The organism is Sporosarcina sp. P2 (genome assembly GCF_002743255.1).
Classification (GTDB): domain Bacteria; phylum Bacillota; class Bacilli; order Bacillales_A; family Planococcaceae; genus Sporosarcina.
Genome location: NZ_PDYY01000003.1, coordinates 1 through 230,686 on the forward strand (window position 1 = coordinate 1; position 230,686 = coordinate 230,686).

The window sequence follows — 230,686 nt, forward strand, 5'->3', positions numbered from 1 at the left end:
TTCCCAAGGGCTCAAAAGTCTATTATCACGTTACGAAACTTTGCGTCATCAATCTTAATTGAACCGCCGTATACCGAACGGTACGTACGGTGGTGTGAGAGGTCGGGAGTTAATCACTCCCTCCTACTCGATTTGAAGTTGGTTGAGTTCAAGAACGACTTAGACCCTCAGTGGAAAGTTAAGTAGGGGATACGAGGAGATGGCAACTCCAGCCTCCTTATTTCATTCAACAGGGTACACATACAACTTTGGTAGCTCTGGATCATCCCTCACTATGGCATCATCTGGAAACTTCTTCAATTCCTTGTACATCGCGAAATCTCCAGCTGCCCCGCCAATTAGCATCGCGCCTAACAGCAACAGCACACCGTCATTGAAATACAATGCACTAATGGCAGGCAACACACCCGTCATCCAAAAGGGCAGTAACAACGCTTTGCGAAAGCCTTTGTTGTCCATTAACTGATCAGCGGTAGCATACGCAACCCCCATCTTCAAATTGACGCCATACGCCATGTTCTTCCACGGCACATTACAAAAAATGCGGAAACCGAGCAAATGAAAAAACTCATGTATAACGATCAATAAAATATATCCGGCCAAAGCATAGACAAAATACCACACTGAAAAAGACAGAGATAGTCCACCTTGTAACAGACCACGGATTATTAAAAGTGCTATGAGCGGTAGGAGAGTGAGCCAAAGACTTTGCTTCGCTATTTTCTGTAAATCAAGCTCGACAATGACAGGCTGTTGTTCTTCCATGCGAGATCACTCCTTATATTCATTTAGTATAGTATATTGGTGGTTGATATTCCAATTGCAATGTGATAACATGTACTGATGTGAGTAATATTAAATTTACTTACTCCTTGCCCACTTGTAAAAGTAGGGCCCAAGTCCATAAGGAGGTGACTATTGATGAGAAAGTACGAAATAATGTACATTATGCGCCCAACTCTTGAAGAGGATGCGAAAAAAGCGTTGATTGAACGCTTTGATACTGTTCTAACTTCAAACGGAGCGGAAATCATCGAGTCGAAAGAGTGGGGCAAGCGTCGTCTTGCTTACGAAATCGACGACTTACGTGAAGGTTACTACCAATTAGTAACTGCTAACGCTGGTGCAGAAGCAATCGATGAATTTACACGTCTAGCGAACATCAACGAAGGTATCATTCGTCATATGACAATTCGTGTAGATGCGTAATCTGATATAAAGTTTAAAAATTTATGATGAGGGAGGTTTGATTCTGAATGATAAACCGTGTCGTTTTAGTTGGCCGATTAACAAAAGATCCTGAGCTGAAATACACACAGACTGGAATTGCTGTAACACGTTTTACATTGGCAGTGAACCGTGCGTTCGCTAATGCCCAAGGAGAACGGGAAGCAGATTTCATCACATGTGTAGCTTGGCGTAAACAGGCTGAGAATATCGCGAATTACTTACGAAAAGGAAGTCTAGCCGGAGTAGATGGTCGTATACAGACGGGCAGCTTCGAAGGTCAAGACGGTAAGCGTGTTTACACGACAGAAGTTGTTGCGGATAGTACTCAATTCCTGGAACCAAGAGGAGCCAATACAGAACGTCAGCAAACGCCATCTTATGGTGGGGGAGCGCCTTCTTATAACGCACCCTCTCAAGACCAGGGACAAGGATACAATAACCAGCAATCCTACCAACCGAATCAGCAAAATATGACACGTGTCGATAATGATCCATTCCAACCAGGCGGCGGTCCGATTGAAGTAACAGATGACGACTTGCCATTCTGATAGAACGGTTCACTTGATACGTAAATAGGAAGGAGGACAACAATTATGGCACCACGTCGTGGAGGTCGCAAACGCCGTAAGGTTTGCTATTTTACTTCTAACCACATTACGCACATCGACTATAAAGATGTAGATTTGTTGAAGAAGTTTATCTCTGAGCGCGGAAAGATGTTGCCTCGTCGAGTTACTGGTACAAGCGCTAAATACCAACGTAAATTGACGATTGCAATTAAACGTGCACGCATCATGGGACTACTTCCGTTTGTATCTGAAGAGCGGTAATATATAAACCGCCACTGACTGAGTTATTCAGTCAGTGGCGGTTTTTTATTTATCACGAAAGTCTTATATCCCAAAGTGCTTTATGCATCCATTTTACTGGAAACTGCAACTGCCTGTACTTTTGATTTCACATCGAATCATGATACAATTAGAAGGATGATTGTCACTTTATATGAATTTAGGAATGTAACACTTTGTCCTCTTATTATTGACAGGTGGCAAAAGAAGCAAAGAATGAATTGGGGCGTAGATATGCAAGATCAAGCAAGTAGAATTACGTACGGTGCGATGATGGTAGCACTCTTTGCCATATTACTGGCAATGACTTTATACGTACCATTACTCGGCTTATTGACAATATTGCTCGTTCCATTGCCCATTACGATTTATCGTTTGCGTTATGGCCGGACATCTACACTGATGATGGCGATGTGTACATGGCTTATCACATTATTGATTGGCGGTTTGCTTTCCATTCCAGCAGCAGTTGTATTAAGTGCTGTTGGATTCGTTATCGGTGATACCGTGCGGACGGGCAAGACGAAACTTTACGTATATATGGCAACAGGTGTCACATTGCTCATTTCATTGAGCCTATTGTATCTTGGTACTGTGTGGTTCATGAAAATTAATCCGATTGAACAGCTGATGCAACAATTTTCAACTATTCAGCAAGAAGCGCTTGTGATCATGTCGGGAATGGGAAATTCAACTAGAGATATAGAAAGAACCGTGGCAGAGGCATTCACGTATTATCAAACTATTGTGCCCTCATTGTTCATCTTATCTGTTTTTGTAACAGCTTATCTGTTCGTTATGCCAATTTTGGCGGTTGCAACACGTTTGCGTTTTGAAGTTCCTAAATTTGCTTCTTTCCTTACTATGCGCCTTCCACTTGCAACGTTATTGGTTTATCTAGCACTGCTGTTGATTTCCGTTTTGTCGCAGCCGGAACAAGGAACGACATTTTATCTACTGGAGGCAAATGCCATTCTCATCTTTAGATTCTTATTCTTCTTACAAGGTTTGGCGTTAATTTACTATGCATTGCGCAAGATGAAGCTTCCAATGATCGTCAATGTGCTAGCTACATTATTCGCCATGTTCCTCAGTCCCTTCACCGTAATGTTGGGTGTTTTGGATATCGCCATTAACATTCGTACATGGATAGATAAAGACAAGAGAGCGTAGGAGATGAGATAGTGAATTTAATTTATAAAAAACGCGGGATACGAATTCCATTAGCATTCTTGTCTTTACTCGGTGCGGTAGGTTCCGTACTACTAATGCTATTGAATTTTTGGGTTGGACTGTTTTTTGCCATCGCTTATGCACTCGCACTAGGCATCGCTTGGAAAGTAGAGAATGATAATTACCTGGAAACTGAGAAATATATTGAAACCTTGTCCTATCGAATGAAAAGGGTAGGAGAAGAAGCGTTGCTGGAATTACCAATCGGTATTATTTTGCTGAATGATAAGCAATTAATCGAATGGGTCAATCCATTTATTAACTCCATTTATCCTGACAAGACTTGGGTTGGGTCACAGCTTTACGAAATGAATGAAGCATTCCGTCAGGTGATCAGAGAAGACAGTGAGCAAGATGTCATTGTATTAAATGATCGCTCTTACCGTGTCTATTACAAACCAGAAGAGAAACTGATCTATCTATTTGACGTAACAGAACGTATGAAGATGCAATCCCTTTACTATGCTGATCGAACAACGATTGGGATTTTGTTGGTTGATAACTATGATGAATTGTCTCAGACGATGGACGACCAGACACGAAGCCAGATGAACTCCCTCGTTACTTCATTGGTCAATCAATGGGCAGATGAATATGGGATCTTCGTAAAACGAATTTCTTCTGAGCGCTTCTTGGCTGTTTTCAATGAAGGTACTTTAGAATTATTGGAGAAGACGAAGTTTTCATTGCTCGATACGATTCGTGAGAACACGTCTAAACACAGCGTATCTCTTACATTGAGTATTGGGGTAGGGACAGGTACTACGTCGCTTACAGAACTCGGTGAACTGGCACAGTCGAGTTTAGATTTAGTTCTCGGACGTGGCGGTGACCAAGTAGCTATTAAACACCATGATGGGAAACTTAAATTCTATGGCGGTAAGACAAACCCTGTTGAAAAGCGTACGCGGGTGCGTGCAAGAGTTATTTCACATGCACTACGTGATTTAATCCAAGATAGTGACCGCGTGTTCGTCATGGGTCACAAAATGCCTGACATGGATGCGATTGGTGCGTCGATTGGTGTACGCAAAATGGCAAAAATGAACGGTGTCGAAGGCTATGTCGTCGTTAATTTCGACCAGCTTGATGCTAGTGTCAGCCGTTTGATGGATGAAGTGCAGCAAGACGAAGAATTATATGATCACATGTTGATGCCTGAAGAGGCATTGGAATTGATGACGGAGCGTTCGTTGGTCGTTATTGTCGATACGCATAGGCCAAGCATGGTTATTGATGAGCGCGTACTGGACAAGGCACAGAAGGTTGTATTAATCGACCATCATCGACGTGGTGAAGAGTTTATCAATAACACTGTGCTCGTTTATATGGAACCATATGCATCTTCGACAGCGGAACTTGTAACGGAATTGCTGGAGTATCAGCCAAAGAACGAAAAGTTGACGATGTTGGAATCGACAGTGATGCTAGCGGGTATTGTTGTCGATACGAAAAGCTTTACACTTAGGACAGGTTCTCGGACATTTGAAGCCGCTTCCTATTTGCGGACGAATGGTGCCGATACCGTGCTAGTACAGCGTTTATTGAAAGAAGATATTGAGACATATATTGAACGATCAAAACTAATTGAGACTGTGGAATTTGTGGGCAATGGCGATATTGCGATTGCGCGAGGGCAAGAGGAAGTGGTGCACAGCTCTGTACTAATCGCACAGACAGCCGACATTTTGCTGACAATGCAGGGCATTTCCGCTTCATTCGTCGTCGCAAAGCGTGATGATGGAAAAATTGGTATTAGCGCCCGCTCATTGGGCGAATTGAATGTTCAAGTCATTATGGAAGAATTGGGTGGTGGCGGTCATTTAACGAATTCTGCTTGCCAATTAAGCGTAGATACGATGGATGAAGCAATCACTATGTTAAAGGACGTACTAGATCAATACGTTGAAAGGGGAAATGAATGATGAAAGTTATTTTTTTAAAAGACGTTAAAGGAAAAGGTAAAAAAGGTGAAGTGAAAGAGGTTTCAACTGGATATGCACAAAACTTTTTATTGAAAAATAATGTAGCAGTTGAGGCAACTCCAGGTAATTTAAGTAAGTTGCAAGGTCAGAAGGATCGCCAAATGAAAGATGCGGCTGCGGAATTGGCAGAAGCTAAAGAATTAAAAGAGCAAGTCGAAAAGTTGACTGTAGAGCTACAGGCGAAAACTGGTGAAGATGGGCGTCTATTTGGTTCTATCACATCAAAGCAAATCGCCCAAGCGTTAGAAAAGCAAAACAAAATTAAAGTAGACCGCCGCAAAATGGAATTACCTGAGCCAATTCGTGCACTAGGTTTTACAAATATTCCGATCAAATTACACCCTGATGTAACAGCGACACTTAAAGTGCATGTTACAGAAGAATGATAAGGAGATAATAGCTTGAACCAGATGATCGAGCGCACACCTCCGCATAACAACGAAGCAGAGCAGTCGGTCCTTGGGGCAATATTTTTAGAACCACAAGCACTGATTACCGCGTCTGAAATATTGTTGCCGGAAGATTTCTATCGAATCGCACATAAAAAGATTTTTGAAACCATGCTTATACTAAATGACCGTGGCCAACCAGTCGATTTGGTGACAATCGCCGAAGAGCTTAAAGTAAAAAATGAGCTTGAAGACGTTGGAGGTATTTCATATATCACAGAGCTTGCCAACGCGGTTCCGACTGCTGCAAATATTGTTTATTATGCTAATATCGTAGATGAAAAAGCATTACTACGCAGATTAATCCGCGTTGCAACGGACATTGTAGAAGACGGTTATACAAGGGAAGATGAAGTAGAAGCTTTACTTGGTGAAGCCGAGAAGAAAATGATGGAAGTGTCCAATCGGAAAAACGCCGGCGACTTCCGCCATATCAAAGATGTATTAGTGGAGACGTATGACAATATTGAGTTATTGCATACCCGTAAAGGGGACGTAACAGGTATTCCAACCGGTTTCCGTGATTTGGATAAGATTACGGCAGGCTTCCAACGCAATGATTTGATTATCGTGGCGGCTCGTCCGTCTGTCGGTAAGACTGCGTTTGCGTTGAACGTAGCACAAAACGTGGCAACGAAGACAGAAGAAAATGTCGCGATCTTCAGTCTCGAGATGGGTGCTGAACAGCTGGTCATGCGTATGTTATGTGCAGAAGGAAACATTGACGCGCAAGTACTGCGTACAGGTACCCTTGAAGCAGACGATTGGCGCAAGCTGACAATGGCTATGGGGTCATTATCAAATGCAGGTATCTTCATTGATGACACTCCAGGTCTGAGAGTCAATGAAATCCGTTCAAAATGTAGACGGCTACAACAAGAACACGGTCTCGGCATGGTGATGATTGACTATATGCAACTAATCATGGGAAGCGGTCGTGGTAGTGACAACCGTCAACAGGAAGTATCTGAGATCTCCCGCTCATTAAAAGGACTAGCACGTGAACTGAAAATCCCAGTCATTGCACTATCACAGCTTTCACGGGGTGTTGAACAACGCCAAGACAAGCGCCCTATGATGTCCGATCTTCGAGAGTCAGGGAGTATTGAGCAAGATGCCGATATCGTTTCCTTCCTTTACCGGGAAGATTACTATGACAAAGAAACTGAAATGCAAAACATGATCGAAATCATTATTGCCAAACAACGTAACGGCCCAACCGGTACTGTGACGCTGGCATTTGCAAAGGAATACAACAAATTCCTCAATATCGATTGGAGCCAGCATGAATCACCACCGTCTTACGAATAAAACAGCGCATCCTTCTTCTATGACCATAGAAAAGGATGCGCTGTTTTTCATCGTTTCAAGCAAGCTGTCCCTACCTGAAAAAGTGCGATTTTGCACAAATCGTGATAGAGTTAGAGGATATGGAATGATATATTTCAGCTGTAGAATAAGGTTGTAACCATAGAAAAAATAGATACGTGTTCGCTGTGCCACACAAGTGTATATCGTATAACTTTGTCGTGGAACAAAAACGTAGCAAAAAAATTTGATCGCCTAGTAGGGCGAGAAAGGAACAAATCATGCAAAATAAAACTATATTTATCGTAGACGATGAGAAACCCATCGCAGACATCATAGAATTTAACTTGAAAAAGGAGGGCTTCAACGTCTTTTGCGCATACGACGGTGAAGATGCGATCAACCGAGTAGAAGAAATTCAGCCGGACCTTATGCTTCTTGATATTATGCTTCCTAAACGTGATGGCATGGAAGTCTGTAGGGAAGTACGAAAAAAGCATGATTTCCCGATCATCATGCTGACAGCAAAAGACTCAGAAATTGATAAAGTCTTAGGGCTTGAACTAGGCGCAGATGATTATGTCACGAAGCCCTTTGGTACAAGGGAGTTAATTGCCCGGGTCAAAGCCAACTTGCGTCGTCATGCAAGAACTATAGCGGAAGATCAAGAAGAAGAAACGAACGATATTACGGTGGGTCAACTTGTCATCCAACCGGATGCGTACTACGTTCAAAAGCGTGGAGTGACAATCGAACTGACACATCGTGAATTTGAATTATTGTATTACCTGGCAAAACATATCGGTCAGGTGATGACACGTGAGCATCTACTACAAACGGTATGGGGTTATGATTATTTCGGCGATGTACGAACAGTTGATGTAACGATTCGACGTCTTCGGGAAAAGATTGAAGATACACCGAGCCATCCAAATTGGATCGTCACAAGACGTGGGGTAGGTTATTACTTGCGTGACCCGGAACAGGAGTAAGCCACTATGCATAAAGTAGGTTTTTTCCGGTCGATTCAAGTCAAATTTGTCTTGATTTACGTCCTGCTTATACTTGTATCCATGCAGATTATCGGGCTGTATTTTGCTCGTGAATTGGAACAAACACTAAAAGATAACTTTACGAATTCAATTGTAGACCGGATGAATTTAGTCGAGTTCAGTGTGCGAGAAGAAATTACAAAAAAACGTAAAGACAATGATCCTACACTAGAACAAAGCTTAAAAAATGTCTTGGTCGAGTTCACATCAGATGACATTATTGAAATACGGGTTATAAATCCAAAGTATCGTATTCTAGCAACATCTTCATTCGAAAATCAGATGAGGGTAGGGCAACATTCGACCAATGATAATGTGCGAAAGTCCATAACGTCAGAGACTATGAAAGATGTTGTGACGATTGATCCGCAATCTCATAATCGCGTGCTTTCCTTAGCCAAACCGATCTTTGATGGCAATGAAATTGTGGGTTCGCTCTATGTAGAAGCCAATATTGAATCCGTTTTTCAACAAATTGAAGAAATCAATAGGATATTGGCGGGGGCAGCAGCCGTCTCCCTTACCATTACCATACTAGTTGGGATCTTCATTGCCAGGGCATTTACCCGGCCAATATCAGACATGCGAAGACAAGCGCAGGCGATGGCAAAAGGGAACTTCACCCGAAAGGTTAAAGTATATGGTTCGGATGAGATGGGTCAGCTAGCCATCGCATTCAATCACTTAACTAACCAGCTGCAAGAATCACAGTCGACTACTGAGAGCGAAAGGCGAAAGTTAGCCTCAGTTCTGGAAAATATGACGGACGGCGTCATTTCTACCGACCGTAAAGGACGAGTTAGCCTAATTAATGACTCCGCCCTGCAGATGCTTGGAGTAACGAACGATCTTGTCATAAATCGCCCCATCGCCAGTATTCTCGGTATAGACGATGAGTTTACGTTTGAAGAGCTAATTCAGATGAAAGAATCAATTCCACTGGATTTTAGTACAGAAGATCAGGCATATATTTTACGTGCGACAATTTCCGTTACCCAGCGTGAAACAGGATTTGTAAACGGCTTGATTGTCGTATTGCACGATAATACCGAGCAAGAAAAAATTGATATGGAACGTCGGGAGTTCGTGTCAAATGTTTCACATGAACTGCGAACTCCACTCACTACAATGCGCAGTTATCTAGATGCATTGGCAGAAGGGGCTTGGCGCAATGAGGAAATTGCTCCAAACTTCTTACATGTTACGCAAAATGAAACCGAGCGAATGATCCGTCTCGTAAATGACTTACTAAAACTCTCACGTATGGATAGTAAAGAATATGAATTGAATAAAGAATGGGTGGAATTTAACCGATTCTTTAATGCGGTTATCGAGCGTTTTGAATTTTCCAAGTCGCAAAATGTACGATTCACACGGAATTTGTATTCAAGCAGTCTATTTGTGGAGATCGATACCGATAAACTAACGCAAGTACTAGACAATATTATTTCAAATGCCTTGAAGTATTCGCCAGATGGTGGGGAAGTTCGCTTCGGTGTAACGATATCAGGTGACTATATTAAAGTGATGATTTCAGACGATGGAATGGGTATACCAAAGTCCAATGTCAATCGAATTTTCGATCGTTTCTATCGCGCAGATAGAGCTCGTTCCCGTGCACTTGGCGGAACCGGTCTGGGCCTCGCAATCGCTAAAGAAATGATCGTGGCGCATAAAGGAGATATTTGGGCACAGAGTGAGGAAGGAAAAGGAACGACAATTTTCTTCAAGCTACCATTTGAACAACAAGAGGATGGTGAGTGGGATTGAAATACATCGAAATAATTAAATCCATTGTATTGTTGTTGCTCGTCTCACTGAGTGTCCTGTTTACCTTTGAGGTTTGGAACTATTCACCGAATTATGAACCAATGGAACAACTACAGACTGTGGATATATCCATTTCTGAGAAGAAAACAATCGATGAAATCATCAAGCCATATAAAATAATTACCACTTTAAAAGATCAGGTACTAGGTTCTACAGATACCGAAAAAATTGACAGAATCCTGAGAGAAATGAATACATGGGAATTATCTAATCTACAGCTAGTTAGACAGGACATGAATAAGTTTAATATTGCACAAACCTTGCGGCAACCGAGTCAAATGGCGCTCTACTTCACGGGGGAAGTGCCCATGTTGGTCTATGACAATGTATTACCAGTCGACGACGTGAATATTCCCGAAGCTACCTTTAATCGTCTGGTCATTGACTGGAGTCAATCTACACAAGCGCCAGTTATTCATTTACTGAGTGAAGTGAGCGGCTTGCATTATCAGGTGCAGGTGACGCTGCCGAATAAAACAAGCTTTTTGCGTAACGTAGTGGATGTTGGTCAGTCATTCGATGAATATGCAGAAATTGATCGTGGCAATGCACCATTTCTTGCGGTGCCAAAAGATCCAATAACCATTATGCGTAATACGTATTACCAGGAAGAAATCAATCCATTACGTTTCCGTGATGCATTGTTCAGTGACCCTAACGCCGTACGACGTAATCAAGTGAATCCAACCAATGAAGAATACGGAGACGATCACGCGTTCATGAATGTCGATACCGAGATTAAAAGGTTGAGTTATGTCATGCCTGCAGTAGAGAGTCAGGAGTTCGCGCTACCTTCGGAGTTATTGCTGAATACTATCGATTTTATCAATGAACATGGTGGCTGGACGGATGAGTTCCGCTATGCCTATATGAATCCCTATTCCCGTTATGTCCGGTTCCAACTATATATTGATGGTTTGCCAGTCTTTAGTGATCAACCAGGCATAAGCGAAATCACGGAGACATGGGGAGATATGCGTGTATTCAAATATATACGTCCTTATTACACATTAGATGTGAACATCGAACCGGTACAAGAGAAACTACCTTCAGGAGTGGAAGTGGCGGAGTCTTTACGTGAATCGGAAGAGCTAAACTTTGATTTGATTGAGGAAATCACTCCCGGTTATTATATGATCCATGATATAGAACGCAAATTAATTATTTTACAACCTTGCTGGTATTACCTTATCAAGGATAACTGGTTTCGCCACGCTCCAGAAGAATTGCAAGGAGGTGGCGTAATTGGATTGGAATAGAACCAAAACCATCTTTATTATCGTCTTTTCCATTCTAAATGTCTTCTTGTATTGGCTCTATTTAGACAGACAAATGAGTGTCGGAAGTATGCAGAGTCTCGGGAAAACATCGATTGAAGAAACATTGGCGCTAGAGAATATTACGTATGAACCCATTCCTTTCACTAAAAAAGATGTTTCGTATTTATCAGCTCATATTGCCACCTTTTCCAATGAAAAGTTAAAAGGGTTAAGTAACCAATCATTTGTCTTGATTGAAAAATCACGATTACTGTCCCATATGAAAAAAGCAGTAAAAGTAACCGAAGGAAAAGGCGAATATTACTTTGACGAGTTCTTAAGGAAGTATGTGCTCCACGGCGAAGATTACGTGCTATGGGATGTAGACGAAGAGGAGCAGAGCGCTGTATTTTTCCAACGGGTAAAGAACGAAACTATCTTCTACAGTCCGAATGCCATGCTCATCATGCACTGGGGTAAAGATGGCGAAGTGACGCATTACGAACAAAGTATGCTCGACGAATTCTTAAGTTTTAATCATAAAAAGGATTTACTATCGCAAGACGATGCGGTCTCTTCGCTTGTTACACGTGGCTATTTAAAACCCGATTCCACTGTTATGCAAGTCAAGTCAGGTTATTCAACACTTGTTCAACTAACGGAAACTCAAGTATTTGCACCGACGTGGAATGTTCAGGTAAAATTGAAAGATGGGACGATAGAAAATTACTTCATCAATGCGATTGAAGGAAAGGTCATCGAGTTCCAATCGGATATAGTAGAAGAATCGACAGAATAGGAGTTTTCCACATGCGATTTAGCATTTTGGCGAGTGGCAGTACAGGCAACTCGATATATATAGAGACAGATGAGCATGCTTTTCTAGTAGATGCCGGCATGAGCGGTAAGAAAATTGAAGGTTTGCTCGGATCGATCAATCGCTCAATGAAACAAATTGACGGCATTTTCGTCACACATGAACACAGTGATCATATTAAAGGAATCGGCGTACTTGCCCGGAAGTATAAAACGCCAATCTATGCCAATGCCAAAACGTGGCAGGCGATGGACGGACTTGTAGGGGAGATTCCCGTTGATCAGCGTTTTCACTTCGACATGGAAACGGTGAAAACATTTGGCTCACTGGATATCCAGTCATTTGCGGTATCCCATGACGCAGCAGACCCAATGTTCTATACGTTCAATGAAGGTAATCGTAAACTTGCGATTATTACTGACACAGGCTATGTTAGTGATCGTATGAAAGGTCATATCCAAGGAGCTGACAGCTTTGTATTTGAAAGCAATCATGACGTCAGCATGCTACAGATGGGCCGTTATCCGTGGTCCATTAAACGTCGTATACTAAGTAAGTGACGTGGGCCACGTATCGAATGAGGATGCAGCTGTTGCAATGAGTGAAGTAGTAGCTCAAAAAGAAGCGCATATTTATTTAGCCCATCTTAGCTTAGATAATAATATGAAAGACTTGGCGCGCATGAGCGTAGCACAGACCCTTGAAGACTGCGGTATTCGTGCAGGGGAATTTGTCCACTTGCATGACACGGATGCATCAGAATCTACAGAGCTTGTGCTAGTCTGAAGTAAATGCGAAAAGCCTTGCTAAATTAGTGAGGCTTTTTGCATTTTCAAAGAGTTAATGGGGTACAGTACATGTAGGAATACTTTCTGACAAGGAGGAAATGTGAATGGATGATGAAAGAAGAGAAGAGATCGAACGGCAACAACCGTTTCCGCCGGTGGAGCCAAAACGCAACCCAAAACGCCGAGGTAGTTTTTGGCCAGGTTTACTTGGTGCATTATTGGGTGGGTTAATTGTATTTTTAACTATGATGTATGCGGGAGGATCGAGTCATGAAGATACAACAAGGATTGAAAAAAAAGAGAGTAAAACTGCATCCGAGCACGCACAAGTATCGATCGATATCTCATCGGAAGTGACAGACGTCGTAGATGATGTCGCAAACGCTGTCGTCGGTATTACGAATATCCAGACGGTCCAGGATTTTTGGTCTTCTACAACGTCTACTCAAGAAGCCGGTTCGGGTTCTGGTGTCTTGTATAAAAAAGAGGGCGACAAAGCATATATTGTTACCAACCACCATGTCGTAGAGAATTCCGAACAACTCGAAGTCAGTTTCGATGATGGTACTAAGGTTGAAGGAAAATTAATCGGCAGTGATCTATGGACAGACTTGGCTGTAGTAGAAATTGATGCGGAACACGTCGATACAGTGGTAGAATTCGGAGATTCAGACGCATTAAAACGTGGAGAAACAGTCATTGCTATCGGTAACCCATTGGGACTTGGCTTTGCAGGATCAGTTACAGTGGGTGTAATTTCAGGTAAAGACCGCTCCATTCCAATGGATTTAAACAAAGATGGACACATCGATTGGCAGGCAGACGTCTTGCAGACAGATGCAGCCATCAACCCCGGGAACTCCGGTGGTGCTCTAATCAACATGGCGGGTCAATTGATCGGAATCAACTCTATGAAGATTTCTGAAGCAACAGTAGAGGGGATTGGACTAGCTATTCCAATCAATATTGCATTACCAATTATTGAGCACTTGGAAGAAACGGGGCAAGTAAACCGTCCGACAATGGGTGTATCGTTACTTGATCTTCGACAAATTCCCATTCAGCAACAGCAACAGACGTTGAACTTGCCTAAAGAAGTAACGGATGGCGTTGTTGTAACAGATGTCATACCGAATTCATCCGCAGTAGAAGCAGGTGTGAAGAAGTATGATACAATTGTTCAGTTGGATGATGAGATAGTGACAGATATGGTCAGTCTACGTAAGTATTTGTATAATAAAAAAGAAATTGGCGATCCATTGAAAATTACAGTCTATCGTGATGGAAAGAAACTGGATTTGGAAATGGTGTTGAAAGACGGAAATACATTCTAAGAGATTGTACATTGTCCACAAAGTGAACAACTTCCCGTCCACATCAGGTATCTAGCGAAACTACGCTACGATGCCTGATTTTTTTATGAAGTTATCCAATTGTGGATAAAGTCTAAATAATGTGTACAACATTGTGTAAAAGAAAGTGTTCGGAAAATAATAAATTAAATCAAAGCGACAAGCGTTAATCCCTTACAGGTCAATAGGTTGAGGTATTTTCATTTTTTATGGTAAAAAGATCAATCTATTCAAAATGAAAAAAGAATGAAAAGTTATCCACATTGATGTGATACAATAATCAGTAAGATTTACATGTAGTACGGAACAAATAATCGGACACAATATGTAGATAGGGCTGTGAATATGTGCATAAGTATTGTGTATAACATTTGGAGAGCGAGTGGATAAACTGTGAATATATCAATTGTGACCGTGGGTAAGTTAAAAGAGAAGTACTTGAAACAAGGAATAGAAGAGTATACGAAACGTCTGAATAGCTATGCAAAAATGCAATTAATCGAAGTGGCGGACGAAAAAGCACCTGAAACACTAAGCGAAGCCGACATGGAAATCGTGAAAAAGAAAGAAGCTGATCGAATTCTAGCGAAAATTGCACCAGACGCGCATGTCATTGCACTAGCAATCGACGGGAAAATGAAAACTTCTGAGGAATTCGCAGCTAGTATCGATTCGTTGATGACATACGGTAAAAGCAAGATTGTCTTTGTGATTGGCGGATCACTTGGTTTACATAGTAGTGTATTGCAGCGTTCGAATGAGAAGTTATCCTTTTCCAAGATGACGTTTCCGCATCAGCTCATGAAGTTGGTGTTGGTGGAGCAGATTTACCGTGGGTTTCGGATTATTAAGGGAGAGCCTTATCATAAGTAAATATGGTTTAAAGATAATAAACTGTGTTTATTAAAAATGACTAAAGGAACGATGAATAGAACAGTAGTTAACTTTACAAAGTAGCTATACAAGCTTCCGTTCATGCCAAGGATCTTTTCAGCAGTTATACTAAAAGGGAAAGTGGCGACACTTCACTTAGCAAAAGAGGGAGTCCATATTGGATTGCTTGCAAGAACGGAGTCTGTTTTAAATGAAGTGGCTGCAGAAATTGAAAGTCATGGTGTGAAAGTCGCTTATGCAACAGCCGATGTTTCATCTAAAGAGCAAGTTGAAGAAGCTATTGTATCATTAACTACTGATTTAGGAACGGCCGATATTCTAATAAATAATGCGGGCATTGCAACATTTGGTACTGTCTTGGAGATGGACTCAGAGAAATGGAAGAACATAGTAGATGTAAATCTGATGGGCACGTATTATGTTACACGTGCTGTATTACCGCAGTTAATTGAAAAAAATGCGGGTGACATCATTAATATTTCATCGACAAATGGTTTAAATGGCGCGGCTACTTCAAGTGCATACAGTGCATCCAAATTTGCGGTAATTGGCTTCACAGAATCAATAGCACAAGAGGTACGACGAAATAATATTCGTGTTTCGGCTTTAACGCCAAGTACTGTCGCAACGGATTTAGCTCTTGGTTTACATTTGATTAAAGAAAACGATGATTATAAAATGGTTCAATCAGAAGATAGTGCTGAAGTTATTGTAAATCAATAAAAATTAAATCGACGTGTGTATGTAAAAACAGCCAGTTTCATTGCTACGAATCCATTTTAATCTATTTATTCACTTAATAAAACATGAACGGGCCTATCCAGTTTATCTGGATAGGCCCGTTTTAGTGGTTCAACTAAGGTTTTTATTATTCATACGTAGTTACTATGCGAACATTTTCATTCGACAAGTCAAAAATATTTTATTACAGTTCCGGGAATAAGTAATGTAAAATATCCGTCGTTACTCGACGTGTTTCGCCTTTATAAGGGTAAATATGCATATACATCGAAGGGTTAAAGTTCGCTTCGATGATGCCATACGCGCCTGGATTCGCTGCTGGAACATCGAGGTCTTCAATAATCAAATCGATGCCGCTAATTTTTGCTCCAAGTGCGGCTACTGCATCTACTGCAATCTTCTTATAATCTTCGGAAACTTGATCGGTCACATCAATCGAGTCTCCGCCAGTACTGACGTTGGAGTTCTCACGCAAGTAGACGATCTCGCCGTCTTCGGGAATGGAATCAGTTTGATAACCTTGACCTTTCAGCATAAGAACCTCTAGTTCGCCCAGTTGAATAAGCTCTAGTGGTGTACGGTGATCTGTCCCCCTTAGTGGATCACGGTTCTTCTCTTCAACGAGTTCCTGAATCGTGTGTGTACCGTCACCCGTGACGTTTGCAGGCACGCGCAGCATGACGGCGAGTACTTTATCGTGTAGCACAAAGAAGCGGTACTCTGTGCCAGCAAGGAACTCTTCTATTAAAACTGACGAGTCTTCATCGAATGCGAGGGTGATCGCTTTCTCATAGTCCTCATAACTGGCACCGTCTTTAAAGATGGAAATTCCAAGTCCGTAATTAGTAGTTTTCGGCTTCACGACAAATGGCGTCTTGGCAAACATCTTATAGGCATACAAAGCCTCTTCCTTATTACTGAACTCATCGCCACCCGGGACATGATAGCCCGCTTGATAAAGAATTTTCTTCGTCACGGTTTTATTTTCCATAATCAACGTAGAGACATACGTATCTTTGCTCGTCATATTACCGTTTTTCACATATTCAATATGATCTCGCAGTTTTAGCTTTAAGAATTGATCATGGCGATCCAAAACCTCTACCTTGATGCCTTTCTGTATCGCATCATACATCATGATCTGCGTGGATAGCTCCATATCCGTAAAGCCTGTCAGTTCGTATGGCTTTTCCCATAGCTGACTATAGGTTTTCCTTGCAATTTCTGTTGCTACTTGGCTTTGACTCGTCTTTTGACTCTCTGAGTAAAGTCTTCCCGCCAAGGTTTTAGAAGGATCAGCAAGCATCTCTCTCAGATTTGTAAATAATGTTTCGGAAACAGGGAAGTCTAGATCTTTTGTTAACTGTTCCATTTCGTTAACGAGTTCATATGCTTCGGCTTCAAACTGTGTATGTGCCAATGGGTGTTCAAGTGCGACAACATCATTGCGAGCATCACCTACTTTACCCCATTCATCGCTCTCGGGATTTTCTTCTTTTTGTAGTAGATATAGCAGGAATATATGTAGGAATTCCGCTTGCTCATAGCTAATGCCATTTGTTTCAAATGGGTTCAAGTCGATATTTCGTAACTCCACATAACGCACACCGGTATGCTCGAATTCTGCCACCCGATCACTACCACGTAAACGCATGGCTGTGTAAAACTCTTTTTCTTCTACTAGCAAACCTCGATTGACTACGGAAGATAAATCCGAAATATATTTTTGAATCGTGCTGAACGACACATTTACATCGTCATGATTCGTATAGCCGAATCGGCTACTACGAATACTTCTAACCGGTTCGTCTGGTTTATCGTCGCATCCGTAGAAGTTTTCTTCACTTGTAGGGGACGCACCGTAGAAATACGTGACGAGCCAGCGATAGTACAAATAGTTTCTAGTCAGTTTCAAATAAATATCAGTTTTGAATTGCTGATAATTATCGATATCCGATTGTAATTCAAATAACATGCGGAGTAGGTCGTCTCTGAATTCAAAATTGAAATGAATTCCACAAATCATTTGCTTGCGACGACCGTATGAATTGGCAAGTGAACGACGATACAGAACATTTTCAAAACTATTCAGCTTCGCAATCATGATATCTTCCTCTTTTTTAGGAAGAGCAGGGGGCATACTTAACGGCCAGAGCATTTCATTCTTGCCCATCGAACGATAGGCGACGTCATGAATGCCTGATAGGTAATCAAATAGTTCGTCCAGTGTGTTCAGGACAGGCGTGATCAGTTCCATTTGAGTTTCTGAGAAGTCGCGTTGAATATACGGATGCTCGTCACCCATTCCGATATTCGCAGGGTGGTCGGTTGTTGCCAAGTGCCCATCGAGATCCACGCGTTGTCCTTCTTTTTCAATACCATACCGAGCTTTCAGAACATACGGCTTCACACGTTCATCGGTTAACAATTTCTTTAGATCCATCGTAACTATCCCTCCTATGTAATATATTTTTCACTTCGTTCTTCTATCTTAGTTCATATACCCTTAAAAACAAAAACATCCACACTGCGTGGCAATGTGAATGTTTTGGACTGTTAATGGGTGAGCGTAAGACACCTTTAATCTAGACTGCAAGACACACCCTCCCGAAGGCGTCACCCTTTGGAAGCAGTAGCTACTTCAACTATCAAAATGTATTCATGTTACCCTAAGTTCTTCATGTGAAAATCAAAGTGTTCTTCCAAGAAGGAAGAGATGAAGAAGTAGCTATGGTCATAGCCGTCTACTTTGTTATATTCTACTGCTTGGTCATACTGCTTTGCATTTTCAAGGAACGGTTTTTCATTCAATTGCTCAGGATAAAACCCATCTGCAGTTCCTTGCGTAATAAGGATGGGTGGAATACCTGCTTCCTTCACTAGCTCAGCAGTGTCCCATTCTTTCCACGTCGCCTTATCTTCCCCTAGGTAAGTCGTAAACGCCTTAATTCCCCAAGGAACCTCGCTCGGACTTGAAATAGGAGAAAATGCAGAAATCGCTTTGAAACGATTTGCATTCCTCATTCCAATCATCAATGCACCATAACCACCCATTGAGTGGCCCATGATACTTTCGTTACCAGAGAAATTAGGCACTAGAGTAGCGGCAATTTCACGTAACTCCTCTGTTATATAGGAATACATTTGATAATGTTTAGCCCATGGCTCTTCTGTTGCGTTTAGATAAAAGCTCGCACCTTGTCCAAGGTCAAATGCCTGGTCGTCCGCTATATCTTCTCCGCGTGGTGATGTATCTGGAATAATCACAGCTACTTGATGTTTTTCAGCCAATCTTTGGAAACCACTTTTTTGACTGAAGTTATCATCCGTACATGTTAATCCCGACAAAAACCAAATAAGTGGTATTTCTTTTTGTTCTTTATTTGACGGTAAGAAGATACTAAATGTCATATCGCACTTGAGGACTTCTGAATAATGGTTGTATTTGTTTTGTTCCCCACCAAAAGAGCGTCTTTGCTCAACGCGTTCTAGACTCATGATCTCACTCTCCATATGTTAGTATTGATCGAATTGATTCACCTTTATGCAGTAAATCAAAGGCTTCATTAATATCCGTGAAGTTTAATTGGTGTGTAATGAACGAATCTAAATCAATTTTACCATCCATGTAGTCATCAATCATCCCTGGCAATTCGGTTCTGCCTTTTACTCCACCAAATGCGGAACCGCGCCATACGCGACCCGTAACTAATTGGAATGGACGGGTATGAATTTCTTTACCAGCACCCGCGACACCAATGATGATGCTCTCGCCCCAACCTTTATGGCAGCATTCAAGAGCAGCTTTCATCACTTCGACATTACCAATACACTCGAAGCTGTAATCAACACCGCCATCTGTCATGTCTACAATGACTTCCTGGATTGGTTTATCAAATGACGAAGGATTAACGAAGTCCGTTGCGCCCATCTTCTTTGCCAGTTCAAATTTGTCTTCATTCAAGTCGATTGCAATGATGCGGCTTGCTTTTGCTTGCTTCAATCCTTGAATAACAGCCAAACCAATAGCTCCAAGACCGAAGACTGCCGTAACCGCACCTTCTTCTACCTTCGCTGTATTATGAACAGCCCCGATACCAGTAGTGACGCCACAGCCGAATAGACAAACTTTATCAAGTGGTACGTTATGATCTTCCACTTTAACTAGAGAGATCTCAGACACGACAGTATACTCACTGAAAGTGCTCGTTCCCATGTAGTGATAAATCGGTTCGCCATTATAAGAGAAGCGAGTCGTACCGTCAGGCATTAATCCTTTACCTTGTGTTTCGCGAATTGCCCCACATAGGTTAGTTTTACCGGATAGACAGAATTTACATTTCCCACATTCAGGTGTATAAAGTGGAATAACGTGATCGCCAGGTTTAACGGAAGTGACTCCTTCACCTACTGAAACAACGACGCCAGCGCCTTCATGACCTAAAACGGCAGGAAATACTCCTTCTGCGTCATCGCCTGATAATGTATATGCGTCTGTGTGACAGACAGAAGTGTAAAGAATTTTGACTAATACCTCATGAGCTTTTGGTTCTTCTACATCGATTTCTACAATTTTAAGTGGTTCTCCAGGTTTGAATGCTACAGCTGCTCTACTTTTCAAATGAAGCCCTTCTTTCTTTTACTGTATTGTGTTTACTTTTCTATCATTACATATTATAATTCACCATGCAATACTGACTCTTTTGTCACTATGAACATGAATGGTATAGAAAGAAGTGAAGCAATATGGTCATTCAGTATAAAGATAAGCAGTACTTTACAAGCAAGGATTTGGCTTTGTCTGTCATAGGAGGTCGTTGGAAAATTGCGATCATCTGGTGCTTACTGCACGAAACACCGTTAAGGTTGAGCGAAATACAGAAAAAACTTCCGGATGCCAATCAACGTATGTTGATCAGACAGTTACGAGAATTAGAAGAGGATAAAATCATTACGCGCTATGTCTATCCCGTCGTGCCGCCAAAAGTGGAGTACAAATTAAGTGAAGTGGGTTTATTATTGGAACCAGTCGTTACCTCGATTTGTAATTTTGGTGATCAGTTTATGCAAACAATTGAACAAGAGGCAGATTCAACGTTAGTTGACTGAATGAAGACAAATTGTAACGAATCAAGCTATACTAAGAATTACAGCAATATAGTAGAGAGGGTACAGGTGATTACATGAATAATAATGATATTTTAAGCAGGTTACGCTACGCGTTGGATCTAAAAGATTCCACAGTTGTAGAAATGTTTGCGTTAGGCGGACTGAAGACAAACAGAGCGGAAGTAAAAGAGATGCTGACAAAAACGAATGAAGATAGTGCGGATGAAATGCAGATGAATGAATATGCAAAGGAAATCGACAACATAACATTGGAGTCATTTCTAAATGGTTTAATCAGCTCAAAAAGAGGAGTACCGGAAAATACCGGTAATGCTCCACAACCATTTCTTATGTCAGAAGAAGGCCATCGTAATGTCAATAATATTTTGCTGAAGAAAGTGAAAATAGCATTATCTCTTACAAGTGAAGATATGCTGGAGATTTTAGAAAATGCAGGTGTTACGATATCTAAAAACGAATTAAGTGCTGTTCTTCGTAAAGAAGGTCATCGAAACTATAAACCGTGTGGTGATCGATACGCTCGAAACTTCCTAAAGGGATTAGCATTACGTTACCGTGATGAGTAAAAACATAACTGGGAGTAGGTCGTAGAAGATATAAAATAATAGGGAGTGTTAGACGGATATGTTTAAGCGTAATAAAGCATGGTATTTCATAATGAGTTTGATGGCGTTGACCGTTCTTTTAGTTGGGTGTGGGGGAGCAACTGAAGAAAAAACAGTGGAGACACCGAAAGAAGAAACCACAGAACAACCTAAAGGAGAAGCGGTTGACTACTCGAAAGATGTAAAAGAGAACCCTGTCGTGACGATCACGATGGAAAATGATGAGCAGATTGTAGTGGAACTAGAGCCGACTGTTGCACCAAATACGGTAGCGAATTTCATTTCTTTAATTGAAGATGGCTATTACGATGGCTTGATTTTCCACCGTGTGATTCCGGGCTTTATGATTCAAGGTGGAGATTCATCCGGTGACGGGTCAGGCGGACCGGGATATGCAATTGATGGAGAATTCTCTTCGAATGGTTTTGAAAATACTATGAAACATGAGCGCGGTGTGATTTCGACTGCACGTACGCAAGATCCGAACTCCGCAGGGTCACAATTCTTCATCATGACAGACGACAACTCTTCACTTGACGGCGAGTATGCGGCTTTTGGTAAAGTGAGGGAAGGCATGGAGATAGTGGATGCTATCGTAGCTAATGAAACAGACGCTATGGATAAGCCCATCAAAGAGCAGAAGATGAAGACAGTGGAAGTAGATACAAAAGGCTTCGATTACCCTGAACCAGTTACACACTAATCATCATAAAAACGCAGTAGGCTATTGAGCTTGCTGCGTTTTTAATATAGCAAGTTCATTTATTTCCCATGCAATGGAATTTTCCAAGGATAAACTGTATAGTAAATTATTACCCGTTACCTTATACTTAACTATTCCTTTTTTATATGTTTTAAGACCGCTACGATGAGGAAACTGACGATGACTAGTAGTAACCAAGAACTTAATTTGCCCATGCCAACGAGATGCCATGTCTCGCTTTGATTGGGATAGGTCCAAGCACCAAAGAAAGTAGCAATATTTTCAGCTACCCAAACGAAAAAGCCAATCAATACGAATGAAAGAGTTAATGGCATGACGTAGTGTGTCTCGCTTACCCGAAAACTAACCGATGCACGCCAAAAAACAACTAGTACTAATGCGGATAACCACCATCTTATATCAAACCAATAATGATGAGTGAAAAAGTTTCCATATATCGCCATGGCAAGCGGAATAACTGCCCAGAGCGGTGGCCATTCAATCAGGTTTACGTGCAATCTTCTCCAAGCCTGACACAAGTAGCTTGCTACACTCGCATACATGAAACCGCTGTACAAAGGGACGCCTAGAATTTTGAAATAGCCTTCTTCAGGATAAGACCAAGAACCCATATGTACTTTAAATATTTCCAAAGTAAGGCCAATTATATGAAATAACGTAATTACTTTAAGTTCATCACGTGTTTCGAGTCCTGATCGTACCATCCACCACTGAGTTCCGATAAAAATGATGAGTAGCCAGTCGTATCGTGGCAAGAAAGGGAGATATATGATTTGCGTAAGCGCGAGTGAACTGAAGATTATAACAGGAAAAATGCAAGCTAAAGCTTGTTGCCATCCGAAAATAAAGAGTTGTCGTGTTGTATTCATTGTTTTCATACGTAATGCATGCATATTCATACGTCACCGCCTACTTTTTCATAATGGAAATTAGTATGACGCTCAGATAATAGTTTAGGTTCATTCACGCGGAAACGTTTCACGTGAAACATAGCGTATTCATGAAAGAGGGGGGTATTTTTTGAGCAGACGCGTAATCGATGCGCATATTCATTTAGATATGTATGAAGAAGAAGAACGACTTCAAATTTTGGGCGAGTTAGATGTGAATGATATAACCGCAATAGTGGCGGTTTCAAATGACTTCGCATCTTCCGTTAAGCAAATTGAACTTTCGAAAATGGATAGACGCATCAAACCAGCAATAGGTTATCACCCGGAACAAGCGTTACCAAGTGAAATGGAACTTTTGGCTATTCTACAATTGATCGATGAACATGCAAATTACCTCACTGCAATTGGAGAGGTGGGGTTACCTTATTACTTGCGACAACAGCAGTCTGATTTAGACCTAACACTATATAAGTATGTGTTGGAATGTTTTGTTCGGAAGGCAGCCGAATATAACTTGCCAATTGCCTTACATGCCGTTTATGAAGATGCAGCTATTGTTTGTGAGATGTTGGAACGTTATTCAATATCGAAAGCGCAATTTCACTGGTTTAAAGGCGACGACATTATATTGGAGCAAATTATCTCGAACGGTTATATGATTTCTGTGACACCAGAAGTTACGTATCGGGAAAAGATTCAACATCTAGTCAAACAAGTTCCGTTCACTCAGCTAATGGTAGAAACTGATGGACCGTGGCCTTTTGAATATTCTTTTAAAGATAAATTAACACATCCTTCTATGATGCATGAGAGTATTCACAGTATCGCTAAAATTAAAGGTGTAACGGTTGATGAGGCATATAGAGAAATCTATAAGACGACACAACGATTCTTTCGCATATAAAACAGAGACACGCTCATTGATGCGTGTCTCTACTTTATCTAAGTAAACTATTCATGAACAAATCACAATGATTTTATGTGGTGTTGTTTGAGGAGGGATACTCTTTGTAGTTGCACCATATATAACGATCAAATTTCGCTCTGCTATATTACCTGTGAAATACTGGCCATTTGTCGAAAGTATTTCAGTTTGCGGAGACAGATTAAGCTGAAGCGTTCCATCACTACTTTGCAGGCGACGATTGAAGTAGTCGACTTTGACGTTTTCACGTTTAGAATCTTTGGCCATAACCACCGCTCCAAATTGTGGAGGATAGATCATAGGTGTGGCAGCGTCGGCGTCATAAAATCCTGTAACGCGATCACCTACATGAATTTTCACATGATTGACGAAATAAGTTGTCGGCCCTACTACAAAGTTTACAACATTTCCTCTACCATTATCGACTGTCATCAACATGTAGCAACCAGCGTCATTATTTTGCCCCGTATAAAATTCATTTATAACCATTACGACACCACTGAAAGACTGAATATTCATCGCAGTACCCCTCTCATCCATAAATCGTATCGTTCTAGCCTATGCGAAGTTTTGGATTTAGTGACTAGTGGAGAATTTAACGAGTCAAATTGAAATAATTTTCCAGATAGCAATTGACATTACTGGCAAAACGGGCTATATTAAATGATAACCATTCTCATTTGTCGTTGTAAATGTCACATATTCGTCATAAGTCACTAGACGATAAAGTTGCAATGATTTATGTATGGGGTAATTTATGAGATAATTTAAAAGTGGAAATATACCCAGTGAATGGAAGTTGATCGGTGAATTTATGTAGCGTGAAAATGGACAATGAAAGGGGATGATGTCAAAGTGAGAAAAGCATTTTTATACTTTTTAGTTGTAAGTTTTTTCGTGTTGACGGTAGGTCTGCCGCAAGCATCTGCTAAAATAGCAGACGGTACCCAGCAATTAAATTATCAAGTGAATCAGCCAGACAGCACTAACGCATCTATTGCGAATGATTACTTCCAAAAACCGGCACTCGTCACTGTAACGAATGGGTCTGCTATTGTACAGCTAACGCTTAAAAACAGTTCATGGATTACGAAGTTCGAGCCAGCAGGCGGAGCGGAAGTAGTCAATGAAGATCTTAAGGCTGATACGCGTGTTGTAGAATTTAGCGTAAGTGATATATCAAAACCAGTGAAGATCCCGATGAAAGTGGATGTAGAACATATTAATTACCACCACGAGTATACAGTTGATTTAGTGTTTGAGGACAAAAGCGCCGTGACACCACCGGCAGTAAAACAACCTGCAACTACTACCACCCCACCACCTAACACGAACATAAATACCAACACTAGTACCAGTACAGTGACAAAAAAACCAACTACCCAAGTACCAGTTAAGAATCCACAAACCAGTGATTCAACGCCGTACCTATTAATTATTGTATTAGCAGGTTCAGCATTTTTATTGTATAAAACTAGATTCCAAAGAAAACAGGGGGAACAATAATTATGAAGAAAAAAACATCATTTAGCGCAACGAAAGTAGTACTTGCTTCATTACTTGCAGCTTCCATCGCTATTCCAACAGCGGCATCCGCTAACCCGATCAGCACAAGCGATCAAGCAACGTCGGCTTTGAAACAAGCGGCAGCAGTGGATCAAGTGATTGATTTAAATATATATAAATCTGGAACCACGACACCTGAACCTGCAATTAGTAGTCATCTCCTGCCACAAGGAACATTGGTGGAAAAAGACGGAGTGTCTTATGCGAAGGTAACGGTTGCGGCTAGATCAGCTTCTATGATTGCTAACTTCCAAACAAAGCAAGGGGAAGAATATGTGGATGCAACGGCAGTGAAAAATGCTGATGGTACAACAACATATACCGTGCCGGTTGTAGCAGATAAAGTATACCCTGCCAAACTTCATGTAGTGGCACCTTCTTTCAACATGGACACATGGTATGAATTCGATATGAGTGCAACAGTCGCTAAAGCGGACAAGGAAACAATAAGCAACGTGAACGTAAAAGTATATAAAGATGGAACGAATGAAGAATCCATCATGAATGATTACATGTTGCCAGTTGCATCTGTAAAGAAAGTAACGGACGGTAATGAAGTAACCGTAACGTTCCCTAAAGGCGGTTATATTCAAGGATTCAAAATTGCCGGTAAGGACGTGCCTGTAGCAACAGATGATAAATCAACAGGCGTACGCACATATACATTCAACGTAGCGGATTTAACAAAGTTAGTGAATGCTGAAATTCACGTTATTGTCAATGAAGGTCCTATTAAATATGATTCTAACCACAAAGTACAAATTGCTCTTGACGGTGCTAAACCAACTGTGAACCCATTTAAGGACATTGATAAAGACGGCAACAAAGAAGCGATTCTTGCACTTCTTGACAAAGGTATTGTAAAAAGTGCGGACAAGTTCAATCCACGTAACAACATCACACGTTCACAGTTCGCATTGATGGTTGCACGTGCGTTGAAATTAGAAGAGGCTCCATCCGCTGGGTTCCAGGATTTAGGAAAAATCACAGACAAAGAGCGTATCAACGCAATTAATGCTCTCGCGAAAGCAGGTATTGTTCAATCGAATGCAAAGTTCAACCCGAACAACACACTGACTCGTCAGCAAGGGGCATTGATGCTATACCGTGCAATTCAATTTGCTGAAGGTAAGGAAATCAAAAAAGGTGATACAACACTTCCATTCTACGCGGATGGAAAAGCCATTACAGATCCTGAAGCGAAGCAAGCATTTGCATTGTTGTATGCAGAAAAAATCATGACAGGCGCAAAACAACCGAATGGTAAAGTTTTGATCAACTCTGGCGATTCATTACAACGCACACAAATGGCTAAAATCCTAAACGGTTCATTAAACTTCATGGAAAAATAAGAATCAACACAGATACTTCCTTTCGCTTTTTCAAAAGCGGAGGGAAGTTCCTGTCGTTTTACGTAAGGTGTAAAGGAGTGTACGTCTGAAATGAAAAAAATGGTTTTGTTGCCCCTACTTTTGCTACTCATCTCCGCGTGGCTTCCTTTTCATTCTGTACACGCAAATGATATATATCATGTTGAACTAAGTTTTCTATCAGATGAAGCCGAGGGTGCAAACTTTTTATTTACTAAGCAGGCCACGTTAACTGTTAAGGAAGATCGCTATACATTATCCATTTCGGCAAAGAAAGATCATATCCTTACACAAATCACTGCCATGCAGCAAGGAAACAAAACGAGCACGCGACTGGATCGGGCAGAAAACTTAGTTCAGTTTGATATACAGGATATGCATCAAAAGATTGAACTCACAGGTACATATCGTTTAGGAAAGGAAAATACACAGCAATCCTTTTCATATGAAGTATTGATCCGGGGGCAGTCATTACCGAAGATTGACCAAAATCAACCAGCTAAGTCCATTCAGTCAGGTGATGATACGGTACACTACCGATTGCTTTCAGACGGTAAACCTTCGGCAATGAATGAATACGTCAATCCAGTACTGCGCATTGTAACACGTGACAATCGATACTATGCACAGTTAGAGATTCTTCAACCGAGTAAGGTCAAAGGCTTCACAGTAGAGCAACATGGCGATTTAGTGGAACCAAAAGTGGTATCGCAAAACAAGACGCGTATTGTGCAGTTTGAAATTGAAGATTTCCACAAGTGGACTCGTGTCTGGATGAAAGTCGAGGACTCTGAGAACTTGCATGTAGGGGAAGCGTTTTTACAAATTGCTATCGATCCACAACAAACAGCGAAGTTTTTGAGCAAGGTACCTTCAAACAACAAAGCAGTTTCTTCATTAACTAAACGAACTGAGCAACCTAGAGAAACCACTACTCCACCTAAACAAACCATGACCGAAAAAGAAAAGAAGATAGAGAAGCCGTCCGAAGAAAAAGAACAAAAGCAAGACGAGTTACCACCTCTTCTTCCGGAAGCGCAATTGGAATTTGATCGCACGGGGGACGATGTGGAGGAAGAACCAGCCAAGGTCGTTGCACAGGTAGCAAATGAACCGGAAGAGCTGGCCATTCATGTACAGGATGAACAAACGATTCCCTTTGATACAATGAAGATCGGTGTATTGTTCACATTATGTATTCTGTCGGGCGTCTTATTAATACGTCGACTGACAAAGAAAAATAACGTTACGAGTAATGAATAACGAGTGGAGGATTACATCGTGCAAAAAAAGTGGAGATATGCATGGCTGATGTTAGCAGTCATGACAGTGACTATTATCGCAGGCTGCGGAAATGATAAAGAAGAGAAAGCTGCTTCGACAGATAAAGTCGAGAAAAGTGAAAAAGCTGATACAAGTGATCAACGTATTATTGCGGGTACTGTAGTCATCGCAGATATTCTAGATAAGTTAGATATAGATGCCATCGCTGTTCCTGAAACGGAAAAAAATATGGCGAGTCGGTTTGATGGGCTTCCAACCATCGGTAATGCGATGACACCCGATATGGAAATTGTGAAATCAATGAATCCAACAGATTTTTTATCCGTTTCTACATTGGAGTATGACCTAGAAGCGGGCTTTGAACAATTGAATATTCCGACGACGTTTTTAAACTTCCAAAGTGTTGATTCATTGATACAAGAAATCCAAGGTCTTGGAGAACGCTATGACCGTAAAGCGCAAGCAGATAAATTAGTAGGGGACTTACAGAAAAAGATTGAAGCCGTGGAAGTGGTAGCGGCCAATCGCAAAGGTCCGAGTGTACTAATATTATTGGGAATTCCAGGCAGTTACTTAGTCGCGACGGAAAACTCCTACGCGGGTGATCTCGTGAAACGTGCAGGTGGAACGAATGTAATGGAAGGTCAAGATCCTGAATACTTATCGTCTAATACAGAGTATCTTCATAATAGTAATCCAGATATTATCTTGCGTTTATCACATGGTATGCCAGACGAAGTCGTGGAAATGTTCAACGAAGAGTTCCAAACGAATGATGTATGGAAGCATTTTGATGCAGTGAAAAATGGCAAAGTCTATGATTTGGAAGAAGAGTTATTTGGCACAACGGCTTCATTACAAGTACCTGAAGCATTAAGTGAGCTAATGAAGATATTCTATCGATAACTCGATGAATTTCGTTTGAAAAGGAAGGCCATCATGAGAAAAAGAATTGCTAGTTATGTAATCGTATCCCTGCTGCTTGTTGTAACCATCGTATATTCGGCTACGACAGGCAGTATTAAAATGGGGTTTTTCGAGTTTTTTAGCGCGCTCTTTGAACAAGGCAACAGTCAAATGGAAGCCATTCGTGATTTGCGTTTTCCACGGATGATTGTGGCGATATTTGCAGGCGCGGCATTGTCGGTTTCGGGTGTCTTGCTGCAGTCCGTTATGCGTAACCCCCTTGCGGATGCAGGGATTATCGGGATATCTTCCGGTGCGGCATTCGTGCAGTTATTCATTATTTCGCTCTTTCCGACACTTTTCTTCATGACGCCTTTATTTGCATTCATGGGTGGGGCGTTCGCTTGTTTTCTCGTCTTTGCACTATCGTGGAAATCCGGTCTTAGCCCGTTGAAATTAATTCTTGTAGGAATTGCAATTAATGCGATGTTTACGGGTGTTACCGAAGCATTTATCAGCTTTGGCGGTTCGTTAAACGTCTCAGCCTCAAGTGTGATCGGTTCGAATTTAACGATGCGTACGTGGAGTGATGTTTCCACTATTGCAACATACGGAACCATCGGACTAATTCTAGCGTTTGCCCTGTATAGCTGGTGTAATTTATTAGTACTACAGGATAAGACAGCAAAGAGTATTGGCTTCCATGTCGCGCGTGCCCGTTTAATCATTGCGGCAGTAGCTGTTTTACTAGCAGCCATTTCGGTCGTAGTGGCGGGTGTGATATCATTCGTTGGATTACTTGTACCGCATATTGCCCGCAGATTAGTTGGCTATGACCATAAGGTGCTCATACCGTTTACTGCACTTTTAGGGGCATTGATTATCTTGTTAGCTGACACGCTCGGTAGAACGATCGTGGCACCGCTTGAAATACCTGCTTCGACGCTAATGGCGATCATCGGCGGACCTTTCTTAATATTCTTACTGCGAAAAGAGTGACCTATTGTGGAAATAAAACGCATTATTGTATCGCATGATAATATAACGAATCATTTGGATGATGTCTCGACGTCCATTTCTAAAGGGAAAGTTACGACGATCATTGGGCCAAATGGTTGTGGAAAATCGACATTACTAAGTGTACTTTCTCGAAGTACTATGCCAACTTCAGGAACAGCTTCACTGGAAAATCGTGATTTAGTGATGTTTAAGCCGAAAGAGTTTGCGAAGAAGTTAGCGATTGTTTATCAGCAGAATGAAGTGCCAAAGGATTTGACGATTGAAAAATTAATTGGCTTTGGTCGGTTGCCTCATAAAACGTTATTGCAGAGAAACCAAGAAGAGGATTGCAAGGCTATAGATTGGGCATTAACCGTAACGAACCTGACCGACAAACGCCATAAAGACTTAGAAGCATTGTCGGGTGGAGAGCGTCAGCGTGTATGGATTGCGATGGCGTTGGCACAGCAATCAGAAATACTTTGCTTGGATGAGCCAACAACATATTTGGATATTTATTATCAAATTGAATTATTGGAGCTCGTGAAATCACTGAATGAAGACTATGGATTGACGATTGTCATGGTATTGCATGATATCAATCAGGCAATTCGGTACAGTGATGAGATCATTATGATGAAGAATGGTCGCATCATTGCAGAAGGACGGCCACGTGACATCATTACAAAGGATGTCATTAAAGAAGTGTATGGAGTCAACGCCGTCTTTAAGGAAGATGACGAATTAGGTCTTTATATGATGTCTCTTGGTATTTAGGAGGTAAGCGGATGAAGAAACGCCTGTCGAAACTTATGCCTTTCATTTATCTGGCAATCTTTCTCTACTCGGGTTATTTACTCTTGCAGTATTTGTATACTTACGTGGAATCAGCCAGTTCGTTGAAGGAAACGCAACAGATGTATGAAGTGGCATTAGAAAACACGGCCCAGGTTGCTGTAACAGGAGACGCCAAAGAAGAACTCTTGGAAGAGGATTCGATACGTCCACAGTTTGAAGAGTTACATGAAGTAAATTCAGATATCGTGGGCTGGATTTCAGTAGAAGGTACCAATTTGCATAACCCCATCTTGCAGGCTGAAGATAACGACTTTTATTTGAATCGTAACTTCACCCGGGAAAATAGTCGCGCAGGCAGTGTTTTCATGGATTACAGGAATGACATTAAGGATATGAGCCGCAACACGGTCCTCTATGGCCATGCGATGAGAAATGATACGATGTTCGGTAGCTTGAAGAAGTTTGGGGAGCAAGACTATGCAGACAAACACCCCATTATTTTCGTCGATACATTGTATGAAGGGTACGATATTGAAGTGTTTGCAGCATACGAAACGACGATTGACTTTTATTATATCGAAACCGATTTTCAGACGGATGAACAATTCTCGGAGTTTCTCGAGGAAATCGAATCACGTTCTCTGATTAATATGCCTGTTGAAGTAGGACTGGATGATCGGATTGTTACGCTATCGACTTGCAATAACTCTGTGAATAGTAAAGATAAACGCTATGTAGTGCAGGGGAAATTAGTGAAGCGCTAATGTATATGGATGAAATGAGGAGTTGCTCTGACAGGGTAGCTCCTTTAATTTCTTTAACGATTCGTCTGGAAATGATACGATAGAGTAAAACGATGAGGTGGGGGACTTCATGGACTTGGAACAACTACAAAATAAATTGTATGAAAATAAATCTTTATTCATTGGGGAGGAGACTGCGTTCCGTTCCGCTGTTATTATTCCGTTAGTAGAAGTGAAAGGGGAATGGCATGTACTATTTGAGGTGCGTGCTTTCACGATGAGGAAACAGCCGGGCGACATCAGTTTTCCCGGTGGCAAAATTGATATAACGGATGCATCGCCTATGGAAGCAGCTTTACGGGAGACGCACGAAGAGCTCGGGATTGATCCGAAGACGGTACAGATGATAGAAGAGTTAAGCCCGTATATTGCATCGCCTTCATTCGTCGTCTATCCGTTCGTTGCGGTCATTGATTATCAAGAAATCATTCGAAGTTATAATATAGAAGAAGTGGAAGAGGTATTTACTATTCCGCTTAAATGGCTGATGGAACATGAACCGTATATGCATTTGGTATCGATTGAAATAGCTCCGCCGGATAATTTCCCATTTGAAAAGATTATGAACGGAGACCAGTATAAATTCAGAAGTCATTCGCTTGAAGAATGGTTTTATGAATATGGTAATTATACAGTCTGGGGGCTGACGGCTAGAGTGTTAAAACATTTCATCGATATCGTGAAGAAATAAACTGGAATGAGGATCAAGTATGAAACAAAAGAGGACATGGAAATTTAAGTTATTTATTGGGCTAGCTATTTTCCTGTTAATGATTGCGGTGGGTTTCTTCCTATTCGCTAGCTCTTATTATAAAGCGCAATCTTACGCTAAAGAAAATTTGCACTCAGATACAGATGTACTAGTTACGAATGGAAAAGAGCTAGTGTTTGAACCTATCTTAAATAAGAAAAACATAGGTTTTATTTTTTATCAGGGAGCAAAAGTAGAAGCTGAAGCATACGCGCCCATGGCTAAGGAGATTGCTAAACAAGGCTATACGGTAATCATTCCCCATTTGCCGCTCAAGATAGCGATCTTCTCACCTGACCGGGCAGATAAGGTGATACGTAATCACCCTGAAATAGACACATGGTTAATAGGAGGTCATTCCCTAGGCGGTGTGACGGCATCGGATTATGCATCCCGCCATGAAAGGATTTCTGCGCTTGTGTTACTAGCTTCTTATCCCGGAAGTCACACGGATTTGAGTGAAGCATCGGTGGATGTACTGTCAATTTGGGCCAGTCATGATGAGGTGGCGGACGCGAAAAAGATTAAGGCGGCTAAGTCTAGTATGCCGAATGATGCGAGGTTCATTGAGATAGTAGGGGGGAATCACGCAGGCTTTGGTGATTATGGCATGCAGAAGGGTGACGGTAAAGCAGCTATATCGAATGAAGAGCAGATTATGAAGACATCTGCTACGATTGTGAAATTAATTGAAGGCTTGGAAAAATAGAAAGTATCTTCTGCTGAATTAAAAGGCTGTGCTTGAGGTCGTGTCTTCACGATTTTCAGCACAGCCTATAGCGTTTTTTAGAATATAGAATTAAAGTACTGTTAGTGTCACTTCAATATTGCCCCTAGTGGCTTTGGAATACGGACAGACTTGGTGCGCTTTCTCTACTAGTTGTTCAAGCTGTGCCTTTTCAATGTCTGTACCTGTTACTTGTAATTCAACTTCTAGATGGAAACCGCCATCTGTTTCGTCTTTGCACAGGCTAACGTTTGCAGTGACTTCCGATGAAAATTGAACGCGTTCTTTGCTTGCGACAAGTTGAAGCGCACCGTCGAAACAAGCTGCGTAACCCGCAGCAAATAATTGCTCAGGGTTAGTAGAGTTCTCTAATTCTTTTGCTCTTTTCGTTCCAGGCATTGCTGTATCAAACTCTACTACTTTGTCGGAGGATACCACATGTCCTTCTCTCCCCCCACTAGCTGTTGCTGTGGATGTAAATAATTTTTCTGACATGAAATCACTACCCCTTGTCTGATTTTTAGTCTCACTCCATTGTGTACCCGAATATTGGATAATTATGTGTGAAAACTTTAATCTTTTATGCACGTGTATAGTGACGTCATCCAACGTAGTGAAAAAGTGTATGTAAATCAGTTAGGAAGTGGGAACACGAAATGAATAAAAATGATATTGCAGATATCCGTAAACGATTTAAATTAGATACCGATCTTTTGACGATCACTGACATTTACCATGTCTATATTAGGCAGGAAAGTAGTGAGATTTACCATGAAGAAAGTCAGGCATTTGCTTTGCTTGACCGCGAGCAACAGGAACTGTTCATGACCAATTTTAAAAAGGTGCTTGGCGGTAAACTAGGTGTGAAGTTGTTTGAAGTGAAGTTTGAACGTCAGGATGAAGAGAGTCATGAAGATCACGCACAAAAACTATTGTATGAAGGATTGCAGGCGGAAGAAGCTGAAGAATGGAAAGAAGAGATGCAACATCTAGCACTAAAGATGGTGAAAGATGTCCAATATGAAAAAGATCTGGTCGTGACGTTTATTCGTGGTAACTACTTTAAGAAGACCAAGCGTAACAGTGAAGAATCTGAAATTGATATGCGAGATGAAGTGTTTACCACACCGTTTATCTTGTGCAGTATGAATCATACAGACTTGCCGAAGCGCTCCATTATATTTGACTTTCAAGAGCGTGAATTCAAATCGAATACGATGCTCGATCCAATCATTAATCTTGCTTCACCAATAGGTGGCTTTTTATTCCCTTGCTTTACAGACAATTCAGCTGATGTCAATCATGTACTATATGCCGCGGGTAAAGCGAATAAACCCGATTATACGTTCATAGAGAATGTCCTGAATGGCGAAGAAGTGGTTACCGCTGCCGATGATAAAGCCGTTTTCGAGGAAATTGTAAAACAAGTAGTCGGTGGTGAAGTAGATACGGAAACACTAGGAAATGTATATGAAGCAATCTATCGATTAACTGTAGCGGATGAAGAAGAGGAAGAACCGGAAGAACCACCAGCAATTGATGCGAAGCAAGTAGAACGTGTGTTGAAAATGAGTGGTGTCGACTACGTCAATACAGAAGCAGTAGAAACGGCTTTTCAGACTGTAGTGGATGACACCTCTTATGAAATGAAAGCAACTCACATCGTACCAAGCTATACGTCGAAATCGATTAAAATCGAAACCAAAGTAGCAAACATTTCAATCAGTCCACAAGACTTGAAATATGTGAAACAAGTGAACTATGATGGCAAGCAATGTATTTTAATTGAGGTAGAAGAGGATACAATCATTGAAGGATTCAAAGTGATTTCGGAAGACTTATTGACATGAAACCAACCATTAATCTAATAAAAGTCATAAAATGGTTCAAAATTCCGACATATTCCTAGCTTTATCCTGACAAATAAACAAGTCCCTTTAAACCTCGTTATATTTGATGTATAATAGAACAGATAGTAGTAGATGTATGGTTAAACTGAGACAGAATAAATGCTCCTAGTACGCGCCATGTAGGCTGTGACGCCTTATTTAGGAACATTTACGTTTCTGTAAATTTCACATATAAGGAAGGTCAAAATGAGTAATAGACAAACTAAATCAGATGTTATATTAATTGGTGCCGGAATTATGAGTGCAACGCTAGGAACGATGCTAAAAGAATTAGCGCCTGACTGGAAAATCTCGGTATTTGAGAAATTAGATAAAGCAGGGGAAGAGAGCTCGCATGAGATGAATAATGCGGGAACAGGGCACGCAGCATTGTGTGAACTGAACTATACTTCCGAAAAGTCGGACGGGACTGTAGATATCACCAAAGCGGTTAAAGTAAATGAACAGTTTCAATTATCCATGCAGTTTTGGTCACATCTAGTAGAGAAAAATTTGATTAAAGACCCTGAGCAATTTATTATGCCACTGCCACACATGAGTCTTGTACAAGGTGAAGACAATGTGACGTATTTGAAGAAACGCTTTGAGGCTATGACAGCAAATCCACTATTCGAAGGAATGGAGTTTTCCGAAGATCCGGAAAAACTAAAAGAATGGATTCCGTTGATCATGAAAGACCGTGCTGTCGATGAAGCAATTGCTGCAACGAAAATTGACACAGGTACAGACGTAAACTTTGGTGCATTGACTCGTATGTTAATCGAGCATATGCAAAAAGTGGGCGTTGATGTAAACTACGGTCATCAAGTAGAAGATATCAAACGTACAAGTGATGGCGAATGGGAATTAAAAATAAAGAATAACAAAGATGGCAAGCTTGAATTCCATAAAACTAAATTTGTTTTCATTGGTGGCGGAGGCGGAAGTCTTCCATTGCTACAGAAAACAGGTATTCCTGAAAGTAAGCATATCGGTGGATTCCCGATCAGTGGTGTCTTCATGGTCTGTAAAAATCCAGACGTAATTGCAAAACATCACGCGAAAGTATACGGAAAAGCAAAAGTTGGTGCACCACCAATGTCTGTCCCACACTTGGATACTCGCTATATTGATGGAGAAAAGTCCTTACTATTCGGACCGTTCGCGGGCTTCTCACCGAAGTTCTTGAAAGAAGGATCCATGATGGACCTTATTGGTTCCGTGAAACCAAATAACCTTACGACAATGCTTGCATGTGGTGCAAAAAATCTGTCGTTGACTAAATACTTGGTAGAACAAGTAGTACAAACAAAAGAACAACGTATCAATGAACTGCGCGAGTTTATTCCTGACGCGAAAAGCGAAGATTGGGATCTATGGACTGCAGGTCAACGCGTGCAAGTCATCAAAGATACTCCAGATGGCAAAGGTACGCTTCAATTTGGTACAGAGCTTGTAACGGATCAGGATGGTTCCATTGCAGCATTGCTTGGAGCTTCTCCAGGAGCATCAACTGCAGTAGCAGTTATGCTGGATCTGATTAACAAGTGCTTCCCGGAACAAGTAAGCGATTGGGAGCCAAAGTTGAAAGAAATGATTCCTTCATACGGAAAAGCATTAGCAGAGCATCCTGAATTATTGAAGGACATGCATGCTTCTACTTCCAAGATATTGAAGCTAACAGAAAATGAGCTGGAGAAAGAAACCGTTCATAACTGATAGTTTAAAATTTAAAACGCACTACTACGATGTATGTCGTAGTAGTGCGTTTTTTGTTGTACTCTTTCGTATAATTAGCGTGTTGCAGGAGTTCAAGTACGTCTTGATGTTTGGTGGAACCCTAGGTTGTACTAATTTTTCCTAGGCATTACCCTAACAATTAATGAATGTTATTTTCTAATGCCAATCTTAAATTATAAGCTAAAAGAGAAATCCTCTGCTCATTTATTTGGCAGAGGAAATTACTTATTTAAACATTGAAACCTTCTTCAACATCGCACAAACCGGTATAGCAATGGCGATTCCCACTGCACATTGGACCAAATCACCAGGAATGGAAGCAAGCGGGATGATCAAACTGTGATATAGAATACTCTCTCCGATATAATAGCCAGCAATAGTGAATGGTATGGAAGCTAGCATGGCGAGTAGATTGAACTTGAAGCTCGTTCCTTTACGACCGTTTGACCAAGCGATTTTACCTACGATATAACCTTGCAAGCCGCGTGTTAGGATAGTAATAGGTGCCCATAGAGCCCACCCGCTAACCAAGTCGAACAAGCCCATTCCGACAGCTCCAGCAATCATACCTTTCTTCGGTCCGAATAAAATGGAGACAATGAACAACATGGAGGTTCCAAGGTGAATTAGTCCGCCGTTTCCAAGAGGTAGTTTAATATTAAGTAAAAGAGTAGCGACGAATACGAGTGATGCAAGCATGGATGTCAGTATTAGATCAAACGTCTTCGTTCGTTGTGCCGGATAGCTATGTGTTTTTTGCATGGCCTAAACCTTCCTCACCTAAAAAGTAGTAAATTTAGAATAAAGGAAATCTGATACTTTAAAAAGAGTCAATTTATAATAAATTTAAGTGGTCAGGGCAAAGACTTTTCACATAGTTTTAAAAAACACTGGCTCTTTAGTTGTGGAATTTTTTATTGGATATATCTTCTCGAACTATATGTTATTTGACAATAGAAGTGGGGAGATAAAGAAAATGATAAAAGTACACGTAATTGGTGCAGGCAGGACAAGGTTAGATAACACCAATTAACTCTGACGCGCAGAGGGTTTAATAGAGTTTTTTAAAGGGGATTTATGGCTGGAAGCATAGTTGAAATCATAACTTGAATCAATTATTCCCTAGCAAAGTATATCGGTTGACCTGTGCAACGATTTAATCGTCCCCGATTGGACAGGCTGTTAAAAACATCACGATAAGTTTTTGTAGTAGTATGTAAGTATTGGGTATTGTATGATAACACGACCTGATGGCATGATTATTTGACGCAAAGGAAGAGGCAATAGCCTGCTCCTTTGCGCTTTTTATTTGCGAAGCTTTTTTGCTGCAACGAGTACAATAGACAAAACTATGAGCACCAAACAGATTATGATAGATAAGATAATAGAAGGATACTCTCCATTAAATTCACTTTCTGAAGTGTGCTTAGAATATATCCCGTAATATGCCCAAATCAATACAAGTGCGTAGGCTATATCCTGGCGTCGGATCGTTGTTAGAATTCCGATAGCAGCTCCGACGAATAAAATGATAATCGTCCATGTGACGTCAGATAAACTCAATCCGTCCCACTCAATAGAAACGAGAAAAGCGGTAATGTTTGCAATCGTAGCGATAGTAATCCATCCGAAATAGATGCTGAACGGGAGCTTTATGAAGAACGCTTCTCTTCTAGTCAGTGAAGCATTAAATGTGAGGGTATTGATTCTTATTAATGTCAGCAACATGAGTAACATGACTATAACGGAAAGTAACAGATATTCATAATGCCATAAGAAAATCCACGATGCATTCAATACAGAAGAGATACAGAACCATATGCCTACTTGACTTAGAAGTTGTGGATTTTTATTCTTTTGGAAAAAGCCTAGTTGATAGATAACATGGAATAATAACAGTAAGTAGATCAGACTCCAAATAGAAAACGTAAATCCCGCCGGCGCAAATAGATTTCCGTATTTATCCGATAGCTCACCAGTCGTTTGTCCATTTAGAGGAAGGATATTGGCCAATGCGTTAGCTGTGATCATGATTGCGTAGGTGATAACAATAGCTATGCGTAACAGCGCAGAAGGTTTCTTTTGTTTCATTTCCACACCTCCACTTTGTTTCATTATAGTGTAGTCCATAGTTAAGTATTCCTGATTTAATGCAGAGTGAAACATGGGAAGCCTTCTTCAATTTATAATGGTTGATGGTATAATGGATCCCAAATGGGTGGGTAATAAACTGGAGGTCGGAACGCATGAAGAAAAATGTGCATGTAGTGGGAGCGGTGATTGAAAACGAGAAAGGTGAAGTATTAGCCGCACTTCGTAGTCCTACGATGACACTGCCGAATTATTGGGAGTTCCCTGGAGGCAAAATTGAAAAGGGGGAAACACATCAGCAAGCCTTGCGACGTGAAATTCAAGAGGAACTCGGTTGCACCATTACTGTAGGAGAAGCAGTAGAAGACACTACATATGAGTACGAAAAAGTCATTGTTCGATTAGAAACATTCATGTCGAAGATCGTAGAAGGAAAGCCTGTGGCGACAGAACATGCGGAATTACGTTGGATTGCAAAAGATCAGTTACATACGCTGGAGTGGGCACCTGCGGATATACCGGCGATTGAAAAATTGGAAAATCAATAGCATGAAGAGAGAGGTGTCTGTGGGATGGGAGATTTTATTCGGCAGCTGGAAGCGTCTTTGCACAAGGGGTTTGTGAATAAAGAACATAAGCAGAGTGACAGTTATAAACCGGAGCTATTGGTGAATAATTCAATAAAGAATACGACGGTGCTATCCTCGATTCAGGATGAACTTCGACACTGTGACCAATTCTTATTTTCAGTGGCATTTATCACGGAAAGCGGATTGGCTACACTTAAATCTTTATTTTACGATTTACATAAACGGGGCGTAAACGGCCGAATCATTACGTCTACTTACTTATATTTCAATCAGCCAAAAGTATTTCGTGAGCTTCTAAACATTCCGAATGTAGAAGTACGTCTTACTGAAAAGGAAGGCTTTCATTCAAAGGGTTATATTTTTCAACAAGGTGATCAATATTCATTAATCGTAGGTAGTTCAAACTTAACGGCCCATGCGCTACAAGTGAATTATGAGTGGAATGTGAAACTGACGTCACATCGTGATGGGGAGATCGTCTATCATTTTAAAGATCAGTTTGAGGATGTATGGTCAGATGCCAATGTATTAACTGAAGAGTGGATTGAACACTATGAAACGGTTTATCAAGAACATGCAGATCGGACAAGCGCGGCTCAAGTATTTGAGCATCCATCGGCCTATCAAACCAATGCAATTGAACAGGCGTTAGAGATTACGCCAAATAAAATGCAACAGGCGGCTCTGGCGAATATTGAAGCGGTGCGTGCGAACGGTCAGAATAAAGGGCTGGTCATTTCGGCAACGGGTACAGGAAAGACGTATCTATCCGCTTTTGATGTTCGTAAATTTGCACCGAAACGTATGCTGTTTATTGTGCATAGAGAGCAAATCTTGATGAAAGCTATGCAAGACTTTAAGCGAGTACTCGGGGGAATCGACGAAGATTTTGGATTGTATGTCGGAGCGAATCGGCAATCGGGTAGGAAGTATGTGTTTGCGAGTATCCAAACATTGTCTAAGCCTGAAAATCTTCGGGACTTTAATCCGGAAGACTTTGATTATATTTTGATTGATGAAGTACACAAAGCGGGTGCGACGAGCTATTTACGTGTGATCAACTATTTCACACCCAAGTTTCTAATGGGGATGACCGCGACACCTGAACGAACAGACGATTTCAACATATACGAGCTCTTCGATTATAATATTGCGTATGAAATCCGTCTTCAGGAAGCACTAGAAGAAGATATGTTGTGTCCGTTCCATTATTTTGGAGTGACGGATTTTGAAATAGACGGTGAGTTAATTGGTGACCACACGGTTCTTTCTAAATTGGTAACGAATGAACGTGTAGAGCATGTCATTGAAAAAATTTCCTATTATAGTCATGCAGGTGATCAAGTGAGGGGCTTGATGTTTTGTAGCCGAAAAGAAGAGGCACTTGAATTATCAAGAGAACTAAATTTGCGTGGCTATAGAACCGTAGCATTAACGGGTGATGATTCGTATGATGAGCGCATGCGCAGAGTCGTTCAGCTAGAAAAAGGAGAACTCGATTATATACTGACTGTGGATATTTTCAATGAAGGTATCGATATCCCAAGTATCAATCAGGTGGTCATGCTTAGACAAACACAGTCCAGTATCATTTTTATTCAACAACTAGGGCGAGGACTGCGTAAAGATGAAGATAAGCCATTTGTTACGGTCATTGATTTTATCGGAAACTATGCGAATAACTATTTGATTCCAATTGCGTTGTCTGGTGACCGTTCGATGAATAAAGATAATGTTCGACGAAATATGAAAGATACTAGTTATATCAAGGGTGTCTCGACAATCAATTTTGAGGAAGTTGCACAGAAGCGTATTTTCAACGCAATCAATAGCAGTAATTTAACGTCTATGAAAATCTTGAAAGATGCGTATCAGGATCTGAGGAATAAAATTGGTAAAGTGCCTTATCTATATGATTTTATCGAACAGCACTCTATCGATCCAGTCGTTATTATAAGCAAACACAATAATTACTTTGATTTTCTAATGAAAGTTAAATCTACAGAAGATCCTATTCCAACGATCACACCATATGAAAGTCAGATATTAACGATGTTCTCTCTGGAATTGATCAATGGCAAACGGATTCATGAAGTAGTGCTAGCCGAGATGTTGCTCAATAAGGGCAAAGTTCGTTTGGACGAATTCATCTACGAGCTGAAGTCTACAGGCTGTCAAGTTGATGATGATACGATCGAATCCGTCACGCGAATCTATGACTTATCGTTTTTCACACAAAATGCCCAAAAGAAATACGGAAATCAAGCGATTATTACGATGGATCATAACCAAGTGTTCACATTTAACGAAAAAATCCAACAGAGTATTGAACAGGATTCGTACGTAGTATCTCTAATTGCAGACGTGTTGCGCAGTGCGAAGGAAAAGTCGAGAGTATACGATTGCGCTCACAAGTTAACGCTGCATGCCAAATACTCACGTAAAGATGTATGTAAATTATTGAATTGGCAGGCGGACGAAAGCTCGACGATGTATGGTTATAAAACGAAACATGGAACTTGTCCTATATTCGTAACGTATCATAAGCATGGAGAAGTAGAAGCAAGTGTGGATTACGGTGATGAATTCATCAATCCTGAGTTATTCAAATGGTATACACGCAGTAACCGAACGTTGCGATCGAATGAAGTACAAACTATTATTCAGGCTAAGGAAAAGGATATAGATATTCATCTATTCGTGAAGAAAGATGACGACGAGGGAACAGACTTCTATTATTTGGGTAAAGGCCTACCTGACCAGCAAAGTGTTGCGGAAGACTATATGATAGACGGTAAAGGAAAGCGTTTGCCAGTAGTCCATATGAACATGGTAATGGAACATCCAGTAGAAAATAAACTCTATGATTATTTGATAGAAGCCTAAAAATCCCCGCGAGATTAAAATATCTCGCGGGGCTCATTTTCATTATTCACATTCACAACGATACGTCTCAGAACAAGGAGGACACGTAGGACACTTTTTATGACGACGTTCTTCTTTCGATGGGTGATTTGATTTCTTTTTCCTGCAAGTACAGGTTTTTTTACATGTACACTTGCCGTGACATCTGCAATTCTTCTTGCACTCACATTTACGTTTTGGTTTATGTTCCTTGCATATGCAGTTATTTTTGCAACCACATTTGCGCTCCACTACTTCGAAAGAACGCATCATATCATGATCTTCGTGCTCTAAAATATGACAATGATACATATAGCGACCGGTGAATGGAGCAAAACGCATAATGACTCGTGTCACAAATCCAGGCGGAGATTGAACGACGTCTTTCCAGCCTCGTTCATTAACGTCAGGTTGTACAGGAGGACCCGTGAAACTAAGTAAGCCATTCGCCGTGAAGCCTTGGGCGTCAAAGGGAATACGGTCGAGAATCTGGAATTGAATCAAGTGGATGTGTATAGGATGCGTTGCGCCCGCCGTGTTGATGATGCGCCAGATCTCTGTATCATTCAGTTTAGGCTTGAAATCGATTCGTTCCATGAAACCTTTATTATTAAACAAGAACTTTAAACGACCATATTCATCGATGTCTGCATCCAATGTAATGTCACGTGTTTGGGCGGCGTCACATTCCCGTAGTTTAGGTATGTTGCTGAGTATAGCGGGAACTTTGCTTGTATCTGGTCCTGTTAATTCAACCACTCTAAACTGCATAATCTGTCCATCGGTTTCAGGGTCAGGGAGAGTGCCTATTGGCGGTGGGAAATCAAATGGTGTGGCTGCAGTATTCTCTAATACGACCGTATCGTCGGGTGCCAGTTTAGAAAAATCAATAATTACATCCATCCGTTCAGCGGGTGCAATCGTTAACGCATCCATATATACAGGCGTTTCCAATAACCCACCATCTGAGCCGATTTGTATAATTTTTTGTCCGTTTGATAAGTTCATTTTGTAAAAGCGTTCATTTGAGGCGTTCAATATGCGGAATCGGTACTTTCTTGGCTCTACTTCTAGGTAGGGCCAGACCTTACCGTTAACTGTGATGTTTTCAAACGCTTCACCAGGTGTGACGGATGGATGCGGGAATGTCAATCCAGGCTGTACAGGTCCTGGTCTTACAGTAGTTGTGTCTGAATAGAAAAGGGAGCCGTCTTCGTTAAAGCCGCGATCAGCGATAATTAATGGAATTTCATACGCCCCGGAAGGAAGTTTTAGTTTGCGTTCTTCTTCATCGCGAATAATATACATGCCAACGAGACCCGCATAGACATTTAAACGGGTAATGCCGACTGCGTGATCATGGTACCAAAGTGTAGCGGCACGCTGATTATTATTATATTTATAAACGGTAGAGTCAAATACTGGACCCACTGTATGATAGTTATTCGTAAACCATGCTTCAGGATGTCCGTCACTTTCGGGCTCTACTTCCGCTCCGTGTAAATGCACCACTGTACGAACATCTGGCATATGTTCGCTTGAACCGTGGAGTGTTCTATCAATCGGTAGGAAATGTTTATCGGGTAGTTCGTTCTTCCACTTGATATGTGCACACTCGCCGCTGTTTACATTTACTAAAGGACCGGGGAATTGCCCCTCATATCCCCAAATCTTTGTTGGGGTCAGCTCTGAATGAAATTCGTGGAAGAACTCCTTCATCCCAATTTCAAAGTACGAGAAGCATTTATGCCTCTCGAGTGGAGTTAGATATTGTGGAATAGGTAGTGGATCAATAAACGGTGTTAATTTCAATACATCGCTTCCTTCCAAGTGAATTTACTATCGAAACTAGTAGATGCATAGAAGGGATCACTTATGCCTATAAACTACGGATAGGCTATTCACCGCTTACAATATGATGTAAAATAGCAAAAGTGCTTTTAGCTCATCAAGATAGGGAGGTTTTATAAATGAAGACCCGTTCACCGAGAAAAAAGCTACTGATTGAATATGTTTGGATTATGATCGGATCCATGTTAGTCGGTTTGGCTTTCAATATATTTTTCTTACCAGCAAGACTCGCAGCAGGGGGGGTGTCTGGTATTAGTACCATTCTGTATGAGATGTATGGATTTGAACCCGCCTTTGTGCAGTGGCTTATTAATATCCCGATATTTTTTATAGGTCTTGTGCTTCTAGGTAAGGATTTTAGTCTAAAAACATTAGTGGGAACATTTTTTGTACCGCTAACCATTTGGCTGACTGCCGATATTCCTTCAACGATTGATAATCCTTTATTGTCAGCAATCTATGGGGGAATTATGTTAGGTGTAGGGCTTGGCATAGTCTACCGGGGAAATGGATCAACTGGAGGACTTGCGACAGTGGCTCAGGTTGTTAAGAAGTACACGGGTCTGTCTAGTGGGTATGCGCAATTATTCGTGGATGGATTGGTTGTGATTGCGTCCGCTATCGTATTTAATCTGGAGTTGGCATTATTTGCGATGATGGCGATTTTTGTGACGAGTAAGGTGATTGACTTTGTACAGTTACAAACATCTCAATCTAAACTAGTATTGATTATTACGGATCATGAAGAACATATCCAGACGATTATCAAGGAGAAGATTGATCGTGGATTGACTAAAGTTCGTTCGGTAGGTGGCTTTTCCAATCAGGAAAAGACCATGATTCTATGTGTGGTTGAGCAATCGGAAGCAATTTACTTGAAGAAGATCTTAAGAGAGGAAGAACCTCAGGCATTTGTCGTCTTTCTAAATGCTTCGGAAATTCTCGGTAGAGGATTTTCACTCGCAAAAGTATCTTGAAAAAGCTATCCTCGACACCAAGTGATGTCTAGGATAGCTTTTTTATGATCATACTGGCTCGTAGTTTGCTCTGCCACACCTCCAAATAGGATGGTTGATCAATAGTACGGGCTGTTTGAAGGGATGTCAGTGATTCGATTGCTTTGGCTGACCTCTAACCGAAATGATACAATACATGCATCTGATATAGAAAGTAAATTAAGTAAAATAGTGCACGAAAAATAAAAGTGATTCATACTAGAGCAGCATATGGAAAGGAAGAAGAACAGATGAAACGTAACCCGAACATCGGCTGGAATGTTGAATGCAGTTACCGTGAATTACCGGAAACATTTTACACAGTAGTGGAACCAAATACCGTCAGCTCACCGCAACTGGTTCTGACTAATGATGAACTGGCGTTATCGCTGGGACTCGATGAAAAACAATTGCATTCGGAAGAAGCGATCGCTGTTTTTTCTGGAAATGAAAAACTAAAAGGAATAGAACCAATTGCTCAGGCCTACGCGGGTCATCAATTTGGTAATTTCACCATGCTAGGTGACGGGCGTGCCATGCTGTTGGGTGAGCAGTTGACGCCAGAAGGACAACGGATGGATATTCAATTGAAGGGATCAGGAAGGACACCTTATTCGCGCGGTGGTGACGGACGTGCGGCCCTCGGACCCATGTTACGTGAGTATTTGATTAGCGAAGCGATGCATGGTCTGAATATCCCCACAACACGCAGTTTAGCCGTCACGGTAACGGGGGAGCCTGTTTTACGTGAAACGGCTTTGACAGGTGCCGTGTTGACAAGAGTTGCTTCAAGTCATTTACGTGTTGGTACATTCCAATATGCGGCAGCCAGACAAGAAGTCAAAGATTTACGTGCTCTTGCAGATTACACAATTCAACGCCATTATCCTGAAGTGGAATCAGAGCCACAACCATATGTAGCATTACTTGAAAACGTCATAAAGCGTCAGGCATCTTTGATCGCGAACTGGCAGCTTACCGGCTTTATTCATGGTGTGATGAATACGGACAATATGGCAATTAGCGGCGAGACGATTGACTATGGACCGTGTGCGTTTATGGATAGCTATGACCCGCAAACCGTCTTTAGCTCAATTGACGTGCAAGGACGCTACTCTTATCGCAATCAACCCGGTATAGCAGAGTGGAATCTGACTCGTTTTGCCGAAACACTGTTGCCATTGCTTCACGAAGAACAAGCGGAAGCAGTGAAGCTGGCGGAGAATGAACTTTCCAATTTCGCCATGATTTACGGCTCGGCATGGTTAACGGGTATGAGGTCTAAATTAGGTTTGTTCAATAAAGAGGAAGCCGATGAAACATTGGTAAAAGATTTGCTGACTATCATGAAAGAATATCAAGCTGACTATACAAATACGTTCCGTTCGTTGACGCTTGGACAGCAAGAAGAATGGTTCGACGAGCCCGATTTTCTTGAGTGGAAAAAGCGTTGGGTTGATAGACTGCAACGTCAGTCAGAAGACGCGCAAGCAGTAGAGTTATTGATGAAGCAACATAATCCATCGGTCATTCCGAGAAACCATAGGGTAGAAGAGGCGTTACAGGCAGCTGAAACTGGAGATATGCATCCGTTTATGAAGCTACTTGAAGTTCTAGAAAACCCTTATGCATATACGGTCGAACAAGAAGAATACGTGAATCCGCCTGAAGACGGAACTACTTTTCAAACGTATTGCGGAACTTAAAAAGAGATGCCCTATTAAAAGTGACTACACTTCAATGGGGCATCTCTTTTGCATGGAAGTGAGGTCAAAATCTATTAAATGACGATTTTTAATTACAAAGGCTATTTGATAAATAAATTACCCATGATCAAAATCTATTTTACGCACGATCCGTATCGATAACAGAATAGATAACCATGTCAGTAGGGCGCTGACTAGTATAACTGAGAGTGCGATTGTCCATTGATTGGTAGTTATAAGATCTGCGGTATGCAGAAAGAATTGTTGTTCTGCAACCATTCTGGGATTTTCCATGATATTTAATATGATTCTAAACGACATCATGCTCAATAACGGCAAGGCAATCGTTAAAGAAGTCGCCAGTACATGGCCCGCCTTAAATTGTAGCGGATAAAAGAGCGAAATGATGACGTAAAAACATCCAAGCGAGATGAGTACTTCAGGGATAGTCATCATCCGGGTAGGAAAAGGAGCGAACGTATCGAACAAGAAGATATAAAATAACACAGCGGCTGCTGACAAACCGAACCAGATGAAACCAGATGCATACTTCGCTAGTACGAATTGTTTTCTTGTAACCGGAAGGCTGTTTATTAAGACTGATTCTTTCTGAAATGCCTTATTACTTGTTGAAATAGCTATGAAATAAGCGACGAAGATTAGAAGTAAAACATGACGGACAGGTTGACCGTCTGTGAAAAAGTTTGTGAAAATAATGAACCATAATGCTGTAAGTAAGAAAGTACTCGCCTTTTGTGTGTATAAGTCTTTTCGGATCAAGGCATTCATTGGATTCCTCTCCTTCCGGTGTAGTACATAATATCTTCGAGTGTCGGTTTTTCAATAAGCAATGATGATAGGTGCTCTAAAGGAATTTCCACGGTATCTGCCAGACATTCAAAACCGACGTCTGTAGTGCGTAGTCCAATCACAGGGAATCCATCAAGCAGAGTACGCTGATCGGTTGTACCTTTGACTAATACATAACGTTCGGTGAATTCGTCTTTCTCACCTTGAAAGATAATCTCTCCCTGATGAATGAAAACAATGAAATCCGCTATTTTCTCTAAGTCAGTCGTAATGTGCGTTGAAAAGAAGATAGCCTTTTCTTCGTCTTGTATGAGATCCTGCATCATGTCGAGCAGTTCACGTCGGACAATGGGATCCAGACCGGCCGTTGGTTCATCCATAATGATAAAGTCAGGATGGTGTGAAAGAGCCATTGCAAGTGAAAATTTCATTCGCATCCCTTTTGATAAATGTTTTACTCGTTGTGCTGTATTCAACTGAAACTTTTTTAGATAGTAATAGAATAGTTCATCGTCCCACTCTGAATAAAAGGGGGCAAGAATGCGCTTGTTTTTCTCAATAGTCAGGTCTTCATAATAGAAATCAGCATCGTAAACGAAACCGATGCGATCCTTGATATCTACAGTGTGGTTTTTATGTGACGTGCCAAATACACGTATTTCTCCTTGATCAGCTCGAATTAAATCCATTAGACAGCGGATTGTAGTTGTTTTCACAGCACCATTTGCGCCGATAAATCCTGTAATGAATCCTTTTTTAATATCAAAGTTCAGGTTGTTCAGTGCAAAGCCCTCAAACTGTTTCGTTAGATCTCGTACTTCCGCTATATTTTCCATTCTTTTCACTCCTCGTATAGCAATGTCAGCATATGGATTAACTCTTCCAATCCCACGTCAAATGCTCTCCCGTCTTGAATAACATTCAGCAGCTGGTCTTCAATTTTCTTTAACTGCTCTTCTTTCAATAGCTCGTGATTCTGCGCAGCAACAAATGATCCTTTTCCTGGGAATGTCTCAATAAGCCCATCCCGTTCCAGTTCTTCATAAGCTTTTTTCGTTGTGATGACACTGATCTGCAGATCTTTCGCCAATTTGCGTATGGAAGGTAGTGCTTCTTTCTCTTTCAGCGCCCCCAATAAAATCTGTTCTTTCAGTTGATTTTTAATTTGTACATAAATCGGTTGGTTCACCGAATTGGAGATGACAATATTCAATACATCACCCTTTTTCTCTTCATACTGTATATGAACAGTATACACAGTATGAATGTTTAAGTCCACAATAAAAAACCTCCAGAGTAAAATCTTGGAGGTCTTCGATAGGAACAGTTACTGTCAATTAACCCGTTTGCACTTGATCATACGAGTAATGGTAAGACTCTTTCCTTTTGTGAATCAGCAAGAAGAATAAAGTTAATGGCCCTATGCGGCCTAAAAACATGACAAAACAAAGAATCATTTCACCTGCAGGACTAATGTCTTCTGTAATTCCCAATGAAAGTCCTACAGTCGCGAAAGCCGAGACTGTCTCAAATAATAAAGGCAGGAAAGGCATCTTTTCAGTAACAGTCAGCAAAAATAAAGCGACAAAGATAATAACAGAGCTCACCGCTCCTATGGCCATAGAACGAAATATGACTTCTGTCTTGATTGTACGCCGGAAAATATGGGGTTCTCTTATTCCCCTGAAGTAAGAAATTGTCGCCAGCAAAATAATCATAAAGGTCGTTAACTTTATTCCGGAAGCAGTAGATGCGCTACCTCCACCAATAAACATGAGAAGGAGTGTCAGTAATAGAGAAGACTCCTCCATATCTCCGACGACTACCATATTGAATCCAGCAGTACGTGGTGTCACGGCTTGAAAGTATGAGGTCCAAAGCTTGTCAATAAAAGTCAAACTACCAATAGTTTTTTCATTATGAAACTCTAGTATGAGTAAAAAGAGTGTAGCAATCGTGTTCAATATTAGCGTACCGAATATCATCATTTTCGTGTGTAGTGTCCATTGTTGGATGGATCTCTTTTGAAGGATGTCCTTCACTACAATAAAGCCGATTCCTCCAATAATAAATAACCCGGAAAGGATGATTGTAACAATAGCGTTACCTGCAAATGAAATCAAATTGTCTGGGAATAATGAAAACCCCGCATTATTAAAGGCGGATATTACATGGAATACACTGTAATACATTCCTTGTTTCCAACCAAACTCAGGTACCCAAACAGTGCATAATGCGATAAATGCAATTCCTTCGATTGCAATTACGAATGTTAATATTTCACCTACAAAGCGAACCGTTCCACCAATAGACTGATAGTTGAATGTTTCTTGGATAAATATGCGGTTTGTCATACCGACTTTTCTTCCTAAAATAATGAGCGTGGCAACGGCAAATGCCATTAATCCGACACCGCCTATTTGGATCAGTATGAGCAACACGACTTCACCAAAAATGGTGAATGTAGCGGTGATATCAAAAACGCTCAGTCCAGTGACAGTTGTAGCGGAAGTGGCAGTAAACAATGCATCGATCCAGCCAATAGGTTTATACGTAGCAAGGGGGAATTTTAATAATATGGTCCCGATGACAATAGTGAATAGGAAAGAGGCAGCAATTAGAGCAGGAGGAGAAATAGTATGTCTACGTTTTTTAATAGCTGTCATGATCTTTTCATCTCCCGGTAGATCGAATAAAACAACGACTGCTAGTATGTCTCGTTATGAAAAAATAAAGAAAAGACTCGAAGCTCTTACGAAATAAGCGACGAGTCTTCGTTTTATACTCACAGAAAATTGTGATACAGTGTTACTAAGGGAGTGAATGAAATGAGTAATTGTGCAATTGATCATACGCAACAAGACGTTGTAGAAAAATTAGCAGAACAGAGAGCGTTCATGCCAGAAAAGTTGGTGAAAAGTTGTGAGTTGTTTTTAAGCAAATCATTGAGTCAAGAGACATTGAATGAGGTATTTCATTTGTTGAAAAAATATGACTTAGCAACAGAAACAGAGCGTGCAGAACGTGATAATAAGATGCAACAGTTATTTATATGAGCTGAACTATATGTGTACTCTATGTGATGAGTCATTACTGTACATCACTTTGTAAAAGAGAAATCGCAGACTCAAGTAACTGAATATCTTGTAGGATAAAAGTTTTGATATCGGCGGGCGCAGTATGATACTCATCGCTGAGTAGTTCGAGCTCTCGGATGAAGATAGAACTTTCGTTTTGGTTGGTCATGATTGCAACCCTCCTTATAAGACAATTTACCCGCCAGGATAGTGTTTTAAACGGAATTGAAATCAAATATTTCAATCACATGACATTTTGATTGCTGACTAACTTGGGTTTCGTCGGCGACCAAGTGAGCAAGAATTCCTTAGTACGACTACTTCCGATTGATAGCAAGTCCTCAATTTGCTCTTCGTTTAGATCAAATTGTGTTGCACTATAATTTTCCACAGGAATGAAAACTATGTTTTGTACATGTTGCTTTGAGATATATTTTTCATCATGCGCGTTTCTCATTGTGGAGAATAGCGCTTCGAATAATTGCAAGGCATTTCGAATGGTACGTCCGGGTACTTCATCTTGATTGCGACTTAGTTTGAGCCCGATTACAGGTCGTTTACATGGCGATGTATCTTCATCAAAAATCCACATCGGGAAATTACTTAATACACCGCCGTCTACTACTATAGTTTCTTTTGGTGCATCGATACGTATGGGTTCAAAAAAGTAGGGAATACCACAACTCATACGCAGTGCTTTAGCAATTGAAAATCGGTCAGAATCATATCCGTATTTCTCCAAGTCATCAGGTAATACTATCATCTTGCCGTTTGTTAAGTCAGATGCCACTAATTTTAATGATCCTTTCGGAAGATCGCCAAATGCATAACAACCTTTACGTGCGAGTTTATCAAAAAACCACTCTTCCAGCGCCTTACCTTGATACAATCCCATTCTCCAATAAAGCGATATCCATTTCATAAAGGGAAATGGCAATAGTGTCTTTCTCGGATCCAGTAGTGCTTGGAAATCTTCTTCAGCCAACATGACTCCGATTTCATCCGCTGTATAGCCGGCCGCCAAAAAACTTGCAACAATAGCTCCTGCACTTGTACCAGCTACGTTTTCAAAACGATAACCTTGTTTCTCCAACTCCAGAACCGCTCCAACTAGCGCAAAACCTTTCAATCCTCCGCCTGAAAATACGCCATTGATCCGCACTGTATCCCTGCTTTCATTTTTATTGGTCTACTACTGTAAGGTCTCCGCAACAGAAATAGAACAATATTCATGTGGAAATGTATGAAAATTCCCTTTCGGTGAACTATAATAAAGAATCCATACAAACATGTACAGGATTCGATTATAGATTGTTGGAGGAGGTGTGCAACATGAGCGTATTTATGCGAATTGCACTGACATTAGTCATTATTGGTGCACTAAACTGGGGATTGATCGGATTTTTCAATTTTGATTTGGTTGCCAGTGTATTTGGAGGACAAAACACGATTCTTGCCAAGATTGTCTATGCCATTGTGGGACTGAGCGGATTGGCAGCGATTGGACTTTTAGTTAAATCGAATGATGAGATTATTGAGGATGTGGATGAAAGGGTAGAGCCCCATAAGCATTTTGATCGAATTCGGAATGTGAATTACAACACCGAGTTTGGGGAAGACCTGGATATGATGGGGAAGAATAAAAAAGTGGATCGGTCACGTAAAGAACCAAAAGAATGATCAAAAGGGTGTTCTCGTATAAAAGCGAGAACGCCCTTTCTCGTGAGTTTATGATATTTGTTGCGTCTCAATGTAACAATGCGACGGTAGGAGACGTAGCTTACGTACAGAAGGGGGGGAATTTCATTATTGTTGTAGGGCTAAAGCGTATGATGATAGCTTAGTTGTCTATACAGAATATATTGATGGAACAGAATAAGTGAAGTAAGGTGCCTTGCGGGAGTAGGCATCTTTTTTGTGCGTAAAAATAAATAAAAATGGATGTAAACTTTTTAGCCGGTGTAGAGTCTAATGTATAAGAGGGCAGATAATGGGGTGACCGTCCAATGGAGATAAAGGAAAAAGAGTTGCATGTGAAAGCAATAGCTGGGGATGATGAAGCATTTCTGGCCGTGATGCAATTGCATAAGCAATCGCTTCTGCGGACAGCCTTGGCTTTTTTGCGAAACGAGGACGATGCGATTGAAGCACTTCAAGAAATAACGTATCGTGCCTATAAAAAAGTTCGGACAGTAAAAGAACCTAGCTATCTCAAAACCTGGCTCATCCGTATCATGATAAATTATTGCCAAGATCAGTTGAAACTACGTAAGCGATACACAGTAGACGATAGTGGTTTGGAAACAGTATCAGCAGAAGACATTTCGTATATTGAATTGAGAGATGCACTGGCAACTTTATCTGACCAGGAGCAACGTTTAATTTATTTGAAATATTTTCAGGAATCAAAAATTAAAGATATAGCACAATCTGAAAATATACCAGAAAGCACTGTGAAATCAAGGCTTTACAAAACGATGCGTACGTTGAGGTCATACTTTGAAGATAAAGGGGGCAGTGATCATGTATGAGACAGAAGAAGCACGATTAAAGCAGTTGAAAGAACATTTAGATCAACAGTCGCTGCCTTTGTCTGAAGCTGATCAGGCGATTCGTCAAGGCATGGAAAGGGTACGTCGGGAAAAAAAGCAAGCGAGAAAAAGACGTAAGAGAATCTTTGGAAGTGTAGCGGTTGTGGCATTGTTGCTACTGACATTCATTACGTCTATTCGCGTATCCCCTGTATTCGCCCAGGCGGTAGCTTCCATTCCGGGTCTAGAGAAGTTCGTGGAATTGATTGCGATGGATAAAGGACTCGATGCGGTAATTCAGAACGGCTATTATCAAGAAATCGGAGTGACTCAAACGATTGACGATAAAACGTTGACAGTAGATGGTGTCATTTTGGATGAGACGGGGATTAATATTTTCTACACAATTGAATCGAAGCGTTCGTTGAAAGGCTTACAAGTGGACTATATCCATTTGAAAGCGGAAGGCATTCCAGAGGGTAGCTTTTCTTATGGGAATATAATGGATGAAGAAGAGATCCATACGTATAAAGACCGTATAGACTACCAGTTTGGAGAATTGTATACTTCACAAAATCAGTCGTTTGATTTGAGCGTAGCTATCAAGTTAAAAGATCAAGAGACTGTGTTTTCTGTACCATTTACTGTACTTGAACAAGTAAAGGCAAGTGAAGTCTATACAATAGACAAAAAAGTCGATATACAAGGGCAGCAGTTCACGATTGAAAAGGTTACGGTATCCCCATTACGGGTGGGTGTAAAAATTACTATTGACCCTACTAACACGATGAAGATATTGCAATTCGAGGATATGCGGTTAGAAGATGAAAAAGGCGAGTTGTGGGGATCTATTCGAAACGGTACGACCGCGTTCGGCGGGGAAGACGGTAAATATACTTTCTTCCTGCAGAGTAATTACTTCTCGCAACCTAAAAAACTTTATTTGCGAATCAACAAAGTGCAGGCGTTAAACGTAGAAGAGGCCTTTGCAGAAGTGAATACAGAAACGGGGGAATGGCTTAATCAGCCAAATGACCAAAAAATCCAGTTACTACAATCCAATAAACATCATGCCGAATTCATAATGAAAAATACGGATGAAGAGGAATTTCCATTTTACTTTCTTGGTTCCGTTATTGATGCAAAAGGGGAAGAAGTGGAAACCCCTACGACAGGAAAGTATGGAGATGAAGAAGCGACACATTGGGACTTGAACTTCGGTCGGACCGATTATGCAAATCCATTAAGGCTTGAATTATTCGCTTATCCGAATTACCTTGAAGGCAATATTAAAATAAAGATAAAATAAAAATGCAGTGAAGGATCTTTTCCTCACTGCATTTTTTGCGTTGTTCGTTTGATAAAGCTGACATGACGTCCTGCTTGCCGGTCTTGCCGATAAGAAAAGCCCTCTGGACTTAGAAATGTACAAGTACGGTCGATTGTAATATTTGCTTCGGGTATTCCTGCCAGCTCACATTGCTTCTTCACTGTCAGTTGATTATCAATATGGTACTTTTTTGTCATCGCGTTATAGAGGATGAATTCGTCAGCGTAGCCAAGGTTATGAAATTTCGTATAAACGTCTTCATCCACTTCAAACTTTTCTTGACTGAGTGCGGCACCGATTTGGACATGAATTCGGCTCAGATCACTATGTTCGTATTGCTGTAGGTGGTGGAATAGCTTCCTTGTGATTTCTTTCACAGTGCCTTGCCAACCGGAATGAATTGCCCCAATTAATGTACTGTCGTCGCTGTGAAATAATACAGGAACGCAGTCAGCTGTTAAACTGCACAGCACGATGCCTGGTTCAAATGTATACAGTGCATCCGTGTCGGCAATTGCCGTTTCTTGTCGCAATGCTCCTTTTCCACGGTCTCGTGCAGTCACTTTATGAAAGTTCGCGCTATGTGTTTGGTTGGCAAACACGAAATCTTCCAACTCGCATTGTAAAAAGTCCGCCAATTGTCGGCGATTGTTCGTCACATCAACTGCTGACACACATGCATGCAAAGCAGTATTATTGCACTCCGGTTCATTGCAATCTTTCATGGTCATACCCTTTAGAATATGGTTGTGGTCTTGATAGATCGTGGTTTTCATAATTCTTGATCTGCATTCAGTAATAGTTGTGTCAAAATTTGTGCACCGTAAATTAAGGCATCGGTATTAAAGGACATTTGTGGGTGATGCAACCCGGGCTTCAAATCACACCCTAATCCGATCATTGTCGCAGGAATAGAAGGTGTTTTCCACGTGTAGAAATGAAAATCTTCCGCGCCTTGAGAAATACATGGTACATCCACGTTTCCTTCCCCTAATACAGAGCCGATCGCCTGTTGTGCAAGTCGTATTGCTGTGGCATTTTCCGTAGCAGCAGGTGAATAACCTTCTTCATTGTATACAATTTCCGTCTCTGTCAAAGCGGCAGTGTGTTGGATCATGTGGGTGGCTTTTGCTAACAGAGCATCCATTGTTTCATTCGTTTCCGCACGAACATCCAATGTGAATCGTGCACTAGCTGGAATAGAGTTGCTCGTTTCACCGCCATGTAATTCGGTGATTTTAATGGAGAATTTTTTATTGCCCGTCAAACGAATTTGACGCAGTGACTGGATTAAGAAACTTGCTGCTTCGATTGGGTTATTACCTTCTTCAGGTCTTGCTGCGTGCGCAGGTGTTCCCGTGATTGTACCCGTAATAGTCGCGGACGAGCCGTGTAAAATCGCTGGTGCAGATTTACCGAACGGAACTTCTGTATGCGGGCGTACGTGCAGACCACCTAGGAATAGAACATCTTCTAGCACGCCTTCTTTCATCATTTGTAACGCACCTTCCGCCAACTCTTCCGCAGGTTGGAAAATGAATCGAATGGTATGATGCAAATCCATTTCGCAGTTCTTTAAAGCAAGTGCCGTATATAGCGCCATCGTACTATGCGCGTCATGTCCACAAGAATGGTTTGCCATTACTTCACCATTGACTTCCTGTACCAATGCATCCATATCCGCGCGTAACGCAATGACACCCTGGTTTCGCCCTGCGATTTCTGCAATGAATCCGTGATGACCGGCATAGCCAGTTATACTCAATCCGGCAGCTGAAAGCTTCTCTTGTAAATACCGTGAAGTCTGCTGTTCTTGCCAGCTAGGCTCGGCAATAGCATGCAGTTCTTGATAGGTCTCTAGTATTTCCTTTTTATGACGTTCTATATAGTTTAGTGGGTCAGTCATTAAGGATTGCCTCCATTTCATGAAGTAGATGATCTTAAAAGTAAAACATATTGACTAGTAAACAGCAAAGATCGGGACGAATCATCATAAACTACTTTACCTTACAAAACCGTTACTCAACAATAGTAATGTAACTGCTTGAATCATTAATAGAAGTATCGATTGTTTTTTTCTTTTCTGAAGTAATTATAAGTGGAGGATGTTAAAATGACTTATATCAGTTTAATTGAAACAATTGAAAAGGAATAGGTGTACAACATGAGTTTATTGACAGTAAAAAATATTTGCCACGGTTTCGGTGACCGTGTAATTTTCGAAGACGTATCATTTCGTCTATTGGCGGGTGAACATATAGGACTAGTAGGTGCAAATGGGGAAGGAAAATCCACGTTTATGAATATCATTACACATAAGCTGGAGCCCGATGCAGGGACTGTCACTTGGTCAAAGCGTGTACGGATCGGATATTTAGATCAGCATGCAGCTTTGAAGCAGGGGATGTCTATCCGTGATGTGTTGCGCACTGCGTTTCAATATTTATATGATAGGGAAACTGAAATGAATAGTCTCTTTGCGAAGATGGGTGAAGTAGGGCCGGATGAACTGGAAGGTTTACTAGAAGAAACTGGACAAATCCAAGAATCCCTAGAGCAAAGTGATTTTTACATGATTGACGCAAAAGTAGAAGAAGTCGCAAACGGTCTAGGTCTTGATGAATTTGGATTGGATACTGACGTGAATGATTTAAGTGGTGGCCAGCGTACAAAAGTATTATTGGCCAAATTATTACTTGAAAAGCCCGATATTTTATTGCTTGATGAGCCGACGAACTACTTGGATGTCGAGCATATTGAATGGTTGCGTACGTATTTGCAAGAGTATCCAGGAGCATTCATTTTGATCTCGCATGATATCCCATTCTTGAACAGTGTCATTAACCTGATTTATCATATGGAAAACCAACAGGTCAATCGTTACCCTGGCGATTATAACGAGTTTTTGCGTGTGCATGAAATGAGACAGCAACAGGTCGAAGCAGCTTATAAAAAGCAACAGAAAGAGATTTCTCATTTGAAGGACTTTGTTGCGCGTAATAAAGCGAATGCAGCAACGAGTCGAATGGCAATGTCCCGACAGAAGAAACTAGATAAGATGGACATTATTGAGTTAGATTCTGAAAAACCGAAACCACATTTCGATTTCAAGACGGCAAGAACGCCTGGGAAGTATTTGTTTGAAACGACCGATCTAGTCATCGGATACGATGAACCCCTATCGAAGCCTTTGAATCTTTCAATGGAACGTGGACAGAAGATTGCTCTTGCAGGAGCAAACGGAATTGGAAAAACAACATTGTTAAAAAGTATTCTCGGGGAAATAACCGCACTTTCAGGTAAAGTTGAGCAAGGTGAGCACCTATCAATCGGTTACTTCGAACAGGAAACGAAAACAGATACAGATCATACGTGCTTGGAAGAGATTTGGAGTGAGTTTCCGCACTTAGCGCAGTATGAAGTACGGGCGGCTCTAGCGCGTGTCGGATTAACGACGAAACATATTGAAAGTAAAGTAAAGGTATTAAGTGGAGGAGAGCGTGCGAAAGTCCGTCTATGTAAACTGGTAAATAGTGAAACAAATTTATTAGTATTAGATGAACCGACAAATCACTTGGATTATGATGCAAAAGAAGAACTAAAGCGTGCTTTGAAAGAGTATAAGGGAAGTATCTTACTTATTTCACATGAACCGGACTTTTATGAAGATGTAGTATCCACTATTTGGAACGGGGAAACGTGGACTACGAAGATGTTCTGAAAAATGATCCTGTTCCACGTGAAACAAAAAATCCAACCGGCGGCGGTTGGATTTTTTGTTCAAAAATTTATAATGCCTGCTCTGATTGACTATATTTTAAACAGCTTTATTACATCTGTCTCAAAACATCTGCATAAACTTTTTTAATGCAAATGAATGATAGCTGTTCTTCTTCGTAACAATACCGAGCTTCCAAAGTAAAGGCGGCCCTTCTATAGGAATCATCTTAATATTTTCGTTAGTAAACTTCGTCGATATGGATTGGGGAAGAAGCGTGATACCCAGTTTCGCAGCGACTAGTTCAATGATCAAATCCCACTGAGAGCTTTCATACGATATAGTCGGATTAAACCCGACCTCTTTACAGGCGCTTATGATATAGCGATGTAAGGCAAAACTTTTAGAAAATAGGATGAGTTGTTCTTCTTTTAGTTCAGTTAATGCAACGGCATCTTGTTTTGCAAATGGATGTTCATGATGGACGAACAGAAAGAATTTATCTGAGATGAAAGGCTGAACATGGAAAACGTCTTGATCTGTCGGCAACACAATAATGCCAACATCGATCTGGCCTTTATCAACAAGCTCTTCCACGACTTTGGCGCCCAACTCATGCAACTCGATTTTAATTTGGGGATAATTCCTCGATAGGTTTTTGGCGATCTGTGGAAAGAACAGAGTCCCAATCAAAGGTGGCATGCCGATTTTAATTTCTCCCGACACGCCCTCGGCCAGATCTTCAAGTAAGACGGGAAGTTCACCGAGTAATTGAAGGATTTGTTTTCCTTGCTCATACACAATGTCTCCTGCATCTGTCAATCGAAGGCTACGTGTAGAACGGTTGAAAAGTCTAACATTCAAATCATTTTCAAGTCTTTTCACGGATTTACTTAAAGAGGGCTGCGAAATAAAAGAATGTTCAGCGGCCTTTGTAAAACTTAAATGATTGGCTACTTGTATAAAGGCCTGAAAGTCTTTAAGTTCGATGATCATCCAACCTTTCATTTATTCCGATTTAGAATACACTTGATTTATAATATTCATTTTACATATAAGTCAGAAATCTGTACACTATTATTAAAGAGTTGGAGGAGGTTACAGTATGAGTAAAGTGATGGATTCATTTATGGAAGCGGTTTCAGACGTTCAAGATGGTGCTACGTTAATTGTAGGAGGCTTCGGGTTATGTGGTATTCCGGAAAAATCCATACAGGCGTTACAAGATAGTGGCGTGAAGGATTTAACGGTCGCTAGCAATAATTGTGGAATAGATGATGCAGGCCTTGGCAAGTTGCTTGTCAATAAACAGATTAAAAAGATGATCGCTTCTTATGTGGGGGAAAACAAAACGTTTGAAAAGCAGTTCCTAAATGGAGAGTTAGAAGTAGAACTGAGTCCGCAAGGGACGCTTGCAGAGAGAATCAGAGCGGGCGGTGCAGGGATTCCTGGATTCTACACAGCGACAGGGGTAGGTACACCAATCGCAGAAGGTAAAGAGACAAAAGAGTTTAACGGCAAGATGTATCTACTCGAAGAAGGGATCGTTGGGGACTTTGCACTTGTGAAAGCTTGGAAGGCGGATACACTTGGAAACCTAGTCTATCGCAAGACAGCCATGAACTTTAATCCATTAGCTGCAACAGCAGGCAAAATTACGATTGCGGAAGTTGAAGAAATCGTTGAAGCCGGAGAGCTCAGTCCGGAGGAAATTGATACACCAGGTATTTATGTACAGCGAGTACTACTCGGAACAGATTATGAAAAGCGCATTGAACGCTTAACGGTGAAAAAAGCGTAAAAGGAGAGATGACCATGACGGAAACACGAAATACAATCGTAAAACGTGCGGTAGAAGAAATTCAGGACGGTATGAACGTCAACCTCGGTATCGGCATGCCCACCCTTGTTGCTAACGAAATTCCAGATGGTATGACAGTTTTATTGCAATCGGAAAATGGCCTACTTGGCATAGGGCCTTATCCAGTAGAAGGGCAAGAGGATGCAGATTTGATCAATGCTGGAAAAGAAACGATTACGACTGTTCCAGGTTCATCTTTCTTTGACAGTGCGGAATCGTTTGCGATGATTCGCGGTGGACACATTGACTTGGCGATTCTTGGCGGTATGGAAGTTTCGGAAAGTGGAGACTTGGCCAACTGGATGATACCAGGAAAAGTGGTGAAAGGAATGGGCGGCGCGATGGACTTGGTTGTCGGTGCAAAACGTGTCGTAATCATCATGGATCATGTCAATAAACACGGCGAATCGAAAGTGAAAAAAACGTGTTCATTACCGTTGACGGGCCTGGGTGTCGTTGATCGACTCATCACGGATTTGGCTGTGTTTGATTTCACAGAGGACGGTATGAAGCTTGTGGAAACTGCTGCAGGTATCTCTGTGGACGAAGTAAAAGAAAAAACCGAAGCAATTTTTACAATATCTCCAAACTTTACGGCTAGATAATTCGATTGACGATACCCACTAACGAAGGTGTCGTCTTTTTAATTGGAATGGGGGCAGGTTCATGGAAAGAATAGCTATCATAGGGTGCGGTACAATGGGCCACTCCATTGCACTGAGTGCTGCGTGGGCGGGATACGATGTGACGATGCATGGCATAAACGTCGAAGAACTCGAGCGCGCACTGGTAAGCATTGCGAGTAAGTTACAAGTATTAACGGACAATGACTTGTTGGAGATTGAAGAAGTGGAGTCAGTAAAAGATAGGATTACTACAGTAACAACAATTGATGATGCTGTAAAGGATGCGACGTTCATTATCGAAGCAGTGCCTGAACGTCTGAAGTTGAAGCAACAAATCTTCAAACAACTGGATAAGCTTTGTGATCCTTCCGTGATTCTGGCAAGTAACACTTCGGCAATCAGTCCGACTGACATCGCTGCGAAAACTACACATCCTGAACGCACGGTCATCACACATTTTTGGCATCCGGCGCATTTGATTCCATTAGTTGAAGTAGTTCGCGGATCAAAAACAAATGACGAAACGGTTAAACGTTCGATGGCATTAATGAATGGTATGAATAAAAAGCCGATCGAAGTGAAAAAGGAAGTACCGGGTTTTGTAGGGAATCGTCTACAATTCGCCTTGTTGCGCGAAGCACAGCATATTTTACAAGAAGGAATCGCGACAAAGGAAGACATAGACGCTGCAGTTCTTTACAGTATCGGTAGAAGATTACCTGTCACGGGTCCTTTTTTATCGGCAGATATGGGTGGCCTAGATGTATATACGGACATATCGAATTATTTATATAAAGATTTATCGAATGCAAACCAATCCGCAGCTAGTTTGCAGGAATTAGTGGAAGCGGGAGAGCTCGGTAGTAAAACAGGCAAGGGATATTATGAATGGGATCCTTCATTTACTAAGGAGATACATTCTGCGCGGGAAAAAGAACTGATCCGCTATGTAAAGCAAGATAGAGGAGGATAAATAAAAATGCCAGAACACCCAAAGCGGGCAGTTCTGGCATTTTTATTTCTTCATGAGTAAATAGCAAAAGTACGGTGCACCTATCAATGAAACAATAATACCTGCTGGAATACCACTCGGTTCCAAGATATTTCGCCCAATTGTGTCCGCTAGCAATAGAAGGAAACTACCGAGCAAGATCGCAATAGGTAAATTCATTTGATGGCGTGGGCCGATTAGAGACTTGGCGATATGAGGCGCCATCAGACCGATGAACGCGATACCACCTGTAACCGACACAGCGGATGCAGCTAGGGCCACAGCAGTCAGCAATAACACTACACGCTCTCGTTCAATCGTGACACCGATACCCGTCGCCACAGCTTCATTCAAGCCGAGCATGTCGAGCCGGTGTGCTTTAAATAATGCGAAAGGAATTAATATGAGCAACCAAGGGGTCAGTGCCCAAATGTAAGGCCAATCCGTTCCCCAAATATTCCCTGCTATCCATCTTGAAATGAAATCGACTTTCTCTTGCTTAGCGGAAGAAGTCAATACGACCATCACACCTGAAAGAGCCATTGAAAAGCCAATACCCACCAATACAAGGCGCATAGGCTGCAGTCCACTTTTTCTACTGTAAGCAAATAGGTAAATTAAAACCGAAGTGATGAGAGCTCCAGCAAGCCCAACTAACGGTAATAAGTAAGTGAACGCACCGGACTCAATCGGCACAAACAAGAAAAATAGTGCAATAGCGACTCCAGCCCCAGAATTTATTCCGATGATGCCGGGATCCGCAAGGTCATTACGTGTGATCCCTTGTAAAATAGCACCTGATAAGGCAAGCGCAGCACCGGCCAACAACGTAATGATGATTCGCGGGAGGCGAATAGAAAACAGTACAAATTCTTCTTTGAAAGTGCCTTGACCGAGAAGAGTAGGGATTAGCCGGCTCCATTCAATAGAAGCAGATCCTAAACCAAGCGCAAGAATAGTTAGGAAGAGAATCAGTACAAGGAAGCATGCTCCAAGAATTCTTTGTTTTCTTCGTATATGTGGAAGTATCATGAGAATGCCTGACCTCCTTTGCGTACGATTAAAAGAAAGAACGGTAAGCCGATGATTGCAATCAATGCAGCAACAGGCGTTTCAAACGGTGCTTGTAGCATTCGTCCAACCGTATCTGCTAGCAGCATGAAAGTTGCACCTAAAATGGCGGAAGTCGGGATGATGAATCGGTAATCTGTACCGACGATCGACCGAACAATATGTGGGATCATTAACCCGACAAATGCTAGGTTACCCGCTAATGCCACAGCAGCTCCCGCTAATAAGATAATCACAATAAACAACAGAACTTTTATTTTCAATGTATTTTGTCCAAGTCCAATCGCTACTTCTTCATTTAGGCTCAATAATGTCAATTGACGTGAAAGTACAAGTGCGACGAAAATCCCTATAATGATGACTGGCGCAATGGTCTGCAACTGTCCCCATGAAGTGCCGATCAATCCGCCAGCTGTCCACATTGCCACATCCTTTGAAATCTTAAAATACAAACCAACGCCCTGTGCGATGGCGAATAAAAATGTAGAGACGGCTGCGCCTGCCAATACAAGCCGAATGGGTGCAAAGCCGCCTCGCTTCGCAGAGGCAATACCGAAGACGATCAGCGCACCGACAGCAGAGCCGATGAAGCAAGCTGTCATGATGCCGAAATAGTTGATAGTTGGAATGCATGCAAGCGCAATGGCTAATGCGGCATTCGCCCCGGCAGTCAGTCCAAGCAACCCAGGATCTGCCAATGGGTTTCGCGTCATGCCTTGCATAATCGCCCCGGAAACGGCCAAAGCCGCACCCACAAACACGGCACCTATTTCACGTGGAAAGCGTATTTCTCGCAGGATCAGAATGTTATCCTTTTGATTTGTCGTGAATGAAAGTAAAATATCTTGCCATGTAGTGTGAGCGGCACCAAGCTTCATGGCAAATAGGAAACTGATTAGTAACAGCATCGTGCTAGCAAATAATTTAAGACTAAATGGTATAGCTTTTCTAACGGGTTTGTCCATTTTATTCATCCGCTCCTTTCTTGTCATAAAAAAATGGGTTCTTCAATGAAGAAGAGCCCCATCTTGTTTGATTACTTAGTTCCTAAAAAGCTTTTGATGAAGAAATCAAGCTGATTTTCAAGTGTATAGGCATCATTGAAAGAGAATTCTGCTGTGTTTACCTGATAGACTTGATCATTTTTGACGGCAGGAATATTTTTGTACGTTTCTGTTTCTAGGAATGAATTATCTCCTGTATCACTTTTACTCAAGATGACATAGTCCCCGGCAAATTCAGGCAAAACTTCTGCAGATAGCGCATAATATCCGTCTTTCTTAGTCATTTCCTTTACCTTTTCAGGCATAGCCAGTTTCATTTCCTGATAGAGGATTTCCGTTCCTCTTCCCCAGTTATCGCCGAAGACGTAAATTTGTTTGTCAAACTCTTCGATGACGGAAACTGTCGTATCTTCTCCGATTTTGGCTTTAATGTCTTTTCCTGCCTGCTGCGCACGTGCCTTAAATGCATCTACCCACTCAGTTGCTTCTTTTTCTTTATTCAATAACTTTCCAATTTCGATTTGCTGTGTTAAATAATCTACTTTTCCATACGTATAGGTAACAGTAGGAGCAATTTCTTTCAGTTTATCAATATTTTTAATAGTGCTAAGTCCAATAATTAAATCGGGCTCCAGTTCAATGATTTTTTCAATATTTTCATCTGAAACTTCTTCTACATCTTTCAAAAATGAATCAAAGCTTGGATTATCTTTTGACCAAGATTCAGCTCCTACCAAATTCACGCCAAATTCATGTACAGTACCGGCAAAACTAGATAACACCACAACACGCTGCGGATCTGCGGGAACCTCCACTGGACCTTCTTCAGATTGATAAGTAATCGTGTCGCTTGCTCCTTGTTCCTTTGCAGGTATATCTTCTTTCGCGGGTTCTTCCTGTTTAGTGCCACACGCTGCTAACGCAAGTACGATAAGCAAAAGGGCAGGTAATAGAATTTTCTTCAACAGTTATTCGTCTCCTTTTAGTAGATCATATGTGATACATAACGGTTTGCCCGTTCTTGGATCCGTTCCAATTTCGGCGTCAATTCGAAATACTTCTCGCAGTATATCTGGCCGTATTACTTCCTCGCACATACCCGCGCGTACAATTTCCCCATCTTTCATCGCAATGATGAAATCGGCAAAACGTGCTGCTTGGTTCAAATCATGAAGTACCATGACGATGGTGCGTTGTTGCTCTTCGTTGAGCCTTTGCAATAGCTCTAGCACCTCTAATTGATGTGCCATATCCAAATAGGTAGTCGGCTCATCCAGGAAGATAATATCTGTTTCCTGGGCAAGTGCCATCGCAATCCAAACACGCTGGCGTTGACCACCGGATAATGCATCGACTTGACGATATTTGAAAGCAGTCGTATTGGTGACTTCAAGCGCCCAATTGATAACATCCATATCATGCGCTGTCAAACGTCCCATTGCATTCTGGTAAGGAAATCTACCGTAGGATACCAATTCACCAACTGTTAAACCACTGGCAGCTTCCTGTGTCTGTGGAAGAATAGCCATCGTTTGCGCGAGCTGCTTCGTCCTTTGTTTAATAATATTTCTGCCATCTACTATCACTTCTCCTGATTGATGCGGAATTAAGCGCGTGACAGCTTTTAGAAATGTGGATTTGCCACACCCGTTTGCTCCGATAATAGCAGTCACTTTCTTGTCGGGTATTTGAACCGATAACCCATTAACGATCAGGTGATCATCATATGAAACTTGTAGATTTTCTGTATACAAGCGAACCATTTCGTGAAATCAAACCTTTCCTACTAAGTAATCATTGATAATGATTATCAATATCGGTACAATGAAAACTATAAATTGAAATGCAAGCGATGTCAATAATTATTTGTAAGGGAGAAGATGGAATGGAACAAGATCAGCTACTGGACGTAACGATTATCGGCGGAGGACCTGCGGGGTTATATGCTGCTTTTTATAGTGGATTGCGTGAAATGAAGACGAAAATCATTGAATACCAGCAGCAGCTTGGAGGAAAGATCCATGTCTATCCAGAAAAGATGATTTGGGATATTGGCGGCATGACACCTGCACCGGGAGCACAAGTGATTGAACGGCTTGTGACCCAAGGGTTAACCTTTGATCCGAAAGTCGTGCTCAATGAGAAAATTGTGAAGATTGAAAAGATAGCTGACAAGTACTTTGCATTACATGGCTCGTCAGGTATCGTTCATTACAGCAAAACCGTAATACTCGCAACAGGTACAGGTATTTTGAATCCACAGAAGATTGAAGTGGAAGGCGCAGAACGCTTTGAAGTGTCGAATTTAAACTATACGGTAAAATCTTTGGGACGTTTTAAAGGAAAGACCGTCCTGATTTCAGGCGGTGGCAACGCGGCAGTCGACTGGGCCAATGAACTGCAACCCATCGCTAAAAAAGTGTACCTAACTTATCGTAAAGAGAATTTAAACGGCCATGAAGCGCAAGTGCGACAACTCTTAGAGAGTGGTGTGGTCTGTCACTTTAATACAAATATATCTCGATTCATTGCATCTGAAGATCATAGCTCAATTGAGAGAGTGGAGCTACGACACAATGAAGAAGAAACAGTTACCACGATAGCTGTAGATGAAGTAATTATTAATCACGGTTACGAGCGTGATACTTCGTTAATTGGTGATCAGCAATTGGGTGTTGAACTAACGGAACATAAACAGATTGCCGGAACGTGCACAAGTGCTACGTCTATAGAAGGGATGTATGCGGCAGGGGATGTACTGAGCCACAAAGGCAAACTACATTTAATAGCAGGGGCATTTCAGGATGCAGCGAATGCTGTGAACTGCGCCAAAATCTATATCGACCCCGAAGCAAATGAAAATGGTATGGTATCTTCTCATAATGAACTCTTCAAGGAACGAAATCGTGAATTAGTGAAACAGCTCGTATAAAAAAGAACTGACCAACGATTTTTTATTATCGTAGCGTCAGTTCTTTTATTTAGATATTCCCTAGCTTCTCCAGCCGTTTCATCAGCATGTCCCGCCACTCTTCAGCCAGTGCATCGACTCCCAGAATTCGTTTCAATCCTTCCACGTCTTTAGGACGCTGAAAATACACTTCATTTGCATAAAGAATGGAAACTTGGTTTGGATCTTGTTGAAGCGAAGTAATTGTTGAATCTAAACGAACAATTCCTTCTTCCACCACACGGCATAAATAGCCTGTGAATCCAGTGTTGACCATTCCTTTCATCAAATCGGGTAAGCCAGTTCGCTTACTAATTGTGCTGCAAGGGACTCGACCTTGTGTTACTTGAATAACTGCGTCTCCCACTGCAAATACATCTCCAATACATATATCTTTCTCAAGCATTCCATCCACTGTCAGATTTTCTCCGAAAGTAGAAGAGGGCAACGTGCAGGAAAATTTCTTTTCCCAGAAAGTATAGTGCTCACTCGGATAGACACAGACCGCTCGATCAGGACCGCCATGATGTTTCGTATCCGCAATCCCGTCTCCTTGAAAACCATCCACAGAAAGAAATGCTTCTTCGACAGACTGTTTACAAATTGCACTGGAAAATTCTCCACCAGTAGTAGATTGTACGATTCGCGGCATCCCAATAGATAGCGTCCGCAATGAAGGTTCACTGTTCAATAAAAATCCCTACTTTCCGCGTGTTTATACATGTAGTATACAATAAATGCGATTTATAGAAGGGATGATTATAGCGCATGTCAGATTGCGACCATGATTAACCAAAAGATATGCATGAATAATACTGCAATATAAATAAATAATGCAGTGGTCAAAGAAATACGGACGACGATTCCTGACGAACTAACCGTTACGATATATAAAAGCAGTAAAGGTAACCCTAGTTTTACTACGTAGAACAAAGGAATACTTTGTTCATATAAAAATGATACTAGCAAATTGGCTTCTTCTATAAGACCAAACCGCAAACCATAATCCGTGAAAATGGCATCTAATAAACATAAGCAAGCCAATAGAAAGCCTGCATTGATTAATCTGTTTTGCTGAATAGGAAAATCCTTAACTGTATTCATTTTATCGGCTCCTTACATACAGTGTAGTTACCTAGGGTGTGTAATTAGTGACGATTTTATTCATCGATTCACCATAATTTTTATATGATTAGTTATTTGCATTATGTTATGAAAATGCGTATAGTACATTACAACAGTAATGTGCTAGGTAACCTTGAGGTGGTGAAATTCTTGCTTGAGATGGATGGAGAAAAGCCGATTTATATACAAATTGCAGAATGGTTAGAGACAGAAATTATTGATGGTACGTTACAAGCGGACGATAAAGTGTACTCGCAGTATCAATTGGCAGATCTTTTCAATATCAATCCTGCGACTGCCGGGAAGGGACTGACGATTTTACTAGATGCGGAACTTATTTATAAAAAACGTGGCCTTGGCACATTTGTAACAGCTGACGCACGTGAGAAACTGCTGACGAAGCGTAAAGGCGGTAGGTTAAGTCGTCTGGTGCAGGAGCTGCTTAATGAAGCGGTATTACTTGGGCTGGAAGAAGATCAGCTAATTAAATTAATCCAGGCAGGGCGAAAGGAGAGGTCATAATGTCAGCAATTACGTTGAAAAACGTGTCAAAAAGTTATCGATCTATTACAATACTGGACCAGTTGAATTTAGAAATCCGTAAGAATGTCATTACGGGATTGGTAGGACGTAATGGTGTGGGAAAGACGACGTTGATGAAGATGATTGCGGGATTCATAAAAGAGTCGGATGGAGAACTTCGTGTGTTTGGTGAGCATCCCTTTAATAGTCTCAAGGTTTCCGCCAACATGATGTTCATTGACGATATGATGGGCTTCCCGGATGCACTAACATTGGATGATTTGCTAACAGAATGTGATCGCTTCTATGAAAATTGGAATCAAGATCTAGCTGTGCGTCTGCTTGAATACTTTAAATTACCGCTGTCGCTGAATCATCGCGTACTGTCAAAAGGGAAGCGTAGTACATTCAATGCAATTATTGGTATTGCCACACGTTGTCCACTCACGATGTTTGATGAGCCAATTACAGGAATGGATGCTGGGGCGCGTAGGGATTTTTACAGGGCGCTGCTGAAAGATTATATCGCTTATCCCCGCACTATTTTGTTGTCGAGTCATCACATGGAAGAAATGGAGGATTTGCTGGAGGATATTTTGGTGATTGACGGCAAGAGCATCTCGTTTCATGGACCGATAACTGAACTGCAGGAAAAATTCCTGTCACTTCAAGCGCGAGAGAGTGTGCTGAAATCCTATGCGATTCGCTATGCGGTTGTTCATCGTGCAAACGCGGGGCCAATGACGGAATGGATTGTTGACAATCAGTATACCGAAGCGGAAGTGGAAGAGTTGAAGCAGGCGGGCATCCGCGTATCGTCGGTTTCTGCAAGCCAAGCGTACTTGGCGATGACGGGCCAGGCGACGGGAGGTGTAGACGATGTTTTCAACGCAATGGAGCGTCAATGAACTGGCGAAGCGTCAGTATTTATTTAAATTGAGTACCAATGGCGCGGTATTTACTACGCTGATAGTGCTACAGATTATTGGGACTATATTTATAAGTGGAGCGGGGTCCTCATCCATGAACGAATGGGAAGAGATGATTTCTGTTAACTACACGTCCATATCAAATGATAGTCAGGTAGGCTTGACATTATTCTGGGCACTCATTGTTGGATTCTTGCTGACATCGGCTGCACAGCGTAATGAATCCTTTTCATTCGTGACGAATCGTCTGACCTTTCAGCTGGCAAACTTTTATTTCATTTGCACAGCGTCATTACTTGGGGGTGTAACGACCGTGTTGATCGGGTCGGTCATGAAGATTGTTGCGCTGTTTGGCGATAATGTCATTATAGAAACGACAGGCCTTCTGTCGTCGCCGCTTGATTTCTTCTCCCGGATTCTCGTAATGACCGCGTACACATTGCTGCTTATGATGATTGGGTATTTACTTGGAACTTTAATACAGTTTAGCAAGTTGTTCATTGCCTTGTTTGGATTAATCTGGTTTGTGTATTTCACGTTCGGTATCAGTTTGTCAGTTGGCGAAGGTGATAGCGTATTGTACTTTTACTACGGAGAGACATCTATTCTGGTATTTGTTTTGAAAGTAGTAGTATCGGTTGCTGTACTGTTTGGTATCAGCCTCTTTGTGACAAATCGTTTGGAGGTGAGAAATCCATGATGTTTTTTATGGTGTTGATACCGATAGTCCTACTTCTTGGTCTGGTTCCTATTGTGATATTTACGAAAAACATGAAACGTACACGCTTGAAGAAATCATTTCATCGCAATATTATTGTAGGTTATCTTGTGTTATTGTTACTCGGCGTTGTCGTGGCGGAATTTATGGAGCGTAAGGTAGAATCTCATATTCCACCAAAAGTAACGGATAAAGATATTGAATTTGATTTGCAATCTGCGATTGTAGAAAGGGCCACGATTCCTGAACATCTCGTTCTAGCGAAGCGGTCACATGAGGTGAAAGATGAACTATCGATATCCCCCTTCACTGGTGCTTATATGTTGATTGAACGTACATCCGATAACAGTAATATGGTCGGGGAAACCGTCTACACCCCTGAGTTATTGGCAAATATTGGTGATGGTGATGGGGATGATGTGTATTATGACTTTACGGATCAGCTCGAAATTGCATTACCAATTTGGGAAAACAATTGGATGACTGTTCCTAAACAGCCACGGAATAATATTCAGTATACATTTTATCATGATTCAAATATATTGAATCAGTTCACCGGTGAAAAAACGCATGGCTATTCCTCTGGCTCAGTGTCGGCAGCCATGATGATTCACTTGGTCATACCCGAATCGATTGAGTTGAATCTTCCTGAGATTGAAAGTGAACGTGGAACCTATATAGAAATTCTTGAATAGAAAAAGACCGAAGTATAAACGCTGCATTGTGCGTTTATGCTTCGGTCTTTTGTATTATCCGCGTTCTACGGGCATTGAGCAACATCTAAAAGAGCCGCCGGATTTGATAATTTCCGAGAAGTCGACTTCAATGACCTCAAACCCATGTGCGCGTAAGTTTTTATTCACTTGTTTATTTTGTGGAAGGCTGAATACTTTGTTGTTACCAATTGAAAGAACATTGGTACCAAGCGAAAACTGTTCATCTTCAGCCACTTCAATCAGTTCATACGAATCGGCCAGTTGATGCAGTGTTTCCTGATCAAATGCCGCTGGAAATACGAGCGCTTTTTCGGGTGAAAGAATATTAAAAACGCAGTCGAGATGTAAGTACTGCCCGTCAAATGGAATTCGCTTGAGTTGATAATCAGGAAGCTTTTCCTCCAGTTTATTTACAGCTTCCCTGGACGTACGACTACTGATGCCGATGTAGATGGTATCCCTGTCAACGATAATGTCGCCGCCTTCCATTCGATCGGTGGCGGACTGATAGGGGATGTCATGTGCAATCAGCCATTCTTTTAGTGTGATTTCTTCACCTTTTCGAATATTTGCAGCCAAGTCGGCTATGAATACGTCATTGCCGATTGTGAAGCCAATATCTCGTGTGAAAACTTGCTCGGGGTATTTTTCAGAAGGAGGAAGCGTGATGACTTCCACTCCGTTTTCCTTCAAGAGTTTTTCAAATTCTGCGTGCTGACTCATTGCACGTTGTATATCAATATTATCATCTTCATACTTTTTTTGTACTTCGTTAATGACTTCATCAATCGCCATAAATTCCGGCTGGCATAATATGACTCGGCGCAGTGTATCGTATTCTGTTACGCACTTTATCGTATCTATTCTTTGGTTAGTATTTGTCACTGGCAGTGTGCCCCCATTCATGAAAGTACTTTGTATTATTCCCGTTGCCTAGGTTTATAAACTACTTTGGCCATTGTTTCCACTACTTCGGAAAGATGTTAATTTGTAGTGGTTGGTAAATGTACATATTAACAAAACAGCTCTCTCATAGGGACAGACTAGTCAATAGGAAAAAACATAGTAAACGCTTACATATTTATATTGACAAATAATTTAGAAAATGTATAAAATAGATTAACCGACTATATAACGACATATCCTAATTGGCTGAATTTGAATGGAGGGTTGCGTAGTGGATCAGAGGAAAAAAAGAGAAATTGGGTTCTGGTGGTCTATTCTACCGTTAGTCTTAATGATACTGGTTATGATCATAACTGTAGTTAAGCTTAAAGAGGGACCGCACATGCCGCTAATTGTAGGGACTGCCATTGCGTCACTCGTAGCCTGGCGTCATGGTTTCTCGTGGAAAGAAATTGAGGAAATGATGTACAAAGGAATTCGTTTGGCCCTTCCAGCAGTCGTCATCATTATGCTTGTCGGTTTGGTTATTGGCTCGTGGATGGGCGGAGGGATAGTTGCCACAATGATCTTCTACGGATTGAAAATCATTACACCCTCTTGGTTCCTAGTAGCCATTGCGCTGATTTGTGCAATCGTTTCATTGGCAATAGGTAGCTCATGGTCGACAATGGCTACGATAGGTGTAGCTGGGATGGGTATTGGACTCAGTATGGGGATTCCAGCCGGAATGGTAGCAGGGGCTGTCATTTCTGGCGCATACTTTGGAGACAAGATGTCACCGTTATCCGATACAACCAATTTAGCCGCAGGACTTACTGGAACGGATTTATTTGATCATATTAAGCATATGTTGTATACGACGATTCCTGGATTAATAATTGCTCTTGGGGTATTCACATTCCTCGGAAGAAGATTCGGGTCAGGTGAAGCTGAATTAACATCGATTGCCAACACATCCCAGGTTATGCAAGAGAGCTTCGTTATCTCACCCTGGTTATTGCTAGTTCCTTTGGCAGTCATTGTGATGGTTGCCATGAAGATTCCTGCAGTACCGGCATTGATTATCGGGATTATAATGGGTTTTTTATCACATGTAACGCTTCAGTCGGGGACATTTGCAGATGCGCTCGGTGCTCTGCAAAGTGGTTTTGCAATCGAGACGGGCAATCAGCTAGTAGATAAACTATTTAATGGCGGTGGTCTTGATAGTATGATGTATACCGTCTCTATGACTATTGTGGCCATGACTTTCGGTGGTATTCTTGAGTATTCAGGTATGTTGCGGGCCATTATGAAGCAATTGCTGAAAGTCGTGAAGTCTACATCTACATTAATTATTTCAACGATCGGTGCGTGTGTCATGACCAATGCAACTTGTTCTGAACAATACGTTTCGATTGTTGTACCTTCTAGAATGTTTAGTAAAACATATAAGGATATGGGTTTGAACTCGAAGAACCTGTCGCGTGCACTGGAAGACGGTGGAACACTGACATCCGTATTTATTCCTTGGAATACTTGTGGTGTGTTTATATTCGGTACGCTTGGTGTAAGTGTAGTAGAATACGGCCCGTACGCTATTCTAAATTTCGCTGTTCCTCTCATTTCGATTCTCTATGCTTTAACTGGTTTTTCTGTTGTCAAAATGACATCTGAGGAAATTGTGGAAATGAGTGAGCAAGAAGCGAAGTTGGAACTCGAAGCGCAACTTGAATAATTAAAAAGCAAAGCCGAGTTATTAACGGCTTTGCTTTTTTACTAGATGGTAAGCTTCATTTTGTACAATGCGCGTGGTCTGCCTTGGCTGTAGGTCATTTCTTCACCAACTGAAACGACAAATTGTTGATCCATTAGTTTTTTAATTGTTCGTTCAGCGGTTCTTCTAGAGACAGCTAAATATCCAGCTAAATCATTAGCAGTGAATGGTGTGGATTGTCTAAATTCATCAAACAGCGTTAGCTTAGAAATGACTGCAGGGCTCAATGTCGTCTTTTCACTGATCTTAAGCAAATTTGGGTCGTCCAACCTCATCGCAACTGCCGGTTTTATAGCAGGCATAGGACCATGAAGTTTCTTATATTCATCTAGCATAAAGACTCCTATGTCGTCCGCTTGTTTGCTGAGTTGCAGTGCGCTCATCGCATTGTCGCTGGCCTCCAGGGTTGTGAGTCCTAATCCAAAAGACAATGTGGATGCTGATTGAAGCGATTCACAGAACTGGACGAAGGCTTTTAAAGCGAAAACAAATTCTATAGTGCCTAGAGTAGTGTAGAAAAAGAAGTTGCCCTCTTTTTCTTTCCACTGCGCCTGCAAGTAGTTCGCTAACTTTTCAATAGTGTCCTGCGGAAGTTTCTCAGGTCGGTGAACTTGTAGTACTCCTACAGCGATTTTAGTTGCTTCACTTCTTGCAAAATCTGCTTGTTGGACTGCATGTTCCATTGCACGTAAAATATTGCTTGTGGGATCCAGCATCCGGAATGATGGGATGCCTGCCGCTTGTAATTGATCGTATACGGCATGCACACTAGTTACTGCTAATTTCGACTTCCCGCTTTTAACATGATCCATATGAAAATTCACAACCGCTTGTAAATCCGTATTGGCTTGTAATTCATGTATAGCGGGCTTCTGAACGGAAGAAAGAGGACCGAGATCCTGTAAAATCTGTTCAATATGTGTTAGCTCTTTTATATCTATAGAAATATCATGAATCGCCATATTTTTTTCTGAAGCAAGGTATAATAAAGTGACGGCGATTGTATGTTCATTTTGTTGGACATGGAATGCTGGAATTGAGATGGTCTGTAGAACTTGTTTGGACGCTTCATAAGGCAGGGAGCCAGAGAACAAAATGGCATGACAAGGCTTCATTGTCTTTAGTAGCCGAGGAGCATCGGACGGCCTGTCGTATTGATAGCAATCAATACGCATATTATGTGGTAATACAATACTCCTTGCTTGCCGACAAAATTCTTGTGAGCCGATCAATGCAATGGTAACCTTCATAATGGGATCCCCTCTTTTCATTAACGACTATTTAACGACAATCATACAACACAGATGAAAAGCTGCCAATAGGAAAGGAAGAAAAATAATGAAAATAACTGAAATAGAAATTTTTGCGATTCGATTACCGCTCTATGAACCCTTTGTAATTAGCTATGCATCTTATGCTGACATGCCATCTATTATTGTGAAATTAACAACAGATACAGGTTATGTAGGTTACGGTGAAGCGGTAGCGGATGACCATGTCACGGGGGAAAGCTGGGAAGGTACATTTGCCGTACTACGTCATACACTCGCTCCCGTTTTACTTGGTGAAAATCCAAGTTGCTTTGGGAAAATTCATGAACTGATGGATCAGGCGATTTACGGTGTGCCTACGGCGAAAGCGGCGCTAGACATTGCTTGCTTTGACGCAGTAGGGAAGGCATATGGTATCCCTGCCTACAATTTACTTGGTGGACGTTATCATGAGAGTTTTCCGATTACACATGTTCTAAGTATCGCTTCACCCGAACATATGGCACAAGAGGCTGCTGACCGTGTGGCAGCGGGTTATAGTTCATTAAAGATGAAAGTCGGTATCAACGCAGCGGAAGACGTCAAGCGAATTCAAGCTGTGCGCGAACGCGTGGGTAAAGAAATTGCAATTCGAGTAGACGTTAACCAAGGTTGGGTCAACAGTGCGACGACATTGCAGGCGATGAAACAATTGGAGTGCTGTGATCTGGATTGGCTCGAGCAGCCAGTAAAAGCAGATGACATCGATGCAATGGTAGAAATCAAATCGAAAATCGCAACACCTCTAATGGCAGATGAGGGATTGCGTGGAGTGCGCGAAATGCGTGAAATCATCGCAAAGCGTGCAGCGGATAAAGTGAATATCAAGCTCATGAAATGTGGAGGTATGTATCCTGCAATGAAGCTTGCACATATGGCTGAGATGGCCGGCATTGAATGCCAGGTTGGATCAATGGTGGAGTCGTCTATTGGATCTGCGGCAGGATTCCATGTAGCTTTCTCACAAAAAGCGATGACGAGTGTAGAACTAACTGGGCCGTTGAAATTCAGTAAAGACGTCGGTAATCTGCACTATGAAGTACCGTTTATTAAACTCAATGAAAAACCTGGACTGGGTATCGATGTAGATGAGCAAACGCTAGAAGAATTAACAGTGCGTAGAGAAAAGGTGACATTATGACATTGCAAGCATCCCTTTCATTGCTAACAGAAGACCAGCTACCGAAAGTTCTAGCGTTACAAGAGCGGATCATAGCGGTTCTCGAGCAGCCTGAATTTCTTCAACCGCTTACACATGAAGAGTTTGAGTATATTCTACGTGGCAACGGCATGATGGTGGGGGCTTTCGTAGACGATCGTCTCGTCGCGTTTCGTGCCATGTTGGATCCTGGTGAAGACGATGAGCATTTGGGAATCGATGTTGGGGTATTACAAAACGAATTATCCAGTGTGCTATACTCGGAGATTTCAGGTGTGGATCCAGACTATAGAGGGCATGGACTGCAAACGACATTAGGTAAATGGCTGATGGAACATGTAGAGAGAGACCGCTACCGCTATATTTGTACAACTGTTGCACCATTTAATATTCCGAGCTTGAAAGATAAATTTTCACTTGGTTTACGAATTAAAGGACTCAAAGTTAAATATGGCAATAAACTTCGTTATATTTTATTCATGGATTTGCAAAAGCCTTTTCCCGAAACCGCTTCGCAGCAAAAATCCGTTCTAATGGGAAACACTGAACAGCAACAAAAATTGCTGAAAGAAGGTTGGATTGGGGAATCTATCGAGAAAAAAGAGGGCCATTGGTATGTACTATACGTAAAATAATAGCTTTGTAACATGTAAGACTATGCCTAAAAGCGTAGTCTTTTTTTCATCCTTCAGTAAAATTTTAAGTGCCCAACAGATCTAGAATGCAAACTCTATGGTAAAATATAGGGACTACAAATTGAAAGGTTGATATCCACAATGCAAAAGTCTTCTGTAAAACTCACTTCATTATCTTCAAAAGGAGGCTGTGGTTGTAAAATTGGACCTGCTGATTTAGCTGAAGTTCTTCGCACATTGCCTCCCGGTCTCACTGATCCTAATTTGCTGGTAGGATTGGATACAGGCGACGACGCAGGTGTATATAAGATAAATGATACGACTGCCATCGTGCAGACACTAGATTTCTTCACACCCATTGTCAATGATCCATATGACTTTGGACAAGTGGCGGCGGCGAATGCAATCAGCGATGTCTATGCAATGGGCGGTAAACCCATTACAGCATTGAACATCGTCGCATTCCCGATACATACACTTGACCGCAGTATCTTGACGGAGATCTTGCGGGGAGCTGCTGACAAATTGAAAGAAGCTGGTGCCGTTCTTGTCGGTGGCCACTCCATTGATGATCAGGAACCAAAGTTTGGTATGCAAGTAACTGGAACGGTACATCCTGACAAGATCCGTACGAATGCAGGAGCAGAACCTGGCGATCGTTTGATACTGACAAAACCGATTGGCGTAGGTATCATGACCACTTCGTTAAAAAACGGATTATTGTCTAAAGAAGAAGAAATTGACGTGACAAAAGTGATGACCACACTCAATAAAACGGCGGCTGAAGTGATGGATGATTACAACATTCATGCTTCAACAGACGTAACAGGCTTCGGCTTGCTTGGACATGCCTCCGAAATGGCAACAGGTAGTGGCGTGTGCTTGCGAATTGATAACGACAAAGTTCCTGTTTTACCTCGTACACGAACACTTGCAGAAGCGGGTTCGGTTCCAGGCGGTACGAAAAATAACTTTGCACATATAGAGGATATGGTTGAATATCCGGAATCATTGGATCAAGTTGGCAGATGGATTTTATGTGACGCAGTAACTTCTGGCGGTTTGCTTGTAGCAGTTGCTGGAGATGAAGCGGATCGTTTGCAAGAGCATCTGCGTGAAGCGGGAGTCGATGCGCATATTATTGGAGAAGTAACTGATGAACATAATGGTCGAATTATCGTTCAGTAAATCAAGGAGATGGGAAATTACATGGTACGGGACATTACATTGACGGAAGCGCTCGAGTTACAGGAAAAGCATTCACATACATTAGTCGATGTACGCTCTCCGAAAGAGTTTAAGGAAGCAACTATTCCGGGCAGTATGAACATTCCGATTTTCACGAATGAAGAACGTGCGGAAGTGGGTATGCTATATAAGCAAGTAGGAAAACAAGCAGCAATGGATCATGGTCTAGTTATTTTCTCTAAAAAATTACCCGAATTCATTGCAGAGTTCAGGAAAATAGACACACCAATCACTGTGTTTTGTTGGCGTGGCGGCATGCGAAGTAAAACGGCAGCGACCGTACTGGAATTGATGGGAATCCGCTCAAGCCGAATCAGTGGCGGGATTCATACATATCGCCAGCGGGTTATTGCACGACTGCAAGAAACGATCAAACCTAAATTGCTTGTACTAAACGGGTATACAGGAAGCGGCAAGACGAAGATTCTTCATAAGCTGATGGAAGACGGCTATCCGGTCATTGATCTAGAAGGTATGGCGGGTCATAGAGGTTCGATATTTGGACAAATCGGTGTCGAGCCGAACAACCAGAAGAAATTCGAATTGCTACTTGCAAATAAACTAGAGAGGTATGAAAATGAGCCATATATTTTCATAGAAGGCGAAAGCAAACGCATAGGACAAGTACATATGCCCGAACTATTGTTTGAGAAAAAAGGACAAAGCCCTCAATGGATTATTCAACTACCGTTCGAAGTACGTGTCAAAGAAATCCTTTCCGTGTACGAACCGGAAAAACAACCAGATCTGTTTCTAGAAGCTTTTACAAGAATTCGCAAACGCATCCATCAACCAATTGCAGTACAAATTCAGGAGGACCTGGAGAGCGGGCGGTTCACAGAAGCCGTAGAACAGTTGTTGACTCACTACTACGACCCACAATACGAACACTCTGTAGCCCGCTTTGCTACAATTGGCCAAGATATCATCCAGGCTGCAACTATACAAGAAGCGTATGAGGAATGCTTAAAGAGATATAAAGAGCTAATGAAATAAGTGAAGGTAGACTATCTTTTGGATAGTCTTTCTTTTGCGTAAAAAAACACTAGTTGACTGATAGTATAAAACGCCATACTTTTAAGGAAACGAGCAGTCATGGAAATTCGGGATTGCTTGTTTTTGCGTATGGAAAAGGCCCCTCTTTCCATTTGTTAATATGTGATAAGATAAATAAAGTGTAAAAGTTCATTAACATATAGATCTATTGTACGGTAATAGAAAAGGTGGGGAATTTCATGTCAAAACGGCAAGATTATTCATTCTATACAAAATCAAAAGAAGCGCAGAAGCAATTGTATAAGCGCTCTTTACTTGTCGTGATCATTTCCCAAATATTTAGTGGTGCCGGACTTGCAGCTGGAATTACAGTAGGGGCGCTATTAATTCAAGATATGACAGGGAACGAAAGCTTAGCCGGTATGCCCATTGCGCTATCTACTTTTGGTTCAGCATTCTCAGCCTATCTTGTCGGTAGGTTGTCCCAACGTTATGGTCGTCGCCTCGGCCTTGGCGCAGGCTTTATTACCGGTGGTGTAGGTGCGTTCGGTGTGATTTTAGCCGTGATGACCGGAAGTCTTGCTGTGTTATTCCTTTTTCTGTTTATCTATGGAGCAGGTACATCCTCCAATCTACAAGCCCGCTATGCCGGAACAGATCTAGCGAATGAAAAGCAACGGGCTACTGCGGTTAGTGTCGCTCTTGTTTCAACCACAATTGGTGCGGTAGCCGGACCCAATCTCGTCTTGCCAATGGGATATGTAGCAGATTTCATCGGTATACCTTCGTTAACGGGTGTATTTCTACTAGCAGGGGTCGCCTACGTATTATCCGGGCTGACATTCTTACTGTTTTTACGACCGGATCCTTTACTCGTTGCACGTGAGATTGAATTGGCGGAACAAAAAGAACGTGGAGAGTCTGATGAAGGACGTGTTGCTCGTCAACATACGGTCAAGAGGATGGGAATTTGGGTGGGTAGCATTGTTCTTGTACTATCGCATGGCGTCATGGTTGCTATTATGACAATGACCCCTGTCCATATGCAGCATCACGGCGCTTCCATATCAGGAATTGGTTTAGTCATCGGTTTACATATCGCAGGTATGTATGTACCATCCATTTTTACTGGTGTATTAGTAGACCGTATTGGACGACCGATTATGGTAATTGCGTCCGGGATGACACTTGCGCTAGCAGGTATTCTTGCAGCCTATGTAGCGGGCGAATCGATATTCTGGATGTCCGTATCGCTCATATTGCTGGGGGTTGGCTGGAACTTTGGATTGATCAGCGGAACAGCTATTGTTATCGATTCAACTGACGTGTTAAGTCGTGCGAAGATCCAAGGAAGCATTGACGTGTTTGTCGCACTGGCGGGGACAGTAGGTGGACTTGCATCAGGAATTGTCATGGCATTTTTCGGTTTTTCCATGTTAAGTTTTCTTGGAACGTATATTTCATTACTACTTATTCCGCTCATTATTTGGATGCGTTATAAAGAAAAGAAAGTTCCAGCACAAACTGCCTGACAAAAACGGATTATTTCCTTGGAAATAATCCGTTTTTCTTTCGTAAACGACATGCTTGGCTGTGTAGCATCTTTCCTCTCCTTCACATAGATTAACAGCGTAGAAGGAAATGGGAGGGGTCATATATTGAATCAGCAAAGTGAGTACTGGATGAATCACTGGCAACATCCGCAATATCGCAGGATTTCAATGGAGCAGGCAAATGAAATCGCACGACAAAGAGTACCGGGTGAAGTGGTGAAATCAGAACTGGAACTTGATGACGGCATGTTGAGATATGAAGTGGATATTCGCACAGTAGAAGGACAGAAGTATGAAATCAAAATTGATGCCGTGACCGGTGAGGTGCTAAGGGTGAAATTAGATTGATTTAAAACAACGAATGGAGTTCGTTTACTTTTCCAATTCTATTATTCTGTGTATGATTAACATAAGAACTGTCACAGAAAGTAGGGAATTAGTATGTATACACCCATTGATTATTCCAACGACTTACAAGAGAAGTACGCACAACTAATCACACAGTTGGATGCACTCATGTCGGGAGAGCCGAACGTCTACGCAAACTTAAGCAACGCATCCGCGTTACTCAATCAATTCTTCGACCGCATCAATTGGGTAGGTTTTTACTTGATGGACGGCGATGAGCTCGTGCTCGGACCATTCCAGGGATTACCGGCATGTATCCGTATTCCGCTCGGCAGAGGTGTTTGCGGAACAGTTGCGAAGACGAAAGAAGGCTTAGTTGTACCAGACGTTAATGCGTTCCCAGGCCATATCGCATGCGACGTAGCATCCCGTTCCGAAGTTGTTGTACCGCTGATTAAAGATGGAGAAGTATTTGGTGTACTCGACATCGATAGCCCTGAATTAGATCGCTTTACAGAAGACGATTTGGCGGGATTGACGCAAGTAGTAAAAACGCTTATGAAACATATCTAGTGGAAAAGTAAGGTAACGGGAAGGCATAGTTGCTCGACGTTCCAGGCGGACGCTCTTCTTGTGGACCCGCGGTGAGCCAACTAGCATTTCTTTCTCGATTTGGAGATCTTCATGATACATTGAGAAATAGTAATGTACATTAGGCAGTGGAACCTGGACTTACTAAGTAAGAAATCAGTACTTGTCATTTACAGATTCCAAACGCTTTCCCTATTAAAAATAAAAAGCACGCCGGAGAAAATCCCCGGCGTGCTTTTTACATGCCTAAAATCCAAGTAAAGAAAATGACGATGATTGCAATAGGTGCGAAATAGCGTACAATTACTTTCCACAAAGAGTGAAGAGCTGGGTGCATCCTTAACTCCTCTGCTGTATCTTCTTTCGTCAGTACAAAGCCGGCAAATAAAGACACAGCCAATGCTCCGAGTGGCATCGCAATTCTACTCGTCAGTATATCCGCAAAATCGAAAATAGAGTTGCCGAAAATACTAATGCCGGATAATAAACCGAATGATAATGCACTAGGAATTCCGACCAAAAAGATTAATCCGCCAAACACCCACGAAGCGCGCTTTCTTCTATCATGCTTTTTACGGATGCCTGTAGAAACAACGATTTCGAGCATCGCTATAGCAGAAGTCAAAGTAGCAAATAGCATCAAGAAAAAGAAAATAATTAAAAATACGCTGCCAAATGGAATTTCATTGAAAATAGCTGGCAGGATAACGAAAATTAGTCCTGGTCCCGCTTCCGGTGAATGTCCTAACGCGAAAACTGCCGGGAAAATGACAAGTCCCGCTAGGATCGAAATCCCTATGTTCAGCATAGAGACATTAAACGCGGACTGTCCGAGCTTCTCTTCTTTCGAAAGGTAGGATGCGTAAGTCATCATCGCGGTCACACCGACACTTAGTGAGAAGAATGCCTGTCCTAACGCAACTAGAAAAGTAGTTCCGTTAAAATAACTCCAATCCGGTACGAATAGGAAACGCACACCTTCCATCGCGCCGTCTAGTGTTAGCGAACGAATGGCTAATACAATGAATGACACGAATAATAAAGGCATGATCCAGCGGCTGGCCCGTTCAATCCCTCCGCGAATCCCACTTTGAACGATAAAGATCGTTAACGCCATAAATAACGCTTGTGCCAATAATACTTCCCATGGATTCGCAATCGTCGTATTGAATAGCTCTCCATAATCCAGCCCACCTAGTGTAAACGTAAAGGCACGCGCCAAATACGATAAAATCCATCCGCCGACGACACTATAAAAAGATAAGATGATGAAAGAAGAGGCAAGTCCCATCCATCCAACCCATCCCCACTTGCGTCCCAATGATAATTTTTTCAAAGAAGTCACTGCATCTGCCTGTCCTCTACGGCCAATGACAAATTCAGCCAATAAAATTGGCAAACCAATCAATAATGTACAAATAATAAATAACAGCACAAACACGCTGCCACCGTTCGTTCCGGCCATATAAGGGAACTTCCAGATTGCACCTAGGCCGATGGCACTGCCAGCAGCTGCTAAAACAAAGCCAATCTTGGATGTCCATTGTTCACGCTGTTTCATAAGAATCCTCGTTTCTTTTTCTAAATCACAAAGTCAATAAATCGTATCATAATTTTGAGAAAGAATCGATAGTTGTATGGTTAACAGAAAGTTTTGAAAACGGCTTGATTACTTAATGATATAGGTGTAATATTACACCAATGGATATGAAATGTAACTATGAGGTGATCTAGTGAATCAACAACAATTAATAGAACTGATTTCATTAAAGTTACGGGTAATTCGATTAGAGAAAGGGTATTCCCAACAAAAAATGGCGGATGTACTAGGACTCTCAAAAAAGACGTTGATTCAAATTGAAAAAGCCAGAGCAATGGCCAGTTGGACAGCCGTTATAGCTGTCTGTGCTTTATTTCGCGATAGTGACGTATTGCAAGCTACCGTCGGTGGTGATCCGTTAGAAGTACTGGAAACTATTGCGCATGACGGTATTGACCGCCGAAAGGATCAATCGATGGGTGGTAAAGTGTGGTGGCGCGAATTGGAGGCAAAAGGAATTTTTCGTTTACAGCAAAATGTAATTAGTCAGCATTTCCGTATTTTAGATGAGGAGCATTATCGTTGGTACAGTTCATTTGATGAAGACGAGGCACGTCACCGGTTGGAGGAATTGAGCGGAAAATGAAAAGGGAGGAACGCGTATGGTTGCACCCATAGCATTTGCGGTACTTTTATTAATAGCGTTACTATTTTTCACGGGAATTGGATTATTGTATTTATTGCTAATGGGATGGATCCACTATATACCATTAGCGCTAAGTGCAATGATCATTTTATATGTGTGGATCGTCATGATGATCTTTCATTTCTTTAACACGCAGCAACGAAAGCGATTGTTCGGCATTATTGCAGGGGTAGTTCTACTAGGGGCGGCAGTTTGGCCGATAATGCATATATACAAGGAAAGTATTGCAACAGTGGATGCCGAAGTGGAAGTGCGTGATTATGAACCGTTTACGATTGGACAGGAATCAAAGCTTGCCGTGCTTGACGAGGCGGCTACACTCGAACTGAAGGATGATTTACCGAGAATTGACGGCGCTACCGCGCTATATCCACTGTATGCAGCTTTTGTTCAAGCAGTCTATCCAAGTAAAGAATACAATCCGTATGATAGTGAAGTAATGGTCAATACAACACCTATCGCTTATGAAAATCTGTTTTCTGGCGAGGTAGATATAATTTTTGCAGCAGGACCTTCAGACGCCCAAATGAAAGTAGCGGAGCAACTAGGTCTTGAGTTGAAATTAACACCGATTGGTCGAGAAGCATTTGTCTTTTTTGTTAATCAAAAAAACCCTATTGATAATCTAGAATTAAAACAAATTCAAGATATCTATGCGGGGAAAATCACCAATTGGAAAGAGGTAGGAGGTAAAAACGAGTCGATTCGCGCATTCCAACGACCAGCGGACAGTGGTAGTCAGACAGGTTTGAAACGACTGATGGGGAATATTCCGATCATGGATGCTCCAAAAGAGAATGTGCCCGAAGGAATGGGTGGTATAATTTCAGAAGTCTCAAAGTATCGAAATTATAAAAATGCCATTGGCTATACATTCCGCTATTACTCAACGGAAATGGTAGGAAATGATGAGATTAAACTGCTCGCAATCGACGGCGTCAAGCCGACGAAAGAAACAATTCGTACTGATGACTATCCAATTGCATCTGAGTTTTATGTCATCACAGCAGGGACAGAAAATCCGAATACTGAGAAATTCATTGAATGGATGGTTTCACCGCAAGGACAGGAATTGGTGGAGAAAGTAGGGTACGTAACAGTGAAGAAGCCGTGAATAAACGGTAATCTAGTAGAATGAAAAGAGGATACACGTTATGCAAGGAGAAAAGAAACAACTAGTATGTATACTTCTCGCTTTTGTATGCGCAGCGGGTGTATTTTTCCTAAGTGATTTATTTCAAAGTATGGCGTACTGGGGTAACGGATTGATCTGGTATTGGATAGGGGTTGTACTCACTTTCGTAACCGGAATAGTAGGAACCGCATTAATTCTTCTATCGTTAAAAGTTGAAGGGCCTACAGAAAAAAGTTGGCTTACCGTTTTACTTATTTCATTAAGGGCGGTCGCAGTTTTAGCTATTGGACTGGGCTTTTTGTGGACTACTTTTGTAGTCGTTGCTGGTATGTCAGGTATGTGAAGGTTTACTAATCATGTTGAATAAACAGTACATGTTTTATCCTTAGCGAATTGGAGTGATGAAGCAATGGTAAGACGATATTTGAACAGGGCATGGCTTGTCATGATTCTAATTCCAGCACCATTCTTATTTCACTTCTATGAATTCGCCCAGTATATGAAGCGAGAAGATGCAAAGTATTTATTGGTCGTGTCTGTTTTATATATTGTGATAACAGGTATTTTATCTTGCGCTATAAAAATTCGTTATATTTTACTTATGAATATACTTACCGGCATAGTGTCTCTAGTATTGGCTATGAATTTCATCTCAGATGATGGTGGATGGTTCAAGCCATTTGGTCGAGATATTGTCATTTTGCTAACAGCTATACCGTTTTTCATTGGACAATTAGTAATTCGAATGGTTGCTAAACTTGTTATAGACCGATAGAAAAAATGGCATGCCACTAGGTTAGAGGCATGCCATTTTTCTTATTTCTTAAGTGTATGTTTCTTACCTGCTTGATCCGTCACGATTAACTGTGTAGCGGTAACATCCATATCCCTCGCAAGAATAGTAGAAACTTTGCTGATCTTTTTATCTAACAGATTATATTTATACACACCTGTTTTGTTGAAGTAATACATCGTAGAAAGGTCGAACGCTACGGATTTATTGTTTTGACTTACTTGATTGGTTTTCGAAGTAGCTTCTACTTCATCAAAAATGACACGGGCATCAAAGTTTAATAATGTTTTTTTGTTTTTGCCATCAATCGCTACTGAATACAGCGTCAATGGATCATCTATTGGAGTAGTAGGATCGAATGTGGAATCGAAAACTCGTTCCTTGTTTTTTTCAAGTGTATAGTAGATTCGATCGTTCCAAATGAACATATTACGGAACTTTTGATCGATTGGAATACTACCAATCATGTAACTCCAGTCATTTACATTCAATTTCACCAGATTATATCCTACAGGCATTTTATTTCCTGCATTGATCAAGTTCCAATACGGAATGAAGAGATCATCATTGTATAGGACCATTTGATAACCGGACATGAGCAGTATTCGGTTGATTCCGTTATCCGGCATAGTCGCGCTATCTAAAAGTGTTGAACGTGTTCCAGCCTTTTTATTCTCTTTAAATAGCTTAGTGGAGTTTTTGTCTGTTGCGATCGTATAAGTAAAACCATTTTGTTCAATTGTCTTTCCTTTAACGCCTACATAGGAATGGTAATCTTTTAACTTCATAGAGTCGTCCAGTGCACGTACTAAAAATGCAGCGAACTGAGAACGTGTAACGGAATCTGCCGGCATATATTTACCTTCAGAACCACCCGTAATGCCCTTTTTCGCAATCCCATTAATATCGGGGAATGACCAATGTGTCGGGGATACATCTACAAACGTTGCCTGATGGTCGACAGGTATGTTAAATGAACGACGAATGATCGCAGCCATATGTGCGCGTGATGTATCCTCACCAGGACGCATGAAACCATTGTCTCCACGCATGATACCTTTTTCGTTTACTGTTGCGAGTATTTGATAATAGGAAGACTTTTTCGAGACGTCCTTGAACTGTATTGTGGGATCCTTTACCAACGGAATTTTCAATGCTTTAATGAGCATAGAAGATGCCTGCGCCCGTGTAATGGGATCGTTTGGCTTAAAGGTACCGTCTGGAAAACCGCCGATAATATTACGGTCAGCTAAATACATAATTTCTTTCTTCGCCCAATGCTTGTCTACGTCAGAAAATTGTGTGGCTGCCTGTGCTTGAAATGGCGTTGCTGAAAAAATCAATAAAACTGCTAACAACCCGACTAGTTTATTCTTCATATAGGTAGACCTCCTTTAGGTATTCTATTCAGTATACGGGATTTTTAATGGAAAAATAAGGACCTGTAAACGTAAAAAACCGACAAATGGGAGAACTCTCATTGTCGGTCATTGAAACTTATTTTGTACTCATCTCATAGGTTTTCACAACATGGATACAACCCATGACGGATTGTAACATGGAACAATTCTTCTCTGTTAGTTCCATGACTCGAGGCATTTTTTCTACTGTAATGTCTGAGCCAATGACTGTGAAGTGGAGGTGGATTTCCATCAGACGACTTGCATCATCCTGTGAACGTATCACTTCTTTCACTTCCACTGTGATATCATCTGCAGGCATACGCATTTTATCTAGAATCTTCCGCATGACGCCACCACCGCAAGCAGCAATTGACGCGACCATCAATTGAAAGGGGCGAAACCCTTTTTCTTCATTAGATGAAATGTGTAAGGTACCAAACTCAACTTCAGTGTCAAAACCGTGTTCTGTCATGTGCAACTTCATAGTGAACAACCCCTTTTTCTGTTAGTATACGTGGTTTTGGAAAAAAGACCAAATAACGTTAACTGAATGGTTCATGTTTAATTTTATCTATGCGTGGAACACTGACAGCTAGACGGAAAGGAGTGTTTAGACTTGAGTGAAAACAAACAGCCACATAAAACATTGACTGATAAGAATAATGGCCTTTCATCCACACAGGAAGTATTGTACGACAAAGAGTTTAAACGAGCAGATCAGGCTACCAAGCAAGACAATAAGAAGAAGTAAGAAGTAAGAAGTAAGAAGTAAGAAGTAAGAAGTAAGAAGTAAGAAGTAAGAAGTAAGAAGTGAAAAGTAAAAATAGTGAATGAAGTCCGCCCCAGTAGTCGTTATCCAACTACTGGGGTTTTTCTCATGAAATCCTCCTAACGAATTCTTCGTTTTCACTGTATAATAAAAGTAAATACTAAGACAAAGAGAACGAGGATATAGAAATGAAAAAAATAAGATGGAAAAAAGTTGTCGTTTTACTCGTTGCTATCTTTATTATTTTTCAGATAGCAGGAAGCTTTTTCTTCTATAACTTGGCCATCAAACGTGGTCCCAAAGACTTCCTGACAGGCAATGCTGACTTGAAAGTATCAGCTGAAACCATGGATGTGTTTTTAAATGGAGACTGGCTAGATTGGGTGGATAAACAGGAGTTTGAAGAAATGCACATGACGTCAAGAGATGGTATAGAGTTAATGGGGTATTACTTGTCTGCCAAACAGCCGACTAACAAATTAGTGATTCTGACACATGGTTATTTAGGACACGCAAAACAGATGGGCTTGTACGGTCAATTTTATTATGAAGAACTGGGATATAATCTCTTCATGCCAAATGCTAGAGGACATGGAAAAAGTGGTGGAGACTATTATGGTTTTGGATGGCCGGATCGTTTGGATTTGATTGATTGGACGAAGTTACTTAGCGAAAATATGGATCCTGCTACAGAAGTGGTCTACCATGGGTTGTCAATGGGGGCCGCTACAGTTTTGATGGCAAGTGGTGAGAAGCTTCCCGATCAAGTGAAGGCAGTCATTGCAGATAGTCCGTATCAATCCGCTTATCAGCTTTTTGCTATCAATTAAATCGAATGTTTCATTTGCCGGCATTTCCGTTACTTGATAATATGAACTTATTGACGAACGCAAAAGCGGGATATTCATTGAAGGAAGCAGATGCGCTGAGTGCTGTACAGCGTGCAACTATACCAATACTGTACATACACGGCAACGCCGATACATTTGTACCGACAGATATGACAAAGGAACTGTACGAAGTAACGGAGAGTGAAGCGGAACTGTTTTTAGTAGATGATGCGAATCACGGGGAAGCATTCGTGATGGATCAGAAAGCGTATAAGAGAAAGGTGGAAGATTTCCTTAATGCCCATTTATCGACATCGAACTTGTCAATTGACCTCTTTCGCTAACCAATCTATACTAATTTTAAAGGGTAGGGGTAGCAGTACTCCTGATCGTAGGGTCGTGGCGTATTGGTAAAATCAACAGTAGAGAAACTTTGTAAATTACATACGGAATTGACTAATCAAGATGTGCAGATTTTGCAAGAGATGGCGTTTAGCTTACAAACCTATGCAGATCTATCCAATTCGTATATGTTCATCGATTGTAAATTAAAACCGAGTAATCAAGCGATTGTCGTTGCAGAGGCTTTTCCAATGGGGTGTACTCCACTGTATACTAATTCTGTCATTGGAAAGATTGTATTTGAGTCTTTTGAACCGGGCGTTTTTTATTCTTATCGTAACGGAAAGAAATCTATCATACAGCAGGCGATGACACAAGAAGGTATCGTGGTGCATCAAACCGTGGTACCCATTAAGAACACCTATCACCAAGTGATCGGTGTGTTGGTTTCTGAGAAACAAGTCACCTCACCGCTACCGGCTGACGATATAAAAAGGTTTTCGGTAGTTACAGAAACAGCGGAAGATCAACTGACGAATTCGAGTCTTGGAGTAGTCTCGGATTTATTGATGGAGATGCTTATTTTGACTGATGCTAGTAATCGATTAGTTTATGCAAATCCCTCGGGGTTAAAGCTTATTTCTGAAATGAGCGGACGGGATGACGTATTGTATCGAGATTTATTGGAAATGCTACCGTTTTTGCGGACAGTTTATGAGCAGGAAGAGGATGTATTTGTCTTTGAGTTGACGATTCAGGACAAAAACTTAATTGTAAAAAAAATAAAAATGCGTGAAAAAAATAAGTCTCAAGAAACGTTGTTGATCGTCCAAGATATTACTGAACTTCGGACAAAGGAAAAAGAGTTGATGATGAAATCCGTCGTCATTAAAGAAATACATCATCGGGTTAAAAATAATTTGCAAACTGTCGCAAGCTTGATAAGATTGCAAATGCGTAATGGCATATCAGCTAATAACCGATCTGCTTTTGAGGAAACACTTAACCGGATATATAGCATTTCCTCTGTGTATGAAATTATCCTTACGAAGGAAGATGCAGACGACGATGATGTAAATATTATAGATTTGACAAGAAAAATTTGTTCCACGATGGTACTAAACGATTACAACTTAAAAGTAGACTTGATTATTGAGCCGAATGGCAATAAAATAATAACAACCTCTAAGAAAGCGGTTTCAATAGCATTGATTATTAATGAGCTCATACAAAACTCACTTAAGCATGCATTTCGAGGCAAAGAAGAAGGAATTATTAATGTGGAATTTATTGTGGATCATGACTTTGTAGAACTTCACGTTTCCGACAACGGCGTTGGAATGAAGAATCCGCAAACGTCACTCGGCACGGAAATTATCCACAACTTAGTAACCAATGACTTAAATGGTGAGTTCCTATATGTGCCTAGGGAAATCGGGACACATGCAGTAATCAATTTTCCAGTGGGTGCGGGGGTGGAGATTTTTCATGAGTAAACGAATCTTGATAGCGGAAGACGAATCAATTATTCGTATGGATCTAAAAATGACTTTGCAAGACCATGGCTATGAAGTCGTTGGGGAAGCAGGCGATGGTGATCGAGCGATCGAGCTAGCCTTTTTGCATAAACCTGATTTGATTTTGATGGATATTAAAATGCCGAAGATAAATGGACTAAAAGCCAGTCGAATCATCGGAGAACAACTGGATATACCGATTTTAATCATTACCGCGTACAGTCAAAAGGAATTTGTGGAAAAGGCGCAGCAAGACAGCGTGGTCGGCTATTTAGTCAAGCCCATTTCTGAAGCCAATTTAATTCCTGCAATTGAAGTTGCACTGCATCAATCCAGTAAAGTGCACCGGCTAAAAGACGGTATTCAGCAGGCAAAACAGGAAGTGGAAAAGCGGAAAGTCATCGAACGGGCAAAAGGTATTCTGATGAATTCAGAGAACTTAACCGAGCAACAGGCATTTAAAAAAATGCGTGATACAAGTATGTCAAGGCAAATGACAATGGAGTCACTTGCAGTGGAGATTATAGATTCGCACAAGTAAATAGACCTAAGCAAAGACGCTTAAAGAGATACCTTCTTTAAGCGTCATTTTTGTCTTCTTTTTTCAGAATTTGTCATTAGATTTAAAGGTGGTGGCAAGTGTATTAATACAAGGTTGACGGTAACACTATAAGAAAGTAATAGGGGGAAACTCAAATGGAAATGATCGGTACGGTAATTGTCTACATTATCATGGCCTGTGCAGTTGCAGGGGCATTTGCTTCAATAAAAAATCCGGAAGTGGGATTAGGTAAGGAATTCATGTCTGGATTACACGCTGTTGGGCATATCTTCGTTCCTGCGGCAGGAATCATGGCGTCTATACCCTACTTGACCTGGTTTATCAGTAAATTCATTGGTCCTGTATTTAATTCAATCGGGGCAGATCCGGCACTTGCTGCAACTACTATTCTGGCTTCAGATATGGGTGGTTATCAGTTAGCGGAAGCGCTAAAGGTAACAAATGAAGGATGGATCATGGCGCTGATCGTTGGTTTCATGTCCGGAGCAACAATCGTCTTCTCTATTCCAATGGGACTTGCCATGCTAGATAAACGAGACCATAAGTACATGGCGCTTGGCATCATGTCAGGTGTATTGACGATTCCAATCGGTGCATTTATTGCATCGGTATTAGTTGTTTTGTTCAACACGGACGTGCGTGATGTAATCAGCACGACGGCTACATCCAATTATGAGTTTGCGATTAGTTATTTACAAATCTTCATAAATTTATTGCCATTATTATTATTTGTTGTATTGATCGCGGTCGGACTGAAGTTTGTTCCACGTATTATGATTAACGGATTTATGATTTTTGGCCGTGTGATGGACGCTGCCATTAAACTTGTATTAGTGTTCTCTATCGTGGAAGTATTTACGGGTATCTTTACTAAGATCTTTGGTGTTTGGGGCTTTGATCCAATCATGGCGGATAAAGCAGACCAATTCCGTGCACTTGAAACAGCCGGATATATTGGTATTATGTTAGCGGGTGCATTCCCAATGATTTACTTGATTCGAAAGTACATGGGGAGACCTTTGGAAGCCGCGGGAAAGAAAATTGGGCTTTCGCCTGAAGGTAGCGCGGGTCTACTTGCGACTGTCGCGAATATCTTGGCGATGTTCTCATTAGTTCGTTACATGAAACCAAAAGATAAAGTTATCAATATCGCATTCGCAGTGTGTGCTGCATTCTTGCTAGGGGATCATTTATCTTTCACAGCGAATTTCCAACCCAATATAATTTTACCGGTTATACTAGGTAAATTAAGTGCGGGTATCATCGCAGTTATCATTGCATACAAGCTGTCTGTACCAACAGCATTAAGGTTAGAAAAGCAAGACCGTGAAGCGGGAATTATTCGCGAAGGCGAGTATGAAGATGCTGAAACGAAAGCTCCCGCCGCTAAAGCATAAAAATATAAACGAGGAGTGTGTGTAATGAGCGAAGACAAGAAACGATTTATACAGGAATTCGTTCCAGGAAAACAGATTACACTCAGTCATTTGATCGCTAATCCCGATCCAGACATGTTTCAGAAGTTAGGCATCCAGGAAGCTGGAGCTTTAGGTATTCTCACTTGTACACCGAGTGAGACGGTAATTATCGCGGGGGACTTAGCTACGAAAGCAGCAAATGTTCAAATTGGATTCCTCGATCGATTTACAGGAAGTCTTGTCATCGTAGGGAGCGTCTCCGAAGTAGAGATGGCTATGCTGGAGATTAATCGTTTTTTATCGGAGAAGTTAAAGTATACGCCAGCTGAAATCACAAAATCATAAGGAGTGAGGACGATGCGAAACAAGGCAATGCTGATCGGTGCGGTACGGGCGGGAAAGTCTACATTGACGAATGCTTTATTGGGCCGAAAAGTAGAAGCTTTCAAAACGCAAACGCTCAGTTATTATGATTGGATTGTCGATACGCCGGGCGAGTACACGGAAAATCCTATGTTCTACAAAAATATTATGGCCACCGCGCTTGAAGTAACGCACGTACTGTATTTGCAAGACGCAACGAGTGAAAAGCTTATTTTTCCACCAGGTTTCAGCATGGGAATCCCGAAACTACCCATCGGGGTCATCACCAAATGCGATCTTCCGGAAGCGGATATAGATCGTTCACTTGGCATGTTAAAGACTGTCATGAACGTCGGACCCATTGTCATGATTTCTTCCAAAACGGGTATGGGGATCAAGCATATAAAGGAATTGACAAAGTTGAACGACATTCATGCGATGCGGCATTACGTAGAGTCAGAAGCCGACAAGCACTTGATCTTCCACGGCTAATTTTCTTTACAGCCAGATAGGAATTTGATATAGTAAATTCCATACAAGTGAATAAAAACGGCAATGGCGCCTTTACATCCCATGGGAAAATCCATGGGTTTGTAAAGGCGTCTTTTTTATATCAAAAGCGCAAGACGCCGTCTAGCTCCGACAGGCGTTTGTAATCTTCCCGACAGAGTGCATACTTTGTACGTTATTGGGAAGATTGAAATGACCCGGAAGCTGGTGTCTAAGCTAGATATAATTAAAAGTACAAGGCAGTAAGTAATCAGAGAGGAGTGTGGGCGTGAGCAATTTCAATAAGCACGAAACAATTATTAGTGCAGGAATTGATATTGGCACAAGCACGACAAAACTGATTATCAGTCGTTTTTCTCTACGTAATGTAGCGGGTGCAACACATGTGCCACGAATAGAAATTACAGATAAAGAAATACTCTACAAGAGCCCAGTATTTCGAACACCATTGCAAGACGCAGTGACGATTGATGTAGCGGGTGTCCAACAGATTATCCGCACGGAATACGAAAAGGCAGGAATCCAGCCTTCGCAGATAGAAACAGGCGCTGTCATTATTACAGGTGAAACCGCAACCAAACGAAACGCCAGTGAAATGTTGCATCAGTTGTCTGATGAAGCAGGCGATTTCCTCGTCGCAACGGCAGGCCCTGACTTAGAAGGAATTATCGCAGCAAAAGGGTCAGGCAGCTATGAATCATCTGGAAAAAGTGGCCAGGTAATTGCCAATATAGACATTGGTGGAGGGACAGCAAATATTGCAGTATTCAAAGACAAGCAACTTCTTGGTACATGCACGATGCATATCGGGGGTCGCTTGATCGAATTTGAACACGGAAAAGTCCGTACCATTTCACCGTCAGTCGAACGGTTATTACAAGACCAAGGCTATACGTTACAAGTCGGTGACCCCAAAAATGCATCAGCTGTATCATTCGTAACGACTTATATGGCAGAAGCGATGGCGCGTATTTTGAAGAAGGAAGTTCAGGCACAAGATCGAGTGCTTTTGCTAGGTCATGAACCGAACTGGTTGCAACCAATCGATACCATCGTCTTTTCAGGTGGTATTTCCGAATGTATGTATCATCATACTTCCGGTGAAGTCCAAATAGCACGGTACGACGATATCGGCATGCAACTTGCGGAGGCACTGCTACAAAACACATCACTACAACACTTTACTTGGCAAGAGCCAGTAGAAACTGTACGGGCTACTGTATTGGGAGCTGGAACACAGACTACTGAAATTAGCGGGGCTACCATACAGATTGCGCCACATGAGTTGCCTTTAAAAAACATTCCGATTTACCAATATGATTTTGGAGAAAATCTCGAGATAGGATTTTCCCGATTTGAAGACGCGGTTCAGCAGGCGGTTACTTTATACGACTCTGCGAAAGAAGGACAAAACTTCGCTCTCTATCTGTCCAATCTTCCCTATCTCGGATTTCGCGATGTGCAGAGATTGGCCAAGGCAATTGTTCAGATCATGAACGAGAGGCCGCGCCCTGAACAACCGATTATATTGGTCATTCAATCAGATCACGCTAAAGTGATTGGCCAAACATTGGCGGCATTACAAGTGAAACAAAGCATTATTTGTATAGATCAAATTAATGTGGAAACAGGCGATTACATCGATATCGGCAATGCGCTCACTTCAGGCGTCGTACCGGTCGTTGTGAAAACCTTAACATTCCATACAACGTAAAGGAGGTCTTGTACGTGAATTTATCCACTACATTAGGCGGCGAACGATATGTGTTCCATGACCTAAAAGAAGTGCTAGCAAAAGCGAATGAAGAGAAATCTGGAGATCGTCTCGCAGGAATTGCGGCGGAAACCGTGCAAGAACGAATCGCTGCCAAAACAGTCGTTAGTGAGTTGCTTATAAGTGACATCCGTAACAATCCACTGATCCCAATCGAAGATGATGAAGTCTCACTGATTATTGAAAATGATATTAACGAGAAGGTCTACAGTGGAATCCAGAACTGGAGTATCGCAGAACTGCGCGAATACATTTTGAGTAATGAAGTAGGGGACCGCGAATTAAAACGTCTCAGTCGCGGATTGACATCGGAAGTCATTGCGGCTGTAACGAAGCTGATGTCCAATCTGGACTTAGTACACGCGGCGAATAAAATCGAAATCTTATCAACGTGTAATATTACAATCGGTCAAAAGGGTACTTTGTCTTCCCGCCTCCAACCGAATCACCCGACGGACAATATTGATGGGATCATCACTTCGTTAAAAGAAGGCTTGTCTTACGGTATCGGTGATGCGGTAATTGGGATCAATCCTGTAGATGATTCCGTAGAAAGCGTAAAGCGTGTGTTGAATGCGACGAAAGACTTTATTGATGAATGGGAAATTCCAACACAAAACTGTGTACTTGCACACGTTACGACACAGATGAAAGCAATCGAACAGGGAGCTCCTGCGGATATGATTTTCCAAAGTATTGCAGGAACGGAAAAAGCCCATCGTTCATTTGGTATTTCAGCAGAATTAATTGCGGAAGCGAAAGATCTATCGCTGAAAATGGGTACGGGTACTGGTCCTCAAACATTGTATTTTGAAACAGGACAAGGATCCGAACTGTCGGCTGAAGCGCATTATGGTGTAGATCAAGTAACCATGGAAGCACGGAACTACGGTTTTGCACGACATTATGATCCGTACATTGTCAACACGGTTGTCGGATTTATTGGTCCGGAATATTTATATAACAGTAAGCAAGTGATCCGGGCAGGCCTTGAAGATCACTTCATGGGTAAGCTACATGGACTGCCGATGGGTGTAGACATTTGCTATACGAACCATATTAAAGCAGACCAAAATGACATTGAAGATTTAAGTATCTTATTATCAGCGGCAGGTGTGAATTTCATCATCGCAGCCCCTATGGGTGATGACGTTATGCTGAATTACCAGTCCATGAGCTACCATGACGTGGCGACCGTTCTTCAGACGATGGGTAAAACACCAGCACCTGAATACTTGAAATGGCTTGAAAAGATGGGGATTTACGAAAATGGCATGTTGAGTAAACATGCTGGAGATCTCACACTCTTCAATCGATAGGAGGTGGATGGACTTGAATGAGGATTTAATTCAGCAAATCACAAAAATGGTTGTAGAAAAACTAGAGGCTGCGAGTAGTAATCAAACCATACAACAACAGCCAACGAACGAACAGAAAGTAGAGTTGTTTTCACGGCGACCTATTGGGCAGTTGGAAGTGGAAACTGTGAAAAAATTGCCTAGCGGAGCGGTGGTGTTCCATAGTACGACAGAAGGGCCGAAGCGGAATATTTCCACCGTAAAACCAAAACCGACGACGGCGTATGGTAATTCGAAATCAAAACCACAAGAAGATCTTGAGGAAGACAAGCTGGCAGAATATCGTAAGAAAACACCAGCTAGAATAGGGGTCGGGCGCGCAGGCTCACGTCCGAAAACGAAGACGTGGCTACAGTTCCGACTGGATCACGCTGCAGCAGTTGACGCAGTCTACGGTGAAGTACGAGATGACTTGCTCGAACAGCTAGGATTGTTCCAAGTGCAATCCAAAGTGTCAGATAAAGAAGAATACATTCGACGCCCGGATCTTGGTAGAAAGCTTTCAGACGAAGCAAGGGCTTTGATTCAAGAGCGTTGTAAAAAATCACCTGTCGTACAAATTGTAGCGTCAAATGGACTGAGTGCGAAAGCAATCGAAGAAAATTTGGAGGACGTTTACTTATCGTTACAACAATCACTTAACAACTTGAATATTGATATGGGAACAACGTTTTATGTCGATAAGGGACGAGTTGCCGTGATGGATGATATCGGAGAGCTGTTGCAACCTGATGTTGTCGTCATGCTGATCGGTGAACGTCCGGGTCTTGTGTCTGCAGAGTCGCTAAGTGCTTATATATGCTACAAACCAAGACATGGCACGATTGAAGCGGATCGTATGGTCATCTCCAATATTCATAAAGGCGGAATCCCCCCTGTTGAAGCGGGGGCATTTCTTGGAACGGTTATTCAGAAAATCTTGAAATATGAAGCGAGCGGTGTATCGCTTGTTCAAAAGGAAGGATAAGGAAGGAGGAGGGCAAGTGAAAATCTATGCAGACATATTGTCAATGCAAGTCATTTCGAATGTCAGTCCGGAACTTGCTGAGAAGTTCCGATTGAAGTCTCACCAGCGTAGTCTTGGGTTGATCACGACGACAATTGACGACGTCGGCTATACAGCAATTGATGCAGCAACGAAGCATAGCGATGTGGAAGTGGTCTATGCAAAAAGTTTTTACGCAGGCTCAGCTCATTCTTCTGGTCCGTTATCGGGAGAGTTTATAGGAGTCATAGCTGGCTCGTCGCCGGAAGAAGTAAAAAGTGGTCTTGATTCGATTCGTATAACGATAGAGCACGAAGCGTATTTTGAGGCGATTAACGGAAATCGTGATCATGCGTTATATGCGCATACCATTTCCAGTTGTGGGAGTTACTTAGCTGACATGGCTAACGTAGCCGATGGACAGTCATTGGCATACTTGATTGCACCGCCTGTTGAGGCCGTTGTCGGTTTGGATGCTGCACTAAAAGCTGCAGACGTTACACTTTGTGTACTCTATGCACCTCCTTCCGAAACCAACTTTGGCGGTGGTCTACTGACAGGCAGCCAGTCTTCTTGCAAGGCAGCAGCCGACGCATTCCGAGAAGCGATACAGAAGATGGCGAAAGATCCGTTAAGTTACTGATAGATAAGTATCTAGAAAGGAGTGTTTTAATTTGGTCCAATTAATGGATAAAGATTTATTGGCTTTACAACAAATGCGTACAGCCGTCCAAACTGCAAAAGAAGCACAAGAGAAATTCATGGGCTATACTCAGCAACAAGTTGACAAGATTGTCAAAGCCGTTGCTGATGCCGCTTTTGAACAATCCGGTCGCCTCGCACAACTTGCGGTAGATGAAACAGGTATGGGGGTAGCAGCTCATAAGAAAATTAAGAACGAAGTGGGCTCCCGTGATGTATACGAAAGTATTAAAGATATGAAAACGGTCGGTGTCATAAAAGAGGACCATATGAATAAGGTCGTGGAAATCGCTGCTCCGTTCGGTGTAGTTGCCGCAATCATCCCAACGACCAACCCAACATCGACGGCGTTCTTCAAAACGTTGATTTCATTGAAGACACGAAATTCCATTGTAGTTAGCCCTCACCCTTACGCAGTGGAATGCACACACGAAGCATTAAAAGTATGTGATGCAGCAGCGGTTGCAGCTGGAGCCCCTGAAGGTTTGATTCAATGTCTCACACTGGCTTCAATGGAAGCTACACAGCAATTAATGTCGCATAAAGACGTGAATCTTATCATTGCAACAGGCGGTAGTGCGCTCGTCAAAGCGGCATATAGCTCGGGTAAACCAGCTTACGGTGTAGGTCCTGGTAATGTACCAGTTTATATCGAACGTTCCGCAAAGATTGAAAAAGCGGTAAAAGATATCGTAGACAGCAAGTCATTCGATTACGGTACGATTTGTGCAACCGAGCAAGCCATCGTGGTTGATAAGCACGTCGTGGACCTGGTTACGCGTGAGCTGAAGAAAAATGGCGCGTATATTTTATCGGATGAAGAGAAAAAAGTTATGGAAGGTGTCATCTCGCCGGTACCCGGTAAGGTGAATCCGAAAGTGGTCGGTAAGAGCCCACAGTTCATCGCGAAAATGGCAGGCATTTCTTTACCAGAAGGTACGCGCCTGATTGTCGGGATGGAAACAAAAGTTGGTAAAGACGTACCGTTTTCATTGGAGAAACTATCACCTATTTTCGCTATGTATGTCGTCGACGGTGTGAAGCACTCGAAAGAAGTGTGCCTCGACTTACTGAACCTTGGCGGACGTGGTCACAGCTTGGCACTACATACCGAAATCGATGCAGTAGCTCGTGAATTCGCTATGGAAATGCCAGTATCACGTATTTTGGTCAACACGATGTCCTCTGTTGGAGCAGTTGGTGGTACGACAGGCTTAATGCCATCATTCACATTAGGTTGCGGAACATTTGGCGGCAATATTACATCAGACAATGTCACAGCTACGCATTTGCTGAACATTAAGCGGATGGCATATGGCACGAAGGAAGTACAATTGCCGAAGCATTCAGAGTCGGTAGAAAGCTCAAATGATCAGCTCGTATCCAGTGTGATGAACAATGTATCAGCCGCAACAAACAACAACATTGATCCAGCATTAGTACAGAACTTAGTCAGTGAAATCGTTAAACAACTTACAAAATAAAACACTATTAGGAGGAAACAATTATGAACAGAGAAGGTACAGCATTAGGAATGGTAGAAACTAAAGGATTAATCGGTGCAATTGAGGCAGCAGACGCAATGGTGAAAGCAGCAAGCGTAAACTTAGTAGGTAAAGTACATGTTGGCGGTGGAATCGTAACAGTTATGGTACGCGGTGATGTAGGTGCAGTAAAAGCAGCAACAGATGCAGGTGCTGCTTCAGCACAACGTGTGGGCGAATTGCTTTCTGTTCACGTAATCCCAAGACCACATAACGAATTAGAATTGATGTTACCAAAAAGCGAATAATCACTGCTGACATAGTAGAAAGGCGTGAACTAGATGAATCAGCAATTGATTGAACAAATTGTCGGAGAAATTCTTGGACAATTGGGCAAAAGTCCCGTTCAATTGCCGGAACGAGCGGTTCCCATTGCGGTTTCCGCCCGTCACGTACATTTACAGCCTGAACATGTGGAAGTATTGTTTGGCGCAGGGTATGAGTTGACACAGCGGTCCGAGCTTTCCCAGCCGGGCCAATTCGCCGCCAATGAAACGGTGATGATTGCAGGACCTAAAAGTAGTATTGAACGTGTGCGTATTTTAGGCCCTGTCCGAAAAGCTACCCAAGTCGAGGTCAGCTTTACGGATGCCATGAAACTCGGCGTCAAGCCCCCACTTCGGGAATCCGGTAATATTGAGGGATCAGCACCGATTACATTAATCGGACCAAAAGGTAGTGTGCATATAGACCAAGGACTTATTATCGCGCAGGCACATATCCATATGGCACCTGCAGATGCTACGCGCTTTGGTGTGGAAGATGGAGAGTATGTCACGGTGGAAGCAGACGGAGTCCGAGCCATTTCATTCCGCAATGTCCGTATTCGGGTGAATGAGCGTTATCGTCTCGAAATGCATATTGATACCGATGAAGCAAATGCAGGTTTCATTACACAAGGATCAATTGGTCGTCTAGTGAAATCGGGTGACGCGAAAGAAGTGGCATCTGTACAAGCGACGACGGAAGCGGTTAAGGCTATTCCAGTAAATGTTCCAGAGGCATATGAATTCACAAAAAAACTTTTGTCGGCTGAAGACGTGTCCGAGATTTCAGAAAAGGAAATCGTTATTAATAAAGGCACAATTGTTACGGCACTAGCAAGAGATACAGCACGGGAACTCGGTAAAACGATATCGAGTAGAAAGTAGAAAAAGGTGATTACGCATGCGAATGGGTAGAGTGATTGGTAACGTATGGGCAACCCGTAAAGAGGATGGATTAGCAGGGCTTAAACTGTTAATCATCCAGCCGATTGATGCATACGGCAATAGTATACAGTCGCATATGGTCGCGGCAGATCGGATTGGAGCAGGGGTTGGTGACGAGGTACTCATTACGAGTGGCGGTTCTTCACGCTTTATTTTACCGAAAGAAAACCCGATCCCAATCGACGCGGTCATTATTGGTATTATCGATTCCACAGAAGTGAAAAGAGGTGATATACATGAGTCAAGCGATCGGAATGATTGAGACAAAAGGATTGATTGGATCAATTGAGGCAGCAGACGCAATGGTGAAAGCATCCAACGTGGAGTTGGTATCACAGGAGATGGTCGATGGTGGAATTGTTACGGTCATCGTTCAAGGTGATGTTGGAGCAGTTCAGGCAGCTGTTGACGCAGGTCGCGACGCAGCAGCGCGTGTAGGTGAATTACTAGGTGCGCATGTTATACCGCGTCCCGATGATTCAGTGTATGGCATGGTGAAACCCCTAGTGTCGACTACTCCAGAAATTCCGCAAGTTAAGAAACTGGCAGAAGCGAAGAAGGCACCGAAGAAAGACTGAGGAATAGGTGTGCTATAAGTGCATTCCTCATATTGAAGTCTATATAAAGGAGTGTTTTTCATGGCTTTCAAACGACATAAAATTGCAGTCATCGGAGCTGGTCACACGGGCTCTACGGCTGCATTGATGGCTGCACAGAAAGAATTAGGTGACATTGTCTTGGTTGATATCCCGGATCTTTCCAATCCGACTAAAGGGAAAGCACTGGATCTTCTTCAGACGAGTCCTGTACAACAATTTAATTCCCGTATTACAGGTACATCCAATTACGAGGATATTGAAGGCGCCGCAATGGTTATCATTACAGCAGGTGTTGCACGTAAACCAGGTATGAGTCGAGATGATTTAGTTGCAACCAATGCAAAGATTATGCGTTCTGTTTCCGAACAAGTGAAACGTTACGCGCCAGACAGTACCGTGCTGATTTTAAGTAATCCAGTTGATGCGATGACATATGTATGTTATAAAACAACTGGCTTTCCTAAAAACCGCGTAATTGGACAATCAGGCGTGCTTGATACTGCGCGTTTCACTACGTTCATCTCGGAAGAACTAAATATATCCGTAGAGGATATTTCGGGCTTTGTACTTGGTGGACACGGAGATGATATGGTTCCACTTGTACGTTATTCGTACGCCGGCGGCATTCCATTGGATAAGATTATCTCGAACGAACGGCTAGAAGCAATTGTGGAGCGCACTCGAAAAGGCGGTGGTGAGATCGTCTCACTACTAGGTAACGGTAGCGCTTATTACGCACCGGCAGCGGCTTTGGTTGAGATGGCTGAAGCAATTATTAAAGATAAGAAACGAATTATGCCGTCCATTGCTTATTTAGAGGGCGAGTATGGATATCAAAACATTTATTTAGGCGTACCCACTGTTCTGGGAGGCAATGGTATCGAGAGTGTGATTGAACTTCCGTTAACAAAGGAAGAACAAATAGCACTCGACAAGTCAGCTGACTCTGTCAGAGCAGTCATCGATATTTGCGAAAAGCAAATGTCCTAATCACTACGGATCTCTCTAAGTCGTACAGAGGACTTAGGGAGATTTTTTTGTGTAAAAAGTTATAAGGTCGTGTTTTAGTCATTAAATGATAGAGAAGTCATAGGTTTTTCTCGAAAATCTACAAATGTTAACAGGGAATTACAACTTTTATATTTACAATTATTTATTGGGGTGGTACAATAAACAGAATTCACTGAATTATAAAGTATGTCTGTAGTATATTTACTCGGGGATATATATAAAGAATTTCTTCCTTTTGACTTCGTAATGTAAGCGCTGTCAAATGGCCGATTATCATTAAATGCCGAAAAAACGTTCTTTTATTCCCCGGCAAGGCATATACTACGAAAAATACAAAATCCAGGAGGTAATTCTTATGAAAAACAACGACTATCAGAACAATTCATCACTACCCGAGCAGAACGAAACATTCTATTTGATCACAGGTTACTCGGAGAATGGTTTCATCCATGGAATCACATGGCAAGAGGCATATGTTCAAGGATTGGCGGATTGCGGTTGTCTATGCGAACAACAACTAATGTAAGTAATGAAGAACACTCTACACGACGGGGTGCCTAGCACAAAACGATTGTGGACGTACTCACAATGTTTTTTGCATAGGCACCCTATTTAGTTATCTCATGATTCTTCTGATGCATACAAACGCTACCACCCACTATGTTATCCATGATAAAATGATAGCAATAAAATAAATGAGTTTGCACGATGCGCTGGTACCTATCAAGGTATAAAAGGGAATCCGTCAACCGGAGCTGTCCCCGCAACTGTATACACGGACGACCGCTAGAATTAGCCACTATGGAGACATGGGAAGGCACTTGCGGAAGGATGAAGTGAAGCCAGGAGACCTGCCACGTATCGTAAAAGCGACACTTTCTTCGGGGGTTGAGGAGTGGAAGCAAAAAAGGTATCTACGTCTATGCATTTTGTGTGTAGTATATTAAAGCTGCCTGACTTTGTTTCCTCATTCACAACTATTGCAATCATTTTGCCGAAGAGGCGGAATGATTGTTTTTTTGTTGTTTACGAAAGGAGACCGGGACATGAGAGTAGTGGAAAAGATAACCGAACGGGCACTATTGCAGTTATTGTATAAACAAGTAGAAAAACAGCGTGGAAGGCCTGCGTATTCGGAATTTCATCAAGTAGTAAAGAAACTGTTACAGGATGGGTTATACGATCGATGGATCTATGATTATTCAGTAACCGAAATCAAATGGCTTGGCTTACAGGTTGTTGCTGAACGTGACAAATTGATCCCTTCTGCACTGTTGCAACCATATATGAATGAGTTTGTAACATCCAATTATTGTGATAAACAGATAGGTCTGCCTCAGGAGAGATTGATGCTCATAGCAATGGCCGCCATGCAACATGAAACTGTTCAGCGTCTGCGGAAAGTACAGGAAGCATATTGGATACTGAGCCATGGCTATGTGACGTTACCAGCTGAAGTGATGTCGTTCTTCGATAAAGCATTCTATCAGGGAAAGACAAGAGTCCAACAATATACTATGGATATTTCCGACAATGGAATCACATCATTTTTATCAAGCGAGATAAAAGAAAAGCATATATGTATACCCGATTATTTTATGGAACAAGTACAAGCGTGCGGCTCTTGGAGTATATTTGAAGCTGAACAAGTAGAACGCGTTTTTGGATGTTCGCTTAGCCACTTCAATAGGGAAAGATTTCTTCATGCCACTGACGGTCTTACTATTGACTATAAAGAAATCTCAGCTATCGGTTTGATGAAACAGCTGCTTGAAAGTGAAGGTATTATAGTGCATTTTTACAATAAAGAAAGACAAGAAAAAGCAGCATTATCCTCATATATTCAATTGCCGAATGTAATGCAGGCGACGGAGCTGGCACGTACATGTACCATACTTGTACCTTTGCTGAACGGCATTGAGAGTTTATGGGGACATGCATTACGGGTTGAAGTGGCGGGGTGGGAAATCGCTATAGCTAACCAGAAAATTGATTTGCATTCAGAGAAGGCTCTTCAGTTTATTGAAGAAGTAGCGAGAGAAATAAACCACTACTTGAACGTAGCATCCTGTGAAAGCGGAATGCAAACACCTTTGCGCAAAGCAGCCACAGTTATGCATCGATCGATCAACGAGGCGACAAAACACCAGCAAACCGCAATGATCGATCGGGTAATTGCAGAACAGCGCCATACCGATCAAGGAGGTTCTGTTACGTTGGAGAAATCTTCTACCATTGAAACAGCAGAACTGTTGCAGCTGCTCATGAAAGCATGGAGTGGTGGAATTCCTGAAGTCCGACTTACCTGAATCCCTTCTATAGGCTCAGCTAATTTTGCGCGTAGCGGAACTGTTTAACCAAGATTCCTTAAAACGAAAGCCACTGGATGAAAAAGTCCGTGTTGTAGAGTTTTTTGATTTTGACTGGCTGACGGGATCGAAAAAAGATAGAAGATTTATTGAAAGTGGGACACTCCTAGGAATTGATGTCACACTCTACCATCAAGTGGTGGTTTTGGAGATGCTGGATTTACTAGAACAGTTTTCTGTCAAGGAAATGGGTACATTCGCTTCTCTTCCTATAATGGAATCGGAGCTTTTCTTATTGGGAGTAATAGAGATATTTTTTTTAAATCTACGTCTTATTCATGGTAGGATTAATCTGTGACTCATCCTAGGAGTGTCAGGAGGATTATTTTGAATAGAATCAGAAACATCACAACATTGCAGTGGATCTTATTTTTTCTGTTAGCATTTTGCTGTACCATTTCCATTGCTTTTGTAAATCATAATTATTCATTTTATGATCGACCGATCGCCAAGGTAATCCATACAACAATAGAGGAAGAAACGGATGTAACAGACATGCATGGCAATGAAGATACGCTATTTGTCCAACACATCATAGCTAAGATCATGAATGGGGAAGAAAAAGGTCGGGAAATCCAGTTGGTAAATGAGTATTCATCCTCGGGGGCGTACGATCAACAGTACCATATAGGAAATGAAGTTTTCGTCTCCATTGATTCTAAGGTAGAAGAACTAGCGGGGAGTATAACAGACGTAAAACGTGATAAATACGTATTGATCGTTGCATGGATCTTCGTATTTACACTGCTAATTGTCGGGCATAAGCAAGGACTATTGGCAATAGTAGGCTTTGTGATTAACGTCATGGTACTATCATTCGCTTTAGATATTTATGTGAAATTCTATGAGGTCAGTTTACTTGTGGTTTGCGGGATATGTATCTTGTTATTCACAACCATTTCGCTCCTGCTAGTCAGTGGCCGAAATGAAAAAACATATGCCGCCATTGTGGCTACGTTAGTCGCAACGGCAGTGTCACTTTCCATTACGTCCCTTGTCATCTGGATCACTTCAGGGAATGGGCTGCGTTATGAGGAAATGCAGTTTTTGACGCGTCCTTATCACACGATCTTCATGGCGGGGTTGTTTATCGGATCGCTTGGAGCCATCATGGATGTGGCCATTACGATGTCGTCTTCGATGTTTGCATTATATGAAAGAGATCATACTATATCCGTTAAAGCGCTGAAGGCATCTGGCATAGATATCGGCAAAGACATTATGGGAACCATTACAAGCATTCTATTTTTTGCTTATATAAGTGGATCTATCCCCATGCTAATCCTTTATTTAAAAAACGCTTCACCCGTAGGATTTGCACTCTCGATGAATTTATCGTTGGAATTAGCACGTGCATTAGCCGGTGGGATTGGAATCGTCTTAACTATCCCTATAGGACTTTATACAGCGATCTTCTTTATTGAACGAAAGAGGGCGAGAATTTGAATGTACTAGTATGGCTAGCGGTTATTTTACTCGTATTGATGATCTGGGTTGGCGGGAGAAGTGGAGCTAGATCATTTATTTCGCTATTTTTTAACTTTGGCGTGGTCTTTTTTACGATGTTTTTTATGTTGGATTCAAATGCGAATCCTATTGTCATTACATTTATTGCCTGCATAGTTATTGGGTGCATCAGTCTGTTTTATATTAATGAGGTAAACAGTAAAACGGTACTAGCATTCATCTCAACGATGATTACCATTAGTATATTATTATTTTTCATAGTTTTAGTATCCAAAAAGCTTATGATCCAAGGATTTGGTGAAGAGGAAGAAGAAGCAATCGCAGGTATGTCTCTCTATATTGGTGTAGACTTTGTAAAAATAGGTGCTTCCGTCATTATTATGAGTACAATTGGAGCGATCATGGACGTCGCTATATCGATTGCTTCTACTATGCATGAAGTATTTAAGCATAGTAGAAACTTAAGTAAGAAGGAGTTATTTAAGTCTGGCGTGAGTATAGGACGAGATATTTTAGGAACCGATACGAATACATTGTTCTTCGCTTTCTTTGGAGGATATTTGGCATTGCTCATTTGGTTCAAGGATTTACACTACTCTATTGGAGATATTGTCAATTCAAAGATATTCAGTTCAGAAATGATTTTGATACTTTGTGCGGGGCTTGGTATAGCGCTAGTTATACCAATAGCATCTTGGATCAACGCATATTTCTTAGTTAGAACTAGAGAAAAGTTGAATAAAGTACAAAAAGAGGGGCAATGAACTCGGTCTCTGCTATATTGATGACGTATGATAATGCGCTCAAAGGTTCAAAGAAAGCGCTTATAGTAGCGGCTTGAGTGCTCTATTGAATGCGTTAACCGCTCATAACAAAAAACATAGACGGACTTCCTCGTAAGGAGGAGAACTACATGAAAACCATACAAACCATATCAAAAATCATTTCAAAGTACTTACCACTTTGGATCGTACTCTTATCCATCATTGCCTACGTTATTCCGGATGCGTTCATTTCAATCCGGCAACTGACGGGGTTTGGGTTAGGAACGATCTTCTTTCTGATGGGCTTATCGCTTTCGTCGGAGAAACTGCTCAACGTCATCAAAAACCCGAAATATGCTTTACTTGGCATCTTGCTGAAATGGACGATCATGGTCGGAGTATCAATAGGAATTGCCTATATATTTTTCGGCAATCAAGCAGAGATTGCGACCGGCATTATTTTGGCGGGGACGGTACCAAGCGGAACATCTGCAAATATTTATACGTTTATTGCGGGAGGAGAAGTTGCGCTCAGTATTACGATGGCAACGCTTGATACATTCATTTCTCCTGTGTTGACACCGGTGTTATTGCAGACATTTGCAGGACGTTTTATCCCTATTGCATTCTGGCCTTTATTTCTTAACATTATGTATATCGTGTTCTTTCCTTTGATTAGCGGTTTACTAATCCAGTGGAAGTTTCAACAACAAGTGGAGAAGTTTAAACCATATACCAGTGTCTTGTCCCAACTCGCGCTATTTCTGGTCATCCTATCGGTCATCTCCAATGCCCAGCAAGCACTATCTGAGAACTTGTCTGTGCTACCGCTTGTATTCGTAGCAGTCACATTACAAGTTAGCATCCCAATGGGCGCAGGCTACTTCATCTCCAGATGGCTAGGCCTACCCGAGCGCAACGCCCGCGCGATTTTATTCCATACAGGTATTTGCAACACCGCCCTCGCTGCAACACTTGCGATGGAGCACTTCGGATCACTCGCGGCCGTACCGGCTGTTGCCAATATGGTAATGAACTTAACGATTGGTGCCTTAATGGCAAGTCTATTTGAGAACAAATTCCGACTTGCAGTGGAATAGTAAGAGCAAAATGCAAAAAAAGATGCAGAAGGGCGTATAGCCTTCCTGCATCTTTTCATTATTAGACTTCCACTTTACTGCGTACAAGATAATCGAACGCGCTGAGGGAAGCGGTGGCGCCGGAGCCCATGGAGATGATGATCTGCTTGTATGGCTCGTCCGCGCAGTCGCCCGCCGCAAATACACCGGGTACGTTCGTCGCACCTTTTTTATCGATCACAATCTCGCCGAAGCGGTTGCGTTCGACCGAATCACCGAGCCAATCCGTGTTCGGCACGAGTCCGATTTGGATGAATACGCCATCCAGTTCGATGCGATGCTCCTCGCCGGAATCACGGTTTGTATACGTGACACCGTCGACTTTATCGGTGCCGGTGATTTCCTTCGTCTGGACATTCGTCAATACCGTCGCGTTCGGCAGGCTGTTCAGGCGTTCCTGCAAGACCGCGTCCGCTTTGAGTTCTGGTGCGAATTCGAGCACGGTGACATGATTTGCGATGCCTGCCAGGTCGATCGCCGCTTCGATACCGGAGTTTCCACCGCCAACTACTGCCACGTCCTTGCCTTCAAACAAAGGGCCGTCGCAGTGCGGGCAGTAGGCAACGCCTTTGTTGCGGAATTCCGCTTCGCCCGGCACACCAATGTTGCGCCAGCGTGCTCCCGTCGATAGGATAACGGTCTTGCTCTTAAGAACTGCACCATTTTCCAGTTCGATTTCAATGAGATCCTTTTTTTTCAGACGTTTTGCTGTCTGCAGGTTCATGATATCGATATCGTATTCTTTCACGTGTTCTTCAAGGCTCGCCGCAAGTTTCGGTCCTTCTGTGCGATTGACGCTGATGAAGTTCTCAATCGCTGCTGTATCCAGAATCTGGCCACCGAAACGATCAGCGATGATGCCTGTGCGGATCCCTTTGCGGGCAGCGTAGATCGCTGCGCTTGCGCCTGCAGGCCCGCCACCAACAACGAGCACGTCGAATGGGTCTTTGTCTTCAAAGTCGGATGCATCCGGGCCGCTTCCCATTTCCGCAAGGATTTCCTCGATTGTTTTGCGGCCGCTTGTGAATGGTTCCCCGTTTAAGTAAACGGTCGGAACCGCCATGATGTTTTTGTTTTCCACTTCATCCTTAAAGGCTGCACCGTCGATCATCGTGTGCGTAATACCAGGATTCAGTACGCTCATGATGTTCAGCGCCTGTACGACTTCCGGACAGTTCTGACAGCTCAGGCTGATATAGGATTCAAAATGATGCGCACCTTCGATGTTCTTCACTTGCTCGATCACCCGTTCGTCGACTTTAGGCGCTCTGCCGCTCACATGCAGCAAAGCTAGGACGAGTGAGGTAAATTCATGGCCTAGCGGAATACCGGCAAACACGATGCCGGTATCTTCGCCAGGGCGGTTGACGCTGAAACTTGGGGTTCTTTCCAATTCTGCTTTCTCTACTTTGATGAGGGAAGACATGGAGGCTAGTTCATCCACTAGCTCCTGCATGTCCTGTGATACTTTGTCAGAGCCCACGCTGATCTTCAGCTGGACTTCCTTTTCCATCATCTCGAGATATTGGGCTAACTGCGCTTTAATATTCGCATCTAACATATGAACCGTCTCCTTAAATTTTCCCTACAAGATCCAGGCTTGGCTTCAGTGTTTCGCTGCCTTCCTGCCATTTAGCCGGACATACTTCACCCGGATTGTTGCGGACATATTGTGCTGCTTTGATTTTATTGACTAGAACGCTTGCGTCACGACCGATTCCGTCTGCGTTGATTTCCGCTGCCTGCACGACGCCATCCGGATCGATGATAAACGTACCGCGCTGTGCAAGACCTGCTTCTTCGTCCAGCACATCGAAAATGCGGGAGATTTTCTGTGATGGGTCACCGATCATGATGTATCGCAAACTGCTGATAGCATCTGAGTGATCGTGCCATGCTTTGTGCGTAAAGTGTGTGTCTGTTGAAACAGAATATACTTCTGTATCGAGGCCTTTCAATGTTTCGTATTGGTTCTGAAGGTCTTCAAGTTCAGTAGGGCAGACAAATGTAAAGTCAGCCGGGTAGAAGCAGACTACGCTCCATTTACCTCTGAAGTTTTCCTGGGTTACTTCGATGAATTCCCCATTACCACTGTTGTACGCATTTGCTGTAAACTCTTCGATTTGTTTTCCGATCATTGACATGAATGATTCCTCCTAAAGTGTTTTTGATGACTGATGCAGTCACATGCTTAAGTTATAGAATATAATAATTCTAATTACATAATCATTATTATATAACTGTGCAGAGATGTCAACATTATTGATTCTGTATAATATAATGTCTTTATATACTATACCAAAGCAAAAAGAATACGAATCGTTTTCTCTTTTATTCTCAGTTAAATTGAAGGATTACCAGTTAGATCGAAAGTAGTGGAGGGAATTAAACTGAGCAATTTATAGATAATCCTAATCGGACAAGTCAAGTTGTGGGTGAAGAACTAATCTGTACAACTGGCAGGCTTGTTAATTTAAGAGACTTTCCGTGTGATCTGGACCGGACCGTCGTGGAAATATGTTATATTGTACGGTAATGTAGTGATTAAATTAAATGACTAATTGTTTTTAGGGTTCCGTAGCAAATCGAATGATTTTGATTATAGTGAGCAACTATTTAATGATGACGGCGGCACATGTGCTTCCAGCTGCAGCGCAGATCAAAGGATTTCAACCGCTATTCCGTTACAAAAACTATTTGGTATCAAGGATCTTCGCCTATGCATTCAAAGAAACAGGTTGTTCAGTTAAAATCTATTAGATAGGGGCACATGCAATGGATGTATGGTTTGTGATGAAAGAGCGTTATATGCTTCTTTCTATTTTTTTAATCATTATAGTGGCCAGCTTGTTTTTACTAATAGCTATTTGGAAAAATCGTTCTGACATGCCCAAAAGCCTAACCTTAATCATAACGATAATCTGTGCAGTCATCATTGCCTTATCAATATTTGCATGGGTATTTGCAGTTTCGTTTGGATATAATTCTTAAAAATACTTTAATGACCTCTACGTTAAGTATAAATATAGTACGACATAAAAACCGGTTAGAGACTAGTCTCTAACCGGTTGAACTTCATTAAAATACTCTATCACCATTGAAGAGCGAGTTCTTTACAATCACGTAATCGACAGTGCGAATTGAACTGAGAGTCTTGCCCCTGTTCCGAAAGCAGTTTTGATTTTCGTGATACAGACTTTTCCTGGTCATATACCAACTTTTGTAGCGACATTGTCAACGATTTCAAAGTAGCTTTCTTTTAAAATGTGTCATAGTTAGCAGCACGACTAAAATTGCGGCAAACAAAGTGATAATATAAGGAATCCATAAGTCTGAAGGTGTTAGTTCACCGGTTAATAGCTGTGTCGTAGCCGTCAGTAATTCAAGGGGATTCCAAGAAGCGGACTTGGGAAATATAGCTGCAATAAAGAATGCAATGACGACCAATAATGTAACTAGAGTTCCTCCGTAAGGTGTAGCGAACAAGGTATTCCCCCATAACGTAACCGCCAGTAAAAGTATGCCGAATACATAAAGGCAACTGACTGCAAACAACAGATGTTGGAGTTGACTTTGATCCCAATAATAAGCCGTATAAGCGTAGGTGATGGTGAATGACAGTGCGATCGCCAGTGTCCAATAGCAAAGAGCCATAAAGAATTTAGCTGTGATTACGGTACTGCGATGTAATCCTTTCGTCAGTAAAATAACAAGCGTACCTTTTTCTAATTCCTTTGACATCATGGTACTGAATAATAGTATGAACACAATTAGCCCCATTTGCGGAACGTTTTTATAAAACTGTAGCCACGAATCGAGTGCGGTAGGTTCAGGTAGATTAACGAATGTACCTTCAGGCATGAATTGTTCGAATAGAGTCGGAGTGATTTTCGCTGTAAACGGGTTCAGTATGCCTAAAATTGAAAAAATGACGATAACGAGCAATAACTTATACGTCTTCACACTCTCAAACCATTCCTTCTTCAAAAAGCCAAACCATTGATTCATCCAAGCACCTCCAACACGAGCTGCTCAAGTAGACGAGTTTTGGGTTGCATCGACTGTATCAGGATTTTCTGGGTGGTGAGTTCTTGCATGAAAGCTAATTGCTTACTTTCATCAGGTAAACTTACAACTAATTGATCACTGTCGATCTTCATTTCGAATGGGGTATTTTGCAATCGATCACGAGCTTCTGCTACGGGTATCGTAAAAGTAAAAACAAATTCTCCTGTTATTCGCTGTTTTAGATTAGTCAGTTCATCCTGGAATATGATGGTTCCTTCATGCAACATCGCGACGTGATCGCAGATTTGTTCTGCATCCGATACGATATGTGTGGAAAAGAATACAGTTGTCTCTGCCTTTGCTTGCTGTAAAATGGAAAGAATCTGTGCACGACCGGCTGGATCCAAAGCAGAAGTAGGCTCGTCACAAATCAGCAATTTGGGACGATTTAGCAGTGCCTGAGCAATTCCTAAACGCTGTTTCATTCCCCTTGAATATGTGCTAATGAATGAGGTCGTGTCAGCTAATCCGACTAGTTCTAATAGTTCCTGGATCCGTCCCCGTCGTTCCGATTTCGTCATATTCGTAATAACGGCGCAGAGCTCCAAGTATTGTGTTGCGTTATAGAAGGGATAAAATTCAGGAACGTCAGGCAAGTACCCGACATACTGATTGGACTTTGTTTCGCCAAATGTTACGGATTCACCTGCAATGGTAATGGACCCTGCATTGAGTGGTAATAACCCTAGCATGCATTTCATCAATGTCGTTTTGCCAGAACCATTTGCACCGACAAATCCGAAAACTGTATGCTCGGGAATATGAAGATGTATATCTTTAAGCACTTCATGATCTCCGAAACGCTTCGTTACACCATTAATTTGCACGACTATTGTCATCACCTCTTCCAAAAACGAAATAGATTAATGGTCCGATAAATTGAATTAATAGAACTATCAACAGCCACATGACTTGATTGCCAAAGCGATAGTGAGGATGACGAATAACATGTATCGCCGAGAAAATAGCCAATCCTAGTTGCAAAATGATAAGAGGAAGTAAAAATGGTAGATACTCCATAAGTAAAGCCGTGTCGTTGTTCATGAACACCCCTCCAGCCCAAAGTGTAATCGTTGTCGTAACTCTTGCATTTCATCATCTTGCCTAAATGATTCAAAGAAATCAGCGTCCATTGATTCTATGATCGACCGCTTAATAATCTCGGTATTGCGCAATGCATTCGTTCCCAAATCTAATTGTTCTAACCAATCATCCAATAAATTGAAGTATTCGTCCCCGCGTAACGAAAAGGGGAGTAAATCATGAATACATACATCCACGTACTTATTAAGATACGGATAAAGTAGCTCACGATTAACTGAAAGAGCAGCACATTGCGCTACGCTGAAATAAAATTGCAGACACATATTCGGATGAAGTGTACGCAAGTCATATAGCTCAATCAATCTATTCATCCGATGAATGGTTTCATTAAAAATTTGTGGATTGGACGCGGTAAGCCGTAAATAGAGCGGACTGCTGCCGACTAGTTGAATGACGTTTTGATACATCATGACTTGAATGACGCGCATCGCTTCCTCTTGATCACCAAGTTGTTCGTGAGCAGTTGCCAGTAAGATTTCGTCACCAATACTTGGTTTGATTACACCGACTAATAACTCCAATGTAGTTTCAGGATGGGACTGCATGAGAGAAACAGTAGCCTGTAAGGAATTGGCTTGACGCAAGACCCATACATCTTCACTTACTTGCCGAATTCGCTGTAACCAGCGACTGGTTTTCTGTAAAACAGACGGACTATCACTACTTAACATATGATGATTGAGCAGTAATATACTCATCTGCAGCAGGAATGAAGGATCATGGAAGTACACTTTAACTTTTTCTTCTATATCAATAAATACCGACTCAAAAGATTCTTTACCGAAACGGGTTGCGAATTCATAATAGTGATGTTGGATGATTTCTTTAGAAAGTTGTCGTTCATAGCCAAGTAGTTCATCAACGGTCAATTCGAAATACGAAGCAATTTTTGGCAACAGCGTGATATCGGGATAGCTTAATCCCTTTTCCCATTTTGACACCGAAGCCTTCGATACTTGGCAATAAGAAGCTAAGGTATCCTGGGTAATTTGAAGTCGCCTTCGTTCCTGGAGAATCACGGTACCAATTTGCAACATAACCTCACACCTTTCTCTTTCATTTAGTGTAAGGTTAAATGCTTGTTGATTCAATCAACTATTAGGTGATTATTTAGATGAGGAGTCAACTAATGAGATATTATGTATCAAGATACAAAAAATCCGGTCTATGAAAGACCGGATTTTCATCACACGCTCACTGTTGTGAAGGGTTCTAAAATATTCTTTTTTGGTTTCGTTTGAAATTGCAGAACTTTGTCAGTGGAATCGTATGAATCTCCATAGAAATCTTGGTCTTTGTAGGTGTGAATTTCTTCGTAGGTTGTTTTCATCGCGTTGAATACATCTTGTTCATCCGCTTGTGATGATTGCGGGGGTGCCCAGTATAGAATTTCGAGGATGGTTTGTTCTCCAGTAGCTAATGAACGACGGTTATAGCCGATTTTCTGTGCGTGCGTGAATTTTTCACGTGCATAGAACTTCAGTCGCTTCGCAGTATCTGGTTCGGACTCGTCTACTGGTTCAACTTCCAGTAAAATCGGTTTTTTCTTGGTTTTCAACGAATCCAGTAGTTTTTTTCCTAATCCTTCACCACGTGCTACTGAAGATACGAAAAGATAGTCTACGAAAACGAAGTCCTCCGTTTCCACGTACATCAATACGTGTTTTGGTCCTTCTTCCTTATGGTAGACATTCCCCTTATCATTCAGTAATGTCTCCATATGTTCCTGTGACTTCATCTCTTCGATTGGAAAATACTCTTTCAATTTGTTGTACCAATGCATGTGTTAAATTCTCCTCCATAGGTAATGAATGTACCCGGAGCTTTTTGTTTGGGATCAAACAATTTGAGGAAAAAAGAGGTCAGAAAAAAATCCTCATACTTAGTATACTCTTTTTACAGAAAAAAACAATTCTAATTTTCAAAGTAAGTTTTACTTTTTCATTATAGTAAATCAAGACCAATGTCAGATGATGATATGACATTGGTCTTGTTTATGCTTTACCTACGCCCTTTGGCGCTTGAATAAGCTCCTTTTTTATTCTTTTCATTCATTACGGTTTTGACGACAGGATATAACACCATTCCCCATTTTACTAACTTTTTTATTACTCTTATCATATATACTTCTTCCTTTCGATTTTGGAGTTGTTATTAGTAACTTCCCCCTTTCCCTCGCAAGTTAAACTTTTATTCAAGCGGTTTAGAAACAGAAGTAGGGTTTTCTATTTCCGTGAAGAGGTTGGAATTCTCGATGTTAGGCGTAGTCGTAAATGTGGAAGGAACAGTAAGGTCCAGTTGTTTGCTCATATCTTCCAATGTCAGCTGAAGTCTTGCTATGTCTTCCTTAGTCGCATATTGCTTGCGATCAATCAAGACATAACCAAGCTGTCCACTCATTTCAATAGTCGCCCATTTTACATCGTCAATTCTTTCAATCCCACTTTGCCGCAAATGCATTTCCAATTCATCCACGGTTAAGCGGAGTTTTTTCATAGTAGATATTTTGAGGATGCCATTTTCAATCACTACTTTAGATCTTCCACGTAAAATCCCTTCAAAGAAATTCCACTTCAGCGCGAGTAGTTCAAATATAAAAAGTGTCAGCACTAAAATAAAGGATAGGAACAAGGTTTGCCATAAATTTTTGTTTGCTACAGGCTGAATCAATAATGTGCCGACCGCAATCATCAACACGGTTTGACCGACTGTCATTTGTGAAATGGACTTGCGGCCAGAAATATGTAAAAGAACAATGCCTGCCACAATAATGAGTACCGCTTTCCAAATTGAATCGAATTCCATTATGTTCACGTCATTTCATGCGTTTAGCATTAATATGGACTAAACATAAAATAGTATGCATGAAAATTTTGAATCCTTCCTTAATACTTCTTCGTACAGTAGGAAAGGAGTGGTCAACATGCGGCAAGATATTCAAAAACAACAAAATATTCTACAGGAAAAACGAGTGAATCAGCGTCGTTTGATGAAACGTTTAGAGCAGACGAACGAAAAACTACTCACTACGAAGCAAAAACGTGATCAACTTCACAGTCAGTTAACGAAAGAACAGCAGGACGTTGTGAAGCTTGGTAAGTTTTCATTTGCAAACAAAATTAGTGAATGGACGGGTTGATGGGACGAGAAGATGAAAAAGGAGATAGAAGAAGCGGCAGAAGTAGAATTGAAATATAATGAGGCAGAAAAAAACGTACTAGATCTGACTGTAGAATTGGAAGACTTACGTAATGAACTGGAGAAACCAGATTTCATGCATGTTGAAGAGGATTGGGAAGATTTTTTGGAGAAAAAAGAATCATGGATTCGCATGAATGATTCTGTTGCCAATCGGACGCTCCAGAAGATTTCGGATGATCGTGTACGTGTCTATTCTATGTTACGTGAAATAGGTGAAGCGTTTGAAGCGGGGGAAAAGGCGGAACGAGCTTTGGTGGATGCACTAAAAAAACTAGATTCAGCCGAAGGGATATCGATGTGGGATACATTTTTAGGGGGAGGGATTTTCGTTTCCGCATTAAAGTACTCCGAAATCAATAGTTCGGATGATTATGTCCATCAAGCACAACGGGCGCTACGGCATTACGAGACGGAATTGATGGATGTACAGGATGCCGCGACAGATTCCTACCAAGTAAATAAAAATGATATCTTTAAATTCACTGACATGTTTTTCGACAATATATTTTCTGACTGGATGGTCCATACACGTATTACAGACGGCAAAAAGAAGCTACACGCAGTCATGCAAGATGTCCGTCGTATACAGGACCGACTTGCAAGAAAACGTGCAGCTTTAGAAGAAGAAATCCGGCGGCTTGATCAGCAACAAGATGATATGATCCTGTCGTAACTAAAATTAAATGCGTGTCAGCGTCTTCCCTAAATAACCAAATAGTACAGTCAAAATCGGGCTTAATAAACAGAAAAACGCAAAGGGTAAATAAGCGATCGTGGGAACATCCAGCACAGTAGTGATGAAAATTCCTGCTACACTCCACGGAACAAGAGGATTAATGACAGTTCCAGCATCTTCCATTACACGGCTCAAATTTTTATTTGCCAGTCCGACCTTTTCGTAGCTGGATTGGAAGGCCTGGCCTGTCAATAAGATAGACAAATATTGTTCGCCAATTAATACGTTAATGCCAATGGCGGTAAGTGCAGACGTCAAAATAACTGATGACACTTTACGTAACACACTTTCAATTTTTGCAAGTAAGCATTGCACAATACCTAATGTGAACAGCATACCGCCCATACTAAGTGCGAGCAAAACAAGTGAGATCGTGAACATCATGCCTTCCATTCCATCGCTGCGAGACAGCAATTCATCGACGACAGCGACACCTGTAGACCCCTCATAACCACTAAATAAAATACTCAATACTTCGGAAACTCCATAAAAGGTATGAATATATGCAATGACAATGGCAGACAATGCACTGACAGCCAGTGTGAGAATAGCCGGTACCTTAACCAATGTCAAAATGATTAGCACTACAACAGGGATCAGCGTATACCAATGTATCAAGTTCGTACCCATGAGTGCATCACTGTATTTCTCGATTGTCGTAAAATCACTAGATGTCACGTTTGGTGATAATACACCAAATAAGATAAGTGAAATAAAGAATGCGGGAAATGTTGTCCATCCCATATTTCGGATATGTTCGAATAGGTCTACACCAACAATTGAAGAGGCCAAGTTGGTCGTATCAGACAACGGTGACATCTTATCACCAAAGAATGCCCCCGAGACAATTGCACCTGCTGCAATTGGCAAAGAAAGTTCCAAAATATGTGCCATACTGATAAACGCCACGCCAATTGTGGCAACAGTTGTCAATGAACTACCGACAGATAAGCCGATAATGGCTGTGACGATGAACACGATGGCATAGAAAAAAGTGGGAGTAATGATTTGGAGTCCCGCATAGATCAAGGTAGGAATCGTCCCGCCCATCATCCAGCTACTCACAAGAACCCCGATGAAGAAAAACAAGAACACCGCGCTCATCCCGGAACTCGCACCTTCTACCAACCCACGTTCTAACTCTCTGTAAGAGATCTTCTTCCATAATCCATAGCCAAATAATAAAAGAATAGCAAATAAAATAGGTACATGTGGTACGGATTCGAATACTACGATACTGCTACTAATCATTACCACAATTAGCACTGTTAGTATGACCGACGCTTTAACGGTTGGCGTATGAATCGCCTTAATTGGAAACATGCTTATGACCTCCTGTAAATGTAGAAAAACTCCTGTCATCCCCTTAAAGGACGAAGGAGTACTCCGCTCTGTCTCTTTGCTGTTGCGAATGAAAATATGGATGATATTGATTTATTATAAAATAGATCACTCATTACATACATAGAAAGTTATCGTTTTGAATTTTATCACGTCAGAAAGATATGTCAATAGAGGAATAGACCGATTACATGCAAGCCGAACAGGGTAAAGCTATAGAAAGTATTTGAAAAGGAAGTGACCGCTCATGCAAGAGAACAGGACAATACCAAAAGTAGAAGGGAAAAGCCAGACGGCAAATATGATTCGTGAAGGGTACCAATTTTTACGTAATCGTAGAAAAGGGTTGCAATCCAATATATTTGAAACGCATGTACTTGGTGAAAAAGTCATTTGCCTGTCAGGAGAAAAAGCTGCAGAGCTCTTTTATGATACAGAGAAGTTTATTCGAAAAAGTGCTATGCCGAAGCGCTTCCAAGAAACATTAACAGGTGAAGGCGGCGTACAATCACTTGACGGAGCCGCGCATCAGCATCGTAAGGAAGCATTTATGTCACTCATGTCTGCAGATAAAATCAATCAGTTGAAAGAAATGGCGAGGGGTCAATGGGAGCGGAAGCTAAGCGACTTTGAAAAGCAACAGGAAGTGAATGTCTATAAAGAGGCACAGGAATTACTTCTGCGCTTAGCCTGTCAGTGGGCAGGTGTTCCGTTAAAAGAAAAAGAAGTACAAGAGAAAAAGGAGGCAATTATTCAACTTTTTGAATCACCTGTCACGCTCGGTTATAAGCAGTGGAAAGCGAAGAAAGCACGGCAGGTATTGGAGACATGGCTTGGTGGTCTTATTAAATCCGTTCGAAAAGGTGATTTGATTCCTTTTGAAGGGACAGCTATGAAAGTCTTTGCCTTTCACCGAGATGAAAATAATGAGTTGCTGAAGGAAAGAATAGCTGCTGTAGAAGTATTGAACATCATTCGTCCGATTGTGGCAATCTCTATCTATATTGCATTTGAAGTACACGCAATCATTCAGCATCCACAAGAGCATAAGAGATTGGCTTCAGGCGATGAAAAAGATTTGCAAGACTTCGTTCAGGAAGTACGCAGACTCTATCCCTTCTTCCCGTTCAATGCTGCACGTGTGAAAAAAGACTTTACGTGGGAAGGTTATGCATTTAAAAAAGGAACGCTAACGATGCTCGACTTTTATGGAACGAACCATGATCCATCTATATGGAATAATCCCGAAGTGTTCAATCCGATGCGATTTAAGGAAGAGCCGATCACCCCATATAATCTCATACCACAGGGTGGGGGAGAGTTCGTCCTTAACCACCGTTGCGCAGGAGAGTGGGCGACAATTGAAGTGATGAAAGTGAGTTTGGATTACTTTGCGAACCGTATGACATTTGATGTACCAAAGCAGGATTTGAGCTACAGTCTCGTCGACATACCGAGCATCCCGAAAAGTAAAATCATTTTAAAGAATGTAAAACGAAAGAATTACTAAGCAGTTAATTGTCTAAGAAGTGAACTGCTTCCTAAAGCCGCTTTATTACAATGTAGTTCAATATCGCTCTAACATATTTCGCGAATACAGTTAATTGTAAAACATTTTGGGTATGATGAAAAAATAACTACATCTAGAAAGGAATGAACACCTGTGACAACGACACAAGAAGATTCGCGTCGACCTGAGAAGCAAAAACGCAATCTTAATGGAGTGTGGATACTCTTAGCATTCGCTACACTCCTAACCATCGTTTTACTCCCTAACCCTGCAGATCTCCCTGTAGTCGGCCAAAGAGCACTTGCTATCTTAGCATTCGCAGTTATCCTATGGGTAACAGAAGCCGTACCGTACCCTGTCAGCGCAGCCATGATTCTTGGGTTAGCCGCAGTGCTCCTCGGCCTCTCACCAAATATGGAAAACCCTGAGGAACTGCTAGGAACACAAAATGCCTTAAGAATGGCGTTGGCCGGATTCTCGAGTCCCGCTGTAGCACTAGTAGCGGCAGCGTTGTTCCTCGCAACTGCTATGCAGACAACCAATTTGCATAAACGCTTAGCGCTGTACATCCTTTCGAAAGTAGGCGTCAAGACCGGAGCGATTATCTTTGGTTCCATCGTCGTATCCATCGTCTTAGCATTCTTCGTACCAAGTGCAACCGCGCGTGCCGGTGCGGTCGTACCGATTTTGCTTGGTATGGTCGCTGCATTCGGGTTACCAACAAACAGTCGATTGGGAGCTTTGCTCGTCATCACAGCTGTTCAATCCGTTTCAATCTGGAACGTCGGTATTAAGACAGGTGCTGCACAGAATATGGTCGCACTTGGCTTTATTGAGAAGGAGTTTGGTGTATCCGTTGCGTGGAGTTCATGGTTCTTGTATGCGGCTCCATGGGCTATTCTCATGTCAATTGCTTTATACTTCATCATGAAATTGACTATTAAACCCGAAACGCAAGTAGTAGAAGGCGGTAAGGAATTGATTCAAGGCCAATTAAAAGAACTAGGCAAAATCAAAGCTTCCGAACTCCGCTTGATTGTTGTTGCAGTTGCTTTACTATTCTTGTGGGCAACAGAAGAAAAACTGCATCCATTTGATACAACGACTGTCACCATAGTTGCCATTGCAATTTTACTGACGCCAAAGATTGGTGTATTTGACTGGAAAACTGTTCAACAAATGATTCCGTGGGGAACCATCGTCGTCTTCGCTGTAGGTATCTCACTGGGCACACTATTATTAGATACAACAGGTGCACAGTGGCTGTCTGATAAAGTGTTCGGTGCAATGGGCTTAGACACTATGCCATTGCTTGCAACGATTGCTTTACTGTCGCTATTTAATATCTTGATTCACCTCGGATTTGCCAGTGCAACGAGTTTATCGTCTGCACTGATTCCGATATTTATTGCTTTAGCAACGACTATTTCACTTGATGTCAATGAAGTTGGATTTGTTTTAATTCAGCAGTTCGTCATCAGTTTCGGGTTTTTGTTGCCTGTTAGTGCTCCGCAGAATATGTTGGCATATGGAACCGGTGCTTTCTCGGTGAAGGACTTCTTAAAGACGGGTGTTCCCCTTACTATTATCGGTTACTTACTAATCTTGTTATTTAGTGCGACATACTGGCAGTGGATTGGACTTCTATAAGACTGTACGTAGCGAAAGCAGTGAGCGTTAAGTTCCCTGCTATTTACCGTGAGGAAAGGAAAGAGTAAGTGGAATAACACTGTTGATCTGAAGCTAATGATACGTGCATCCTTCACCTGCTATATAATCGTAAAAAAGGACCGCCACAAGCAGTGTAGATTTGTGGCGGTCCTATTATCTAGTATGTCTACGAACGAGTGGCTTGTGGAATTGCCAGATCTGAATTTTGTTTTGTAGGCGTTGTATCCATCACTTCTGATTCGATGGATTTACCTAATACGTAATACTCGGTTTCTTCTTGCGTTAGGCTGTTATAACGCTTGCGGATAGCCGTATAGAAGACTACTCCAACGATTGTCCAAGCGAGTAACAGTATGTATGAAGGAGTTGTGAGTGTTGCTGGAGAGTTTGGCACAAGTAATAATGCCAAGAACGACCCACTCGCCACCATACCTAGTAATGCCAAGAACTTTTTTAATGGTGCAATTTCGCGTCCCATTTCTTCTTTGCCAAAAGCAAGTACTTTAAATGCTGCGAGACAAGTGAAGAAGTAGGCTACGGATACGCCCGTTGAAGACATGTCAACGATCCATGTCAATGCTTGACGACCAAACCATGGTGTCGGCAATGTAATGAATGCTACGAACCAAATCCCCCATTTAGGCGTTTGGTTAGCTGTCATCCCACGAAAGAAGTTAGGTAATGCACGTGCGCGCGCCATAGAGAATAATAGACGACTAGAAGACATGAAGAATCCATTCAAACCAGTGAAGATTCCCATGACAATCGCCACTGCCATAACAGCTAATCCTCCAACCCCTAGTGCGGATTGAACCACATCACCTGTTATCCATAAATCACCGCTTCCGATACTTGCTGATGCAGGGTATGTCCAGCTAGTTAAGCCAATCATGATTGCATAGATTATGAATGAAGTGAAAAGAGAAGCTACAATTAGCATAGTTGCTTTACGGGGAGAGAAGTTAAATTCTTCCGCGGCTTGTGGCACATTATCAAATCCAACGTATGCCCATGGTGCAATCGCCAATACTACAAGTATAGAAGTAATAATGGACTGGTTACCTTTAAACAAAGGTTGCATATTCGCAAGTGGTTGTTCGGCCCCAGCGAATGTGAAGATACCAAGTACTAGGACACTAGCAACGAGTAAGACGCTGAAATAAAATTGAATCCGGCCTGAAATACTTGTTCCTGTCGTGTTAATAAACGCAAATGCTAAAATCAGTAAACTGGCAATGAGTATTTCGGGTATGTAGACGTCCCACCCCGCAACGTTATACAGAAACCCTTGTTTCATAAATCCAGGCGCTAAAAACTTCAGTAATAAAGTGAGTGCAGAAGCATTTAATGCGACGATCGATATATATCCGAGTGACAAGAACCAGCCGCAAATAAACGCCCATATTTTACCCGCCGCAACAAAAGCATATGTAAATCCGCCTCCAGAAACCGGAAACTTCTTGATCATTACGCCATAGCTGGAGGCGATGATCATCATCACGAGTGCTCCAATTCCTAATCCAATGACTGCGCCAAGTGGTCCGGAAGATTGAATCCAATCTCCTGGTAAGATGAACGCGCCCCAACCAACAGACGAGCCGAGTGCGATTGCGAAAACCCATGATGGCTTCAATGTTTTATTTAATTTCCTTCGTGTGTTCTCATATCCTTGATCCATGTGATCCAACCCCTAAGTTAGTAGTATAGCGATTGTATGCCCTTTCTTTAGATAATTAAAACGTGTAAGGGATCATATTATTATTTTACTATTTTAAGAAAGAAGTATTTAGTTTTGATGATGTATTCTGTATAGTGTAATAACATACATTACAAGATTTAGATGTTGACAGAGTCTACGCAATCTTTTATGATTCTAAACAACAAATACTTATAAGAATAGTGGGGTTTTATAAATGAAAAAAGTACTTATACCGTTTATGATCGTTTTATTGGCTGCTTTTTTGGTAGCATGTGGCGGCAAAGAAGATAGTAAACCTAACGACTCCGCTGAAAAACCAACAGAGCAAGACGGTCTGCTTGAAGATGTACTCGCAACCGGTGTGCTCAATGTAGGAACGGAAGGAACATACGCACCTTTCTCTTTTCATGATGAATCGGGAAAGCTCACAGGCTATGATGTAGAAGTTACACAAGAAGTGGCTAAACGTCTAGGGGTGGAAGCAAAGTTTTTTGAAACACAGTGGGATGCTGTTTTCGCGGGATTAGATGCAAAAAGGTTTGACATGATTGCCAACCAAGTCGGTATTAATGAAGAGCGCAAAGCAAAGTATGAATTCTCTCAAGCATATACGCACTCGAATTCTGTTTTAGTTGTTCGTGAAGACGCTGATATTGCGTTTGATGGAATGGAAGGAAAAAAAGCTGCGCAGACATTGACAAGTAACTACGGTGAACTAGCGAAAGCTAATGGTGCGGAAATTATAAAGATTGACGGTTTCAACCAAGGCGTCGACTTAGTCATTTCTAAACGAGTAGATGGTACGTACAATGACAAACTTTCTGCACTCGATTACTTGAAGCAAAAACCTGATGCGCCTATTAAAATTGTAGAGGAAGAAGAAATCTCCAAAGATAATCAATCGGAGAGCGCTTTTTTATTCAGACAAGGCAATGACGACTTAATAGAGGAAATAAACAAAGCGTTGGATGCGATGCGTGAAGACGGTACATTGAAGACGATTTCCGAAAAATGGTTCGGCGAAGATGTATCTTAATACGATTGCGCTAAGTCCCGAACGGATACAGAGATTCCAGGAAATCGCATCAACATCCATCGGGCCTTTGATTGAAGGGGCTATTAAGTATACGATTCCCTTAGCAATCATCGCATTTAGTATTGGATTGATCATTGCAATATTTACTGCCTTGGCAAGAATTTCATCTAGTAAATTCTTGCGGGCAATAGCGCGAGTGTATGTATCAATCATCCGTGGAACGCCTTTGCTTGTACAATTATTTATTATATTCTACGGTTTGCCAACAATCGGTATTACCATTGATCCTTTCCCGTCCGCGATCATAGGATTTTCACTGAATGTTGGTGCCTATGCCTCCGAAATCATTCGAGCAGCAATACTGTCCATTCCTAAAGGACAGTGGGAAGCAGCATATTCTATTGGAATGAATTACTCGCAGGCATTGCGGAAGATTGTTTTACCACAAGCCGCCAGAGTGTCTGTGCCACCGCTTTCGAATTCCTTTATTGGATTGGTAAAAGATACATCGCTCGCAGCTACGATTTTAGTAGCTGAGACATTCAGGCGGGCGCAAGAAATTGCCTCCATGAACTATGAGTTTTTATTCGTCTATGTCATGGCAGCTCTTGTATATTGGGTGATTTGTTTCATCTTGTCGATTATTCAAGGAAGAATTGAAATACGCCTGGATCGTGTTGTCGGTAAGACGGGGGGATTATCATGATTTCTATACAAGGACTGAAAAAGTCTTTCGGATCACAAGAAGTGATAAAAAATGTAGATTTAGAAATCGAACAGGGAAAAGTGGTCGTGATAATTGGGCCTTCGGGTTCTGGTAAATCTACGTTGTTACGTTGTTTGAATGTGCTTGAAACACCGAATGGTGGGGTGCTGTCTATAGATGGGCAGAAGTTAGACTTTAATTCGGCGGTCTCTAAAAAATCTATCAGTGCATTCCGACGATTGACGGGAATGGTATTTCAAAGCTATAATCTGTTTCCACATCTAACAACGACAGGTAATGTAACAGAAGGACTTACTACAGTCAAAGGACTATCGCGTAAGGAAGCTGTGAAGAAGGCAGAACTGTTACTTGATAAAGTAGGGTTGGCTGAACATAAAGACAAGTATTCTTTCCAACTTTCGGGTGGTCAGCAACAGCGTGTTGCGATTGCACGAGCGCTTGCGATGGATCCGAAAGTCATGTTATTCGATGAACCGACATCCGCTCTGGATCCTGAACTTGTTGGCGAGGTACTTCGAGTTATGAAGGATCTAGCGCATGAAGGTATGACGATGGCTGTTGTAACGCATGAAATGAGGTTCGCAAAGGAAGTTGCCGATGAAGTAATCTTTATTGATCAGGGTGTCATTGTAGAACGCGGTGCGCCAGCTGAGATCTTCAACTATCCAAAACATGAGCGTACAAAGAAGTTTTTGAGTTTATTACAAGTATAAATACAAATAACGCTTGGCATATTAGATGCCAAGCGATTTTTTGTGTTGAAATTGAAGGAAAACAGCCTTTGCGCTCATTAATTAGATTAAGCGAGCATAGTTCATCTTCCACCGCCCTATGATACTTAACGGGCGCTCTATTAACTCCCGTGAACGCTCTATTAGCTTGCCTAAGTGATCATAACGATGTCCTAACCGCTCATTAACATACTTCCATTCAATCAGGGTGCCAGCGATACGTATCGAGAGAGACACGACCATTTTCGTTGAATTGAACACCTTCCGCGAGCAATCGTTCACGTTGCGTTTCACCTTTACTTTGTGCATTTTCCGGAGTAGAGATCCCGCCTTGTGCATTAATGACGCGATGCCAAGGCAATTCATATTTAGCACTCATCGAATGTAAAATACGTGAGATTTGTCTTGCGCCCCGAGGGTTGCCTGCTTCTGCGGCCACTTGTCCATAGGTCATCACACGACCTGGAGGAATAGCTTGAATGATTGCCACGGCCTGTTCTGTAAATGTTTCCATAGTGATGAAAGCCTCCTTTTCAATAAAGTCTAGCATAGAATGTTGCGGGAGTTCATGCCATTATTCAAACGACATCGAATGCCATTATGGTATTATTTATGTACAGTTAGAAAGGAGAATATATATGAACTCCAATACGTTAGAATACGCAAAAACATTAGATCAGCAAGATTTACTAGCATCTTACAGAGAAGAATTTTATTTACCGTTAGAGAAAATCTATATGGATGGTAATTCACTTGGATTATTATCAAAGCGTGCAGAGAAAAAGTTATTCGAACTGTTAGACGCTTGGAAGACACTTGCAATTGATGGCTGGACGGAGGGAACGCATCCGTGGTTTTACATGGCAGAACAAATAGGTGGAAGAATGGCACCGCTAGTGGGAGGTAAAAAATCCGAAGTGATTGCGACAGGTTCCACTACGACGAATCTACATCAAATGATTTCTACATTTTATCGACCTTCGAAGAAACGAATGAAAATACTAGCCGATGAATTAAATTTTCCGTCAGATATTTATGCGTTACAAAGTCAGATTCGTGTACAAGGCCTGGATCCGGAAGAGCATCTGATTCGTGTGAAAAGTGAAGATGGTCTGACGTTGGATGAAAACCAAATTATTAATGCCATGACGGAGGATGTCGCATTGATTGTACTGCCATCCGTTTTATATCGTAGTGGTCAAGTACTAGATATGAAAATGCTTACGCAAGCGGCAAGAGAAAGAGATATTCCAATTGGATTCGATTTATCGCATTCGGTTGGATCTGTAACGCATGCACTTCACGATTGGGACGTAGATTTCGCTTTTTGGTGTACATATAAACACTTGAATGGCGGACCTGGATCCGTTGGCGGTTTATTCGTCAACGAAAGACATTTTGGTATAGAAGCAGGACTTGCAGGATGGTTCGGCTCCGATAAGATGAAGCAATTTGATATGAATCATAGAATGACGCCTGCAACAGATGCAGGTGCATACCAAATAGGCACACCGCATATATTGAGCCTGGCTCCGCTACTCGGTTCACTCGAAATGTTCGAGGAGCTTGGAATGGAGGGAATCCGTGAAAAGTCATTGAAACTGACAAGCTTTATGTTGAGTTGTATAGAGGATGAACTAAGTGCGTATTCTTTTGGTATTGGGAATCCACTAGATGATACGCGTGGAGGCCACTTATTGCTACAGCACAAGGAAGCAGCAAGAATCTGTCAAGCATTGAAAGCACAAGGCGTCGTTCCAGACTTCCGTGCACCTGATGGTATTAGATTAGCACCAGTTGCATTGTATAATTCATTCGAAGACGTTTGGCAAACGGTACAAATCCTCAAAAAGATTATGCAAGAAGATCTATATAAACAGTTTCCGAATGAGCGCGGGGTGGTTGCATGACGAATCAGTGGATCGATATTACACAACCTTTGAATCAGCGTATTGCGGAGTGGCCTGGCGACACACCGTTTACCTATGAAGTAACCGTAACGAAAGAGCAATCCGGTTCGGTTAATATCGGCAAATTAACGATGAGTACGCATATCGGCACGCATACGGATGCACCTTTCCATTATGATGATGATGGCTTGAAAATTTTGGAGTTGCCAGTGGATTTGTATATAGGCAAAGCTTGTTTGGTAGATGTAACAGGAGTTAGTTGTGTGACAAAGGCAGATTTGGAGCCGTTTGATTTTGGCGGTGCAGAACGCTTATTATTGAAAACCGGAAGTCATCCAACACCAACGAAGTTTCCTGAGAACTTCACGGTTATCGGAGAGGATGTCGGACCGTTATTGAAAGAGCGGGGTATACGTCTAATTGGTGTGGATATGCCATCTGTTGATTCAGAGACTAGTAAAGATCTACCTGGTCACCATTCGTTATATCGCAATGATGTGATCATCATCGAGAATCTAGTATTGCATTCATTGGAAGAAGGATATTATGAATTAGTTGCATTGCCATTGGCACTAGAAGATGCGGATGGAAGTCCCGTCCGTGCAGTCGTCAGGAGGTTGCAGCCATGAAGGAGAAGGGAATTCACACCGATTTTCGTGAATCGATGACGTACGGTGAGTATTTACATTTAGATAAGGTGCTATCGAGCCAAGAGCGTTTGTCAGGACATCATGATGAAATGCTTTTCATCGTGATTCATCAAGTAAATGAATTGTGGATGAAGCTGATTTTACACGAGTTGGAATCAGCAATCGAATCAATTCAGCAAGATGAGTTACCGGAAGCGTTCAAAATGCTTGCTCGCGTCTCGAAAGTTCAGACTCAAATTATTCAGGCGTGGGATGTACTAGCTACGTTGACACCTGCCGAGTACATGGAATTTCGGGACAGTTTAGGTAAGGCCTCAGGGTTCCAATCCTATCAAAATCGTTTGATTGAGTTTGCTTTAGGTTATAAGCAACCACATATTATTAAAATCTATGAAAAGGATTCCGAGCTGTCAGCGAAATTAGCGAAAGCGTATCAAGCACCAGGAATTTACGATGTAGCTATTCAAGCGTTGGCACGTGCAGGTTTTGCTATCAATACGAACTTGCTAACACGTGATTTTTCAATTACTTACGAAGGAGATCCGAGTGTTGCGGCTGCATGGCTTGAAGTCTATCGCAATGTGGATCAATATTGGGATTTGTATCAATTGGCAGAAAAGCTAGTGGATATCGAAGACAGCCATCAGCAATGGCGCTTTAGGCATATGAAAACAGTGGAGCGCATTATTGGTTTTAAGAAAGGTACAGGCGGCTCTTCGGGTGTTCATTATCTAAAATCTGTACTTGATCATCGCTTTTTTCCAGAACTGTGGGACGTTCGAACTGAGATTTGACAAACTGGCAAGCTAGCGACTATTATTAAAATTACAATAATCTGAAAATGGGAAGGTGGTATGTATAATGACCAAAAAGTCGTTTAGCTATGTTGTGTTGGCATTTGCCTTAGTTTTGCAAATGGCTATCCTGCCGTTACAAGCGTCTGCTGCAGATCCTGAAAAAGCACCTACGTGGATTTCACCTATTAATTATTTAGCGCTTGGGGATTCATTAGCGGCGGGTGTCACACCGAATAACGAACTAGGTAAAGGCTATACAGACTTTTTAGCAGAGGAACTGGCTACAAGTGAAGTATTGCAAGCTAGCAATAAAGGGTTTTCGTACCCAGGCTATAAAACAGACGATGTCTTGAGGGATTTTGAGATGGATGTCACGAAGCCGATTGTAGGGATCGGACATTCTGATAAAACAGCTAGCCTTCATCAATCGGTGAAAGAAGCAGATCTCATTACGTTAACAATTGGCGCAAATGATGTGTTGCCAAAGTTTACGTTTGATGACAAAGGCACACCGCAATTCAACCCAGAGGAATTACAGGCAGCTATAATGAAAGTCGGGATGAATACGCAAAAGATCTTGGCTAAAATTTATCAACTGAACCCGGCTGCACAAGTATATGTGATGGGCTATTACAATCCATTCCCTTACTTGAGTCCACAAAATCAACCCGTAGTGAATCAGCTCGTCATAACGTTAAATGACGCGATTAAAAAAGGCATGACAGGCACTACAGCACAGTTTGTAGAGACATCAAAGAAAATTGCCGAGGATCCTTATACGTACCTGCCTAATCCTAAAAATATTCATTTAAGTCAAGCGGGCTACAAAGTAGTGATGGAGGCTTTCCATAAATCATTGATGGAGAACTATTCATGGTTTGCCAAAGATGCGCTTACTGTCACAGCCAAAAATGCGACAACAGTAGAGTTAAACTGGAAACCGGTTATTGATACGGGAATGGTCTCGACGTATCAAGTCTTTGCTGGTGATAAAATGGTAGGCGAAGTGATGTCTCCTGTATTGTCCTATGAAATTACAGATCTTGAGCCGAATAAGGAGTATCACTTCTCTGTTCAAGCCGTTAATCAGAACGGCACGAGGAGCATACAACACTTGAATACTAAATACACAGTAGATAAAGAGCCAACCATGGTGTTTACAGATATCACAAATCATTGGGCTAAAGAAGTAATCGAAATGGCAGCACAGAAAGGTATTGTTAGTGGCTATGCAGATCACACTTTCCGACCGGACGCATCACTGACTCGTGCACAAGCTATTTCAATCATTGTCCGTGCGCTAGATTTAAAACCTAAAAGCACAAAATGGGCATTTACTGATTTAGCAGACTACGCGGACAGCACCAAGATGGATATTCAAGCGGCTTATGATCATGATTTAGTAAATGGAGTCAATGGTCACTTCATGCCAAACAAGCCCATTACGCGTGCGCAGTTAGCATTGGTACTTAGCCGAACGTATGAAGTAGCAACTGGAAAGCCTTTCACTCCAACAGTGGCTGCACCGTTTACAGATATTCAGAAGTTCTCAAAAGACACACAGTGGGCAATAGCAGGTCTTTATCAAATGAATATCGCAACGGGGGACAATAGCAAATTCATGCCAAACCATCCCACAACGCGAGCACATGCTGCAAAAATGGTCGTTCATTCATTGGAAGCCATTGCACAATAATATACACGTCAAAAGGCAAACCTCACATCGGGGTTTGCCTTTTACTATTGTTCAGTTTAAGGATGTGGTACTACTCGAATGTCGATTAACGATATAGTTTATGTATGATTTCGGGTAAAATGACGTTAGCGGAAATTGCAGCACGTAGAAAAGTTGAAAATCGGAGTGTCATTAAAGTTGTCTAGCAAAACAAGGATGAACAACAATATCAAATAGTATGGTAGACTTGGAAGTGTTTTATGAGAATTTACTTGAAGATGCCACAGAGGAAGAATTAGAAGTGGGCATTCGTATATAAAAACGAGCGAATAAAAATCTTCATAAATGAGAGAGTGGTAAAATGGAAAATAGGGCCATTTGGACAAAAGACTTTATCGTTATATCTATCATCAACTTCTTCTTAATGCTAGTAATGTATTTACTTATAGTTACCATTGGGCCTTATTCAGTGAAGGAGTATGGCGTATCAACTAGTGTTGCAGGTCTCGTGTCAGGTATTTTCATCATTGGGACACTTTGTGCACGCCTTGCAGTAGGTGGGTTAATAGAAAAGGTCGGTAGCCGGAGGATTCTATTGATAGGATTGTTAGTCTCTGTATTGGCATCCGTCATTTATCTTGGTGTAGAAAACTTACCACTATTGATGGTAAACCGATTCTTTCATGGAGTTGGACTTGGTATATCTTCGACCGCCACTGGCACGATGGTAGCTCAAATGCTACCCCCCTCACGTCGAGGTGAAGGTATTGGGTATTTCAGTTTAAGCTCGGTCCTGGCTACAGCGGTTGGGCCGTTTTTCGGTATTTTCCTAAGTCAGCACTATCATTTCACCGTACTTTTTATGTTTTGTCTAGCACTCAGTGTTAGTTGTGCAGCCATGTTCTCTTTTGTTAAGAAAAACCCCATGGTCATGCCTAAAAAGAATGTACAAACACCAACAAAGAAATTTAGGGTTAACGGATTAGTAGAAGTGCGCGCATTACCGATCGCGTTCGTGACTTTGTTAGCTGCTATTGCTTATTCTGGTGTGCTGTCATTCATTTCGTTCTATGCAGCGGAACTCAACTTAGTCAGTGCAGCCAGCTTCTTCTTTTTAGTATACGCCATTGCTGTATTGCTCTCGAGACCATACACGGGAAAACTATTGGATGTAAAGGGGAGTAAGTTTGTCGTCTATCCTTCATTATCATTATTTGCTGGCGGCTTGTTATTCTTAAGCGAGACAAATGCAGGTTGGATGCTATTGCTTGCGGGTGGTGTTCTTGGACTCGGGTTTGGAAACTTTCAATCATGTGCGCAAGCGATTGCGTTGCAAGGCGTTAAACCTGAGCGCTTAGGTGTTGCTACATCCACGTTCTTCATCTTCTTAGACATGGGTTTTGGCTTTGGTCCGTATGTACTCGGATTGCTTGTACCGATCCTCGGCTACCAACAAATGTATTTGGTTCTCATGGTTGTAGTACTAATCGCGCTTGGCTTATTCATGCTATTCAGTCAGATGCGCCAACGTGCTATCGTGGAATGAAATGTTAAACTGTATGAAAAGACACTACATGATAGTAGTGTCTTTTCATATGAACTTCACGTAAATTACGTCCATTGTAGCATAGAAAAATCTGTTTATAATACATGGGCGATAAAATAAAGAAACACCTGTGAGGATGCTCACAGGTGTAATTTGTTAGTTTGTGAAGTTATCGAAATAGCCTTGAATAAAGACAATAGGTGTACCTTTGTCTCCGCTACCTGAAGTCAGGTCGGATAAGGATCCGATTAAATCCGTTAGCTTACGAGGAGTTGTTCCTTGTGACGCCATAGATCCCATTAAATTTGAATCTTTGTTCTCGATGAATTCGGACACAGCATTCTTTAATTCTTCTCCGCGTAATTCAGAGAAATCATTATCGGCTAAGTATTTTAGTTTCACTTCATTTGGAATACCGTCAAGCCCGTCTGTGTATGCAGGGGATACAACTGGATCAGCCAGTTCCCAAATCTTACCCACTGGATCTTTAAACGCGCCATCTCCGTAAATCATCACTTCAATATGCTTGCCTGTTTCTTTTTTTAACATGTTCTGAATGTTATCCACTATAGGCTGACAGCTATGAGGGAACAATTTGATACTGTCCTCTTGCGCTTTGTTTGCGCCAAGTAATCCGAACTCTTCATTGTAGCCACTGCCGTCAATAGAAGTTCTCAAGATATCATCCAAACCGTAAATCTTTTCGGCACCGTTTGCTTCCAAAATGCGCTTTGTTCTGAAGCGTGAGTGAATATCGCAAGTCAATACAGTTTTTGTATAATCTAAAATCGTTCGCGCGTTATTGGAGAATATAACTTCATGTTCAACACCGAACTCGTCCATCAATGATTTATAGTATTCAATATAGTCAACACCTGTGAATGGGTGTTTATTATCACCAAAATGTTCACGGAACTCAGCTTCAGTCAATACGTCAGTCCAAGGGTTAACTCCCTTTTCATCTAGGCGATCAAGCTCGACTAAGTGGTTACCCACCTCATCGGAAGGGTAGCTAAGCATCAAAACGATTTTCTTCGCACCTTTTGCAATACCGCGTAAGCAGTTTCCAAAGCGGTTACGACTAAGAATAGGGAAAATAACGCCAATAGTATCATTACCAAATTTCGCTTCAACATCTTTTGCGATATCATCGATTGTTGCATAATTTCCTTGTGCACGCGCTACGATCGATTCCGTGATGGATACGATATCTTTATCTTGAAACGTAATATTTTCTTTTTCAGAAGCTTCTAATACACTATCCACTACGATTTGATCAATATTGTCACCTTCATTAATAATTGGGCAACGCAATCCTCTAACAACCGTTCCAACAACTCTTCCCAAAACAATCGCTCCTTAGTGAAACTCAATTTGATCTCTCTTCTTTGTATTATACCGTCCATTTATGATATAAGTAAAATTAATATACTTAATAAGGGATATAAGGAGTGTTTATATGTCGATCAACTTGGAGTGGTATAAAGTCTTCCGTACAGTTGTGCATAATGAAAGCTTCTCAAAAGCCGCCCGAAGTTTATTTATGACACAACCTGCTGTCAGTCAAATCATATCGCAGCTAGAAGGGGCATTGGATACACGTCTATTCAATCGTACATCCAAAGGAGTGTCATTGACCGATGAAGGCTCCTTGCTCTACGAGTATGTCAATTCGGCACTGAATTTAATCGAGGCAGGCAATGAAAAGTTGCAGGAATTAAAGAATCTATCATTGGGCGAATTAAAAATAGGGGTAGGGGATACGATCTCGCGTTATTATCTGCTCCCCTATCTGGAAGCTTTTCATACGAGTTTTCCGGGTATCCGATTCAAGATTATTAATGGTACTACGTTAGAGCTAATCGCCGCGTTGAAATCTGGCGAAGTGGATATTGCAGTTTGTAATTTTCCAATAGAAGATGATTCGTTGGAGAAGCGTGTTTGTTTCGATGTGCAGGATACCTTCGTATATGGCGAACGGTTTAAAAAGTTGTTTTTGAAACCTGTACCTTTGCATGAGCTTTCGAGGTTGCCTTTGATATTACTAGAGTCGAAATCTAATTCGCGGCAGTATGTAGAGGAGTTTCTGTTGAAGGAAGGTGTAAAGATTGATCCTGAATTTGAACTGGGGTCGCATGAGTTGTTGCTAGAATTTGCTCAAATTAATTTGGGCATTGCGTGTGTGGTGAAAGAATTCTCGGAAGAATACTTAGAACGTGGCATGCTACAGGAAGTAGAATTTCTGAAAGCCATACCTAAGCGGAGTATCGGCGTATGCTACTTAAAGGCGGTATCTTTATCACCAGCAGCCTCGAAGTTTATTGGCATATTGGAGAAGAAGTAGACAAGTAACACGTTACTAATAATTAACTTAAAACTGTGCATAAAAAGGCTGCCGCAAAAAGTGGATCTTCTTGCGACAGCCTTAGTTTGTGATTATGCGTAAATATTACGATCCCAGAAACGGTGGTGTGCAACTGCCTCTACCCACTGCTTGCCTTCACCTGAAACCGTCAAGTTCGTCAGAATGCCAGGACCTGGTTTGACTTTTGTCTTCTCCATCAACCCTTTAGCCGCTGGAGCAGAGCCAATTGGTTTGAAATGCATATACGCTTCATTGACAAAATCAGCGACATCCGCCTCGAACTTCTGTTGTTGCTTCGCCTGTCCGCCGACGACATACAACGCATCGTATAGGACGGAGTGAACTGTCAACAACGTTTCGTCTACATCGACTGTAGCTCCGTTCTTACCCGTCAGCTTGCCAAACTTCTCGCTCACAATATCAATCGTCATACCAGCATCCAATGAAGCTTTCAAAAATGGCTCAAGTGCTTCATCGTCAAACTGGTCTGCGATCAATACCGCCACTGTACGAGTATCCGGCACCTTCACCATGTTTTCCTGACTAAGGGCAGGGGAAGACTTAGATTCAGTGGACTGCGCAACATCTGTTGGTGCCTCGACACCCACTGCATCTGCAACTTGGGTGGCCATATCCATATCGACATTAGCAAACATATCTACGGCTTGTTTTCTCACATTCATATCATTCACTTTTCCAATTTCAAAGCTGAATGCTGCGATGATATGCTCTTTTTCCGGGTCAGACATACTATTCCAAAATAAACGGGCTTGTGAAAAGTGGTCCTTAAACGAATCGCTTCGGGCTTGTACTTTGCGGCCCTCTACCTTCTCTTGGTAATGTACATATCCGCCGTCTTCGCCGGGAGTCGTATCGGGTTTATTGTTGGATAAAGAATTTTTATGATAGTGAGTTTGTCCGACGTTGATCGTCTGTCTACCATATCCGTCACGCTGGTTATTATGGAACGGACAGACTGGTCGGTTGATAGGCAACTCATGGAAATTAGGTCCGCCAAGACGTATTAACTGTGTATCTGTATAAGAGAATAATCTACCTTGTAGCAATGGATCGTTCGAGAAATCAATTCCCGGCACAACATTACCTGGATGGAATGCAACTTGCTCCATTTCTGCAAACACATTGTCTACATTGCGGTTTAACGTCATTTTCCCAATGATTTTTACCGGAATATCTTCTTCAGGCCATAGCTTGGTAGGATCTAAAATATCGAAATCAAATTTGAATTCATCTTTTTCTTCTAGTAATTGTACGCCAAGTTCAAATTCCACGAAATTTCCATTTTCAATCGATTCCCATAAATCACGGCGGTGGAAGTCCGGGTCTTTCCCGTTAATCTTCTGCGCTTCATCCCAAACTAATGAGTGGGCACCGAGCTTTGGCTTCCAATGAAATTTCACGAAATGAGCTTCACCTTGTTCGTTTACAAAGCGAAACGTGTGTACACCAAAACCTTCCATCATACGGAAGCTCCGTGGAATTGCACGATCGGACATTTGCCACATGACCATATGTGCGGATTCTTGATTATTCGCTACGTAATCCCAGAATGTATCATGTGCAGACGCAGCTTGCGGCATTTCATTATGTGGCTCAGGCTTCACGGCATGTATTAGGTCTGGAAATTTAATAGCGTCTTGAATAAAGAATACCGGTATATTATTTCCGACTAAATCATAGTTCCCTTCTTGCGTATAAAACTTCACAGCGAAACCTCGTGCGTCACGCACTGTTTCAGCAGAACCTTTACTTCCTGCTACACTAGAGAATCTGGTGAATACAGGAGTTTTGACACCTGGTTCTTGTAAGAATCCTGCTTTCGTATATTTCTTCATGGACTCATAGACTTCGAATTCACCATGTGCCGCAAAGCCTCGTGCATGAACTACCCGCTCAGGAATTCGTTCGTGGTCAAAATGCGTCATTTTCTCTCGGAAATGGAAATCCTCCATCAATGTTGGACCACGTGTCCCTACTTTTAGTGAATGCTCATCCTCTGAAATCTTTAAACCTTGATTTGTTGTCATAGAATGTTTGTCGTCATATGCACGGAATGTCTCCAATTGTTTGTTTTTACTCTCTTCGTTTACTTGATAATCTTTCTTCACATAAAATCCTCCCATCGAAAAATAGTAATCTGCTATTCTTATTCCCCAATTGCCGGGAGGTAAACAGAGAACTATATTCTTCCGGAACGAATGATAGAAAATAGCAGATAAATAAACATTAACGATGCAATGATCGCGCCGACTTCAATAAGTGGCAATTTTAAGAAGAGCGCAGTTTGCCCAGCGATAGCAGAACCGATAATCAGTCCAACCATAAGGATACTAAACGCCAATAACACAATACTTAATGAAAGGCGGTTCGCAATTTTATCGAGTCGGCGAAAAATGATATTCGTTTGCTTCAAGCCTACATCCAATTCTACTTTACCTTTTTGTATAGTTTTGATGGCTTTTTTCATATCGTTAGGCAATTCGGATAAAACTTCGGCATTCCTGATAAACGTGTGCCAACCATTGTCCAGTAGGTAGCGTGGGTCAAATTGTTTAAATACCATCTTTTTACCATACGGTTCAATAGCTTTCATAATGCTGAATGAAGGATCTAACTTTCCTAGTACACCTTCAAGTGTAAGAATCACTTTGACAAGAATAGCGATTTCATTCGGTAAGCGTATTCGGTGTCGATAAGCGATTGAGAAAATTTCCATGAATACATTGCCTAACCTTAAATCCGTAAGTGACGTCTCATAATACTTTCGCTGAATGATCTGCAAATCACGATATAATGCACCGGTGTTAGTGTTTTCATGCAAAATATTCATCGCTTCGAAGACATCGATTATTCTAGCAATATTACCTTTTTGCAATGCAATAAGTAAGGAAATGAAATGATAAGTCATTTCTTTACTTAGTTGGCCGACCATACCGAAATCTACATAATGAACAACGTTTCTAGGTGCAATGAAGATATTACCTGGATGAGGATCACCGTGGAAAAAGCCATTTTCCATTACTTGAGTAAGCATGGAATCCGCAATTCTTTCTGCAATAACTTGGCGATTATATCCTTCGCGGTCCAGTTGACCGATATTGCTCACTTTAATACCGGTGACCAATCCTGCCGTTAAAACCACACGTGTAGTGTATTCATCGTACACAACAGGAACTTGAATAGTAGGGTCTTTTGCAAATTGTTGCGAGATTCGTTCTGCGTTACGACCTTCTAGTTGATAGTCTAGTTCTTCCCGTAGAGAGTGAGAGAACTCATAAATTAAGTCTTTTATATGATACGCTTTCGCCCAGTCCATATTCTTCTCAAGGAATCCTGCCAAGTCGTGCAAGATTGCTAAGTCCGTATTGATCTGTTGTTGGATATTAGGCCGCTGTACTTTCACTGCTACTTGTTCACCGCTAGGCAAGCGAGCGGTATGCACTTGGCCTATGGAAGCCGAGGCAAGTGGTTTTTCATTGAATTCCAAGAAGAGTTCTTCAATTGTTCCACCTAATTGATGTTCAATTATTTCTTTTACGACTTCAAATGGGAAGGACTCTACATGGTCCTGTAGTTTTTCAAGTTCTGAAGCAATTTCCTCTGGTACTAAATCACGGCGGCCGCTGGCAATTTGTCCAAGCTTAACAAAAGTTGGTCCAAGTTGTTCCAATGCAGTTCTTAATTTTTTGCCAACGTGGTATAAATTTAGATCAACTTGTTCATCCGTAGAAGTAAACTTTCGATCGGTCAGTCCAAGTCGAAATAAGATATGACTGAATCCATTTCTCAAAAAGACATTAATAATTTCTTGTGAACGATGTGCGTTTTTCATTCTTCGTTTTAACAAAAAGAACACCTCCGTATCAACCCTCTCTACAAAAGATACCATTGAATCCCTGTTATTAAACACTAAAAGGGTCTCCTTCTCTCTATTGAAAAGAGAAAAAGGAGACCCTTTCATATTAGAAGATTTTTTTCCTGTCCCGTTCATCTTTTAAGATTTCGACCGCTTCGCGGAATCGCAGTGAATGCACGTTTTCTCTTTCTCTTAGAAATTTAAGAGAATCATTAATCCATGCATCGTCTGAGACATCGATGATCCATTGATACGTAGCGCGTGCTTTTTCTTCCGCTGCAATATCTTCATACAGATCAGCTATTGGATCTCCCTTTGCCTGGATGTACGTAGTCGTGAAGGGTACACCGCTTGCATTTTCATAAAACAACGCATGACCGTGATTGACATAATGTGGACCAAGTCCGGCTTCTTCAAGTTGTTCAGGGGTCGCATCCTTCGTTAATTTATAAATCATAGTGGCAAGCATCTCCAAATGGGAAAACTCTTCAGTTGCAATATCATTCAGTACACCGATGACCTTATCAGGAACGGTGTATCGCTGATTCATATAGCGTAAAGCAGCAGCCAGTTCGCCATCTGCACCGCCATATTGCTCTGCAATGTATCTCGCAAGTTTTGGGTTACACTCTTTGACTTCTACCGGATACAATAACTTTTTCTCATAGACCCACATTAACATTCCCTCCAGTAACATAGTGCATATTTGAGACTACATTTGCCATGGCCAAGGTGCTTGGTTCCAGCGCCAGCCCGTATCTATTGCTTGTTCCGATGGTATGGAATGTAAGGAAAGCGGTCCGAAACGCTTTTCGTACATTTTTCTCAGACTTGCTGCTTCTTTAATGGCAAGTCGCCATTGCGTAAGTGCTTCCTGATCGTCAGGATGCGTGTTGGTGTAGAGTGTCAGTTCAACTACCACAAAATCAGCTTGCTGCACATTCTTCAACATGTCTCTTCGTTCAGTTGCATCCATCAGGAGATCCCCTCCCTTTTTGAATAGCCGTCAACTAGCGCTGGCCACAACGACCCATGTTGCAGGGCTTCAGCAGGTGAAAATTGTGGAAGTGACGCGGGTTGAAAATTCATGAAAAGCTGGGGCGGCAAGGAAAATGTTTTAACTAGTACAGGTGGACACGGATCGCACGGAGAAATATACGGTTCATAACTTCCTCTGAACGTATCATCCATTCGTTATCAACTCCTCTTCGCAAGATATGTAATGATCTTATGGTATATGACTAAAGATAATCCCTCCGTGTAACAAATAAAGTGATCACGGTAATAGATGGCTCTTAGTATAGTTATATCTAATTAATATATTTATTAATAATGTATGTTCTAGTACAATAGAAGGAGTAATGAATTATCTGAATGAATTAATTGTGGGAATATGTAGCTTCAGTAATACCCTAAGATGAATATATATAATGAAGGGGACGTTCAAATGAAACACGGAGATGGAATAGATGGATGATTACTCCATATTTATCGGAAGACAGCCAATCTTAAATCGATCAGGAGAGATTTATGCATATGAACTATTGTATCGAAATAGCGAAGAAAACTTCTTTCCCGATATAAATCCCGAGCAGGCTACAATCGGTTTATTGATCAATACTTTTCTCTCCGTTGGAATAGATCAGGTGACGAGTGGTGTGCGTTCGTTCATAAATTTTTCAGGCGAACTACTTGCGCAGGATGTATTTATGAGTCTGAACCCTGATCAGGTAGTGATTGAGATTCTGGAAGACGTAGAAATAACGTCTGCTTTGTTACGTCGGCTACAGATGTTTAAGGAAGCAGGATTTACGCTGGCGCTGGATGATTTTATTTTACAAGAACAATATGTTACATATTCTCAGTTATTTGAACTCGTGGACATTATTAAAGTAGATTTCATGCAAACGAGTATAGCGGAGAAACATCACATCGTCGCATTTTTGAAAAACTATCCATCGATCACCTTATTAGCAGAAAAAGTTGAGACGGAGGCTGATTACCAGCTTGCATTGAAGAGTGGTTATGATTTGTTTCAAGGCTATTTTTTCGCAAAACCCGACATTATTAAAGGTGCGGAAATTCCATCTGATACATTAATCCATTTGCAAATTATTAAATATTTCCAAAATGATTCCCAGTCTATCAATCAGCTATCCGATTTAATCATGCGCGATGTATCGATTTCCTATAAATTATTACGCTTTATAAACTCATTAGCCTTCGATATACCGCGCCAAATCAGCTCCATTAAGCAAGCGATTATGATGATCGGGTTAAATGAGACAAAGAAATGGCTACAAGTTTTGATGTTGCATGAGTTAGGTCAAGGTCTACGAGATGGTCGTGTTAAAGCACTGATTGAATTATCACTTCGTCGCGCACGGGCATGTGAACTGCTAGCGAAGTATAAAAGAAAACCAAATAAAGACGAATATTTTCTTACAGGTATGTTTTCATTAATTGACGCAGTGCTGCAGCGTAAATGGGAAGATGTTTTGCCACTACTTTCTTTATCTGATGTCATTGTGGATACGTTAAATGGCAAGCCGACTGAAATGAGCCCTTACATGGAACTAATAGAAGCAGTAGAGCACTTCAATTGGGAATCAGTAGAGCGGATTTCACGTCACCTGGCAATCCCTAAGAAAGAATTAAGCGAAATTTTTCTACAAGCCTTGCACTGGTCGTACGGAATAGAGAATGAAGCACACTGAATACATATGGAAAAAGGCATTTTCTCTTGAAGATGTCTTTTTTGATGTGTAATATAGACTGTTATAATCTATTTGGTAATTTCTAATTCTGTTATTTATATAGGCAGAAGTACGTTATATCTCTGGAAATCGGGGTAAAGAGTGTAGTGAGAGAGTTACCAAATGAACACTAGGAGTCGATAAGTTTGGACAAAAAGTTCTGGAAAAATCCCGTGTTCTCTATTTCTGCCGTATTTATCCTTATACTCGTCGTATTAGGAGCGACTATACCTGGTCGATTTGGTGTGGTTGCCGAAAGGCTTTTTCATTTCACGACAGATAACTTTGGATGGTTCTATTTACTTGCTGTATTTATTGTCATTATTTTTTTAGTTGGATTGACAATTAGTAAATTTGGAGCTATTCGTTTGGGTGGAGATTCAGAACGCCCAGAATATCCATTTTTCACGTGGATTGGCATGCTCTTTTCTGCCGGTTTCGGCGTAGGGCTAGTGTTCTGGGGTGTGGCGGAACCAATGAGTCACTATTTCAAGTCGCCTATTGCAGGTATTGAATCACATACGGAAGAGGCAGCACGCGTTGCGATGGGGTATTCTTTCTTCCACTGGGGCATTTCACAATGGGCCATCTTTGGTATAGTAGGACTGGTTATTGGGTTTCTCCAGTTCCGGAAAAAGAAGGACGGTTTGATTTCAACGGCGCTTGAGCCTTTGATCGGAAGTAATCGTCACGTGAAGACAGGTATCGATTCATTTGCGGTAATAGCAACTGTCATGGGTATTGCTACTTCGCTTGGCATGGGTGTTTTACAGATGAGTGGTGGACTGGAGTATGTCTTTAATATTAAGAGTACGTTTACGATTCAACTGCTGATCATTGCCGTAGTGTTCGCGGCATACATGACGTCCGCAGCTTCAGGCCTAAGTAAAGGTATTGCATATCTAGGTAACTTTAACTTGGGTATGGCGATTGCATTATTACTATTTTTCTTTTTGGTAGGACCGAAAGTATTTATATTGGAAACCTTTACGCTGGCGATTGGAGATTATATTAATAATTTCATTACGTACAGTTTGCGTCTTCAGCCTTATCAAGGCGGCACGTGGGTGAAAGATTGGACTATTTTCTACTGGGCTTGGACGATCGCTTGGTCTCCTTTCGTAGGTGCATTCGTTGCACGTGTATCGAAGGGACGAACAATTAGAGAATTCATCATGGGTGTGATGGTCATTCCACCAGCCTTTTCTTGTATGTGGATTGCGACACTCGGTGGAACTGCACTATACAGTGATTTGCGTAATGGTACACAAATCGCACAAGAAGTAGACAAGGATGTCACGTCAGCTATTTTCGCGACGCTTCAACACTTGCCGATGACGGGCCTCGTATCGTTCTTGGCGATTGTGTTAATTTTCACATTTTTGATTACGTCCGCTGACTCAGCAACGTATATTCTAGCAAGTATGACAACGCGTGGCGGTTTATTCCCTCCATTAATTGTAAAGTTCATCTGGGGATTCCTAATGACTGCAATTGCGGCTGCATTATTGTATGCAGGTGGGTTGGAAGCTTTGCAATCAGCATCACTTGTGTCTGCCTTGCCGTTTACCTTACTTCTTCTATTACTGATCTTCTCATTGGCAAAGCTACTAGCCAGGGAACCGATTACAGTCAGACCGACAGATATTCGCCAATTTGAACATGTAGAAGGCGAAGTCAAGAAAAAACGTAAACGGAAAGAAAGTGAAAAAGAAAAGAGAGCACGCAGAGAAGCAGAAAGGGCAAGAAGAATAAAAGAGAAAAACGATAGAAAATATCAAGAGCTAGAAAAGAAAAAGTATATTGAAGTAGAGAAAGAAAAGAACAAATAGAAAAGGCCGGTTCGTAGCGTTTAGCACGAACCGGTCTTTTATCACAGAGAGGAGAATATGTGTGGCGATTGTAAAAGTTAAAGACGTTCAATTTAATAGAGACGATAATCAAATCTTGCAAGGTATAACTTGGGAAATTGAGCAAGGGCAGCAGTGGGGGATGCTTGGCTTGAATGGCTCGGGTAAGACATCGTTATTATCCATTATTTCTACATATGAAATCCCTTCCAGTGGTGAAGTAGAGGTGCTAGGCAAACAGTTTGGAAGCGCATATTTACCTAAATTACGTAAAAAGATCGGCTTTGTCAGTAGTTCATTGGAAAAATTCTCTGATTACTTCTGGAATGAATCGATAGAGCGAATTATCATCAGTGGTAAATATGCGAGCTTCGGCATTTATGATGAAATTAAAGCAGAAGACTGGATACGTGCCGATTATTTAGTAAAGGATTTTCGTTTGAACCATGTGAAAGGAAAGAAATTCAGACTGCTTTCTGAAGGTGAAAAACGTCGTGTGCTGATCGCACGCGCTTTGATGGGTGATCCAGAACTATTGATTTTGGATGAGCCGTGTTCTGGGTTGGATGTTTTGGCAAGAGAGCAATTTCTTGATTCGCTTGAAATAGCTGCAAAACAGAATGTGCATCTCGTTTATGTCACACATCATATAGAAGAACTCGTGCCCGAAATTACCCATGTACTATTACTGAAAGAAGGAAAAGTTGTAGCCAATGGCCCTAAAAAAGAAGTTTTGACAGATGAATTGCTATCAGAAACGTTTCAAGTTCCTGTAACGATCGAGTGGCATGCTGAACGACCTTATATTTCAATGAATTAATGATAATCTATACAGTTTATTGCAAGATCGAGCGGGAATATTATAGTACATGTCATATCGCAATGCGAAACGTTTAGAAACATGTACATAAAAAGAGCTAGAGAAAGGGGGAGAAAGCTTGTGGCGACAGAGAAACGCAAAATGACCAAAAAGCGTATAGCTTCCTATGCATTACTTTTCGTTGCATTGCTCTACATGGGTGTTATGCTTTGGCACACGTATAAGCCATTGCCACCCGGTATTTCCTATAAAGGAGAACTTCATCAAGTAGAAAATGTGGAGTTCATTTATGATTTAACGTACTCCAAGACGAAGTCGAAAGATCACTATAAATCAGAATTACGTATTTTCGATGAAGTATTTCGAATGATTGAAGATGCGAAAGAGTTTATTGTACTCGACTTCTTTTTAATGGACGACTACTATGATGAAAAAGAAGACTTTCCTCAAATTGCAGACCAACTAACGGATGTACTCGTCAAGAAAAAGAAAGAATTTCCGGACATGCCGATTGTCTACATAACTGATCCAGTAAATACCGGCTATGAATCCTATGAGTCTGAATGGTTTAAAGCATTGGAAAAGGCCGGTGTACAAGTAGTATATACAGATTTGGAACCATTACGTGATTCAATGCCTCTATACTCAGGTGGATACCGTATCTTTCTTCAGTGGTTTGATTTTAACGGAAAAAATCGTTTTCCTAACTTCCTAGCAAGTGATGCGCCTGATGTGAAACTTTCATCTTATTTGAAGTTGTTGAACGTGAAAGCAAATCATCGGAAAACACTCGTGACAGATCAAGCGGCATTAGTTACATCCTCTAATCCTCACGCAGCTAGTGGGCGACACGGTAATGTGGCATTCAAAGTGCAAGGTCCAATTCAGAATGACATATTGGAATCGGAGGAAGCTGTGCTTCAATATTCATCGGGTGGAAAGTTGCCACGTATTCAAGCGGAAGAACAAAAAGGGCCTTATCAAGTTCAGTACTTGACCGAAAGCAAGGTTATGGATGCCTTGGTGAGTGATATTGAAAAAGCAAAGAAAGACGATGTGATCCGTATGGGGATGTTTTATCTTTCAGAGCAGGAAGTGATCCGTCCGTTAGAGGAAGCAGCTAATCGTGGGGTCAATGTGGAGATTGTCTTAGATCCGAATGAAAACTCATTTGGTAGTAAAAAATCTGGTTTACCTAATCGCCCGGTCGTCCAAGAGATTAGGGAAAATACAGATGATAAAATTAACGTGCGTTGGTACAATACCGTAATTGGTCAATATCACACCAAGTTGGTAACGGTTCAGACCGCAGACAAAACGTATATTACGAACGGCTCCTCCAATATAACGGAGCGCACGTTGCGTGATTATAACCTGGAGGCGAATTTACGAATTATAGCACCTACAGACAGCGAGCTGACCGATGAAATCAATGCGTATTTTGATAGGATATGGAATAACGAAGATGCGTTATACACTCTGGATGTAGAAGAATACCAAAATAGCCTGACATTCTTCCAGCGTGGAGTTTACGCACTGCAACGTTGGGCCAAGCTTACAACATATTAAAGTAGTAAAAGCATCGTACACTATTCACGATGTATCAATCATATTTGACGTGATGCACGAACATGAAACATGAAGAGTTTCTAACATGAATAAACGATAGGAGATATAGTAGATGAAAATTGTACTATTTGGCGCAACAGGCCGAACAGGTAGTAAGATTGTTCGCCGTGCATTAACTGACGGACATGAGATCACGGCATTGGTTCGATCACCTGAGAAGTGCGAACCTCAAGAAAAACTGACGATCATTGCAGGAGACGTACGGAACCCCGATGCAGTAAAAAAAGCAATGGCGGGTGCCGATGCAGTCGTCAGTGCACTGGGCACTGACAAAACCACTACATTAACAGAAGCAATGCAAGCCATTATTGAAGGGATGAAAGAATATGGCATCGAAAGAATCGTCACAATTGGGACGGCAGGAATATTGAATAGTCGAACAGAACCGTCCAAGTTACGCTATCAATCGAATGAATCCCATCGTAAATTGACATTTGCGGCGGAGGAGCACCATAAAGTATTTACTATGTTGAAAGATTCCGGCTTAGATTGGACGATAGTATGCCCAACCTATTTACCAGATGGGGAAGCAAGCGGCAATTATCGGACGGAAAGAGAGTACTTACCGATTAACGGCACCCAGATCTCCACCGGTGATACTGCTGCGTTCGCTTATAATGAACTATCGAAACAAAATCATAAGGGATTCAGAGTAGGTATTTCCTATTAAGAAATGTCGATAAGAGGGGGGAATACATTTTAATTACTGGTATATATTGTATTAAAAATGAAGAAAATCTCATAACATCTCTTCGCTCTATGGTATAATAGGAGGATAGCACCACAGGGAAAAGGAGTATGGGAAACAAATGAGATGGTCCTTGAAAACCTTGATTCAAGTCGTGGCAATACTGGCAATTGTGTTGACCTTTCTAACGAGTACTACGGTGGCATATCAAGTGCATAAAAAAAACTTAATAAAGTCAACTCTCGAAACGAACTACGCATATGTCCAAAAATTGACTTCTACTACAGATACGTATTTACGTGAAATATTAAACACATTAGAAGTTAATGCAGAAATCGTGGTTCCGCTACTTAAGGAACCTTCTTCACAAATGCAAATGAATGCGTTGACAGAGCGGATTAGATTGGAAACAAATACATTTGATTCCGTTGCGATTGTTTCTACAGAAGGGATCCTACTAAGTACGTCCACTCCGAGCCTTGGGTTGCTTGGGGAGAAGTTGACGTCAATTGGGGCAATACAAGCTCTGAAGGAAAAGCGAAAAATAATCTCTCAGCCTTACGTTGGAATTGAAGGAGAGCCGATTATATTCATCAGCGTCCCACTCTTTGAAGGTAGCGAGTATAAGGGGTTTTTAGGAGGAGCTATCTATCTAAATAAGCCCAATATATTAGAGAAACTTTTAGGAAGCCATTATTATGAAAATGGTTCATATGTTTATGTAGTAGATTATGCCGGGAAACTTATTTATCATCAAGAAAAAGAGCGCTTGAATGAGAATGTTACGAGCAATCCAGCGGTTCAGAAAGTAATTGCAGGAGAAAGTAATTATACACAGCTAATCAACACAAAAGGAATAGCCATGTTAGCCGGATATGTCTATATTCCTATTGCCGAATGGGGAATCGTCTCGCAAACACAACTGGACACTTCTATTGCTCCAGCGAGAGAAATGGTGCTAGAAATGGCATTGAAATCTCTGCCGTTACTACTTCTTTCGTTTTTCTTGGTTAGATATTTTTCAAGAAAGATTGCTTTACCTCTTCAAAAGTTGGCATACTATACAGAAAGCAGTACAGAGTCTGATCAAAAAGAAAAAATGGAGATGATCTCCGATTGGTACTATGAAGCAAGACAATTAAAAGGAGCTATGTTACATAGTTTGGATTACTTCAAAAACGAGATGAACTACTTCATTCACGAATCAACAACTGATCCTTTAACGAAGTTACCGAATCGCCGCATGATGGATAGCTATATGAGGCAATGGGTAGACGAAGGAACGCCATTCGCTCTAATTATTTTTGATATAGATAAGTTTAAACGTGTCAATGATCGCTACGGTCATGCGGTTGGTGATAAAGTACTGATTTACTTGGCGGACTTGATGCAACGAACAATTCGTGAGCAAGATATTTGTTGCCGCTACGGTGGAGAAGAATTCGTCATCTTATTACCGAAGTCGGATAAAGTTACGGCTTATCTGACCACGGAACGTCTTCGTGAAAAGTTGGAAGACACAGTCAGTCCTTGCGGTGAAGTCATTACAATTTCAGCCGGGGTAGCTTCTTATCCACTTCATGCAAACCATCCGGCCCGACTTATTGAGTTGGCTGATCAAAGTCTGTATGAAGCCAAACGTACAGGACGTAATAAGACCATCGTCGTTTCCGATGAACCTCGGCATGAGTAATATGTCGAGGTTTTCTTTACTATCAGATCACTAGGAAGGGGATAGAGCCATGCCGGAGCACTCTATGGATAAACGCTTACACATCCAAACACTTGGTATTAGAGAGTGGAATCATCAGTCTTCCCATTATAATCGTTATGAAGCAACACCTTATGAGGTGCTAGACTATTTATTTGCCGAACATGACCTCCTAAAAGAGGGAAGCTTGATCGACTATGGCTGTGGAAAAGGAAGAGTACCTTTTTACGTAAATCACCTCTTTTGTTTGGACACGATAGGTATTGAAATGAATAGTGTGTTACACCAAAATGCAATGAGCAACTTAATGGATTATCGGCAAGCCTTTCCTAAGAGACCGGGATCTATTTCATTTGAATGCTGTATAGCGGAGAGTTACATCATTCCGGCAGATGCCGTGACGTTCTACTTTTTTAATCCATTTTCTTTGGATATTTTTCGAACTGTAGTTCAGCGGATTGTAAAGTCAGTTGAAAAATCCCCTCGTACATTGGAAATCATTCTATATTATCCGACTGATGAATATGTTTATTTCTTGCATCGTCACCCATTATTCGAAAAAATAGCGGAGATTCCGATTTCACATTTGCAAATTCACGACAAAGCAGAGCGTTTCCTAGTCTATACATACAAACAGCCCTGATCATGTAAATCAGAACTGAATTTTATTCACGTAGAATGACTGAATCGCTGAGCAATCCAGAAAATTAATTCCATCAAGAGTGCAGCCAAGATGCCTACTAGCAACCCGCTTGATAATAGAGGTTGAATGAGCTCAGGAAGTGAAGAAAACACAGTGGCTGGCAGTGTCATGATGGATAACCCAAGAAGTGCAGGTAATGCGACCCGATAGATAGTTTTAGGTTCGAATGTTAATCCTTCCACGTTGCGCAAAGCAGACCGGAATAACTGTAAATATGCTACAAATAATACCGTGTTTCCGACGCTTTGAGGGATTGTCGAAAAAAATGCACTTAACGGTGGTACGAGTCCGAGTATGATAAACAGTATGGACCCGAGAAAGAATGGAGCTCTGTCCTTTATTCCGCTAGACTGCAGAAAGCCGATAGATGATGCATAAGGTGCATACGGAACGAGGCCTAACGCACCTGCTCCGATATTCATTCCACCTGTAATGAGAAATGAAGTTTTATACTGAGTTTTAGTAGTTTCTTTTTCATATATATCTTCCGCACCTTTTAGGGTAGCGATTGTATTCGTCGTATTCAATAAACCTGTAATGACCACTGTAATTACGATACCGATCTCAAGTGTCGGTTCACCCCAAGGAAACCATTGGATAAACGGTGTGGTTTTTATCGTTTCAGTAGCTACTTGCGGAAAAATCAGCACAGCACTAATCCAACCGACCGTCATACCGATAAGCAAATTTAAGCTACTGATGATTCCTTTTCCTTTCACATGAACCAGAATTGTCAGACCCGCTAGAGCGAATGAAAATATAGTTTTCGATAAACTGATGAATTCACCGTCATTGAGACCAATCATTCCTTTTAAGAAAATGGTAATCAACTGATTAGCCAACAATAGTAAAAACACGAACATGACAGTAGGTGTAAACCATTTCTTCAGAATATCACCCATGCCGAGCATGCCAAGTGTAGCTACCAGTGCACCGGAAATCATGGCACCTACTGCAATACTACCTCCAACTGTAGTTAAGCTTAAGCCCATTGCACTCGCAGTTCCGGCCAAGCTGAGTACTACGCCCCACCATAAACCTGACTGACCTTCCATCAATGCCAATCGATGTCCAAATGCTCCTTGCAGTAAACAAGCTATTCCCGTAAAAATAAATGAGCGCTGTATAGCAGAAACAATTTCTATTTGCTCAAGCTCAAAAGCAGTACCGACTGAAATAGGGATTACAACTGTATTGGCGAACATAAAGAACAACCATTGAAATCCGGCTAACGCAGTAATTGAATACCGCATTTGTGTAGAACGCATTCACATCTCTCCCTGTAGATATCTATGTATGTCAAAAGGATTGAAATATAAAGAAAACTATAGCACAAAATTAATAGGAAGAATAATATTTCTAGTAGTACTGTGATGGAAATGTAATTTACTGACAATCACATATACTAGTAATAGCCAACAGACGTCTGTCTGCTGGCTACATTTTACGATTTTATATTAATAAGTAACTGTAAAAGTTCGTTAGGGGGTACGGGGCGGGAATACAAGAAACCTTGTGCTTCATCACATTCAAGTTTCTTGAGAAATTCGGCCTGTTCGCAAGTTTCGACTCCCTCAGCAATTACTCGTAAATGTAAGTTCTTAGCCAAATCAATAATAGCTTTGACAATAACCGAATTTGAATGCAGGTCTCTGACAAAAGATTGATCAATTTTAAGATGGGTCAGAGGAAACTTAGATAAATAACTTAATGAAGAATAGCCTGTTCCGAAATCATCGATACTAATTTTAATGCCGATAGCACGCAGCTCTTGTAAAATACTTTGGCAATAGTCCACGTCAGATGTCATACTCTCTGTAATTTCAATATTCAAATATTGTGGTTGCAGGCCCGTTTTATGAAGTGTGTCTTTAACATCTGCCACGAAACTAATACTTTTAAACTGACGTAACGAAACATTTACACTCATTAATAGTGAAGTGTAGCCTAAGTCTTGCCACTCTTTCGCCTGTCTACAAGCAGTCTCTAGCACCCACAAACCAATCGATAGAATCATGCCAGTTTCTTCTGCTATAGATATGAATTGTCCGGGAGGTATCATACCTCTAGAAGGATGTTGCCAACGTACCAATGCTTCTACACCAATTATATTTCCTGTGTTAAATTCATATTGTGGTTGGTAATGCAATGACAATTCTTTTTTATGGAGTACTTGACGTAATTCCATCTCAATTAACGTTCGTTCCATTAAGTCTTTATAAAGCTCTTCTGTGAAAAATTGATAGGTACTTTTACCCGATTGTTTGGCTAAATACATAGCAGAATCCGCATTACGAATAAGCGTATCGTATTCTGCCCCATCGTCTGGAAACATGCTGATTCCGATACTTGGTGCAATAAAGATTTCTAAGTAATCGATAAGGAAGGATTTTGATACTTCATCGACGATTCGCTGGGCGACCATTTGGGCACCTTGTTTCGTCATAGAAGAACACAATATAAGAAATTCGTCTCCACTAAGTCGACCGACCAAGTCATTTTGTCTAACGAGCGTTTGTAATCTTCTACCAACCGCTTTAAGTAGTTGATCACCTACATAATGGCCCATAGAATCATTGATATTCTTAAATCGATCCAAGTCCATATAAAGAAGAGCGAAAGGTTCCTGGTTATTTGCACGGGACTCAATCAAGTCTTCTACTGTCTGTTTCAGCAACCTTCTATTTGGTAATCCAGTTAGATGGTCGTGAAATGCCATATGTTCGACTAAACGTTCAGCTTCTTTCCGATCGGTAATATCACTGGCGGTACCGACAACTTCGACTACATTCTCACCTTCAAAAATAGGAGAGAGATAAACTAGAAAGGTTCTGGACTGATAGTCAATTTCAAACTGTCCAACCCGGCCAAGTAAAGCCCCAAGAAGCTGTCGCTTAAATGTAGACAAGTGAAAGGTATTATTGGAGATGAGCTGATTAAGTGTATTTGCGGTGACGCCAAGTTGTTCGGCTACTTTTCCTTCTAGTAATGTAATATTGATTTGATTATTTTCATCAAAAGAGTATTTAAATATAGCATTTTGAAGATTTTTCACGGTCATAGTAAAATCATTTTTTAATGCCAATTCCAATGACTTTTCCGCTTCCATCTGAGATGTCACATCTTGACGAATGGAAATGTATTGAAACGGCTTACCATCGGGACCAATGAATGGAACGATAGTAGTATGGACCCAATAAAACTTTCCAAACTTAGATTTATTACGGATCACGCCTCTCCATACTCGACCCGACCGAATCGTGTCCCACATATCCGCAAAGAAGCTTTTAGAATGTGTACCCGAGTTGACTACCCGATGTGTTTTGCCGATCAGTTCCTCATGTGAGTACTCCGAAAGAACACAGAAATGGTCATTGACATATGTAATGACACCTTGCGGATTGGTAATAACCACTACTGCTGATTCATCCAGTGCATATTTAAAGTTTTGTAAGTCGGTACGTGTTTTGTGATACTCAGTTGATACCAGTTTTGATCCGGTTACATCAATATCAAGAGAGAGATAACCCGTTAAGTTTCCGGCAGTATCATAAATGGGTACAATAGTGATATCCAACCAGTGTACGATACCCGACTTAGAGTAAATTTGTATAGATTCTTGATAGACGGTATCATGGATGAAGTGCTTTGTAAGCATCTGAAGCGTCTCTTCAATAGAGAGATTTCTATTTAACTTTGCCCATGTTCTACCTATCAACTCATTTTCGCTATAACCTGTCAGCTCACAAAAAATCTGATTTACATAGGTGAGATAACCATTTACATCGATAAGTGAAATACAGAACTTTTCATCTAGTAGTGAGGATAGATGTGAAGAAATACTAGGAGTATATAACGGCATAAAGGCACATCCTTTCTATAAATAAAGTTAGGGGAATAGAATAGTCCTTAATTTGAAAGCTAAGAGTTGTGAAATTATATAAAAATACCTAATAGGTAGAAGTAGATATATTAACTGTCTAATTATAGCACGAATAAGAGAGTTTTGAACTAGTTATTGAAGGAAATATATCTAGGTTATTAGAGCTGTTGGAAATATGAGAACGTTGCATAGAAAAAAGACCATGGAAGCTTTATAGGCCTCCATGATCTTTTATCTTTTTGGTTCGTAATGAAGTGTTTTGAACAACTTCTTTCGCTCTGCATCTGTTAATTCACGCCATTCACCAATTGGAAGATCACCCAATTCAATAGTAAGTATCCGCACACGTTGCAAGCGGCGTATATGATAGCCGAGCGCTGCGCACATTCTGCGGATTTGACGATTTAAACCTTGCGTTAATATAATAGAAAAAGTTTTAGGGCCGAGTTTTTTCACCGTACAAGGTTTCGTCACGGTATCGAGAATCTTCACTCCATTTTCCATTTGTGAAATAAATGAGGCGGTTAAGGGACTATCCACGGTCACGATGTATTCCTTTTCATGACCGTGTTCTTCCCTTAGGATTTCATTGACGATATCGCCATCGTTCGTTAATAATAATAAACCATCGGAATCTTTGTCTAAACGTCCGATGTGGAAAATACGTAATGGGTGGTTAACAAAGTCTACAACATTACCTTCAATATGACGTTCTGTTGTACTAGTGATACCTACTGGTTTATTAAGTGCAATATACACTAACTGCTCTTCTTGTTCGACTAGCTTGCCATCGACTTCTACTTGATCGCCTGCCTCGACTTTACTTCCGAGTTCCGCGAGTTGTCCGTTGATTTTCACACGACCGTCAGCAATCCACTGATCTGCACCTCGTCTGGATACAATACCTGCACCACTTAGAAATTTATTGATCCGCATATAGATTCTCCTCCCGCACTTGTTACACTAAGCTAATTATAGCATTTTTCCCGTAAGAAATTGTTGACATTAAAGATTCAGCATATTAAGATAAATATAATAACTAGATGGACAGAAGGTTTCGATAGCGGAATCGTCCCGGCAGATGAGATGAGTTAGCAGAGAAGAGAATAGCGAAAAGATAGGAATAAGAAGAGTAACGATTGCATGTGCTTCCTAGAGAATCAGTGGCTGGTGAAAACTGATACACATCGTTCGTGAATGGACTTATGGCAGCTGTTTTGATAAAAAACAGACGTTTGCCCGCGTTAAGGGCAGTGTGAAAACACATAAAGTGGGAGTGCTTTGGCGCTTCAATTTGAGGTGGCAACGCGGTTACATAATCGTCCTCTGCAACAGGCTAACTGGCTCTGTTTGCAGAGGGCTTTTTCTATTTAACCATACGAATTATACAACAGTCCATAGAGAAGAGGAGAATGATCATGATGACAGAGCAGAAGAATTTACGGGTAACGACGCGAAAGATTGAAGGAGATTCCTTAACCCCTATTTTGATATTTAGAAGATTGAAAGGAAATCATAAATTCCTGTTGGAGAGTTCTTCGCAAGCAGATGGGTCAGGGCGGTATTCATTCATTGGACTGAATCCCCAAAAAGCCTATCGAGGTCGGGATGGTGTAGTAGAAGAGATCGTCTACTCAACGAATAGAACATATACGCACGAAGGGGATCTCTATACTTTATTGAAGCGCCTCATGCCTCGTATTACGGAAGATGCAGGATTTCCGTTTACAGGCGGCGCGGTTGGTTATGTAGGATACGGCGCAGCTAGAAATGGTGAACAGCGAACAGCTGATGATCTTCAGGTGCCGGATGTCTACTTTAATATTTATGACACCATCGTCATCTATGACCATCAATTGCACGAAGTGACGTTACTGCATACAGAAATCAATCCGGTATACGAAGCGCCTGACTTGGACGCTATCGAAGACATGATTGTGAATGGTTCCGTCGATAAAGAGGATAGTGTTTCTCTTTCTGATTATCGTTGTACCATCTCTAAAGAAGAGTTTGAGCGTCGTGTCCAAATTGTTATTGATGCGATTAAGGAAGGACAGGCGGAACAAGTCGTTTTGTCACGTCGCTTTGAAGCAGATATTACAGGTGACCCATTTGCGTTGTATCGTAAACTGCGCCGCCGCAATCCATCTCCATATATGTATTACATGGAGTTCGAAGATCATACGGTAATCGGAACGTCACCCGAAAGTCTTGTCCGTGTTACTGGAGATAAAGTATTAACAAATCCGATTGCGGGCACACGCAGAAGAGGACGAGATCAAGCGGAAGACAAAGCACTCGAAATAGAATTACGCCATGATCCGAAAGAGCTGTCTGAACACGATATGTTAGTGGAAGTAAGCAAGAAAGAATTGCAAGAAGTCTGTCGTCCCGAAACGATTGAAGTCTCAAATTACTTGGAAACAGTTCGCTATGAACATGTTATGCACTTAGTTTCTGAGGTGACGGGTGACCTTGCACCAGGCTTACATGCGTTGGATGCACTGAAAGCGACAATGCCAGCAGGCACTGTAACAGGTTCCCCTAAATCGGTTGCTATGGATATGATTGATGAACTAGAAGACCAGCATCGCGGAATTTACGGTGGCGCCATCGGGTACATTGGTCTAAACGGGAATATCGACTTCGCATTGACGATTCGTACAATGCTTGTAAAAGAAGGCAAAGCGTATATTCAGGCAGGTGCCGGGATAGTAGAGGCTTCTGTACCTTCATTAGAATATAAAGAAACGTCCAATAAAGCCCGTTCTTTACTAGAAGCAACGGAAATGACAAAGTGATTGCCTAGGTTCAAGCCGTGCCAAACGATCAAGTGAACATCTAGACGAGAAGGGAAGAGATGAGTATGGAGAAGTTTTTAAGCATAGTAGAGAAGCAACGCCACCTGATGTATGAAGAGATGAAAGAAGCTGCCGAGCTGATGTTCAATGAAGCAACTGATGAAAATCTCATTGCACAGTTTTTGATCGCGTTATCGAAAAAAGGTGAAACTTCACATGAACTAGCGGCATTGGCGTTCGTTATGAAGTCATATGCAAATGACTTAACACCGAAAGAAGCACGTTATCTAGATAACTGCGGAACGGGTGGAGATGGAGTCAATACATTCAATATTAGTACGACGGCTGCATTTGTTTTGGCGGGTGCTGGGGTCCGGGTTGCGAAACATGGTAACCGTAAAATCTCCAGCGCATCGGGAAGTCAGGATGTCCTAGATGCACTTGGCATTCATTCCGACTTCCAGATATCGGATATGCAAAACTTACTGGAACAACAAGGAATTGCATTCTTATTCGCGCCCGCTGTTCATCCGAAAATGAAACGGATTGGCACTATACGCAACAAAATTGGTAAGACAACGATCTTCAATTTGGTTGGACCTTTGACGAATCCTGTATCACTTGAAACTCAATTTACCGGTATTAATCGTCCGGATTTCATCATGGAATACGCATCAGTACTCCGGATGTTAGGGCGGGAGAGAGCGATTGTTGTAAGTGGGGCAGGCGGAATGGATGAGGCATCTCTTGCGGGCCAGAACGAATTCGTACTTCTCGATCATGGTGATTTAATTCCATTTTCATTGACTGCGGATGACGTAGGGCTAGAATATGCACCGTTGTCGGCAATTAAAGGTGGAGATGCAGTAGAAAATGCCGCAACTACCCGTTCAATCTTAAGTGGAGAACGTGGGCCAAAGTTCGATACAGTGGTGTTGAATGCGGGAATTGGTTTATTTGCAAATGGCCAAGTTTCCACAATTCAAGAAGGTGTGAAAGTAGCTACTGAAAGTATTCTATCAGGTAAGGCGCTAGAAAAACTAGATGCCATCGTCGCATTCAGCGAAAAGATTCGGCAAAAGGCGGTTATCCAATGACGATTTTAGATAAGATTATTGCACAGAAGAAAATAGAAGTGGATCATTTGCTAGCAAGTAACGTGACATTTCCAGAACGGGAGATTACACGTCCGTCACTCTATCAGACGTTGGTAAAAGCGAAAAAACTGCAAGTTATTTCTGAGATGAAACGTGCATCGCCTTCCAAAGGTTTGATTGCAGAAGGTGCAAATCCGGTTGAACAAGCGACAGCTTATTATGAAGCGGGTGCTGCGTGTATTTCAGTATTAACTGATAAGGAATTCTTCAAAGGATCATTTGAAGATTTGTCTGCAGTGGCGGATGCTGTACCCATCGCATTGTTATGTAAAGACTTTATCATCCATAAAATTCAGATTGACCAAGCGAAAAGCGCAGGTGCATCCGTTATTTTATTAATAGTGGCTGCACTCGATGACGAAACACTCGGAAGTCTGTATACGTATGCCAACGAAGAAGGTTTGGATGTGCTAGTGGAAGTGCATAACACGGACGAGTTGCAACGCGCATTGTCAATCGATGCGAGAATTATCGGTGTCAACAACCGTGATCTGCACACATTCGAGGTAGATCTAGCGCAGACGGAACGGATTGCGTCACACTTCCCGTTTGATGAAGAGCGTGTGTTCATCAGTGAAAGCGGGATCTGGGGACCTAAGGATGCAGAACGTGCGGCAAAAGCTGGAGCTAGTGCAGTACTTGTCGGAGAATCTTTGATGCGCAGTGATTCAGTAAAAGAAGCCCTGCAAGCATTACAAGTAGAAAAACACGTGAATCGCCCATGACAAAAGTAAAGATTTGCGGACTGATGAAACCGGAACATGTACAAGCGGCTGTAAATGCAGGCGCAGATGCTATAGGTTTTGTATTTGCACCAAGCCGCAGGGAAGTAACGCTAGAGCAAGCACAGATATTGGCGAAACTCATTCCACCGTCCGTATTAAAGATCGGAGTCTTTGTTGATGAAACGAAAGAGCAGCTACTTAAGATATTTAATGAAGTGCCATTGGATTACATCCAGTACCATGGAGATGAGACTCCGGCTTTCATTAAACAAGTGGGGTTACCTTCTATAAAAGCACTTGCTATTACAAGTGAAGATGACGTAAAACTCGCTGCTACCTATGACGTGGATTATTATTTATTCGATACACCAGGTATTGAATACAAAGGCGGTAGTGGTAAGACGTTCGACTGGTCATTACTTGAAGATGTAGGGGTATCAAAAGAGCAAATTATTTTAGCCGGTGGACTGCATGCAGGCAATGTGCAGGAAGCGCTCGGGCAAGTGAATCCATATATGGTTGACGTGTCAAGTGGAGTGGAGATAGAGAAGCAAAAAGATTCAGAACGCATTCAGGCGTTCATTCATACAGCGAAGGGTAGGAGAGATCATCATGACAACAGAAACTAAAGGACGCTACGGTAAATTTGGAGGACAGTTCGTTCCGGAAACCATTATGACTGCATTGCAGGAGTTGGAAACTGCTTACGAAGAAGCACAGCTAGATCCTGCGTTTTCAAAGGAACTGGATTATTATTTGAAAGAGTTTGTAGGTCGTGAAACTCCCCTGTTTTTTGCAGAGCGGTTGACGAAGCATGCTGGTGGTGCAAAAATTTATTTGAAGCGTGAAGATTTGAATCATACAGGTGCACATAAGATTAATAACTCTCTTGGCCAGGCGTTACTAGCGTTGCGTATGGGCAAGAAAAAAGTTGTAGCAGAAACTGGAGCGGGTCAACACGGTGTGGCGACAGCTACAGCTTGCGCGCTACTCGGCCTTGAATGCGTTGTATTCATGGGTAAAGAAGATATCCGTCGTCAAGAACTAAACGTTTTCCGCATGGAACTACTCGGTACAAAAGTGGTTTCTGTTGACAAAGGTTCAGGTACATTGAAAGATGCGGTCAATGAAGCATTGCGCTACTGGGTTTCCAATGTAGAAGATACACATTATATACTTGGATCAGCATTGGGTCCGCATCCATTCCCACAAATCGTTCGTGATTTCCAGCGCGTTATTGGTGATGAAACACGTAGGCAAATTGTAGAACATGAAGGACGTCTACCTAATGCAGTCGTCGCTTGCATTGGTGGCGGCAGTAATGCGATTGGTATGTTCCATCCGTTCGTTGATGATCAAGATGTAAAGTTGTACGGAGTAGAAGCTGCTGGTAGCGGAATTTCAACAGGCAAACATGCAGCAGCCATTGCGGGAAAACAAGAAGGCGTTTTACACGGTGCCTACATGTACGTATTGCAGGACGATGACGGATTTATTCAAGAAGCGCACTCCATCTCCGCTGGTCTCGATTATCCTGCAGTAGGACCTGAGCACTGCCATTTGGCTGATATCCAGCGCGTACAGTACGATTCCGTTACAGATCAACAGGCACTTGAAGCGGTGCAATTACTTTCACGTGTAGAAGGAATTATTCCGGCTCTTGAAAGTGCACACGCTGTTTATTATGCAGTGCAGTTAGCGAAAGAAATGAAAGAAGATCAGCTAGTCGTTATCTGTTTATCAGGGCGCGGTGACAAAGATATGCAAACAGTACGTGATGCGCTAGGAGGTCAATCAATATGACAAAAAAACTAGTAACACAAGCGATTATGCAGTGTAATGAACAGGGAAACAAGGCGTTTGTACCGTATATCATGGCAGGAGACGGCGGATTACAGACGTTGAAGAAGAACATATTATTCTTGCAAGAAGCCGGTGCAACTGCTATTGAAGTGGGTATACCTTTTTCCGACCCGGTAGCGGATGGTGATGTTATTCAGCAAGCTGGTGAGCGAGCGTTAGCTGAAGGCGTTACATTACGAAAGATTATGAAAGAACTTGCTTCATTCAAAGAAGAAGTCAAGATTCCCTTAGTAATCATGACGTATTTGAATCCTGTGCTTAGCTATGGTTTACAGTCTATAGCAGCAGATTGTGAAGCGAGTGGTGTCTACGGTTTAATTATTCCAGATCTCCCGCTTGAAGAAAGTGGCTTACTAAAAGATGCATTGAAAGACACTGAGGTGGCATTGATTCAATTGGTTTCCCTAACTAGCCCTACCGAACGTATAGAAGCTATTGCGAAAGCGGCAGAAGGTTTCATTTACGCAGTGACAGTAAATGGCATCACAGGTGTGCGTTCATCATTTACAGAAGAACTAGAAGGTCACTTGGAGCGTCTAAAGGCAGCAAGTTCCGTTCCGGTTCTCGCTGGATTCGGTATCTCAACTCCAGAACACGTTCGCACCCTTGGTGGACTTGCTGACGGCGTTATCGTTGGAAGTGCCATTGTGACGGCCCTTCATGAAGGAGATTACGAGAAGGTTCAGACGTTAATTAACGCATCCAAAAATCAACTAACCAATAGCTAATAATGTGGCGGACAACTGATACATTTCAGTTGTCCGTTTTTTCATGTAAATAAAGCTATCCACAGCAGAGAGTTTGTGAATAACTTATTCTGTTATTTAAGTAACTTTATAGGTACTATACACAAAAGTCGGGAATTATTTGTTCATAAAGGGGATAACTTAAAAATTACCCACAATCTATTTCCATTGTATTCGAAATCTCGTGATGACGATGGAGTTTCTTGAATATGATAAAGTAGGACGTAGAAAGGGTGATGAGTAGAATGATTCGTCCAGCACATTTAGTACAGGGTGATGTAATTGGGATCGTGGCACCTGCTAGTCCCGTAGAACGTGAAGTATTGGAGCGTTCATTTCAATTTTTGGAGCAATTGGGTCTGCGCTATAAAATAGGACAATCTGTGTATAAGAAAAATGGTTATTTGGCAGGGGCTGATGAGGAACGGCTCTCTGACTTGCACGAGATGTTTAAAGATCCTGAAGTGAAGGGAATTCTTTGCGCAGGTGGTGGTTACGGCTCGGCACGCTACGCAGAGCAACTGGATCTTGATTTAATCCACGACCATCCGAAAGTGTTTTGGGGGTTCAGTGATATTACGTATCTACATACCGCGATTCGTCAAGGAGCTGGACTCGTTACATTCCATGGACCGATGCTTGCATCATGTGTCGCACAAGATGAGTTTCATGAGATGTCGGGCAAAATGTTCGGGCAATTATTTACGCCAGTAGAAATTCATTATTCCGAAGCAATCTCGCCACTTGAAACACTTGTAGGTGGCGTTGCGGAAGGTGAAGTGGTCGGTGGTAATTTGACGCAACTAGTCAACAGTCTAGGTAGTGAGTTTGAGATTAAGACGAATAATCGATTGCTTGTAATTGAGGATGTCGGTGAAGAGCCTTATAAAGTGGATCGTCTACTCAATCAATTACGTCTAGCAGGTAAGCTTCGAGAAGCAGCAGGTATCGTGATAGGTGATTTCGCTAAAGCGACACCGAGCAAGCCAAATGATTCACTCACAATGGATGAAGTGTTTGAACATTACTTCGGAAAATTTGATCAGCCTGTTGTAAAAGGATTCCGTATTGGTCATTGTGAACCGAATATCGCAATTCCATTTGGCGTGAAAGGACGTTTGGATGCAAATAGCAAGACGCTAACTATCTTACCGGGAGTGGAGTAATTGCAAATTCGCACGGTGGAAACATTCCTCGTGTCATCTCTATTACGTAAACCGTTTGTTACGGCATTGCGAACTGTTCATGCCGTGCAATCGGTCATCATCAAAATAACAACTGACGACGGCCTAATCGGCTGGGGGGAAGCGGTGCCAACGCATGTCATAACCGGTGATTCCATCGGCAGCATTCGTTATGTTATTGACGAGGTGTTTGCACCCCTATTGATTGGCCAAGATATCATACAGCGTGAAGTATTATATGAAAGAATACAACAAGCGATTATAGGGAATACGAGTGCAAAGGCTGCAGTTGACATGGCGGTACATGATTTATTCGGGCAGCTTTGCGGTTTACCTTTAGTACAAATGTTAGGTGGCTACCATCAAAGCCTAAAAACAGATTTCACGGTCAGTGTCGGAAAACCTACTGAGATGGCCAAGGAAGCAGCAGAACATGTTGCCAAGGGTTTCGATACGTTAAAAGTGAAAGTCGGTACAGGTAATTTCCAACAGGAAAGAGAAAGGATTCATGCTATTCGTCAAACCGTCGGCCAAGGTATCACGATTCGCCTCGATGCCAATCAAGGCTGGAAACCAAAAGAAGCTATACGCCTTATTCGCCAGTTGGAAGATGACGGAGTTGATTTGGAATTAATAGAACAGCCAGTTGCCGCATATGATGTAGAAGGCTTGAGAGACGTGACAAGACAGACAAGCACGCCAATCATGGCAGATGAATCATTATTTTCAGCAAAAGATGCAAAAAAGTTGCTGGGGATGCGCGCAGTGGATGTGCTGAATATCAAATTGATGAAGTCGGGGGGAATCCGAGAAGCCTTGAAAATCAATGCATTAGCTGAAGTAAATGGGATAGAGTGTATGGTCGGAAGTATGATGGAGACAGCAATTGGCGTGACGGCAGCTGCCCACATAGCAGCGAGTCAACCAAATATAACGCGAGTGGATTTAGACGCCCCGCTATTATTGGCAGGAGAATTTTCTGCGGGTGGCGTGCGCTATCACGGATCGCATATGGAATTTAGTAAGGAGTCAGGACTAGGTTTTGATTCGAAACGGATGATGCAATGGGTGAAGGAGCATGCATGTGAATGAGAAATGGATGTGCGCGGTAAGTGTTGCAACAGTATGGACCGATCCCGATTCTCCTCGTGTGGCCGATCTCCCTGCTTTAAATCACCCTGTGCAAATCGATAGATGGCTTTCCCAGTTATCTTATGAAGAACGTTTAGCGCTAAGTGACAATAATCAAATTCAAACGCAGTTATTATACGGTGAATCTGTGATTGTTGAAGAAGTGGTTGGTGACTGGGCGCGTATAATTGCTAGCTCCCAGCCGACCCGCAAAGATCCGCGAGGCTATCCTGGCTGGGTGCCGCTTGTTCAACTTTCCATGAAGAAACGAATACAGACGGAAGAGTTTGTCAGAGTGACTAACCCAAAGGCAGCTTTGTTTGATGAATCAGGTACATTCTTTTTACGTGTTTCTTTCAATACCATTTTTCCTATTGCAGAAAGACGTGGCAAGAAGATCCGCGTCTGGACCCCGCATGGATGGAAACTGTTAAATGCATCTGATGTCGAGCGTGTGGGGGAAGAATCTATTCACCGTCCGCTTACTATAGGAAGACGCTTCATTGGTTTACCCTATTTATGGGGGGGGTTATCCGCCTGGGGCTTTGATTGTTCAGGATTCATCCGTACTATATGGGAAGCATGTGGAATTTGTTTGCCGCGTGATGCAGTGGATCAGGCAGAAGAAGGCAGACCGATCTCGCTCGACACTGCAGATTGGCAGAAAGGTGATTTAATCTTTTTCAAGAATGAAGAGCAGCGTATTCATCATGTAGCGATGTATGTGGGCAACGGGAAAATACTACACGCACCTTCAACTGGAAAATTAATTGAACAAATCGAACTGAGAAAATCCGCATATGCTAAAAATGTGTGTAGTGTGCGTAGAATTATCTGATCGTCTATGCAATACATCAAGCAAGTATTGGCGTTCACTCCCTTCTTTTATGTATACTGAAAAGAGCGTACTAAAAAGGGAGATGTCGCAATGTCGGAACGAAAACCTATGAGCGAGTCAAGAACGATCCAAAGTAAGCTGGTCCTACCGCCGGACACGAACCATATTGAATCAATTTTTGGAGGGAAAGTCCTTTCCTATATAGACGAGATCGCAGCTATTTCAGCTATGAAACACGCGGGTACTAGAGCTGCCGTCACGGCCTCGATCGACTCGGTCGATTTCGTTTCGCCAGCCTTGCTTGGCGATGTCATTGAACTGGAAGCGGTGGTTACTTCCGTTGGTCGCACATCTATGGAAGTGTTTATTTCCGTTCATTCCAAAAACTTAGTTACAGGTGAAGTGAAGTTGACGACGGAGTCATTCTGTACGATGGTTGCGGTAGATGACACAAATTGTCCGATACCAGTGGCAGAAGTGTATCCTGAAACAGAGTTAGAAAAGCGCCTTTTTGATACAGCCCCTGCACGACGTGAACTTCGTAAACAGCGGAGATTGATGAAATATTAATAGTAGCGTGAGGTGAGACGGATTTCTCGTTTCTGCCTTGCGCTTTTTATTTAAGGTAATCAACTTGTTATTTTTTTCAAAGTGTACTAAACGATTTATACGCTGGAATAGAAAGAGTTGATTTTAGTGTATATAAAAACAGCAGTGGATGAAAAGGCCAGAGCCCACTCATTCACTGCTGTTATGTTGTATTAGTTATTACTGCTAAACGTACGGACTAGTCCAAGTACTGTTCCACCCAGAATAAATGCAAACAATGCATACATGATATAGACGAACCACATGAATATCCACTCCTTTGATCAGTATCCTGCCTATAATTGTAACACCTTGACAGACGCGTTGCAATGGACTTTGTAAGACAACTGTGGCGGCTGTACGACCAATTGAGCGAGTGTTCGCTATTTTATCGTTCGCTCTTTAATAAATCACGAATTTCAGTAAGTAATTCTTCTTTTATATCTAATGGTTTTTCTTCCGGTTCTTCTTCAACTATCTCTGCCGGCTTCATTTTCAACTTCATAAGTACTCGTAAGAAGACGAAAATGGAACCTGCTACAATCAAGAAGTCAATGATAGATTGAATAAATAGACCATATTTAATTTTAGCATCGCCAATTGTATAGCTCAATGAAGAAAAGTCCAGACCACCTAATAAAATCCCGATGAGTGGTGTCATAATATTTTCAACTAAAGAAGAAACGATTGTTCCGAAAGCTGCACCAATTACGACACCGATTGCCAAATCAAAAATATTTCCTTTAAATGCGAATGCCTTAAAATCCTTCCACATACACATAACCACTTTCTTTATTATGATAGCCCTGTATTACATCGTGATTTCACCCTATTTTTGACGTTGAAATCTCTGGTAGATTAAAATAACTCCAAATAAAAACACTGAACTGGCGAGCGCGCCACCGACAATATCACTTGGGAAATGAACGCCTAAATAGATTCTACTGACTGCAATCATCATAATCATAAAAACCGCAAGAATCGTAATAGCAATTCGGCTTCCTGCAGTCTTTAGATTTCTCCATACGATATAAGCGATTATTGTATAGAGGCTGAATGCCATCATCGTATGTCCACTAGGAAAGCTATACCCGCCAATGTCGATCAGACGATGAAAGTTAGGGCGTTCCCGTTTGAAGATGAATTTGAGTACTTGATTAAGAATGCCAGTCCCAGCTAGTGCTATAGCAAATAGTACTGCTTGGGCACGGTGTTTCTTCCATAAAAGAACGCTAAGTGTCAGTATGGCTAGTAGAGCAACCGATGTTGTGGAACCAATGGTAGTAAATAGTTTCATCAAAGATGTTAGTCCCTTGGATTCTGCACTTTGTACAAAGTCTATTATAGGTTCATCAAAACTCGAGATCGTTTGCAAATGAATCGATCGTGCAATATAAGCGAAAAATCCGGTAAATAGAATACAAATAATCCAAACGGATAATAAACGAAGTGATAATTCACGCACGGTATACATTCCTTTCTATTATTGTATATTGTGAACGATTATAAAAAAAATGTACAGCGAAATGTAGAAATACGTGGGGATAAATGTCGGAAGGTCAAAAAAGCGGATACTATCTAACTTTAGCACCCAACACAAAGTTATATAATGATCTAACTCATGTATCGTGTATGGTTGGGCCTGTCTCAAAACATATGACATTTGTCATCTCAAAGTCATGACATCTAAGTCTACCTCTCCTGCTGTATACAAGTTATTCTTAATGTACTAGCAAACCCAATAGGAGGGAAATTCAAACATGAGTAAAGAACAAACGAAGCAACTGCACAAAGACGTCGCACCTTTTGCGAAGTCTGATTTGAAAAAGAGTATCGTTCAGATGATCAATACAATTCCACCAATATTTATATTATGGTTCCTGGCTTACCAAAGCTTAAGTGTATCTGTCACATTAACGATTGCGTTGGCAATCGTTGCAGCGTTCTTTGTAGTTCGCACATTCATCATCTTCCATGACTGCACGCACGGTTCATTCTTCCGCAATAAGAAAGCGAATAATGTTGTTGGAACAATCACTGGCGTCTTGACATTATTCCCATACGAAAAATGGAAAAGAGAGCACTCGATTCACCACGCATCTAGTTCAAACTTAGATAAACGGGGTGTTGGAGATATCTGGGTCATGACTGTTGAAGAGTACAAAAATGCTTCGAAGTTCGAGCGTTTCAGCTATCGTGTTTACCGTAACCCTATTGTCTTGTTTGGATTTGGACCTTTATATTTGGTGCTAATCTCAGGTCGTTTTAACCGTAAAGACGCGCGTAAGAAAGAGCGCTTGAATACGTATTTAATCAACATCATTTTAATTGCAGTATATACAGTATTAATCGTAGCGGTTGGCTGGAAAGCATTCTTGCTAATTCAAGGTACTATGATGTTCACAGCTGGTGCTCTTGGTATTTGGTTGTTTTACATTCAACATACATTTGAAGATTCTTATTTTGAAGAGGAATCTGACTGGGATTATGTGAAAGCAGCAGTTGAAGGAAGTTCATACTATCAATTGCCACGTGCTCTTCAGTGGGCAACAGGCAATATTGGATTCCACCACGTACACCACTTGGCACCACGTGTACCGAACTATAACTTGGAAATGGCGCACGAATTAACTCCGCCGTTGCAAAAAGCTACAACGATTACATTGAAAACAAGTTTGGAATCATTACGTTACCGCTTGTATGATCCAAATAATAAAAAATTTATCACATTTAAAGAAGCAAAACGGTATTCACTAAAAGATAAGTTGTCGATTGATTTAAAACCAAAACGTACACGCTTATCATAAAATGGCAGGAGAAGGAGCAATCCTTCTCCGCCTTTTTATTTTGTCCGCATATCTCTAAAGAGCTAGTGTAGTCAATGTTTGTTACAATGGAAGGAAAGGACGGTGATGAGAACAAATGTATAGTTGGTATAGTATTTTCCCAAAAAGCCCATGGCTCAGTATTTATGCTTGGGTTGTGTTTTGTATATTGCCTTTCTTTTTTATTTTACGAAGTGCATCTCCATTTAATTTAACAATAGGTATCATATTATTAGTGTTATTTTTCCTGTCATATTATTTTTCCGCTAAGTCAAAAAGTGGTCTTATGTATATGTGGATCAGTTTTGAAATTGTTATTACGGTCGTAATGACATTGTTATTTGGCTATGTTTATCTGTCACTGTTTATTGCTTTCTCTATTGGGCATATCAGAAGACCAGTCGGCTTTTTTGTTATTTACGGATTACATATTGCGATTTTAATCGCCGCAATCGTTGCGGGGTTCTTTCTTGAAATCGAATTATTTTTACCACAAATACACTTTGTTATTATCACGGTTATCGGAGTAGTATTACTGCCATTTAATTTGTACAATCGTCAAAAACGAGACTTACTTCAAGATCAGTTGGAAATTGCAAGGGAACGGATATCAGAACTGATGATTATTCAAGAGCGTGAGCGTATTGCACGGGATCTCCATGATACACTTGGACAAAAGTTATCTATGATTGGTTTAAAGAGTGACCTAGCTTCTCGATTGATGGATCGGGATATCGAGTCGGCAAAAGCAGAAATTCAAGATATACGTCAAATTTCTAGTACGGCATTAAAAGAAGTACGAGATCTTGTTAGTGGTATGCGACGTGTGAAGCTTAAAGATGAACTGGTGCGCGTCCAACAAATGCTGAAGGCGGCTGAAATCGAAGTGGATATAGAAGGTAATCCCAATTTCCCCGACGTGTCGCCTATTGTTGAAAACGTACTTGTAATGTGTCTCAAAGAAGCAATCAATAATGTAGTAAGACACAGCTATGCAAAACAATGTTGTATTATATTTAAACAGACAGAAAAGGCATTTGTAATTGGAATAAACGATAATGGGATTAGTATCGCGCAAAATGGCGTGAATTTACCAGGAAATGGGCTTGATGGCATGAAGGAACGATTGGAGTTCGTCAACGGTAAAATGTCGATTAAAGGTGACAAAGGGACTCAACTAACAATTATGGTACCTGCTGTCTTAAAGCAAATAAAGGAGGAGTAACGTATGATCCGCATTGTAATTGCAGAAGACCAAGGAATGCTGCTCGGTGCACTAGGGTCGTTGTTGAACCTGGAAGAAGATATGGAAGTAGTAGGCAAGGCTAAAAATGGTCAGGAGGCTGTAGACTTGGTGAAAAGTCTTCAGCCAGATATTTGTATAATGGATATTGAAATGCCGATTAAAACCGGCTTGGATGCTGCGGAAGAACTACAAGATATGGAATGCCAAATTATTATTCTCACGACGTTTGCTAGGGCAGGTTATTTCGAACGAGCGCGGAATGCAGGAGTTCGTGGATATTTGCTGAAAGATAATCCCATTGAAGAGTTGGTTAAATCGATTCATTCTATTATAGAAGGGCGCCGAATTTATGCACCTGAATTAATTGATATGGCATTTGATATGAAAGAAGAAGAGAAGAATCCATTGACTGAGCGGGAAGTTCAAGTACTTAAGTTGGTATCGGAAGGGAAAACTACGAAACAGATTGCGGCTGAACTGTTTTTATCACCCGGAACTGTCCGTAATTATGTCTCCACCATACTGGATAAACTTGGAGTTCGTAATCGTATTGAAGCGATTACGTTATTCACTGAAAAAGGCTGGTTCGAGTGAAATCTACACGGACGTACATTCATAACGAGGGAGTGAGTGATAAGTGAATAAGATTACGCAAAGTGAATGGCTTGTAAAGCTACCCTTATTACAAAGCGTGATGGAGCAGAAGGAAGTGTTATGGAAAAATCCTTCTGTCGAATTGGTAGCAGCTGGCCTGTTGAAGACACGTTTATCAAAAGTTGATATAGTGGACGCCAGCGAACGTCTGGAGAGATTCGCTCCCTATTTGGCGAAAGTCTTTCCAGATACGGATAAAGGTATTATTGAATCCCCATTAACCCCAATTCCAAAGATGAAGCAAGAACTCGAAAAAGCGTATGCTATCCAGATTCCGGGAAAGCTTTTATTAAAACAGGATAATGCGTTGCCGATCTCAGGTTCAATCAAGGCTCGTGGTGGTATTTATGAAGTTTTGAAGCATGCAGAGACGCTTGCGGTAGATAGTCAATTGCTAGATTCTACAAAAGACTACAGCCAATTCGATACGCCGAGATTCCGAGAGTTGTTTGCGAAGCACAAAATTGCTGTAGGCTCGACAGGGAATTTGGGATTGAGTATTGGTATTATGAGTGCAAAGCTTGGCTTCAATGTCACGGTGCATATGTCAGCCGATGCCAAACAGTGGAAAAAGGATTTACTGCGCTCCAAAGGCGTTCAGGTGGTGGAGTATATCGATGATTACAGTAAAGCAGTAGAAGAAGGCCGGCGTCAGGCAGAGGCTGATCCGTCTTGTCATTTTGTGGATGATGAAAACTCTACGGATTTATTCATGGGATATGCAGTGGCAGGGGAACGTGTTGCGGCACAATTGAAAGAGCAGAATATTACTGTCGATGAAGCGCACCCTCTATTCGTCTATTTACCTTGCGGCGTAGGCGGGGGACCAGGCGGTGTGGCATTCGGATTAAAATTGGCTTTAGGTGATCATGTGCATTGCTTCTTTGCTGAACCGACACACTCACCGTGCATGATGATTGGTATGATGACAGGAATGCACGACCAAGTCTCGGTTGCAGATTTTGGCTTGGACAATAAAACTGCGGCTGATGGTTTAGCAGTCGGTACAGCTTCTGCATTTGTAGGAAAAACGATGGAACCATTCCTCACAGGATGCTATACGGTAGAAGATCAGACATTATTTACGCTTCTTAAAGAGCTGGCGGATAGTGAAGACATCTGGCTAGAACCTTCAGCACTTGCTGGTATGACAGGACCTGTACAAGTTATTAAGTCTACATTACCGTTAGCAGACTCCAAAAACGCAACGCACCTTGTATGGGGAACGGGCGGAAATATGGTGCCTGTGGACGAAATGAAGAGTTATTATCATTATACGAGGAAATAATACACCCTATTTCCCGGGAAATCGACAAATGATCCGCAGAGACTATTCTCTGCGGATCTTACTTTTTAGAATAGATGATTTGGAAGCTAGGAGACATCGTTGATCAACGTTCCCGGACACAAGTTTGTCCTCATTACGCTTGCCCACCATTTTGTCCTACATCATGGTCTTACTGCAAATCTCTAAAAATCTTTAATTTCAAGAGTCTTGGAGCTAATAATAGACCGATAATTGTCCCACTCACCGTCGATACAAGAAAAGGGGGTAGGAAAAATAAAGCGGTTACGGTCGTGCCCATCAGGATTTTGGCATAAGGCACTGCAAACAATGGTGCTATCAAACCGGTACCGATAATCTCCCCGATGCCTGCACTCCAATTCTTTTTGAAACGCCGGTATAATACGCCAGCTAAAAACGCCCCGATCATCCCGCCAGGAAATGCGAGCAGCGAACCTGTCCCTGTCAGTATACGTACGAGTCCTGTCATAAACGCTACCACGACAGCGGCCCCCGGACCCATTACGATCGCCACTATAACATTTACAGTATGCTGTATGGGATACGCTCTGGCGATACCAGCAGGGAATGAAACGAATGCAGAGCCGGCAACTGCAATTGCGACAAACATTGTCATGAAAATCATTTTCCGTGTATTCATACGATCCCTATTCATGCCAACAAAGAGTGTATGGTGTTTGATAAATCGCTTGCTGCATACTGCGGATCTTTAGCCGAAGCGATAGCGGAGACCACAGCTATACCGTCTGCCCCGGCTTGAATAACAGAGCCTGTAGTAGCCAGTGTAATGCCGCCTATAGCGACGATCGGCATATCAGGGAACGCAGTATGGATTTCTTCTACTAGAGTGGTACCTACAACTGCCGAAGCATCGAGTTTGGTTGACGTCGGATAGATCGGACCCAGACCTACATAATTCGCCCCGATTGATTGTGCAATTTGTACCTCATGTGCATTGTGAGTTGAAACTCCAAGCCACTTATCCGGACCAATTCGCTGACGCACGCTGTCTGCCTGTTCATCATCTTGTCCTACATGAACCCCGTCTGCATTAATGGCCAATGCCAAATCCACATCGTCATTAATGATGAAAGGAACACGATACAATCTGCAAAGTGCCTGACACTTTCTAGCGAATCCGAGCAAAGCCTCGCCTTCAAGCGCATTAGATCCCTTTTCACGCAACTGAAAACATGTGACACCACCGCGAAGAGCCGCTTCTACTATTGCTAACGGATCCTGACTCTGAGCGTTTGGTGTACCCATTACAAAATATAAGCCTAATGCTTTCCTCACTTCCATGTTTGACATCAGTGCATCTCCTTTTTCAGTTCACTGTATGCCCAGTGATTGGTTGGTCCGTGCCCTGAACCAATCTTCAGGCCATTTTCAATCGCGGCCTGTATGAATTGCTTCGCTTCGGCAACTGCATCCGTCAAAGAATAGCCCTTAGCCAGAAAACTCGTCAAAGCCGCTGCGAATGTGCATCCGGTCCCGTGTGTATCTTTGGTTTGAATCCAAGGTGTTGTTACAGTGAATGACTGCCCTTCTTCGTCCGCGTAATAATCCTTTGCATCCAGTACATCATTGCGGTGACCGCCTTTCATAACGACGGCTCTTGCTCCCATTTTGATAAAAGCGGCTGCAGCTTGCCGAATGTCTTCGTCTGTTCGTATTTTCATTCCGGTTAGCACTTCCGCTTCAGGAATATTTGGAGTGACAATGGTAGCTAGCGGTAGTAAATGCTCTTTTAATGCTTCAATCGCCTGTTGCTGCAATAAAGCCTGTCCTCCCTTTGCAATCATGACAGGGTCAATGACTAAAGGAAACGGAGGGTATTCCTTTAATAGCGCAGCTACTTCAGTAATGATTTCCGCCGAAAACAGCATCCCAGTTTTACATGCTTTTACATCAAAATCATCAAGTACTGCACGAATTTGTGCTATTACTCCATCTGTCTGTATTGGATAAACACTGTGAACACCGTGTGTGTTCTGAGCAGTCACTGCAGTTATGGCAGAAGTGCCGTATACACCTAGCTCCTGAAACGTCTTTAAGTCGGCCTGAATTCCTGCGCCTCCTCCGCTATCTGAACCCGCAATGGTCAATGCTACTTGTACTGTCAATCGAAAAACCTCCTGTCTAGTATACTGAAATTGTTTTCCGTTCGTTATCCAATGTATATAAGGTATTTAAGAAGTTTACAGCAAAGTCGCCAGGACCACGTGAAACTTTTGCAGTTTGTTCACCAGCCCGTTTATAAAATGAAAGTGCATCTGCTACGGCTTCCAAGGGATGTTCCATTCCTACGGAGAGAAATGCACCCGTGACAGAACTGAGTAAACAACCCGTGCCGGTTATGGTGGTCATCATCGGGTGGCCGCCCGTAATGGATAATGTGGAATGGCCGTCCGTGACTAAATCGACTTCGCCTGAAACCGCCACGAGACAGTTGTACTTAAGGGCAGTCTTTTTCGCTATACTAACGATGTCGGCAGTACCTTCTCCTGCGTCAACACCCTTAGCGGCCCATGGAACATCTGCAATCGCAGCAAGTTCCCCTGTATTACAGCGGATCAGTGTGATATCTACCTCGTCCAGCACTTTTAGAACGCTAGCTTTACGAAAAGCCGTAGCACCTGCACCAACTGGATCTAGTACTACAGGTTTTCCTGCTGCGCGGGCACTTTTTCCCGCCAAAATCATTGCGTCTACTGTTTGTTGCTTCAATGTACCAATATTTAAAATACTGCAAGCGGCAATTTTTGCAATGTCTTCTGCCTCCTCCACTGCATCCGCCATAACGGGAGAAGCGCCTATTGCAAGTAACCCATTTGCCTGGAAATTCGCGACTACAAAGTTTGTCATGCAATGAACGAGCGGTTGCTTTTGACGAAGTTCTTGAATAAGCTGCATGTTTCTTTTCCTCCTTAAAAAGGTATATATACAAAAAGCCCATGCATAGGTGGGCGGTTGGGTATGAAAACTACCCACTTTCCTCCGCTAGTATGTACTAGATCAGGTTCAAAGGGTTTGCGTAATTGCATCTCAGCCAATAAAAGGCGCCCCTAGTGGTGGCTATGTATTAGACAGGCTGATTATATCATATACATGAAAAAGGTTAAAATAATACTGGCATTATAGGATCAAAGTAATTGGAAATGAGTGATTGTGCATAGATGAAAAGGTATAACGATATGCTGAATGTTACATAATTATCTTAAGGCGTATAACTGTTTCAGATGAAATAGATAAAAGGGAGCAGATCGCAAATGGAGAAATTATTCGAAATTCAACAGATGAATCATTCATTGGATGATATATCATTCACGTGGAGTGACACAGGTGGTTATTATCGTGTCTATAAAAATGACCGACAAGTATATGAAGGAACGGCTCCAAAGTTTACGGATGGGGAGCTAGATCCGTCATATCCTTTTCAATATACAGTGGAACGAGTGGAGGAAGGACGGGTTCGAGATGTAATTGTTATCCAGACATCACCTCTGACAGAAGTACAGGAAGATGAACATCCTTTACAACGCTTGGTGATCACAACGATTGCCGCCCCATCACAAATTGCTCTATCATGGGAGTGGATTAAGGATGTAGAGAAGTTTGATGTTTTCCGGAATGGACAATACATCGAGACAATTACGGATAATCGTTTTATTGATCGCGAGACAAGTTCTTCTGAGGCGGTAGTATATAGTGTCGTGGCAACGCGCCCATTAATTGATAGCAATCAGAAAATGAATGTCAGTAAATCAATCGCATCAAAAGTGTATGAAGTGATTATGCCTCCGGATCCTAATAATAAACCAACAGAAGAAGTCTATACATTTTCCGTGCGAGTAAAGCAACGGGATCGATTACTCATTCCAGTGGCTGACAGGAAAAAGTTAAATGAAGTGAAGCAATGGAAGTTCCGCTACACGACTTTTTTAAAGGAAGATATTATAAAAAATCCGAATCTTTTTTCGCCGATTCCATACTTTACAGGAGACGATCGGGACTTCAACCCTGAAGGAAAAAGCTTCCGCACGCGTGTAGATATAGAAGGAGAATTTATCGGAGGAGACAGCAATCTGCGGTTTACGAAAGCAACTGGGCCATCAATTGGCTTAAATACTTTGAAGCGGTATAAGCGCCATGCCCATGCTTCTGTAGAGGGTATAGAAATCGATCGGTTGGAGGAGAAATCGAAAGAAGTTCATTTTACAATTACTCATGATGTAGGCAATCCATTAACCGCTTCACCCTCTATTCACTATGAAGTGAAAGCTCATTTGGATCAGCAAGGTAACTTAGATCTGGTAGGCTATCACAATGATGCACCTCATCATGAAATTTATTTATCGCTTGATGGCGAGAACTGGCGCCCTGTGCATCGTACTGAAAGTGAAGGATTGGCGTATTTGACGGGTGTGCTAGGGGATAATTATTGGCGCTATATGACGTGTAATTGACAATGAACCGCCGCAATCCATAGTGAGTTGCGGCGGTTCATTTAACTATGCTTTACTAGATGATCGTTTCTTGAAAACTCCTCCGTTCCGAATTAAGCTTTCTGACTCGGACGTTCAACTTTCCAATTAATTCTTCTATCAATTCAACTCTACCGTCTAGCTTATATTTTTTCCACTTCTCTAATTTTTCACTTATTTCTTTTGTGTTTTACCTGTAGGCTTGGAAATTCAAAATCCTCTTCATTGTTTTATAATAGCATTTTGTTGAAAGCGCTTACTAAATAGTTTAAAATAATAGATAGCTTATAAAAGCGTACACATCAGGCATAATGTGAAACTATGTTTCGTATAATAGCTTTGTGTGCATAACGATTGCGCTGGGATACAAGCAAAATAATGAGAACAGGGAGTGTGACGCAGTATGGTACAAGCTTCAGAAAATCTAGTTTATGCAAATCCGAATACACAAGGTTCAAAGGTTCAGTTCAAAGAACGCTATGATAATTTCATCGGTGGCAAGTGGATAGCACCAGTAAAAGGCCAGTATTTTGATAATTCCACGCCAGTTACAGGTAAGGTATTTACCCAAGTAGCCAGATCTACAGAAGAAGACATTGAACTGGCTCTAGATGCAGCTCATGCAGCAAAAGATGCATGGGGAAAAACATCAGTCACTGAACGTTCGAATATTTTGCTGAAGATAGCGGATCGTATTGAAGAGAACTTGGAAATGCTAGCTGTAGCTGAAACGTGGGATAACGGGAAAGCTGTCCGTGAAACATTGAATGCCGATCTTCCGCTTGCAGTGGATCATTTTAGATACTTTGCTTCTGCAATTCGTGCGCAAGAAGGCGGAGTTAGTCAAATTGATAACGATACAGTAGCCTACCATTTCCACGAGCCGTTAGGAGTCGTCGGGCAAATTATCCCTTGGAACTTCCCGATTCTGATGGCGGTATGGAAACTTGCTCCGGCATTGGCTGCAGGAAACTGTATTGTGTTAAAACCAGCTGAGCAAACACCTGCCTCCATTTTGGTATTGGTTGAATTAATCGAAGACTTACTACCAGCAGGTGTTCTGAATGTAGTCAACGGTTTCGGGCTGGAAGCAGGAAAACCACTAGCATCCAATCCGCGCATCAACAAAATTGCCTTTACGGGGGAGACGACAACAGGTCGTCTAATTATGCAGTACGCTTCTCAAAACTTGATTCCGGTTACATTGGAACTGGGCGGGAAATCTCCGAACATTTTCTTCGAGGATGTCATGGCGCAAGACGATGCATTCCTTGATAAGGCTGTTGAAGGTTTTGTTATGTTTGCATTGAACCAAGGTGAGGTCTGTACATGTCCGTCCCGTGCGTTGATTCAGGAATCCATTTATGACAAGTTCATGGAACGCGCACTTGAGCGTGTTAAAGCGATCAAAGTAGGAAACCCATTGGATCCGACGGTTATGATGGGTGCTCAGGCATCCACTGAACAACTAGAGAAAATTCTTTCTTACTTAGACATTGGAAAACAAGAAGGTGCAGAATGTCTGACGGGCGGTGAGCAAAACAAACTTGAAGGTGATCTTGCAGAGGGGTATTATGTGCAACCGACTGTATTTAAAGGACATAATAAAATGAGGATCTTCCAAGAAGAGATCTTTGGTCCTGTAGTAGCGGTTACGACATTCAAAGATAAAGAAGAAGCACTAGAAATTGCGAATGACACATTATATGGACTAGGTTCAGGTGTATGGACGCGCGATATGAATACAGCGTATCGTTTCGGTCGTGGTATTCAGGCAGGACGTGTATGGACGAACTGCTATCATGCGTATCCCGCACACGCTGCATTTGGTGGCTACAAAGCATCAGGAATCGGACGTGAAAACCACTTGCAAATGCTGGCACATTATCAGCAGACGAAGAACATGCTAGTTAGCTACGACGAAAGCAAACTAGGATTCTTTTGATTGAATCTATCTGGAGGATCCGAAGTGAATGGAGGAATTCCTATGCCAGATCGAGTAGTCGCAACAGAAAAAGCGTTGGCCCTTATAGAATGGTTAAAAGATAAGCACGGCCCTTTGATGTTTCACCAGTCTGGCGGTTGCTGTGATGGATCTTCTCCGATGTGTTACGAAGATGGAGACTTAATTATTGGTAATCAGGATATCTTGCTTGGGCATATTGGCGGCATGCCATTCTATATGATGAAGAGCCAGTTTGAATACTGGAAGCATACACAACTGATTATTGACGTAGTCGACGGACGTGGAGGGATGTTTTCGCTTGAAGGAGTGGAAGGGAAACGTTTCTTAACCAGATCTCGTGCTTTCACTGACGGGGAGTATAAGGAATTAACTTCATAAAAAAGCCTTCCAAAGAATAGGAAGGCTAGGACTGAAAGCAACTCTCAACACATGAGACCTTGCTTTCAGTTTTTTATTTACTGTATTCAATTTTTGTCATGGATAAAATCTTCATGCCATAAAACGTTGGCGATCCTCAGGTGAAGGCAACATGCAGGATAATTCCTTTTTACCGAACCATTTATATCGGTTTTTTGCAACATAGTCGTAGACGACGTCGCGGATTGTTGGTGGGATGACTACGAATAGGAATGCCAAGTGCCATAAACCATCCAGTTTTTTGGCTATACGTAAAGCTGCGCCTGACTTTGTATAGGCTTTACCGTTTTCAATCAATACTAAGCTATCTACGTCATCAGAAATTTGGTAGTCTTTACGAAGTTTTCTACCAACATCGTCTTGTAACGAAGCGAATGAAAAGTGTTTGTACGGGTCACGTTTAATGATAAATTGCACGCTTGCATCACAGAAGTTACATTCGCCGTCAAATAGTATAATTCTATCTCGTTTCATAGTTACTCTCTCCTTCAAAAATAGATGATATCGTACTATACCCACATAGCTTTGACTTCACTCACGCACAGTAAACAGAATAGTGTGAATTTGTTTGTGTATAGTATATAATAGAAGATAATAAGCTCGCTTTGTCTTGTGAATCATATAAAAAAAGAAGGAGTGAAAAAGTATGGAGCGTCAATACATCCATCCAGCTGAGCTGGAGTTGCGTCGTGACTCTGACTTTTTACGTTCTGAGAATATGGTAGGCGAAGGTGCTCCGGTCCATGGCGCATTAAATGAGTGTAAATTTATTGTGAAGAAACTAGAATTAATTGAAAATAGTCTAGGTTATGAGAAGCCTTCTACGCCTAGAAGCTGTGAGTTATAAATAGTTTATTAACAATATAGCAATGATCTTTATCTCTATTGATAAAGATCATTGCTATTTATTTTTCACTATACTATGGCGGCAGCCCGTAACAAAATTATTGGCTCGCATGTAATAAGGTATAAGGAGGTGGAGAAATGAATCAAGGACATTGTGGAATGTCAGGCGGACATGGTCAGCAGGGATGGGGACACCATCAGCATCATCAAGGAATGCATGGTCATCAAGGTTTTCAACCCGTTTTTTGCCCGCCACAATATCGCTTTAACGATTGCTTCACTAAACAGGAAATGCCATTTATTCACCCGATCGTGAATGTGAATCGACACCACGTAGTCGGCGTGCCACAGCACTACTACACAGAAACTACGGAAAATGTTATGGGCTCTACTATCATGCCAGGAAGAGGGCCAGGATATGGACCAGGATCTGGAGGTATGTGGGGTGGCGAAGGTTGTCACCGCCGTAGAAGATGCCGCTGATCATTTTTTAATATGAAGAATCCGCCATCTCTAGTATGTCAGAGATGGCGGATTGTTTTATTTTCTCAAACGCCTGTCGCGTCTAAACGGCGCTTTCAGCATTAGGTTCATCCAGCTTCAAGCGCCAGACTCTCGGGACGTTTCGGAATTACCAAAAAGGCAAAGAACGCCTTTGTGGTATTTCCTCCAACGCCTGTCGAGTCTAAACGGCGCTATCAGCATTAGGGTTATGCGTTAAAGTATCTTGCGTCGGGATGGGCGAATACGATGGCGGATACGGATGCTTCTGGTTCCATCATGAATTCTTCGGTTAGCACGACGCCGTGGTCTTCCGGTTTGATGAGGCGGAAGAGTTTAGCTTGATCTTCTAGATTTGGACAAGCTGGGTAGCCGAATGAGAAACGTTGGCCTTGGTATTTGGCCGCGAAACGTTCGAGCATTGTAAAGTCTGTTGGATCAGGGAATCCCCATTGGTCACGGATTTCTTGGTGAATCCGTTCAGCGAAGCCTTCTGCCAACTCCAATGCAGTCGCTTGGAACGCATGGCTTTCAAGGAATTTGCCTTCTTCCTTCAATTTGTTTGCATAATCACGGACCCCTTTACCAGCAGTCACTTGCATGAATGCCACGTAATCCATTTCACCACTTTGCACTGTTTTCAAGTAATCAGCCAAGCACAGGAAAGGCTCTTTTTCTTGACGCGGGAACGTAAATCGTTCAATTTCAGTTTTTGAATCTTCCGGATCATAAATGATCACGTCATCCCCGTCTGCCTGGGCAGGGAAGAATTGATAAATACCGGAAGCTTTCATCTTGTCGGACTTCAAGAACTCCGTTACCATTTCATGAAGTTGTACTGCGCGTTCTTCTTTTCTTTCAAGCATTTTATCGACATTTCCTCGTAGACCTAAGTGGTGACCGATAAGTGTACGCATATTTACGTAAGGATGTAAGTGAGCAACCGAGTAATCTTTCACGACCCGTCTACGTAAATCGGTTGGTTTGAATACAGGAACGTCAGTGCGTACCGTTTTCACGGGACGTGGCTTCACTGCAACTGCTGACGTGCCTCGACTTGCTTTAAGCGCATCATTGGTTTCGCGTTTCTCGATACTATCTGCTAATTCTTCGAGTAACGCTCCTTTGTCATTACTTTGTAGACGGTTTGCTAAGTCGAGACCTTGCATCGCATCTTTTGCAAAAATAACCGGGCCATCATACTCAGGTGCGATTTTCGTTTCAGTAAAGCGCCTTGTTAATGCGGCTCCACCTACCATTACTGGCGTGTCGATTCCTGCCGCCTTAAAGTCCTGTGCTGTCAACACCATTTGCTGGGCAGACTTTACGAGAAGTCCAGATAGTCCTACAATGTCTGGTTTTTCTTTACGAATCACTTCAATTAATGTAGCTGGAGTAACTTTAATACCGATATCTATGACTTTAAATCCGTTATTACTTAAGATGATTTCCACGAGGTTTTTTCCGATATCATGTACGTCACCTTTTACTGTTGCTAGAATGATTTTGCCTTTCCCGCTATCGTCTTCTTTCTTTTCCATGAACTGTTCAAGGTATGAAACAGAAGCTTTCATGACTTCAGCACTTTGAAGAACTTCCGCTACGATCAGCTGGTTGTCATTGAATAGACGCCCAACTTCAGCCATTCCTTTCATCAAAGGGCCATTGATGATATCAAGTGGTGCGTCGTATGTCTTTAAAGCCGTTTCCAAATCAGGTATTAAGCCTTCTTTTGTACCTTCCACCACATAGTACGCAAGACGATCAGGCACGGTTTTCGGAATATCGTCTTCTGATTTCTCTTTTTTCTTACCACGATAGAAGTCCGTAAACTCCGCCAATGTTTCATCTGTAGTATTAAACAGTAATTCATTCGCCAGTTTGATTTCTGCTTCTGGAATCGAAGCAAAGCGCTCAAGCTTCTCTGTATTTACAATCGCATAATCCAGACCTGCTTGTGTACAGTGATACAAGTACACAGCATTCAACACTTCACGGCCAACAGGGGGCAACCCGAAGGATACGTTGCTGACACCAAGAGTCGTTAAAGTGCGCGGAAGTTTTTCTTTGATTAATCGAATTCCTTCAATTGTTTCTACTGCCGATCCAATGTATTGTGCGTCACCTGTACCAACAGGGAAGACGAGTGGATCAAAAATAATATCTTCCGGTGGGATCTCCCATTTGTTAACGAGTAAATCATAAGAACGCAACGCAACTTCTAGCTTACGTTCTCTCGTAACTGCCATTCCGATTTCATCAATCGTTCCTACAACTACGGCCGCTCCATATTTTTTTACTAAAGGAAGTACGGCATCAAAGCGTTCTTCACCATCTTCTAAGTTAATAGAGTTGATGATTGCTTTGCCCTGCGAGAATTTCAAGGCCTCTGCAATGACGTTTTCATCAGTAGAGTCGATGACGAGAGGAACTTTGACTTTTTTTACGACTTCTTTCATGAAGCGAGTCATATCGTACAATTCATCACGGTCAGGGTTCGCAAGACAAATATCCAATACATGCGCACCACGTTTTACTTGTGCACGTGCGATTTCTGCAGCTTCCTCAAACTTTTCCTCTACAATTAGTTGTTTGAATTTACGTGAACCGATAACGTTTGTACGTTCCCCGATTAATAATGGACGTAATGTATCGTCGTAGAGCAAAGGCTCAATCCCTGAAATGGCATGACCATGGGGATTTTCTGGCATCTTGCGTGGAGCCTTATCTTTAACTACCTCACGAATTGCGCGAATGTGATCAGGCGTTGTACCGCAGCAACCGCCAACCATGTTCAACCAACCTTTTTCAGCGAAGCCTTCCAGTTTTTTCGATAATGATTCAGGAGATTCATGATAATGTCCTTCTTCATCCGGCAATCCGGCATTTGGATAACAGGTTACGTAGCTTGTCGCCAATTCGGACAATGAACGCAAATGGTCAGTCATGAATTCAGGGCCTGTCGCACAGTTTAAACCGACGGAAAGTGGATGGACGTGTTCAATAGAAATATAGAATGCTTCTATACTTTGTCCAGCAAGCGTTGTACCCATCGGTTCGATCGTACCTGAAATCATGATAGGAATTTCGCGTCCAAGCTCTTCAAACGCCTTCTTAATACCAATTGTTCCAGCTTTCACATTCAGCATATCCTGACTTGTTTCCATCAGTATCAAATCACTGCCTGCTTCTACAAGCGCTCTTGCCTGTACATAGAAATCATTAGATAGTTCATCGAACGTGATACCGCCCGTTACCGAAAGTGTCTTTGTCGTGGGCCCGATCGCCCCCGCGACAAAACGTGGCCATTCTGGTGTAGAAAACTTCGCTGCACTCTTTTTCGCGATTTCTACAGACTTCGCATTAATTTCATCTGCACGATGACCAAGTGAAAATTCATTCAATACAAGGGGAGTACCGCCAAATGTATTCGTACAAATGATATCAGCACCGGCTTCTAAATACTCATCGTGAATTTTCTCCAAAACGTCAGGGCGTAACACACTCATGTATTCATTACATCCATCGTATTCTTCTCCGCCGAAGTCTTCCGTTGAGAAATCTTCCGCTTGCAGCATCGTCCCCATCGCACCATCAATGATAAGGATTCTTTTATCTAGTTGTTCTTCAATAGGATGTCTCTGCATGTGTTAATTCCCTCTCCTTCTGCTGGTCTATTTTCTTAATATATTCATACAACTCTAATGTCATATCGTAACGCAGGAATGGTGTGATGAGATACAGTCCATTAAAATACTGAGCCGCTGTATCTATCAATTCTTTTGCAATTTCAAGCCCTGTTTCAGTTGATTTTTCACGGTCATCTCCGCATTCCCGCATTCTTTCTAACACATCTTCTGAAAGCTTGATACCCGGTACTTCATGATGCAGGAACTCTGCATTTCGTATATTCGTCAATGGCATGATCCCAATAAAGATCGGTGTATCCAGGTGTTTTGTTGCTTCATATACATCGATAATCTTTTCTTTCGTGTAAACTGGCTGAGTAATGAAATAGTCTGCACCCGCTTCAATCTTCTTCTCGAGCCGTTGTACAGCACGATCGATGACGCGGACGTTCGGATTGAAAGCTGCTGAAATAGAGAAGCTGGCTTTCTTGCGCAATGGCTTACCGGAGAATGAAATCCCTTCATTCAATTTCTTAATTAACTGCAATAACTCCATGCTAGATACATCGTAGACGCTTGTAGCACCGGGGAAGTCCCCAACCTTTGTCGGGTCGCCTGTCACGGCTAGGATATCGTGAATGCCTAATGCATCAAGCCCCATCAAATGTGATTGTAAGCCAATGAGATTGTGATCGCGACACGTTAAATGTACAAGCGGGCGGATATTATGTTGCATCTTGACGATCGAGCCCATCGCCATGTTGCTGATGCGTGGAGAAGCAAGTGAATTATCTGCCATTGTTATAGCGTCAACTCCCGCGTCATATAACAAATTTGCACCTTTGATATAATCTTCTGTTTCCAAGTGGCGCGGTGTATCTAGTTCTACAATTACCGTACGCTCTGTTTTCGCTTTTTCGTGAAGAGGTTGATGTTTTGCCGGATCCGCTTCATGAATCACGATAGGTTTCGCCGGTTGTACGACCTTTTCCGTGATAGGTGTCAGTCGCGCTAACTGTGTTTTCGCCGCTTTAATATGCTTAGGTGTTGTCCCGCAACATCCTCCAATCAATCGAACGCCTTGATCACGAAGTAATACAGCAGCGCGTCCAAAGTATTCTGCCTCTGATTCATAAACAATACGTCCATCTTCTACATCTAATAGACTGGCGTTTGGATATGCGGATAAAAATGCTTTCTCTGGTAATGTCACATTATCGAATGCTTGAATCGTGTGGTAAGGACCTAATCGACAGTTAACGCCTACGATATCTGCCCCAAGAGACTCGAGCTGATGAAGTGCATCGTTTAATGAAAGTCCGTTCTGTAATACACCGGGATCATGCATAGAAACTTGTGCAATCAATGGAACATCCGTAATTTTCTTTAATGTTGTAACTACCGATGATAACTCTTCAAAGTCATAATACGTCTCCAATAGGAGACCATCAGGATCACCTGTTAATAATGCATTGGCTTGTTCAAGTACGACTTTTTCAATTTCATCCAATGTCGCATCGCTTTTACGTATACCTCGCAAGCCACCTATTGTTCCAAGTACAAATTGCCCCCCAGGCGCCGCTGCGCGTTTGGCAATTTGAATGGCTGCTTTATTGAAATCCGTGACATGACTTTCTAAGCCGTAGCGAGCTAATTTGATTGCGTTCGCACTGTAAGTGTTAGTCTGGATTATATCTGCACCAGCTGAGATGTAGTCTTGGTGAATTTGCTCTATAATTTCAGGCTTTTCTATATTTAGTTCTTCATAACAGTAATCAATTCCGTAAGAATATAAAATCGTCCCCATTGCACCATCTGCCGTTAGGACATTTGTTTGTAGTTTCTCGAGCAATGACATAAATCCATCTCCCCTTTAGCCTTTTTTAATCAAAAAAAGCCTTCAAGTATATTAGAAGGCTTTGTAATCCCAATGACTAGTTCCCTCTCATCTTTTCAGAGTGTCAATTTGACAGACTGCTGGAAGTAGCACCTTGCCTAAATGGCTGGTTGCTGAAGCGTCGACGGGCCAGTCCCTCGGCTTCTCTTGATAAGATATGTTTCTTATTCAATTATTTAGATTATTCTAACCACATCATAGCGGCTTTGTTGGATATCGTCAAGTGAACGTTTGGTGAAGTTCAAAGCGCGGAGTTAGTGCATAGAGAAATTGCGGTATATATGCTAAAATTAATGAATTAACTCGAAAAGGTGAGAAATTATGCGATTCTTTAAATACTCATTTCCAATCGCTGTTCTTGTAGGTACACTTGCTTGGATTATGATAGGTAACAGTTACGAAGAAGTTGCTTATGATATGCGTGTGTACATTACAATTGGGGCTGCTATATTCAGTGGTTTAATCTCAAGTGTTTTGTTTCGCAAAGAAAAGGAAGAACAGATTGATGAGAAGAAGTAGGCTGTCAGCGGTATGCTGCAGTCTTTTTTTGTCTACTTTTATGAGTTAACCAAAAAATAAATTGTGTTGACACGAAATAGGTTAACCGATATTATTTATGGGGTAACCAATTTAGAAAGAGGTGTCGTAATGGCAATAGCAACAGAGAGACGACCGGTAAGTAGATTCAGCGCACTAACTATTGTATATAGCGGGATGTTTGCTGCGTTAATGATGATTGGAGCGAATATTACATCCTTCGTGCCGTTTTTAGTAGTTGGTGGAGTACCCATCACATTACAAACTTTTTTCGCTATCTTATCAGGGCTATTACTTGGTAGTCGTCTAGGTGCGTTATCGATGACCGTCTATATGTTAATAGGACTAGCAGGGGCACCGGTCTTCGCTAAATTTTCAGGAGGATTCGGTCAGATCTTAAGTCCAACGTTTGGTTTTATACTCACATTTATTCTGATTGCTTATGTAGCTGGAAAGATTGTTGAGCGAAAGCATACTTTGTCTGCTTTTATTATCGCAGCATTTGTCGCTACAGCAGTCAACTATATACTAGGTACAACTTGGATGTATTTTGCGTACAAGATGTGGGCTGCTGCACCCGACGTGTTTACCTACAAGATTGCTTGGCTGTGGATGATGCCGCCACTACCGAAAGATTTAATTCTAGCTGTACTGTCAGGCATATTCGCATTTAGAATATCAAAACACTTGAAAGTGAGGCGAACGTTATAATGAACTATCATAGGCTGGCTACTCAAGTACTCGAAGGCCATGTACTAACTGATGAGGAATCACTCGCAATATTAAATAGCCCAGATGAAGATTTACTATTATTATTGCACGCGACATACTCGATTCGGTCACATTACTTCGGCAATAAAGTAAAGTTGAATATGATTATCAATACGAAATCGGGACTATGTCCGGAAAACTGTGGGTATTGCGCGCAATCCATCATTTCAAAAGCACCTGTTGAAAAGTATGCAATGATGAAATCGGAAGAAATACTGGAAGGTGCGGAACGTGCTGCCGCTAATAATGCGGGCACCTATTGCATCGTAGCAAGTGGACGAGGACCGCGTGACAGTGAGCTGGACATCGTGATTGATTCTGTTAAACAGATTAAAGAGAAGCACAAGGGCATGACGGTATGTGCTTGTTTAGGTATTTTGAAGCCAGGACAAGCAACACGTTTGAAAGAGGCAGGAGTAGATCGCTATAACCACAACTTGAACACATCTGCAGAGCATCACGAGAGTATAACAACATCGCATACATACGATGATCGTGTAAATACTGTAGGACTTGCCAAAGAAGCGGGCATCTCTCCATGTTCAGGTGTTATCGTCGGCATGCGTGAAACAAAACAAGATATCATCTCCATGGCGCGTAGCCTACGTGAACTGGACGCAGACTCGATACCTGTAAACTTCCTGCACGCAGTGGATGGAACCCCGTTGGAAGGAACATCAGAACTGGATCCCCGTTACTGCTTAAAGGTCTTGTGTCTATTCCGCTACATTAATCCTAGCAAAGAAATCCGCATCTCGGGTGGACGTGAAGTGAATCTTAGAAGCCTACAACCACTAGGCCTCTACGCTGCAAACTCCATCTTTATCGGCGACTACCTCACAACATCGGGTCAAGAAAACGATCAAGATCAAAAAATGCTGGAAGATATGGGCTTCGAAGTCGACTTAGAACCTTTGAATAAAGAACCCATCACTTTGTAAATAGAAGAGAAGAAAAATGTTTGTATACTCCGCGACTGAAGACAATCCACTATAAGGATCTGTTCTTCAGTCTTTTCTTATTTATATAAGTTGAATTAAAGATTTCAGGATACACTAAGTGATTTTCGTTACAGGCGGCGACTCCAGCGAAAACCGTAACGAAGAACGGTTTTTGCGAGTAAAAGCGAAGCGTTAGGAGCACGTCTTTGCCCTTAAACCGTAACGAAGAACGGTTTTTGCGAGTAAAAGCGAAGCGTTAGGAGCACGTCTTTGCCCGTAGCGGACGAGGAGATTGAGGCCGTGCCCGCGGAACGCGTCCGCTTGGAATGGAAATCAACGGTTTCCTTGTGAGGACTACTTCTTATATTCAACTAATATAGTTAGAATTCCATTTAGAAAGATTACAGTAGTACACCGTAAGCGGGAAATACCCGTCTAGAACGTTAGTAAACGGTGCCAAACTATCCACTTTATTTTTTGTCTCATTACTAATTGAATAATCATTAGCCAGATGTGACAACCTAGCACTAGGTTTTCTTTCAACGTAATAAGGTATACATATAAACAAATGAATTGCATCCCACCCAATTACTGCGATACAATTAAGTCAAAGATAGTCAAAGTCAACTAGAAGATTGAGTGAAGCGAGGTGACGAGATGCGTAATATTTCTGACATTATAGAAGGGTATTTGAAGTCGATTATAGAAGAGGAAGATAGTGCTTCTATTGAAATCAAAAGAAATGAGATTGCCGAGAAGTTCCAATGCGTACCATCACAAATCAACTACGTAATCAAAACCCGGTTTACGGTCGAAAGAGGCTATGCCGTGGAGTCTAAGCGAGGGGGCGGGGGCTACATCCGGATTTATAGGGTACGTACCAACTCCCGAAAGGACTTACTTGAACAAGCGTTGGAGATTTTGGAGAGTGAAGCGTCTTCTACTATGGCGGAAGATGTCATCATCCGTTTAATTGAAGAAGAAGTCATTACAGAACGTGAAGCTAAGCTGATGCTTGCTGCGGTGAGCCGCGGTACTCTGCGTTATATGTTGCCTGAGCGGGATGCGTTACGTTCACGTATTCTTCGCGCCATGTTAGTTACGTTAATTTATGAAGAGATAGAATGAGGTGAATCTCCATGCTTTGTGAAAACTGTAAAGAACGACCAGCTACTGTAGTGTTTAAACAGGAAACCTTAAATCATGCAACAGAGCGCCATTTATGTGATAAATGTGCATTTTACTCACAGACATTTTCTTTCAGTCCGGATCAGGAGCCGTTATCCATTCAACAATTCTTAGCGCACTGGTTGGGCGGTTCAGAATTATTTTCAGAACAAAAAGCCGATGAAAGATTACCAGATGGTCCGAAATGTCCGAACTGCAATTTGACCTTTCACCGTTTCCTTGACATCGGAAAGTTTGGCTGTGCAGTATGTTACGAAGCATTTAGCGTGCAACTGCCAAGGTTGTTTGCCAAATTGCATAATGGACATACCCAACACCGTGGAAAGATTCCGGTTTCACTTAATGAACGCTTTGCCTTAAAGAGAAAACTTGAAGATATCCGTACGAAAATGCAGCAAGCCGTAGAAAATGAACATTTTGAAGAAGCGGCAACTTTGCGTGATGAGGCGAACCAGTTGAAACAGCAGCTGTTTGACGGGGGTGACGATCAACATGTCATTTGAAAAATTTCTCAAACAAGAACTGACAGGTTGGATGGTGGCGGAAGGTGAGCATGCTGACATTGTCTTATCCACAAGAATCAGGCTAGCCCGTAACTTGCAAGATTATCTATTTCCGATTAGTGCTTCACAGGAAGACGCAAACCGCGTGAGCGAAGCGTTACACCATGCAGTCAAGACGATGCAGAATCACCATTTTACAGGCACAGCGATGAAAGATTTGTCACCACTTGAAAGACAAATCTTAGTCGAGAAACATTTGGTCAGTCCACAGTTGATCAACCCTGAAAAACATGGGTCGGTTTTGCTATCGGAAGACGAAACGATCAGCATTATGGTAAATGAAGAAGATCATATTCGCATTCAATGTATATATCCTGGTTTTCAAATAGACCAGGCATATGAACAGGCTGATCGAGTGGATAGCGAACTGGAAGCGAATCTGAACTATGCTTTCGATGAAACATTCGGCTATTTGACAAGTTGTCCCTCCAACACAGGTACAGGAATGCGCGCATCTGTCATGATGCATTTACCTGCATTGACGATCACTAAGCAAATCGAGCGAATTATTCCCGCGATATCTAGACTTGGAATGGTCGTACGTGGGAGTTATGGAGAGGGCAGTGAAGCGCTCGGCAATATTTATCAAGTTTCCAATCAAATCACACTCGGCAAATCAGAAGAAGAAATCCTCAAAGACTTGGAGAGTATTTCAAAGCGCTTGATAGCGCATGAAAAGAAATCACGTGAATTATTATTGGCTAAATCGGAAGTTCACTTAGAGAATAGGTTATTTAGGGCACTCGGTACCCTGACCTATTCGCGAATATTACCTTCAGCGGAAGCGGCAAAATGTTTGTCTGACGTCCGTTTGGGTATTGATTTAGGTATCATAGAAAATATTGATATGACCATTTTGAATGAATTGATGATTTTCATGCAACCAGGTTTTCTTCAGCAATACGCAGAGGCGGAATTAACATCTGATGAACGAGATATCCTTCGTGCACAATTATTCCGAGATCGGCTAGGTGTAGTGCGATCTGCTGCACAAAAAAAAGACAATGATTCGTTATGAGCAAAGTTTTTGCAAGAAAGTCTCATAGCATTTATAATTAATCAAAGATAGTCAAAGTCAATATGCGAATTAGGTTGTATCGCGAACTGACATGAATATATATAGTTATAGGAAACAAAGCAAGGATGCGTTATTTTGCATAACATAGAATATAGTCCACTGATGAAGGAAAGAGGGGAATGGATATGATGTTTAATCGATTTACACAACGTGCACAAAAAGTTTTACAACTTGCTCAAGAAGAGGCTATTCGTTTAAAACATGAATCTATTGGTACTGAGCATATTCTACTCGGATTGATTCGAGAAGGTGGCGGCATCGCAGCAAAAGCTCTTGAAGCAATTAGCGTGAATGCAGATACTATTGAACGAGAAGTAGAAATTCTGGTGGGTGTAGGCTCTAAAGATGTGGGTCCGATCGTTCATTATACTCCACGCGCAAAACGTGTCATCGAATTATCTGTTGATGAGTCTCGTAAATTAGGACATTCTTATATCGGTACTGAGCATATTTTATTGGCTTTGATTCGAGAAGGGGAAGGTGTGGCAGCGCGCGTTCTGAATAATGCGGGTGTTAGCTTGAATAAAGCTCGCCAACAAGTACTTCAACTGCTTGGTAATGATGAAAGTTCTGTTGGGAACCCAGCGAATTCTGCATCAGCGGCAACACCAACATTAGATGGCTTAGCGCGTGATTTAACTGAGATCGCACGTGAAGGTACATTAGATCCAGTAATTGGACGAAGCAAAGAAATCACACGTGTTATTGAAGTATTGGCACGTCGTACGAAAAACAACCCCGTGCTGATTGGGGAACCGGGTGTAGGTAAAACAGCGATTGCGGAAGGTTTGGCGCAGCAAGTCGTAAGTAATGAAGTACCTGAAATCTTGCGTGACAAACGCGTGATGACACTGGATATGGGTACAGTCGTTGCGGGCACGAAATACCGCGGTGAGTTTGAAGATAGAATGAAGAAAGTAATGGAAGAAATTCGTCAAGCGGGTAACATCATTTTATTCATAGATGAATTACACACGTTGATCGGTGCAGGTGGAGCAGAAGGTGCTATTGATGCATCCAACATCTTGAAGCCGTCACTTGCACGTGGTGAACTACAATGTATCGGTGCTACAACACTTGACGAATACCGTAAATATATTGAAAAAGATGCAGCGCTTGAACGACGTTTCCAACCGATCCAAGTCGATGAGCCAACTGTAGACGAAACAATTCAGATCATTAAAGGCTTGCGTGACCGTTACGAAGCGCGTCACCGAGTAAAGATTACCGATGAAGCAGTTGAAGCCGCGGCGAAGATGTCTGATCGTTATATCTCGGATCGTTTCTTACCCGATAAAGCGATTGACTTAATTGACGAAGCAGGATCGAAAGTACGCTTGCGTTCGTATACAACTCCTCCTAATTTGAAGGAGCTTGAGGTGAAGCTTGAAGCGATCCGTTCTGAGAAGAATGCAGCCGTGCAAAGCCAAGAGTTTGAGAAGGCCGCCTCTTATCGTGATAAAGAGCAGAAAATGAAGGAAGAATTGGAAACAACAAAATCCGCTTGGAAAGAAAAACAAGGGCAGACTGAGTCCGAAGTGACAGTAAATGATATCGCTTCTGTTGTGGCGATGTGGACAGGAATTCCCGTTGACAAGATTGCGGAAACAGAATCTGCTAAATTGCTTAACATGGAAGAAATTCTACATGAACGTGTCATCGGTCAAAATGAATCTGTCGTAGCGATTTCCAAAGCAATCCGCCGTGCGCGTGCGGGGTTAAAAGATCCTAAACGTCCAATTGGTTCATTCATTTTCCTTGGCCCTACTGGTGTAGGTAAAACTGAACTAGCTCGTGCGCTAGCAGAAGTAATGTTCGGTGATGAAGATGCGATGATTCGTATCGACATGTCAGAGTACATGGAGAAGCATGCAACATCTCGTTTAGTTGGATCACCTCCGGGATATGTTGGTTATGAAGAAGGAGGTCAGTTAACGGAGAAAGTTCGCCGTAAGCCTTATTCAGTAGTACTACTTGATGAAATTGAAAAAGCACACCCTGATGTATTCAATATCTTATTGCAAGTATTGGAAGACGGGCGTCTGACGGATTCTAAAGGACGTACAGTTGATTTCCGTAACACGGTAGTCATCATGACTTCTAACGTAGGGGCAACGGAATTGAAGAAAAACCGTTACGTTGGCTTTAATATTCAAGATGGCGAATCCGATTATGATGATATGAAAGAGAAAATGCTTGCTGAGTTGAAAAAAGCATTTAGACCAGAGTTCTTAAACCGTGTAGATGATATGATTGTCTTCCACTCGTTGGAGAAAGAGCACTTGCGTGAAATTGTTAGCTTGATGAGTGATGAGCTGGCAAAACGTTTGGCTGAACAGGACATCGAATTGATGTTAACTGAATCTGCTAAAGATAAGATTACGGATGAGGGATATGATCCTGAATACGGAGCTCGTCCACTACGCCGTGCATTACAGAAACATGTAGAAGATCGTTTATCTGAAGAATTACTCGAAGGTAAAGTTCTGATGGGTGAAAAAGTAATCATTGATGTAGAAAATGACCAGTTTGTCGTGCGTACGGAGAAACAAACAGTAGCAGCAGAAAATTAATAATAGGATAAACCGGATAGCTCGCTCGCTTAGTTTTTTAAAAGCGAAGCGAGCTGTCCTTTTCGTATTTTAAAGTAAGGAGAGAGTATATGGCTAAGCGTAAATCTAAATTCATGTGCCGTTCTTGTGGATATGAATCCGCTAAGTGGATGGGGCGCTGTCCTGGTTGTGGAGAATGGAACACGATGGACGAAGAAGTAGAGATTGTGCAAAAAGGACCGCGTGCCGCATTTCAGCATGGGGAGAGAGTGAAGCAAAAGGCTTTGCCGATCAGTCAGGTGGAAACGGCTGAAGAGCCTCGTGTTAAAACGGAGTTAAAGGAATTAAACCGCGTGCTTGGAGGTGGAATTGTTCCTGGCTCGCTCATATTAATTGGTGGTGATCCGGGAATCGGAAAATCTACATTGTTGCTTCAAGTCTCCTCATTACTTGCGAATCAACAACAACGCGTACTATATATATCGGGAGAGGAATCGATTAAGCAAACAAAGTTACGTGCAGAACGTTTAGGTGTGAAATCAGATGAGTTGTACATTTATGCTGAAACCGATCTTGCAATGATCAATGAAACGGTGGATGAAGTGAAGCCGAGATTTGTTATTGTGGACTCGATTCAGACTGTTCACCATCCTGAAGTATCATCGGCACCGGGGAGTGTATCACAAGTGCGTGAATGTACCGCAGAACTAATGCGTATAGCAAAGACGCAAAACATTGCCATATTCCTCGTAGGTCACGTAACAAAAGAAGGACAAATTGCAGGACCACGATTGCTTGAGCATATGGTGGATACGGTACTGTATTTTGAAGGAGAACGTCACCATACATATCGTATTTTGCGCAGTGTTAAAAACCGTTTTGGTTCCACCAATGAAATTGCCATTTTTGAAATGTTGCAAGCTGGATTAAAAGAAGTCTTAAATCCTTCTGAAATGTTTTTGCGTGAGCGTTCACAAGGTGGGGCAGGCTCTACCATTGTCGCTTCTATGGAAGGTACACGACCCATACTTGTTGAAATTCAGGCATTGATGACGGCATCAAGTTTTAATTATCCGAAGCGAATGGCGACTGGACTGGATCAAAACCGTGTGCAATTATTGATGGCTGTATTGGAAAAGCGTGCAGGAATGCTATTGCAAACACAAGATGCGTATATTAAAGTTGCAGGCGGCGTTAAGTTGGATGAGCCGGCCATTGATTTAGCGGTGTTACTGAGTATTGTTTCTAGTTATCGCGATACAGCTGTAGGAGCGCGGGATTGTTTTGTTGGTGAAGTAGGGTTAACAGGTGAGGTTAGAAGGGTATCTAGAATAGAACAACGCGTTACGGAGGCGGCGAAGCTAGGTTTTGATCGCATTATCATTCCATCGTCTAATCTGGGTGGTTGGGATGTTCCGAATGGGATTGAAGTAGTAGGAGTTGAAACTATAACGGAGGCATTAGGCGTGGCATTTAGATAATAAATTTTTATATAACTAGATGAATAGAAAGGTAAGAAACTTTCCTGCTGTTTAATTAGTCCTAGTAGGGGGAGTGAGGAATTTTCAGAAATTCCTCACTTAACCTAAGCGACCAACCATAATTCGTTGTATACTATAAGGAAGGAAAAGGAGGTGGAAGAATATGTTGAAAAGAGTAGTCCAAGTTTCATTCTTATTAATCGGAGGAACTCTCGGTGTTTTATTTTTACCGTACTTATTCGCTATGTTTGAGTTTACATCTCGCCCCATTATAGAGAACCCTTATGTGGAGGCAATTATAGGAGCCATCATTCTATTTTTATTAAGCTTATTTTTAACTGAACCGATTGTGAATTTCATTAAATGGATTGAAGAAAGACTTCTGAAAGCACCGATTATGGATTTATTATTCGGTACAATTGGATTAGTCGTAGGATTAATCGTTGCATTTTTATTCAGTTTCGGTCTAAGTGCAATTGGCTTTCCGGTAGTATCTTCTGTTGTACCTGTATTATTGTCTATTCTTCTCGGCTATTTAGGTTTCCAGGTAGGTTTTAAAAAGTGGGAAGAGTTTATCAATGCATTTTCCAATTTACGCATGACAACGGCAAAAAAGAAAGAATCAACAGAACCGGTGGTCACTCCACCACAAAAAGATGTATATAAATTATTGGATACTAGCGTCATTATTGATGGGCGTATTGCGGATATCGTGGCAACGGGATTTTTACAAGGGATTTTAGTTGTACCTCAGTTTGTACTGACGGAACTTCAGCATATAGCAGATTCATCTGACACGTTGAAGCGAACGAAAGGTCGGCGTGGCCTAGACATTCTAAAACGTTTACAAAATGATGACGGACCACAAGTTCTTATTACGGACGAAGATATTCCGAATGTAGCCGAAGTGGACTTGAAGTTAGTTAAACTGGCGAAGAAAATGGATGGTTTAGTTGTAACGAATGATTTCAACTTAAATAAAGTATCGGATTTGCATGGCGTTGCAGTTTTGAACATAAATGATCTTGCTAACGCAGTAAAACCGGTAGTCATTCCGGGTGAAGAAATGCATGTGGTCGTAATTAAGGACGGCAAAGAACACAATCAAGGCGTTGCATACTTGGATGATGGCACCATGATCGTAATTGAAGATGGTCGTTCTCATATCGGGGATTCCATTGACGTTGTAGTAACAAGTGTATTGCAAACATCTGCGGGACGCATGATTTTTGCGAAACCCAAAGGTCGATAACCAGCATAGAAAGCAGAGTGACAAACGTGAACTATACAGTGATGATTCCTGCTGCGGGAAGTGGCAAACGAATGGGTGCTGGACAAAATAAACTCCTCCTGAAAATTGGAGAGCATTCAATTTTGTATCATACAGTAAGTGTGTTTCAAGAAGACCCTAATTGTGAAGAAATCATTATGGCTGTGAAGCCGGAAGAGCAAGCCGTGATTGAAGAGATTCTTCAACCGCATCAACACGTCAAACCTATTACATTTGTAAAGGGTGGTGGTGAGCGTCAAAACAGTGTAGCGGCTTGTATCTCTGCTTATAAAGGGAAAAGTATCGTACTAGTACATGACGCAGCTAGACCTTTCTTAAATTCAGCAATCATTACGAAACTGGTGCATACTGCTAATGAAAAAGGAGCAGCTATAGCGGCAGTCAGGGCGAAGGATACAATCAAGTATGCGGATGGCGGAACTGTGAAAGAAACTTTGAATCGTGAAAAACTATGGCTTGTACAAACACCTCAAGCATTTCAATATGAATTGCTGAAAAAAGCATCTGACTTGGCTATTCAAGAAGGTTTCCTCGGCACGGATGAATCCGCGCTGGTGGAACGAATGGGTTACGAAGTCCAGGTGGTAGAAGGCTCGTATGACAATGTAAAGATGACGACCCAGGAAGATTTGGCTATAGGTGAAATCTTACTGGCAAGAAGAAAGTAGGGGGAATAATTACATGTTTCGAATTGGACAAGGTTTTGATGTACATGCATTTGAGGAAGGTAGGCCACTCATAATCGGAGGAATCACCATACCGCACACAAGGGGGTTAATCGGTCACTCCGATGCGGATGTGTTATTGCACACCGTAACAGACGCTGCACTTGGCGCAATTGGTAAAGTGGATATTGGCACACATTTCCCTGATACGGATGATGCGTTTAAAGACGCTGACTCTGCTGTTTTATTGGAAAAAGTATGGGCCATGGTAAGAGAAGAAGGTTACCGTTTAGGTAATATTGATTGTACGATTATTGCGCAGCGCCCGAAAATGGCACCATACATTGGGGACATTCGTCAACGTGTAGCGGAATTGCTTGAAGCGGATATATCGCAAGTGAATGTCAAAGCTACGACTACGGAACGTCTAGGTTTCCCTGGGCGTGAAGAAGGAATCGCAGCGATGGCCACGATTTTACTAATGAAAAACCAGTAACTTTCAAAACGGCTTATAGAGTGCTAAAATAGATAGGAAATTATATAAGAACGTAATCAATTCGAAACGGAGAGGTAAATATTATGACACAAGAAGTACGTGTGCGTTATGCACCGAGTCCAACAGGCCAACTACATATTGGTGGCGCGCGGACCGCGTTATTCAACTATTTGTTCGCTCGTCACTATGACGGGAAATTCATTGTTCGTATTGAAGATACGGATACAGCGCGAAATATTGAAAGTGGTGAACTGTCACAACTTGAAAACCTAACGTGGCTAGGTATCCATCATGACGAATCAATTGATATTGGTGGAGAATACGGACCGTACCGTCAAATGGATCGTCTGGATTTGTATAAAAAGTATGCAGATGAAATGCTCGAAAAAGGACATGCTTACAAATGTTTCTGTACAACTGAAGAGTTAGAAGCAAAGCGTGACGCACAAAAAGCATCGGGAATCGCAGCGCCTATGTATGATGGCACTTGTCGTCATTTGACAGCGGAACAGGTGGCGGAAAATGAAGCAGCGGGGAAAACTTACACTATTCGTATGCGCGTTCCTGAAGATGTCACGTATACGATTGATGACCTTGTGCGTGGAGAGGTAACATTCGAATCAAAAGATATCGGTGACTGGGTTATGGTTAAAACGAATGGTATTCCTACGTATAACTTTGCTGTAGTCGTTGATGATCATTTGATGAAAATCTCTCATGTTTTCCGCGGGGAAGAGCATTTGACGAATACACCAAAGCAACTAATGGTATTTGATGTATTTGGTTGGGATCATCCGCGATTTGGTCATATGACATTGATCGTCAATGAAGAGCGTAAAAAGCTCTCAAAACGTGATGAATCAATTATTCAATTCATTACACAGTATAAAGATTTAGGTTATTTGCCAGAAGCTATGTTTAATTTCTTCTCTTTACTTGGTTGGTCGCCTGTCGGGGAAGAGGAGATTTTCTCTCATGACGAACTTGTGAAACAATTTGATGAATCTCGCTTGTCAAAATCACCCTCCATGTTCGACACGAATAAGCTGACGTGGATGAATAACCAATATATAAAAAAGCTGTCCTTGGAAGAAGTAATTGAATTAACATTGCCTCATCTACAAGCAGCAGGGTTGGTTTCGGAAAATATGTCTGCTGAAGAACAAACATGGGTTCACGATTTGATCGCGTTATACCATGGTCAATTAAGCTTTGGTGCTGAAATTGTGGAGTTATCTGCCCAGTTTTTCCATGACACACTGGAATATGATGAAGTAGCATCGGAAATTCTAGCTGGTGAACAAGTACCTGAGGTGATGACATCACTTAAAGGGCAGCTTGAAGCATTAGAAACTTTTGATGCTCCATCTATTAAAGCAGCGATTAAAGCGGTGCAAAAAGAAACGGGGCATAAAGGTAAGAACTTATTCATGCCTGTACGTGTCGTGGCGACTGGCCAGACGTCAGGACCAGAACTACCAGATGCAATCGCGCTGATCGGTAAAGAGAAAATCATTCAACGCATTGAAAGATTTGCAAAATAATCAATATTGACAATTCGGTGAATTTATGTAAAATGAACCTAATATGAAATTATCATATCAAAAGCGTTGAGAAGGAAAGTACATAGTGGATACTCTGTAGAGAGGGTCATCTAGGCTGGAAATGACCTGAGTCGTTCACTATCGAAATGCACCTTTGAGCGATGAGCTGAAACTGTTAGTAAGCCATACGTATAGTCTGCGTTAAAGACATTAAGCGGGGGACAATTAGGTTCCCAAGCGGAGTGGAACCACGCATTTAATGCGTCTCTGTCATCATAAGTGACGGGGGCGCTTTTTTTATCTCACGATTTTTTAAAAAGTGTTAACCGCCGTCATGTGAAAGAAAAAAGGGGGAAGTTCATTGTTCAAACGTATGAAAGAAGATATTCGGTGTATTTTCGATCAAGATCCGGCAGCTCGTAGCACAATTGAAGTAATCTTAACGTATTCGGGGTTGCATGCAATTTGGATGCATCGTATTGCGCATGTGTTTTATAAGCGTAATCTCCGTTTCTTGGCTCGTGTAGTATCGCAAGTTAGCAGATTCTTTACGGGGATCGAAATTCATCCTGGAGCAGTAATAGGCAGACGTCTATTTATTGATCATGGGATGGGTGTAGTAATAGGGGAAACATGTGAAATTGGCGATGATGTGACACTTTATCAAGGAGTTACACTCGGGGGGACAGGTAAAGAAGGCGGTAAGCGACATCCGACGCTCTGTGATAATGTATTGGTTGCATCGGGTGCTAAAGTACTCGGTTCCATCACAATTGGTGAGAACAGCAAGGTAGGAGCGGGTTCGGTCATATTGAAGGAAGTGCCTCCCAACTCTACAGTAGTTGGGATACCAGGGAAAATCGTTATTTCCAATGGGGTACGTGTAAATAGTAAACTGGATCATTCCACGCAAGATCCGATTTCGGATGAAATCAAGCGATTGGAAAAGCAAATTCAGGAGTTAAAGCTACGTACCCAGCAGTTGGAAACCATGAATGAAAAAAAGGGAGATTTACATGAGCATTCAACTTTATAATACATTGACACGTAAGAAAGAAAAATTTATTCCGATAGAAGAGGGAAAAGTAAAAATGTATGTCTGTGGACCGACCGTTTATAACTATATTCATATCGGAAACGCTCGTCCCGTGATTGCTTTTGATACGATTCGTCGCTACTTGGAATATCGTGGATATGAAGTGAATTATGTCTCGAATTTCACGGACGTAGACGACAAAATCATTAAAGCAGCAAATGATTTAAATGAAGAGGTCGGAGAATTAACCGAGCGGTTCATTGCGGCATATCACGAAGATGTAAGTGCTCTCGGCTGTGAGGTAGCGACAGCACATCCTCGCGTAACTGAGCATATTCAGGACATTGTGGAATTCATTCAAGTTCTAATCGACAAAGGATTTGCCTACGAGTCCCATGGAGATGTCTATTTCCGTACACGTGAATTCGAAGGCTACGGGAAACTTTCACACCAATCTATTGATGAATTAAAAGTAGGTGCGCGGGTCGAAGAGAACGCAATCAAAACAGATCCTCTTGATTTTGCGCTTTGGAAATCAGCAAAAACGGGAGAGATCTCATGGGATAGTCCATGGGGTACAGGTCGTCCAGGGTGGCATATTGAATGTTCGGTAATGGCTAAGCAACTTCTTGGGGACACTATCGATATTCACGCAGGTGGGCAAGACTTAACATTCCCGCATCATGAAAATGAGATTGCGCAGTCTGAAGCGGCTACAGGCAAAACTTTTGCCAACTATTGGATGCATAATGGCTATATCAATATTGATAACGAAAAAATGTCGAAGTCATTAGGTAATTTTATTTTGGTACATGATATTCGGAAGCAAATCGACCCGAAGGTGCTGCGTTTCTTCATGCTGTCTGTGCACTATCGTCATCCTGTCAACTTTGCACAGGAACTCGTAGAGAGCGCAGCGAATGGATTGGAACGGATCCAAACTTCGTACAGCAACTTGCAGCATCGTCTATCGATTTCGGCAGACCTGGCAGAAAATTCCGAGTCATGGTCAAATAAGATCCAAGAACAGATTAACGCATTTGAGAAAGCGATGGATGACGACTTTAATACTGCTAATGCAATTGCGTCAATTTTTGAACTATCCAAACAGGCGAACGTGTACTTGCTTGAGAAAAATACAGACCGCCACATACTTCAGCAATTCATCGATGCGTTGGATCTATTAATGGGTGTACTTGGTTTGCCTTTTGAAAGTACTGATGAATTGATGGATGGTGAAGTGGATAAATTGATCCAAGAACGTCTGGAAGCCCGGAAGAATCGTGATTTTGCACGGTCAGATGAAATTCGCGATGAATTGAAAGTGCGGGGAATCATTTTAGAAGATACAGCGCAAGGTACTCGCTGGAAAAGAGGGTAACAGTGTGGGGAATTTACGTGAAATAGACGTTAAACAACTCAATGCACTAGCACTTGCTTATATGGGAGATGCTGTATATGAAACAGCGGTTAGAGAGCATTTACTACGCTGCGGCCGTGTAAAACCGCAAATTTTGCATAAGGAAGCTACACGCTTTGTCTCTGCAAAAGCACAGGCACGAATTATCCTGACGATGAGAGATCAACAACTTCTCACGGAAGAAGAATTGGCGGTAATGCGACGTGGTCGCAATGCGAAAGCGGGATCCGTCCCTAAAAACACTGACGTTACTACGTATAATTACAGCTCTGCATTCGAAGCAGTCCTCGGGTATGTACATTTATTGGATCGGCAAGAGCGTCTAGCTGAACTGATCGAGATGGCGATTCGACTAGTGGAGCATCCTGAGGAGGAGAAAGCATGACAGAGCTAGAAGTGGAATTGATTGGTGGAAGAAACCCTGTCGTAGAAGCGTTGCGTTCAGGTAGGCAGTTGAATAAAATCTGGGTGGCGGAAGGTGTAAATAAGAAAAGTATCGGCGAAATTATAAAGCTTGCTAAAGAAGCGGGGGTAGTTGTGCAGACGGCACCGAAGCAGAAATTAGATGGTATGACGGATCTGAGTCACCAAGGAATTCTCGCTTCGGTTGCCGCTTACGATTATGCCGAGCTGGAAGATTTATTTGCAATCGCTAAAGAAAGGCAAGAAGATCCGTTCTTTATCATTCTTGACGAGCTTGAAGATCCACATAATCTTGGATCTATCTTACGAACAGCAGACGCTTCAGGTGTACATGGCATCATCATTCCAAAAAGACGCGCTGTTGGATTGACAGGCGTAGTAGCAAAAGCATCAACAGGTGCGATTGAACACATACCAGTTGTGCGAGTGAATAATTTATCTCAAACTGTGGATGAGCTAAAGAAACAAGGGGTGTGGATTGCGGGGACAGATGCATCCAATTCCACTGATTACCGCTATATGGATGCTACGTTACCTTTAGCTGTCATTATAGGTAGCGAAGGAAAAGGCATGTCACGCATTTTACGAGAAAGATGCGATTTCCTTTATAGATTGCCGATGGTCGGAGAAGTTACATCTTTAAATGCTTCGGTAGCAGCGGCATTATTGATGTATGAAGTTCTACGAAAGCGTCAATCCGCTCAGGCTACATCATGAAAAAAGATGTGCTACTCGTTGATGGATACAACATCATCGGTGCGTGGCCTGAACTACAACAACTAAAACAAGAAAATTTTGCGCAAGCGCGTGATCGACTTATTGAGCGGATGGCGGAATTTCAGGCCAACAAGGGATGGCGTGTCATCGTGATATTCGATGCCCACTTAGCACCGGGTATCGAAAAACGAAAAAAACAATACCGCGTGGAAGTCGTCTTTACAAGAGAGAATGAAACGGCGGATGAGCGAATTGAAAAATTGGTTTCCGAATTATCCAATCGCTTGACGCAAATCCATGTAGCAACTTCAGATCTTGTAGAACAATGGGTAGTGTTTGCCCAGGGGGCACTTCGCATCTCGGCACGGGAGTTGGAAATTGCTATGAAAGAAGTGGATCGCGTAATTGCGCAAAAGTTAAAAGATTCAATAGAACAACGGCCTCTATCAAAGATTCCTCTGACGGATGAAGTGGCAGCGGAATTCGAAAAAATGAGACGTGGTGGAAAATGAGTAGTTGACGTGAAAAAACACCACGTCTATACTGACATATAAAACCAATTAGTACTCTGGGGTGGAGAGGTTGGTGTGGGTCATGGAAAATGTGAAGAGTAAAAACGAGTATTCTAAACTATCTGATGAAGAAATGGTGGAATTGATCCATTTAGGGAATTCGGATGTATTAGAATTTTTAATAACCAAATTTCAACCGATTGTCCGAATGAAAGCAAGAACGTATTTTATTATTGGTGGAGATCGTGAAGACATCATGCAAGAAGGAATGATCGGACTCTATAAAGCAATACGTGATTTCCGTCCTGATAGATTAAGCTCATTTAAAGTCTTCGCTGAATTGTGTGTGACGCGACAAATTATTACAGCTATTAAAACTGCCACGCGTCAAAAACATATTCCGCTTAATACATCTATTTCGTTGGACAAGCCGATGTTTGATGAAGATCATGAGCGAACGTTACTGGATATCATATCGGGCTCTACGTTAGATGACCCTGAAGATTTAATCATCCATAAAGAAAACTTCATATTCATGGAAAAAGAGATGAACAAAGTGTTGAGCGGATTGGAAAAAGAAGTATTAACATTGTACTTAGAAGGTCAATCCTATCGTGAAATTTCCGAAGTGCTAAATCGTCAAGTAAAATCAATAGACAATGCTTTGCAACGGATCAAGCGCAAACTGGAACACTCGATGGCAATGGATCTGGTACGTTAAACATATCGATAGTAAATTGACATATCGTTAGTTAAATGATACTCTTTAGCGAGACTATTGTCTTGAATTAGGTGAATCGAAATGTCGAAAAAAATAACTTTAAGCTGTGAGATATGTGGTTCGCGAAACTATTCTTTGCCCGCTGGCAACAACAGCCGTGAGGGAAGAATGAATATAAAGAAGTTTTGCAGTCATTGCAATGCGCATACATTGCATAAGCAAACCATTTGACCAGTTACATAGAGTTCGAGTGAGAACACTATGTCATTCGGAAGGGTTGGAGAAGAATGGGCAAGATTACCGATTTTTTGAAAAAAGTCGTTTCGGAAATGCGGAAAGTCAGCTGGCCGAAACGTAAAGAATTAACAAAGTATACTGTAGTTGTTATTTCGACGGTCATATTCATGGCTATCTATTTCTTCGTAGTAGATCTAGGCATCTCCGGAGTAATGAAATGGTATACAGGTCTGTAAAAATGAAAGTATGAATAGCGTGAGAATATCCCGTTTTGATGAATGAACGGGTTTTTTCAGCTTTATTTTAAGGGAGGGACGGACGCATAGTCCTCAATGTCATGGAAATGGATAAAAATTGGTATGTTGTGCATACGTACTCAGGTTATGAGAACAAAGTAAAGGCTAATCTTGAAAAGCGTGTCGAGACAATGGGCATGTCAGATAAGATATTTCGTGTCGTCATTCCGGAAGAGGAAGAGACGGATATTAAAGACGGTAAAAAGAAAACAGTTATGCGTAAAACGTTCCCGGGCTATGTTTTGGTTGAATTGATCATGACAGATGACTCTTGGTACGTTGTTCGCAATACACCAGGTGTTACTGGATTTATCGGTTCATCAGGTGGTGGGGCGAAGCCTACACCGTTGTTACCGGAAGAAGTAGAGTTCATCCTGAAGCAAATGGGTATGAAGGAACAGCGCGTAGATATCGATTTTGGTGTTGGAGAAAGTGTAACAGTGCTAGAAGGGCCGTTTGCACACTTTGAAGGTAAAGTGGAAGAGATTGAAATGGACAAAGGTAAAGTTGTCGTAAGTGTCGATATGTTCGGACGCGAAACGAAGATGGAGCTTTCGTTCGACCAAGTAGAAAAAATGGATTGATGGGTAATGGGAATTTCCCTCTTGCAAAATCTGTGTAATGGTGGTATCATTTCAAAGGTCAGACTTAGTCTGTACGGATTAACCAATTCTACCGACATCGTCGGCAGGCACATATTTGAGTGGGAGGGGCAACCCAATTACCACATCACGGACTTAAGGAGGTGTGTCTCGTGGCTAAAAAAGTTACTAAAGTAGTGAAATTGCAAATTCCAGCTGGTAAAGCAAATCCAGCACCACCAGTAGGGCCGGCATTAGGTCAAGCAGGTGTTAACATTATGGGATTCTGTAAAGAATTTAACGCTCGTACAGCAGATCAAGCTGGTCTAATTATTCCAGTTGAAATCTCGGTATTCGAGGACCGTTCATTTACATTCATCACAAAAACTCCGCCGGCAGCAGTATTGCTGAAGGTTGCAGCAAACGTTCAAAAGGGTTCAGGTGAGCCTAATAAAAACAAAGTTGCTACAGTTAAGCGTGATAAAGTTAGAGAAATCGCAGAACAAAAGATGCCGGACTTAAACGCGGCGTCAGTTGAAGCGGCGATGGCAATGGTCGAAGGTACTGCTCGCAGTATGGGATTCAAAATCGAAGACTGATTTTGGTTTTTCATAATACAGCAATTGTTTGAAGGTGAAGGCTGCGGTCGAATGAGATTCGCAGCCTTCATTAAGTGGGAGGTTTAATCCGTTAAAACCACAAATGAGGAGGAAAATTCTGATGGCTAAAAGAGGTAAAAAATTCGTAGATGCAGCGAAGCTTGTAGATCGTACAGCTACATACACTACGAAAGAAGCAATTGAACTTGCTAAAAAGACAACTACTACTAATTTTGATGCAACAGTTGAAGTAGCTTTCCGTCTTGGTATTGATACTCGTAAAAACGATCAGCAAATCCGTGGAGCTGTAGTGCTTCCAAACGGTACTGGTAAAACTCAACGCGTATTAGTATTCGCTAAAGGTGATAAAGTGAAAGAAGCAGAAGCTGCAGGCGCAGACTATGTAGGCGACGCAGAATTGATTGCTAAAATTCAACAAGGTTGGTTCGATTTCGACGTAATCGTTGCTACACCTGACATGATGGGCGAAGTTGGTAAGATTGGTCGCGTACTTGGACCAAAAGGTCTTATGCCGAACCCGAAAACAGGTACTGTAACATTCGACGTAACAAAGGCTGTTGAAGAAATCAAAGCAGGTAAAGTTGAATATCGTGCGGATAAAGCTGGAATCATCCATGCGCCAATCGGTAAAGTTTCTTTCGATAACGAGAAGTTAGAAGAAAACTTCTTGACGATCTTTGAAACGATTCAAAAAGCTAAACCTGCATCAGCAAAAGGAACATTCATGAAATCGGTAAACGTTACGACAACTATGGGTCCTGCTGTTAAAATAGATCCGTCAAGCGTTACTGTTAAAAAATAATTGACAAGCATATAGTGATCTGTTAAGATTACGCTTGTTATGATGATAACCATTTGTACCGAAGACAGCAGGTGTGGCTTGCCACTTAATGCTCCTGCCGAGGACAAGACGCTCTTTTTAAAAGATGACGACTTTTCTGCCCTCATGTCTTAGACATTGAGGGCTTTTTATATCGGTATAAGTGACCCTAATTACCAGGAGGTGTCAACATGAGCAAAATTTTAGAAGCTAAACAAGCGGTCGTGTCAGAAGTTGCTGACAAGCTGCAATCAGCAGCATCTGTAGTAGTTGTCGATTACCGTGGTCTTACGGTTTCACAAGTTACAGAACTGCGTAAACAACTTCGTGAAGCGGGCATCGAGTTCAAAGTTTATAAAAACTCAATGGTGCGTCGTGCGACGGTAGTTGCAGGACTAGAAGGTTTGAACGAAAACTTGACAGGTCCAAACGCTATCGCCTTCTCTACGGAAGACGTAGTAGCGCCAGCTAAAATCTTAAATGATTTCGCTAAAAAGAACGACAAGCTTGAAATTAAAGCGGGTGTGATCGAAGGAAACGTTGCATCAGCTGAAGATGTGAAAGCATTGGCTACTCTACCGTCTCGCGATGGTCTACTATCTATGCTACTCAGCGTTCTTCAAGCGCCAGTACGAAACTTTGCACTTGCTACGAAAGCAGTTGCAGAACAAAAAGAAGAGCAAGGTGCTTAATTTCGCATCTTGACAGTGACCGGAAAAAACTAGCCGGTTAAATACAACTTTCCAGGAGGAACTTAAAATGACTAATGCACAAATTTTAGACGCAATCAAAGAAATGACAGTTCTTGAACTAAACGACCTTGTTAAAGCAATCGAAGAAGAATTCGGCGTAACAGCAGCAGCACCTGTTGCAGCAGCTGGAGCAGTTGCGGAAGCAGCTGAAGAGCAAACTGAATTCGATGTAATCCTAGCATCAGCTGGAGATCAAAAAATCAAAGTTATCAAAGCAGTTCGTGAAATCACTGGCCTAGGCTTGAAAGAAGCTAAAGCTCTTGTAGACGAAGCTCCTAAAGCTGTTAAAGAAGCAGCAACTAAAGAAGAAGCAGAAGAAATGAAAGCTAAACTTGAAGAAGTTGGCGCATCTGTAGAATTTAAGTAATTTCTACTTCCTTGAGAAAAGCCCGTCTATCTGACGGGCTTTTTTCTTCATATACAGATAATGTAACTCTACGCAGGAGGTATATATATATGGGAGAGCATTATTACTCAAAAAACCCTCAAGTTTCAAGTGCCCCCAAGCAGTGGAAGGCTGAGATTCGTAACAAAGTTTTTTTATTCACGACAGATGCTGGTGTATTTAGTAAAGGTAGTGTAGATGAAGGATCAAAATTGCTCGCTGAGACGTTTAAAGTGCCGTCCGTCGGGGGAGACTTCTTGGAAATAGGGTGCGGTTATGGACCGATTGCGTTGTCCATTGCGTCAGATTTCCCTGAGCGGCTTGTCCACATGGTAGATGTTAATGAGCGGGCGTTAGCTCTTTCTGAAATAAATGCCCAACAAAACAAGATCGTCAATATAAAAATTTATGAGAGTAGTGGAGTTGATCAAGTACAATCTGATGGCTTTGCTGCGATTATAACAAATCCTCCTATTCGAGCAGGTAAGCAAACAGTCTTTTCATTTTACGACGGTGCTTATGAAAAATTGGCTTTGGGTGGCGAACTATGGGTTGTCATTCAAAAGAAACAAGGGGCGCCATCCACAATAGACTACTTGAAGAAGTTGTTTGGTAATGTGGACACAGTTGCTAAGAAAAAAGGCTACTTTATTTTGGTAGCGAAAAAAGTTTGACAGGATCGATATCTTATAGTAGCATTATTAAATGCATAAATATTTATATTGCAGCTGTATGCCCTTTTGTGTGATGTAGTAGAGGAAAAGGCATATTGATGTTTGGATAAAGATTGTGAAATCGAAAATGAGCTCTTGTCGGAACTCGTTTTCTTTTTGTTTTTTCGAAGTCACAGCGGAATTTCTGATTTTGCAAAAACTAATATTGTCTTAATGAGGGGTGAATGAGTTGACAGGTCATTTAGTTCAGTATGGTCAACATCGTCAGCGTAGAAGTTTCGCGCGAATCAAAGAAGTACTCGATTTACCAAATTTGATTGAAATTCAAACGGCATCTTACGAGTGGTTCTTAGAAGAGGGGTTACGTGAAATGTTCCGGGATATTTCTCCTATCCAGGATTTCACAGGTAACTTGTCCTTGGAATTTATCGATTACAAACTGGGTGATCCCAAATATCCAGTAGACGAATCAAAAGAGCGCGATGTGACATATGCCGCACCACTTCGTGTAAAAGTACGTCTTCATAACCAGGAAACCGGCGATGTGAAGGAACAAGACGTTTTCATGGGAGATTTCCCGCTCATGACGGAAAATGGAACATTCATTATTAACGGTGCTGAGCGTGTTATTGTATCACAGCTCGTTCGTTCGCCAAGTGTTTACTACAATGATAAGACGGACAAAAATGGTAAGCGAGGATTTGGCGCTACTGTTATTCCGAACCGTGGAGCGTGGCTTGAGTATGAAACAGATGCAAAAGATGTAGTACATGTCCGTATCGACCGTACTCGTAAGTTGCCAATCACTGTTTTATTGCGTGCATTAGGCTTCTCTACTGATCAAGAAATTATCGACTTAATCGGCGATAATGAATATTTACGGAATTCATTAGAAAAAGATAATACCGAGACTTCAGAAAAAGCGATGCTTGAAATCTATGAGCGACTTCGTCCAGGTGAACCACCAACACTAGACAGCGCAAGAAGTCTTTTATATTCACGTTTCTTCGATCCAAAGCGCTATGATTTGGCGAATGTTGGGCGTTATAAAATGAATAAGAAGCTTCACTTGCAAAATCGACTGTTCAACCAAACGGCTGCTGAAACACTTGTCGACCCTGAAACAGGCGAGATTTTAGTGGAAAAGGATCAGCTGATCGACCGACGTACATTGGATAAATTACTACCATTTTTATCTCAAGGTATCAATACTGAGTCGATCGAACATGTAGGGTCTATATTGGAAGAGCCGATGGTTATTCAGACGCTAAAGATTTACGCACCGAAAAGTGAAGAAAAACAAGTAATTAATGTCATTTCTAACGCTGAAGTAGACGAGTCTATTAAACATATTACCCCTTCAGATATCGTTGCTTCTATTAGTTATTTCTTCAACCTCTTGCATGGTGTAGGAAACACGGATGATATTGACCATCTTGGTAATCGTCGTTTGCGTTCTGTTGGTGAATTACTCCAAAACCAATTCCGTATCGGTCTTTCCCGTATGGAGCGTGTGGTTAAAGAGAGAATGTCTATCAATGACACGCAATCTATAGTACCTCAACAATTGATCAATATTCGTCCTGTTATTGCATCAATTAAAGAGTTTTTCGGTAGCTCGCAGCTATCTCAGTTTATGGACCAAACAAATCCATTGGCTGAATTGACACATAAGCGTCGTTTATCTGCACTAGGACCTGGTGGTTTGACTCGTGAGCGAGCAGGAATGGAAGTTCGTGACGTTCACTACTCTCATTATGGTCGTATGTGTCCGATAGAAACGCCAGAGGGACCGAACATTGGACTGATTAACTCGTTGTCTACATTCGCGAAAGTGAATCAATTTGGTTTCATTGAGACTCCTTATCGTAAAGTAGATCTAGAAACGGGTCGCGTTACTTCACAGATTGATTATTTAACAGCGGATATTGAAGATAACTATGTAGTGGCTCAAGCAAACGCGTTGCTTGAGGAAGACGGATCATTTACGAATGAAGGCGTCGTAGGACGTTTCCAAGGGGATAACACTGTATTCCGTCGTGAACAAATGGATTATATGGATGTTTCGCCTAAGCAAGTTGTGTCAGCGGCTACTGCATGTATTCCTTTCCTAGAAAATGATGACTCTAACCGTGCATTGATGGGTGCGAACATGCAACGTCAAGCAGTTCCTTTGTTAAATCCGGAAGCGCCATTTGTAGGTACAGGTATGGAGCATATTTCTGCACGTGATTCAGGAGCAGCTGTTGTTTCTAAATACCACGGTATTGTAGAACACGTAGAAGCTAAGGAGATTCGTATTCGCCGTATTGAAGAAGTGGGCGGTAAAGAAGTCAAGGGTGACCTTGTCGTTTGCCGTTTATCTAAATTCATTCGTTCGAACCAAGGAACTTGCTATAACCAACGTCCAATTGTAAAAGTTGGCGACCGTGTCAAACCGCTTGATATTCTTGCGGACGGACCATCAATGGAACAGGGAGAACTCGCGCTTGGACGTAACGTTCTAACTGCGTTCATGACATGGGATGGTTACAACTACGAAGATGCGATTATCATGAGTGAGCGTCTGGTGAAAGATGATGTATTCACGTCTGTTCATATTGAAGAATATGAATCGGAGGCACGTGATACGAAGCTTGGGCCAGAAGAAATCACGCGTGATATTCCAAACGTCGGAGAAGATGCATTACGCAACTTGGATGACAGAGGAATTATTCGTATCGGTGCAGAAGTACGAGATGGAGATATCTTGGTCGGTAAAGTAACGCCTAAGGGTGTTACGGAATTGACTGCGGAAGAACGTCTTCTACATGCAATCTTTGGGGAAAAAGCACGTGAAGTCCGCGATACTTCATTACGTGTCCCTCATGGAGCAGGCGGAATAGTTCTGGATGTCAAAGTCTTCAACCGTGAAGATGGCGATGAGCTATCTCCAGGAGTAAATCAGTTAGTACGAGTATATATCGTACAGAAGCGTAAAATCTCTGTTGGAGATAAGATGGCAGGACGTCACGGTAATAAGGGGGTTATTTCCCGAATCTTACCTGAGTCGGAAATGCCGTTCCTTCCAGATGGTACACCGATCGATGTTATGTTAAATCCACTAGGTGTTCCGTCACGTATGAATATCGGACAGGTTCTTGAAATGCATCTTGGTATGGCTGCGCGTAGTCTAGGTATTCACACTGCATCTCCTGTATTTGACGGTGCAAACGAAGAAGACGTTTGGGCTACAATGGAAGAAGCAGGAATGGACCGTGACGGTAAAACCATGCTATACGATGGTCGTTCAGGTGAACCATTTGATAACCGTGTATCAGTCGGCGTTATGTACTTGATCAAACTTGCCCACATGGTAGATGATAAGTTGCACGCACGATCTACTGGACCATACTCACTCGTTACACAGCAACCACTCGGCGGTAAAGCCCAGTTCGGTGGACAGCGTTTCGGGGAAATGGAAGTATGGGCGCTAGAAGCATATGGTGCCGCTTATACATTGCAAGAAATTTTAACAGTCAAATCCGATGACGTCGTAGGACGTGTGAAGACATACGAAGCGATTGTTAAAGGTGATAGCGTACCTCAACCAGGTGTACCGGAATCATTTAAAGTACTAATCAAAGAACTTCAAAGTTTAGGGTTAGATGTGAAGATGTTGACGGAAGACTTCGAAGAAATTGAGTTACGTGATTTAGACGACGAAGAAGACTTGCAACCAACTGACGCATTGAACTTGATTAAAGAAGATCAACCGATCGCCTAAAGCAGATAGTGCTGATATGAAATGTAAATAAAACAAACAAAAATGAATAGAAGAGGGCTTCGAGCACCCTCTTCTATTTTATTCAGTAAGAAGAATGTCTTACATGAATGTACTACTACAAGTTAAGTTGACTGATAAGCCGTTATGGCGATTAGACTAAAGGGAGGTTGGCTCCTTGATAGATGTTAATAATTTTGAGTATATGAAAATTGGCCTTGCTTCACCTGACAAGATTCGTTCTTGGTCGTATGGAGAAGTAAAAAAACCTGAAACGATCAATTACCGTACATTAAAGCCTGAGAAAGACGGATTATTCTGTGAGAGAATCTTCGGTCCGACGAAAGATTGGGAATGTCACTGTGGTAAATATAAGCGAGTCCGTTATAAGGGCGTTGTTTGTGATCGTTGTGGCGTAGAGGTAACGCGTCAAAAAGTCCGTCGCGAACGAATGGGACATATTGAGCTTGCGGCACCTGTCACACATATTTGGTACTTCAAAGGAATTCCGAGCCGTATGGGCTTGATTTTGGACATGACACCACGCGCATTGGAAGAGATTATCTACTTTGCATCTTACGTAGTTGTAGAACCGGCAGATACTCCACTTGAACGCAAGCAATTGCTTTCTGAGAAAGAGTATCGCTTGTACCGTGAAAAGTATGGTTCCAAATTCCAAGCTGCAATGGGAGCGGAAGCAATCGAGCAACTACTACGTGCAATCGACTTGGATAAGGAAACAGATTCGTTGAAAGAAGAGTTGAAAACAGTACAAGGTCAGCGTCGTACACGCGCAATCCGACGTTTAGAAGTCGTGGAATCTTTCCGTAACTCTGGAAACCGTCCGGAATGGATGGTACTCGAAGTACTTCCAGTCATCCCCCCTGAATTGCGTCCTATGGTACAGCTAGACGGAGGGCGTTTTGCAACATCTGACTTGAATGATCTTTATCGTAGAGTTATTAACCGGAATAACCGTCTAAAGCGTCTATTGGATTTAGGAGCACCCGGCATTATCGTCCAGAACGAGAAGCGTATGCTTCAAGAAGCGGTAGATGCACTTGTAGATAATGGTCGTCGTGGAAGACCTGTAACAGGTCCAGGAAACCGTCCATTGAAATCACTTTCTCATATGCTAAAAGGTAAGCAAGGGCGTTTCCGCCAGAACTTACTTGGTAAACGTGTAGACTATTCTGGTCGTTCGGTTATCGTAGTAGGTCCTAACTTAAAAATGTACCAATGCGGTCTGCCTAAGGAAATGGCGATCGAGCTATTTAAGCCGTTCGTTATGAAGGAATTAGTGGAACGTAACTTGGCGCATAACATCAAAAGTGCTAAACGTAAGATTGAACGTCTTCATTCCGAAGTATGGGATGTATTGGAAGACGTCATCAAAGAACATCCAGTGCTTCTTAACCGAGCACCGACACTTCACCGTCTGGGGATACAGGCGTTCGAACCGATACTGGTCGAGGGGCGTGCGATTACGTTACACCCGCTCGTATGTACAGCTTACAACGCTGACTTCGATGGTGACCAAATGGCTGTTCACGTACCACTATCCGCTGAAGCTCAAGCTGAAGCACGTCTATTGATGCTAGCTGCTCAAAACATTTTGAACCCGAAAGACGGAAAACCAGTTGTAACTCCTTCACAGGATATGGTTCTTGGAAACTATTACTTAACAGTCGAGCGAAAAAATGCGGCTGGAGAAGGTTCTGTGTTTAGTGATCCGAATGAAGCGTTAATCGCATATCAAACAGGACATGTTCACTTACATTCCCGCATCGCGGTACAGGCTGGCAGTATTAACAACCCAACGTTTACGGATAAACAAAATAGTCAGCTATTGTTAACGACTGTAGGTAAAATCATTTTCAATGAGATTTTACCGGAAACGTTTCCGTACATCAACGAACCGACGAATCATAACTTGCAGGTAGAAACACCTGACAAGTACTTCATCGACGGAACAGTAAATGTTAAGGAACACCTGCAAGAAGCAGAACTAATCACGCCGTTCAAAAAAGCAATCCTTGGGGAAATTATCGCGGAAATCTTCCGTCGCTTCCACATTACAGAAACTTCTAGAATGTTGGATAGAATGAAAAACCTAGGATTTAAATATTCTACTCGTGCTGGAATTACAATCGGTATTTCCGATATCGTGGTCTTGCCGAATAAAGCAGAAATTCTTCATGAAGCACAAGAAAAAGTTGATAAAGTCACGCAGCAGTTCCGACGTGGTTTAATTACCGAGGAAGAGCGTTATGATCGTGTCATCTCTTATTGGAGCCATGCGAAGGATATCATTCAGAATAAGCTAATGGATTCATTGGATATTGAAAACCCGATCTTCATGATGAGTGACTCCGGAGCCCGTGGTAACGCATCAAACTTTACACAACTTGCTGGTATGCGTGGACTAATGGCCAACCCGGCTGGACGGATTATCGAACTTCCGATCAAATCTTCCTTCCGTGAAGGTCTGACAGTACTCGAATACTTTATCTCTACACACGGTGCACGTAAAGGTCTTGCCGATACAGCACTGAAGACTGCCGATTCAGGTTACTTGACTCGTCGTCTCGTAGACGTAGCGCAAGATGTTATCGTTCGTGAAGAAGATTGCGGAACAGACCGTGGTCTTGCAATTACTGCATTAACCGAAGGAAATGAAATGATCGAAACATTGTTTGAGCGTATTGAAGGCCGTCACACGAAGAAGACTATCAAACATCCGGAAACGGGTGAAGTCATTCTTGCGAAAAACGGGTTGATTACTGCGGACATAGCGAACATAGTAATTCAAGCTGGTATCGAAGAAGTGACGATTCGTTCTGCATTTACATGTAATACGAAGCACGGCGTATGTAAAAAATGTTACGGTATCAACTTAGCCACTGGAGAAACGGTAGAAGTAGGGGAAGCTGTGGGAATCATTGCAGCGCAATCTATCGGAGAGCCAGGAACACAGTTAACGATGCGTACATTCCACACAGGTGGAGTTGCCGGAGATGATATTACGCAAGGTCTTCCACGTATTCAGGAAATTTTTGAATCTCGTAATCCGAAAGGTGTAGCGGTTATTTCTGAAATTGCAGGTACTGTTATTGAAATTGATGAAATCCGTGAAGGCTTGAAAGAAATTACTATTGAAGGTGAAGTGGAAACACGTAAATATCCTACGTTGTACAATGCGCGCTTGAAGGTAGAAGTAGGCGATGTGGTTGAGCGTGGGCAAACTATTACTGAAGGTTCTATTGACCCTAAACAATTGATCGTTGTAAAAGACGTTTCAACTGTACAAGAGTATCTCTTGAAAGAAGTTCAAAAAGTCTACCGTATGCAAGGGGTAGAGATTGGTGATAAGCACGTTGAAGTAATGGTACGTCAAATGCTTCGAAAAGTTCGAGTAATTGAAGCAGGAGATACTGATCTTCTTCCGGGTTCATTATTGGACATTCACCAATTCTCTGAAGCGAACGAAAAGGTGTTGTTAGCAGGTAAAGTCCCAGCTACCTCACGTCCGGTAATTCTCGGAATTACGAAAGCTTCACTTGAAACAGAATCATTCTTGTCGGCCGCATCATTCCAGGAAACGACAAGAGTCCTTACAGATGCAGCTATTAAAGGTAAAACAGATGAGTTGCTAGGTCTGAAAGAAAACGTTATTATCGGGAAATTGGTCCCTGCAGGTACTGGAATGCAGAGATACCGCCAAATAAAAATGCAACACGATCAAGTAGAAGAGACTATTCCAGCTGAATAAAAATAAACGGGACATCGCTCCCGTTTATTTTCTTAAATTCGTTGACAAGTTATTGTAGAGATGATAATATACAAAAGGTTGATAGTTGTTGACCGTTAACTTTTCAGGAAGAAAAAACTCTTTCGAATAAGTACAAGGCGATAAGCAATCATCATTATAAAATAACAGTAAGCAGAGATCTCTGGAGTTACTGTCACCCGTTTTTGTGTGTGCACGCACAAAAACTTTGTTTTTACTTAAAAATGAACCACCTGGGTGTGTGGTATTATAAAAAACTTGGAAGGAGGAACAACCTGATGCCTACAATTAATCAATTAGTCCGTAAACCTCGTAAATCGAAAACGGAAAATTCTAAGTCTCCGGCTCTAGGAAAAAGCTATAACAGCTTTAAAAAGTCTATGACAAACGTGAACTCACCACAAAAAAGAGGTGTTTGTACACGTGTTGGTACTATGACTCCTAAGAAGCCGAACTCGGCGCTACGTAAGTATGCTCGTGTTCGTTTAACTAATACATTGGAAGTAAACGCATATATTCCAGGTGAAGGCCACAACTTGCAAGAACACAGTGTGGTACTAATCCGCGGAGGACGCGTAAAAGACTTACCGGGTGTTCGTTACCATATCGTACGTGGGGCACTTGATACAGCTGGTGTTACTGGCCGTATGCAAAGCCGTTCAATGTATGGAGCTAAAAAGCCCAAAGTTAAGAAGTAATACAAAACTAACAATATTGAAAGGAGGAACTAATTATGCCTCGTAAAGGTCCAGTAACAAAACGTGATGTACTACCTGATCCGATTTATAATTCCAAGCTTGTAAGCCGCCTTATCAACAAAATGATGGTAGACGGTAAAAAAGGTACTTCTCAAAAGATTCTTTATGGAGCGTTCGAAATTATTAAAGAACGTTCTGGACAAGAACCAATCGAAGTATTCGAAGCAGCTTTAAATAATGTAATGCCAGTTCTTGAAGTGCGTGCTCGCCGCGTAGGTGGAGCTAACTATCAAGTGCCGGTTGAAGTACGCCCTGAACGCCGTTCGACTCTAGGCCTTCGTTACCTTGTGAACTATTCACGTACACGTGGAGAAAAAACAATGGAAGAACGTCTAGCGAATGAAATTCTTGATGCATCAAATAACACAGGTGCTTCTGTTAAACGCCGTGAAGAAATGCATAAAATGGCTGAAGCCAACAGAGCATTCGCTCACTATCGCTGGTAAGGTCGGATAAACAACAGCAGTAATCCGAAACGGAAGGAGATTACAAAATGGCTAGAGAGTTCTCACTAGAGAATACTCGTAACATTGGTATCATGGCTCACATTGACGCTGGTAAGACAACGACAACTGAGCGGATCCTTTTTTACACAGGTAAAATCCACAAGATTGGTGAAACGCACGAAGGTGCATCACAAATGGACTGGATGGAGCAAGAGCAAGAACGTGGAATCACGATTACTTCAGCTGCAACAACTGCAGCATGGAAAGGTCACCGCGTAAACATCATCGATACACCGGGGCACGTAGACTTCACAGTTGAAGTTGAACGTTCACTTCGCGTATTGGATGGTGCTGTAGCGGTACTTGATGCACAATCAGGTGTTGAACCACAAACAGAGACAGTTTGGCGTCAAGCGACAAACTACAAAGTACCACGTCTCGTATTCGTAAACAAAATGGATAAGACGGGTGCTGACTTCCTATATTCAGTAGGAACACTACGTGACCGCCTGCAAGCGAATGCACATCCTATTCAATTGCCAATTGGTGCGGAAGATAACTTCTCAGGAATTATCGACTTAATCGAAATGAAGGCAACTATGTATCCCAATGATCTAGGAACAGATACGACAGTGGAAGAAATTCCTGCTGAACATCTTGAACTAGCTAAAAAATACCGTGAGAGCCTAATTGAAGCTGTTGTAGATTTCGATGAAGATCTTATGGAAAAGTATCTTGGCGGTGAAGAACTTACTATAGAAGAACTTACGACAGCTATTCGTAAAGCTACGTTGGCAGTTGAATTCTATCCTGTAGTTTGTGGAACTGCTTTCAAAAACAAAGGTGTACAACTAGTACTAGATGCGGTAGTAGACTACCTTCCATCGCCACTTGATGTGCCTCCAATGATGGGCTTCAACCCTGAGACTGAAGAAGACGAAGTGCGTGAATCATCTGATGAAGCACCATTCTCAGCATTGGCGTTTAAAGTTATGACAGATCCTTATGTAGGTAAACTTACATTCTTCCGTATTTACTCTGGTATTCTTCAAGCTGGTTCTTACGTAGCAAACTCTACAAAAGGCAAGCGCGAGCGCGTAGGACGTATTCTACAAATGCACGCAAACAGCCGTGAAGAAATTTCTGAAGTACACGCGGGTGAAATTGCTGCTGCTGTCGGTTTGAAAGACACAACTACTGGAGACACACTATGTGATGAGAAAGCATTGATCATTCTTGAATCAATGGTATTCCCAGAGCCAGTTATCTCTGTAGCGATTGAACCGAAAACAAAAGCGGACCAGGATAAAATGGGCCAAGCTCTTGCTAAGTTGCAAGAAGAAGATCCAACATTCCGTGCACACACAGATCAAGAAACAGGAGAAGTAATCATCGCGGGTATGGGTGAACTTCACTTGGATATTATCGTCGACCGTTTACGTCGTGAATTTAAAGTGGAAGCAAACGTGGGCGCGCCACAAGTTTCTTACCGCGAAACATTCCGTCAGTCGGCTGAAGTCGAAGGTAAATTCGTTCGTCAATCAGGTGGACGTGGACAGTTCGGTCACGTATGGATTGAATTCGGTCCAAACGAAGAAGGAAAAGGATTCGAGTTCGTTAATAATATTGTTGGTGGTTCTGTTCCTCGCGAATACATCCCAGCAGTTGAAGCAGGAATTCGTGATTCATTGGATAACGGTATTTTAGCTGGGTATCCTTTAATTGATGTCAAAGCACGCCTATATGACGGATCTTACCATGACGTTGACTCCAACGAGATGGCATTTAAGATCGCTGCATCAATGGCTTTGAAAAATGCTGCATCAAAATGTAATCCTGTAATTCTTGAACCAACAATGAAGGTAGAAGTTATTATTCCGGAAGAATACATGGGCGACATTATGGGTGATATTACATCACGCCGTGGCCGTGTAGAAGGTATGGAAGCTCGTGGTAACGCACAAGTAGTTCGTGCAATGGTTCCACTTGCTGAAATGTTCGGTTATGCAACTTCTCTACGTTCAAACACGCAAGGACGCGGAGTATTCTCAATGGTGTTCGATCACTATGAAGAACTTCCAAAGTCTATCGCTGAAGAAGTAATCAAGAAAAACAAAGGTGAATAATACAGTTCATCCTTGTTTCTTTTAAGCAATACTTGTAAGATGTGGATAGTCGAAGGAATACTTTCGGCTTCCATATTAAAAAACTATTTTTTTAAATAAAGGGAGGATCTCTAAAATGGGTAAAGAAAAATTTGACCGCTCCAAGGAGCACGCAAACGTAGGAACAATTGGTCACGTTGACCATGGTAAAACAACTTTGACTGCTGCAATCGCAACAGTTCTTTCTAAAGCACAAGGTGGAGAAGCAAAGTCATACGCTGACGTTGATAACGCACCTGAAGAAAAAGAGCGTGGAATTACAATCAGTACTTCACACGTTGAGTACGAAACTGACAAGCGTCACTATGCACACGTTGACTGCCCAGGTCACGCTGACTACGTTAAAAACATGATCACTGGTGCTGCACAAATGGACGGCGGAATCCTAGTAGTTTCTGCTGCTGATGGCCCAATGCCACAAACTCGTGAGCACATTCTTCTTTCACGTCAAGTAGGTGTTCCTTACCTAGTTGTCTTCATGAACAAATGTGACATGGTAGATGACGAGGAACTACTTGAATTAGTAGAAATGGAAATCCGTGAACTTCTTTCTGATTACGACTTCCCTGGCGATGATATTCCTGTAATCAAAGGATCAGCTCTTAAAGCTCTTGAAGGAGAGCCAGAGTGGGAAGAAAAAATTCTTGAACTTATGCAAGCAGTAGATGACTATATTCCAACACCAACTCGTGACACTGACAAGCCATTCATGATGCCTGTTGAGGACGTATTCTCAATCACAGGTCGCGGAACTGTAGCAACTGGCCGTGTTGAGCGTGGAGTAGTTAAAGTCGGAGATGTTGTTGACATCATCGGTCTTGCTGAAGAACCAAAAGCTACTACTGTAACTGGTGTAGAGATGTTCCGTAAACTTCTTGACTATGCAGAAGCAGGCGACAACATCGGTGCTCTTCTTCGTGGTGTATCACGTGAAGATATCGAACGTGGACAAGTTCTTGCTAAGCCAGGCACAATCACTCCACACACTCAGTTCAAATCTGAAGTTTATGTTCTATCTAAAGAAGAGGGTGGACGTCACACTCCATTCTTCTCAAACTACCGTCCTCAGTTCTACTTCCGTACAACTGACGTAACTGGTATCATTCAACTTCCTGAAGGCGTAGAAATGGTTATGCCTGGAGATAACGTTGAAATGACAGTTGAACTTATTTCTCCTATCGCGATTGAAGAAGGTACTAAATTCTCAATCCGTGAAGGTGGACGTACAGTTGGAGCTGGCGTTGTAGCAACAATTACAAAATAATTTGTTTGGATCCCGCCATTAAGGCGGGATTTTTTTGTTTTCGTCTACATGAAAGGTTAGCGGCATATATCAAAAATAGTGTTTTGAAACGCCCTTAGGATAATGCGGAAGTAAAGTCTAGCAGCGCACTTCAAATCACGTGCAAATCATGAGGAAAGCTGATAGTATAGTAAACGGATTAAAAGTTAAATTAATTTCTTCAAAAGGGTTGCGCAATCCTTTTATATTATGTATAATGTTGAATGTTGGTCTTTGACTGCGATGAAGCGAGAGGTTACCGATACACCCGGCCGCTTTGCCATGGCGCGTGTAAGGAAAATTTTCGTGGAGAATTGTCTAGAAAATAGGCGAAAGGGAGGGAAAATAATGGCAAAACAAAAGATTCGTATTAGATTGAAAGCTTATGATCACAGAATGATCAATCAGTCAGCTGAAAAGATTGTTGAGACGGCTAAACGTTCTGGAGCTAGTGTTTCAGGTCCAATTCCGTTGCCAACTGAAAGATCAGTTTACACGGTATTGCGTGCTGTTCACGTATATAAAGATTCACGTGAGCAATTTGAAATGCGTACGCACAAACGTTTAATCGACATCGTGAATCCAACGCCACAAACGGTGGATGCACTTATGAAGCTTGATTTACCGTCAGGCGTCGACATCGAAATTAAACTATAAAACATAAAAACAAACAATATTACAGGAGGTGTGACTAATGACCAAAGGAATCTTAGGAAGAAAAGTCGGAATGACGCAAGTATTTGCTGAAAACGGCGATCTAATCCCAGTAACAGTGATTGAAGCTGCTCCAAACGTTGTTCTTCAAAAGAAGACAATAGAAACAGACGGCTACGAGTCAATCCAACTAGGATTTGATGATAAACGTGAAAAGCTTTCAAACAAGCCTGAGCAAGGCCATGTTGCAAAAGCTAACACTGCACCTAAGCGCTTCATTCGCGAAGTTCGCGGAGCTGACGTTAGTGCATACGAAGTTGGTCAGGAAGTCAAAGTCGATACATTCGCAGAAGGCGATGTAGTTGACATTACAGGAGTTTCAAAAGGTAAAGGATTCCAAGGTGTTATTAAGCGCCACGGTTACTCACGTGGACCAATGACTCACGGATCACGTTTCCATCGCGCACCAGGTTCACTTGGAGCAGTTGATGCACAACGCGTATTCAAAGGAAAAAAACTACCTGGACGTACTGGTGGCAAAACAGTAACGATCCAAAACGTTGAAATCGTTCGAGTTGACGCTGAGCGCAACTTGTTATTAGTAAAAGGTAACGTTCCTGGAGCTCGTAAATCACTTGTACAAGTGAAAAGTGCTATCAAAGGAAACTGAGTAAAACAGAAAGGAGGAAACAGGAATGCCTAAAGTATCTGTAGTAAGTCAAACAGGTTCTGCTGTCGGCGACATCGAACTAAACGATGCGATTTTTGGAATCGAGCCGAATGAAGCAGTATTATTCGAAGCAATTGTTCAACAACAAGCTTCTTTACGCCAAGGTAACCACAAGGTTAAAACTCGCGCGGAAGTAGCAGGCGGCGGTCGTAAACCATGGCGTCAAAAAGGCACAGGTCGTGCTCGTCAGGGTTCAATCAGATCACCACAATGGCGTGGAGGCGGTATCGTATTCGGTCCTTCACCACGTAGTTACAGCTATAAAATGCCTAAGAAAGTTCGTCGTTTAGCACTTCTATCTGCTCTATCCACTAAAGTAGCGGCTGAAGAGCTAATCGTTCTAGATAACTTAGCATTTGAAGCACCAAAAACAAAAGGCTTTGTAAAAGTGCTTGAAGATCTTTCAATCACGAAGAAAGCATTATTTGTTACAGCTGACCTAGAAGAATCAGTAGCATTGTCTGCTCGCAACATTCCAGGGATCAGCGTCGTTTCAGCGAACGGTATCAATGTTCTAGACCTAGTCGGACATGACCAGCTTGTAATGACAAAAGCAGCAATAGAAAAAGTCGAGGAGGTGCTTGGTTAATGGAAGCACGTGATATTCTGAAACGTCCGGTCATTACCGAGCGTTCTTCTGAACAAATGGAAGACTTAAGAAAATATACATTCGAAGTTGATACACGCGCGAGCAAAACTCACGTGAAACAAGCTATTGAAGAAATCTTCGGTGTTAAAGTTGAAAAAGTTAACGTTATGAACTACAAAGGTAAGTTCAAGCGTATGGGGAAACATGCTGGTTATACAAACAAGCGTCGTAAGGCAATTGTTACACTGACTACTGATTCCAAAGATATCGAACTTTTTGAAATGTAATTAACTCATAATAAATGAAGGAGGGAACACAAAATGGCGATTAAGAAGTACAAAGCTACCTCCAACGGACGTCGTAACATGACTTCTTCTGACTTTGCTGAGATTACTGCTAGCAAACCAGAAAAATCATTGCTTGAACCAGTCAAGCGTAAAGGCGGACGTAACAACCAAGGTAGAATGACAGTTCGTCACCAAGGTGGAGGACATAAGCGCCAATACCGTGTCATTGATTTCCAACGTCGGAAAGATGGCATTCCAGGACGCGTTGCTACGATCGAATACGATCCAAACCGTTCAGCAAACATCGCATTAATCAATTATGCAGATGGTGAAAAGAGATATATCCTTGCTCCTAAAGGATTGACAGTAGGTTCCACAATCATTTCAGGACCTGAAGCGGATATCCGCGTAGGAAATGCTCTACCACTAGAGAACATCCCTATGGGTTCCACAATTCACAACATTGAAATGAAGCCAGGTAAAGGCGGACAATTAGTTCGTTCTGCAGGAACTTCAGCTCAACTACTAGGACGCGAAGGCAAATACGTCATCATTCGTCTGCAATCAGGAGAAGTTCGTATGATCCTTGCTACTTGCCGTGCTACAATCGGTCAAGTTGGTAACGAGCAACACGAATTGATCAATATTGGTAAAGCAGGTCGTTCACGTTGGTTAGGCAAACGTCCAACTGTTCGTGGATCTGTAATGAACCCTAACGATCACCCACACGGTGGTGGTGAAGGCCGTACACCAATCGGTCGTCCGAGTCCTGTTACTCCATGGGGTAAACCAACTCTTGGATTCAAGACACGTACGAAGAACAATAAATCAGATAAACTTATCGTTCGCCGTCGTAAAAAATAATGTTATTGCACTGCGGTTCAGTAGATGGACCGTAGTACATACTCGGAAGGAGGTTCCAGAATGGGCCGCAGCTTGAAAAAAGGACCTTTTGCAGATGACCATTTACTAAAAAAGGTTGACGCACAAAAAGACGCAGAAAAGAAACAAGTTATTAAAACATGGTCACGCCGTTCAACAATCTTCCCGACTTTCATCGGATTGACGATTGCAGTATATGATGGACGTAAACATGTTCCTGTTTATGTAACAGAAGATATGGTAGGTCACAAACTAGGTGAATTCGTACCTACACGCACATACCGAGGCCATGGTGCCGACGATAAGAAAACAAAACGCTAATTTGAGAGGAGGTTATCCTGATGCAACAAGCTAAAGCATCTGTACGCACAGTCCGTATTGCTTCTCGCAAAGTTCGTTTGGTCGTTGATCTTATCCGCGGCAAGAATATAGGTGAAGCTATGGCTATTCTACGACTTACGCCTAAAGCGGCATCTCCAGTCGTGGAAAAATTATTGAAATCAGCAATTGCAAACGCTGAACATAACTACGAAATGGATACTGAGAACTTAATCGTCAGTGAAGTATTCGTAGATGAAGGACCAACAATGAAACGTTTCCGTCCACGTGCACAAGGTCGTGCAAGTGCGATCAACAAACGTACAAGCCACATCACATTAGTGGTATCTGAAAAGAAGGAGGGGTAATTAGTGGGCCAAAAAGTACATCCTAATGGACTACGTGTAGGCGTCATCCGTGACTGGGACTCAAAATGGTACGCGGAAAAAGATTATGCGTCCTTACTACATGAAGACTTAAAGATCCGTGAATACATCGAAAAACGTCTTGTAGAAGCATCAGTTTCAAAAGTTGAAATTGAGCGTGCTGCTAAGCGTGTTAATATTACAATCCACACTGCAAAGCCAGGTATGGTTATCGGTAAAGGTGGTTCCGAAGTAGAAACACTTCGTAAGCAACTTAACGAAATTACAGGCAAGCGTGTACACATCAACATCGTAGAAATCAAACGTGCTGATTTGGATGCAAGATTAGTTGCAGAATCAATCGCTCGTCAATTGGAAAGTCGTGTATCATTCCGTCGTGCTCAGAAACAAGCGATTCAACGTACTATTCGTTCTGGTGCAAAAGGAATTAAAACACAAGTATCTGGACGTCTCGGCGGAGCGGATATCGCTCGTGCGGAACACTACAGTGAAGGAACTGTCCCTCTTCATACATTACGTGCAGATATAGATTATGCACATGCTGAAGCTGATACTACTTATGGTAAGCTTGGCGTAAAGGTATGGATTTATCGTGGTGAAGTCCTTCCAGTAAAAGTTAAGAAGAACTCTGGGGAAGGAGGCAAATAATATGTTAATGCCTAAACGTGTAAAACATCGTCGTGTATTCCGTGGGAAAATGCGTGGTGAAACAAAAGGTGGCGCTACAGTTCAGTTTGGTGAGTATGGTCTTCAAGCTCTAGAAGCAAGTTGGATCACTAACCGTCAGATTGAATCTGCTCGTATTGCTATGACTCGTTACATGAAACGTGGCGGTAAAGTATGGATCAATATTTTCCCGCACAAACCATATACTAAAAAGCCTCTTGAAGTCCGGATGGGTTCCGGTAAAGGTGCTGTAGAAGGCTGGGTTGCAGTTGTGAAACCTGGTAGAGTAATGTTCGAAATTGCAGGTGTTTCAGAAGAGGTTGCTCGTGAGGCACTTAGACTTGCATCGCACAAACTTCCTGTAACAAGCAAGTTTGTAAAACGACAAGAAATTGGTGGTGAGTCTAATGAAAGCTAATGAAATTCGTGACTTAACAACTGCAGAGATCGAGCAAAAAGTGAAATCACTTAAAGAAGAGCTTTTCAACCTTCGCTTCCAGTTAGCGACAGGTCAATTAGAAAACACTGCACGCATCCGTGAAGTACGCAAATCGATTGCGCGCATGAAAACTGTAATACGACAAAGAGAAATCAGTGCAAATAACTGATGAAGGAGGTTGCAGCCATGACTGAGCGTAATCAGCGCAAAGTATACACAGGCCGTGTGGTTTCCGATAAAATGGATAAAACCGTTACGGTAATGGTAGAAACACACAAAAAACATTCTTTATACGGTAAGCGTGTAAAGTATTCTAAGAAACTTAAAGTTCATGATGAGCTAAACGAAGCGAAAATCGGCGATGTTGTTCGTATTATGGAAACACGTCCATTATCAGCAACTAAGCGTTTCCGTCTTCTAGAAGTCGTTGAAAAAGCGATTATCATCTAATAGGTTTTTAACTCAGATTTCGGAAGGAGGTAACCTCGATGATTCAACAGGAAAGTAGAATGAAAGTTGCTGACAACTCTGGCGCGCGCGAAGTACTTACGATTAAAGTACTAGGCGGATCAGGTCGTAAAGTAGCTAACATCGGTGACGTAGTTGTTGTTACGGTTAAGAAGGCAACACCAGGTGGCGTTGTTAAGAAGGGTGACGTTGTTAAAGCGGTCATCGTTCGTACGAAAAGTGGAGTTCGTCGTAAAGACGGTTCATACATTACATTCGATGAGAATGCTTGCGTTATTATCCGTGATGATAAAGGGCCACGTGGAACACGTATTTTCGGACCAGTTGCTCGCGAACTACGCGACAATAACTTCATGAAAATCATTTCACTTGCTCCAGAAGTTCTTTAATTCTAATGACAGAGCCAGTCAAGGAGGTGCGATAAATGCACGTTAAAAAAGGCGACAAAGTAATGGTGATCTCTGGGAAAGATAAAGGTAAAACAGGTGTGATCCTAACTGCTTATCCGAAAAAAGACCGTGTGCTAGTTGAAGGTATTAATATCGTCAAAAAACACACAAAGCCGAACCAAGAAAACCCACAAGGCGGAATTGTAAGCCAAGAGTCTACAATACACGTCTCCAACGTGATGGTAATCGATCCTAAAACAGGCGAGCCGACTCGTGTAGGTTACAAAATGGAAGACGGTAAAAAAGTACGTATTGCAAAAAAATCCGGTGAATCATTGGATAAGTAAGTATTGCATGAAGGGAGGTCCGACTGATGAGTCGTTTGAAAGAGAAGTTTTCTAAAGAAATCACACCTGCTCTAATGAGCAAGTTTGAATATACATCTGTTATGCAAGTTCCTAAAGTAGACAAAATCGTTATCAACATGGGTGTTGGTGACGCTGTCCAAAATACAAAAGCACTTGATGCAGCTGTTGAGGATCTTGCAACTATTTCGGGTCAAAAACCAGTCATTACTAAAGCGAAAAAATCTATCGCAGGATTCCGTTTACGTGAAGGAATGCCGATCGGAGCTAAAGTAACGCTTCGCGGTGAGCGCATGTATGAGTTCCTCGATAAATTAGTTACAATCTCATTACCACGTGTACGTGACTTCCGTGGCGTTTCTAAAAAAGCGTTCGACGGTCGCGGTAACTATACTCTTGGTGTGAAAGAGCAACTTATTTTCCCTGAAATTGACTTCGATAAAGTATCAAAAGTACGAGGGATGGATATCGTCATCGTGACGACAGCTAACACTGATGAAGAAGCACGTGAGTTGCTTGCACAGTGTGGCATGCCATTCCAAAAGTAAAATAATAGGGAGGCGAAAACGTGGCTAAGAAATCTATGATCGCTAAACAGAAACGTACGCCAAAGTATAAAGTACAAGAATATACACGCTGCGAACGTTGTGGCCGTCCACATTCAGTATATCGCAAATTTAAACTTTGCCGTATTTGTTTCCGCGAACTTGCATACAAGGGACAACTTCCTGGCGTCAAAAAAGCCAGCTGGTAAACCCCTAATTAGGGAAGGAGGTTAATTCAAATGACAATGAGTGATCCGATTGCAGATATGCTTACACGCATCCGTAATGCGAACATGGTTCGCCACGAGAAGCTTGAGGTACCTGCTTCAAACGTAAAGAAAGAAATCGCTGAGATCTTAAAACGAGAAGGTTTCGTCCGTGATGTGGAATACGTGGAAGATAACAAACAAGGCATCATCCGCATTTTCCTAAAATACGGTCAGGATAACGAACGCGTTATCAATGGCTTGAAACGTATTTCTAAACCAGGACTTCGTGTATATGCTAAATCAAATGAAGTTCCTAAAGTACTTAACGGCTTAGGTGTTGCACTTGTTTCTACATCAAACGGTGTATTAACAGACAAAGAAGCCCGCGCTAAACAAGTCGGCGGAGAAGTCGTCGCTTACGTTTGGTAATTAGCTACAATTGAATGGAGGTGCAATAGAATGTCCCGTATTGGTAATCGTCAGATCGAAGTCCCTGAAAACGTTACTGTAACAATTTCAGAGGAAAACTTCGCTACTGTTAAAGGTCCGAAAGGTGAACTTTCGAGACAATTAGATAAAGAAATCACGATCAATCACGAAGGCAACGTAATTACATTTACTCGTCCTTCTGAATCAAAAGCCCACCGTTCAATTCACGGTACTACACGCTCTGTACTTAATAACATGGTAGTGGGAGTATCTACAGGATTTGAACGCACACTTGAATTGGTTGGGGTTGGATATCGTGCTTCTATGCAAGGGAAAAAACTTGTATTGAACGTAGGTTACTCACACCCAGTTGAATTCACGCCAGAAGAAGGTGTAGAAGTTGAAGTTCCAGCGAACACGAAAATAATTGTTCGCGGATACAACAAAGAACACGTAGGTGCTCTTGCTTCTAACATCCGTCAAGTACGTCCACCAGAGCCGTATAAAGGTAAAGGTATCCGTTATGAAGGCGAAATTGTTCGTCGTAAAGAAGGTAAAACAGGTAAATAATACCGCCTGAGGTATTTGGAAGGAGTGACTCCGATGATCACGAAACAAGATAAAAACGCTGTCCGTAAAAAGCGTCACGCACGTGTGCGTACGAAAATCAGCGGAACTGCAGAGCGTCCACGTCTAAACGTTTACCGTTCAAACAAGCACATCTATGCACAATTGATTGATGACTTGAATGGTGTAACAATCGTTAGCGCTTCTACAAGAGATAACGATGTTGAGGCTGGTTCTACTGGCAACACTGAATCTGCAGCTAAAGTTGGCGAGCTTATTGCAAAGAAAGCTGTTGAAAAAGACGTTAAGGCGGTTGTTTTTGACCGCGGCGGATATCTTTTCCACGGCCGTGTAAAAGCATTAGCTGACGCTGCACGCGAAAATGGTCTGGAATTTTAATTAAGAGGGAGGGACATATTTCATGCGTCGTAATGATCAGAACAAAAGTGAGTTTGAAGAACGCGTAGTAACGATCAACCGCGTTGCGAAAGTTGTAAAAGGTGGACGTCGTTTCCGCTTCACTGCACTTGTCGTAGTTGGTGATAAAAACGGTCGTGTCGGTTTTGGTACTGGTAAAGCACAAGAAGTTCCAGATGCAATCCGTAAAGCAATTGAAGATGCGAAGAAAAACTTGATTGTAGTGCCAATGGTCAAAGGTACAACTCCACATGAAGTAATCGGACGCTTTGGTGCAGGACAAATCCTCATCAAACCAGCTGCTCCGGGTACTGGTGTTATCGCAGGTGGACCTGTCCGTGCGGTACTTGAACTTGCAGGCATCACGGATATTCTTTCTAAATCTCTTGGTTCAAGCACACCGATCAACATGGTACGTGCAACAATCGAAGGGTTGCAGAATTTGAAACGCGCAGAAGACATTGCCAAATTGCGTGGTAAATCCGTAGAAGAACTGTTAGGTTAAGGGGGGAAATACAATGACGAACAAACTTGAAGTCACCCTTACGAAAAGTGTTATTGGTTCAAAGCCAACACAGCGTAAAACAATTGAAGCACTAGGCCTTCGAAAGTTAAATCAAATAGTTGAGCATCAAAACAACGATGCCATCCGTGGTATGCTTACAAAAGTTAGCCACTTGGTAACCGTTAAAGAAATTTAAGTACTATTTTACAATAAGGAGGTGCCGATAAGATGAAATTACATGAGCTAAAACCAGCTGAAGGATCTCGTAAAAACCGCAAACGTGTTGGTCGTGGGATTGGATCTGGAACAGGTAAGACTTCTGGTAGAGGTCATGACGGTCAAAACGCTCGTTCAGGCGGCGGTGTACGTCTTGGTTTCGAAGGTGGACAAATTCCTCTTTTCCAACGACTTCCTAAGCGCGGGTTCACGAACATCAATCGTAAAGATTATGCCATCGTTAACCTCGATACATTAAATCGTTTCGAAGAAGGCACGGAAGTAACGCCGGAATTGCTAATTGAAACTGGTGTTGTAAGCAACGCTAAATCTGGTATCAAGATTCTGGGTAACGGAACACTTGATAAGAAGATTACAGTACGTGCTAACAAATTCTCCGCTTCTGCAAAAGAAGCAATTGAAAAAGCAGGCGGGCAAACAGAGGTGGTATAATGTTTCAGACAATCTCTAATTTCATGCGTGTGAAGGAGATCCGGTCTAAAATAATTTTCACCCTCCTAGTGCTCATCGTTTTTAGACTAGGGACATTTGTTCCGGTTCCAAACGTTGATGCAACTGCTTTACAACAATCAGATAACCAGTTTATCGGATTCTTGAACACATTCGGTGGAGGAGCATTATCCAACTTCTCGATCTTTGCAATGGGGATTATGCCGTATATCACGGCGTCCATCATTGTACAACTCTTGCAGATGGATGTTGTTCCGAAGTTTACTGAGTGGTCAAAACAAGGGGACGTCGGAAGACGAAAACTTGCACAATTCACAAGATATTTCACGATTGTTCTTGCCTTTATTCAAGCACTTGCCATGTCATTTGGTTTTAACCAAACATTTGGCGGTACACTGATTCAAGACAACAGCATATCCACTTATATCACAATTGCAATTGTATTGACTGCCGGTACAGCTTTCCTACTATGGCTTGGTGAACAAATTACTGCAAAAGGTGTTGGGAATGGTATTTCCATCATTATCTTTGCAGGGATTGTTGCCGGCATTCCAAATGCTGTTAACCAGTTGTATGTAACGCAAATTCAAGACGCTGGAGATGCACTATTTATTCGAATTGCAACGATGGTCTTATTATTGATCGTGATCGTAGCTATTGTAGTCGGGGTTATTTACTTCCAAGAAGCATTGCGGAAAATTCCGATTCAATATGCGAAGCGTGTCTCAGGACGTAATCAGTCTGTTGCAAGTCAACAAACACACTTACCTTTGAAATTGAATGCTGCAGGAGTTATCCCGGTAATCTTTGCGGTGGCATTCTTCATTACGCCACAACAAATTGCTCCGTTTTTCGGTGAAAACAGTGTAACTAAAACTATTATTCGGATCTTCGATTATACGAATCCGATCGGTATGATTTTGTATGTAACACTTATTATTGCGTTTACATATTTCTACGCATTCATTCAAGTGAATCCAGAAAATATGGCAGACAATCTGAAAAAGCAAGGTGCATATATTCCGGGAATACGCCCAGGAGCAAACACTCAAAAGTACTTAACAAGTACTCTGTATAGACTGACGTTCGTCGGCTCAATTTTCTTGGCCGTCGTAGCGGTTATGCCAATCTTCTTCATTAACTTGGCGAATTTACCTCAATCCGCTCAAATCGGTGGAACGAGCTTGCTCATCGTAGTAGGGGTCGCCCTCGAATCAATGAAGCAATTAGAATCACAATTAGTGAAGAGACATTACAGAGGCTTTATGAAATAAAGAGCAATAGCCTGACCTATTGTAAACAAATGGAGGGCAAGGACGTATGAATATCGTATTAATGGGTCTGCCTGGTGCTGGTAAAGGTACACAAGCAGACAAAATTGTCGAGAAGTACGGAATCCCTCATATTTCTACAGGCGATATGTTCCGTGCTGCCATCAAAGATGGCACGGAACTTGGAGTTAAAGCAAAATCGTTCATGGATCAAGGCGCATTAGTTCCTGATGAAGTTACCATTGGTATCGTGCGTGAGCGGTTAAGCAAAACGGATTGTGACAATGGATTCTTGCTAGATGGTTTCCCTAGAACAGTACCTCAAGCTGAAGCACTAGATGCTTTACTTAAGGACCTAGGAAAAAGCATTGAGTACGTATTGGATATCGAAGTCGATACGGAAGAATTAGTCGCAAGATTATCTGGTCGTCGGATTTGTAAAGTGTGTGGCACATCGTATCACTTGATCTTCAACCCACCAAAGGTAGAAGATGTGTGTGATAAAGATGGCGGCGAACTTTACCAGCGTGCAGATGACAATCCGGATACTGTCATGAATCGTCTGGAAGTAAATATGAATCAGACAGCTCCTTTACTCGACTTTTATGGCGAAAAAGGTGTACTGACTAAAATTAATGGCCAACAGGACATTAATCTTGTATTCAAGGACTTGGATGCAATTTTGCAACAACGTAATAAGTAATCAATCCTTTTCGGGCACATTTTCATCATGGTTCGGAAAGTAATGGATGAAAACGATCTGCAAAAGCTTTAAGTTCCTGTTATAAGATAAATGAGAGTTTATCATTAATTCCTTGGTAGTTCCGACATGCATTCTATTGTCAATGGCAGTATAATATATAATTGGCACTGCAACGAGGGCAATAAAGGATCTCATTCGCAATTTATGCGAAACAGCGAAATGTGGCAGACGTCTTTCGAACATCACTCATGCTAACTGGACATATGTTGAAGGAAGCCTTTTGAAGGCAACTGATGCCGCTCGATGGTGAAAGCCTTTATTGGATATAGAAGGGAGACAGGATTGATGGCGAAGGACGACGTAATTGAGGTAGAAGGAACTGTTCTTGAAACGTTGCCGAATGCGATGTTTAAAGTGGAGTTAGAAAACGGACATACTGTGCTTGCACACGTGTCAGGTAAAATTCGTATGCACTTTATTCGTATTCTGCCAGGCGACAAGGTGACATTGGAACTTTCACCTTACGATTTAACACGTGGTCGTATCACATACCGTTTCAAATAAACTTTTGCACTCCCGAAATATTGAAGGAGGTTGGGTAGGATGAAAGTAAGACCATCTGTAAAACCGATCTGCGAAAAATGTAAAGTTATTCGTAGACGCGGCCGAGTAATGGTAATCTGTGAAAATCCAAAGCACAAACAAAGACAAGGCTAAAACACAAGGAGGTGCACAACTTATATGGCACGTATTGCTGGTGTAGACGTTCCGCGCGATAAGCGCGTTGTCATTTCATTGACATATATATTCGGTATTGGTAAAACAACTGCACAATCAATTTTAACTGCAGCTGACGTTT

Annotated in this window: 240 protein-coding genes, 2 pseudogenes, 3 riboswitches and 3 other annotated features (1 of these 248 cut by a window edge); of the genes and pseudogenes, 182 read left to right on the forward strand and 60 right to left on the reverse strand. The window is 41.8% G+C overall.

Annotation, left to right across the window (positions count from 1 at the left end):
• Positions 1 to 222 precede the first annotated feature (222 nt).
• The gene (locus CSV67_RS04000) at positions 223 to 765 is read right to left on the reverse strand and encodes a DUF3267 domain-containing protein (RefSeq protein ID WP_099630352.1); all 543 of its coding nucleotides are present in this window, start codon (positions 763 to 765) and stop codon (positions 223 to 225) included.
• A 156-nt stretch (positions 766 to 921) separates the two neighbouring features.
• Between CSV67_RS04000 and rpsF the strand changes: the two genes are divergently transcribed.
• The 15 genes and pseudogenes from rpsF to CSV67_RS04075 all read left to right on the forward strand — a co-directional run bounded on the left by rpsF (position 922) and on the right by CSV67_RS04075 (position 15,768).
• A complete protein-coding gene (rpsF, locus tag CSV67_RS04005) occupies positions 922 to 1,209 on the forward strand; it encodes a 30S ribosomal protein S6 (RefSeq protein WP_085132250.1) in 288 nt (95 codons plus the stop codon).
• Positions 1,210 to 1,256: 47 nt separating this feature from the next.
• Complete coding sequence (ssb, locus tag CSV67_RS04010) at positions 1,257 to 1,778, forward strand: single-stranded DNA-binding protein (RefSeq protein WP_099630353.1); 522 nt, start codon at positions 1,257 to 1,259, stop codon at positions 1,776 to 1,778.
• A gap of 45 nt (positions 1,779 to 1,823) precedes the next feature.
• A complete protein-coding gene (gene rpsR / locus CSV67_RS04015) occupies positions 1,824 to 2,060 on the forward strand; it encodes a 30S ribosomal protein S18 (protein WP_099630354.1) in 237 nt (78 codons plus the stop codon).
• 234 nt (positions 2,061 to 2,294) lie between these two features.
• The gene (locus tag CSV67_RS04020) at positions 2,295 to 3,251 is read left to right on the forward strand and encodes a DUF2232 domain-containing protein (RefSeq protein WP_158232883.1); all 957 of its coding nucleotides are present in this window, start codon (positions 2,295 to 2,297) and stop codon (positions 3,249 to 3,251) included.
• An 11-nt stretch (positions 3,252 to 3,262) separates the two neighbouring features.
• Entirely contained in the window at positions 3,263 to 5,236 is a 1,974-nt protein-coding gene (locus tag CSV67_RS04025; protein ID WP_099630356.1) for a DHH family phosphoesterase, read from the forward strand.
• Positions 5,236 to 5,682 carry a 50S ribosomal protein L9 gene (gene rplI, locus CSV67_RS04030; RefSeq protein WP_099630357.1) on the forward strand — a complete coding sequence of 149 codons (447 nt, stop codon included), beginning with the start codon at positions 5,236 to 5,238 and terminating at the stop codon, positions 5,680 to 5,682. The genes CSV67_RS04025 and rplI overlap by 1 nt, the downstream gene beginning before the upstream one ends.
• 24 nt (positions 5,683 to 5,706) lie before the next feature.
• Complete coding sequence (gene dnaB, locus CSV67_RS04035) at positions 5,707 to 7,056, forward strand: replicative DNA helicase (protein WP_369803139.1); 1,350 nt, start codon at positions 5,707 to 5,709, stop codon at positions 7,054 to 7,056.
• Positions 7,057 to 7,334: 278 nt separating this feature from the next.
• Positions 7,335 to 8,045, forward strand: coding sequence for a response regulator YycF (gene yycF / locus CSV67_RS04040; protein WP_099630359.1), 711 nt, complete (start codon positions 7,335 to 7,337; stop codon positions 8,043 to 8,045).
• Between the two features lie 6 nt (positions 8,046 to 8,051).
• A complete protein-coding gene (gene walK / locus CSV67_RS04045) occupies positions 8,052 to 9,875 on the forward strand; it encodes a cell wall metabolism sensor histidine kinase WalK (RefSeq protein ID WP_099630360.1) in 1,824 nt (607 codons plus the stop codon).
• On the forward strand, positions 9,866 to 11,194 hold the full coding sequence (locus tag CSV67_RS04050; RefSeq protein ID WP_099630361.1) for a YycH family regulatory protein: 1,329 nt from the start codon (positions 9,866 to 9,868) through the stop codon (positions 11,192 to 11,194). Before walK ends, CSV67_RS04050 begins: the two co-directional genes overlap by 10 nt.
• Positions 11,181 to 11,993, forward strand: coding sequence for a two-component system regulatory protein YycI (locus tag CSV67_RS04055; RefSeq protein ID WP_099630362.1), 813 nt, complete (start codon positions 11,181 to 11,183; stop codon positions 11,991 to 11,993). The genes CSV67_RS04050 and CSV67_RS04055 overlap by 14 nt, the downstream gene beginning before the upstream one ends.
• Positions 11,994 to 12,004: 11 nt before the next feature.
• Positions 12,005 to 12,797: pseudogene (locus CSV67_RS04060) on the forward strand (MBL fold metallo-hydrolase).
• Positions 12,798 to 12,903: 106 nt separating this feature from the next.
• On the forward strand, positions 12,904 to 14,133 hold the full coding sequence (locus CSV67_RS04065) for a S1C family serine protease (protein WP_099630363.1): 1,230 nt from the start codon (positions 12,904 to 12,906) through the stop codon (positions 14,131 to 14,133).
• 411 nt (positions 14,134 to 14,544) lie between these two features.
• A complete protein-coding gene (gene rlmH, locus CSV67_RS04070; protein ID WP_029054359.1) occupies positions 14,545 to 15,024 on the forward strand; it encodes a 23S rRNA (pseudouridine(1915)-N(3))-methyltransferase RlmH in 480 nt (159 codons plus the stop codon).
• Positions 15,025 to 15,126: 102 nt separating this feature from the next.
• Positions 15,127 to 15,768: a 3-ketoacyl-ACP reductase gene (locus CSV67_RS04075; RefSeq protein ID WP_099630364.1), complete on the forward strand. Its 642-nt coding sequence runs from the start codon at positions 15,127 to 15,129 to the stop codon at positions 15,766 to 15,768.
• Between the two features lie 202 nt (positions 15,769 to 15,970).
• Here CSV67_RS04075 and gshAB read toward each other — a convergent pair whose 3' ends face one another.
• The 3 genes from gshAB to CSV67_RS04090 form a co-directional block, all read right to left on the reverse strand.
• Entirely contained in the window at positions 15,971 to 18,229 is a 2,259-nt protein-coding gene (gene gshAB, locus CSV67_RS04080; RefSeq protein WP_099630365.1) for a bifunctional glutamate--cysteine ligase GshA/glutathione synthetase GshB, read from the reverse strand.
• A 221-nt stretch (positions 18,230 to 18,450) separates the two neighbouring features.
• Positions 18,451 to 19,284 (reverse strand): S-formylglutathione hydrolase, encoded by an 834-nt coding sequence (gene fghA, locus CSV67_RS04085; protein WP_099630366.1) that lies wholly within the window; start codon positions 19,282 to 19,284, stop codon positions 18,451 to 18,453.
• Positions 19,285 to 19,288: 4 nt separating this feature from the next.
• The gene (locus CSV67_RS04090; protein ID WP_099630367.1) at positions 19,289 to 20,407 is read right to left on the reverse strand and encodes an S-(hydroxymethyl)glutathione dehydrogenase/class III alcohol dehydrogenase; all 1,119 of its coding nucleotides are present in this window, start codon (positions 20,405 to 20,407) and stop codon (positions 19,289 to 19,291) included.
• 125 nt (positions 20,408 to 20,532) lie between these two features.
• On the opposite strand from CSV67_RS04090, the gene CSV67_RS04095 reads away from it, so the two are divergent.
• From CSV67_RS04095 to CSV67_RS04105, 3 genes are all read left to right on the forward strand, one after another.
• Positions 20,533 to 20,895 carry a winged helix-turn-helix transcriptional regulator gene (locus tag CSV67_RS04095; protein ID WP_099630368.1) on the forward strand — a complete coding sequence of 121 codons (363 nt, stop codon included), beginning with the start codon at positions 20,533 to 20,535 and terminating at the stop codon, positions 20,893 to 20,895.
• A 74-nt stretch (positions 20,896 to 20,969) separates the two neighbouring features.
• A complete protein-coding gene (locus CSV67_RS04100; protein ID WP_099630369.1) occupies positions 20,970 to 21,482 on the forward strand; it encodes a YehS family protein in 513 nt (170 codons plus the stop codon).
• A 58-nt stretch (positions 21,483 to 21,540) separates the two neighbouring features.
• Positions 21,541 to 22,224 (forward strand): peptidylprolyl isomerase, encoded by a 684-nt coding sequence (locus CSV67_RS04105; RefSeq protein ID WP_099630370.1) that lies wholly within the window; start codon positions 21,541 to 21,543, stop codon positions 22,222 to 22,224.
• Positions 22,225 to 22,355: 131 nt separating this feature from the next.
• Here CSV67_RS04105 and CSV67_RS04110 read toward each other — a convergent pair whose 3' ends face one another.
• Positions 22,356 to 23,144, reverse strand: a complete 789-nt coding sequence (locus CSV67_RS04110; RefSeq protein ID WP_369803131.1) for a DUF817 domain-containing protein — start codon at positions 23,142 to 23,144, stop codon at positions 22,356 to 22,358.
• Between the two features lie 121 nt (positions 23,145 to 23,265).
• Here CSV67_RS04110 and CSV67_RS04115 point away from each other — a divergent pair, with 121 nt between their 5' ends.
• Positions 23,266 to 24,042, forward strand: coding sequence for a TatD family hydrolase (locus CSV67_RS04115; RefSeq protein ID WP_233189515.1), 777 nt, complete (start codon positions 23,266 to 23,268; stop codon positions 24,040 to 24,042).
• Positions 24,043 to 24,093: 51 nt separating this feature from the next.
• On the opposite strand, the gene CSV67_RS04120 is transcribed toward CSV67_RS04115, so the two are convergent.
• Entirely contained in the window at positions 24,094 to 24,582 is a 489-nt protein-coding gene (locus tag CSV67_RS04120; protein WP_099630371.1) for a hypothetical protein, read from the reverse strand.
• A 336-nt stretch (positions 24,583 to 24,918) separates the two neighbouring features.
• Between CSV67_RS04120 and isdC the strand changes: the two genes are divergently transcribed.
• From isdC to CSV67_RS04165, 9 genes are all read left to right on the forward strand, one after another.
• On the forward strand, positions 24,919 to 25,569 hold the full coding sequence (isdC, locus tag CSV67_RS04125) for a heme uptake protein IsdC (RefSeq protein ID WP_233189513.1): 651 nt from the start codon (positions 24,919 to 24,921) through the stop codon (positions 25,567 to 25,569).
• A gap of 2 nt (positions 25,570 to 25,571) precedes the next feature.
• On the forward strand, positions 25,572 to 26,981 hold the full coding sequence (locus CSV67_RS04130) for an NEAT domain-containing protein (protein ID WP_099630373.1): 1,410 nt from the start codon (positions 25,572 to 25,574) through the stop codon (positions 26,979 to 26,981).
• A 90-nt stretch (positions 26,982 to 27,071) separates the two neighbouring features.
• A complete protein-coding gene (locus CSV67_RS04135; protein WP_099630374.1) occupies positions 27,072 to 28,262 on the forward strand; it encodes an NEAT domain-containing protein in 1,191 nt (396 codons plus the stop codon).
• Positions 28,263 to 28,310: 48 nt separating this feature from the next.
• Positions 28,311 to 29,189 (forward strand): heme ABC transporter substrate-binding protein IsdE, encoded by an 879-nt coding sequence (isdE, locus tag CSV67_RS04140; protein WP_143560684.1) that lies wholly within the window; start codon positions 28,311 to 28,313, stop codon positions 29,187 to 29,189.
• A 33-nt stretch (positions 29,190 to 29,222) separates the two neighbouring features.
• Positions 29,223 to 30,188, forward strand: a complete 966-nt coding sequence (locus tag CSV67_RS04145) for a FecCD family ABC transporter permease (RefSeq protein ID WP_099630376.1) — start codon at positions 29,223 to 29,225, stop codon at positions 30,186 to 30,188.
• A gap of 6 nt (positions 30,189 to 30,194) precedes the next feature.
• A complete protein-coding gene (locus CSV67_RS04150) occupies positions 30,195 to 30,965 on the forward strand; it encodes an ABC transporter ATP-binding protein (protein WP_099630377.1) in 771 nt (256 codons plus the stop codon).
• A gap of 11 nt (positions 30,966 to 30,976) precedes the next feature.
• Positions 30,977 to 31,750, forward strand: a complete 774-nt coding sequence (gene srtB / locus CSV67_RS04155) for a class B sortase (RefSeq protein ID WP_099630378.1) — start codon at positions 30,977 to 30,979, stop codon at positions 31,748 to 31,750.
• A 109-nt stretch (positions 31,751 to 31,859) separates the two neighbouring features.
• Positions 31,860 to 32,480 (forward strand): NUDIX hydrolase, encoded by a 621-nt coding sequence (locus tag CSV67_RS04160; protein WP_099630379.1) that lies wholly within the window; start codon positions 31,860 to 31,862, stop codon positions 32,478 to 32,480.
• Positions 32,481 to 32,499: 19 nt separating this feature from the next.
• Entirely contained in the window at positions 32,500 to 33,249 is a 750-nt protein-coding gene (locus CSV67_RS04165) for an alpha/beta hydrolase (protein WP_099630380.1), read from the forward strand.
• Positions 33,250 to 33,339: 90 nt separating this feature from the next.
• Here CSV67_RS04165 and CSV67_RS04170 read toward each other — a convergent pair whose 3' ends face one another.
• Positions 33,340 to 33,762, reverse strand: a complete 423-nt coding sequence (locus CSV67_RS04170) for an organic hydroperoxide resistance protein (RefSeq protein ID WP_099630381.1) — start codon at positions 33,760 to 33,762, stop codon at positions 33,340 to 33,342.
• A 161-nt stretch (positions 33,763 to 33,923) separates the two neighbouring features.
• On the opposite strand from CSV67_RS04170, the gene CSV67_RS04175 reads away from it, so the two are divergent.
• Together CSV67_RS04175 and CSV67_RS04180 are read left to right on the forward strand one after the other, a co-directional pair.
• Complete coding sequence (locus CSV67_RS04175; RefSeq protein WP_099630382.1) at positions 33,924 to 35,117, forward strand: DUF4317 domain-containing protein; 1,194 nt, start codon at positions 33,924 to 33,926, stop codon at positions 35,115 to 35,117.
• 246 nt (positions 35,118 to 35,363) lie between these two features.
• Positions 35,364 to 36,875: a malate:quinone oxidoreductase gene (locus CSV67_RS04180; RefSeq protein WP_099630383.1), complete on the forward strand. Its 1,512-nt coding sequence runs from the start codon at positions 35,364 to 35,366 to the stop codon at positions 36,873 to 36,875.
• Positions 36,876 to 37,121: 246 nt separating this feature from the next.
• Here CSV67_RS04180 and CSV67_RS04185 read toward each other — a convergent pair whose 3' ends face one another.
• Together CSV67_RS04185 and CSV67_RS04190 are read right to left on the reverse strand one after the other, a co-directional pair.
• Positions 37,122 to 37,658 carry an ECF transporter S component gene (locus CSV67_RS04185; RefSeq protein WP_099630384.1) on the reverse strand — a complete coding sequence of 179 codons (537 nt, stop codon included), beginning with the start codon at positions 37,656 to 37,658 and terminating at the stop codon, positions 37,122 to 37,124.
• 543 nt (positions 37,659 to 38,201) lie between these two features.
• The gene (locus tag CSV67_RS04190; RefSeq protein ID WP_099630582.1) at positions 38,202 to 38,987 is read right to left on the reverse strand and encodes a TspO/MBR family protein; all 786 of its coding nucleotides are present in this window, start codon (positions 38,985 to 38,987) and stop codon (positions 38,202 to 38,204) included.
• Between the two features lie 155 nt (positions 38,988 to 39,142).
• On the opposite strand from CSV67_RS04190, the gene CSV67_RS04195 reads away from it, so the two are divergent.
• Positions 39,143 to 39,535 carry a (deoxy)nucleoside triphosphate pyrophosphohydrolase gene (locus tag CSV67_RS04195; RefSeq protein ID WP_099630385.1) on the forward strand — a complete coding sequence of 131 codons (393 nt, stop codon included), beginning with the start codon at positions 39,143 to 39,145 and terminating at the stop codon, positions 39,533 to 39,535.
• A 24-nt stretch (positions 39,536 to 39,559) separates the two neighbouring features.
• Positions 39,560 to 42,463 (forward strand): DEAD/DEAH box helicase, encoded by a 2,904-nt coding sequence (locus CSV67_RS04200; protein ID WP_099630386.1) that lies wholly within the window; start codon positions 39,560 to 39,562, stop codon positions 42,461 to 42,463.
• A 42-nt stretch (positions 42,464 to 42,505) separates the two neighbouring features.
• Here the strand turns inward: CSV67_RS04200 and CSV67_RS04205 are convergent, their stop codons facing one another.
• The gene (locus CSV67_RS04205) at positions 42,506 to 44,293 is read right to left on the reverse strand and encodes a multicopper oxidase family protein (protein WP_099630387.1); all 1,788 of its coding nucleotides are present in this window, start codon (positions 44,291 to 44,293) and stop codon (positions 42,506 to 42,508) included.
• A 158-nt stretch (positions 44,294 to 44,451) separates the two neighbouring features.
• Between CSV67_RS04205 and CSV67_RS04210 the strand changes: the two genes are divergently transcribed.
• Together CSV67_RS04210 and CSV67_RS04215 are read left to right on the forward strand one after the other, a co-directional pair.
• Positions 44,452 to 45,309, forward strand: a complete 858-nt coding sequence (locus tag CSV67_RS04210) for a YitT family protein (RefSeq protein WP_099630388.1) — start codon at positions 44,452 to 44,454, stop codon at positions 45,307 to 45,309.
• 269 nt (positions 45,310 to 45,578) lie between these two features.
• Positions 45,579 to 47,033, forward strand: coding sequence for a protein adenylyltransferase SelO (locus CSV67_RS04215; RefSeq protein ID WP_099630389.1), 1,455 nt, complete (start codon positions 45,579 to 45,581; stop codon positions 47,031 to 47,033).
• 117 nt (positions 47,034 to 47,150) lie between these two features.
• On the opposite strand, the gene CSV67_RS04220 is transcribed toward CSV67_RS04215, so the two are convergent.
• The 4 genes from CSV67_RS04220 to CSV67_RS04235 form a co-directional block, all read right to left on the reverse strand.
• Positions 47,151 to 47,822 (reverse strand): ABC-2 transporter permease, encoded by a 672-nt coding sequence (locus CSV67_RS04220; protein ID WP_099630390.1) that lies wholly within the window; start codon positions 47,820 to 47,822, stop codon positions 47,151 to 47,153.
• A complete protein-coding gene (locus tag CSV67_RS04225; RefSeq protein WP_099630391.1) occupies positions 47,819 to 48,679 on the reverse strand; it encodes an ABC transporter ATP-binding protein in 861 nt (286 codons plus the stop codon). The genes CSV67_RS04220 and CSV67_RS04225 overlap by 4 nt, the downstream gene beginning before the upstream one ends.
• 5 nt (positions 48,680 to 48,684) lie before the next feature.
• On the reverse strand, positions 48,685 to 49,056 hold the full coding sequence (locus CSV67_RS04230; RefSeq protein WP_099630583.1) for a GntR family transcriptional regulator: 372 nt from the start codon (positions 49,054 to 49,056) through the stop codon (positions 48,685 to 48,687).
• 124 nt (positions 49,057 to 49,180) lie between these two features.
• Positions 49,181 to 50,509 (reverse strand): TrkH family potassium uptake protein, encoded by a 1,329-nt coding sequence (locus CSV67_RS04235; protein ID WP_099630392.1) that lies wholly within the window; start codon positions 50,507 to 50,509, stop codon positions 49,181 to 49,183.
• A gap of 162 nt (positions 50,510 to 50,671) precedes the next feature.
• Between CSV67_RS04235 and CSV67_RS04240 the strand changes: the two genes are divergently transcribed.
• Positions 50,672 to 50,899 carry a group-specific protein gene (locus CSV67_RS04240; protein WP_099630393.1) on the forward strand — a complete coding sequence of 76 codons (228 nt, stop codon included), beginning with the start codon at positions 50,672 to 50,674 and terminating at the stop codon, positions 50,897 to 50,899.
• Positions 50,900 to 50,933: 34 nt separating this feature from the next.
• Here CSV67_RS04240 and CSV67_RS16635 read toward each other — a convergent pair whose 3' ends face one another.
• Both CSV67_RS16635 and CSV67_RS04245 read right to left on the reverse strand, forming a co-directional pair.
• On the reverse strand, positions 50,934 to 51,089 hold the full coding sequence (locus CSV67_RS16635; RefSeq protein WP_155979523.1) for a hypothetical protein: 156 nt from the start codon (positions 51,087 to 51,089) through the stop codon (positions 50,934 to 50,936).
• A 75-nt stretch (positions 51,090 to 51,164) separates the two neighbouring features.
• Positions 51,165 to 52,082 (reverse strand): patatin-like phospholipase family protein, encoded by a 918-nt coding sequence (locus CSV67_RS04245; RefSeq protein WP_099630394.1) that lies wholly within the window; start codon positions 52,080 to 52,082, stop codon positions 51,165 to 51,167.
• A gap of 170 nt (positions 52,083 to 52,252) precedes the next feature.
• Here CSV67_RS04245 and CSV67_RS04250 point away from each other — a divergent pair, with 170 nt between their 5' ends.
• From CSV67_RS04250 to CSV67_RS04260, 3 genes are all read left to right on the forward strand, one after another.
• A complete protein-coding gene (locus tag CSV67_RS04250) occupies positions 52,253 to 52,600 on the forward strand; it encodes a DUF378 domain-containing protein (protein WP_099630395.1) in 348 nt (115 codons plus the stop codon).
• Positions 52,601 to 52,926: 326 nt separating this feature from the next.
• Complete coding sequence (locus tag CSV67_RS04255) at positions 52,927 to 53,451, forward strand: RNA polymerase sigma factor (protein ID WP_233192555.1); 525 nt, start codon at positions 52,927 to 52,929, stop codon at positions 53,449 to 53,451.
• Entirely contained in the window at positions 53,444 to 54,760 is a 1,317-nt protein-coding gene (locus CSV67_RS04260; protein ID WP_099630396.1) for a DUF4179 domain-containing protein, read from the forward strand. Before CSV67_RS04255 ends, CSV67_RS04260 begins: the two co-directional genes overlap by 8 nt.
• A gap of 23 nt (positions 54,761 to 54,783) precedes the next feature.
• Here the strand turns inward: CSV67_RS04260 and pgeF are convergent, their stop codons facing one another.
• Entirely contained in the window at positions 54,784 to 55,557 is a 774-nt protein-coding gene (pgeF, locus tag CSV67_RS04265) for a peptidoglycan editing factor PgeF (RefSeq protein ID WP_099630397.1), read from the reverse strand.
• Positions 55,554 to 56,687 carry an amidohydrolase gene (locus CSV67_RS04270; RefSeq protein WP_099630398.1) on the reverse strand — a complete coding sequence of 378 codons (1,134 nt, stop codon included), beginning with the start codon at positions 56,685 to 56,687 and terminating at the stop codon, positions 55,554 to 55,556. Before CSV67_RS04270 ends, pgeF begins: the two co-directional genes overlap by 4 nt.
• Positions 56,688 to 56,945: 258 nt before the next feature.
• On the opposite strand from CSV67_RS04270, the gene CSV67_RS04275 reads away from it, so the two are divergent.
• A complete protein-coding gene (locus CSV67_RS04275; protein ID WP_099630399.1) occupies positions 56,946 to 58,502 on the forward strand; it encodes an ABC-F family ATP-binding cassette domain-containing protein in 1,557 nt (518 codons plus the stop codon).
• Positions 58,503 to 58,622: 120 nt separating this feature from the next.
• Here the strand turns inward: CSV67_RS04275 and CSV67_RS04280 are convergent, their stop codons facing one another.
• Complete coding sequence (locus tag CSV67_RS04280) at positions 58,623 to 59,489, reverse strand: LysR family transcriptional regulator (RefSeq protein WP_099630585.1); 867 nt, start codon at positions 59,487 to 59,489, stop codon at positions 58,623 to 58,625.
• Positions 59,490 to 59,604: 115 nt separating this feature from the next.
• On the opposite strand from CSV67_RS04280, the gene CSV67_RS04285 reads away from it, so the two are divergent.
• The 3 genes from CSV67_RS04285 (at position 59,605) to CSV67_RS04295 (ending at position 61,959) form a co-directional block, all read left to right on the forward strand.
• Positions 59,605 to 60,300 carry a CoA transferase subunit A gene (locus CSV67_RS04285; protein ID WP_099630400.1) on the forward strand — a complete coding sequence of 232 codons (696 nt, stop codon included), beginning with the start codon at positions 59,605 to 59,607 and terminating at the stop codon, positions 60,298 to 60,300.
• Between the two features lie 14 nt (positions 60,301 to 60,314).
• Positions 60,315 to 60,965 carry a 3-oxoacid CoA-transferase subunit B gene (locus tag CSV67_RS04290; protein ID WP_099630401.1) on the forward strand — a complete coding sequence of 217 codons (651 nt, stop codon included), beginning with the start codon at positions 60,315 to 60,317 and terminating at the stop codon, positions 60,963 to 60,965.
• A 61-nt stretch (positions 60,966 to 61,026) separates the two neighbouring features.
• Positions 61,027 to 61,959, forward strand: a complete 933-nt coding sequence (locus CSV67_RS04295; RefSeq protein ID WP_099630402.1) for a 3-hydroxyacyl-CoA dehydrogenase family protein — start codon at positions 61,027 to 61,029, stop codon at positions 61,957 to 61,959.
• 42 nt (positions 61,960 to 62,001) lie between these two features.
• Here CSV67_RS04295 and CSV67_RS04300 read toward each other — a convergent pair whose 3' ends face one another.
• From CSV67_RS04300 to CSV67_RS04315, 4 genes are all read right to left on the reverse strand, one after another.
• Positions 62,002 to 63,009 (reverse strand): FecCD family ABC transporter permease, encoded by a 1,008-nt coding sequence (locus CSV67_RS04300; RefSeq protein ID WP_099630403.1) that lies wholly within the window; start codon positions 63,007 to 63,009, stop codon positions 62,002 to 62,004.
• Positions 63,006 to 64,013 carry a FecCD family ABC transporter permease gene (locus tag CSV67_RS04305; RefSeq protein ID WP_099630404.1) on the reverse strand — a complete coding sequence of 336 codons (1,008 nt, stop codon included), beginning with the start codon at positions 64,011 to 64,013 and terminating at the stop codon, positions 63,006 to 63,008. Before CSV67_RS04305 ends, CSV67_RS04300 begins: the two co-directional genes overlap by 4 nt.
• A 71-nt stretch (positions 64,014 to 64,084) precedes the next feature.
• Positions 64,085 to 65,017 carry an iron-hydroxamate ABC transporter substrate-binding protein gene (locus CSV67_RS04310; RefSeq protein ID WP_099630405.1) on the reverse strand — a complete coding sequence of 311 codons (933 nt, stop codon included), beginning with the start codon at positions 65,015 to 65,017 and terminating at the stop codon, positions 64,085 to 64,087.
• Between the two features lie 3 nt (positions 65,018 to 65,020).
• A complete protein-coding gene (locus tag CSV67_RS04315; RefSeq protein ID WP_099630406.1) occupies positions 65,021 to 65,815 on the reverse strand; it encodes an ABC transporter ATP-binding protein in 795 nt (264 codons plus the stop codon).
• 122 nt (positions 65,816 to 65,937) lie between these two features.
• Between CSV67_RS04315 and CSV67_RS04320 the strand changes: the two genes are divergently transcribed.
• On the forward strand, positions 65,938 to 66,984 hold the full coding sequence (locus tag CSV67_RS04320) for an NAD(P)/FAD-dependent oxidoreductase (protein ID WP_099630407.1): 1,047 nt from the start codon (positions 65,938 to 65,940) through the stop codon (positions 66,982 to 66,984).
• Positions 66,985 to 67,033: 49 nt separating this feature from the next.
• On the opposite strand, the gene CSV67_RS04325 is transcribed toward CSV67_RS04320, so the two are convergent.
• Together CSV67_RS04325 and CSV67_RS04330 are read right to left on the reverse strand one after the other, a co-directional pair.
• Positions 67,034 to 67,654: an MOSC domain-containing protein gene (locus CSV67_RS04325; protein WP_099630586.1), complete on the reverse strand. Its 621-nt coding sequence runs from the start codon at positions 67,652 to 67,654 to the stop codon at positions 67,034 to 67,036.
• A 119-nt stretch (positions 67,655 to 67,773) separates the two neighbouring features.
• On the reverse strand, positions 67,774 to 68,106 hold the full coding sequence (locus CSV67_RS04330) for a DUF5658 family protein (protein WP_099630408.1): 333 nt from the start codon (positions 68,104 to 68,106) through the stop codon (positions 67,774 to 67,776).
• Between the two features lie 180 nt (positions 68,107 to 68,286).
• On the opposite strand from CSV67_RS04330, the gene CSV67_RS04335 reads away from it, so the two are divergent.
• Genes CSV67_RS04335 through CSV67_RS04350 form a run of 4 tightly spaced genes read left to right on the forward strand, consistent with a single transcriptional unit; the run spans position 68,287 to position 70,991 of the window.
• Positions 68,287 to 68,649 carry a GntR family transcriptional regulator gene (locus CSV67_RS04335; protein ID WP_233189522.1) on the forward strand — a complete coding sequence of 121 codons (363 nt, stop codon included), beginning with the start codon at positions 68,287 to 68,289 and terminating at the stop codon, positions 68,647 to 68,649.
• Positions 68,649 to 69,557: an ATP-binding cassette domain-containing protein gene (locus CSV67_RS04340; protein ID WP_233189508.1), complete on the forward strand. Its 909-nt coding sequence runs from the start codon at positions 68,649 to 68,651 to the stop codon at positions 69,555 to 69,557. Before CSV67_RS04335 ends, CSV67_RS04340 begins: the two co-directional genes overlap by 1 nt.
• Entirely contained in the window at positions 69,529 to 70,278 is a 750-nt protein-coding gene (locus CSV67_RS04345; RefSeq protein WP_099630410.1) for a hypothetical protein, read from the forward strand. The genes CSV67_RS04340 and CSV67_RS04345 overlap by 29 nt, the downstream gene beginning before the upstream one ends.
• Positions 70,275 to 70,991 (forward strand): hypothetical protein, encoded by a 717-nt coding sequence (locus CSV67_RS04350; protein WP_099630411.1) that lies wholly within the window; start codon positions 70,275 to 70,277, stop codon positions 70,989 to 70,991. Before CSV67_RS04345 ends, CSV67_RS04350 begins: the two co-directional genes overlap by 4 nt.
• A gap of 54 nt (positions 70,992 to 71,045) precedes the next feature.
• Here CSV67_RS04350 and CSV67_RS04355 read toward each other — a convergent pair whose 3' ends face one another.
• Positions 71,046 to 71,897, reverse strand: a complete 852-nt coding sequence (locus CSV67_RS04355) for a dimethylarginine dimethylaminohydrolase family protein (protein WP_233189507.1) — start codon at positions 71,895 to 71,897, stop codon at positions 71,046 to 71,048.
• A gap of 292 nt (positions 71,898 to 72,189) precedes the next feature.
• Here CSV67_RS04355 and nhaC (CSV67_RS04360) point away from each other — a divergent pair, with 292 nt between their 5' ends.
• Positions 72,190 to 73,635, forward strand: coding sequence for a Na+/H+ antiporter NhaC (gene nhaC, locus CSV67_RS04360; protein ID WP_369803132.1), 1,446 nt, complete (start codon positions 72,190 to 72,192; stop codon positions 73,633 to 73,635).
• A gap of 41 nt (positions 73,636 to 73,676) precedes the next feature.
• Here nhaC (CSV67_RS04360) and CSV67_RS04365 read toward each other — a convergent pair whose 3' ends face one another.
• Positions 73,677 to 74,924, reverse strand: coding sequence for an HTH domain-containing protein (locus tag CSV67_RS04365; protein WP_099630414.1), 1,248 nt, complete (start codon positions 74,922 to 74,924; stop codon positions 73,677 to 73,679).
• A gap of 88 nt (positions 74,925 to 75,012) precedes the next feature.
• On the opposite strand from CSV67_RS04365, the gene CSV67_RS04370 reads away from it, so the two are divergent.
• The 7 genes from CSV67_RS04370 to CSV67_RS04400 all read left to right on the forward strand — a co-directional run bounded on the left by CSV67_RS04370 (position 75,013) and on the right by CSV67_RS04400 (position 81,496).
• Positions 75,013 to 76,125, forward strand: coding sequence for a mandelate racemase/muconate lactonizing enzyme family protein (locus tag CSV67_RS04370; protein ID WP_099630415.1), 1,113 nt, complete (start codon positions 75,013 to 75,015; stop codon positions 76,123 to 76,125).
• Positions 76,122 to 76,778: a GNAT family N-acetyltransferase gene (locus CSV67_RS04375; protein WP_099630416.1), complete on the forward strand. Its 657-nt coding sequence runs from the start codon at positions 76,122 to 76,124 to the stop codon at positions 76,776 to 76,778. The genes CSV67_RS04370 and CSV67_RS04375 overlap by 4 nt, the downstream gene beginning before the upstream one ends.
• Positions 76,779 to 76,919: 141 nt before the next feature.
• Positions 76,920 to 77,966, forward strand: coding sequence for a selenide, water dikinase SelD (gene selD / locus CSV67_RS04380; RefSeq protein WP_099630417.1), 1,047 nt, complete (start codon positions 76,920 to 76,922; stop codon positions 77,964 to 77,966).
• A gap of 21 nt (positions 77,967 to 77,987) precedes the next feature.
• The gene (gene mnmH, locus CSV67_RS04385; RefSeq protein ID WP_099630418.1) at positions 77,988 to 79,022 is read left to right on the forward strand and encodes a tRNA 2-selenouridine(34) synthase MnmH; all 1,035 of its coding nucleotides are present in this window, start codon (positions 77,988 to 77,990) and stop codon (positions 79,020 to 79,022) included.
• A gap of 239 nt (positions 79,023 to 79,261) precedes the next feature.
• A complete protein-coding gene (locus CSV67_RS04390) occupies positions 79,262 to 80,554 on the forward strand; it encodes an MFS transporter (RefSeq protein WP_099630419.1) in 1,293 nt (430 codons plus the stop codon).
• A 126-nt stretch (positions 80,555 to 80,680) separates the two neighbouring features.
• The gene (locus CSV67_RS04395) at positions 80,681 to 80,923 is read left to right on the forward strand and encodes a PepSY domain-containing protein (RefSeq protein ID WP_199173130.1); all 243 of its coding nucleotides are present in this window, start codon (positions 80,681 to 80,683) and stop codon (positions 80,921 to 80,923) included.
• Positions 80,924 to 81,016: 93 nt separating this feature from the next.
• Complete coding sequence (locus tag CSV67_RS04400) at positions 81,017 to 81,496, forward strand: GAF domain-containing protein (RefSeq protein WP_099630420.1); 480 nt, start codon at positions 81,017 to 81,019, stop codon at positions 81,494 to 81,496.
• Positions 81,497 to 81,752: 256 nt separating this feature from the next.
• On the opposite strand, the gene CSV67_RS04405 is transcribed toward CSV67_RS04400, so the two are convergent.
• Positions 81,753 to 83,075, reverse strand: coding sequence for a sodium-dependent transporter (locus CSV67_RS04405; RefSeq protein ID WP_099630421.1), 1,323 nt, complete (start codon positions 83,073 to 83,075; stop codon positions 81,753 to 81,755).
• Positions 83,076 to 83,247: 172 nt separating this feature from the next.
• Here CSV67_RS04405 and CSV67_RS04410 point away from each other — a divergent pair, with 172 nt between their 5' ends.
• The 4 genes from CSV67_RS04410 to CSV67_RS04425 all read left to right on the forward strand — a co-directional run bounded on the left by CSV67_RS04410 (position 83,248) and on the right by CSV67_RS04425 (position 85,670).
• Complete coding sequence (locus tag CSV67_RS04410; RefSeq protein ID WP_099630422.1) at positions 83,248 to 83,700, forward strand: helix-turn-helix transcriptional regulator; 453 nt, start codon at positions 83,248 to 83,250, stop codon at positions 83,698 to 83,700.
• Positions 83,701 to 83,716: 16 nt separating this feature from the next.
• Complete coding sequence (locus tag CSV67_RS04415; RefSeq protein ID WP_099630423.1) at positions 83,717 to 84,874, forward strand: PstS family phosphate ABC transporter substrate-binding protein; 1,158 nt, start codon at positions 83,717 to 83,719, stop codon at positions 84,872 to 84,874.
• Between the two features lie 40 nt (positions 84,875 to 84,914).
• Positions 84,915 to 85,238 (forward strand): hypothetical protein, encoded by a 324-nt coding sequence (locus CSV67_RS04420; RefSeq protein ID WP_099630424.1) that lies wholly within the window; start codon positions 84,915 to 84,917, stop codon positions 85,236 to 85,238.
• A 66-nt stretch (positions 85,239 to 85,304) separates the two neighbouring features.
• Positions 85,305 to 85,670: a hypothetical protein gene (locus tag CSV67_RS04425; RefSeq protein WP_099630425.1), complete on the forward strand. Its 366-nt coding sequence runs from the start codon at positions 85,305 to 85,307 to the stop codon at positions 85,668 to 85,670.
• A 41-nt stretch (positions 85,671 to 85,711) separates the two neighbouring features.
• Here the strand turns inward: CSV67_RS04425 and CSV67_RS04430 are convergent, their stop codons facing one another.
• Complete coding sequence (locus CSV67_RS04430) at positions 85,712 to 87,067, reverse strand: S-layer homology domain-containing protein (RefSeq protein ID WP_099630426.1); 1,356 nt, start codon at positions 87,065 to 87,067, stop codon at positions 85,712 to 85,714.
• 118 nt (positions 87,068 to 87,185) lie between these two features.
• Positions 87,186 to 87,575, reverse strand: a complete 390-nt coding sequence (locus CSV67_RS04435) for an OsmC family protein (protein ID WP_099630427.1) — start codon at positions 87,573 to 87,575, stop codon at positions 87,186 to 87,188.
• A 132-nt stretch (positions 87,576 to 87,707) separates the two neighbouring features.
• Between CSV67_RS04435 and CSV67_RS04440 the strand changes: the two genes are divergently transcribed.
• From CSV67_RS04440 to CSV67_RS04545, 24 genes are all read left to right on the forward strand, one after another.
• Positions 87,708 to 87,842 carry a YfhE family protein gene (locus CSV67_RS04440; protein ID WP_099630428.1) on the forward strand — a complete coding sequence of 45 codons (135 nt, stop codon included), beginning with the start codon at positions 87,708 to 87,710 and terminating at the stop codon, positions 87,840 to 87,842.
• Between the two features lie 206 nt (positions 87,843 to 88,048).
• Positions 88,049 to 88,690, forward strand: coding sequence for an alpha/beta hydrolase (locus tag CSV67_RS04445; RefSeq protein WP_369803133.1), 642 nt, complete (start codon positions 88,049 to 88,051; stop codon positions 88,688 to 88,690).
• Between the two features lie 14 nt (positions 88,691 to 88,704).
• The gene (locus CSV67_RS17105; RefSeq protein WP_369803134.1) at positions 88,705 to 89,034 is read left to right on the forward strand and encodes an alpha/beta hydrolase; all 330 of its coding nucleotides are present in this window, start codon (positions 88,705 to 88,707) and stop codon (positions 89,032 to 89,034) included.
• 63 nt (positions 89,035 to 89,097) lie between these two features.
• Positions 89,098 to 90,528: a histidine kinase N-terminal domain-containing protein gene (locus tag CSV67_RS04450; protein WP_099630429.1), complete on the forward strand. Its 1,431-nt coding sequence runs from the start codon at positions 89,098 to 89,100 to the stop codon at positions 90,526 to 90,528.
• Entirely contained in the window at positions 90,521 to 91,090 is a 570-nt protein-coding gene (locus tag CSV67_RS04455; RefSeq protein ID WP_099630430.1) for an ANTAR domain-containing response regulator, read from the forward strand. The genes CSV67_RS04450 and CSV67_RS04455 overlap by 8 nt, the downstream gene beginning before the upstream one ends.
• A 155-nt stretch (positions 91,091 to 91,245) precedes the next feature.
• Entirely contained in the window at positions 91,246 to 92,508 is a 1,263-nt protein-coding gene (gene eutH, locus CSV67_RS04460; RefSeq protein WP_099630431.1) for an ethanolamine utilization protein EutH, read from the forward strand.
• A 24-nt stretch (positions 92,509 to 92,532) separates the two neighbouring features.
• Entirely contained in the window at positions 92,533 to 92,874 is a 342-nt protein-coding gene (gene eutS, locus CSV67_RS04465) for an ethanolamine utilization microcompartment protein EutS (protein WP_099630432.1), read from the forward strand.
• Between the two features lie 12 nt (positions 92,875 to 92,886).
• On the forward strand, positions 92,887 to 93,384 hold the full coding sequence (locus tag CSV67_RS04470; protein WP_099630433.1) for a EutP/PduV family microcompartment system protein: 498 nt from the start codon (positions 92,887 to 92,889) through the stop codon (positions 93,382 to 93,384).
• A gap of 286 nt (positions 93,385 to 93,670) precedes the next feature.
• Entirely contained in the window at positions 93,671 to 95,116 is a 1,446-nt protein-coding gene (locus CSV67_RS04475) for an ethanolamine ammonia-lyase reactivating factor EutA (protein ID WP_099630434.1), read from the forward strand.
• 14 nt (positions 95,117 to 95,130) lie between these two features.
• Positions 95,131 to 96,495, forward strand: a complete 1,365-nt coding sequence (locus tag CSV67_RS04480; RefSeq protein ID WP_099630435.1) for an ethanolamine ammonia-lyase subunit EutB — start codon at positions 95,131 to 95,133, stop codon at positions 96,493 to 96,495.
• Between the two features lie 7 nt (positions 96,496 to 96,502).
• Positions 96,503 to 97,501 carry an ethanolamine ammonia-lyase subunit EutC gene (gene eutC / locus CSV67_RS04485; protein WP_369803140.1) on the forward strand — a complete coding sequence of 333 codons (999 nt, stop codon included), beginning with the start codon at positions 96,503 to 96,505 and terminating at the stop codon, positions 97,499 to 97,501.
• Positions 97,461 to 98,162 carry an ethanolamine utilization microcompartment protein EutL gene (gene eutL, locus CSV67_RS04490; protein ID WP_099630436.1) on the forward strand — a complete coding sequence of 234 codons (702 nt, stop codon included), beginning with the start codon at positions 97,461 to 97,463 and terminating at the stop codon, positions 98,160 to 98,162. The genes eutC and eutL overlap by 41 nt, the downstream gene beginning before the upstream one ends.
• A 43-nt stretch (positions 98,163 to 98,205) precedes the next feature.
• Positions 98,206 to 99,705, forward strand: a complete 1,500-nt coding sequence (locus CSV67_RS04495; protein ID WP_199173131.1) for an aldehyde dehydrogenase family protein — start codon at positions 98,206 to 98,208, stop codon at positions 99,703 to 99,705.
• A 23-nt stretch (positions 99,706 to 99,728) separates the two neighbouring features.
• On the forward strand, positions 99,729 to 100,013 hold the full coding sequence (locus CSV67_RS04500; RefSeq protein WP_029053414.1) for a BMC domain-containing protein: 285 nt from the start codon (positions 99,729 to 99,731) through the stop codon (positions 100,011 to 100,013).
• Between the two features lie 33 nt (positions 100,014 to 100,046).
• A complete protein-coding gene (pduL, locus tag CSV67_RS04505) occupies positions 100,047 to 100,916 on the forward strand; it encodes a phosphate propanoyltransferase (protein ID WP_099630438.1) in 870 nt (289 codons plus the stop codon).
• A 16-nt stretch (positions 100,917 to 100,932) separates the two neighbouring features.
• On the forward strand, positions 100,933 to 101,238 hold the full coding sequence (locus CSV67_RS04510) for a EutN/CcmL family microcompartment protein (RefSeq protein WP_099630439.1): 306 nt from the start codon (positions 100,933 to 100,935) through the stop codon (positions 101,236 to 101,238).
• Positions 101,213 to 101,554 carry a BMC domain-containing protein gene (locus CSV67_RS04515; protein ID WP_099630440.1) on the forward strand — a complete coding sequence of 114 codons (342 nt, stop codon included), beginning with the start codon at positions 101,213 to 101,215 and terminating at the stop codon, positions 101,552 to 101,554. Before CSV67_RS04510 ends, CSV67_RS04515 begins: the two co-directional genes overlap by 26 nt.
• Before the next feature lie 60 nt (positions 101,555 to 101,614).
• Positions 101,615 to 102,565 (forward strand): malate dehydrogenase, encoded by a 951-nt coding sequence (gene mdh, locus CSV67_RS04520; RefSeq protein WP_099630441.1) that lies wholly within the window; start codon positions 101,615 to 101,617, stop codon positions 102,563 to 102,565.
• 376 nt (positions 102,566 to 102,941) lie between these two features.
• Complete coding sequence (locus CSV67_RS16640) at positions 102,942 to 103,112, forward strand: hypothetical protein (protein WP_157111241.1); 171 nt, start codon at positions 102,942 to 102,944, stop codon at positions 103,110 to 103,112.
• A 170-nt stretch (positions 103,113 to 103,282) separates the two neighbouring features.
• Positions 103,283 to 103,459: riboswitch (cobalamin riboswitch) on the forward strand.
• Positions 103,460 to 103,632: 173 nt separating this feature from the next.
• On the forward strand, positions 103,633 to 104,895 hold the full coding sequence (locus CSV67_RS04525; protein WP_099630442.1) for a hypothetical protein: 1,263 nt from the start codon (positions 103,633 to 103,635) through the stop codon (positions 104,893 to 104,895).
• Positions 104,896 to 104,920: 25 nt separating this feature from the next.
• On the forward strand, positions 104,921 to 105,253 hold the full coding sequence (locus CSV67_RS04530) for a hypothetical protein (RefSeq protein ID WP_099630443.1): 333 nt from the start codon (positions 104,921 to 104,923) through the stop codon (positions 105,251 to 105,253).
• 26 nt (positions 105,254 to 105,279) lie between these two features.
• Positions 105,280 to 106,401: a YibE/F family protein gene (locus CSV67_RS04535; RefSeq protein ID WP_369803141.1), complete on the forward strand. Its 1,122-nt coding sequence runs from the start codon at positions 105,280 to 105,282 to the stop codon at positions 106,399 to 106,401.
• Positions 106,398 to 107,186 (forward strand): YibE/F family protein, encoded by a 789-nt coding sequence (locus CSV67_RS04540; protein ID WP_099630445.1) that lies wholly within the window; start codon positions 106,398 to 106,400, stop codon positions 107,184 to 107,186. Before CSV67_RS04535 ends, CSV67_RS04540 begins: the two co-directional genes overlap by 4 nt.
• A 149-nt stretch (positions 107,187 to 107,335) precedes the next feature.
• Entirely contained in the window at positions 107,336 to 108,286 is a 951-nt protein-coding gene (locus CSV67_RS04545; RefSeq protein WP_099630446.1) for a bile acid:sodium symporter family protein, read from the forward strand.
• A 61-nt stretch (positions 108,287 to 108,347) separates the two neighbouring features.
• Here the strand turns inward: CSV67_RS04545 and ahpF are convergent, their stop codons facing one another.
• Entirely contained in the window at positions 108,348 to 109,886 is a 1,539-nt protein-coding gene (gene ahpF / locus CSV67_RS04550; protein ID WP_099630447.1) for an alkyl hydroperoxide reductase subunit F, read from the reverse strand.
• A 13-nt stretch (positions 109,887 to 109,899) separates the two neighbouring features.
• The gene (gene ahpC / locus CSV67_RS04555; protein WP_099630448.1) at positions 109,900 to 110,469 is read right to left on the reverse strand and encodes an alkyl hydroperoxide reductase subunit C; all 570 of its coding nucleotides are present in this window, start codon (positions 110,467 to 110,469) and stop codon (positions 109,900 to 109,902) included.
• A gap of 460 nt (positions 110,470 to 110,929) precedes the next feature.
• Between ahpC and CSV67_RS16645 the strand changes: the two genes are divergently transcribed.
• Both CSV67_RS16645 and CSV67_RS04560 read left to right on the forward strand, forming a co-directional pair.
• A complete protein-coding gene (locus tag CSV67_RS16645) occupies positions 110,930 to 111,085 on the forward strand; it encodes a hypothetical protein (RefSeq protein WP_158232884.1) in 156 nt (51 codons plus the stop codon).
• 15 nt (positions 111,086 to 111,100) lie between these two features.
• Positions 111,101 to 111,316: a hypothetical protein gene (locus CSV67_RS04560; RefSeq protein WP_099630449.1), complete on the forward strand. Its 216-nt coding sequence runs from the start codon at positions 111,101 to 111,103 to the stop codon at positions 111,314 to 111,316.
• A gap of 167 nt (positions 111,317 to 111,483) precedes the next feature.
• On the opposite strand, the pseudogene CSV67_RS17110 reads toward CSV67_RS04560, so the two are convergent.
• The 7 genes and pseudogenes from CSV67_RS17110 to CSV67_RS04590 all read right to left on the reverse strand — a co-directional run.
• Positions 111,484 to 111,552, reverse strand: a pseudogene (locus CSV67_RS17110) (hypothetical protein); the annotation flags it as partial.
• A 16-nt stretch (positions 111,553 to 111,568) separates the two neighbouring features.
• Positions 111,569 to 112,333, reverse strand: a complete 765-nt coding sequence (locus CSV67_RS04565) for an ABC transporter permease (RefSeq protein ID WP_099630450.1) — start codon at positions 112,331 to 112,333, stop codon at positions 111,569 to 111,571.
• On the reverse strand, positions 112,330 to 113,232 hold the full coding sequence (locus CSV67_RS04570; protein ID WP_233189506.1) for an ABC transporter ATP-binding protein: 903 nt from the start codon (positions 113,230 to 113,232) through the stop codon (positions 112,330 to 112,332). The genes CSV67_RS04565 and CSV67_RS04570 overlap by 4 nt, the downstream gene beginning before the upstream one ends.
• Entirely contained in the window at positions 113,210 to 113,437 is a 228-nt protein-coding gene (locus CSV67_RS04575; RefSeq protein WP_099630451.1) for a PLD nuclease N-terminal domain-containing protein, read from the reverse strand. Before CSV67_RS04575 ends, CSV67_RS04570 begins: the two co-directional genes overlap by 23 nt.
• The gene (locus CSV67_RS04580) at positions 113,434 to 114,534 is read right to left on the reverse strand and encodes a helix-turn-helix domain-containing protein (protein WP_099630452.1); all 1,101 of its coding nucleotides are present in this window, start codon (positions 114,532 to 114,534) and stop codon (positions 113,434 to 113,436) included. The genes CSV67_RS04575 and CSV67_RS04580 overlap by 4 nt, the downstream gene beginning before the upstream one ends.
• Positions 114,535 to 114,683: 149 nt before the next feature.
• Positions 114,684 to 115,280, reverse strand: coding sequence for an N-acetyltransferase (locus CSV67_RS04585; protein ID WP_099630453.1), 597 nt, complete (start codon positions 115,278 to 115,280; stop codon positions 114,684 to 114,686).
• Between the two features lie 407 nt (positions 115,281 to 115,687).
• Positions 115,688 to 116,302, reverse strand: coding sequence for a DUF421 domain-containing protein (locus CSV67_RS04590; protein ID WP_233189505.1), 615 nt, complete (start codon positions 116,300 to 116,302; stop codon positions 115,688 to 115,690).
• 118 nt (positions 116,303 to 116,420) lie between these two features.
• Between CSV67_RS04590 and CSV67_RS04595 the strand changes: the two genes are divergently transcribed.
• Positions 116,421 to 116,636, forward strand: a complete 216-nt coding sequence (locus CSV67_RS04595; protein ID WP_099630455.1) for a hypothetical protein — start codon at positions 116,421 to 116,423, stop codon at positions 116,634 to 116,636.
• A gap of 12 nt (positions 116,637 to 116,648) precedes the next feature.
• Positions 116,649 to 117,371, forward strand: a complete 723-nt coding sequence (locus CSV67_RS04600) for a hypothetical protein (RefSeq protein WP_099630456.1) — start codon at positions 116,649 to 116,651, stop codon at positions 117,369 to 117,371.
• A 6-nt stretch (positions 117,372 to 117,377) separates the two neighbouring features.
• Here CSV67_RS04600 and nhaC (CSV67_RS04605) read toward each other — a convergent pair whose 3' ends face one another.
• Entirely contained in the window at positions 117,378 to 118,757 is a 1,380-nt protein-coding gene (gene nhaC, locus CSV67_RS04605) for a Na+/H+ antiporter NhaC (RefSeq protein ID WP_233192558.1), read from the reverse strand.
• Positions 118,758 to 119,022: 265 nt separating this feature from the next.
• Between nhaC (CSV67_RS04605) and CSV67_RS04610 the strand changes: the two genes are divergently transcribed.
• Together CSV67_RS04610 and CSV67_RS04615 are read left to right on the forward strand one after the other, a co-directional pair.
• The gene (locus tag CSV67_RS04610; RefSeq protein WP_099630458.1) at positions 119,023 to 120,285 is read left to right on the forward strand and encodes a cytochrome P450; all 1,263 of its coding nucleotides are present in this window, start codon (positions 119,023 to 119,025) and stop codon (positions 120,283 to 120,285) included.
• A 153-nt stretch (positions 120,286 to 120,438) separates the two neighbouring features.
• The gene (locus tag CSV67_RS04615; protein ID WP_199173132.1) at positions 120,439 to 121,935 is read left to right on the forward strand and encodes a DASS family sodium-coupled anion symporter; all 1,497 of its coding nucleotides are present in this window, start codon (positions 120,439 to 120,441) and stop codon (positions 121,933 to 121,935) included.
• A 187-nt stretch (positions 121,936 to 122,122) separates the two neighbouring features.
• Here the strand turns inward: CSV67_RS04615 and CSV67_RS04620 are convergent, their stop codons facing one another.
• Positions 122,123 to 123,634, reverse strand: coding sequence for an APC family permease (locus CSV67_RS04620; protein WP_099630459.1), 1,512 nt, complete (start codon positions 123,632 to 123,634; stop codon positions 122,123 to 122,125).
• Positions 123,635 to 123,869: 235 nt separating this feature from the next.
• Here CSV67_RS04620 and CSV67_RS04625 point away from each other — a divergent pair, with 235 nt between their 5' ends.
• Genes CSV67_RS04625 through CSV67_RS04635 form a run of 3 tightly spaced genes read left to right on the forward strand, consistent with a single transcriptional unit; the run spans position 123,870 to position 126,131 of the window.
• The gene (locus CSV67_RS04625) at positions 123,870 to 124,691 is read left to right on the forward strand and encodes an amino acid ABC transporter substrate-binding protein (RefSeq protein ID WP_099630460.1); all 822 of its coding nucleotides are present in this window, start codon (positions 123,870 to 123,872) and stop codon (positions 124,689 to 124,691) included.
• Complete coding sequence (locus CSV67_RS04630; RefSeq protein WP_099630461.1) at positions 124,681 to 125,397, forward strand: amino acid ABC transporter permease; 717 nt, start codon at positions 124,681 to 124,683, stop codon at positions 125,395 to 125,397. The genes CSV67_RS04625 and CSV67_RS04630 overlap by 11 nt, the downstream gene beginning before the upstream one ends.
• Positions 125,394 to 126,131, forward strand: a complete 738-nt coding sequence (locus CSV67_RS04635) for an amino acid ABC transporter ATP-binding protein (protein ID WP_099630462.1) — start codon at positions 125,394 to 125,396, stop codon at positions 126,129 to 126,131. The genes CSV67_RS04630 and CSV67_RS04635 overlap by 4 nt, the downstream gene beginning before the upstream one ends.
• A gap of 217 nt (positions 126,132 to 126,348) precedes the next feature.
• Here CSV67_RS04635 and CSV67_RS04640 read toward each other — a convergent pair whose 3' ends face one another.
• Positions 126,349 to 126,663 (reverse strand): MGMT family protein, encoded by a 315-nt coding sequence (locus CSV67_RS04640; protein ID WP_099630463.1) that lies wholly within the window; start codon positions 126,661 to 126,663, stop codon positions 126,349 to 126,351.
• 124 nt (positions 126,664 to 126,787) lie between these two features.
• Between CSV67_RS04640 and kynU the strand changes: the two genes are divergently transcribed.
• From kynU to CSV67_RS04665, 5 genes are all read left to right on the forward strand, one after another.
• A complete protein-coding gene (gene kynU, locus CSV67_RS04645; RefSeq protein WP_099630464.1) occupies positions 126,788 to 128,059 on the forward strand; it encodes a kynureninase in 1,272 nt (423 codons plus the stop codon).
• Entirely contained in the window at positions 128,056 to 128,688 is a 633-nt protein-coding gene (kynB, locus tag CSV67_RS04650; RefSeq protein ID WP_099630465.1) for an arylformamidase, read from the forward strand. Before kynU ends, kynB begins: the two co-directional genes overlap by 4 nt.
• The gene (kynA, locus tag CSV67_RS04655; RefSeq protein ID WP_099630466.1) at positions 128,685 to 129,503 is read left to right on the forward strand and encodes a tryptophan 2,3-dioxygenase; all 819 of its coding nucleotides are present in this window, start codon (positions 128,685 to 128,687) and stop codon (positions 129,501 to 129,503) included. Before kynB ends, kynA begins: the two co-directional genes overlap by 4 nt.
• A gap of 67 nt (positions 129,504 to 129,570) precedes the next feature.
• Positions 129,571 to 131,202 carry an S-layer homology domain-containing protein gene (locus CSV67_RS04660; RefSeq protein ID WP_099630467.1) on the forward strand — a complete coding sequence of 544 codons (1,632 nt, stop codon included), beginning with the start codon at positions 129,571 to 129,573 and terminating at the stop codon, positions 131,200 to 131,202.
• A gap of 340 nt (positions 131,203 to 131,542) precedes the next feature.
• Entirely contained in the window at positions 131,543 to 132,727 is a 1,185-nt protein-coding gene (locus CSV67_RS04665; RefSeq protein WP_099630468.1) for an MFS transporter, read from the forward strand.
• Positions 132,728 to 132,883: 156 nt separating this feature from the next.
• On the opposite strand, the gene CSV67_RS04670 is transcribed toward CSV67_RS04665, so the two are convergent.
• Positions 132,884 to 134,074, reverse strand: a complete 1,191-nt coding sequence (locus CSV67_RS04670; protein ID WP_099630469.1) for a coenzyme F420-0:L-glutamate ligase — start codon at positions 134,072 to 134,074, stop codon at positions 132,884 to 132,886.
• Between the two features lie 112 nt (positions 134,075 to 134,186).
• Here CSV67_RS04670 and CSV67_RS04675 point away from each other — a divergent pair, with 112 nt between their 5' ends.
• On the forward strand, positions 134,187 to 135,071 hold the full coding sequence (locus CSV67_RS04675; RefSeq protein ID WP_099630470.1) for a LysR family transcriptional regulator: 885 nt from the start codon (positions 134,187 to 134,189) through the stop codon (positions 135,069 to 135,071).
• A gap of 92 nt (positions 135,072 to 135,163) precedes the next feature.
• Here the strand turns inward: CSV67_RS04675 and CSV67_RS04680 are convergent, their stop codons facing one another.
• The 5 genes from CSV67_RS04680 to CSV67_RS04700 all read right to left on the reverse strand — a co-directional run bounded on the left by CSV67_RS04680 (position 135,164) and on the right by CSV67_RS04700 (position 140,160).
• Positions 135,164 to 137,221 carry a catalase gene (locus CSV67_RS04680; protein ID WP_099630471.1) on the reverse strand — a complete coding sequence of 686 codons (2,058 nt, stop codon included), beginning with the start codon at positions 137,219 to 137,221 and terminating at the stop codon, positions 135,164 to 135,166.
• 71 nt (positions 137,222 to 137,292) lie between these two features.
• Entirely contained in the window at positions 137,293 to 138,960 is a 1,668-nt protein-coding gene (locus tag CSV67_RS04685; RefSeq protein ID WP_099630472.1) for an ABC1 kinase family protein, read from the reverse strand.
• A 115-nt stretch (positions 138,961 to 139,075) separates the two neighbouring features.
• Positions 139,076 to 139,645 (reverse strand): manganese catalase family protein, encoded by a 570-nt coding sequence (locus CSV67_RS04690; RefSeq protein ID WP_099630473.1) that lies wholly within the window; start codon positions 139,643 to 139,645, stop codon positions 139,076 to 139,078.
• Between the two features lie 36 nt (positions 139,646 to 139,681).
• A complete protein-coding gene (locus tag CSV67_RS04695) occupies positions 139,682 to 139,945 on the reverse strand; it encodes a spore coat protein CotJB (protein WP_099630474.1) in 264 nt (87 codons plus the stop codon).
• The gene (locus CSV67_RS04700) at positions 139,945 to 140,160 is read right to left on the reverse strand and encodes a spore coat associated protein CotJA (RefSeq protein WP_099630475.1); all 216 of its coding nucleotides are present in this window, start codon (positions 140,158 to 140,160) and stop codon (positions 139,945 to 139,947) included. The genes CSV67_RS04695 and CSV67_RS04700 overlap by 1 nt, the downstream gene beginning before the upstream one ends.
• A 278-nt stretch (positions 140,161 to 140,438) precedes the next feature.
• On the opposite strand from CSV67_RS04700, the gene CSV67_RS04705 reads away from it, so the two are divergent.
• The 7 genes from CSV67_RS04705 (at position 140,439) to CSV67_RS04735 (ending at position 149,066) form a co-directional block, all read left to right on the forward strand.
• Positions 140,439 to 141,686: an EAL and HDOD domain-containing protein gene (locus CSV67_RS04705; RefSeq protein ID WP_099630476.1), complete on the forward strand. Its 1,248-nt coding sequence runs from the start codon at positions 140,439 to 140,441 to the stop codon at positions 141,684 to 141,686.
• A gap of 185 nt (positions 141,687 to 141,871) precedes the next feature.
• Complete coding sequence (locus CSV67_RS04710; protein ID WP_099630477.1) at positions 141,872 to 143,557, forward strand: BCCT family transporter; 1,686 nt, start codon at positions 141,872 to 141,874, stop codon at positions 143,555 to 143,557.
• A gap of 61 nt (positions 143,558 to 143,618) precedes the next feature.
• A complete protein-coding gene (locus CSV67_RS04715; RefSeq protein ID WP_099630478.1) occupies positions 143,619 to 144,395 on the forward strand; it encodes an ABC transporter ATP-binding protein in 777 nt (258 codons plus the stop codon).
• Between the two features lie 120 nt (positions 144,396 to 144,515).
• The gene (locus tag CSV67_RS04720; protein WP_233189503.1) at positions 144,516 to 145,964 is read left to right on the forward strand and encodes a phospholipase D family protein; all 1,449 of its coding nucleotides are present in this window, start codon (positions 144,516 to 144,518) and stop codon (positions 145,962 to 145,964) included.
• Positions 145,965 to 146,076: 112 nt separating this feature from the next.
• Positions 146,077 to 146,694, forward strand: coding sequence for an NAD(P)-dependent oxidoreductase (locus CSV67_RS04725; protein WP_099630479.1), 618 nt, complete (start codon positions 146,077 to 146,079; stop codon positions 146,692 to 146,694).
• Positions 146,695 to 146,833: 139 nt separating this feature from the next.
• Complete coding sequence (locus CSV67_RS04730) at positions 146,834 to 148,405, forward strand: sensor domain-containing diguanylate cyclase (RefSeq protein WP_099630480.1); 1,572 nt, start codon at positions 146,834 to 146,836, stop codon at positions 148,403 to 148,405.
• Between the two features lie 49 nt (positions 148,406 to 148,454).
• A complete protein-coding gene (locus tag CSV67_RS04735) occupies positions 148,455 to 149,066 on the forward strand; it encodes an SAM-dependent methyltransferase (protein ID WP_099630481.1) in 612 nt (203 codons plus the stop codon).
• Between the two features lie 26 nt (positions 149,067 to 149,092).
• Here the strand turns inward: CSV67_RS04735 and CSV67_RS04740 are convergent, their stop codons facing one another.
• The 3 genes from CSV67_RS04740 to CSV67_RS04750 form a co-directional block, all read right to left on the reverse strand.
• On the reverse strand, positions 149,093 to 150,394 hold the full coding sequence (locus CSV67_RS04740) for a uracil/xanthine transporter (protein WP_233189502.1): 1,302 nt from the start codon (positions 150,392 to 150,394) through the stop codon (positions 149,093 to 149,095).
• Between the two features lie 176 nt (positions 150,395 to 150,570).
• Entirely contained in the window at positions 150,571 to 152,988 is a 2,418-nt protein-coding gene (locus CSV67_RS04745; protein ID WP_099630482.1) for an EAL domain-containing protein, read from the reverse strand.
• 252 nt (positions 152,989 to 153,240) lie between these two features.
• Positions 153,241 to 153,945 carry a pseudouridine synthase gene (locus tag CSV67_RS04750; RefSeq protein ID WP_099630483.1) on the reverse strand — a complete coding sequence of 235 codons (705 nt, stop codon included), beginning with the start codon at positions 153,943 to 153,945 and terminating at the stop codon, positions 153,241 to 153,243.
• A 174-nt stretch (positions 153,946 to 154,119) separates the two neighbouring features.
• Positions 154,120 to 154,339 (forward strand) — a binding site (T-box leader).
• Positions 154,340 to 154,430: 91 nt separating this feature from the next.
• Here CSV67_RS04750 and CSV67_RS04755 point away from each other — a divergent pair.
• From CSV67_RS04755 to CSV67_RS04800, 10 genes are all read left to right on the forward strand, one after another.
• A complete protein-coding gene (locus CSV67_RS04755; RefSeq protein ID WP_233192559.1) occupies positions 154,431 to 155,810 on the forward strand; it encodes an anthranilate synthase component I family protein in 1,380 nt (459 codons plus the stop codon).
• Positions 155,811 to 155,875: 65 nt separating this feature from the next.
• Positions 155,876 to 156,907, forward strand: coding sequence for an anthranilate phosphoribosyltransferase (gene trpD / locus CSV67_RS04760; protein ID WP_369803135.1), 1,032 nt, complete (start codon positions 155,876 to 155,878; stop codon positions 156,905 to 156,907).
• Entirely contained in the window at positions 156,904 to 157,692 is a 789-nt protein-coding gene (trpC, locus tag CSV67_RS04765) for an indole-3-glycerol phosphate synthase TrpC (RefSeq protein ID WP_099630486.1), read from the forward strand. The genes trpD and trpC overlap by 4 nt, the downstream gene beginning before the upstream one ends.
• Complete coding sequence (locus CSV67_RS04770) at positions 157,689 to 158,321, forward strand: phosphoribosylanthranilate isomerase (RefSeq protein WP_099630487.1); 633 nt, start codon at positions 157,689 to 157,691, stop codon at positions 158,319 to 158,321. Before trpC ends, CSV67_RS04770 begins: the two co-directional genes overlap by 4 nt.
• Complete coding sequence (trpB, locus tag CSV67_RS04775; RefSeq protein WP_099630488.1) at positions 158,305 to 159,495, forward strand: tryptophan synthase subunit beta; 1,191 nt, start codon at positions 158,305 to 158,307, stop codon at positions 159,493 to 159,495. The genes CSV67_RS04770 and trpB overlap by 17 nt, the downstream gene beginning before the upstream one ends.
• Complete coding sequence (gene trpA, locus CSV67_RS04780; RefSeq protein WP_099630489.1) at positions 159,492 to 160,283, forward strand: tryptophan synthase subunit alpha; 792 nt, start codon at positions 159,492 to 159,494, stop codon at positions 160,281 to 160,283. The genes trpB and trpA overlap by 4 nt, the downstream gene beginning before the upstream one ends.
• A gap of 254 nt (positions 160,284 to 160,537) precedes the next feature.
• Positions 160,538 to 161,467, forward strand: coding sequence for a S66 peptidase family protein (locus CSV67_RS04785; protein ID WP_099630594.1), 930 nt, complete (start codon positions 160,538 to 160,540; stop codon positions 161,465 to 161,467).
• Positions 161,468 to 162,577 carry a mandelate racemase/muconate lactonizing enzyme family protein gene (locus CSV67_RS04790; protein WP_099630490.1) on the forward strand — a complete coding sequence of 370 codons (1,110 nt, stop codon included), beginning with the start codon at positions 161,468 to 161,470 and terminating at the stop codon, positions 162,575 to 162,577.
• Positions 162,570 to 163,454 carry a C40 family peptidase gene (locus CSV67_RS04795; RefSeq protein ID WP_158232046.1) on the forward strand — a complete coding sequence of 295 codons (885 nt, stop codon included), beginning with the start codon at positions 162,570 to 162,572 and terminating at the stop codon, positions 163,452 to 163,454. Before CSV67_RS04790 ends, CSV67_RS04795 begins: the two co-directional genes overlap by 8 nt.
• Before the next feature lie 90 nt (positions 163,455 to 163,544).
• A complete protein-coding gene (locus tag CSV67_RS04800) occupies positions 163,545 to 164,024 on the forward strand; it encodes an acyl-CoA thioesterase (protein WP_099630492.1) in 480 nt (159 codons plus the stop codon).
• A gap of 406 nt (positions 164,025 to 164,430) precedes the next feature.
• Here CSV67_RS04800 and mscL read toward each other — a convergent pair whose 3' ends face one another.
• Together mscL and CSV67_RS04810 are read right to left on the reverse strand one after the other, a co-directional pair.
• Entirely contained in the window at positions 164,431 to 164,817 is a 387-nt protein-coding gene (mscL, locus tag CSV67_RS04805; RefSeq protein ID WP_099630493.1) for a large conductance mechanosensitive channel protein MscL, read from the reverse strand.
• A gap of 54 nt (positions 164,818 to 164,871) precedes the next feature.
• The gene (locus tag CSV67_RS04810; RefSeq protein WP_158232885.1) at positions 164,872 to 165,507 is read right to left on the reverse strand and encodes a phosphatase PAP2 family protein; all 636 of its coding nucleotides are present in this window, start codon (positions 165,505 to 165,507) and stop codon (positions 164,872 to 164,874) included.
• A gap of 295 nt (positions 165,508 to 165,802) precedes the next feature.
• Here CSV67_RS04810 and desA point away from each other — a divergent pair, with 295 nt between their 5' ends.
• From desA to CSV67_RS04830, 4 genes are all read left to right on the forward strand, one after another.
• Positions 165,803 to 166,849: a Delta(5) desaturase DesA gene (gene desA / locus CSV67_RS04815; RefSeq protein WP_099630495.1), complete on the forward strand. Its 1,047-nt coding sequence runs from the start codon at positions 165,803 to 165,805 to the stop codon at positions 166,847 to 166,849.
• Between the two features lie 115 nt (positions 166,850 to 166,964).
• On the forward strand, positions 166,965 to 168,092 hold the full coding sequence (locus CSV67_RS04820) for a sensor histidine kinase (RefSeq protein WP_099630496.1): 1,128 nt from the start codon (positions 166,965 to 166,967) through the stop codon (positions 168,090 to 168,092).
• A 3-nt stretch (positions 168,093 to 168,095) separates the two neighbouring features.
• Positions 168,096 to 168,707 carry a response regulator transcription factor gene (locus CSV67_RS04825; RefSeq protein ID WP_099630497.1) on the forward strand — a complete coding sequence of 204 codons (612 nt, stop codon included), beginning with the start codon at positions 168,096 to 168,098 and terminating at the stop codon, positions 168,705 to 168,707.
• Positions 168,708 to 168,750: 43 nt separating this feature from the next.
• The gene (locus tag CSV67_RS04830) at positions 168,751 to 170,055 is read left to right on the forward strand and encodes a D-serine ammonia-lyase (RefSeq protein ID WP_099630498.1); all 1,305 of its coding nucleotides are present in this window, start codon (positions 168,751 to 168,753) and stop codon (positions 170,053 to 170,055) included.
• Between the two features lie 169 nt (positions 170,056 to 170,224).
• Here CSV67_RS04830 and thiW read toward each other — a convergent pair whose 3' ends face one another.
• Genes thiW through thiM form a run of 4 tightly spaced genes read right to left on the reverse strand, consistent with a single transcriptional unit; the run spans position 170,225 to position 172,989 of the window.
• The gene (gene thiW / locus CSV67_RS04835; protein WP_099630499.1) at positions 170,225 to 170,713 is read right to left on the reverse strand and encodes an energy coupling factor transporter S component ThiW; all 489 of its coding nucleotides are present in this window, start codon (positions 170,711 to 170,713) and stop codon (positions 170,225 to 170,227) included.
• 11 nt (positions 170,714 to 170,724) lie between these two features.
• Positions 170,725 to 171,384: a thiamine phosphate synthase gene (thiE, locus tag CSV67_RS04840; RefSeq protein ID WP_099630500.1), complete on the reverse strand. Its 660-nt coding sequence runs from the start codon at positions 171,382 to 171,384 to the stop codon at positions 170,725 to 170,727.
• Positions 171,384 to 172,199: a bifunctional hydroxymethylpyrimidine kinase/phosphomethylpyrimidine kinase gene (gene thiD / locus CSV67_RS04845; protein WP_099630501.1), complete on the reverse strand. Its 816-nt coding sequence runs from the start codon at positions 172,197 to 172,199 to the stop codon at positions 171,384 to 171,386. The genes thiE and thiD overlap by 1 nt, the downstream gene beginning before the upstream one ends.
• Before the next feature lie 16 nt (positions 172,200 to 172,215).
• Positions 172,216 to 172,989 carry a hydroxyethylthiazole kinase gene (gene thiM / locus CSV67_RS04850; RefSeq protein WP_099630502.1) on the reverse strand — a complete coding sequence of 258 codons (774 nt, stop codon included), beginning with the start codon at positions 172,987 to 172,989 and terminating at the stop codon, positions 172,216 to 172,218.
• 62 nt (positions 172,990 to 173,051) lie between these two features.
• A riboswitch (TPP riboswitch) is annotated at positions 173,052 to 173,153 on the reverse strand.
• Positions 173,154 to 173,345: 192 nt separating this feature from the next.
• Here thiM and CSV67_RS04855 point away from each other — a divergent pair.
• The 3 genes from CSV67_RS04855 (at position 173,346) to CSV67_RS04865 (ending at position 176,904) form a co-directional block, all read left to right on the forward strand.
• A complete protein-coding gene (locus CSV67_RS04855; RefSeq protein ID WP_099630503.1) occupies positions 173,346 to 174,542 on the forward strand; it encodes a DUF3238 domain-containing protein in 1,197 nt (398 codons plus the stop codon).
• Between the two features lie 421 nt (positions 174,543 to 174,963).
• Positions 174,964 to 176,505, forward strand: a complete 1,542-nt coding sequence (gene adh, locus CSV67_RS04860) for an aldehyde dehydrogenase (RefSeq protein ID WP_099630504.1) — start codon at positions 174,964 to 174,966, stop codon at positions 176,503 to 176,505.
• Positions 176,506 to 176,547: 42 nt separating this feature from the next.
• Positions 176,548 to 176,904, forward strand: coding sequence for a DUF779 domain-containing protein (locus CSV67_RS04865; protein WP_099630595.1), 357 nt, complete (start codon positions 176,548 to 176,550; stop codon positions 176,902 to 176,904).
• 111 nt (positions 176,905 to 177,015) lie between these two features.
• On the opposite strand, the gene CSV67_RS04870 is transcribed toward CSV67_RS04865, so the two are convergent.
• Positions 177,016 to 177,417 carry a thiol-disulfide oxidoreductase DCC family protein gene (locus tag CSV67_RS04870; RefSeq protein ID WP_099630505.1) on the reverse strand — a complete coding sequence of 134 codons (402 nt, stop codon included), beginning with the start codon at positions 177,415 to 177,417 and terminating at the stop codon, positions 177,016 to 177,018.
• Positions 177,418 to 177,589: 172 nt separating this feature from the next.
• Here CSV67_RS04870 and CSV67_RS04875 point away from each other — a divergent pair, with 172 nt between their 5' ends.
• A complete protein-coding gene (locus CSV67_RS04875; protein WP_099630506.1) occupies positions 177,590 to 177,790 on the forward strand; it encodes a hypothetical protein in 201 nt (66 codons plus the stop codon).
• Positions 177,791 to 177,927: 137 nt separating this feature from the next.
• Positions 177,928 to 178,272 carry a hypothetical protein gene (locus CSV67_RS16785; RefSeq protein WP_199173134.1) on the forward strand — a complete coding sequence of 115 codons (345 nt, stop codon included), beginning with the start codon at positions 177,928 to 177,930 and terminating at the stop codon, positions 178,270 to 178,272.
• Positions 178,273 to 178,499: 227 nt separating this feature from the next.
• Here the strand turns inward: CSV67_RS16785 and metH are convergent, their stop codons facing one another.
• Both metH and CSV67_RS04890 read right to left on the reverse strand, forming a co-directional pair.
• Positions 178,500 to 181,937 (reverse strand): methionine synthase, encoded by a 3,438-nt coding sequence (gene metH, locus CSV67_RS04885; protein WP_099630507.1) that lies wholly within the window; start codon positions 181,935 to 181,937, stop codon positions 178,500 to 178,502.
• Positions 181,918 to 183,777, reverse strand: a complete 1,860-nt coding sequence (locus CSV67_RS04890) for a bifunctional homocysteine S-methyltransferase/methylenetetrahydrofolate reductase (protein WP_099630508.1) — start codon at positions 183,775 to 183,777, stop codon at positions 181,918 to 181,920. The genes metH and CSV67_RS04890 overlap by 20 nt, the downstream gene beginning before the upstream one ends.
• Before the next feature lie 84 nt (positions 183,778 to 183,861).
• Positions 183,862 to 183,973: riboswitch (SAM riboswitch) on the reverse strand.
• A gap of 164 nt (positions 183,974 to 184,137) precedes the next feature.
• Between CSV67_RS04890 and CSV67_RS04895 the strand changes: the two genes are divergently transcribed.
• From CSV67_RS04895 to rpsM, 58 genes are all read left to right on the forward strand, one after another.
• Complete coding sequence (locus CSV67_RS04895; RefSeq protein ID WP_099630509.1) at positions 184,138 to 184,335, forward strand: hypothetical protein; 198 nt, start codon at positions 184,138 to 184,140, stop codon at positions 184,333 to 184,335.
• A gap of 129 nt (positions 184,336 to 184,464) precedes the next feature.
• A complete protein-coding gene (locus tag CSV67_RS04900) occupies positions 184,465 to 185,064 on the forward strand; it encodes a biotin transporter BioY (RefSeq protein WP_099630510.1) in 600 nt (199 codons plus the stop codon).
• Positions 185,064 to 186,065 carry a biotin synthase BioB gene (bioB, locus tag CSV67_RS04905; protein ID WP_143560683.1) on the forward strand — a complete coding sequence of 334 codons (1,002 nt, stop codon included), beginning with the start codon at positions 185,064 to 185,066 and terminating at the stop codon, positions 186,063 to 186,065. The genes CSV67_RS04900 and bioB overlap by 1 nt, the downstream gene beginning before the upstream one ends.
• 657 nt (positions 186,066 to 186,722) lie before the next feature.
• Positions 186,723 to 187,193, forward strand: coding sequence for a CtsR family transcriptional regulator (locus CSV67_RS04910; RefSeq protein WP_099630512.1), 471 nt, complete (start codon positions 186,723 to 186,725; stop codon positions 187,191 to 187,193).
• A gap of 11 nt (positions 187,194 to 187,204) precedes the next feature.
• Entirely contained in the window at positions 187,205 to 187,756 is a 552-nt protein-coding gene (locus CSV67_RS04915) for a UvrB/UvrC motif-containing protein (RefSeq protein WP_099630513.1), read from the forward strand.
• Complete coding sequence (mcsB, locus tag CSV67_RS04920) at positions 187,746 to 188,834, forward strand: protein-arginine kinase McsB (RefSeq protein ID WP_099630514.1); 1,089 nt, start codon at positions 187,746 to 187,748, stop codon at positions 188,832 to 188,834. The genes CSV67_RS04915 and mcsB overlap by 11 nt, the downstream gene beginning before the upstream one ends.
• A gap of 185 nt (positions 188,835 to 189,019) precedes the next feature.
• Complete coding sequence (locus CSV67_RS04925; RefSeq protein ID WP_099630515.1) at positions 189,020 to 191,467, forward strand: ATP-dependent Clp protease ATP-binding subunit; 2,448 nt, start codon at positions 189,020 to 189,022, stop codon at positions 191,465 to 191,467.
• 89 nt (positions 191,468 to 191,556) lie between these two features.
• Positions 191,557 to 192,927, forward strand: coding sequence for a DNA repair protein RadA (radA, locus tag CSV67_RS04930; protein WP_099630516.1), 1,371 nt, complete (start codon positions 191,557 to 191,559; stop codon positions 192,925 to 192,927).
• A gap of 163 nt (positions 192,928 to 193,090) precedes the next feature.
• Positions 193,091 to 194,179 (forward strand): PIN/TRAM domain-containing protein, encoded by a 1,089-nt coding sequence (locus tag CSV67_RS04935; RefSeq protein WP_099630517.1) that lies wholly within the window; start codon positions 193,091 to 193,093, stop codon positions 194,177 to 194,179.
• Positions 194,180 to 194,205: 26 nt separating this feature from the next.
• On the forward strand, positions 194,206 to 194,886 hold the full coding sequence (gene ispD, locus CSV67_RS04940; RefSeq protein WP_099630518.1) for a 2-C-methyl-D-erythritol 4-phosphate cytidylyltransferase: 681 nt from the start codon (positions 194,206 to 194,208) through the stop codon (positions 194,884 to 194,886).
• A 13-nt stretch (positions 194,887 to 194,899) separates the two neighbouring features.
• Positions 194,900 to 195,379: a 2-C-methyl-D-erythritol 2,4-cyclodiphosphate synthase gene (gene ispF / locus CSV67_RS04945; protein WP_099630519.1), complete on the forward strand. Its 480-nt coding sequence runs from the start codon at positions 194,900 to 194,902 to the stop codon at positions 195,377 to 195,379.
• Between the two features lie 83 nt (positions 195,380 to 195,462).
• On the forward strand, positions 195,463 to 196,923 hold the full coding sequence (gene gltX, locus CSV67_RS04950; protein WP_099630520.1) for a glutamate--tRNA ligase: 1,461 nt from the start codon (positions 195,463 to 195,465) through the stop codon (positions 196,921 to 196,923).
• 57 nt (positions 196,924 to 196,980) lie between these two features.
• Positions 196,981 to 197,195: a binding site (T-box leader), on the forward strand.
• Between the two features lie 89 nt (positions 197,196 to 197,284).
• On the forward strand, positions 197,285 to 197,959 hold the full coding sequence (gene cysE / locus CSV67_RS04955) for a serine O-acetyltransferase (RefSeq protein ID WP_099630521.1): 675 nt from the start codon (positions 197,285 to 197,287) through the stop codon (positions 197,957 to 197,959).
• On the forward strand, positions 197,940 to 199,340 hold the full coding sequence (cysS, locus tag CSV67_RS04960; protein ID WP_099630522.1) for a cysteine--tRNA ligase: 1,401 nt from the start codon (positions 197,940 to 197,942) through the stop codon (positions 199,338 to 199,340). The genes cysE and cysS overlap by 20 nt, the downstream gene beginning before the upstream one ends.
• Positions 199,341 to 199,344: 4 nt before the next feature.
• Positions 199,345 to 199,764: a Mini-ribonuclease 3 gene (locus CSV67_RS04965; protein WP_099630523.1), complete on the forward strand. Its 420-nt coding sequence runs from the start codon at positions 199,345 to 199,347 to the stop codon at positions 199,762 to 199,764.
• On the forward strand, positions 199,761 to 200,519 hold the full coding sequence (gene rlmB, locus CSV67_RS04970) for a 23S rRNA (guanosine(2251)-2'-O)-methyltransferase RlmB (RefSeq protein ID WP_099630524.1): 759 nt from the start codon (positions 199,761 to 199,763) through the stop codon (positions 200,517 to 200,519). The genes CSV67_RS04965 and rlmB overlap by 4 nt, the downstream gene beginning before the upstream one ends.
• Positions 200,516 to 201,031 carry an NYN domain-containing protein gene (locus tag CSV67_RS04975; protein WP_099630525.1) on the forward strand — a complete coding sequence of 172 codons (516 nt, stop codon included), beginning with the start codon at positions 200,516 to 200,518 and terminating at the stop codon, positions 201,029 to 201,031. The genes rlmB and CSV67_RS04975 overlap by 4 nt, the downstream gene beginning before the upstream one ends.
• A gap of 82 nt (positions 201,032 to 201,113) precedes the next feature.
• Positions 201,114 to 201,752: an RNA polymerase sporulation sigma factor SigH gene (sigH, locus tag CSV67_RS04980; RefSeq protein WP_099630596.1), complete on the forward strand. Its 639-nt coding sequence runs from the start codon at positions 201,114 to 201,116 to the stop codon at positions 201,750 to 201,752.
• Between the two features lie 81 nt (positions 201,753 to 201,833).
• Positions 201,834 to 201,983, forward strand: coding sequence for a 50S ribosomal protein L33 (gene rpmG, locus CSV67_RS04985; RefSeq protein ID WP_099630526.1), 150 nt, complete (start codon positions 201,834 to 201,836; stop codon positions 201,981 to 201,983).
• 56 nt (positions 201,984 to 202,039) lie between these two features.
• On the forward strand, positions 202,040 to 202,225 hold the full coding sequence (gene secE, locus CSV67_RS04990; RefSeq protein ID WP_099630527.1) for a preprotein translocase subunit SecE: 186 nt from the start codon (positions 202,040 to 202,042) through the stop codon (positions 202,223 to 202,225).
• Positions 202,226 to 202,332: 107 nt separating this feature from the next.
• On the forward strand, positions 202,333 to 202,869 hold the full coding sequence (nusG, locus tag CSV67_RS04995; protein WP_099630597.1) for a transcription termination/antitermination protein NusG: 537 nt from the start codon (positions 202,333 to 202,335) through the stop codon (positions 202,867 to 202,869).
• 170 nt (positions 202,870 to 203,039) lie between these two features.
• Positions 203,040 to 203,465, forward strand: coding sequence for a 50S ribosomal protein L11 (gene rplK, locus CSV67_RS05000; RefSeq protein ID WP_029053289.1), 426 nt, complete (start codon positions 203,040 to 203,042; stop codon positions 203,463 to 203,465).
• 121 nt (positions 203,466 to 203,586) lie between these two features.
• On the forward strand, positions 203,587 to 204,288 hold the full coding sequence (rplA, locus tag CSV67_RS05005; protein WP_099630528.1) for a 50S ribosomal protein L1: 702 nt from the start codon (positions 203,587 to 203,589) through the stop codon (positions 204,286 to 204,288).
• A gap of 40 nt (positions 204,289 to 204,328) precedes the next feature.
• Positions 204,329 to 204,467 (forward strand) — a sequence feature (ribosomal protein L10 leader region).
• Between the two features lie 30 nt (positions 204,468 to 204,497).
• Positions 204,498 to 204,998 carry a 50S ribosomal protein L10 gene (gene rplJ, locus CSV67_RS05010; RefSeq protein WP_099630529.1) on the forward strand — a complete coding sequence of 167 codons (501 nt, stop codon included), beginning with the start codon at positions 204,498 to 204,500 and terminating at the stop codon, positions 204,996 to 204,998.
• Positions 204,999 to 205,065: 67 nt separating this feature from the next.
• Positions 205,066 to 205,425, forward strand: a complete 360-nt coding sequence (rplL, locus tag CSV67_RS05015) for a 50S ribosomal protein L7/L12 (RefSeq protein ID WP_099630530.1) — start codon at positions 205,066 to 205,068, stop codon at positions 205,423 to 205,425.
• 89 nt (positions 205,426 to 205,514) lie between these two features.
• On the forward strand, positions 205,515 to 206,117 hold the full coding sequence (locus tag CSV67_RS05020) for a class I SAM-dependent methyltransferase (RefSeq protein WP_099630531.1): 603 nt from the start codon (positions 205,515 to 205,517) through the stop codon (positions 206,115 to 206,117).
• Between the two features lie 220 nt (positions 206,118 to 206,337).
• Positions 206,338 to 209,883, forward strand: coding sequence for a DNA-directed RNA polymerase subunit beta (gene rpoB / locus CSV67_RS05025; protein WP_199173135.1), 3,546 nt, complete (start codon positions 206,338 to 206,340; stop codon positions 209,881 to 209,883).
• Positions 209,884 to 210,058: 175 nt separating this feature from the next.
• Positions 210,059 to 213,652, forward strand: coding sequence for a DNA-directed RNA polymerase subunit beta' (gene rpoC, locus CSV67_RS05030; RefSeq protein ID WP_099630533.1), 3,594 nt, complete (start codon positions 210,059 to 210,061; stop codon positions 213,650 to 213,652).
• 296 nt (positions 213,653 to 213,948) lie between these two features.
• Positions 213,949 to 214,368 carry a 30S ribosomal protein S12 gene (gene rpsL / locus CSV67_RS05035; RefSeq protein WP_085132019.1) on the forward strand — a complete coding sequence of 140 codons (420 nt, stop codon included), beginning with the start codon at positions 213,949 to 213,951 and terminating at the stop codon, positions 214,366 to 214,368.
• Positions 214,369 to 214,403: 35 nt separating this feature from the next.
• Positions 214,404 to 214,874: a 30S ribosomal protein S7 gene (gene rpsG / locus CSV67_RS05040; protein ID WP_099630534.1), complete on the forward strand. Its 471-nt coding sequence runs from the start codon at positions 214,404 to 214,406 to the stop codon at positions 214,872 to 214,874.
• Between the two features lie 47 nt (positions 214,875 to 214,921).
• Positions 214,922 to 217,000: an elongation factor G gene (gene fusA / locus CSV67_RS05045; RefSeq protein ID WP_099630535.1), complete on the forward strand. Its 2,079-nt coding sequence runs from the start codon at positions 214,922 to 214,924 to the stop codon at positions 216,998 to 217,000.
• A 115-nt stretch (positions 217,001 to 217,115) separates the two neighbouring features.
• Positions 217,116 to 218,303: an elongation factor Tu gene (gene tuf, locus CSV67_RS05050; RefSeq protein WP_085132017.1), complete on the forward strand. Its 1,188-nt coding sequence runs from the start codon at positions 217,116 to 217,118 to the stop codon at positions 218,301 to 218,303.
• A 366-nt stretch (positions 218,304 to 218,669) separates the two neighbouring features.
• Entirely contained in the window at positions 218,670 to 218,978 is a 309-nt protein-coding gene (gene rpsJ / locus CSV67_RS05055) for a 30S ribosomal protein S10 (protein ID WP_099630536.1), read from the forward strand.
• Positions 218,979 to 219,015: 37 nt separating this feature from the next.
• The gene (gene rplC, locus CSV67_RS05060; RefSeq protein ID WP_099630537.1) at positions 219,016 to 219,645 is read left to right on the forward strand and encodes a 50S ribosomal protein L3; all 630 of its coding nucleotides are present in this window, start codon (positions 219,016 to 219,018) and stop codon (positions 219,643 to 219,645) included.
• Between the two features lie 25 nt (positions 219,646 to 219,670).
• A complete protein-coding gene (gene rplD / locus CSV67_RS05065) occupies positions 219,671 to 220,294 on the forward strand; it encodes a 50S ribosomal protein L4 (protein WP_099630538.1) in 624 nt (207 codons plus the stop codon).
• Entirely contained in the window at positions 220,294 to 220,581 is a 288-nt protein-coding gene (rplW, locus tag CSV67_RS05070; protein WP_085132013.1) for a 50S ribosomal protein L23, read from the forward strand. Before rplD ends, rplW begins: the two co-directional genes overlap by 1 nt.
• Before the next feature lie 33 nt (positions 220,582 to 220,614).
• A complete protein-coding gene (rplB, locus tag CSV67_RS05075; protein ID WP_099630539.1) occupies positions 220,615 to 221,445 on the forward strand; it encodes a 50S ribosomal protein L2 in 831 nt (276 codons plus the stop codon).
• 60 nt (positions 221,446 to 221,505) lie between these two features.
• The gene (gene rpsS, locus CSV67_RS05080) at positions 221,506 to 221,784 is read left to right on the forward strand and encodes a 30S ribosomal protein S19 (RefSeq protein WP_099630540.1); all 279 of its coding nucleotides are present in this window, start codon (positions 221,506 to 221,508) and stop codon (positions 221,782 to 221,784) included.
• Positions 221,785 to 221,804: 20 nt separating this feature from the next.
• Complete coding sequence (gene rplV / locus CSV67_RS05085; RefSeq protein ID WP_037561627.1) at positions 221,805 to 222,149, forward strand: 50S ribosomal protein L22; 345 nt, start codon at positions 221,805 to 221,807, stop codon at positions 222,147 to 222,149.
• A 3-nt stretch (positions 222,150 to 222,152) separates the two neighbouring features.
• Positions 222,153 to 222,815 (forward strand): 30S ribosomal protein S3, encoded by a 663-nt coding sequence (rpsC, locus tag CSV67_RS05090; RefSeq protein WP_085132010.1) that lies wholly within the window; start codon positions 222,153 to 222,155, stop codon positions 222,813 to 222,815.
• A 1-nt stretch (position 222,816) separates the two neighbouring features.
• A complete protein-coding gene (gene rplP, locus CSV67_RS05095; protein WP_029053270.1) occupies positions 222,817 to 223,251 on the forward strand; it encodes a 50S ribosomal protein L16 in 435 nt (144 codons plus the stop codon).
• A complete protein-coding gene (gene rpmC, locus CSV67_RS05100; RefSeq protein ID WP_025783856.1) occupies positions 223,241 to 223,441 on the forward strand; it encodes a 50S ribosomal protein L29 in 201 nt (66 codons plus the stop codon). Before rplP ends, rpmC begins: the two co-directional genes overlap by 11 nt.
• Positions 223,442 to 223,458: 17 nt before the next feature.
• Complete coding sequence (gene rpsQ, locus CSV67_RS05105) at positions 223,459 to 223,722, forward strand: 30S ribosomal protein S17 (RefSeq protein ID WP_099630541.1); 264 nt, start codon at positions 223,459 to 223,461, stop codon at positions 223,720 to 223,722.
• 38 nt (positions 223,723 to 223,760) lie between these two features.
• Positions 223,761 to 224,129, forward strand: a complete 369-nt coding sequence (gene rplN, locus CSV67_RS05110; RefSeq protein ID WP_081243203.1) for a 50S ribosomal protein L14 — start codon at positions 223,761 to 223,763, stop codon at positions 224,127 to 224,129.
• Between the two features lie 35 nt (positions 224,130 to 224,164).
• Positions 224,165 to 224,476 (forward strand): 50S ribosomal protein L24, encoded by a 312-nt coding sequence (rplX, locus tag CSV67_RS05115; protein ID WP_029053267.1) that lies wholly within the window; start codon positions 224,165 to 224,167, stop codon positions 224,474 to 224,476.
• Positions 224,477 to 224,502: 26 nt separating this feature from the next.
• Positions 224,503 to 225,042 carry a 50S ribosomal protein L5 gene (rplE, locus tag CSV67_RS05120; RefSeq protein ID WP_085132008.1) on the forward strand — a complete coding sequence of 180 codons (540 nt, stop codon included), beginning with the start codon at positions 224,503 to 224,505 and terminating at the stop codon, positions 225,040 to 225,042.
• Between the two features lie 20 nt (positions 225,043 to 225,062).
• Positions 225,063 to 225,248: a type Z 30S ribosomal protein S14 gene (locus CSV67_RS05125; protein WP_008298870.1), complete on the forward strand. Its 186-nt coding sequence runs from the start codon at positions 225,063 to 225,065 to the stop codon at positions 225,246 to 225,248.
• 30 nt (positions 225,249 to 225,278) lie between these two features.
• Entirely contained in the window at positions 225,279 to 225,677 is a 399-nt protein-coding gene (gene rpsH / locus CSV67_RS05130) for a 30S ribosomal protein S8 (protein ID WP_029053265.1), read from the forward strand.
• Between the two features lie 30 nt (positions 225,678 to 225,707).
• Entirely contained in the window at positions 225,708 to 226,247 is a 540-nt protein-coding gene (rplF, locus tag CSV67_RS05135; RefSeq protein WP_099630542.1) for a 50S ribosomal protein L6, read from the forward strand.
• 33 nt (positions 226,248 to 226,280) lie between these two features.
• Positions 226,281 to 226,643: a 50S ribosomal protein L18 gene (gene rplR / locus CSV67_RS05140; protein WP_029053263.1), complete on the forward strand. Its 363-nt coding sequence runs from the start codon at positions 226,281 to 226,283 to the stop codon at positions 226,641 to 226,643.
• A gap of 22 nt (positions 226,644 to 226,665) precedes the next feature.
• Positions 226,666 to 227,166: a 30S ribosomal protein S5 gene (gene rpsE / locus CSV67_RS05145; protein ID WP_083034251.1), complete on the forward strand. Its 501-nt coding sequence runs from the start codon at positions 226,666 to 226,668 to the stop codon at positions 227,164 to 227,166.
• A gap of 13 nt (positions 227,167 to 227,179) precedes the next feature.
• On the forward strand, positions 227,180 to 227,362 hold the full coding sequence (gene rpmD / locus CSV67_RS05150) for a 50S ribosomal protein L30 (protein ID WP_099630543.1): 183 nt from the start codon (positions 227,180 to 227,182) through the stop codon (positions 227,360 to 227,362).
• A gap of 32 nt (positions 227,363 to 227,394) precedes the next feature.
• Positions 227,395 to 227,835, forward strand: coding sequence for a 50S ribosomal protein L15 (rplO, locus tag CSV67_RS05155; protein WP_029053260.1), 441 nt, complete (start codon positions 227,395 to 227,397; stop codon positions 227,833 to 227,835).
• Positions 227,835 to 229,127 carry a preprotein translocase subunit SecY gene (secY, locus tag CSV67_RS05160; RefSeq protein ID WP_099630544.1) on the forward strand — a complete coding sequence of 431 codons (1,293 nt, stop codon included), beginning with the start codon at positions 227,835 to 227,837 and terminating at the stop codon, positions 229,125 to 229,127. Before rplO ends, secY begins: the two co-directional genes overlap by 1 nt.
• Before the next feature lie 46 nt (positions 229,128 to 229,173).
• Positions 229,174 to 229,827: an adenylate kinase gene (locus CSV67_RS05165; protein WP_099630545.1), complete on the forward strand. Its 654-nt coding sequence runs from the start codon at positions 229,174 to 229,176 to the stop codon at positions 229,825 to 229,827.
• 345 nt (positions 229,828 to 230,172) lie between these two features.
• Positions 230,173 to 230,391: a translation initiation factor IF-1 gene (gene infA / locus CSV67_RS05170; protein ID WP_029053257.1), complete on the forward strand. Its 219-nt coding sequence runs from the start codon at positions 230,173 to 230,175 to the stop codon at positions 230,389 to 230,391.
• A 39-nt stretch (positions 230,392 to 230,430) separates the two neighbouring features.
• Positions 230,431 to 230,544, forward strand: coding sequence for a 50S ribosomal protein L36 (rpmJ, locus tag CSV67_RS05175; protein ID WP_076758849.1), 114 nt, complete (start codon positions 230,431 to 230,433; stop codon positions 230,542 to 230,544).
• Between the two features lie 24 nt (positions 230,545 to 230,568).
• Positions 230,569 to 230,686, forward strand: the 5' portion of a protein-coding gene (gene rpsM, locus CSV67_RS05180) for a 30S ribosomal protein S13 (protein WP_085132003.1). It continues 248 nt past the right edge of the window; 118 of the gene's 366 nt are visible here — the first part of the coding sequence; it begins with the start codon at positions 230,569 to 230,571; its stop codon lies off the right edge, out of view.

Bases quoted from the DNA above. Each gene is read 5' to 3' on its own strand.
- CSV67_RS04225 (WP_099630391.1), bottom strand. From the start codon at position 48,679: ATGGAAAATATAGCGGAAGTACGAGATCTAACGAAACAGTTTGAGGGC.
- fghA (WP_099630366.1), bottom strand. From the start codon at position 19,284: ATGAGTCTAGAACGCGTTGAGCAAAGACGCTCTTTTGGTGGGGAACAA.
- CSV67_RS04190 (WP_099630582.1), bottom strand. From the start codon at position 38,987: ATGAAACAAAAGAAACCTTCTGCGCTGTTACGCATAGCTATTGTTATC.
- walK (WP_099630360.1), top strand. From the start codon at position 8,052: ATGCATAAAGTAGGTTTTTTCCGGTCGATTCAAGTCAAATTTGTCTTG.
- CSV67_RS04260 (WP_099630396.1), top strand. From the start codon at position 53,444: ATGTATGAGACAGAAGAAGCACGATTAAAGCAGTTGAAAGAACATTTA.
- CSV67_RS04525 (WP_099630442.1), top strand. From the start codon at position 103,633: ATGAGAGTAGTGGAAAAGATAACCGAACGGGCACTATTGCAGTTATTG.
- CSV67_RS04935 (WP_099630517.1), top strand. From the start codon at position 193,091: ATGTTGAAAAGAGTAGTCCAAGTTTCATTCTTATTAATCGGAGGAACT.
- rplE (WP_085132008.1), top strand. From the start codon at position 224,503: ATGAGTCGTTTGAAAGAGAAGTTTTCTAAAGAAATCACACCTGCTCTA.
- rpsF (WP_085132250.1), top strand. From the start codon at position 922: ATGAGAAAGTACGAAATAATGTACATTATGCGCCCAACTCTTGAAGAG.
- CSV67_RS04435 (WP_099630427.1), bottom strand. From the start codon at position 87,575: ATGAAGTTGCACATGACAGAACACGGTTTTGACACTGAAGTTGAGTTT.
- rpmJ (WP_076758849.1), top strand. From the start codon at position 230,431: ATGAAAGTAAGACCATCTGTAAAACCGATCTGCGAAAAATGTAAAGTT.
- CSV67_RS04445 (WP_369803133.1), top strand. From the start codon at position 88,049: ATGAAAAAAATAAGATGGAAAAAAGTTGTCGTTTTACTCGTTGCTATC.
- CSV67_RS04595 (WP_099630455.1), top strand. From the start codon at position 116,421: ATGCGGCAAGATATTCAAAAACAACAAAATATTCTACAGGAAAAACGA.
- rplV (WP_037561627.1), top strand. From the start codon at position 221,805: ATGCAACAAGCTAAAGCATCTGTACGCACAGTCCGTATTGCTTCTCGC.
- rpsR (WP_099630354.1), top strand. From the start codon at position 1,824: ATGGCACCACGTCGTGGAGGTCGCAAACGCCGTAAGGTTTGCTATTTT.
- sigH (WP_099630596.1), top strand. From the start codon at position 201,114: ATGGAAAATGTGAAGAGTAAAAACGAGTATTCTAAACTATCTGATGAA.
- CSV67_RS04365 (WP_099630414.1), bottom strand. From the start codon at position 74,924: ATGAAGGTTACCATTGCATTGATCGGCTCACAAGAATTTTGTCGGCAA.
- CSV67_RS04020 (WP_158232883.1), top strand. From the start codon at position 2,295: ATGAATTGGGGCGTAGATATGCAAGATCAAGCAAGTAGAATTACGTAC.
- rplF (WP_099630542.1), top strand. From the start codon at position 225,708: ATGTCCCGTATTGGTAATCGTCAGATCGAAGTCCCTGAAAACGTTACT.
- CSV67_RS04825 (WP_099630497.1), top strand. From the start codon at position 168,096: ATGATCCGCATTGTAATTGCAGAAGACCAAGGAATGCTGCTCGGTGCA.
- CSV67_RS04870 (WP_099630505.1), bottom strand. From the start codon at position 177,417: ATGAAACGAGATAGAATTATACTATTTGACGGCGAATGTAACTTCTGT.
- CSV67_RS04420 (WP_099630424.1), top strand. From the start codon at position 84,915: ATGCAAGGAGAAAAGAAACAACTAGTATGTATACTTCTCGCTTTTGTA.
- CSV67_RS04300 (WP_099630403.1), bottom strand. From the start codon at position 63,009: ATGATACTTCCACATATACGAAGAAAACAAAGAATTCTTGGAGCATGC.
- CSV67_RS04690 (WP_099630473.1), bottom strand. From the start codon at position 139,645: ATGTGGGTCTATGAGAAAAAGTTATTGTATCCGGTAGAAGTCAAAGAG.
- tuf (WP_085132017.1), top strand. From the start codon at position 217,116: ATGGGTAAAGAAAAATTTGACCGCTCCAAGGAGCACGCAAACGTAGGA.
- thiM (WP_099630502.1), bottom strand. From the start codon at position 172,989: ATGCAGCTTATTCAAGAACTTCGTCAAAAGCAACCGCTCGTTCATTGC.
- CSV67_RS04750 (WP_099630483.1), bottom strand. From the start codon at position 153,945: ATGCGGATCAATAAATTTCTAAGTGGTGCAGGTATTGTATCCAGACGA.
- rplP (WP_029053270.1), top strand. From the start codon at position 222,817: ATGTTAATGCCTAAACGTGTAAAACATCGTCGTGTATTCCGTGGGAAA.
- CSV67_RS04925 (WP_099630515.1), top strand. From the start codon at position 189,020: ATGATGTTTAATCGATTTACACAACGTGCACAAAAAGTTTTACAACTT.
- CSV67_RS04250 (WP_099630395.1), top strand. From the start codon at position 52,253: ATGAGCGTATTTATGCGAATTGCACTGACATTAGTCATTATTGGTGCA.
- mcsB (WP_099630514.1), top strand. From the start codon at position 187,746: ATGTCATTTGAAAAATTTCTCAAACAAGAACTGACAGGTTGGATGGTG.
- CSV67_RS04330 (WP_099630408.1), bottom strand. From the start codon at position 68,106: ATGAATACAGTTAAGGATTTTCCTATTCAGCAAAACAGATTAATCAAT.
- CSV67_RS04545 (WP_099630446.1), top strand. From the start codon at position 107,336: ATGAAAACCATACAAACCATATCAAAAATCATTTCAAAGTACTTACCA.
- CSV67_RS04665 (WP_099630468.1), top strand. From the start codon at position 131,543: ATGGAAAATAGGGCCATTTGGACAAAAGACTTTATCGTTATATCTATC.
- rpsG (WP_099630534.1), top strand. From the start codon at position 214,404: ATGCCTCGTAAAGGTCCAGTAACAAAACGTGATGTACTACCTGATCCG.
- thiE (WP_099630500.1), bottom strand. From the start codon at position 171,384: ATGTCAAACATGGAAGTGAGGAAAGCATTAGGCTTATATTTTGTAATG.
- rplX (WP_029053267.1), top strand. From the start codon at position 224,165: ATGCACGTTAAAAAAGGCGACAAAGTAATGGTGATCTCTGGGAAAGAT.
- selD (WP_099630417.1), top strand. From the start codon at position 76,920: ATGCAAAAGTCTTCTGTAAAACTCACTTCATTATCTTCAAAAGGAGGC.
- CSV67_RS04755 (WP_233192559.1), top strand. From the start codon at position 154,431: ATGACAGAGCAGAAGAATTTACGGGTAACGACGCGAAAGATTGAAGGA.
- CSV67_RS04110 (WP_369803131.1), bottom strand. From the start codon at position 23,144: ATGAATATGCATGCATTACGTATGAAAACAATGAATACAACACGACAA.
- eutH (WP_099630431.1), top strand. From the start codon at position 91,246: ATGGAAATGATCGGTACGGTAATTGTCTACATTATCATGGCCTGTGCA.
- pgeF (WP_099630397.1), bottom strand. From the start codon at position 55,557: ATGAAAACCACGATCTATCAAGACCACAACCATATTCTAAAGGGTATG.
- CSV67_RS04660 (WP_099630467.1), top strand. From the start codon at position 129,571: ATGACCAAAAAGTCGTTTAGCTATGTTGTGTTGGCATTTGCCTTAGTT.
- kynB (WP_099630465.1), top strand. From the start codon at position 128,056: ATGACGAATCAGTGGATCGATATTACACAACCTTTGAATCAGCGTATT.
- CSV67_RS04515 (WP_099630440.1), top strand. From the start codon at position 101,213: ATGAGTCAAGCGATCGGAATGATTGAGACAAAAGGATTGATTGGATCA.
- cysS (WP_099630522.1), top strand. From the start codon at position 197,940: ATGAGCATTCAACTTTATAATACATTGACACGTAAGAAAGAAAAATTT.
- CSV67_RS04575 (WP_099630451.1), bottom strand. From the start codon at position 113,437: ATGAACAACGACACGGCTTTACTTATGGAGTATCTACCATTTTTACTT.
- eutL (WP_099630436.1), top strand. From the start codon at position 97,461: ATGAAGCGAGCGGTGTATCGCTTGTTCAAAAGGAAGGATAAGGAAGGA.
- CSV67_RS04290 (WP_099630401.1), top strand. From the start codon at position 60,315: ATGACGGAAACACGAAATACAATCGTAAAACGTGCGGTAGAAGAAATT.
- mnmH (WP_099630418.1), top strand. From the start codon at position 77,988: ATGGTACGGGACATTACATTGACGGAAGCGCTCGAGTTACAGGAAAAG.
- ahpF (WP_099630447.1), bottom strand. From the start codon at position 109,886: ATGTTAGATGCGAATATTAAAGCGCAGTTAGCCCAATATCTCGAGATG.
- thiW (WP_099630499.1), bottom strand. From the start codon at position 170,713: ATGAATACACGGAAAATGATTTTCATGACAATGTTTGTCGCAATTGCA.
- CSV67_RS04120 (WP_099630371.1), bottom strand. From the start codon at position 24,582: ATGAATATTCAGTCTTTCAGTGGTGTCGTAATGGTTATAAATGAATTT.
- CSV67_RS04675 (WP_099630470.1), top strand. From the start codon at position 134,187: ATGTCGATCAACTTGGAGTGGTATAAAGTCTTCCGTACAGTTGTGCAT.
- CSV67_RS04240 (WP_099630393.1), top strand. From the start codon at position 50,672: ATGAGTAATTGTGCAATTGATCATACGCAACAAGACGTTGTAGAAAAA.
- eutS (WP_099630432.1), top strand. From the start codon at position 92,533: ATGAGCGAAGACAAGAAACGATTTATACAGGAATTCGTTCCAGGAAAA.
- fusA (WP_099630535.1), top strand. From the start codon at position 214,922: ATGGCTAGAGAGTTCTCACTAGAGAATACTCGTAACATTGGTATCATG.
- CSV67_RS04295 (WP_099630402.1), top strand. From the start codon at position 61,027: ATGGAAAGAATAGCTATCATAGGGTGCGGTACAATGGGCCACTCCATT.
- CSV67_RS04135 (WP_099630374.1), top strand. From the start codon at position 27,072: ATGAAAAAAATGGTTTTGTTGCCCCTACTTTTGCTACTCATCTCCGCG.
- CSV67_RS04865 (WP_099630595.1), top strand. From the start codon at position 176,548: ATGCCAGATCGAGTAGTCGCAACAGAAAAAGCGTTGGCCCTTATAGAA.
- rpsL (WP_085132019.1), top strand. From the start codon at position 213,949: ATGCCTACAATTAATCAATTAGTCCGTAAACCTCGTAAATCGAAAACG.
- rpsJ (WP_099630536.1), top strand. From the start codon at position 218,670: ATGGCAAAACAAAAGATTCGTATTAGATTGAAAGCTTATGATCACAGA.
- CSV67_RS05020 (WP_099630531.1), top strand. From the start codon at position 205,515: ATGGGAGAGCATTATTACTCAAAAAACCCTCAAGTTTCAAGTGCCCCC.
- rplB (WP_099630539.1), top strand. From the start codon at position 220,615: ATGGCGATTAAGAAGTACAAAGCTACCTCCAACGGACGTCGTAACATG.
- CSV67_RS04340 (WP_233189508.1), top strand. From the start codon at position 68,649: ATGTCAGCAATTACGTTGAAAAACGTGTCAAAAAGTTATCGATCTATT.
- CSV67_RS05165 (WP_099630545.1), top strand. From the start codon at position 229,174: ATGAATATCGTATTAATGGGTCTGCCTGGTGCTGGTAAAGGTACACAA.
- CSV67_RS04180 (WP_099630383.1), top strand. From the start codon at position 35,364: ATGAGTAATAGACAAACTAAATCAGATGTTATATTAATTGGTGCCGGA.
- CSV67_RS04455 (WP_099630430.1), top strand. From the start codon at position 90,521: ATGAGTAAACGAATCTTGATAGCGGAAGACGAATCAATTATTCGTATG.
- CSV67_RS04200 (WP_099630386.1), top strand. From the start codon at position 39,560: ATGGGAGATTTTATTCGGCAGCTGGAAGCGTCTTTGCACAAGGGGTTT.
- CSV67_RS04735 (WP_099630481.1), top strand. From the start codon at position 148,455: ATGCCGGAGCACTCTATGGATAAACGCTTACACATCCAAACACTTGGT.
- CSV67_RS04740 (WP_233189502.1), bottom strand. From the start codon at position 150,394: ATGCGTTCTACACAAATGCGGTATTCAATTACTGCGTTAGCCGGATTT.
- CSV67_RS04590 (WP_233189505.1), bottom strand. From the start codon at position 116,302: ATGGAATTCGATTCAATTTGGAAAGCGGTACTCATTATTGTGGCAGGC.
- CSV67_RS04895 (WP_099630509.1), top strand. From the start codon at position 184,138: ATGCGATTCTTTAAATACTCATTTCCAATCGCTGTTCTTGTAGGTACA.
- ssb (WP_099630353.1), top strand. From the start codon at position 1,257: ATGATAAACCGTGTCGTTTTAGTTGGCCGATTAACAAAAGATCCTGAG.
- CSV67_RS04195 (WP_099630385.1), top strand. From the start codon at position 39,143: ATGAAGAAAAATGTGCATGTAGTGGGAGCGGTGATTGAAAACGAGAAA.
- infA (WP_029053257.1), top strand. From the start codon at position 230,173: ATGGCGAAGGACGACGTAATTGAGGTAGAAGGAACTGTTCTTGAAACG.
- CSV67_RS04580 (WP_099630452.1), bottom strand. From the start codon at position 114,534: ATGTTGCAAATTGGTACCGTGATTCTCCAGGAACGAAGGCGACTTCAA.
- nusG (WP_099630597.1), top strand. From the start codon at position 202,333: ATGGATAAAAATTGGTATGTTGTGCATACGTACTCAGGTTATGAGAAC.
- rpsQ (WP_099630541.1), top strand. From the start codon at position 223,459: ATGACTGAGCGTAATCAGCGCAAAGTATACACAGGCCGTGTGGTTTCC.
- rpmC (WP_025783856.1), top strand. From the start codon at position 223,241: ATGAAAGCTAATGAAATTCGTGACTTAACAACTGCAGAGATCGAGCAA.
- kynU (WP_099630464.1), top strand. From the start codon at position 126,788: ATGAACTCCAATACGTTAGAATACGCAAAAACATTAGATCAGCAAGAT.
- rplD (WP_099630538.1), top strand. From the start codon at position 219,671: ATGCCTAAAGTATCTGTAGTAAGTCAAACAGGTTCTGCTGTCGGCGAC.
- CSV67_RS04275 (WP_099630399.1), top strand. From the start codon at position 56,946: ATGAGTTTATTGACAGTAAAAAATATTTGCCACGGTTTCGGTGACCGT.
- radA (WP_099630516.1), top strand. From the start codon at position 191,557: ATGGCTAAGCGTAAATCTAAATTCATGTGCCGTTCTTGTGGATATGAA.
- CSV67_RS04160 (WP_099630379.1), top strand. From the start codon at position 31,860: ATGGACTTGGAACAACTACAAAATAAATTGTATGAAAATAAATCTTTA.
- CSV67_RS04915 (WP_099630513.1), top strand. From the start codon at position 187,205: ATGCTTTGTGAAAACTGTAAAGAACGACCAGCTACTGTAGTGTTTAAA.
- CSV67_RS04165 (WP_099630380.1), top strand. From the start codon at position 32,500: ATGAAACAAAAGAGGACATGGAAATTTAAGTTATTTATTGGGCTAGCT.
- isdE (WP_143560684.1), top strand. From the start codon at position 28,311: ATGTTAGCAGTCATGACAGTGACTATTATCGCAGGCTGCGGAAATGAT.
- CSV67_RS04215 (WP_099630389.1), top strand. From the start codon at position 45,579: ATGAAACGTAACCCGAACATCGGCTGGAATGTTGAATGCAGTTACCGT.
- CSV67_RS04095 (WP_099630368.1), top strand. From the start codon at position 20,533: ATGGTCATTCAGTATAAAGATAAGCAGTACTTTACAAGCAAGGATTTG.
- CSV67_RS04425 (WP_099630425.1), top strand. From the start codon at position 85,305: ATGGTAAGACGATATTTGAACAGGGCATGGCTTGTCATGATTCTAATT.
- CSV67_RS04640 (WP_099630463.1), bottom strand. From the start codon at position 126,663: ATGGAAACATTTACAGAACAGGCCGTGGCAATCATTCAAGCTATTCCT.
- mscL (WP_099630493.1), bottom strand. From the start codon at position 164,817: ATGTGGAAGGATTTTAAGGCATTCGCATTTAAAGGAAATATTTTTGAT.
- CSV67_RS04705 (WP_099630476.1), top strand. From the start codon at position 140,439: ATGGATGATTACTCCATATTTATCGGAAGACAGCCAATCTTAAATCGA.
- rplI (WP_099630357.1), top strand. From the start codon at position 5,236: ATGAAAGTTATTTTTTTAAAAGACGTTAAAGGAAAAGGTAAAAAAGGT.
- CSV67_RS04975 (WP_099630525.1), top strand. From the start codon at position 200,516: ATGAAAAAAGATGTGCTACTCGTTGATGGATACAACATCATCGGTGCG.
- rpsH (WP_029053265.1), top strand. From the start codon at position 225,279: ATGACAATGAGTGATCCGATTGCAGATATGCTTACACGCATCCGTAAT.
- CSV67_RS04335 (WP_233189522.1), top strand. From the start codon at position 68,287: ATGGATGGAGAAAAGCCGATTTATATACAAATTGCAGAATGGTTAGAG.
- CSV67_RS04730 (WP_099630480.1), top strand. From the start codon at position 146,834: ATGAGATGGTCCTTGAAAACCTTGATTCAAGTCGTGGCAATACTGGCA.
- CSV67_RS04570 (WP_233189506.1), bottom strand. From the start codon at position 113,232: ATGACAATAGTCGTGCAAATTAATGGTGTAACGAAGCGTTTCGGAGAT.
- CSV67_RS04315 (WP_099630406.1), bottom strand. From the start codon at position 65,815: ATGGTTCGCTTGTATACAGAAAATCTACAAGTTTCATATGATGATCAC.
- trpC (WP_099630486.1), top strand. From the start codon at position 156,904: ATGACGATTTTAGATAAGATTATTGCACAGAAGAAAATAGAAGTGGAT.
- CSV67_RS04350 (WP_099630411.1), top strand. From the start codon at position 70,275: ATGATGTTTTTTATGGTGTTGATACCGATAGTCCTACTTCTTGGTCTG.
- mdh (WP_099630441.1), top strand. From the start codon at position 101,615: ATGGCTTTCAAACGACATAAAATTGCAGTCATCGGAGCTGGTCACACG.
- rlmB (WP_099630524.1), top strand. From the start codon at position 199,761: ATGACAGAGCTAGAAGTGGAATTGATTGGTGGAAGAAACCCTGTCGTA.
- pduL (WP_099630438.1), top strand. From the start codon at position 100,047: ATGAATCAGCAATTGATTGAACAAATTGTCGGAGAAATTCTTGGACAA.
- bioB (WP_143560683.1), top strand. From the start codon at position 185,064: ATGAACTATCATAGGCTGGCTACTCAAGTACTCGAAGGCCATGTACTA.
- CSV67_RS04855 (WP_099630503.1), top strand. From the start codon at position 173,346: ATGGAGAAATTATTCGAAATTCAACAGATGAATCATTCATTGGATGAT.
- CSV67_RS04560 (WP_099630449.1), top strand. From the start codon at position 111,101: ATGGATGTATGGTTTGTGATGAAAGAGCGTTATATGCTTCTTTCTATT.
- CSV67_RS04585 (WP_099630453.1), bottom strand. From the start codon at position 115,280: ATGCATTGGTACAACAAATTGAAAGAGTATTTTCCAATCGAAGAGATG.
- CSV67_RS04820 (WP_099630496.1), top strand. From the start codon at position 166,965: ATGTATAGTTGGTATAGTATTTTCCCAAAAAGCCCATGGCTCAGTATT.
- CSV67_RS04175 (WP_099630382.1), top strand. From the start codon at position 33,924: ATGAATAAAAATGATATTGCAGATATCCGTAAACGATTTAAATTAGAT.
- CSV67_RS04800 (WP_099630492.1), top strand. From the start codon at position 163,545: ATGTCGGAACGAAAACCTATGAGCGAGTCAAGAACGATCCAAAGTAAG.
- gltX (WP_099630520.1), top strand. From the start codon at position 195,463: ATGACACAAGAAGTACGTGTGCGTTATGCACCGAGTCCAACAGGCCAA.
- rplW (WP_085132013.1), top strand. From the start codon at position 220,294: ATGGAAGCACGTGATATTCTGAAACGTCCGGTCATTACCGAGCGTTCT.
- CSV67_RS04100 (WP_099630369.1), top strand. From the start codon at position 20,970: ATGAATAATAATGATATTTTAAGCAGGTTACGCTACGCGTTGGATCTA.
- CSV67_RS04610 (WP_099630458.1), top strand. From the start codon at position 119,023: ATGCAAGAGAACAGGACAATACCAAAAGTAGAAGGGAAAAGCCAGACG.
- rplJ (WP_099630529.1), top strand. From the start codon at position 204,498: ATGAGCAAAATTTTAGAAGCTAAACAAGCGGTCGTGTCAGAAGTTGCT.
- CSV67_RS04105 (WP_099630370.1), top strand. From the start codon at position 21,541: ATGTTTAAGCGTAATAAAGCATGGTATTTCATAATGAGTTTGATGGCG.
- secY (WP_099630544.1), top strand. From the start codon at position 227,835: ATGTTTCAGACAATCTCTAATTTCATGCGTGTGAAGGAGATCCGGTCT.
- CSV67_RS04170 (WP_099630381.1), bottom strand. From the start codon at position 33,762: ATGTCAGAAAAATTATTTACATCCACAGCAACAGCTAGTGGGGGGAGA.
- CSV67_RS04325 (WP_099630586.1), bottom strand. From the start codon at position 67,654: ATGCCGCGAATCGTACAATCTACTACTGGTGGAGAATTTTCCAGTGCA.
- secE (WP_099630527.1), top strand. From the start codon at position 202,040: ATGGGCAAGATTACCGATTTTTTGAAAAAAGTCGTTTCGGAAATGCGG.
- CSV67_RS04185 (WP_099630384.1), bottom strand. From the start codon at position 37,658: ATGCAAAAAACACATAGCTATCCGGCACAACGAACGAAGACGTTTGAT.
- dnaB (WP_369803139.1), top strand. From the start codon at position 5,707: ATGATCGAGCGCACACCTCCGCATAACAACGAAGCAGAGCAGTCGGTC.
- CSV67_RS04470 (WP_099630433.1), top strand. From the start codon at position 92,887: ATGCGAAACAAGGCAATGCTGATCGGTGCGGTACGGGCGGGAAAGTCT.
- rplC (WP_099630537.1), top strand. From the start codon at position 219,016: ATGACCAAAGGAATCTTAGGAAGAAAAGTCGGAATGACGCAAGTATTT.
- CSV67_RS04700 (WP_099630475.1), bottom strand. From the start codon at position 140,160: ATGGATGATACGTTCAGAGGAAGTTATGAACCGTATATTTCTCCGTGC.
- CSV67_RS04255 (WP_233192555.1), top strand. From the start codon at position 52,927: ATGGAGATAAAGGAAAAAGAGTTGCATGTGAAAGCAATAGCTGGGGAT.
- CSV67_RS04890 (WP_099630508.1), bottom strand. From the start codon at position 183,777: ATGTCATTGCTCGAGAAACTACAAACAAATGTCCTAACGGCAGATGGT.
- CSV67_RS04725 (WP_099630479.1), top strand. From the start codon at position 146,077: ATGAAAATTGTACTATTTGGCGCAACAGGCCGAACAGGTAGTAAGATT.
- CSV67_RS04900 (WP_099630510.1), top strand. From the start codon at position 184,465: ATGGCAATAGCAACAGAGAGACGACCGGTAAGTAGATTCAGCGCACTA.
- CSV67_RS04405 (WP_099630421.1), bottom strand. From the start codon at position 83,075: ATGAAACAGCGTGAACAATGGACATCCAAGATTGGCTTTGTTTTAGCA.
- trpD (WP_369803135.1), top strand. From the start codon at position 155,876: ATGGAGAAGTTTTTAAGCATAGTAGAGAAGCAACGCCACCTGATGTAT.
- CSV67_RS04235 (WP_099630392.1), bottom strand. From the start codon at position 50,509: ATGACAGCTATTAAAAAACGTAGACATACTATTTCTCCTCCTGCTCTA.
- CSV67_RS04375 (WP_099630416.1), top strand. From the start codon at position 76,122: ATGACATTGCAAGCATCCCTTTCATTGCTAACAGAAGACCAGCTACCG.
- desA (WP_099630495.1), top strand. From the start codon at position 165,803: ATGAGTAAAGAACAAACGAAGCAACTGCACAAAGACGTCGCACCTTTT.
- CSV67_RS16635 (WP_155979523.1), bottom strand. From the start codon at position 51,089: ATGACCAACCAAAACGAAAGTTCTATCTTCATCCGAGAGCTCGAACTA.
- trpA (WP_099630489.1), top strand. From the start codon at position 159,492: ATGACAAAAAAACTAGTAACACAAGCGATTATGCAGTGTAATGAACAG.
- trpB (WP_099630488.1), top strand. From the start codon at position 158,305: ATGACAACAGAAACTAAAGGACGCTACGGTAAATTTGGAGGACAGTTC.
- CSV67_RS04785 (WP_099630594.1), top strand. From the start codon at position 160,538: ATGAGTAGAATGATTCGTCCAGCACATTTAGTACAGGGTGATGTAATT.
- srtB (WP_099630378.1), top strand. From the start codon at position 30,977: ATGAAGAAACGCCTGTCGAAACTTATGCCTTTCATTTATCTGGCAATC.
- rplA (WP_099630528.1), top strand. From the start codon at position 203,587: ATGGCTAAAAGAGGTAAAAAATTCGTAGATGCAGCGAAGCTTGTAGAT.
- ispF (WP_099630519.1), top strand. From the start codon at position 194,900: ATGTTTCGAATTGGACAAGGTTTTGATGTACATGCATTTGAGGAAGGT.
- CSV67_RS04145 (WP_099630376.1), top strand. From the start codon at position 29,223: ATGAGAAAAAGAATTGCTAGTTATGTAATCGTATCCCTGCTGCTTGTT.
- rplR (WP_029053263.1), top strand. From the start codon at position 226,281: ATGATCACGAAACAAGATAAAAACGCTGTCCGTAAAAAGCGTCACGCA.
- CSV67_RS04565 (WP_099630450.1), bottom strand. From the start codon at position 112,333: ATGAATCAATGGTTTGGCTTTTTGAAGAAGGAATGGTTTGAGAGTGTG.
- CSV67_RS04635 (WP_099630462.1), top strand. From the start codon at position 125,394: ATGATTTCTATACAAGGACTGAAAAAGTCTTTCGGATCACAAGAAGTG.
- nhaC (WP_233192558.1), bottom strand. From the start codon at position 118,757: ATGTTTCCAATTAAGGCGATTCATACGCCAACCGTTAAAGCGTCGGTC.
- kynA (WP_099630466.1), top strand. From the start codon at position 128,685: ATGAAGGAGAAGGGAATTCACACCGATTTTCGTGAATCGATGACGTAC.
- CSV67_RS04220 (WP_099630390.1), bottom strand. From the start codon at position 47,822: ATGAATGCCTTGATCCGAAAAGACTTATACACACAAAAGGCGAGTACT.
- CSV67_RS04695 (WP_099630474.1), bottom strand. From the start codon at position 139,945: ATGGATGCAACTGAACGAAGAGACATGTTGAAGAATGTGCAGCAAGCT.
- CSV67_RS04270 (WP_099630398.1), bottom strand. From the start codon at position 56,687: ATGACTGACCCACTAAACTATATAGAACGTCATAAAAAGGAAATACTA.
- CSV67_RS04630 (WP_099630461.1), top strand. From the start codon at position 124,681: ATGTATCTTAATACGATTGCGCTAAGTCCCGAACGGATACAGAGATTC.
- CSV67_RS04065 (WP_099630363.1), top strand. From the start codon at position 12,904: ATGGATGATGAAAGAAGAGAAGAGATCGAACGGCAACAACCGTTTCCG.
- CSV67_RS04625 (WP_099630460.1), top strand. From the start codon at position 123,870: ATGAAAAAAGTACTTATACCGTTTATGATCGTTTTATTGGCTGCTTTT.
- CSV67_RS04285 (WP_099630400.1), top strand. From the start codon at position 59,605: ATGAGTAAAGTGATGGATTCATTTATGGAAGCGGTTTCAGACGTTCAA.
- CSV67_RS04210 (WP_099630388.1), top strand. From the start codon at position 44,452: ATGAAGACCCGTTCACCGAGAAAAAAGCTACTGATTGAATATGTTTGG.
- rpsS (WP_099630540.1), top strand. From the start codon at position 221,506: ATGGGCCGCAGCTTGAAAAAAGGACCTTTTGCAGATGACCATTTACTA.
- rpsE (WP_083034251.1), top strand. From the start codon at position 226,666: ATGCGTCGTAATGATCAGAACAAAAGTGAGTTTGAAGAACGCGTAGTA.
- rpmD (WP_099630543.1), top strand. From the start codon at position 227,180: ATGACGAACAAACTTGAAGTCACCCTTACGAAAAGTGTTATTGGTTCA.
- CSV67_RS04430 (WP_099630426.1), bottom strand. From the start codon at position 87,067: ATGAAGAATAAACTAGTCGGGTTGTTAGCAGTTTTATTGATTTTTTCA.
- CSV67_RS04345 (WP_099630410.1), top strand. From the start codon at position 69,529: ATGTTTTCAACGCAATGGAGCGTCAATGAACTGGCGAAGCGTCAGTAT.
- adh (WP_099630504.1), top strand. From the start codon at position 174,964: ATGGTACAAGCTTCAGAAAATCTAGTTTATGCAAATCCGAATACACAA.
- metH (WP_099630507.1), bottom strand. From the start codon at position 181,937: ATGCAGAGACATCCTATTGAAGAACAACTAGATAAAAGAATCCTTATC.
- CSV67_RS04075 (WP_099630364.1), top strand. From the start codon at position 15,127: ATGCCAAGGATCTTTTCAGCAGTTATACTAAAAGGGAAAGTGGCGACA.
- ahpC (WP_099630448.1), bottom strand. From the start codon at position 110,469: ATGTCAATGATCGGAAAACAAATCGAAGAGTTTACAGCAAATGCGTAC.
- CSV67_RS04500 (WP_029053414.1), top strand. From the start codon at position 99,729: ATGAACAGAGAAGGTACAGCATTAGGAATGGTAGAAACTAAAGGATTA.
- CSV67_RS04620 (WP_099630459.1), bottom strand. From the start codon at position 123,634: ATGGATCAAGGATATGAGAACACACGAAGGAAATTAAATAAAACATTG.
- CSV67_RS04600 (WP_099630456.1), top strand. From the start codon at position 116,649: ATGAAAAAGGAGATAGAAGAAGCGGCAGAAGTAGAATTGAAATATAAT.
- CSV67_RS04320 (WP_099630407.1), top strand. From the start codon at position 65,938: ATGGAACAAGATCAGCTACTGGACGTAACGATTATCGGCGGAGGACCT.
- CSV67_RS04305 (WP_099630404.1), bottom strand. From the start codon at position 64,013: ATGGACAAACCCGTTAGAAAAGCTATACCATTTAGTCTTAAATTATTT.
- yycF (WP_099630359.1), top strand. From the start codon at position 7,335: ATGCAAAATAAAACTATATTTATCGTAGACGATGAGAAACCCATCGCA.
- CSV67_RS16785 (WP_199173134.1), top strand. From the start codon at position 177,928: ATGAATCAAGGACATTGTGGAATGTCAGGCGGACATGGTCAGCAGGGA.
- CSV67_RS04745 (WP_099630482.1), bottom strand. From the start codon at position 152,988: ATGCCGTTATATACTCCTAGTATTTCTTCACATCTATCCTCACTACTA.
- gshAB (WP_099630365.1), bottom strand. From the start codon at position 18,229: ATGGATCTAAAGAAATTGTTAACCGATGAACGTGTGAAGCCGTATGTT.
- CSV67_RS04390 (WP_099630419.1), top strand. From the start codon at position 79,262: ATGTCAAAACGGCAAGATTATTCATTCTATACAAAATCAAAAGAAGCG.
- CSV67_RS04495 (WP_199173131.1), top strand. From the start codon at position 98,206: ATGGATAAAGATTTATTGGCTTTACAACAAATGCGTACAGCCGTCCAA.
- CSV67_RS04510 (WP_099630439.1), top strand. From the start codon at position 100,933: ATGCGAATGGGTAGAGTGATTGGTAACGTATGGGCAACCCGTAAAGAG.
- CSV67_RS04770 (WP_099630487.1), top strand. From the start codon at position 157,689: ATGACAAAAGTAAAGATTTGCGGACTGATGAAACCGGAACATGTACAA.
- CSV67_RS04400 (WP_099630420.1), top strand. From the start codon at position 81,017: ATGTATACACCCATTGATTATTCCAACGACTTACAAGAGAAGTACGCA.
- rplN (WP_081243203.1), top strand. From the start codon at position 223,761: ATGATTCAACAGGAAAGTAGAATGAAAGTTGCTGACAACTCTGGCGCG.
- CSV67_RS04910 (WP_099630512.1), top strand. From the start codon at position 186,723: ATGCGTAATATTTCTGACATTATAGAAGGGTATTTGAAGTCGATTATA.
- CSV67_RS04875 (WP_099630506.1), top strand. From the start codon at position 177,590: ATGGAGCGTCAATACATCCATCCAGCTGAGCTGGAGTTGCGTCGTGAC.
- rplO (WP_029053260.1), top strand. From the start codon at position 227,395: ATGAAATTACATGAGCTAAAACCAGCTGAAGGATCTCGTAAAAACCGC.
- rpmG (WP_099630526.1), top strand. From the start codon at position 201,834: ATGTCGAAAAAAATAACTTTAAGCTGTGAGATATGTGGTTCGCGAAAC.
- eutC (WP_369803140.1), top strand. From the start codon at position 96,503: ATGGACTTGAATGAGGATTTAATTCAGCAAATCACAAAAATGGTTGTA.
- rplL (WP_099630530.1), top strand. From the start codon at position 205,066: ATGACTAATGCACAAATTTTAGACGCAATCAAAGAAATGACAGTTCTT.
- CSV67_RS16640 (WP_157111241.1), top strand. From the start codon at position 102,942: ATGAAAAACAACGACTATCAGAACAATTCATCACTACCCGAGCAGAAC.
- CSV67_RS04130 (WP_099630373.1), top strand. From the start codon at position 25,572: ATGAAGAAAAAAACATCATTTAGCGCAACGAAAGTAGTACTTGCTTCA.
- CSV67_RS04370 (WP_099630415.1), top strand. From the start codon at position 75,013: ATGAAAATAACTGAAATAGAAATTTTTGCGATTCGATTACCGCTCTAT.
- CSV67_RS04000 (WP_099630352.1), bottom strand. From the start codon at position 765: ATGGAAGAACAACAGCCTGTCATTGTCGAGCTTGATTTACAGAAAATA.
- CSV67_RS04415 (WP_099630423.1), top strand. From the start codon at position 83,717: ATGGTTGCACCCATAGCATTTGCGGTACTTTTATTAATAGCGTTACTA.